The sequence below is a fragment of the Enterococcus sp. C74 genome (assembly GCF_040887125.1).
GTDB lineage: Bacteria > Bacillota > Bacilli > Lactobacillales > Enterococcaceae > Enterococcus_B > Enterococcus_B hirae.
This window is the reverse complement of the sequence record NZ_JBFOFA010000004.1, coordinates 1-230,686: the sequence shown is the minus strand read 5'-3', so window position 1 is coordinate 230,686 and position 230,686 is coordinate 1. Positions and strand designations below refer to the sequence as shown.

The 230,686-nt window shown below is 36.4% G+C and carries 192 protein-coding genes, 15 tRNA genes, 4 pseudogenes and 4 riboswitches (1 of these 215 cut by a window edge); of the genes and pseudogenes, 46 read left to right on the top strand and 165 right to left on the bottom strand.

What is annotated here, in order from left to right; translation table 11 throughout:
* The 9 genes in view from purD to purC are tightly spaced (at most 17 nt apart) and all read right to left on the bottom strand, a layout consistent with a single transcriptional unit that may run on beyond the window.
* On the bottom strand, window positions 1-437 hold the start of the coding sequence (gene purD / locus AB3H93_RS07455) for a phosphoribosylamine--glycine ligase (RefSeq protein ID WP_368020377.1). Its footprint begins 838 nt before the window's first position; the window shows 437 of its 1,275 coding nt (coding positions 1-437); the start codon lies at window positions 435-437; its stop codon lies off the left edge, out of view.
* Window positions 438-454: 17 nt separating this feature from the next.
* Entirely contained in the window at window positions 455-1,990 is a 1,536-nt protein-coding gene (purH, locus tag AB3H93_RS07450; protein WP_053766390.1) for a bifunctional phosphoribosylaminoimidazolecarboxamide formyltransferase/IMP cyclohydrolase, read from the bottom strand.
* Entirely contained in the window at window positions 1,983-2,576 is a 594-nt protein-coding gene (gene purN / locus AB3H93_RS07445) for a phosphoribosylglycinamide formyltransferase (RefSeq protein WP_010737442.1), read from the bottom strand. The genes purH and purN overlap by 8 nt, the downstream gene beginning before the upstream one ends.
* Window positions 2,573-3,616 carry a phosphoribosylformylglycinamidine cyclo-ligase gene (gene purM / locus AB3H93_RS07440; RefSeq protein WP_368020376.1) on the bottom strand — a complete coding sequence of 348 codons (1,044 nt, stop codon included), beginning with the start codon at window positions 3,614-3,616 and terminating at the stop codon, window positions 2,573-2,575. Before purM ends, purN begins: the two co-directional genes overlap by 4 nt.
* A gap of 13 nt (window positions 3,617-3,629) precedes the next feature.
* On the bottom strand, window positions 3,630-5,072 hold the full coding sequence (gene purF, locus AB3H93_RS07435) for an amidophosphoribosyltransferase (RefSeq protein WP_034700370.1): 1,443 nt from the start codon (window positions 5,070-5,072) through the stop codon (window positions 3,630-3,632).
* Window positions 5,057-7,279: a phosphoribosylformylglycinamidine synthase subunit PurL gene (gene purL / locus AB3H93_RS07430; protein WP_034700368.1), complete on the bottom strand. Its 2,223-nt coding sequence runs from the start codon at window positions 7,277-7,279 to the stop codon at window positions 5,057-5,059. Before purL ends, purF begins: the two co-directional genes overlap by 16 nt.
* A 1-nt stretch (window position 7,280) precedes the next feature.
* A complete protein-coding gene (purQ, locus tag AB3H93_RS07425; RefSeq protein WP_126344124.1) occupies window positions 7,281-7,952 on the bottom strand; it encodes a phosphoribosylformylglycinamidine synthase subunit PurQ in 672 nt (223 codons plus the stop codon).
* A gap of 1 nt (window position 7,953) precedes the next feature.
* On the bottom strand, window positions 7,954-8,208 hold the full coding sequence (gene purS, locus AB3H93_RS07420) for a phosphoribosylformylglycinamidine synthase subunit PurS (protein ID WP_010719384.1): 255 nt from the start codon (window positions 8,206-8,208) through the stop codon (window positions 7,954-7,956).
* A gap of 14 nt (window positions 8,209-8,222) precedes the next feature.
* Window positions 8,223-8,939, bottom strand: coding sequence for a phosphoribosylaminoimidazolesuccinocarboxamide synthase (gene purC / locus AB3H93_RS07415; RefSeq protein ID WP_126344126.1), 717 nt, complete (start codon window positions 8,937-8,939; stop codon window positions 8,223-8,225).
* Between the two features lie 261 nt (window positions 8,940-9,200).
* Between purC and AB3H93_RS07410 the strand changes: the two genes are divergently transcribed.
* The gene (locus tag AB3H93_RS07410) at window positions 9,201-9,578 is read left to right on the top strand and encodes a hypothetical protein (protein ID WP_010737435.1); all 378 of its coding nucleotides are present in this window, start codon (window positions 9,201-9,203) and stop codon (window positions 9,576-9,578) included.
* A 156-nt stretch (window positions 9,579-9,734) separates the two neighbouring features.
* Here AB3H93_RS07410 and purB read toward each other — a convergent pair whose 3' ends face one another.
* From purB to AB3H93_RS07390, 4 genes and pseudogenes are all read right to left on the bottom strand, one after another.
* On the bottom strand, window positions 9,735-11,042 hold the full coding sequence (gene purB / locus AB3H93_RS07405) for an adenylosuccinate lyase (RefSeq protein ID WP_207432376.1): 1,308 nt from the start codon (window positions 11,040-11,042) through the stop codon (window positions 9,735-9,737).
* Window positions 11,043-11,055: 13 nt separating this feature from the next.
* Complete coding sequence (gene purK, locus AB3H93_RS07400; protein WP_010719388.1) at window positions 11,056-12,180, bottom strand: 5-(carboxyamino)imidazole ribonucleotide synthase; 1,125 nt, start codon at window positions 12,178-12,180, stop codon at window positions 11,056-11,058.
* The gene (purE, locus tag AB3H93_RS07395; protein WP_010719389.1) at window positions 12,173-12,661 is read right to left on the bottom strand and encodes a 5-(carboxyamino)imidazole ribonucleotide mutase; all 489 of its coding nucleotides are present in this window, start codon (window positions 12,659-12,661) and stop codon (window positions 12,173-12,175) included. Before purE ends, purK begins: the two co-directional genes overlap by 8 nt.
* A gap of 106 nt (window positions 12,662-12,767) precedes the next feature.
* Window positions 12,768-13,695 (bottom strand): annotated as a pseudogene (locus AB3H93_RS07390) (transposase); the annotation flags it as partial.
* 339 nt (window positions 13,696-14,034) lie between these two features.
* Here AB3H93_RS07390 and AB3H93_RS07385 point away from each other — a divergent pair.
* Window positions 14,035-15,312, top strand: a complete 1,278-nt coding sequence (locus AB3H93_RS07385; RefSeq protein ID WP_368020375.1) for a hypothetical protein — start codon at window positions 14,035-14,037, stop codon at window positions 15,310-15,312.
* A gap of 203 nt (window positions 15,313-15,515) precedes the next feature.
* Here AB3H93_RS07385 and AB3H93_RS07380 read toward each other — a convergent pair whose 3' ends face one another.
* The 6 genes from AB3H93_RS07380 to AB3H93_RS07355 all read right to left on the bottom strand — a co-directional run bounded on the left by AB3H93_RS07380 (window position 15,516) and on the right by AB3H93_RS07355 (window position 20,669).
* The gene (locus tag AB3H93_RS07380; RefSeq protein WP_010719392.1) at window positions 15,516-16,826 is read right to left on the bottom strand and encodes a nucleobase:cation symporter-2 family protein; all 1,311 of its coding nucleotides are present in this window, start codon (window positions 16,824-16,826) and stop codon (window positions 15,516-15,518) included.
* A gap of 2 nt (window positions 16,827-16,828) precedes the next feature.
* Window positions 16,829-17,410 carry a xanthine phosphoribosyltransferase gene (locus tag AB3H93_RS07375; protein ID WP_010719393.1) on the bottom strand — a complete coding sequence of 194 codons (582 nt, stop codon included), beginning with the start codon at window positions 17,408-17,410 and terminating at the stop codon, window positions 16,829-16,831.
* Window positions 17,411-17,561: 151 nt separating this feature from the next.
* Window positions 17,562-17,659, bottom strand: a riboswitch (purine riboswitch).
* 322 nt (window positions 17,660-17,981) lie between these two features.
* Window positions 17,982-18,665, bottom strand: coding sequence for a hypothetical protein (locus AB3H93_RS07370; protein ID WP_010737428.1), 684 nt, complete (start codon window positions 18,663-18,665; stop codon window positions 17,982-17,984).
* Between the two features lie 22 nt (window positions 18,666-18,687).
* On the bottom strand, window positions 18,688-19,305 hold the full coding sequence (locus AB3H93_RS07365; RefSeq protein WP_010737427.1) for a glycoside hydrolase family 73 protein: 618 nt from the start codon (window positions 19,303-19,305) through the stop codon (window positions 18,688-18,690).
* 9 nt (window positions 19,306-19,314) lie between these two features.
* Window positions 19,315-20,118 carry a D-alanyl-D-alanine carboxypeptidase family protein gene (locus AB3H93_RS07360; RefSeq protein ID WP_034700361.1) on the bottom strand — a complete coding sequence of 268 codons (804 nt, stop codon included), beginning with the start codon at window positions 20,116-20,118 and terminating at the stop codon, window positions 19,315-19,317.
* 14 nt (window positions 20,119-20,132) lie between these two features.
* The gene (locus AB3H93_RS07355; protein WP_014834723.1) at window positions 20,133-20,669 is read right to left on the bottom strand and encodes a hypothetical protein; all 537 of its coding nucleotides are present in this window, start codon (window positions 20,667-20,669) and stop codon (window positions 20,133-20,135) included.
* 184 nt (window positions 20,670-20,853) lie between these two features.
* On the opposite strand from AB3H93_RS07355, the pseudogene AB3H93_RS07350 reads away from it, so the two are divergent.
* Window positions 20,854-21,807: pseudogene (locus AB3H93_RS07350) on the top strand (Gfo/Idh/MocA family protein).
* A 111-nt stretch (window positions 21,808-21,918) separates the two neighbouring features.
* On the opposite strand, the gene AB3H93_RS07345 reads toward AB3H93_RS07350, so the two are convergent.
* Complete coding sequence (locus AB3H93_RS07345; RefSeq protein ID WP_034700359.1) at window positions 21,919-22,872, bottom strand: aromatic acid exporter family protein; 954 nt, start codon at window positions 22,870-22,872, stop codon at window positions 21,919-21,921.
* 109 nt (window positions 22,873-22,981) lie between these two features.
* Between AB3H93_RS07345 and AB3H93_RS07340 the strand changes: the two genes are divergently transcribed.
* A complete protein-coding gene (locus tag AB3H93_RS07340) occupies window positions 22,982-23,575 on the top strand; it encodes an aromatic acid exporter family protein (RefSeq protein WP_010719400.1) in 594 nt (197 codons plus the stop codon).
* 77 nt (window positions 23,576-23,652) lie between these two features.
* Here the strand turns inward: AB3H93_RS07340 and AB3H93_RS07335 are convergent, their stop codons facing one another.
* The 3 genes from AB3H93_RS07335 to AB3H93_RS07325 all read right to left on the bottom strand — a co-directional run bounded on the left by AB3H93_RS07335 (window position 23,653) and on the right by AB3H93_RS07325 (window position 28,479).
* Entirely contained in the window at window positions 23,653-25,140 is a 1,488-nt protein-coding gene (locus AB3H93_RS07335) for a flotillin family protein (protein WP_010719401.1), read from the bottom strand.
* A gap of 15 nt (window positions 25,141-25,155) precedes the next feature.
* On the bottom strand, window positions 25,156-25,680 hold the full coding sequence (locus AB3H93_RS07330) for an NfeD family protein (protein WP_010719402.1): 525 nt from the start codon (window positions 25,678-25,680) through the stop codon (window positions 25,156-25,158).
* A 195-nt stretch (window positions 25,681-25,875) separates the two neighbouring features.
* Window positions 25,876-28,479, bottom strand: coding sequence for an HAD-IC family P-type ATPase (locus AB3H93_RS07325; protein WP_368020374.1), 2,604 nt, complete (start codon window positions 28,477-28,479; stop codon window positions 25,876-25,878).
* A 178-nt stretch (window positions 28,480-28,657) separates the two neighbouring features.
* Between AB3H93_RS07325 and AB3H93_RS07320 the strand changes: the two genes are divergently transcribed.
* Complete coding sequence (locus tag AB3H93_RS07320; protein ID WP_368020373.1) at window positions 28,658-29,440, top strand: MerR family transcriptional regulator; 783 nt, start codon at window positions 28,658-28,660, stop codon at window positions 29,438-29,440.
* Between the two features lie 164 nt (window positions 29,441-29,604).
* On the opposite strand, the gene araD is transcribed toward AB3H93_RS07320, so the two are convergent.
* Genes araD through ulaG form a run of 7 tightly spaced genes read right to left on the bottom strand, consistent with a single transcriptional unit; the run spans window position 29,605 to window position 35,209 of the window.
* Window positions 29,605-30,321, bottom strand: a complete 717-nt coding sequence (araD, locus tag AB3H93_RS07315; protein WP_010719405.1) for an L-ribulose-5-phosphate 4-epimerase AraD — start codon at window positions 30,319-30,321, stop codon at window positions 29,605-29,607.
* The gene (locus tag AB3H93_RS07310) at window positions 30,308-31,168 is read right to left on the bottom strand and encodes an L-ribulose-5-phosphate 3-epimerase (RefSeq protein ID WP_094940814.1); all 861 of its coding nucleotides are present in this window, start codon (window positions 31,166-31,168) and stop codon (window positions 30,308-30,310) included. Before AB3H93_RS07310 ends, araD begins: the two co-directional genes overlap by 14 nt.
* A gap of 2 nt (window positions 31,169-31,170) precedes the next feature.
* Complete coding sequence (locus tag AB3H93_RS07305) at window positions 31,171-31,812, bottom strand: 3-keto-L-gulonate-6-phosphate decarboxylase UlaD (RefSeq protein ID WP_010719407.1); 642 nt, start codon at window positions 31,810-31,812, stop codon at window positions 31,171-31,173.
* Between the two features lie 14 nt (window positions 31,813-31,826).
* Window positions 31,827-32,126 carry a PTS sugar transporter subunit IIB gene (locus AB3H93_RS07300; protein ID WP_010719408.1) on the bottom strand — a complete coding sequence of 100 codons (300 nt, stop codon included), beginning with the start codon at window positions 32,124-32,126 and terminating at the stop codon, window positions 31,827-31,829.
* 43 nt (window positions 32,127-32,169) lie between these two features.
* Entirely contained in the window at window positions 32,170-33,660 is a 1,491-nt protein-coding gene (locus AB3H93_RS07295) for a PTS ascorbate transporter subunit IIC (RefSeq protein WP_368020372.1), read from the bottom strand.
* A gap of 12 nt (window positions 33,661-33,672) precedes the next feature.
* Window positions 33,673-34,125, bottom strand: coding sequence for a PTS sugar transporter subunit IIA (locus AB3H93_RS07290; protein WP_081129158.1), 453 nt, complete (start codon window positions 34,123-34,125; stop codon window positions 33,673-33,675).
* 16 nt (window positions 34,126-34,141) lie between these two features.
* Window positions 34,142-35,209: an L-ascorbate 6-phosphate lactonase gene (gene ulaG / locus AB3H93_RS07285; RefSeq protein WP_010737415.1), complete on the bottom strand. Its 1,068-nt coding sequence runs from the start codon at window positions 35,207-35,209 to the stop codon at window positions 34,142-34,144.
* Window positions 35,210-35,426: 217 nt separating this feature from the next.
* Between ulaG and AB3H93_RS07280 the strand changes: the two genes are divergently transcribed.
* Entirely contained in the window at window positions 35,427-36,191 is a 765-nt protein-coding gene (locus AB3H93_RS07280) for a DeoR/GlpR family DNA-binding transcription regulator (protein WP_368020371.1), read from the top strand.
* Window positions 36,192-36,355: 164 nt separating this feature from the next.
* Here the strand turns inward: AB3H93_RS07280 and nagA are convergent, their stop codons facing one another.
* The 4 genes from nagA to AB3H93_RS07260 form a co-directional block, all read right to left on the bottom strand.
* On the bottom strand, window positions 36,356-37,504 hold the full coding sequence (gene nagA, locus AB3H93_RS07275) for an N-acetylglucosamine-6-phosphate deacetylase (protein WP_010719415.1): 1,149 nt from the start codon (window positions 37,502-37,504) through the stop codon (window positions 36,356-36,358).
* Between the two features lie 74 nt (window positions 37,505-37,578).
* Window positions 37,579-38,415 (bottom strand): helix-turn-helix transcriptional regulator, encoded by an 837-nt coding sequence (locus tag AB3H93_RS07270; RefSeq protein WP_010719416.1) that lies wholly within the window; start codon window positions 38,413-38,415, stop codon window positions 37,579-37,581.
* Between the two features lie 206 nt (window positions 38,416-38,621).
* Complete coding sequence (locus AB3H93_RS07265) at window positions 38,622-39,839, bottom strand: pyridoxal phosphate-dependent aminotransferase (RefSeq protein WP_010719417.1); 1,218 nt, start codon at window positions 39,837-39,839, stop codon at window positions 38,622-38,624.
* A 143-nt stretch (window positions 39,840-39,982) separates the two neighbouring features.
* Window positions 39,983-40,144 carry a hypothetical protein gene (locus AB3H93_RS07260; RefSeq protein ID WP_010719418.1) on the bottom strand — a complete coding sequence of 54 codons (162 nt, stop codon included), beginning with the start codon at window positions 40,142-40,144 and terminating at the stop codon, window positions 39,983-39,985.
* Between the two features lie 68 nt (window positions 40,145-40,212).
* Between AB3H93_RS07260 and AB3H93_RS07255 the strand changes: the two genes are divergently transcribed.
* The 3 genes from AB3H93_RS07255 to AB3H93_RS07245 all read left to right on the top strand — a co-directional run bounded on the left by AB3H93_RS07255 (window position 40,213) and on the right by AB3H93_RS07245 (window position 42,101).
* Window positions 40,213-40,295 (top strand) — tRNA-Leu (locus tag AB3H93_RS07255).
* Window positions 40,296-40,918: 623 nt separating this feature from the next.
* Window positions 40,919-41,128: a DUF378 domain-containing protein gene (locus tag AB3H93_RS07250; RefSeq protein WP_010719419.1), complete on the top strand. Its 210-nt coding sequence runs from the start codon at window positions 40,919-40,921 to the stop codon at window positions 41,126-41,128.
* A gap of 355 nt (window positions 41,129-41,483) precedes the next feature.
* The gene (locus tag AB3H93_RS07245) at window positions 41,484-42,101 is read left to right on the top strand and encodes a LysM peptidoglycan-binding domain-containing protein (RefSeq protein WP_010737411.1); all 618 of its coding nucleotides are present in this window, start codon (window positions 41,484-41,486) and stop codon (window positions 42,099-42,101) included.
* A 106-nt stretch (window positions 42,102-42,207) separates the two neighbouring features.
* Here AB3H93_RS07245 and AB3H93_RS07240 read toward each other — a convergent pair whose 3' ends face one another.
* From AB3H93_RS07240 to AB3H93_RS07195, 10 genes are all read right to left on the bottom strand, one after another.
* Entirely contained in the window at window positions 42,208-43,110 is a 903-nt protein-coding gene (locus AB3H93_RS07240; protein ID WP_080649354.1) for a plasmid recombination protein, read from the bottom strand.
* 298 nt (window positions 43,111-43,408) lie between these two features.
* Window positions 43,409-43,915, bottom strand: coding sequence for a hypothetical protein (locus AB3H93_RS07235; RefSeq protein ID WP_368020370.1), 507 nt, complete (start codon window positions 43,913-43,915; stop codon window positions 43,409-43,411).
* A gap of 304 nt (window positions 43,916-44,219) precedes the next feature.
* Window positions 44,220-44,849 (bottom strand): hypothetical protein, encoded by a 630-nt coding sequence (locus tag AB3H93_RS07230; RefSeq protein ID WP_088745506.1) that lies wholly within the window; start codon window positions 44,847-44,849, stop codon window positions 44,220-44,222.
* A gap of 55 nt (window positions 44,850-44,904) precedes the next feature.
* Window positions 44,905-45,243 (bottom strand): LPXTG cell wall anchor domain-containing protein, encoded by a 339-nt coding sequence (locus tag AB3H93_RS07225; protein WP_223603537.1) that lies wholly within the window; start codon window positions 45,241-45,243, stop codon window positions 44,905-44,907.
* A gap of 247 nt (window positions 45,244-45,490) precedes the next feature.
* Entirely contained in the window at window positions 45,491-46,963 is a 1,473-nt protein-coding gene (locus AB3H93_RS07220) for a helix-turn-helix domain-containing protein (protein WP_368020369.1), read from the bottom strand.
* A gap of 381 nt (window positions 46,964-47,344) precedes the next feature.
* Entirely contained in the window at window positions 47,345-48,829 is a 1,485-nt protein-coding gene (locus tag AB3H93_RS07215) for a helix-turn-helix domain-containing protein (protein WP_053766407.1), read from the bottom strand.
* Between the two features lie 391 nt (window positions 48,830-49,220).
* Window positions 49,221-50,543, bottom strand: a complete 1,323-nt coding sequence (locus AB3H93_RS07210) for an NAD(P)/FAD-dependent oxidoreductase (RefSeq protein ID WP_034700340.1) — start codon at window positions 50,541-50,543, stop codon at window positions 49,221-49,223.
* A complete protein-coding gene (locus tag AB3H93_RS07205) occupies window positions 50,530-51,495 on the bottom strand; it encodes an ABC transporter ATP-binding protein (protein ID WP_063626966.1) in 966 nt (321 codons plus the stop codon). Before AB3H93_RS07205 ends, AB3H93_RS07210 begins: the two co-directional genes overlap by 14 nt.
* On the bottom strand, window positions 51,492-53,030 hold the full coding sequence (locus AB3H93_RS07200) for an ABC transporter permease/substrate-binding protein (protein ID WP_063626965.1): 1,539 nt from the start codon (window positions 53,028-53,030) through the stop codon (window positions 51,492-51,494). Before AB3H93_RS07200 ends, AB3H93_RS07205 begins: the two co-directional genes overlap by 4 nt.
* A gap of 450 nt (window positions 53,031-53,480) precedes the next feature.
* Window positions 53,481-53,768 (bottom strand): hypothetical protein, encoded by a 288-nt coding sequence (locus AB3H93_RS07195; RefSeq protein ID WP_010737402.1) that lies wholly within the window; start codon window positions 53,766-53,768, stop codon window positions 53,481-53,483.
* Window positions 53,769-53,895: 127 nt separating this feature from the next.
* Between AB3H93_RS07195 and AB3H93_RS07190 the strand changes: the two genes are divergently transcribed.
* The gene (locus AB3H93_RS07190) at window positions 53,896-54,561 is read left to right on the top strand and encodes a YitT family protein (RefSeq protein WP_010719430.1); all 666 of its coding nucleotides are present in this window, start codon (window positions 53,896-53,898) and stop codon (window positions 54,559-54,561) included.
* Between the two features lie 39 nt (window positions 54,562-54,600).
* Here AB3H93_RS07190 and AB3H93_RS07185 read toward each other — a convergent pair whose 3' ends face one another.
* The 6 genes from AB3H93_RS07185 to AB3H93_RS07160 all read right to left on the bottom strand — a co-directional run bounded on the left by AB3H93_RS07185 (window position 54,601) and on the right by AB3H93_RS07160 (window position 59,399).
* Entirely contained in the window at window positions 54,601-55,653 is a 1,053-nt protein-coding gene (locus tag AB3H93_RS07185) for a zinc-binding alcohol dehydrogenase family protein (RefSeq protein ID WP_368020368.1), read from the bottom strand.
* Window positions 55,654-55,725: 72 nt separating this feature from the next.
* Window positions 55,726-56,460, bottom strand: coding sequence for a hypothetical protein (locus tag AB3H93_RS07180; RefSeq protein ID WP_010737399.1), 735 nt, complete (start codon window positions 56,458-56,460; stop codon window positions 55,726-55,728).
* Window positions 56,461-56,558: 98 nt separating this feature from the next.
* Window positions 56,559-57,506, bottom strand: a complete 948-nt coding sequence (locus tag AB3H93_RS07175) for a LacI family DNA-binding transcriptional regulator (RefSeq protein WP_034700335.1) — start codon at window positions 57,504-57,506, stop codon at window positions 56,559-56,561.
* Window positions 57,507-58,027: 521 nt separating this feature from the next.
* Window positions 58,028-58,792, bottom strand: coding sequence for an alpha/beta fold hydrolase (locus tag AB3H93_RS07170; protein ID WP_368020367.1), 765 nt, complete (start codon window positions 58,790-58,792; stop codon window positions 58,028-58,030).
* A 4-nt stretch (window positions 58,793-58,796) separates the two neighbouring features.
* The gene (locus AB3H93_RS07165; protein ID WP_010719436.1) at window positions 58,797-59,186 is read right to left on the bottom strand and encodes a hypothetical protein; all 390 of its coding nucleotides are present in this window, start codon (window positions 59,184-59,186) and stop codon (window positions 58,797-58,799) included.
* A gap of 66 nt (window positions 59,187-59,252) precedes the next feature.
* Window positions 59,253-59,399 (bottom strand): hypothetical protein, encoded by a 147-nt coding sequence (locus AB3H93_RS07160; protein WP_368020366.1) that lies wholly within the window; start codon window positions 59,397-59,399, stop codon window positions 59,253-59,255.
* 313 nt (window positions 59,400-59,712) lie between these two features.
* On the opposite strand from AB3H93_RS07160, the gene AB3H93_RS07155 reads away from it, so the two are divergent.
* Complete coding sequence (locus AB3H93_RS07155; protein ID WP_010719437.1) at window positions 59,713-60,333, top strand: hypothetical protein; 621 nt, start codon at window positions 59,713-59,715, stop codon at window positions 60,331-60,333.
* 165 nt (window positions 60,334-60,498) lie between these two features.
* Here the strand turns inward: AB3H93_RS07155 and AB3H93_RS07150 are convergent, their stop codons facing one another.
* From AB3H93_RS07150 to AB3H93_RS07120, 7 genes are all read right to left on the bottom strand, one after another.
* Entirely contained in the window at window positions 60,499-61,380 is an 882-nt protein-coding gene (locus AB3H93_RS07150; RefSeq protein WP_368020365.1) for a DUF1803 domain-containing protein, read from the bottom strand.
* Window positions 61,381-61,606: 226 nt separating this feature from the next.
* Window positions 61,607-62,533, bottom strand: coding sequence for a manganese-dependent inorganic pyrophosphatase (locus AB3H93_RS07145; RefSeq protein WP_010719439.1), 927 nt, complete (start codon window positions 62,531-62,533; stop codon window positions 61,607-61,609).
* Window positions 62,534-62,825: 292 nt separating this feature from the next.
* The gene (locus AB3H93_RS07140; protein WP_207427534.1) at window positions 62,826-64,217 is read right to left on the bottom strand and encodes a glycoside hydrolase family 1 protein; all 1,392 of its coding nucleotides are present in this window, start codon (window positions 64,215-64,217) and stop codon (window positions 62,826-62,828) included.
* Window positions 64,218-64,519: 302 nt separating this feature from the next.
* Window positions 64,520-66,142 carry an extracellular solute-binding protein gene (locus AB3H93_RS07135; protein WP_181914924.1) on the bottom strand — a complete coding sequence of 541 codons (1,623 nt, stop codon included), beginning with the start codon at window positions 66,140-66,142 and terminating at the stop codon, window positions 64,520-64,522.
* Window positions 66,143-66,173: 31 nt separating this feature from the next.
* Window positions 66,174-67,082, bottom strand: coding sequence for a carbohydrate ABC transporter permease (locus AB3H93_RS07130; RefSeq protein WP_034700323.1), 909 nt, complete (start codon window positions 67,080-67,082; stop codon window positions 66,174-66,176).
* 13 nt (window positions 67,083-67,095) lie between these two features.
* Window positions 67,096-68,049 (bottom strand): ABC transporter permease, encoded by a 954-nt coding sequence (locus AB3H93_RS07125; protein WP_368020364.1) that lies wholly within the window; start codon window positions 68,047-68,049, stop codon window positions 67,096-67,098.
* Window positions 68,050-68,082: 33 nt separating this feature from the next.
* Window positions 68,083-69,429 carry an alpha-L-fucosidase gene (locus tag AB3H93_RS07120; protein ID WP_207414546.1) on the bottom strand — a complete coding sequence of 449 codons (1,347 nt, stop codon included), beginning with the start codon at window positions 69,427-69,429 and terminating at the stop codon, window positions 68,083-68,085.
* Window positions 69,430-69,685: 256 nt separating this feature from the next.
* On the opposite strand from AB3H93_RS07120, the gene AB3H93_RS07115 reads away from it, so the two are divergent.
* From AB3H93_RS07115 to AB3H93_RS07100, 4 genes are all read left to right on the top strand, one after another.
* A complete protein-coding gene (locus AB3H93_RS07115; protein WP_053766422.1) occupies window positions 69,686-70,330 on the top strand; it encodes a DUF624 domain-containing protein in 645 nt (214 codons plus the stop codon).
* A gap of 421 nt (window positions 70,331-70,751) precedes the next feature.
* Window positions 70,752-72,620, top strand: coding sequence for a beta-N-acetylhexosaminidase (locus AB3H93_RS07110; protein ID WP_368020363.1), 1,869 nt, complete (start codon window positions 70,752-70,754; stop codon window positions 72,618-72,620).
* Window positions 72,621-72,635: 15 nt separating this feature from the next.
* Window positions 72,636-73,121 (top strand): hypothetical protein, encoded by a 486-nt coding sequence (locus tag AB3H93_RS07105; RefSeq protein WP_368020362.1) that lies wholly within the window; start codon window positions 72,636-72,638, stop codon window positions 73,119-73,121.
* 10 nt (window positions 73,122-73,131) lie between these two features.
* Complete coding sequence (locus AB3H93_RS07100) at window positions 73,132-74,436, top strand: alpha-L-fucosidase (RefSeq protein WP_368020361.1); 1,305 nt, start codon at window positions 73,132-73,134, stop codon at window positions 74,434-74,436.
* A 289-nt stretch (window positions 74,437-74,725) separates the two neighbouring features.
* Here AB3H93_RS07100 and AB3H93_RS07095 read toward each other — a convergent pair whose 3' ends face one another.
* Complete coding sequence (locus AB3H93_RS07095; protein WP_368020360.1) at window positions 74,726-76,960, bottom strand: helix-turn-helix domain-containing protein; 2,235 nt, start codon at window positions 76,958-76,960, stop codon at window positions 74,726-74,728.
* A 465-nt stretch (window positions 76,961-77,425) separates the two neighbouring features.
* Here AB3H93_RS07095 and AB3H93_RS07090 point away from each other — a divergent pair, with 465 nt between their 5' ends.
* A complete protein-coding gene (locus tag AB3H93_RS07090; protein ID WP_010737385.1) occupies window positions 77,426-78,193 on the top strand; it encodes a DeoR/GlpR family DNA-binding transcription regulator in 768 nt (255 codons plus the stop codon).
* 9 nt (window positions 78,194-78,202) lie between these two features.
* Window positions 78,203-78,427, top strand: coding sequence for a hypothetical protein (locus AB3H93_RS07085; protein WP_063626944.1), 225 nt, complete (start codon window positions 78,203-78,205; stop codon window positions 78,425-78,427).
* A 228-nt stretch (window positions 78,428-78,655) separates the two neighbouring features.
* Here AB3H93_RS07085 and AB3H93_RS07080 read toward each other — a convergent pair whose 3' ends face one another.
* Entirely contained in the window at window positions 78,656-79,222 is a 567-nt protein-coding gene (locus tag AB3H93_RS07080) for a CPBP family intramembrane glutamic endopeptidase (RefSeq protein ID WP_081001079.1), read from the bottom strand.
* Window positions 79,223-79,229: 7 nt separating this feature from the next.
* Entirely contained in the window at window positions 79,230-79,688 is a 459-nt protein-coding gene (locus AB3H93_RS07075) for an LMxysn_1693 family intestinal colonization protein (protein ID WP_368020359.1), read from the bottom strand.
* Between the two features lie 233 nt (window positions 79,689-79,921).
* Here AB3H93_RS07075 and AB3H93_RS07070 point away from each other — a divergent pair.
* Window positions 79,922-80,118 (top strand): annotated as a pseudogene (locus AB3H93_RS07070) (ISL3 family transposase); the annotation flags it as partial.
* A gap of 67 nt (window positions 80,119-80,185) precedes the next feature.
* Here the strand turns inward: AB3H93_RS07070 and pflA are convergent.
* From pflA to AB3H93_RS07045, 5 genes are all read right to left on the bottom strand, one after another.
* Window positions 80,186-80,953, bottom strand: a complete 768-nt coding sequence (pflA, locus tag AB3H93_RS07065) for a pyruvate formate-lyase-activating protein (protein WP_010737384.1) — start codon at window positions 80,951-80,953, stop codon at window positions 80,186-80,188.
* 151 nt (window positions 80,954-81,104) lie between these two features.
* Window positions 81,105-83,336, bottom strand: a complete 2,232-nt coding sequence (gene pflB / locus AB3H93_RS07060) for a formate C-acetyltransferase (RefSeq protein WP_010719453.1) — start codon at window positions 83,334-83,336, stop codon at window positions 81,105-81,107.
* Between the two features lie 274 nt (window positions 83,337-83,610).
* Entirely contained in the window at window positions 83,611-86,061 is a 2,451-nt protein-coding gene (gene parC / locus AB3H93_RS07055) for a DNA topoisomerase IV subunit A (RefSeq protein WP_010719454.1), read from the bottom strand.
* Between the two features lie 11 nt (window positions 86,062-86,072).
* Window positions 86,073-88,097, bottom strand: coding sequence for a DNA topoisomerase IV subunit B (parE, locus tag AB3H93_RS07050; RefSeq protein ID WP_368020358.1), 2,025 nt, complete (start codon window positions 88,095-88,097; stop codon window positions 86,073-86,075).
* A 199-nt stretch (window positions 88,098-88,296) separates the two neighbouring features.
* Entirely contained in the window at window positions 88,297-88,731 is a 435-nt protein-coding gene (locus AB3H93_RS07045; RefSeq protein ID WP_010719456.1) for a CoA-binding protein, read from the bottom strand.
* 103 nt (window positions 88,732-88,834) lie between these two features.
* Between AB3H93_RS07045 and plsY the strand changes: the two genes are divergently transcribed.
* Complete coding sequence (plsY, locus tag AB3H93_RS07040; RefSeq protein WP_010719457.1) at window positions 88,835-89,473, top strand: glycerol-3-phosphate 1-O-acyltransferase PlsY; 639 nt, start codon at window positions 88,835-88,837, stop codon at window positions 89,471-89,473.
* 163 nt (window positions 89,474-89,636) lie between these two features.
* On the opposite strand, the gene AB3H93_RS07035 is transcribed toward plsY, so the two are convergent.
* From AB3H93_RS07035 to AB3H93_RS06980, 12 genes are all read right to left on the bottom strand, one after another.
* Window positions 89,637-90,512 carry an aldose 1-epimerase family protein gene (locus tag AB3H93_RS07035; protein WP_034700304.1) on the bottom strand — a complete coding sequence of 292 codons (876 nt, stop codon included), beginning with the start codon at window positions 90,510-90,512 and terminating at the stop codon, window positions 89,637-89,639.
* A gap of 202 nt (window positions 90,513-90,714) precedes the next feature.
* Window positions 90,715-91,506, bottom strand: a complete 792-nt coding sequence (gene codY / locus AB3H93_RS07030) for a GTP-sensing pleiotropic transcriptional regulator CodY (RefSeq protein WP_010719459.1) — start codon at window positions 91,504-91,506, stop codon at window positions 90,715-90,717.
* Between the two features lie 15 nt (window positions 91,507-91,521).
* Complete coding sequence (gene hslU / locus AB3H93_RS07025) at window positions 91,522-92,922, bottom strand: ATP-dependent protease ATPase subunit HslU (RefSeq protein ID WP_010719460.1); 1,401 nt, start codon at window positions 92,920-92,922, stop codon at window positions 91,522-91,524.
* A gap of 12 nt (window positions 92,923-92,934) precedes the next feature.
* Window positions 92,935-93,483, bottom strand: a complete 549-nt coding sequence (gene hslV, locus AB3H93_RS07020) for an ATP-dependent protease subunit HslV (protein WP_010719461.1) — start codon at window positions 93,481-93,483, stop codon at window positions 92,935-92,937.
* A gap of 39 nt (window positions 93,484-93,522) precedes the next feature.
* A complete protein-coding gene (gene xerC, locus AB3H93_RS07015) occupies window positions 93,523-94,422 on the bottom strand; it encodes a tyrosine recombinase XerC (protein WP_010719462.1) in 900 nt (299 codons plus the stop codon).
* A 283-nt stretch (window positions 94,423-94,705) separates the two neighbouring features.
* Window positions 94,706-96,079 carry an FADH(2)-oxidizing methylenetetrahydrofolate--tRNA-(uracil(54)-C(5))-methyltransferase TrmFO gene (trmFO, locus tag AB3H93_RS07010; protein WP_368020357.1) on the bottom strand — a complete coding sequence of 458 codons (1,374 nt, stop codon included), beginning with the start codon at window positions 96,077-96,079 and terminating at the stop codon, window positions 94,706-94,708.
* Window positions 96,048-98,126 (bottom strand): type I DNA topoisomerase, encoded by a 2,079-nt coding sequence (gene topA / locus AB3H93_RS07005; RefSeq protein ID WP_010719464.1) that lies wholly within the window; start codon window positions 98,124-98,126, stop codon window positions 96,048-96,050. The genes trmFO and topA overlap by 32 nt, the downstream gene beginning before the upstream one ends.
* 120 nt (window positions 98,127-98,246) lie before the next feature.
* Window positions 98,247-99,104 (bottom strand): DNA-processing protein DprA, encoded by an 858-nt coding sequence (gene dprA / locus AB3H93_RS07000; protein ID WP_096709229.1) that lies wholly within the window; start codon window positions 99,102-99,104, stop codon window positions 98,247-98,249.
* Window positions 99,105-99,165: 61 nt separating this feature from the next.
* Window positions 99,166-99,933 carry a ribonuclease HII gene (locus AB3H93_RS06995; RefSeq protein WP_368020356.1) on the bottom strand — a complete coding sequence of 256 codons (768 nt, stop codon included), beginning with the start codon at window positions 99,931-99,933 and terminating at the stop codon, window positions 99,166-99,168.
* A complete protein-coding gene (ylqF, locus tag AB3H93_RS06990) occupies window positions 99,926-100,786 on the bottom strand; it encodes a ribosome biogenesis GTPase YlqF (RefSeq protein WP_368020355.1) in 861 nt (286 codons plus the stop codon). The genes AB3H93_RS06995 and ylqF overlap by 8 nt, the downstream gene beginning before the upstream one ends.
* 668 nt (window positions 100,787-101,454) lie before the next feature.
* Window positions 101,455-101,886, bottom strand: coding sequence for a hypothetical protein (locus tag AB3H93_RS06985; RefSeq protein WP_010737376.1), 432 nt, complete (start codon window positions 101,884-101,886; stop codon window positions 101,455-101,457).
* Window positions 101,883-102,329 (bottom strand): LytTR family DNA-binding domain-containing protein, encoded by a 447-nt coding sequence (locus AB3H93_RS06980; RefSeq protein WP_034700296.1) that lies wholly within the window; start codon window positions 102,327-102,329, stop codon window positions 101,883-101,885. The genes AB3H93_RS06985 and AB3H93_RS06980 overlap by 4 nt, the downstream gene beginning before the upstream one ends.
* A 343-nt stretch (window positions 102,330-102,672) precedes the next feature.
* Between AB3H93_RS06980 and AB3H93_RS06975 the strand changes: the two genes are divergently transcribed.
* Entirely contained in the window at window positions 102,673-103,071 is a 399-nt protein-coding gene (locus AB3H93_RS06975) for a VOC family protein (protein ID WP_010737374.1), read from the top strand.
* 91 nt (window positions 103,072-103,162) lie between these two features.
* On the opposite strand, the gene AB3H93_RS06970 is transcribed toward AB3H93_RS06975, so the two are convergent.
* The 11 genes from AB3H93_RS06970 to AB3H93_RS06920 form a co-directional block, all read right to left on the bottom strand.
* Window positions 103,163-104,176: a lipoate--protein ligase gene (locus AB3H93_RS06970; protein ID WP_368020354.1), complete on the bottom strand. Its 1,014-nt coding sequence runs from the start codon at window positions 104,174-104,176 to the stop codon at window positions 103,163-103,165.
* 224 nt (window positions 104,177-104,400) lie between these two features.
* Window positions 104,401-104,952: a signal peptidase I gene (lepB, locus tag AB3H93_RS06965; protein ID WP_034700293.1), complete on the bottom strand. Its 552-nt coding sequence runs from the start codon at window positions 104,950-104,952 to the stop codon at window positions 104,401-104,403.
* 121 nt (window positions 104,953-105,073) lie between these two features.
* Window positions 105,074-105,295, bottom strand: a complete 222-nt coding sequence (locus AB3H93_RS06960) for a YozE family protein (protein WP_010719473.1) — start codon at window positions 105,293-105,295, stop codon at window positions 105,074-105,076.
* Window positions 105,292-105,810: a peptide-methionine (S)-S-oxide reductase MsrA gene (gene msrA / locus AB3H93_RS06955; RefSeq protein ID WP_010737371.1), complete on the bottom strand. Its 519-nt coding sequence runs from the start codon at window positions 105,808-105,810 to the stop codon at window positions 105,292-105,294. The genes AB3H93_RS06960 and msrA overlap by 4 nt, the downstream gene beginning before the upstream one ends.
* A gap of 29 nt (window positions 105,811-105,839) precedes the next feature.
* Window positions 105,840-106,541, bottom strand: a complete 702-nt coding sequence (locus AB3H93_RS06950) for a YpmS family protein (RefSeq protein WP_010737370.1) — start codon at window positions 106,539-106,541, stop codon at window positions 105,840-105,842.
* Window positions 106,541-107,434 (bottom strand): SGNH/GDSL hydrolase family protein, encoded by an 894-nt coding sequence (locus AB3H93_RS06945; protein WP_088745530.1) that lies wholly within the window; start codon window positions 107,432-107,434, stop codon window positions 106,541-106,543. Before AB3H93_RS06945 ends, AB3H93_RS06950 begins: the two co-directional genes overlap by 1 nt.
* Window positions 107,435-107,579: 145 nt before the next feature.
* Window positions 107,580-108,422: a DegV family protein gene (locus AB3H93_RS06940; protein ID WP_010719545.1), complete on the bottom strand. Its 843-nt coding sequence runs from the start codon at window positions 108,420-108,422 to the stop codon at window positions 107,580-107,582.
* Window positions 108,423-108,653: 231 nt separating this feature from the next.
* Window positions 108,654-109,148, bottom strand: a complete 495-nt coding sequence (locus tag AB3H93_RS06935) for a dihydrofolate reductase (protein WP_010719546.1) — start codon at window positions 109,146-109,148, stop codon at window positions 108,654-108,656.
* 19 nt (window positions 109,149-109,167) lie between these two features.
* Window positions 109,168-110,115 carry a thymidylate synthase gene (locus tag AB3H93_RS06930; RefSeq protein ID WP_034700291.1) on the bottom strand — a complete coding sequence of 316 codons (948 nt, stop codon included), beginning with the start codon at window positions 110,113-110,115 and terminating at the stop codon, window positions 109,168-109,170.
* Window positions 110,116-110,125: 10 nt separating this feature from the next.
* Complete coding sequence (locus tag AB3H93_RS06925) at window positions 110,126-112,021, bottom strand: ABC-F family ATP-binding cassette domain-containing protein (protein WP_368020353.1); 1,896 nt, start codon at window positions 112,019-112,021, stop codon at window positions 110,126-110,128.
* Window positions 112,022-112,339: 318 nt separating this feature from the next.
* Window positions 112,340-113,107 carry a cyclase family protein gene (locus AB3H93_RS06920; RefSeq protein ID WP_010737366.1) on the bottom strand — a complete coding sequence of 256 codons (768 nt, stop codon included), beginning with the start codon at window positions 113,105-113,107 and terminating at the stop codon, window positions 112,340-112,342.
* Window positions 113,108-113,539: 432 nt separating this feature from the next.
* On the opposite strand from AB3H93_RS06920, the gene AB3H93_RS06915 reads away from it, so the two are divergent.
* Window positions 113,540-113,869: a multidrug efflux SMR transporter gene (locus AB3H93_RS06915; protein ID WP_010737365.1), complete on the top strand. Its 330-nt coding sequence runs from the start codon at window positions 113,540-113,542 to the stop codon at window positions 113,867-113,869.
* A 3-nt stretch (window positions 113,870-113,872) separates the two neighbouring features.
* Complete coding sequence (locus AB3H93_RS06910) at window positions 113,873-114,187, top strand: multidrug efflux SMR transporter (protein WP_010737364.1); 315 nt, start codon at window positions 113,873-113,875, stop codon at window positions 114,185-114,187.
* A gap of 128 nt (window positions 114,188-114,315) precedes the next feature.
* On the opposite strand, the pseudogene AB3H93_RS06905 reads toward AB3H93_RS06910, so the two are convergent.
* From AB3H93_RS06905 to AB3H93_RS06880, 6 genes and pseudogenes are all read right to left on the bottom strand, one after another.
* Window positions 114,316-114,539 (bottom strand): annotated as a pseudogene (locus AB3H93_RS06905) (type IA DNA topoisomerase); the annotation flags it as partial.
* A gap of 81 nt (window positions 114,540-114,620) precedes the next feature.
* A complete protein-coding gene (locus AB3H93_RS06900) occupies window positions 114,621-116,705 on the bottom strand; it encodes a sodium:proton antiporter (protein WP_010719552.1) in 2,085 nt (694 codons plus the stop codon).
* A 12-nt stretch (window positions 116,706-116,717) separates the two neighbouring features.
* Window positions 116,718-116,993: a hypothetical protein gene (locus tag AB3H93_RS06895; protein ID WP_010719553.1), complete on the bottom strand. Its 276-nt coding sequence runs from the start codon at window positions 116,991-116,993 to the stop codon at window positions 116,718-116,720.
* Window positions 116,994-117,224: 231 nt separating this feature from the next.
* Window positions 117,225-117,680, bottom strand: a complete 456-nt coding sequence (locus AB3H93_RS06890) for a hypothetical protein (RefSeq protein WP_010751262.1) — start codon at window positions 117,678-117,680, stop codon at window positions 117,225-117,227.
* 264 nt (window positions 117,681-117,944) lie between these two features.
* Window positions 117,945-119,153 (bottom strand): CCA tRNA nucleotidyltransferase, encoded by a 1,209-nt coding sequence (locus tag AB3H93_RS06885; RefSeq protein WP_368020352.1) that lies wholly within the window; start codon window positions 119,151-119,153, stop codon window positions 117,945-117,947.
* A 26-nt stretch (window positions 119,154-119,179) separates the two neighbouring features.
* A complete protein-coding gene (locus AB3H93_RS06880) occupies window positions 119,180-119,533 on the bottom strand; it encodes a nucleotide pyrophosphohydrolase (protein WP_010719556.1) in 354 nt (117 codons plus the stop codon).
* 159 nt (window positions 119,534-119,692) lie between these two features.
* On the opposite strand from AB3H93_RS06880, the gene AB3H93_RS06875 reads away from it, so the two are divergent.
* Window positions 119,693-120,568: a YitT family protein gene (locus tag AB3H93_RS06875; RefSeq protein ID WP_010719557.1), complete on the top strand. Its 876-nt coding sequence runs from the start codon at window positions 119,693-119,695 to the stop codon at window positions 120,566-120,568.
* A gap of 176 nt (window positions 120,569-120,744) precedes the next feature.
* On the opposite strand, the gene AB3H93_RS06870 is transcribed toward AB3H93_RS06875, so the two are convergent.
* Genes AB3H93_RS06870 through AB3H93_RS06860 form a run of 3 tightly spaced genes read right to left on the bottom strand, consistent with a single transcriptional unit; the run spans window position 120,745 to window position 123,638 of the window.
* On the bottom strand, window positions 120,745-121,326 hold the full coding sequence (locus tag AB3H93_RS06870; protein WP_010719559.1) for a ReoY family proteolytic degradation factor: 582 nt from the start codon (window positions 121,324-121,326) through the stop codon (window positions 120,745-120,747).
* A 5-nt stretch (window positions 121,327-121,331) separates the two neighbouring features.
* Window positions 121,332-122,591, bottom strand: a complete 1,260-nt coding sequence (locus tag AB3H93_RS06865; RefSeq protein WP_088775133.1) for a tetratricopeptide repeat protein — start codon at window positions 122,589-122,591, stop codon at window positions 121,332-121,334.
* Complete coding sequence (locus tag AB3H93_RS06860) at window positions 122,592-123,638, bottom strand: hypothetical protein (RefSeq protein ID WP_096709241.1); 1,047 nt, start codon at window positions 123,636-123,638, stop codon at window positions 122,592-122,594.
* 389 nt (window positions 123,639-124,027) lie between these two features.
* Between AB3H93_RS06860 and AB3H93_RS06855 the strand changes: the two genes are divergently transcribed.
* Window positions 124,028-125,647: a hypothetical protein gene (locus AB3H93_RS06855; protein WP_368020351.1), complete on the top strand. Its 1,620-nt coding sequence runs from the start codon at window positions 124,028-124,030 to the stop codon at window positions 125,645-125,647.
* 889 nt (window positions 125,648-126,536) lie between these two features.
* Here the strand turns inward: AB3H93_RS06855 and AB3H93_RS06850 are convergent.
* The 4 genes from AB3H93_RS06850 to AB3H93_RS06835 all read right to left on the bottom strand — a co-directional run bounded on the left by AB3H93_RS06850 (window position 126,537) and on the right by AB3H93_RS06835 (window position 131,586).
* Window positions 126,537-126,812, bottom strand: a complete 276-nt coding sequence (locus tag AB3H93_RS06850) for an HU family DNA-binding protein (protein ID WP_002290178.1) — start codon at window positions 126,810-126,812, stop codon at window positions 126,537-126,539.
* A gap of 244 nt (window positions 126,813-127,056) precedes the next feature.
* Window positions 127,057-128,367, bottom strand: a complete 1,311-nt coding sequence (gene der / locus AB3H93_RS06845) for a ribosome biogenesis GTPase Der (RefSeq protein WP_010719563.1) — start codon at window positions 128,365-128,367, stop codon at window positions 127,057-127,059.
* Between the two features lie 815 nt (window positions 128,368-129,182).
* Window positions 129,183-130,145: a LacI family DNA-binding transcriptional regulator gene (locus AB3H93_RS06840; RefSeq protein ID WP_010719564.1), complete on the bottom strand. Its 963-nt coding sequence runs from the start codon at window positions 130,143-130,145 to the stop codon at window positions 129,183-129,185.
* Window position 130,146: 1 nt separating this feature from the next.
* Window positions 130,147-131,586 carry a sucrose-6-phosphate hydrolase gene (locus AB3H93_RS06835; protein WP_368020350.1) on the bottom strand — a complete coding sequence of 480 codons (1,440 nt, stop codon included), beginning with the start codon at window positions 131,584-131,586 and terminating at the stop codon, window positions 130,147-130,149.
* 184 nt (window positions 131,587-131,770) lie between these two features.
* Here AB3H93_RS06835 and AB3H93_RS06830 point away from each other — a divergent pair, with 184 nt between their 5' ends.
* Entirely contained in the window at window positions 131,771-133,714 is a 1,944-nt protein-coding gene (locus AB3H93_RS06830) for a sucrose-specific PTS transporter subunit IIBC (protein ID WP_368020349.1), read from the top strand.
* 224 nt (window positions 133,715-133,938) lie between these two features.
* Window positions 133,939-134,811, top strand: a complete 873-nt coding sequence (locus tag AB3H93_RS06825; RefSeq protein WP_368020396.1) for an ROK family protein — start codon at window positions 133,939-133,941, stop codon at window positions 134,809-134,811.
* 311 nt (window positions 134,812-135,122) lie between these two features.
* Here AB3H93_RS06825 and rpsA read toward each other — a convergent pair whose 3' ends face one another.
* The 5 genes from rpsA to AB3H93_RS06800 form a co-directional block, all read right to left on the bottom strand.
* Window positions 135,123-136,355 (bottom strand): 30S ribosomal protein S1, encoded by a 1,233-nt coding sequence (gene rpsA, locus AB3H93_RS06820; protein WP_010719568.1) that lies wholly within the window; start codon window positions 136,353-136,355, stop codon window positions 135,123-135,125.
* Window positions 136,356-136,479: 124 nt separating this feature from the next.
* Window positions 136,480-137,157, bottom strand: coding sequence for a (d)CMP kinase (gene cmk / locus AB3H93_RS06815; RefSeq protein ID WP_010719569.1), 678 nt, complete (start codon window positions 137,155-137,157; stop codon window positions 136,480-136,482).
* Window positions 137,158-137,203: 46 nt separating this feature from the next.
* Window positions 137,204-137,830 carry an SAG1386/EF1546 family surface-associated protein gene (locus AB3H93_RS06810; protein WP_010719570.1) on the bottom strand — a complete coding sequence of 209 codons (627 nt, stop codon included), beginning with the start codon at window positions 137,828-137,830 and terminating at the stop codon, window positions 137,204-137,206.
* 84 nt (window positions 137,831-137,914) lie between these two features.
* A complete protein-coding gene (locus AB3H93_RS06805) occupies window positions 137,915-139,306 on the bottom strand; it encodes an ATP-dependent DNA helicase RecQ (RefSeq protein WP_034700267.1) in 1,392 nt (463 codons plus the stop codon).
* On the bottom strand, window positions 139,290-140,318 hold the full coding sequence (locus AB3H93_RS06800; RefSeq protein ID WP_368020348.1) for a helix-turn-helix domain-containing protein: 1,029 nt from the start codon (window positions 140,316-140,318) through the stop codon (window positions 139,290-139,292). The genes AB3H93_RS06805 and AB3H93_RS06800 overlap by 17 nt, the downstream gene beginning before the upstream one ends.
* Before the next feature lie 30 nt (window positions 140,319-140,348).
* On the opposite strand from AB3H93_RS06800, the gene AB3H93_RS06795 reads away from it, so the two are divergent.
* Window positions 140,349-140,567, top strand: coding sequence for a ferredoxin (locus tag AB3H93_RS06795; protein WP_010719573.1), 219 nt, complete (start codon window positions 140,349-140,351; stop codon window positions 140,565-140,567).
* Window positions 140,568-140,941: 374 nt separating this feature from the next.
* On the opposite strand, the gene AB3H93_RS06790 is transcribed toward AB3H93_RS06795, so the two are convergent.
* The 17 genes from AB3H93_RS06790 to AB3H93_RS06710 form a co-directional block, all read right to left on the bottom strand.
* Window positions 140,942-141,667, bottom strand: a complete 726-nt coding sequence (locus AB3H93_RS06790; RefSeq protein ID WP_368020347.1) for an alpha/beta hydrolase — start codon at window positions 141,665-141,667, stop codon at window positions 140,942-140,944.
* Window positions 141,668-141,952: 285 nt separating this feature from the next.
* Window positions 141,953-143,293, bottom strand: coding sequence for a M20 family metallopeptidase (locus AB3H93_RS06785; protein WP_034867515.1), 1,341 nt, complete (start codon window positions 143,291-143,293; stop codon window positions 141,953-141,955).
* Window positions 143,294-143,444: 151 nt separating this feature from the next.
* A complete protein-coding gene (locus AB3H93_RS06780; RefSeq protein WP_010719576.1) occupies window positions 143,445-144,968 on the bottom strand; it encodes a YfcC family protein in 1,524 nt (507 codons plus the stop codon).
* Window positions 144,969-145,564: 596 nt separating this feature from the next.
* Window positions 145,565-146,179 carry an ECF transporter S component gene (locus tag AB3H93_RS06775; protein ID WP_010737347.1) on the bottom strand — a complete coding sequence of 205 codons (615 nt, stop codon included), beginning with the start codon at window positions 146,177-146,179 and terminating at the stop codon, window positions 145,565-145,567.
* A gap of 121 nt (window positions 146,180-146,300) precedes the next feature.
* Window positions 146,301-146,424: riboswitch (FMN riboswitch) on the bottom strand.
* An 80-nt stretch (window positions 146,425-146,504) separates the two neighbouring features.
* Window positions 146,505-147,221: a pseudouridine synthase gene (locus AB3H93_RS06770; protein ID WP_010719578.1), complete on the bottom strand. Its 717-nt coding sequence runs from the start codon at window positions 147,219-147,221 to the stop codon at window positions 146,505-146,507.
* The gene (gene scpB, locus AB3H93_RS06765; RefSeq protein WP_010719579.1) at window positions 147,221-147,796 is read right to left on the bottom strand and encodes an SMC-Scp complex subunit ScpB; all 576 of its coding nucleotides are present in this window, start codon (window positions 147,794-147,796) and stop codon (window positions 147,221-147,223) included. The genes AB3H93_RS06770 and scpB overlap by 1 nt, the downstream gene beginning before the upstream one ends.
* The gene (locus AB3H93_RS06760; RefSeq protein ID WP_277749450.1) at window positions 147,780-148,547 is read right to left on the bottom strand and encodes a segregation/condensation protein A; all 768 of its coding nucleotides are present in this window, start codon (window positions 148,545-148,547) and stop codon (window positions 147,780-147,782) included. The genes scpB and AB3H93_RS06760 overlap by 17 nt, the downstream gene beginning before the upstream one ends.
* On the bottom strand, window positions 148,544-148,915 hold the full coding sequence (locus AB3H93_RS06755; protein WP_010719581.1) for a hypothetical protein: 372 nt from the start codon (window positions 148,913-148,915) through the stop codon (window positions 148,544-148,546). The genes AB3H93_RS06760 and AB3H93_RS06755 overlap by 4 nt, the downstream gene beginning before the upstream one ends.
* Before the next feature lie 18 nt (window positions 148,916-148,933).
* Entirely contained in the window at window positions 148,934-149,821 is an 888-nt protein-coding gene (gene xerD / locus AB3H93_RS06750; protein ID WP_010719582.1) for a site-specific tyrosine recombinase XerD, read from the bottom strand.
* A gap of 92 nt (window positions 149,822-149,913) precedes the next feature.
* On the bottom strand, window positions 149,914-150,387 hold the full coding sequence (locus tag AB3H93_RS06745; protein WP_010719583.1) for a Fur family transcriptional regulator: 474 nt from the start codon (window positions 150,385-150,387) through the stop codon (window positions 149,914-149,916).
* 103 nt (window positions 150,388-150,490) lie between these two features.
* Window positions 150,491-151,354 carry a S1 RNA-binding domain-containing protein gene (locus AB3H93_RS06740; protein WP_010719584.1) on the bottom strand — a complete coding sequence of 288 codons (864 nt, stop codon included), beginning with the start codon at window positions 151,352-151,354 and terminating at the stop codon, window positions 150,491-150,493.
* Between the two features lie 201 nt (window positions 151,355-151,555).
* Window positions 151,556-153,856, bottom strand: a complete 2,301-nt coding sequence (locus AB3H93_RS06735) for a cell division site-positioning protein MapZ family protein (protein WP_368020346.1) — start codon at window positions 153,854-153,856, stop codon at window positions 151,556-151,558.
* A 374-nt stretch (window positions 153,857-154,230) separates the two neighbouring features.
* Window positions 154,231-155,340, bottom strand: coding sequence for an RNA polymerase sigma factor RpoD (gene rpoD / locus AB3H93_RS06730; RefSeq protein WP_010719586.1), 1,110 nt, complete (start codon window positions 155,338-155,340; stop codon window positions 154,231-154,233).
* 23 nt (window positions 155,341-155,363) lie between these two features.
* Window positions 155,364-157,205, bottom strand: a complete 1,842-nt coding sequence (gene dnaG / locus AB3H93_RS06725) for a DNA primase (RefSeq protein ID WP_010719587.1) — start codon at window positions 157,203-157,205, stop codon at window positions 155,364-155,366.
* Between the two features lie 186 nt (window positions 157,206-157,391).
* Window positions 157,392-159,713 carry a cation-translocating P-type ATPase gene (locus tag AB3H93_RS06720; RefSeq protein ID WP_368020395.1) on the bottom strand — a complete coding sequence of 774 codons (2,322 nt, stop codon included), beginning with the start codon at window positions 159,711-159,713 and terminating at the stop codon, window positions 157,392-157,394.
* Between the two features lie 167 nt (window positions 159,714-159,880).
* Window positions 159,881-160,663, bottom strand: a complete 783-nt coding sequence (locus AB3H93_RS06715; protein WP_225792594.1) for a DUF368 domain-containing protein — start codon at window positions 160,661-160,663, stop codon at window positions 159,881-159,883.
* Between the two features lie 144 nt (window positions 160,664-160,807).
* Window positions 160,808-161,440: a lysozyme family protein gene (locus AB3H93_RS06710; protein ID WP_053766455.1), complete on the bottom strand. Its 633-nt coding sequence runs from the start codon at window positions 161,438-161,440 to the stop codon at window positions 160,808-160,810.
* Between the two features lie 211 nt (window positions 161,441-161,651).
* Between AB3H93_RS06710 and AB3H93_RS06705 the strand changes: the two genes are divergently transcribed.
* A complete protein-coding gene (locus tag AB3H93_RS06705; protein ID WP_010719591.1) occupies window positions 161,652-162,368 on the top strand; it encodes an alpha/beta fold hydrolase in 717 nt (238 codons plus the stop codon).
* A 21-nt stretch (window positions 162,369-162,389) separates the two neighbouring features.
* Window positions 162,390-164,975, top strand: coding sequence for a bifunctional lysylphosphatidylglycerol flippase/synthetase MprF (gene mprF / locus AB3H93_RS06700; protein ID WP_010719592.1), 2,586 nt, complete (start codon window positions 162,390-162,392; stop codon window positions 164,973-164,975).
* 105 nt (window positions 164,976-165,080) lie between these two features.
* Here mprF and tuf read toward each other — a convergent pair whose 3' ends face one another.
* The 4 genes from tuf to AB3H93_RS06680 all read right to left on the bottom strand — a co-directional run bounded on the left by tuf (window position 165,081) and on the right by AB3H93_RS06680 (window position 168,707).
* On the bottom strand, window positions 165,081-166,268 hold the full coding sequence (gene tuf, locus AB3H93_RS06695) for an elongation factor Tu (protein ID WP_010719593.1): 1,188 nt from the start codon (window positions 166,266-166,268) through the stop codon (window positions 165,081-165,083).
* 263 nt (window positions 166,269-166,531) lie between these two features.
* A complete protein-coding gene (locus AB3H93_RS06690) occupies window positions 166,532-166,936 on the bottom strand; it encodes a GNAT family N-acetyltransferase (protein WP_368020345.1) in 405 nt (134 codons plus the stop codon).
* Window positions 166,937-166,980: 44 nt separating this feature from the next.
* On the bottom strand, window positions 166,981-167,361 hold the full coding sequence (locus AB3H93_RS06685; protein WP_010719595.1) for a VOC family protein: 381 nt from the start codon (window positions 167,359-167,361) through the stop codon (window positions 166,981-166,983).
* Between the two features lie 341 nt (window positions 167,362-167,702).
* Window positions 167,703-168,707: a nucleoid-associated protein gene (locus AB3H93_RS06680; protein ID WP_010719596.1), complete on the bottom strand. Its 1,005-nt coding sequence runs from the start codon at window positions 168,705-168,707 to the stop codon at window positions 167,703-167,705.
* Between the two features lie 171 nt (window positions 168,708-168,878).
* Between AB3H93_RS06680 and AB3H93_RS06675 the strand changes: the two genes are divergently transcribed.
* The 3 genes from AB3H93_RS06675 to AB3H93_RS06665 all read left to right on the top strand — a co-directional run bounded on the left by AB3H93_RS06675 (window position 168,879) and on the right by AB3H93_RS06665 (window position 170,953).
* Window positions 168,879-169,730 (top strand): aldo/keto reductase, encoded by an 852-nt coding sequence (locus tag AB3H93_RS06675; protein ID WP_034700247.1) that lies wholly within the window; start codon window positions 168,879-168,881, stop codon window positions 169,728-169,730.
* A 20-nt stretch (window positions 169,731-169,750) separates the two neighbouring features.
* Window positions 169,751-170,005 carry a hypothetical protein gene (locus tag AB3H93_RS06670; RefSeq protein WP_010719598.1) on the top strand — a complete coding sequence of 85 codons (255 nt, stop codon included), beginning with the start codon at window positions 169,751-169,753 and terminating at the stop codon, window positions 170,003-170,005.
* 231 nt (window positions 170,006-170,236) lie between these two features.
* Window positions 170,237-170,953, top strand: a complete 717-nt coding sequence (locus AB3H93_RS06665) for a hypothetical protein (RefSeq protein WP_034867500.1) — start codon at window positions 170,237-170,239, stop codon at window positions 170,951-170,953.
* Between the two features lie 249 nt (window positions 170,954-171,202).
* On the opposite strand, the gene AB3H93_RS06660 is transcribed toward AB3H93_RS06665, so the two are convergent.
* From AB3H93_RS06660 to AB3H93_RS06650, 3 genes are all read right to left on the bottom strand, one after another.
* Entirely contained in the window at window positions 171,203-171,979 is a 777-nt protein-coding gene (locus tag AB3H93_RS06660; RefSeq protein WP_034700241.1) for a phosphatase PAP2 family protein, read from the bottom strand.
* Window positions 171,980-172,024: 45 nt separating this feature from the next.
* Window positions 172,025-173,164: an FtsW/RodA/SpoVE family cell cycle protein gene (locus AB3H93_RS06655; RefSeq protein ID WP_010719601.1), complete on the bottom strand. Its 1,140-nt coding sequence runs from the start codon at window positions 173,162-173,164 to the stop codon at window positions 172,025-172,027.
* 281 nt (window positions 173,165-173,445) lie between these two features.
* Window positions 173,446-173,613: riboswitch (M-box (ykoK) riboswitch) on the bottom strand.
* 231 nt (window positions 173,614-173,844) lie between these two features.
* Window positions 173,845-176,286 (bottom strand): hydroxymethylglutaryl-CoA reductase, degradative, encoded by a 2,442-nt coding sequence (locus tag AB3H93_RS06650; RefSeq protein ID WP_368020344.1) that lies wholly within the window; start codon window positions 176,284-176,286, stop codon window positions 173,845-173,847.
* A 185-nt stretch (window positions 176,287-176,471) separates the two neighbouring features.
* On the opposite strand from AB3H93_RS06650, the gene AB3H93_RS06645 reads away from it, so the two are divergent.
* Window positions 176,472-177,623: a hydroxymethylglutaryl-CoA synthase gene (locus AB3H93_RS06645; RefSeq protein ID WP_010719603.1), complete on the top strand. Its 1,152-nt coding sequence runs from the start codon at window positions 176,472-176,474 to the stop codon at window positions 177,621-177,623.
* 207 nt (window positions 177,624-177,830) lie between these two features.
* Here AB3H93_RS06645 and AB3H93_RS06640 read toward each other — a convergent pair whose 3' ends face one another.
* From AB3H93_RS06640 to AB3H93_RS06630, 3 genes are all read right to left on the bottom strand, one after another.
* Window positions 177,831-180,056 carry a putative mucin/carbohydrate-binding domain-containing protein gene (locus AB3H93_RS06640; protein WP_368020343.1) on the bottom strand — a complete coding sequence of 742 codons (2,226 nt, stop codon included), beginning with the start codon at window positions 180,054-180,056 and terminating at the stop codon, window positions 177,831-177,833.
* A 638-nt stretch (window positions 180,057-180,694) separates the two neighbouring features.
* Complete coding sequence (locus tag AB3H93_RS06635) at window positions 180,695-181,423, bottom strand: class I SAM-dependent methyltransferase (protein WP_311817285.1); 729 nt, start codon at window positions 181,421-181,423, stop codon at window positions 180,695-180,697.
* A gap of 384 nt (window positions 181,424-181,807) precedes the next feature.
* Entirely contained in the window at window positions 181,808-184,474 is a 2,667-nt protein-coding gene (locus AB3H93_RS06630; RefSeq protein WP_010719606.1) for a cation-translocating P-type ATPase, read from the bottom strand.
* 358 nt (window positions 184,475-184,832) lie between these two features.
* Here AB3H93_RS06630 and cls point away from each other — a divergent pair, with 358 nt between their 5' ends.
* Window positions 184,833-186,284, top strand: a complete 1,452-nt coding sequence (cls, locus tag AB3H93_RS06625; protein WP_010737327.1) for a cardiolipin synthase — start codon at window positions 184,833-184,835, stop codon at window positions 186,282-186,284.
* Between the two features lie 314 nt (window positions 186,285-186,598).
* On the opposite strand, the gene thiD (AB3H93_RS06620) is transcribed toward cls, so the two are convergent.
* From thiD (AB3H93_RS06620) to AB3H93_RS06580, 9 genes are all read right to left on the bottom strand, one after another.
* Window positions 186,599-187,447: a bifunctional hydroxymethylpyrimidine kinase/phosphomethylpyrimidine kinase gene (thiD, locus tag AB3H93_RS06620; RefSeq protein ID WP_368020342.1), complete on the bottom strand. Its 849-nt coding sequence runs from the start codon at window positions 187,445-187,447 to the stop codon at window positions 186,599-186,601.
* A 338-nt stretch (window positions 187,448-187,785) separates the two neighbouring features.
* Window positions 187,786-188,226: a universal stress protein gene (locus tag AB3H93_RS06615; protein ID WP_010719609.1), complete on the bottom strand. Its 441-nt coding sequence runs from the start codon at window positions 188,224-188,226 to the stop codon at window positions 187,786-187,788.
* Between the two features lie 75 nt (window positions 188,227-188,301).
* Entirely contained in the window at window positions 188,302-193,623 is a 5,322-nt protein-coding gene (locus AB3H93_RS06610) for a hypothetical protein (protein ID WP_368020341.1), read from the bottom strand.
* A 72-nt stretch (window positions 193,624-193,695) separates the two neighbouring features.
* The gene (locus AB3H93_RS06605; RefSeq protein ID WP_368020340.1) at window positions 193,696-197,466 is read right to left on the bottom strand and encodes a hypothetical protein; all 3,771 of its coding nucleotides are present in this window, start codon (window positions 197,464-197,466) and stop codon (window positions 193,696-193,698) included.
* The gene (locus AB3H93_RS06600; protein ID WP_368020339.1) at window positions 197,417-199,171 is read right to left on the bottom strand and encodes a hypothetical protein; all 1,755 of its coding nucleotides are present in this window, start codon (window positions 199,169-199,171) and stop codon (window positions 197,417-197,419) included. The genes AB3H93_RS06605 and AB3H93_RS06600 overlap by 50 nt, the downstream gene beginning before the upstream one ends.
* Before the next feature lie 145 nt (window positions 199,172-199,316).
* Window positions 199,317-202,775 (bottom strand): hypothetical protein, encoded by a 3,459-nt coding sequence (locus tag AB3H93_RS06595; protein ID WP_368020338.1) that lies wholly within the window; start codon window positions 202,773-202,775, stop codon window positions 199,317-199,319.
* Entirely contained in the window at window positions 202,688-204,211 is a 1,524-nt protein-coding gene (locus AB3H93_RS06590) for a hypothetical protein (RefSeq protein ID WP_368020337.1), read from the bottom strand. Before AB3H93_RS06590 ends, AB3H93_RS06595 begins: the two co-directional genes overlap by 88 nt.
* A 76-nt stretch (window positions 204,212-204,287) precedes the next feature.
* The gene (locus AB3H93_RS06585; RefSeq protein WP_368020336.1) at window positions 204,288-206,564 is read right to left on the bottom strand and encodes a hypothetical protein; all 2,277 of its coding nucleotides are present in this window, start codon (window positions 206,562-206,564) and stop codon (window positions 204,288-204,290) included.
* A 314-nt stretch (window positions 206,565-206,878) separates the two neighbouring features.
* On the bottom strand, window positions 206,879-208,276 hold the full coding sequence (locus AB3H93_RS06580) for a glycoside hydrolase family 1 protein (protein WP_368020335.1): 1,398 nt from the start codon (window positions 208,274-208,276) through the stop codon (window positions 206,879-206,881).
* A 153-nt stretch (window positions 208,277-208,429) separates the two neighbouring features.
* On the opposite strand from AB3H93_RS06580, the gene celB reads away from it, so the two are divergent.
* The 7 genes from celB (at window position 208,430) to AB3H93_RS06545 (ending at window position 215,896) form a co-directional block, all read left to right on the top strand.
* Window positions 208,430-209,701 (top strand): PTS cellobiose transporter subunit IIC, encoded by a 1,272-nt coding sequence (gene celB, locus AB3H93_RS06575; protein WP_010719614.1) that lies wholly within the window; start codon window positions 208,430-208,432, stop codon window positions 209,699-209,701.
* A 214-nt stretch (window positions 209,702-209,915) separates the two neighbouring features.
* Window positions 209,916-210,635, top strand: coding sequence for a GntR family transcriptional regulator (locus AB3H93_RS06570; protein WP_368020334.1), 720 nt, complete (start codon window positions 209,916-209,918; stop codon window positions 210,633-210,635).
* A 157-nt stretch (window positions 210,636-210,792) separates the two neighbouring features.
* Complete coding sequence (locus tag AB3H93_RS06565; protein WP_368020333.1) at window positions 210,793-211,767, top strand: VOC family protein; 975 nt, start codon at window positions 210,793-210,795, stop codon at window positions 211,765-211,767.
* A 63-nt stretch (window positions 211,768-211,830) separates the two neighbouring features.
* Window positions 211,831-212,439, top strand: a complete 609-nt coding sequence (locus tag AB3H93_RS06560) for an alpha/beta hydrolase (protein ID WP_368020332.1) — start codon at window positions 211,831-211,833, stop codon at window positions 212,437-212,439.
* Between the two features lie 456 nt (window positions 212,440-212,895).
* Window positions 212,896-214,254 (top strand): adhesive domain-containing protein, encoded by a 1,359-nt coding sequence (locus AB3H93_RS06555; protein WP_368020331.1) that lies wholly within the window; start codon window positions 212,896-212,898, stop codon window positions 214,252-214,254.
* Window positions 214,255-214,275: 21 nt separating this feature from the next.
* Entirely contained in the window at window positions 214,276-214,884 is a 609-nt protein-coding gene (locus tag AB3H93_RS06550; RefSeq protein ID WP_368020330.1) for a WxL domain-containing protein, read from the top strand.
* A gap of 16 nt (window positions 214,885-214,900) precedes the next feature.
* The gene (locus AB3H93_RS06545; RefSeq protein WP_010737307.1) at window positions 214,901-215,896 is read left to right on the top strand and encodes a DUF916 and DUF3324 domain-containing protein; all 996 of its coding nucleotides are present in this window, start codon (window positions 214,901-214,903) and stop codon (window positions 215,894-215,896) included.
* 155 nt (window positions 215,897-216,051) lie between these two features.
* Here AB3H93_RS06545 and AB3H93_RS06540 read toward each other — a convergent pair whose 3' ends face one another.
* Genes AB3H93_RS06540 through AB3H93_RS06515 form a run of 6 tightly spaced genes read right to left on the bottom strand, consistent with a single transcriptional unit; the run spans window position 216,052 to window position 221,394 of the window.
* Window positions 216,052-216,414, bottom strand: a complete 363-nt coding sequence (locus AB3H93_RS06540; RefSeq protein ID WP_053766470.1) for a PTS glucitol/sorbitol transporter subunit IIA — start codon at window positions 216,412-216,414, stop codon at window positions 216,052-216,054.
* A 15-nt stretch (window positions 216,415-216,429) separates the two neighbouring features.
* Window positions 216,430-217,677 carry an NAD(P)H-dependent oxidoreductase gene (locus AB3H93_RS06535; protein ID WP_034867482.1) on the bottom strand — a complete coding sequence of 416 codons (1,248 nt, stop codon included), beginning with the start codon at window positions 217,675-217,677 and terminating at the stop codon, window positions 216,430-216,432.
* A 40-nt stretch (window positions 217,678-217,717) separates the two neighbouring features.
* Window positions 217,718-218,713 (bottom strand): 2-hydroxyacid dehydrogenase, encoded by a 996-nt coding sequence (locus tag AB3H93_RS06530; protein WP_368020329.1) that lies wholly within the window; start codon window positions 218,711-218,713, stop codon window positions 217,718-217,720.
* Complete coding sequence (locus AB3H93_RS06525) at window positions 218,710-219,783, bottom strand: zinc-binding dehydrogenase (RefSeq protein WP_368020328.1); 1,074 nt, start codon at window positions 219,781-219,783, stop codon at window positions 218,710-218,712. Before AB3H93_RS06525 ends, AB3H93_RS06530 begins: the two co-directional genes overlap by 4 nt.
* Before the next feature lie 15 nt (window positions 219,784-219,798).
* Complete coding sequence (locus AB3H93_RS06520; protein ID WP_010737302.1) at window positions 219,799-220,836, bottom strand: PTS glucitol/sorbitol transporter subunit IIB; 1,038 nt, start codon at window positions 220,834-220,836, stop codon at window positions 219,799-219,801.
* A gap of 24 nt (window positions 220,837-220,860) precedes the next feature.
* Window positions 220,861-221,394 (bottom strand): PTS glucitol/sorbitol transporter subunit IIC, encoded by a 534-nt coding sequence (locus AB3H93_RS06515; protein ID WP_010737301.1) that lies wholly within the window; start codon window positions 221,392-221,394, stop codon window positions 220,861-220,863.
* Between the two features lie 246 nt (window positions 221,395-221,640).
* Here AB3H93_RS06515 and AB3H93_RS06510 point away from each other — a divergent pair, with 246 nt between their 5' ends.
* The 5 genes from AB3H93_RS06510 to tenA all read left to right on the top strand — a co-directional run bounded on the left by AB3H93_RS06510 (window position 221,641) and on the right by tenA (window position 225,815).
* The gene (locus AB3H93_RS06510) at window positions 221,641-222,588 is read left to right on the top strand and encodes a sugar-binding transcriptional regulator (protein ID WP_368020327.1); all 948 of its coding nucleotides are present in this window, start codon (window positions 221,641-221,643) and stop codon (window positions 222,586-222,588) included.
* A gap of 113 nt (window positions 222,589-222,701) precedes the next feature.
* A riboswitch (TPP riboswitch) is annotated at window positions 222,702-222,800 on the top strand.
* Between the two features lie 75 nt (window positions 222,801-222,875).
* Window positions 222,876-223,679 carry a bifunctional hydroxymethylpyrimidine kinase/phosphomethylpyrimidine kinase gene (gene thiD / locus AB3H93_RS06505; RefSeq protein WP_368020326.1) on the top strand — a complete coding sequence of 268 codons (804 nt, stop codon included), beginning with the start codon at window positions 222,876-222,878 and terminating at the stop codon, window positions 223,677-223,679.
* A 4-nt stretch (window positions 223,680-223,683) separates the two neighbouring features.
* The gene (thiM, locus tag AB3H93_RS06500) at window positions 223,684-224,505 is read left to right on the top strand and encodes a hydroxyethylthiazole kinase (RefSeq protein ID WP_368020325.1); all 822 of its coding nucleotides are present in this window, start codon (window positions 223,684-223,686) and stop codon (window positions 224,503-224,505) included.
* Window positions 224,489-225,127, top strand: a complete 639-nt coding sequence (gene thiE / locus AB3H93_RS06495; RefSeq protein WP_368020324.1) for a thiamine phosphate synthase — start codon at window positions 224,489-224,491, stop codon at window positions 225,125-225,127. The genes thiM and thiE overlap by 17 nt, the downstream gene beginning before the upstream one ends.
* A gap of 4 nt (window positions 225,128-225,131) precedes the next feature.
* Entirely contained in the window at window positions 225,132-225,815 is a 684-nt protein-coding gene (gene tenA, locus AB3H93_RS06490) for a thiaminase II (protein ID WP_063626851.1), read from the top strand.
* A 610-nt stretch (window positions 225,816-226,425) separates the two neighbouring features.
* Here the strand turns inward: tenA and AB3H93_RS06485 are convergent.
* From AB3H93_RS06485 to AB3H93_RS06405, 17 genes are all read right to left on the bottom strand, one after another.
* A complete protein-coding gene (locus AB3H93_RS06485; protein ID WP_368020323.1) occupies window positions 226,426-226,827 on the bottom strand; it encodes an HD domain-containing protein in 402 nt (133 codons plus the stop codon).
* Window positions 226,828-227,587: 760 nt separating this feature from the next.
* A complete protein-coding gene (locus tag AB3H93_RS06480) occupies window positions 227,588-228,601 on the bottom strand; it encodes an acyltransferase (protein ID WP_094940897.1) in 1,014 nt (337 codons plus the stop codon).
* A gap of 385 nt (window positions 228,602-228,986) precedes the next feature.
* Window positions 228,987-229,109 carry a hypothetical protein gene (locus AB3H93_RS06475; RefSeq protein WP_275112614.1) on the bottom strand — a complete coding sequence of 41 codons (123 nt, stop codon included), beginning with the start codon at window positions 229,107-229,109 and terminating at the stop codon, window positions 228,987-228,989.
* Between the two features lie 247 nt (window positions 229,110-229,356).
* Window positions 229,357-229,441, bottom strand: a tRNA-Leu gene (locus AB3H93_RS06470).
* A gap of 9 nt (window positions 229,442-229,450) precedes the next feature.
* A tRNA-Gln gene (locus AB3H93_RS06465) sits at window positions 229,451-229,522 on the bottom strand.
* Window positions 229,523-229,531: 9 nt separating this feature from the next.
* A tRNA-His gene (locus AB3H93_RS06460) sits at window positions 229,532-229,604 on the bottom strand.
* 61 nt (window positions 229,605-229,665) lie between these two features.
* A tRNA-Leu gene (locus tag AB3H93_RS06455) sits at window positions 229,666-229,750 on the bottom strand.
* 21 nt (window positions 229,751-229,771) lie between these two features.
* Window positions 229,772-229,842 (bottom strand) — tRNA-Cys (locus AB3H93_RS06450).
* Between the two features lie 37 nt (window positions 229,843-229,879).
* A tRNA-Gln gene (locus tag AB3H93_RS06445) sits at window positions 229,880-229,951 on the bottom strand.
* 9 nt (window positions 229,952-229,960) lie between these two features.
* A tRNA-His gene (locus tag AB3H93_RS06440) sits at window positions 229,961-230,033 on the bottom strand.
* Between the two features lie 2 nt (window positions 230,034-230,035).
* Window positions 230,036-230,109 (bottom strand) — tRNA-Trp (locus AB3H93_RS06435).
* Between the two features lie 6 nt (window positions 230,110-230,115).
* Window positions 230,116-230,196, bottom strand: a tRNA-Tyr gene (locus AB3H93_RS06430).
* A 1-nt stretch (window position 230,197) separates the two neighbouring features.
* A tRNA-Phe gene (locus AB3H93_RS06425) sits at window positions 230,198-230,273 on the bottom strand.
* A 33-nt stretch (window positions 230,274-230,306) separates the two neighbouring features.
* Window positions 230,307-230,379 (bottom strand) — tRNA-Asp (locus AB3H93_RS06420).
* Between the two features lie 9 nt (window positions 230,380-230,388).
* Window positions 230,389-230,461, bottom strand: a tRNA-Val gene (locus tag AB3H93_RS06415).
* A gap of 13 nt (window positions 230,462-230,474) precedes the next feature.
* Window positions 230,475-230,546: transfer RNA gene (locus AB3H93_RS06410), tRNA-Glu, on the bottom strand.
* A 12-nt stretch (window positions 230,547-230,558) separates the two neighbouring features.
* A tRNA-Ser gene (locus AB3H93_RS06405) sits at window positions 230,559-230,647 on the bottom strand.
* Between the last annotated feature and the right edge of the window lie 39 nt (window positions 230,648-230,686).

Sequence of the window (230,686 nt, the reverse complement as noted above, 5' to 3'; positions counted from 1 at the left end):
TCCGCTTTGATCACAATTGGGGCACCCTTCTCTTCGATGTACCATTTGGCTTCAAGATAGTTGGTAAAAGTTTTAGATTCAGCAGTTGGAATCTGACAACGCTCCATCAATTCTTTGGCGAAACTCTTAGATCCTTCAATCAATGCAGCAGCTTTCGTCGGACCAAATATTTTTAATTCCGCTTGCTTGAAATCATCCACGATCCCGTTTAACAAAGGAATTTCTGGGCCAACAAAACTCCAAGTAATCGACGCTTTCTTAGCAAACTCAATCAATCCTTGATGATCAGTTACTTTAATATCAACGATTTTGACCCCATCACGTGTCATGCCAGGATTCCCCGGTGCACAATAAACGTTTTCGACTAGCGGACTTTGTAAGATTTTACTCGCAATCGCATGTTCACGCCCACCAGATCCTATGATCAATATATTCATTTCTTACTCCTTCTATCTTAATGTCTAAAATGACGGACGTTCGTAAAGACCATGGCAATTCCATGTTTATTAGCCATATCAATCGACGCTTGGTCCTTGATACTTCCACCAGGCTGAATGATCGCCTTGATTCCGTGTTTAGCTGCATATTCCACCGAATCATCCATTGGGAAATAAGCATCGCTTGCCAAAACAGCTGCTTGTGCTTTTTCTCCAGCTTGTTCAATCGCAAGTTTGACAGAACCGACACGATTCATTTGTCCTGCACCAATCCCTAGCGTCTGATACCGATTACTTACAACGATCGCATTTGATTTGACGTGCTTAACAGCTTTCCAAGCAAATGCTAATGCAGCCATTTCATCAGATGTTGGCTGACGATCGGTTACTACTTGCCATGTAGTTGGTTCTTCCATTGCTGTATCTTTTTCTTGGACGAGTAAACCTCCAAGAACTGAAACAATTTCATTAGATGCTTTTGTTAATTGCGAGTTAAAGTCAACCGTTAATAATCGTAAATTCTTCTTGGCTTTTAAAACTTCTAGACTTTCTGGTGTATAAGACGGTGCAATGATAATTTCTAAAAAGAGTTTATGCATTTCTTGAGCTGTTGCTAAATCGACTTCCCGATTCAATACCACAATCCCACCAAAAATCGAAACAGGATCTGCTTCATAAGCTGCTAGCCAAGCATCGAAAATCGTGTGAGCTGAGCCAATACCACAAGGATTCATGTGTTTGAGTGCTACGACTGTTGGTTCTTGGTATTCACTCATGATCCGCAAAGCAGCATCTGCATCACGAATATTATTAAAAGATAGTTCTTTTCCATGAAGCTGTTTTGCTTGAGCAATCGAATAACGTTCTGGTAGAGCAGATTGATAAAAGACAGCTTGCTGATGACTATTCTCGCCATAGCGGAGGTCTTGCTTGCGTTCAAAAGTAAGAGTCAATTTTTCCGTCTTTTCTTCCTTCACTTGCTCCGTTAAATATTGAGCAATCAATGCATCATAGGCTGCTGTGTGACGAAATACTTTCGCTGCCAGTTTCTGACGTGTCGCTAGAGAAGTAGTCCCTTGATTTCTCAGTTCATCTAAAACAATTGGATAATCGTTCGGATCAACGATCGCCGTGACAAATTCATGGTTTTTGGCAGCACTACGCAACATACTTGGTCCACCAATATCAATATTTTCAATGGCTTCTTTTTCACTAACATCCGGTTTCATGATTGTTTCTTTGAAAGGATACAAATTGACGCAAACAAAATCAATCGGCAAAATCTCAGAAGCTGCCATTGCATCTCTGTGACTAGCAAGATCACGACGTGCTAATAATCCTCCATGAATCTTAGGATGCAAAGTTTTGACACGTCCGTCCATCATCTCAGGAAAGCCAGTGACATCTTCGATTGCGATGGTTAAGATTCCCGCTTCATCAAGTGCTTTTTTGGTTCCCCCAGTTGAAATAATCTCAATTTCCAAAGCTTGTAATCCCTTGGCAAATTCAACAATTCCTTTTTTATCCGATACACTTAACAATGCTCTAGTCATTTTTTTCTTCCTCCACTTTTTGCATTTCTTTGATGACTGCTTCGATTATTTTAGGATAGGTCTGATGTTCGATTTGATGAATCTTTGCTTCTAAGCTATCCAATGTGTCTTCTTTCGTGATCTCTATGGTTTCTTGGTGAATGATGGGTCCTGTATCTATCCCTTTATCAATGTAATGAATCGTTATACCTGTTTCTTTGACTTCCGCAGCAAACGCATCACGAATCCCATGTAAGCCAGGAAAATCAGGTAAAAGAGAGGGGTGGATATTAATGATCCTTGACTCATAAGCATTCAATAAAGTCGGACCAATAATCCGCATGTATCCTGCTAATACAATGAGTTCAATTTCTTTTTCCACTAGGATCTCTAAAATTTTTTCTTCATATTCTCTTTTAGATGAAAATTCTTTTGGTGAAAAAAAATGAAATGGTACATGTAACTTTTCTGCCCGTTCTAAGACAAAAGCATTCGGCTGGTCACAAAAAAGCCATTCAAAGGTATCTGGCAACTTATTTTCCCGAAAATAGTCAACTAAAGCTTGAAAGTTGCTGCCATTTCCTGAAGCAAATACGGCAATCTTCATTTTCCTTCCTCATCAAACAACACTGTTTTATTTTTAAAGGGAACTATTTCACCGATTCGATAAACTGCTTCTCCTTGCTCGTTGATTTTTCCAATGACTTCATCGACTTGAGAAGCTGCTACTGCTACAACCATGCCAATACCCATATTAAAAATCTCAAACATCTCTTGTTCAGGGATTTCACCTAAACGTTGGAGACAGTCAAAAATCGGCAAGCTAGGCCATGAACCTAATTGAATTTGCGCGGCCGTTCCTTCCGGCAACATCCGAGGAATATTTTCTACGAATCCACCACCAGTGATATGTGCCGCACCTTTGATCTTTTGTTCTTTTATGATTGGCAGCAAAGCTGATACATAGATTTTTGTCGGCTTTAACAATTCTCGGTCCAGTGTTTCAGACAGACCCTCTACCTGATCGGTTAATGTGTAACTATTTTGTTCAAAAAACACTTTCCGAACCAATGAATAGCCGTTTGAATGAATCCCGCTAGAAGGTAAGCCTAACAGAACATCACCAACTTCGATTTCACTTCCTGTGATCAATTGCGACTTTTCTGCAACCCCAACTGCAAAACCAGCAAGATCATACTCATTTTCCGCATACATTCCTGGCATCTCTGCGGTTTCGCCACCGATCAACATAAGATTACCTGCTACACAACCATCCGCCACGCCAGCGACGACTTTTTCTAATTTTTGTGGATCATTTTTTCCAGTAGCTAAATAGTCTAAGAAATATAAAGGTTCCGCACCTTGAGCTAAAATATCATTGACACACATCGCCACACAATCGATTCCGATCGTTTCATGTTGATCCGCTTCGATGGCTACTAACAATTTTGTTCCTACCCCATCTGTCCCTGATACCAAAACTGGTTCTTTTAATTGGTAAGAACTTAAATCAAAACAGCCACCAAAACCGCCTAAAGCACCCATTACTCCTAGTCGCTCTGTTTTTTTTACGTGTTTCTTGATTCGTTCTACTACTTCATAGCCAGCTTCTACATCCACACCAGCATTCGCATAGGCATTGCTCATGTTACTTCCTCCTTTATTGAAAAAAAGATACTTTTTCTTTCAATGATTCACGGTATTTTTCTTCATAGTCGTATAAAGGCGTCGGATAATCACCATTAAAATAAGCCATACATAACCCAGAATAAGGAGCTGCTTCTTTTAATCCGATTGCTTGGATCAATCCATCCTCACTCAAAAATTCCAATGAATCTGCTTCGATACATTGTCTGATTTCTTCGATACTATGATTCGCTGCAATTAGTTCTTTTCTCGTTTGAATATCGATGCCGTAAAAACAAGGATATTTTAACGGTGGTGAAGCAATTCGTACATGAACCTCTTTTGCTCCTGCCTCTTTTAATAGACGTACGATTCGCCGGCTCGTTGTTCCTCTAACGATTGAATCATCCACCATCACGATTCGTTTCCCTTCAACAACTCCTCTGACAGCCGAAAGTTTCATCCTGACACCCTGTTCCCTTAATGCTGGTGTAGGTTGAATAAAGGTTCTGGCAATGTATTGATTTTTTACTAGTCCAATCTCATAAGGGATGCCACTAGCTTCGGCATAGCCACTGGCTGCTGATAGCGAAGAATTTGGAACACCTACAACCATGTCAGCATCAATTGGCGCTTCCTGTGCTAAATTTCTCCCCATATTTTTACGAGCAGTGTGTACATTGACACCAGCGATATTTGAATCTGGTCGTGCAAAGTAGATATATTCCATGGAACAAATCGCTAACTGGGTTTCGGTCGTATAAGTATCGATCGTATAGCCCGAGTCATCAATGATCACTACTTCTCCTGGACGAACATCTCGAATAAACCGCGCACCGATGACTTCCAGTGCACAAGTTTCAGAAGCAATCACATATGCACCATTTTTCATTTGTCCGATTGCCAAAGGTCGAAAACCATTCGGATCAAGAGCGGCGATCATGGCATCTTCTGTTAAAAGCAAATAGGCAAAACCGCCTTTCACTTCATTTAATGCTTCTTTTAAACGATCGAGTAATGTTGTTTTTTTACTTCGACGAATCAAATGCATCAAAATCTCTGTATCTGAATTGGAATGGAAAATCGCACCGTCTTTTTCTAACGACGTTCTCAATGAACGGGCATTCGTAAGATTACCATTGTGAGCTAGACCGATTGACTGATCATAAAATTTAAATAAAAAGGGTTGGATATTGTCCACACTACCATTACCTGCTGTAGCATAACGCACATGTCCAATCGCTGCTTGTCCAGAGAGTGCAGCTAGCTTTCTTTGATCTTTGAAAACTTCTGAGAGTAAACCTAGATCCCGGTGTCCTAATAGTTTCCCTTGATCATTTGAAACGATCCCAGCACCTTCTTGACCACGGTGCTGAAGACTATGAAGCCCAAAATACGTTACGCTAGATGCTTCTTGATGTCCCCAGACACCAAACACCCCACATTCTTCATTTAAACTTTTTACTTCATAAGACATTCGATTGCGTCCTCCCAGCATTTTTTAGCTGTTGTAACAGCTAGATGGATTTCCCCATCACTTGCTTGGATCACGATATTACTTGACTCAGTCACTTTACCGATACAACTTGCTTTTTCGCCCATCAAACGTTCAAATTCCTCACGATCTTCTGGAAGGATGGTGACCACAAATCTTGATTGTGTCTCTGAAAAAAGTTGTGCTGTCGTCAGATTTACTGTGACATCTAATCCCAATTGGGTACCAAAAGTTGCTTCAGCCAACGCCACAGCCAAACCGCCTTCCGAACAATCATGCGCACTGGTTACCACTCCTGCTTGAATAGCCGCCAGTAGACTTTCTTGGTTTTGTTGTTCCGTCAATAGATCAAAATGCTCGATGTCCCCTTCAATTTTTCCTAATTGCATTTTTTGCAATTCACTACCATTGAAATCGTCATAAGTTTCACCAACAAGATAAATCAAATCATCCGCTATTTTGAAAGATTGAGTGGTGATGTGTTGATGGTCTTCGATCAATCCGACCATGCCGATCATCGGGGTAGGATAAATCGCTTTGCCATCCGTTTCATTGTATAAAGAAACATTCCCGGAGATCACAGGTGTCGCAAAGACTTCACATGCTTTGGCAATCCCGTCTGCTGATTTAACCAATTCCCAAAATACTTCTGGTTTATCAGGAGAACCATAATTCAAGCAGTCTGTGATCGCCAATGGACGTCCGCCACTAGCCACAATGTTTCTGGCAGCCTCTGCAACAGCAATTTGGCCACCTATCTCGGGGTTTAAGTAAAGGTAGCGGGCATTACAGTCAGTCGTCATAGCAATTGCTTTTTCAGTTCCACGAATACGCAATACGGCAGCATCACTTCCAGGGGAAACTACTGTATTGGTTTGTACTTGAGAATCATAGGTTTCATAAATCGCATGTTTTGAAGCTATTGTCGGTTGTTTCAATAAATCTAGCAATAATTGATTCGCATCTTCAATGATTGGTTGATATTGCCCTAACTGTTTAAATTTTTCGATTCGAGCGGGTTCTTGCACTGCCTTTTCATAAACAGGTGCATCTTCGGCTAAGGCATCAACTGGTAAGTTAGCTACTTCTTCCCCATGATGGTACAAGCGATACAAGCCATCATCGGTGACTTCTCCAATCGTAACAGCATCCAAATCATATTTTTTAAATAATTCTTTGACTCTTTCCTCTGCCCCAGCTTTTACACAAATCAACATTCGTTCCTGTGATTCTGAAAGCATCATTTCGTAAGGAGTCATATTTGTTTCTCGTTGTGGCACATCGTCTAATGTCAAAATCAAACCAGATCCAGCTTTTGATGCCATTTCCGAACTTGAAGAAACCAATCCGGCAGCGCCCATGTCTTGGATTCCTACTAAAATGTCCGCATGTTCCAGGATCAATTCTAAGCAAGCTTCAAGTAATAGTTTTTCCATAAAAGGATCGCCTACTTGGACTGCGGAACGTTGCTGTTCTTCTTCTTGACTGAACTCTTCTGAAGCAAAAGTCGCACCGTGAATGCCGTCGCGTCCTGTTTTCGCACCGACATACATGATCGAATTACCCACACCAGAAGCTTGCCCTTTTTGAATGTCTTTGTGATCGATCAACCCTACGCACATGGCATTAACTAACGGATTCCCTTCATAACAAGGATCAAACGCTACTTCTCCTCCAACCGTCGGTATTCCGATACAATTACCATACCCAGAAATCCCTGCGACTACTTCTTCCAATAAGTACTTGGTTCGTGGTTGGTCTAACTCGCCAAAACGTAAGGAGTCAAGTAAAGCAATCGGACGTGCACCCATACTGAAAATATCACGGATGATCCCACCAACACCGGTTGCCGCTCCTTCATAAGGTTCTACTGCTGAAGGGTGATTATGACTTTCCGCTTTAAACACAACTGCTTGACCATCACCGATATCCACGATACCAGCGCCTTCTCCTGGACCTTGAAGAACATGCGGTCCACTTGTTGGGAACTTTCGTAAAATCGGTTTAGAATTTTTGTAAGAACAATGCTCGCTCCACATGACTGAAAACAAACCTGTTTCGGTGTAATTGGGCATTCTCCCCAAAATATCTTCTTCGATCATTCGATATTCTTCGTCTGTCAATCCCCATTCAGCATAAATTTTCTTTTCTTTGATCTCTAAGGGACTTGGTTCGTTCCGTGTTTTCATCTTAGGCAGTCACCTTTCCAAAATTTTTTAACATCGAGGCAAAAAATCGTTTTCCGTCTTCTGATCCTAGTAACGCCTCCATCGCCCGTTCCGGATGAGGCATCATCCCCAGCACATTTCCTGCTTTATTGGTGATCCCTGCAATATTTGCGACACTACCATTGATATTCTCGGCATAAGTAAAAACGATTTGATTATTGGCTTTTAACTCTTGCAATGTTTGCTCATCGCAAAAATAATTTCCTTCGCCATGAGCGACAGGCAACTGAATGATCTCATCGGTTTCATACTCCGAAGTAAAGGCTGTCTGGTTGTTAACTTTCAAAGGAACAGTTTTGCAAATGAAGCGCAAAGATTCATTTTTTCTTAGCACGCCTGGAAGGAGACCTGCTTCTGTAAGGATCTGAAACCCATTACATGTACCAAAGACTGGTTTTCCTTCCTCCGCAAAACGAACAACTTCTTTCATGATAGCTGAAAAACGCGCAATGGCTCCACAGCGTAAGTAATCGCCATAAGAAAAACCGCCAGGAAGCAATACGCCGTCATAGCCTTGTAGAGAGGTTTCATCGTAACGAACATACTCAGCTTCTACTTCCATAATGTCACGAATTGCCGACAACATATCTGCATCACAGTTCGAACCAGGAAAGACAATCACTGCAAATTTCATGCTAGATTTCCTCCAATTGTTCAATTTCATAACGATACGTTTCCATGTTGACGTTAGCTAATAGTTTGTCACAAATCCCTTCAATCGTTTCCTCTACTGCGCTAGCTTCTGCTGAAACTTGGATCTCAAAATATTTACCGATTCGGATATCTTCAACAGTTTCATATCCCAAACGATGGACCGCATTTTTCACTGCTTCTCCTTGAGGATCTAATACAGAATCTTTATAGGTGACATAAACTTTTACAAAATACATTTCATTTTCTCCTCTCATAAACCAGCTTGTGTTAAACGTGTCAAAACTTCTTGATACACTGGGACAATTTCCCTAATTTTTCGTCGATAAACATCTTTGTCCATGTGTTCGTTTGTTTTCAAATCCCATAACCGACAAGTGTCAGGCGAAATTTCATCTCCTAATACGATTTCGCCCGTAGCTGTTTTCCCAAATTCCAGTTTGAAATCAATTAACTGTAAATCGATTTTCTCAAATAGTTGGATTAACAAATGATTGATTTTTCTAGCCTGTTTCTTTAATTCAGTAATTTCAGCTTCATCTGCAATTTGTAAAAACAGCACATGTTCATCATTGATAAATGGATCATCTAATTGATCGTCTTTGTAATAAAACTCGACAATTGGTGTGGGTAATTTTTGTCCTTCAGGAATTGCCAACCGTTTTGAAAAACTACCAGCTGCACTATTTCTGACTACCACTTCTAAGGGAAGAATATTTAATTTTTTCACTAATTGTTCGTCTTTTCCGATTTGTTGGATAAAGTGATTGGCAATCCCTTGTTCGGATAAATAATGGAAGACTTTACTTGTGATTTGATTGTTCAGTTCCCCTTTTCCATTTACTTGGTCTTTCATCAAGCCATTCAAAGCCGTAGCTTGATCCAAATATTCCACCCAAATCACCTGTTCATCTGAAGTATGGTACATTTTTTTGGCTTTTCCTTCATACAGCAAATCTTTCTGTTCCATTTCGACATCTCCTTAAATTCTTGACGATCACAACAAACATTATTTTTTTGTTCGTCTTTTCACTTTAAATTTTAACAAGTGTTTTTATCCTGTTCAATAAAAACATGTACATTTATAGCATTAAAATTATCTAATGTTCGTGTTTAATCCAAAAATTCTTCCCTGGAAAAATAATAAGCGTTTACACCTATAATAATTGATGCTATAGTAGGATTAGAATGATTCTGGATATTTATTCAAGGAATTCAAGGAGGTAGCGAAATGGAAGAGGCCGCAGTTTGTGCCCAATGTTTTTTAATGGATTTATCGCCCGAGGAAACGTCACGTTTATATAATGACCTGTTGTCTATCAAAGATGTCTACTTATGTAATAAAGATACGAGTTTTTATACCTTCAGAAAAATCCGTCGTGCGGCAAAGCGCCATACTGAGTGTCGAAAGCGCACATTTGAATATCAAACATTTTCTGAACATCAACTCGTGATCAGTCAGATACACGAACAAAAATTATTCAAAAATCATTATCGTATCCAAGTCACTTATGATCAGCAAGAATTTGATTATACTTTTATCGAAGAATTATTGAGTTTGCTTCATACTAAACATTTTAACTATTCCGCTCAAGCCCTTTACGGATAGTTTTCTCATGCTATTATCAAGCAACATCATGAAATGAATCAAAATAGCTAAAAAGAACCCCGACCAGTTGAGTTATCTGTGTCAAGGTTCTTTTTTATTACATTTCAGTAAAAGAGTGGCTGCTTCTAGCAATCCGAAGCAAGCCACTCTTTTTGATTATTTGTCTTTTTCTCCTAAACCAACACGGTCAAAGATCACATCCACATTTTTCAAGTGATGATGGTAGTCAAATGCGTCATCGATCTCTTCTTTTGTTAAAACAGAAGTAACCGTTGGATCCTCTTCAAGTAAAGGTCTAAATTGAACTTGATGATCCCATGCATAAGCTGTTTTAGGTTGAACCAAGTCGTAAGCTTCTTCTCTTGTCATACCTTTGTCAATCAGTTTCAACATCACTCGTTGACTATAGATCAAGCCAAAAGTAGCTTCCATGTTGCGTTTCATATTCTCAGGAAAGACCGTCAGATTTTTTACGATATTTCCAAAACGATTCAACATATAGTCCAACAAAATCGTTGTATCAGGTAAAATGATTCGTTCTGCTGACGAATGAGAGATATCTCTTTCATGCCACAACGAAACATTTTCATAGGCTGTGACCATATGACCACGAATCACTCGAGCAAGTCCAGCCATGTTTTCTGAACCGATTGGGTTTCGTTTATGAGGCATTGCTGAAGACCCTTTTTGTCCTTTAGCGAAGAACTCTTCTACTTCTCTCGTTTCTGATTTTTGCAAACCACGGATTTCTGTTGCAAAACGTTCGATGCTGGTAGCAATCAATGCCATAGTCGCAAAGTACTCTGCGTGGAGATCACGTGGGAGCACTTGCGTAGAGATCTCTTGCGGACGAATCCCTAATTTTTCACACACATATTCTTCAATAAATGGCGGAATGTTCGCAAATGTTCCTACCGCTCCTGATATCTTACCTGCTTCAACACCTTTAGCTGCATGCTCAAAACGTTCAATATTTCGTTTCATTTCTGAATACCAAGTAGCTAATTTCAAGCCGAATGTCGTTGGTTCAGCATGAACGCCATGCGTTCTTCCCATCATCACTGTGTACTTATGTTCTTTAGCTTTTTCACCAATAATTGCCGTAAAACGTTTCAAATCATCTCGTAAAAGATCATTTGCTTGTTTGATTTGATAGCCATAAGCTGTATCCACGACATCAGTACTCGTTAAGCCGTAGTGGACCCACTTACGTTCTTCGCCTAATGTTTCAGAAACTGCTCGAGTAAAGGCAACAACGTCGTGACGTGTTTCCTTTTCAATTTCCAAAATACGTTCAATATCAAAAGATGCATGTTCACGAATTTTTTTGACATCTTTTTTAGGAATTTCTCCTAATTCTGCCCATGCTTCGTCAGCTAAAATTTCTACCTCCAGCCAAGCTTGGTATTTGTTTTGTTCTGTCCAGATATTGCCCATTTCAGGTCGTGTATAACGTTCTAACATCAATTTTTCTCCTTTAATCCCAAATATTGGTTTTCTTTATTTCATCCAAAGTTTGTTGAATGTCTTCAGTTACGATAGTAATATGCCCCATTTTACGACCCTTTTTCGCTTGTGCTTTCCCATAAAAATGAAATTGCCAATCTGGTTTTTTATCGATCAAATGATAGCTTTCTAATAACTGCTCGCCCAATACATTGACCATCACTGCCTCACTCAATAAACGGACTTTTTTACTTAATGGCCAACCACATATTCCCCGAATATGGGCATCAAATTGACTCATCGAGCATGCTTCAATGGAGTAATGTCCCGAGTTGTGAGGTCGTGGTGCTAATTCATTCACATATAAACCACCAGTTTTTGTTAAAAACATTTCAATGCAAAGTACGCCAGATAAGCTCATTCCTTCAGCGATGACTCGAGCAATCCGCTCTGCTTCTTCAACAACCTCATCAGCGATTGTTGCTGGTGCAATCGTTTCATGTAAAATGTTGTTACGGTGGATATTTTCAACCACTGGAAATGTACTATAATCCCCTTGTCCGTTTCCAGCAACTAAGATCGAGATTTCTTTTTCAAAGGGGATCCATGCTTCCAATACACAGGTCCCTTCCCTTAGTAAATCCATTGCTGGCGCAAGGTCTGCCCGACTTTTCAAGACGTATTGTCCCTTGCCGTCATATCCACCTCGTGTCGTTTTCAACACACAAGGATAACCAATACCATCAATGGCATCTTGAATATCGGTTGGACTTACAATTGTCGCATAAGGAGCAATAACGATATTATTCGTTTCTAAAAAAGATTTTTCTAAAAGACGATCTTGGGTGATCGCCAATAAATCAGTTCCTTGAGGAATAAACGACATAGAAGAAATGGCATTTAATGCTTCCACACTGACGTTTTCAAATTCATACGTGATAACATCTGTTCGTCTAGCAAGTTCTTCCAATGCAAAAGTATCATCGTATGTTCCTTGAATATACCAATCAGCTACTTGAGCTGCTGGACAATTCGTTACAGGATCAAGAACCCCGACTTTAAAGCCCATTTCTTTTGCACTGATCGCCATCATCCGTCCTAATTGTCCGCCACCGACAATTCCGATCGTTGATCCAGGCAACAAAGGTTTAACCAAGTTGATCACTACTTTCTATCACAGTTTCAGCTAACATTAACCGTCTTTTCGCTAACTTAGCCTCCAACTTTAAATCATACATTGAAAGCATCTCAACCGCAAGTAGTCCAGCGTTAATTGCCCCCGCTTTTCCAATCGCCGTCGTTGCCACAGGAACACCACCAGGCATCTGGACAATAGATAATAGCGAATCTAATCCGTTCAATGTTCGTGTTTGTACCGGAACGCCAATTACTGGTAAGGTTGTTTGAGAAGCCACCATTCCTGGCAGATGAGCGGCTCCACCTGCTCCAGCAATGATCACTTTGATTCCCCTTGCTCGTGCTTCTTTGGCATACTGAAACATCAAATCAGGTGTACGATGCGCAGAGACGACTTTCTTTTCATAAGCCACCTCAAACTCTTCTAGAATCTCGCAAGTATTTTTCATCGTTTCCCAATCAGATGTACTCCCCATAATTACCGCAACCTTGATTGTCATACATTTCTCCTTTCTCTACTTTCACATTCATATTTTAGCAATCGGTTTTTTTGATGTCAAAGAATTTTCGAATATTATAAAGATTTCCAGCTTTAATGTTCGGTATTTATATCAGCGAAAAAACGAGAGTGAGACAATAGTTCTTTCTCAAAAAGAAAATAAGTTCGATTTTGATGTTTATTGTCAAAATCGAACTTATTTTTTGTTATGCGCACTTTCCTCTCCATATATTTTCCTAATTTTCTTAAATTTAATGCCATCAGTGCCAAACCAATACCAATCGTTGCTCCTTGTTTTCCACGTAAATGGAAACGATGGAACACCAAGCTAGCCTTTAGATATCCGAACGCGGGTTCGACATCCATTTTTCGTTTCCGATAAATTGAACCAGTTTTCTCCTCTAGAAGCTTTTTTCTGCATTCTGCTTTGAAATAGCGCCAATTATTATTTACTTGAATTTTTCGCTTTTGTTCACTTTTCGCACGCGTACATTGACGACGGACTGGACAGTTCCGACAATCCTCACATTCATAGATTTTGAAATCTCGAATAAAGCCACCTTTATCTATTCTGCGACTATAATTTTTGAACGGTACCGGACGATTCGCTGGGCAAATATAGGTGTCTTGTTCTTCAAAATAACGCCAATTCTCCACGTTAAACGGATTCTCCTTGTCCTTCTTTTTATTTTCTTTGTGGTAACTTCCATAGGTAATCAAGGGGGTTTTATGTAAAACATCGTTGATATACATGTAAATTTCTTCGCTACCATACCCTGCATCTGCCACAATGTACTCCGGCAACTCCTTATGTTGGTCTAAAAAACTATCTAAAAATGGCTTCAATGTTTTGGTGTCTGTGGGATTCGGAAATAATTCATAGCTCAAAACATACTGATTTTCGGTGGTGATTTGTAAATGATAACCTGGTTTGAGCTGTCCATTTCGCATATAATCGTCTTTCATCCGCATAAAGGCGGCATCAGTAAATGTTCTACATCTAGTGGTAAAGTTGTTTGGTTGATGGTATTATTTTTAAACATAAAGCACACTCCTTTGATTTTTGTTTAAGCACTTGAATCATACAAGGTTGTGTGCTTTTTGTGTGCCTTAAAATCAAAAAAAAATGGGACAATAATCAGATTTTTTCTGACTATTGTCCCACTCTCTAATCTTAGTATGTTTTTGTAAATGGAAACAATAAATTTCGTGGGAACTATCATATCCTTTGTATAGATTTATGTAATTATCCATTATACAAGTAGAAGAAAAGAGTAGTTTTTCATCTTTTCCTAACAAAAGAAATTATTAGAATATAACAATAATCTTAACGTGTTAAGATTGAACTATGAATAAAAATAGAGGAGTGAAGAGATGAAAGAATGGTATGAAGGGTTTTACTTTACAAAAGATGAGATTAACAGTCAAAGAAAAATAACTGAAAAAGCAAAACAAGCCCTTAATGTGAAACATGAATATTCATCAGCGAGCAAAGTGGCGAAAGAAAACTACGAAAAAGAAAATAAATGCTTGGAATATATGAAAAGTCATCATCAAGAAGAAAAGGATCAATCAGCATTTACCACAAAAGAAATAGATGAAGCAAAAGTCCAAGTGTATAAATTGGAAATGCAGCATGCTCGGATATCCGATCCTTTTGGCAATGAAGCATTAAAAATATCAGAAAAACTTAAATATGCCAAAAACAGATACAATCATATGGAAAACATAAATAAACCCAAAGTACAACGACAGCAACAAGCGAAAGAGGCAGAACAAGCAACGGCTAATTTGGGCATGTTACAAGCAAAGAGAGAACAAAGAGGAGAACCTGATGATGAAAAAATTAAGGTGTATATGGACAATTTTAAAGAGTCAAACAACCAGTTAGAAGTAGAATACAATAACTTAACGACTAACAGTCCTGATAAAAATGGAAAACTCAAAGAAAACCAATTTGAAGAAATCACAAACACTGTGCAGTATGTTAAAGATAATAAACATAAAATGTCCCTGCTAGATAAAGAAGTGCCTGACATCCAAGAAAAATTAAGTAAAGAAGAAAAGAGCCGAAAGAACATAAAAAATCAAATAAATGAAATAGATAATTCGTCATTTTTCAATAAAATTATAGTGTATTTTACAGGAGAAAAGAGAGATTTAACGAAAAAGTTAGACACAAAAGATCAAAATATAGTAATGTATAAGGGTCAATTGAGTACGATATCTGAAGATAAAGCAGCATATATAATGGAGAGTGAAGCAGCAATAGATAAAATGTTACCCATAAGTCAAGAAAAACAGGCTGAGCTTAATGCTTTAAAAACGAATCTCAAAACTTTGATGAATGAGGTGAATCATTTATCTAAAAATACACAAGTAACCCAACAAATTGATCCCAAATTCAAGGATGATTTGACAAACTTAGAAAATTCGAATAAAATACTTTCGGAAAAAATTAATAATTCAATAAAAATAGTTCAAAATTTAGCCGACCAAAAAAAGGAATTTGCAACAATGAGGGGGCAAAGTACATTTATTGATCTAAAAGATAATGCGAAGGAAAAACAAAGTGAAATTGTAAGTCAAGGGAAACAAACTGAAAAAAGTAAACAACCAGATAAATCAGAGCGGGGTTCCTCTTTTGCATAGCATAAATAGCATATAATAAGTATAGAATATTGATTTTAGCGTATACATAAAGAAATAAACTAGAACGAGGTTGAGACAAAGGTATTTAGCGTCAAGAAATAAGCAGGAATTTCCAAAATTTGCTTTTCAACTTTTTGGTCAATCCCTGCTTATTTTTCGAAGATGTTACTTTTGTCTCAGTCTCATTTTTAGGACGATTCAAGTTATTTTTTTGCTAATGCTTCTTCAATAATCTCTTCATCTTTTTTCAACCCGTTAAAAATAAGATTCAAAACGATCGCTGTCACGCTACTCATGACGATCCCATTCCCCGTAAACATTTGAACTGTTGGGGGTAATTGGCTAAATAAAGTCGGCATAATATTGAATCCTAAGCCAAAACCAATCGAAACAGCAGTAATCAAGAGATTTTTGTCATTCGTAAAATCAACTTCCATCAACATTCGAATACCTTGAACAGCAACCATCCCAAACATGACTAACATGCCGCCACCTAGAACTGGCTCTGGAATGATTTGTGCTAAAGCACCTATTTTAGGAAATAATCCAAGAATAATCAAAAAAATTGCAGAGAAATAAATTGGTTTTCTTGTCTTGATACCAGAAAGTTGGACTAGCCCAACATTTTGAGAAAAACCAGTGTAAGGGAAAGTATTGAAAATCCCACCTAAAATAACCGCCAGACCTTCGGCACGATAGCCTTTTTTCAATTCTTCTTCGCCCACTTTTTGTCCAGTGATATCCCCTAGCGCAAAGTAAACACCTGTTGACTCTACCATACTCACAATAGAAATAATGATCATCAACAAGATCGACCAGACATCAAAAGTTGGTTTTCCAAAATAAAAAGGTTGAGGCACGTGAAAAACAGGTGCTTGACCAATCGCACTTAAATCCACCATTCCCAGTACAGCAGCTAAAATACTCCCGCCAACTAAACCGATCAGTACAGCAATCGAGCGAACAAACCCTTTAGCTAACATTTGTACTCCGACGATCAGTGCAATTGTAACGAAAGCTAGCAATAAATTGGTTTGATTTCCAAAATTAGTCGCAGATGAATCGCCACCGCCCATTTTTTCGATTGCAACTGGAATCAACGTCAACCCAATCACGGTAATGACCGTCCCAGTCACGATCGGCGGAAATAATCGTTTGATCTTTGAGAAAAATCCAGACACTAAAACAACAAAAATACCAGAAGCGATAATCGAACCATAAATTGCCCCAACACCTTGGTCGCTCCCAATTAGGATCAGTGGTGCAACTGCTTGAATAGCACAACCTAAAACAACTGGCAACCCAATACCAAAAAAACGATTAACCGTCAATTGTAATAATGTTGCTAAGCCACACATAAAAATATCAATCGAGATCAAGTACGTCATTTGCTCTTGATTAAACCCTAGTCCCGTACCGATCAGCAAAGGAACAGCAACTGCCCCAGCATACATTGCTAAGAGATGTTGTAAACCTAATACTGCGGCTTGGCCATTTTTTGTTTCTTTCTCCACCTTTATGCATCCTCCTCAAGAAATTCAACTTGTCCGTTGGATAACGCCGCAATTCGTGCCAATGAAACAACTTTCAAGCCCATTTCTTCTAATAGCTGACGGCCATCTTGGAACGATTTTTCAATCAGGATGCCGATCCCTTCAACTCCTGCACCTGCTTGGCGGCACAATTCAACCAACCCTTTCGCCGCTTGACCGTTCGCTAAGAAATCATCAATGATTAAAACCTTGTCCTCTGCAGATAAAAATTTACGAGAGATAGAAATCGTACTAGTCACTTGTTTTGTAAAGGAATAAACAGAAGTAGTCAACAATTCTTCATCCATCGTCAAGCTTTTGGCTTTTCTGGCAAAAATCATTGGTACATTTAATGTCTGTGCCACAAATAAAGCTGGTGCAATTCCAGAAGCTTCAATCGTTACCACTTTAGTGATTCCTTGATCTTTGAAAACTTCCGCAAATCGTTGGCCTATTTGTTCCATTAATACCGGATCCACTTGATGCGTCACAAAGCTATCTACTTTTAAGACGCCTTCACCTAGCACACGGCCATCTTTTTGAATACGTTCCACTAATTCTTTCACTTTATTTTCCCCTTTTTCATTTATTGATATCAAAGCTAACCACTATTCGACCTCATGGATCACCCTTTCAAGGTTTCAAGCTCGTGCGAAATACGCAAAAATGCCTGCTTTTTAAACAAAAAAACCCTTTTACTAAATAAGTAAAAAGGGTGCAAGACACTCTTTCACTTATAGTCCAGCATTTACGGTGCTGGCTAGAAACTGTCATCCTTATCATGACGATATATAAGTGGGCTATATCACTACGTTCCTTCGATCCTCTTAAGAAACAAAATAATGATCTATTTTGCTCAAGTAGTCTAGAAGTAGCTTTAATAAAATATGTTTGATTGATTCAAGCATTTATAATCGTTGGTTGGCACTTTCAATGTTAGCTATTGTTCCAAACGATGAAAACAGTTTAACATCTGTTTCAGAAAGTGACAACCAACTTTCACTATTTTTTTCTAAAATCTAATATTTTTGATCTCATTCAGCAAGGTTGTTCGGTATTTCTGACAGAAATAAAGAGAAAAAAGAGAATTTACGTGAGTGCCACGATTTTTTCTCTTTTTTGACTTGTTTTTGATTTTTATGATTCCTCTTGCTTTTCAAGTTGTCGATACTTTTCCATTTTACGACTAAATAATTCCCCGTTACTTGGAGGAGTATAGGTAATAGCGTTCGCTCCAGCTTTGATCGTATCCAAGATGCTTTGATCTGTTGGACCACCAGTAGCAATAATCGGTAGTTCCGGATACTTTTCTCGGAAAAATTTTACCGTTTCAGTTGTTTCTTTCCCTGCACTGATATTGATGATCGTAATACCTGCTGCCAATTTTTCATCGATTTCTGTATATTTCGATGTCACTGTACTAATCACTGGGATATCCACTGCACGACAAACTTCTTGAACTGTTTCAAGTGGTGTGGGTGCATTTAAAACGACTCCTAACGATCCTTGCGCTTCAGCGAATAAGCTCATGTAAGAAGAGCGCGTGCCTTGCGTTAGACCTCCGCCAACACCTGAAAAGACTGGAATGTCTGCTGCTTCGATAATACTTTTAGTGATTGCAGGATGCGGAGTAAATGGGTACACAGCAATCACGGCATTTGCATTTGTATTACGGACAATTGCTATATCAGTAGTAAAAATAATCGATCGGATCAGTTTTCCAAAAATCTTAATACCACTTGCCTCCATAATGACCTCAGGTACTCTAACGATATCTTTTCGTAGCTCGGTCATAATTTCAGGGGTAAATTGCTCTGCCATCTTGCCACTCCCTTTTTCATAGTTATTGATCATATTGATCCAAGTGATAGGTTTCAATGACTTGGATAATTTTTTGTGCGTAGGAAGGGTCAGTTGCGTAGCCTGCGTCTTGCAGTGCTTGGGCAGCTTCACGATAGTTCGTAGCCGTGATCACTTTTTCATATAATGCTGGATTCCAATCTACCCCATTCACAAAAAGTTGTGTGTGAGAGTCCATCGATTGTTCCCATGAATCATACACACGAAAATCTCCTTGGATCGTGACCCATTCTTCATTCACAAATTCCTTTGTTTCTAAATTGACCTTTTTTTGATCACCATATGCTTTAATTCCAAAAAGATTATTGTATTGACTGGCTAACGTACTCTCGCCCCAGTTTGATTCAAGAATTGCCTGACCTAAAATGATACTTGGGAGAACGCCATAGCCGGTTTGTAATTCTTTCGCATGAGGAGCTAATCGATCAATAAATTGTTGATGCGTTTGTGCCTCATTGTTATTCTGTTCTTGCCCAACAAGAGGCGCTGACAAGCCTCGTAAAGAGAGAACAAAAGCTATCATCAACAATATTCCACCAAAAATCACAGCAATCAAGCGTAATGAATTACGTTTTTGTTTCTTCCATTTTTTTTTGGCCATTCACTACTCCTATTTCTTTTGTAATTGTTCTAAGTATTCTTCTAATGTGATATCATGTTTCGAAATATAGGCCGCACTTTCTTCTCCAACATAACGTAGGTGCCATGGTTCATACGTGATTTTTGTAATATCTTGACGATCTTTAGGATAACGTATGATAAATCCATATTTAGGCGCATTTTCAGCAATCCATTTTGCCCCTGGTTGATCTCCATAACTTGCCTCTAAAAGCTGTGAAGGATAATTATTATACCAATTTTCATCCACTACATCGACCGCTAAGCCTGTATGATGTTCGCTATGTCCAGGGACGGTGATTGTTTGTTTCGTGATTGCTGTCGCCTCTTCCTCTGAAACATGTTGACTACTCATCACTTCTTGGACATTTTGTGTAAACACCTGTTGCTGTGCTGCAACCGAACGATATGCGGAGACCATCACTAAAGGAAACCCTGCAGATTGTGCTGCTTTCGCAAAATCTTCATAATGGGATTCGATACGTTTATCGATCAAATAACCATTGGGCAGTGATGCTAGTTGCGTGTCTTCATTGATTTCTTTTTCGATTTTATGATCAGGTCCTACCAAGACAAGATCCCAATCGGTCGGTTGAACCTTTGGTAGATCTTCACTTTTTTTGGTAGAATCCTTCACTTTAGTTTCTTTGGAACTCTTTGTTGTCTGTTTGGTTACTTGTTCAGTTGTTTGATTTTCTGCTTGGACGTCAGATTTCATGTGTTGCTCGCTTACAAAGATGTACCCCATTGCGGCAACCATGATCACAACTGCTCCAAACCCTAAAACTTTATTCACTCTTAAAAATCCTCTCATTCCTTTTTATGTTCATTTTTTTCATGAACATAGGTTTCTTCTAAATTCTCGTTTACCCAATCCAACAGTTCCAATTTCTCGCCTTCGATCTGTCTTTGAACGTCTGCAGGTAATCGAAAGTTCAAGATGTCGTCATAACCCCATTCATCATAATTAATACTTACCTTCAAGTCAAGGAACCCTGTAAGATATTGATCGTTTTTTAATGGAATCAATTCGACTTTGGCAGGACCATCCGTTAACCATTTTTGAGCGATTCTCGTTTTGATTTGTTTATACTCTGCCACTGCAGTCGTCCTTTTTTCAGGGAAAATGATCGTTTGTCGTAAAATCTTTTGCGTAAGCATCCATTCATAATCAGTAAACAGGTTTTTGATTTTCTGCATGGTTTCAGATGGAAGGTTCTTCTCTCCTCGTTTCCATCCTTCCCACTGCGCTTCGTCAATTACTAAATAGTCCTCTAAAAAATTCTTTTCTGTTGCGTACTGTTCCAGTAATACACTAAGAATCAAATCAACATAAACTTGATGCATAAAAGTTTCCCCCTCTACTCATTTTACTTAAATTTCAAAAAAAATTCACTACGGCTTTACTTTTTCTTATTAAAGTACTCTAACACAAATTTTAACGATTCATTTGGTATAATTAAACAAGGACAATGGCATTTTTTCATTTCATTCACTATATTAAATATAACACGAGAAGGAGTTTTGAAGTATGAAAAAGTATCAATGGGGAATCATTGGCTTAGGAAATATTGCACATGAGTTTGCGGAACATTTTGACCAAAAAACAAGCGAGTTGGCAGCAGTTGCTTCACGAACAATAGATAAAGCAGAAGCATTTGCACAACGCTATCATATTCCTAAAGCATATGGTAGTTATCAAGAAATGCTTAATGACCAAGAAATCGATATTATTTATATTGCCGTTCCCAATCGTCAACATAGTCAACATATCATGGAAGCATTAGCAGCGAATAAGCATGTTTTATGTGAAAAAGCGATCACCATGAATAAAAAAGAACTGACCGAAGCAATGAGATTAGCAGAAGAAAAGAATCTAGTGTTAGCAGAAGCGATGACGATTTTCAATATGCCATTGTATCAACAGTTACGTTCTTTGATCGATACAAACAAGCTTGGGGCATTAAAAATGATTCAAGCACCATTTGGCAGCTATAAAGATCCCGACCCAACCAATCGCTTTTTCAATCCTGAATTAGCTGGTGGTGCTTTATTAGATATTGGGACATATGCCGTCTCGTTTGCTCGTTTCTTTTTGAGCTCTCAACCAGAAGTTATTGCATCAACAATGGTACCATTTGAAACAGGTGTGGATGAACAGTCAGTGACTATTTTAAGGAATAAAGAAAATGAGTTAGCAACGATCAGTCTGACTTTCCAAGCCAAAATGCCTAAAGTGGGAATCGTTGCCTTTGAAGAGGGCTATATCACCATCACCGATTACCCTCGTGCGGATCGTGCGGAGATCATCTTCAATGACGGGACAAAAGAATGGATCGAAAGCGGCAGCACCGCGCAAGCCATGAATTATGAAATCGAAAATATGGTCAAAACTATTAAAGGCTAACTCCCTAACCGTTCGTTGTTTCTGACCCACGATGTCATCGAGATCCTTGATGGGATGCAAAAACTTTGGCAAAAATAAGCTCCTTGAAATAAGCTGGAATTTTTCTAAACATGAAAAGCTGTTTAAGCAACGGAGACATCCCCAATGCTTAAACAGCTTCTCTTTATTTCATTCATTGAACTGAATAATTTAACCAATCGATTGTTGCGAAAATTCCGCTTTGATTTCAATAAAGCTCTTAAAGGATTGCAAAAATTGAAACAATTCTGCTCGATCTTCAAATTCTAAACGTTCTTTGGGCATAGCCATGTCCCGATATAGTTCGTAGACTTCTTCAATCCGCTTCAATAATTCTTTCCCATCATTCTTTTCAGAAAAAGTTTCTGCAGTATAAACCAACAAGCCGTAAATATGCTTGCCATAAGGAACCGGGTCTTGGATTCGATCCAGATTCCCCTGCATATCTTTGATCACGTTGATTTGGGTTCGACGCATTGAAAAATACGTTTCATAGTATTGCGTTTGTTTCACCCAGTAATTCTCTTGGTACTTCCTAGCATCGCTCTGACTTTCTCTTACGAAAGCCAACAATTTATCACAAAGCAGTTGATTGTTGGTATTTCTTCCAGTCAGTAGGAAATCAGCCATGTTGTTTAAAATGATACGAAACTCTTCTTCGATCAATTGTTGATTTTTTTGTAGCTGTTTTTTGATATCCGGCATATAGATATTCGCTACTAGTGCAAAAAAAACACCGATAGCCATTAAACTTGCTGCATTACCGATCAACGACCAACTCATATTTTTTTCACTTAAATAGTGTGTGACTAGCACAGAATTTACGACAATTCCATCCGTCAATTTTAACCCAACAGTCAGAGGAATAAACAGTAGTAGGAACAAGCCAAACCCCAAGATCGTATAATCAAAAATAAAAAAACTAATAAAAGCAATCACAGTCGCTAAAATAAATGCCGCAATCCTTAACATCCCAGTTCTTAAAGTTGAACGTTTCGTGTTGCCCACACTTAACAAAGCAATGATTCCTGCTGAAGGCCAAAACAATAATGAAAACATTTGGGCGGTAACCATGGACAACATACTACTAACCACTGTTTTCACGGTCCTCATTCCGATACGCATAAGCAACCCCTCTCTTTTCTTAGAATTATACTAAAAGACTTAGCTAAAAACTAGCAATCTCTTTAAAAGTTCGTTATCCTATTAAAAAGGACTAAAAGGAGAATAAGCGATGGAATTTGGCCGTTTTCGTTTAGGAATGCGAACAATAAAAAGCGCATTAGCAGTTTTTTTATGTATTTTATTTTTCCACGTCACTGATCGAGGACTACCGATGATTGCTGCATTGTCAGCTGTTTTTTCCTTGCGCCAAGATTTAACCACTACTGTTTCCTTTGGTCGTTCAAGAATCATTGGCAATTCAATCGGCGGCTTTCTCGGAATCATCTATTTTTTAGTAAAGAACTATTTTCACAATGATTTTTTAGTGGAATTATTTCTGCTGCCGGTTCTAGTGGTCATCGTCATCGTGGTATCTGACGGAATCAATAATAATTCTGGGATCATCTCAGCAATCGCCACTTTGTTGTTGATTGCCCTGAGCGTTCCTCAAGGCGAATCCTCTTTATATGCGATCCAACGAGTCTTAGACACATTCATTGGAACCTTTATCGCCATCGGAATCAATTTCTTTCTCCGTCCACCTGAGACAGAAAAGAAAGAAGAGCTTGTAGAAGACTTAGTTGAGCTGCAAAAAAAAGAAGCGTTGCTTAGAGAAAATTTGGCAGAAGTCGAAGAACAGATCAAAAAACACAAAAATAGCTAATACATAAATAAACAAACCAGTCTCTTCAACATGAAAGAAACTGGTTTGTTTATTTTTCTAACTAATTTAAACAATAGTTATTCTGCTTGATCGGGTTGTTCCCCGTTTTCATAGAGATTAACTTGTTTCATCGTTCCACGATTAGAGAGATTTTCGATAATGTCTTTGATATCTAATCCTGTTGTTTCTTTCAACGTTTCTTGAGTGGAAGCTAAAAGATTGGTAGCATAGTTAGTCACCCGGTTCGCTCCGCCATTTTCGCTTGACCCGTTACTGGTATCGACCACTGAGATTTTCTCAATGTTTCCTAATGGCTGTGCTGCTTCTTTCATTAATTGTGGTAACATCTCGATTACCATACTCAAGACCGCTGCTTCACCATATTCTTTGAACGCATCTGCGATTTTGGCTTTGGCTTCAGCTTCGGCCGCTCCTTTGGCTAAAGTCGCTTCCGCTTCCGCTTGACCAGCTAATCGGGTTTTATTGGCTTCGGCTTGTGCCAGTGCTTCAACGCGGAATTGTTCAGCTTCGGCTTCAGTTACTTCTTTTACCTTTTGAGCTTGTGCTTCTTGTTCTTTGGCATAACGATCCGCATCGGCTTTTTTCTTCACTTCTGAATCGTATTGTTTCTCACGACGAATGATTTCTTTTTCTTCTAATTCAATTTGTTTTTGTCGTTCAATGACTTTTACTTCCATTTCTTGTTCAACAACATGTTGTTGCGCCCGAGCGCTTTCCAAGTTATAGGCTTGGTCTGCTTTGGCTTTTGCAATATCTTGTTCTTGCTTGTAAGAAGCTAGTTTTAATTCTTTTTCTTTGATTGATTCTGCAATTTCCGTTTGTCTTTGTAGTTCCGCTGCTTGAGAATCTTTTTCAGCTTCTGCTTTTTTAATACGTGTTTCTTTTAACGCTTCTGCTTCCGCAATATCTGCGTCACGTTTCACTTGGGCGATCCGTGGTTTCCCTAAAGAATCTAAGTAACCGTTTTTATCACGAACTTCTTTGATCGTAAACGAAACAATGATCAATCCCATTTTCGCTAAATCAACAGATGCCACTTCTTGAACGCTTTGACTAAATTTGTCGCGGTTTTGATAAATTTCTTCTACAGTCATCGAACCCAAAATGGAACGAAGATGCCCTTCCAAAACTTCTCTTGCTTCATTTTCAAGTTCCTCACGTGTTTTACCTAGAAACTGTTCTGCAGCAGTCGCAATCTCTTCCACTGAAGAACCAATCTTGATGATCGAGGTGCCATCACACATCACTGGTACCCCTTGTTCGGTATAGACTTCTGGCGTCGAAACATCTAACTTGCTTGACAAGAGACTGATCCGATTCGAGCGTTGGAAAACTGGTAAAACAAATGCCCCGCCACCACGAACGATTTTGATTTTATTATTACTTTCATCTGCGTGGACATTTTTACTGCCTAAATAACTTCCGCTAATAATTAATGCTTCATCTGGTTTGGCAGTTTGATATTTTGCTACAAAGACGATCAGTAACATTAAAATGATCAAGACTGCAATAGCAATTGCGATATAAACTCCTGATATTTCCATTTCTTACACACTCCTTCATATTTTTAGCATGCCTTCATAAGGCGTTACATAACAAACTCTTTCTTTTACTTCAATGATCAAGACCTGTTCCCCTTGCTTAGCTGGTGAACTTTGTGGGGCATAAAAGCATGCAGGTCGCGTAATCGAACCAGTCACACTTTTTAATTGGATCTCCCCCATCCCTTTTAATGGTATGGGTGTAACTACGATCGCCATCTGTCCTTCAAGAGTTTTTTCTGATGCCGACAACGTACTTTCAGCATTTTTCATCGGCATTCGGACATAAAAATTGAGCAAAAACACTAAAACAGTTGCAATCGCCCCACTTGAAATCAATAGAAACAGCGAATCTAATTCTGTTAAGCGCTCTCCTAAATACCCAAACAGGCTGGTAAAAGTTAGCCAAGGGACAATGAGTATCGGGTCAATTGGACCATCGAAATCAAAAATATCTCCAAAGACTAGCAGAAAAACTGCAATCCCCGCACAAGTTAAAAGTGTATACCAATAAATCGTCTCTAATGCCACCCCTCCAATCATGTAATCGCCTCCTCCTCTGTTTTGTTCTATCATACCAATAGAATAACTTTCTGTATAGTTTGATCGATAATTTTGTTTTACCAATTTCCCAATGACGATTTAGCCAGTGGGGCGGATACCCCACCGGCAACAAAAGAACTTTGATGCGATCGTTTATTATTTTTGTTCGCTTCTTTTCTTTAAAAAGAAAATGGCTCATGCATCTAGTTTGTGAGTTGATTTTACCGTCATCCCTACAAAAGCTTTCTCTAATTCAACAAGAAGGAATAAAACCAATCCAGGTAGTAAACTGATGCTTACTTCTTGGACAGTCAACGAAACTGTCCCAATCGCAATTTTTAATGGCGGGAACACTAACATCAATCCTTGTAAGAGGATCATCGCTCCAATCGAATAGAGTAATGCCCGATTTTCAAAAAGATCTTTTGTCAGACTAAATTCAGTCACTCTTCGACAATTAACCATGTAGAAGGCTTGTCCAAAAACCATCGCATTGATCAGAACGGTTTGTTTCGCTTCAGCAGGAACAAAATCCATTGCAACGAACCCTAAAATAGTCATGATGATCCCAACATATAAAATACGCAAAAGTGCATATTTTGATAGGATTTTTTCGTCAATTGGTCTCGGTGGACGATTCATAACATCTTGATCTGCTTTTTCAAAACCCAATGCGTATGAAAGGGTGATCGAAGCGACTAGATTTAACCACAAGATTTGTACAGTAGTTAAAGGTAATGGGAAATTTCCTACCAATGAAAAGAGCAATAGTAATCCTTGGGCTAAACAAGTTGGCAAATAAAAGAGAATCGTCTTTTTCAAATTATCAAAAATACGTCGTCCTTCTTTCACGGCTTTTGCAATGGTCTCAAAATTATCATCTACCAACACCATGTCTGCTGCCTGTTTGCTAACATCGCTCCCTTTGATTCCCATAGCGATCCCGACATCGGCTTTTTTCAAAGCTGGCGCATCATTAACGCCGTCCCCAGTCATTCCAACAATTTCATCTTGTTCTTGGAGATAGGTCACAATAGCCAATTTATGTTCAGGTGTCGTCCTGGCAAAAACATCATTCTCACGGACAGCGATCTTCCATTCTTCTTCTGTTAATTGATCTAGTTCCGTTCCCGTAATCGCCGATTTAGCATTTTTTAAACCTAATTTCTCAGCGATCGCTTTTGCTGTTGCTTGATGATCGCCAGTGATCATTTTTACTCTGATCCCTGCTTGTTGCATTTCCTTAACTGAAGCAATAGCTGATTCCTTTGGCGGATCAATGATGCCACTAAGCCCAATCATCACCAGCTCATTCGTTAATTCTTCATGTGACAATTCACGATCCTTTAACTCTTTCATTGCAAACGCTAAGACACGTTGGCCTGTTTGCGCTAATTGTTCGTTTTTTTGTAACCACATAGCATGATCTATCTGTTGTTGTCTTCCATCTGATCCCAGTTCATATTGCACTTTATTCAGTAAAACATCTGGCGCACCTTTCACAAATAAGATCCTTTTTCCTGCAATCTCATGGACGGTCGCCATATATTTGTAAGCTGAGTCGAAAGGGATTTTATCAACGACTGGATAAAGTTCGATCGGTTGTTGATTGGTCCATTTTAATAAAGCTAATTCCGTGGCATTACCTGAAGTTGGACATACTCCTTGAGTTAGTTGGGTTTCTTGACAATTATGCATCGCTTCAACAAGCCAAGTCTCATTTTTGGTCCAGTTTTTTTCTTCAAGCATTTCCACCCCATGGTTCGCTTCTCTAGTCGCTAAGCTAACCAATGTCATTTCATTTTTAGTCAGTGTTCCTGTTTTATCTGAACAAATTACTGTCATTGCCCCTAACGTTTCAACTGTGGGTAGATTTTTGACGATTGCTTGTTTCTTTGCCATTCGATTGACACCCGAAGATAAAATAATCGTTAAGATCGAAGGAAGTCCTTCTGGGATAGAAGACACGATCAAGGCAATGACAGCTGTCGCTATATAGCCCCAAGTCATGCCATAATAAAAGTAGGATACGGTAGCTAGCAATAAAATCAACGCAGCGATTCCTTTAAATATACTAGTATTCATTTCTTTGATTTTCTTCAATAACGGTGTTTCTTGTTCTGTGATCGACCCTAATGAAGTGCTGATTTTTCCAATTTCTGTAGCAGTTCCGACAGCGACTACGATCCCTATTCCTCTACCTGATTCCACTTTAGTCCCAGAAAAAGCCATATTTGTTTGTTCCGCTAAAGGTGTTTCAAGCGGTAATGGGTCGGTCGTCTTTTGGATCGCATGGGTTTCTCCAGTAAGAATTGCTTCATCGATTTGTAAGTTGAACGTTTCGCTCAAACGTACATCTGCAGAAACGATATCTCCAGCAGCTAATACGATTTGATCCCCCACCACTAAATCAGCTGGTGCAATCTCTTTTTGCTGTCCCTTTTCGATGATGACTGCTTTTTCACTAAGTAATTCCGCAATGCTGTCTAAAGATGAAGCTGCCTTTCGTTCTTGTAAATAGCCGATCAGCGCATTTAAGAAAACAACTAAAAAAATCATACTGCCTTCAATATATGCGCCTGTAAAAAGCTTAACGATCGCAGCTCCTAGTAAAATGTACATCAGTGCATCATGAAAGTAAGAAAGAAATTTTTTCCATTCTGGAACTTTAATACCATTTTCTAAGACGTTTCTTCCATACTTAAGTTGTCGTTCGTTCCTTTCTTGTTCGTTCATTGCTTTTTTTACCATTAATTTTTCTTTGATTTCTATGATTGATAAGGTGTACCATTCTTTCATTTTTTTCCTCCAATAATTCTTACTGATCAAATCATAAAGGTTAGAGTGACTCTAAGGTCAAGAAAAATTTAAGCAAATCTATCTATGTAGAATAAAAAAATCAATTCCATTCACATTTCCCCCACGTTTCGTAGTAAAATAACCTTACTTAAAATGACTGATCAATGGAAGTGATGATTTGAAAATCAATGAATTAGCAAAGCTCTATGATATTACAGCCCATACTTTACGCTATTATGAAAAATTAGGTTTGATTACACCGGATTATGATGAAAATGGCTATCGAAATTATTCTTACGAACACATTGAACAACTGAATACCATCCGTGACCTACGTTATTTTGACGTCTCCATTACTGAGATCGCCGATTATTTGAAGCAAAAAGAAATCAGCAAGACAAAAGAATTATTAGCTTTTGAAATCGAGGCACTTCATCAACTCATCAGTGACTCACAAAAAAAAATCGAACTATTAATCGAACGTGTCCAGTTAATTGAAGAAGCAGAAAGCATAGACTATCAAGAAGTGCTATTAGTGCAGCAACCGAAAAGACTGATTCTTAAAGCTTCTACGGTTGCAACGGATGAACAAATCGACTTTTCGTTAAAAGAACTTCATAAAAAATACGAACCTTTATTAAGCACTAATAATCAAAATCTTTTTGGTAGTATCATCCATTTAGAGGAAGATCCTTTTACCTATCAAGTATTTTATTTTTGTCCTGACCTTACGATCCAAAATGAGGATGCTGAGATACTCCCTGCTGGAAATTATCTTAGTTATAGTTTTAAAGGTGACTATGAACAAAGGAAGAAAGGAATTGCTACCATCATGAACTACCTGACTACCCATTCGCTTCATAGAGCCAGTCCATTTTATGAATCTTATCTGATTGATTTTCACGAAACGAATAAGCCAGAAGAATATGTGACGCGTTTAGAAATTTTAGTTGAATCGTAGCTTTGGATAACTAAGTATTTATACAAGAAAAAACTACGTCTGAGTTTGACATCAGACATCAAACTCAGACGTAGTAACTCTTTTATAAATCAAGAATAAAAATTTGCTACTAAGTGCTACGAATCAATAATGTGAAGACTTCAAGTAAGCCCCCGCAAGCTTCGTCATTTTTGACCGTAATATGCATGCATCCCATGTTTTCGATAGTAGTGCTTATCTAAAAGATATTGTGGAATAGATTGCATAGCAGGATTAATTTTTTCATTTTCTTTAGCCATTAAGCATATTTCGTCTAAGATCAAGCTATTCTCTACCGCCTTTGCAGGGGTTTCACCCCAAGTAAATGGGCCATGTCCATAAACGAATACACCAGGAACTTCAGTGGGAGCTAATTGTCTCTCTTGAAACGTTTCAACAATCACATGACCAGTGTTTCTTTCATAAGCACTTTTAACTTCTTTTTCAGTTAATTGCCGTGTGCAAGGAATCGTTCCATAAAAAGCATCCGCATGAGTTGTTCCATAGGCAGGCAAGTCTCGACCAGCCTGCGCCCACATGACTGAATGAGTGGAGTGCGTGTGGACGATAGCATTGATTTTTTCAAAAGCTTGATACAAAATCACATGAGTCGATAAATCAGAAGAGGGCTTCATCCCATCTTCTTCTAGCGGATTTCCAGCTAGATCAGTCACTACCATTTGTTCGGGAGCCATCTGTTCATACTTTACACCACTTGGCTTGATCACGATCACCCCAAGCGCTCGATCAATCTCACTGACATTGCCCCAAGTCAACTTAACTAGTCCATATTGAGGTAGTGCCAAATTTGCTTCATAAACACGTTGTTTCATTTCTTTAATGATCGGATTACGCAAACTCATAACCTGCCTCCTTTAGCTTCGGATAAAGATAGCTCTTTGCTGCTGCGATTTCTTTTTTAAAATCCGGATTTTTTTCACTCCACATTTCAATTAAAAATGACCCATTATAATTCATCTGTTTGAGTTTCTTTAACAAACCCTCAAAGTCAACACAGCCTGCGCCAAAAGGAACATCACGAAATTGACCTGATGATTCAGTTGTTACTGGATAGGTATCCTTTAAGTGGATGGAAGAAATCCAATTGATCCCTTTTTCTAGTTCACGTTCTGGATCGTTTTCTTGCCAAGCTGAAAGGTTCCCAAGATCTGGGTAGACTTGAAGATAAGGTGAATCAATCTGGCGTTTGATTTCTAAAAATTTAGTGATTGAATTCATAAATGGATCATCCATAATTTCAATTGACAAGATTATTCCATATTCAGAAGCTATTTTGACGCTTTCTTCAAGTCCTTCAATAAATAATTTTCGTGATAGCCTTGTTTTTTTTTCATAATAGACATCGTATCCGGCTACTTGGATAATTTTGATACTTAAGCGCTGAGCAAGTCGGATCGCTTTGACCATCAATTCTTTGGCTTTTATCCGATACGCTTCATTTGAAGAGCCAAAAGGAAACCTGCGATGACCACTCAGACAAATGGAATTGATCCGTATGCCCGTCTCTTTCATGTCTTTGCGTATTTGATTGATCATCTCGTCAGACCAATTGAGTCGAGCTAGGCGTTCATCTGTCTCGTCAATCGACATCTCAATAAAGGAAAAACCAAGTTCCTTTGCTAATAAAAAGCGCTCTTTCCAAGAGATATCTTTTGGTAGTGCCTTCTCATAAATTCCGATTTGAGCCAAGTCTATTCCCCCCAAATGCGAATCATTTCTTGTTTAAAATCATTGGCTGCTTTTGCAGGATCGTCCGCACTAGAAATCCCTCTTCCAGCTATAAAAGTTTCCACTTCAATCCCTGCGAATAATTTCAATGTTTCCACGTTTAATCCACCTGTCACAGAAACTGCAAAGCCCATTTCTATCAATTTCTTTACTTTTGTCAGATCCCGTTCTCCCCAAGTTTCACCAGAAAGTAATGCATCTCGACTTTGATGATAGATTACCTGTTGGATACCGATCCTCCGCCATTCAGCTGCTTGTTCATAGGTCCAATCCCCATACAGTTCGACTTGCAATGCCTTCACTTCTTTTTGAGCTGCTTCCATGGTTGGCAGAGTAGCACAGCAGATAACAGTCATAAAATCCGCACCAGCATCAGTTACATTTTTGGCTACCGTTCCCCCGGCATCCGCACATTTTGTATCAGCAACAATTGTTTTCCTTGGAAACATGCTACGAATACAGCTGATGGCTTTGCGCCCCTCTTGCAGACATAAAATGGTTCCAATTTCAATGATATCGACAATATCCCCTACTTGAAATACATCTGCTAATGCTTGTTCTAAATCATTATGATCCAAAGCAATCTGTAATTTTGGTCTGCTCATTTTGTCTTCCTCTTTTATTTAGATTTTTGATACAACGCTGATTCAGCAAATTTTTCACCAATTTCTTTGGCTGACATGACATTTTTAATGCCAATCACTGTAATTCCTTTTTTCTCTGCTTGGATAAACATATTCAAAAAATTGACTGGTGTAAAAACGACATCATACTGAGTCGCAGAACTTTTTCCTTCAGAAATTGCACAATGATGGATTTTGGTAATTGACACACCTAGTTCTTTCATTGCCTTTTCGACGCTTCTCATCATCATCAAACTTGTTCCCGACCCGTTTGCGCAAGATACTAAAATTCTCATTATGTTTTCCTCCTATGTGTTCATTTTAATTTTATTGTTGTATTTAATTCTCGTTGTGATATTTTTCTGCATATTGCTCATAATCATCGACGATCAAAAAGTACCCGTCTGGATTTTTACGGTATTGTAATTGTGGAATAATCAATAGCCCAACCACGACTAATGCGATACCAACATACCCCAAAAACTTCATCATTACAGTAAATAATGGCCAAGCAGTGGCCCAGTCAAACATACCGAGATAGCCACCATATTTTGACATGCCGATCCAAGTTGCAAAAACGGCCGATCCACCAACTTGAATGATTCCAGAAAGAAATGGGAACAGACAGGCGGCTTTGAACCCCCCTCGATTGTTGGCAAAAACTGCGATAACTGCATTGTCAAAGAACAGTGGAATAAAACCAGCAATCACGATGGTTGGTGATTTGAACAAAATGAGTAAGGCAATCATCAAAAATTGACCTAAGGCACCAAACAAGAAGCCAATGGTTACGGCGTTAGGTGAACCAAAACCAAAAGTAGCAGCTACGTCAATCCCAGGAACCGCACCTGGTAGGATTGTATTTGAGATCCCTTGAAAAGATTGTGTTAGCTCATCCACGAAAGTACGGACTCCTAATTGTAAAATGGCTAGGTAGACAGCAAAATTCAATGATGTTGTCATAATATAGAACAAGAAACTTTGTCCTTCTTGCATAAACTGTGCTTGAATCAAATAATCTTTTCCTAGCACTAACAAAATAATTCCAAAAAATAAAAGCATTAATAAAGAAGTTGCTACCATATTTTCATTAAATATAGATAAAAAACCTGGTAATTCAATATCTTCCAATTTTTTATCCACTTTTTTAGAGTGTTCTTTTTTTTGATCATGTTTCTTTAAAAACTCGGCTAACTTCGCAAATATATAGATACCAAACATTTGCTGATGTGCCACAGAAAAACCCGCGCCCTCGGTTAACTCCTGGGTGATACCAACTGTTAAATTAGAAGCTACTGCCCAATAACAGCCTAAAATCAGTCCCATAAAAATCAGAACTTGAATTCTTCCTAAAGAGGGAAAACAAAATAATAATATCCAAAAAGCAGTTGCAGATTGTTGAATCTGAACATTTCCAGTTGTAAAAACCGAACGTAATTTTGTATATTTTTGAAAACGAACGAGTAAGATATTCATAACAAAAGCAATCAAAAGTAAAATCATGACATCCCCAAATGTACGACCAAATGTTTCCTCTAATCCAGAGTCAACGGCATTTTGTCCAAAATATGGATCGGTGACCATCGCATCCAGATTAAACCGTTCTTTTAAACCTACTAAAATGGGGCGGAAGTTGTTTACTAATCCTCCTGAACCAACCGTCAAAATGAAGTAACCGACTGTTGCTTTCAAGAAACCAGCAATACACTCATAAAATGGACGTTTCAAGAGAATGTACCCTAGCAGTACAATAAAACCAATCAGATAAGCTGGTTGAGTTAAGATGTTTGTAGCGAAATAAGTCCAAATGCTCAATAAAAAATCAGCCATTCTTTTTTCCTCCTATAAGTTATACTCTTGCATCACCACTCGATAGTCTTCAATCGAATCGGTATCTGCCAAACGATCAATTAGCCCATCTATCATCAACAACTCAGACAATTTTTGAATATTTTCCATATGCTGATCTACATTTTTGGCTGCTAAAGTAAAGAATAAACTTGCTGATTTTTCTTCTTGGTCGAATTGAATGGGTCTTTTCATTTTAGTGAATGATATAGCTGTTCCATAAACTCCTTCACTATCTGCTGAAGAATGTGGCATTGCCACTTTGGGAACAATCACGATATAAGGACCATGTTCTTCTACACATTGGATGATTTCATGTACGTAACTTTGATCAATCAACTTTTTATCTAATAATAGTTGACAGCTTTCAGCAACAGCTTCCTTCCAATCAGTAATTTCTTTATCGGAATATTTCACCAAGCCTTGATCCAAAAAATATTTCAACATGTTGTTAGCCTCTTTTCTATAAGAATGACGGGAATGGTGTATCGTTTTCTACAGAAAATACATCCTCAAAACCACGGTAGAAATTAAATTCCAGGTCGTCTTTGTTCGTTGGATAGGTAAACTTGCCTCCTACCTGCCAGATATATGGTTTAAAATCGTACTTCAAACGGTCTTTTTTAAACTTCCATATTTCGGTAATTTCTTTTGGATCAGCCATAAAATTTGCCCAGATATCATAATGAACAGGGATGACTACTTTAGCCTTCAATGACTCAGCCATTCGCAACATATCGACAGAAGTCACTTTATCCGTGATACCTCGTGGATTTTCACCATATGCACCTAGGCAAACATCAATAGTATGTTCGTTCCCATGTTTCGCAAACATATTAGAATAATGAGAGTCTCCAGCATGATAAATATTTCCACCCGATGTTTCAAATAGATAATTCACAGCGATCTCATCCATTTCTTGAGGTATTTTCCCTTTTAAAGTTTCCTCTGGATCTTCACAAGTGACTAATGCTGTACGGTCAAATGCTTCTAAAGCAACGATAGTTACATCCTCAATTTTGACTTCATCTCCTGGTTTGACGATTATCGTTTTCTCTTTTGGAATTCCCCAGTTCAACCAAGTATTAACTACTTCTTGAGGACCAATGAATTTTGCATTCGGACAATTTTGATGAACAGCAGCTGCTGTATTGATATCCAAATGATCCGAATGGATATGCGTGACAACTAAAGCGTTTACACTTTTCATTTCAAAAGGGTCAATCACAAAAGGTTGCGTCCGCAAGTTCGGTTGCATTTTTTGAACCCCACTCATTCGCATCATCTGATGCCCTTTTTTCATCATCCCATTTCCATGACTACGTTTACCTGTCCCACACCATAAATCACACAAAATATTTGTCCCTTTATGCGTCTTTAACCAAATCCCGGTACAACCTAACCACCACATCGCAACCGTTCCTTCTTTTACTTCTTCTGTTTCGATCTCTTCATTCAAGTAGGTACCCCATTCAGGAAATGTTTCTAAAACCCAATTTTCTTTTGTGACATCATTGACATGTTTGCTCATTGTAATTCTCCTCTCAAGAACTTTCTTTTGTTGACATCTAAATCATAATATGCAACGACAAACATGAAAACCCTTTTATATGACTGTTTGTTATTTATATGATCGTTTTTGTAAGTTAATTGATTTTTTTAGTATGATATATATAGTTAATAAACTTTATATGAATCTTTGAAGCGATAAAAATCATATACATAGGCAACAAATAGGAGGGTAAATAATGAAAAATTCCATTGTCAATATTGAGAAGCGTCAAAAGGATATTTTGGAGCGATTACAACAAAAAGAGCAAATGACAACATATGAGTTAGCTGAATCTTTAAAAGTCTCTATTAGTACAATACGCAGAGACCTAAATTTATTAGAAGAAAAAAATGAGATCATTCGTCATTACGGGTTTTGTTCTTATAATTATGATAATCGTACAGACTTTGATCAATCTGGACCAGAACGACTAAAACAATCAATCGCTCGTGAAGCTTGTAAATACATCAATGATTATGATACCGTATTCATTAATTCTAGTTCTACTGCACTTAAAGTGGTTGAATATGTACGTGCCAATCACCTGACAATTGTCACAAATAACGTAAAAATCACTTACTCCCCTCATAAAGAAAACTGCAATTATATCTTGACTGGAGGTGAGATGCGCTTTCCAAAAGAAGCATTAGTGGGTGATATCGCATTAAATACCATTTCTTCAATGAATGCTGATGTCTGTATCATTGGTTGCAGTGGTGTGTCGCTCGATAATGGCGTAACAACTAAAATTCTCAATGAATCAACGATCAATGAAATGATGATTCGTCAAACGTTTAAATGTAAAATTCTAGTTGCTGATCATCGCAAAATTGGTTTAACATCAAAATTTAAAATTGCAGATATTTCTGTTTTTGATTATTTGATTACTGACCAGTTTTGTTCTGAAAAAGTAATCGCTGAAATCAACAATGTTGGGGTGAAAGTCATCCAAATCAGTTAAAAAAAAGCCGGTGTGAATGGAACAAGATTCTGTCCCAGCCACATCGGCTTTTGCTTATTTACAAATGATGTTCAAACAAAATGACCTGATCCATTAAGTCAAAGCTCTTCAAACCAGCCTTTCAGCGATGGTTCGCTCTTGCTTACTTAATAACAGTCTTTTTATTAAGCGTGATAACGTTCTACACCATCTAGGTATGTTGCTTCTAAAGTCATATCTGGATTCAATACGATAAAATCAGCGTCCCGTCCTTTTGCGATCTTGCCACAAGTATCATCGATCTTGCAGCTGATTGCTGGTACTAAGCTTCCCATCATCACAGCTTGTTCAGGTGTAGCTAATCCCCAGTCTACTACATTTTTTATTGCTTCTTTTAATTTCAAGATACTTCCTGCTAAATTACCTGATTCTAAGCGAGCAGTTCCATCTTTCACAACCACTGGAAATTCTCCTAAATTATAATTGCCATCAGGCATTCCACCAGCCATCATGCAATCAGTGATCAATGCCACATGGTCATGACCTGCTTTTTCCATTAAAATTTGAGCAGCATTTGGATGAACATGATGCCCATCACAAATCAATTCTGAAAAAACATGTTCTAGCGATAGTAGCGCACCAACCATTCCAGGTTCACGATGATTTAATCCACGCATGCCATTATACGCATGGACAAAGACACTGGCACCTGCTTCTACTGCCTTTTGTGCTTCATCGATCGTCGCATTACTATGACCCAATGAAACAACCACGCCTTCATCTGTCACTTGTTTGACAAACTCTTCAACGCCTTTTCGTTCTGGGGCTAGGGCAATTTTTTTGATCAGTCCGCCAGAAGCTTCTTGCCATTCATGGAAAGTATCAAGATCAGGGTCTCCAAAATAACTTGGATTTTGCGCCCCTTTATGTTCTTCCGTAAAGAATGGTCCTTCAAAATAGATTCCTTTAATTTTTGCTCCAGGAGCTTCTTGGTACATTTTTCCAATTGTTTCAGCTACATCTTTTAAACGTTCTTTACTTGATGTTAAAGTAGTTGGTAAAAACGATGTTACTCCACAAGAAAGCAATCCTTCTGACATTGCTTTCACACCTTCTGCATCATTATCCATCACATCATGGTTCATATAGCCATGAATATGCGTATCAACTAGACCAGGAGCGATCCATTTTCCGCTTTGATCAATGATATTGACTTCTCCTTCAGGTGTGTTTTGGGTATACTCCCCAAAAAGACCATCAGTGATTTCAAGATAACCTGCATTTTTGACACCGGATGACAAAAAGAATTTGTCTGCGTAGATAAAAGTTCTCATTCTTCTCTCTCCTTTGATTTTCTATCCTAAAGGTACTCTTATTTTGGAGATAAGTCAAGAATGGTCTACACCATTTAGAGACTTTTTGCTATTTTTTTAACTGATTGTGCCAATTCTTCATAAAAGAGAGCTTTATTGATTTCACCTTTCTTTTTATAAATCAAACTCTTTAAAATAAATAAATCGTTAAGGTAATAATAACTATTTTTATCTTGCGCCCACCGTATTCCTTGATTTACTTGTTCTAAAGATAGTTCAATTTCTCCTTGGTGCAACAAAAAGCTTCCATAGTTATAAAAAATTTGAGTAAACTCACTTTTGGTTCGATCTTGGATCGTCTCTTGGAAGAGTTGGATACTACGACTTAAATAGTACCTAGCTTCCGCAGTTTTGCCAGCTACGCCATAGATTTTGCCAATGCAACTGACTAGCTGGATCTCAACATCTGTCACTTGTGTTCGATCTTTTAACGTCGAATAGGAGAGCGCTTCTTTTAAATAACTAAGTGCTTGAGTAATATTTTTTCGTAATGTAAATTCACAGACGCCTAAATAATAATAATATTTTTGAAAATCCGCAGCTTCGTACAAATTTTCTGTAACCTCTGGCGATTTTAACACTTGTTCCAGCTTGCGATAATCTCGTTGCTGAAAATACAAGTCTGTTAACTCAAAATTCTTTAAGACCGCTCGAATTTTCCCATGAGATAAACGCATGACATGATCGATCGTTACGCCTAAACGTTGGCAAATTTGTGCCATTACAACAACATTTGGTAGCTCTTCATTATTTTCAATTCTGCTTAAAACACTCTGTGAACAAATATCTTGCGAAAGCATTTTTTGTGTCATCTTCTGTTCTTTTCGAATTTCTTTTATGATTGTACCAAAGGAAGCGACCAACGTTTCCATAAGCATCCTCCTTCAAAATATGCGTATTCGCATTATACCAATATTTTACTTTACGGAAGAAGAAACATCAAGAAAAGTCCTATCAAAAACTTGTTCGACTTTTTTCCTTCCTTATTTTTGATTTAGCTAGTGATTATTTCATCTCTCACACCAAAAAGAGCCAAAACTTGAGTTCGGCTCTTTTGAGTAAAAACATCCATGACAGGCTATTTTTGTCGGTAAGTCGATAAAAATTCACGCATTTTGACAGCAGTCGTTTTCAGATCATCCATCTTTGGTAAATAAACGATTCTAAAATGATCCGGTTGATGCCAATTAAATCCCCCACCATGAACCAGCAAGATATGATGTTCATGTAGGAAATCTAAAACAAACTTTTCGTCATCTAAAATATTGAAACGCTTCGTATCAATCTTAGGAAAAATGTAAAACGCTGCTTTAGGTTTTACTGCAGAAAGACCGGGAATGTCATTAATGGCATTGTAAATAAATTCTCGTTGCTCATAAATACGCCCACCAGGTAATAATAATTCATCCACACTTTGATAACCACCTAATGCCGTCTGAATGATTTGCTGAGACAATACATTGGAACAAAGACGCATCGAAGAAAGCATGTTCAATCCTTCAATATAGCCTTTAACATGTGATTTATCTCCACTCAACACCATCCAGCCAACACGAAATCCTGCAACACGATGGGATTTAGATAAACCATTCAACGTCACGACAAATAAATCTGGTGCCAAGGTAGCGATTGGAATATGTTCTAAACCATCCATGACTAAACGATCATAAATTTCATCAGAATAAATAATCAATTGATTTTGACGAGCAATCTCCACGATTTGCTCTAAAATCTCTTTTGGATACAATGCTCCAGTTGGATTATTTGGGTTGATGATCACGATTGCTTTTGTTCTACTCGTTATTTTTGATTTAATGTCATCAATATCAGGATACCATTCTGCTTGTTCGTCACATATATAATGAACAGGTTTTCCACCAGCCAGTGATACTGAAGCTGTCCATAATGGATAATCAGGCATCGGAACTAAAACCTCATCCCCATTATCAAGTAGACCTTGCATACACATTGTGATCAGTTCGCTGACTCCATTCCCTGTATAAATGTCGTTGATCGTCACATTGGGGAACTTTTTGATTTGACAATATTGTTCAATCGCTTTTCTTGCTGAAAAAATGCCTTTAGAATCAGAATAGCCTTCTGAATCTCGTGCATTCATAATCAAATCACGTATCACTTCATTTGGCGCTTCAAATCCAAAGGGGGCAGGATTTCCAGTATTTAACTTTAAAATACTGATCCCTTCTTCTTGCATACGTTCGGCTTCTTCTAACACAGGTCCACGTACGTCGTAGCTTACGCCTTCTAGTTTATTGGATTTTTCAAATTCTCTCATAACGCTATCCAATCCCTCATTTCAAAATAAACAGAAATTTCTGATTTTTTATTTTTTACTTATTTTCAATATCATACTCTATCCCTCTAAAATTTACCACAATTTTAAGTAAAACCATAAGAAATTTTAGTGAGTTTTCAAACTCATTTCCGTCGATATTCATTGAATAAATTCGCACCCCAGTCCATAGCAATTCCGCAAATAACGCCCAAAAAAATTCCGGCAGACAAATCTTTCAATACAATACCAAGAATTAGCCCAACACTCATTCCTAAGATAGAAAACTCCCCATCATATTTTTCCACTTTTTCTCTCCCTTTTCATCTTGACATCTGCGGAAATACTCGCTATCATTAATTTATTGTTATTATACGCAGACGTGATGGAACGGCAGACATGCAAGATTGAGGGTCTTGTGAGCGTACGCTCGTGTGGGTTCAAATCCCATCGTCTGCATCAATGACTAGTCGTAGAGCATTCCGTGCTCTACGTTTTTTTGTTTTCTTATTCACGTCTTATTAATAAACTTACTGTTCGTTATACTAAACGACCTGACTTCTGATAATTTTACGCATTAATTCTTCTTTCTATTTTACTCTTCCTGTTAATTTACTGCTAATGATTACCATGGACAGTTCCTTCTTATGTTTCATAAGATAGCTTTTTTGATTATTTCTCCTTTTTACGATTAAGCAATGAAATCAGTATTGTTTTATCTGCATGCCTTCTATTTTGCCCATCTTGATCATTTTTTATACTTACAACCTATGACCTATACTGTAAAAGAATTATGAGAACGATGAATATTAGGAACCATAATTGAACTCTTATTCAATCGATTCTTTTAAATAGTGTAATGCTTGTTTACAGTTCTTGAATCCTTTTGCTTTCCATTGGACATTTCTCTTTCTTGACTTATATATTTCATTTTTTTCTCATCATCAAACTCGTATTCTTATAAATAAAGATGACATTACCAGCTTATAACCTTATTTTATAAGCTTAAGCAGTATTTTAGTACTAATATAAAAATTAGTTTATAATTAGAGTATGTCAAATATGGAGAGGAGAAATAACAAATGAAAACTTTAGACATTATTGCTTTAACATTGTTGATCGTTGGTGGATTAAATTGGTTATTGGTTGGTTTATTAGAATTTGATTTAGTTGCTACTATTGCAGGTGGATCTACGACAATTCTAGCTAAAGCGATCTATATTATTGTAGGAATTTGTGCTATTTATTGTTTGAAATTCTTTCCACTTATTACAAATAGAGTAGAACGATAATTTTTTAATTATCCTCTGTTCCTAATATAAATAAAGCAGTCATGAGCGTTAGTTTGTATGCTCATGACTGTTTTTATTTATATTCATGTAAGCGTTATTCGAGACAAAAGAGAGATTTTTTCTACAGAAAAACGTGAGATTAACCTTTTCTTAATAACTAGACAGCTACTCTTTTCAGAGACATTATGCTTGATTTTACGACAAAGAAATCGCTTTCGATTACATATGTTACTTCAAATATTACAAAAAAGGTAGATTTGTCATAAAGCTATTACCTATGAAATATATCCCCGTGGTAAAGTATTCCTCGTTGGTCACAACAAAACTATTTTTAAATTTACGAAGGAGCTTTTACATGAAATCACTTAAAACATTACTATTAGGAACAACTTTGACTGCCGGCGCACTATTCTTTATGGGAACATCTGCACATGCGGACGAAGCTTATACCGTTCAATCAGGTGATACGCTATCAACGATTTCTCAAAAATACGTTGGTGATAACTCCTTGATCCAAACTATTGCAGAAAAAAATTCAATCTCAAACATCAACTTGATTTATTCAGGTCAACAATTAACAATCCCAACAGGCGAACAAGCAGCAACAACACAAACAGCTTACCAAGCGCCTGCTCAAACAAAAACAGTGGCTGAACAACCAGTGAAGCAAGAACCAGTTCAACAAGCAGCACCTGCCCAACCAGTTGCTCAAGCAACGCAAACAGCGGCACAAGCAACACCAGCAACAACAAACACAAGCTCAGCGAAAGAATGGATCGCTCAAAAAGAATCTAGCGGTTCTTATACAGCAACAAACGGTCGTTACATCGGACGTTACCAATTAGATTCTTCTTACTTAAATGGTGACTATTCAGCAGCAAACCAAGAACGAGTTGCTGAACAATACGTATCTTCTCGTTACGGCTCATGGGAAGCAGCTAAATCTTTCTGGGAAGCAAACGGTTGGTACTAATATAAAATAGCTTGTTTAAAAAGCGAAGGTCCCTCTTTAGGATCTTCGTTTTTTTTACTAAGCAAAGCGTAAATGAAAAAAATTGGCAGAAATGGTATCCTTTCTGTCAATTTTTTTGGTAATTTCGATTTTCTAATTCCAGTTTGGCAAATGGTGGTTCGTTCATCGTGTTTTTTGAACAGTTGTGTTTGTCTAACTGCTCAAAATTATTTTTTGTTTCTTTCATAACGTTCAATAAATAGTTGTTCTCTGCTTTCAATCGTTTCACTAATGAATTCAAATAATTGTTTTCTTTATGTAATTCGTCTATTGTTTTACTCTTTTCGTCTGTCATATGATTTGAATAGTTGTCTGTTTCTCTTCCTGGTTTCTTCATCCCCACCTCAGAAGGCAACAACGAGTGGTGAAGTAATTTAGTATACAGTTCTTTGTATTCCTGATACTCAGCATTCAATTGTTCTTTCATATGATCATTTGTCGATTTTTTTCGATAGATGGATGTCTTATTTTGTTGAAGAACTGCTTCTAACTTTTTGAGTAATTCTGTTTCTATTTCACAGTTTTTATATTTGGACATAATATAAGCAGAATTGAGACGTCCTTCTTTCATGGGTATTAGGCCAATATGTAAGTGTGGTTTCTCTTCATCAAAATGAACATGTGCATAAATGATATTCGATAGACCGTATAGTTTTTGAAAGGTTTGAACAATTTGTAAAAAAAATAGTTTTGTTTCTCTTACTGATAATTTTTTTAATGCCGATTCTTTAAAGATGATTCGCCATTCAATTAATATCGTCCAATTAGAATGAATCGATTTTGTTGAAGATAAATGGGTCAAATATTTTCTAATGATCTTTTTATAGTCAATAAATTTCTTATTTAAAACATCATAATTTAAAGATGTTTTATCTGGTTGTACAATACTTGATTCAACTATTTCTCTTTGATTATGTCTTTGGACTTGTTCTAATTCATAAAATCGATAATCCGTTTTTTCTAATTTGATTGATTTAATAGTTCTGCCTCCTTACTTTCTTCTTACTATGTGAATCTTTCAAACAAGTAAATAAACAACGTTTTCATCTAAAGTTTAGTTAATTCTATCCGAAAAAACAAACCGAAAAATTCCTATTTCTTGGTAATTATGTACTTTTAGTGAAATAAAAAAGGACCCTCTTTAAAGGATCCCAAGTAAACCAGTTAAAACAAAACCTACTTCGTGAATTTTCGAGTGAACTAAGATAATAAAGCAAGCTTTGGCCCGCCTCTAAATAACTATTTTTTATTATGCTAGCTATGATTCGTTAATCAATACGGAGTGTTCCATCAATGGTTGTTGTATTGATTAGTTCTTTTTCATCATATACTTTATAATATATCTTTATGCCATGCGTACCCGAGGAAGGCATATTCTTGAAAGCAACCGATTCAATCCCATTGTTGGGTGGAATCAATCCTGAAACATATAATTTTTTTTGATTAGATGCTAAATAGTATTCTACTTGTATATTATAGGAGTTGACACCCACATTACGTACATCCACGTGGGCTTTTCCCTCTTTATTTAATTCGATTTCATGCTTCAATATAATCCGAACATTGTCTTTATCGACTTCTTCCTGCATCTTTTTTAATAATTCGCCATTATTCAACTGAGTGATGTTCTCATCAAAATCTGGCAATCCTGTAACGACTTGAGGGGGAGATTGATTAAAATAGAAGTATCCACTGATCCCCAATATCAAAAGTACTACAGAGAAGGTTATCAGGATATATGTGCTTTTTTTTCTTTGTTTTGCTTTATGTGCCATTTAAAAATCTCCCTTTCTGATAAAATCAAAAACAAATCGTCTCAACCAGATGGATAAAAAAATCATTCGTTAAGCATTTACTTTTATTTTTTTTCAAACAATCCACAAGTTTTTTTGTTGATCAACTAGTTTCTTTCGTTCCAACAGTTTATACTTTCAATGATTAGCAGAACTCCAACTATTTGGAATCCTGCTAAATGGTATTCTAAGACAGTCATGTCATTGTTACTATGTGCGAAATTCCCTGTTTATTCTGCTGGGGATTCCAATAATATATGATATAAATGAAATAAATCACGCTTTTTTATGATTCAGTATCTTTTAAAGCAGTGAAATTAAACGTTATTTCGTAACTTGGTCTAACCACTTGATTTTCTTTAAATCCTTCAGCGATTTTTCCTTCGAATTTTAACGTTTTAGATGAAGATTTATCTAATTCTGTTAAATAAGTAGGGCTATTAAGAAATTGACCCGCAACACTTTGTAAACGGACGCCCGCTTCATTTGTTGGCGTAAAGTATAAATCTTGTCTTACACCCGATTGACTTTTTTCTTCAAATTTTGATATTTCAATCTTGACTCTACGTGCACTAGAATTATTTGTTACGGTATAAATAGGTGATAAGATATTAGGAAGTGGCTGGCCATCATCTGTTACCGCATTTGCATAACGTACTTTTGTAGGTACAGTGATGTCAACATAAGATACATCTTCCGGTCCGACCGGATCCCATGGACCAATCCAGCCATCCACTTTAATTTGTGCATTATCTTCTCCTTGAATAGTTACGCTGTCATCCTCAGGGTCACTTAATCCAGGAATCCAGCCTAATTCATTATCTTTAACTGTTTCTGCACTTGCATTCATTGTTCCAATCCCAAATCCACCTAATAAAATAGATGATACTAGTAACACATTTGTCAACTTCTTCATTATTCTGTCTCTCTCCTCGCTGAAAACGTCTCACAACATTTCCATAAAAATAAAATTACATGATATAGTTTTTTTCTCGATTGAGCTCAATCAACATAACCGTTGAGAAAAGGGATACAATTGTTCCAAGTAACATCATATAAACGCTCAATTGTTCACCAGTTTGTGGAAGTCTCACTTTTTTTGAAGAACCTGAATCAGATGGTGTGATCGTTATAGTTGCTTTTTCTTTGGTTCCTGCGTCACTTACGTTATCAATTGTACTGGCATCTGCGTCCGCATCCCATACTCCTATTATTGCTTCAACTTGAATCGTTTGTTCATTTGTGGTTTGTGCATGACAGTTTGTTGTAATGAAAAGACTAACCATTAAAACACCTATCAAATAATACATCACTCTTTTTATTTCGCTCTTCACCTCCAATACTTTAACGACGCAACCTCCACAATAATATTATCCGTAAAAATAAAATAGAATGAAAACCAAGTTTTACCGATAGATTGGTAAATACCTTTTCCATTAGTAATTGTTATGTAACAAAAAGATGATTAGCTTAGAACATCTAAAAAATAATACTTAATTTTTAGCCATATCAGTTGATAAGCGGAAACTTTTCCGAAATTTATAGTCATAGTGCAAACTAACTATCCATACTGGAATTAACTTTTATATGGTAATAATCAACTAATTTATTAATGATATCTTCATCAAAATAACTAGACATCCCAATCGTTGGAATACCAAAATGGTCAGGCGAATATACATCTGTTAAAAGGCAATCGAACTTTTGTAAATAGCCCTTTTGTATTTGAGTAGTAGGATCGAGTATCTCAATTTTGATATTATGTCTAAAATAAAATTGAATTTCCTCTTTGAGCATCCGCATATGATCGTAAGAGCTATCCAATAAAAGTGCTACATTGATACTTGCTTTACTTTCTCTCACGCGTATCCATAGTTCAGACCAAGAAGTTAATAATTTGAAGATGGATTGCTGGATCATTTCATCTAAGTAAGATAAAAATGGATTACCAAGAGAAAAGTAAATATCAAAAAATTCATCTCTTAATGCGGTAACTAACTCAGGACTTACCTTCAACGTATTTTCAAAAAAATCTGTTTTTTTATTGTATAAAATATAAGTAGGTCGCACCGAACTCATGGTCGTCCAATAAATATCATGAATCAATTTATCTCGATTCTCGCAAAGTAATCCAAAACGTTCTTCCAGCAAAGTAATCACATAGCCGATCTGTTTCTTTATTGAGACCGAATCGATTTCAACTCCTTCTGAATGAAAGCGAGCGATTGGATTAATTGGCTGATGGAATTCATAAAATAATTGCTGAAGATTTTCTTTTACACTTTTGATGCCAAAGACATTATGTATTTTTTCTACTAGTTTTTTTTCGTTCATTAGATGTGTAAAATAAAAAGGTATCTCGTTAACTTCTAATTGATAGCCTTGCTTCAATCGTGTAAAACAGACATACAATTGAAATTTTAAATTTCCCAAAAATAAATGATGGTCATTGTTCACAATTGCCCATATCGTATTTTCTTTGATGAATATATCAATGATCTCTGAAATCAAATTTCTTTCTTCTTTTTGTATCAATTTTTCGGGCAAATGATATTTCTCAGAAAAATATACTGAAAAGAAGTCTCTGATATTCCCTTCGTTTCCGATAATTTTGATTTGATTGGTAATTTGAAAATCGAAAAACCGGATTTCTTGATTGATTCGATTAATTACCCTTGATACCTGAGTTTCTGAAATATAAAGCAAATCACTAAGCTCTTCTTTAGAAGTAACTTTTCCTAGGAAAATCGTTTCCAGTAATGTGTATTCTAGACTCTTTTCAAGAATTTTTGAATAGATAAATGACTTAGGCGTTGTGATATCTTTCTTTAAAATGATTCCTGCTCTAAAAGAAGTTTCAATTGATAGAGGCTCAATCATTTCGTTGACTTGAGATAGATCATTTCGAATGGTTTTTTCTGAACTATCAATTTTTTCAGCTAATTCCGCAGTCGTAATCCATTCCGTATTCCAAAGGATTTCTAAAATATTCAATTGGCGTCTCAAACGCCCGTCTAATATTTCTCTCATTTCTATTACATCTCTCCTCTCCTAACAGATAAATACTCCTTGTTTTATTTTTAGCATATCCCAATCTTTAAAAATAACCTTAATATACCGAGCCCTTGGTAAAATATCTTTCATAATCTTTTATTTTTTCCACCGATCCATTGAGTTGTTCGTGATGCAAAGTAAAAAAATAGGAGACCAAAGACAATCATTCATCTCGGGTCCCTTTACTAGGTAGGTCTATGCAACAAACAGAATCGTTTTCACTAAATAGCACGCTCACTTTTTTTATAGTTAATGTAACGATAACTGCTCTTTGGATGTTCATTCGGAAATACTACTATGATTGTTACTGTATCGTTCAGCCTCTTTCTCAATATGTATATTCAACTTGTTTTGCTTTTAGATGAGTATATTCTTTCTAAAAACGTGTAATTCTTCCTTTTTGTTGATCAAAAAATGATGTAGTTTTTTGACAAATTCTTCTCCAAAATAATTAGGGACGCCAATAATTTTCACATCTCCTAGATCGCCAGTATTAAAGCCATTGGTTAGGACACAATCATAGTGTTTTAGCTGATTCACAGAATTTTGTGCTATTGGCAATAAAATATCAACTTCATATGTATTTCTAAAATGATATTCGATTTCTTCTTTTAGCATTTTTAAATGCCCGGCTGGTGCATCTAATAGCAATGCAGCGTGGATTTTAATCGTTGGCTTACGTATTTCCGAACGAAATTCAGACCATTGTGAAACTAAAGTATAAATGGATTGATAAATCATATTTTTTTTATCTAGAGAATGAACGGTTAGATCGTCATAAATTTCACTGAATTTAGCTTTCAAATTTAAAACGATATCTTGTCGATCATTCATTAATTCGCAGACAAAATCTTCTTCAACGTTATTTAAAATATGCGTTGGACCGATCGTACGAAATATCCGCCACATAACGGCCTGAAGTAGAGCTGTTTTGTTCTGGCAATTAATCTTAAATTCATAGCTAACTTCCAAAATCAGATTTTCCAGTCTTGTTTGTAAGATCGATTGACTAGTCCCTAGTTGTAAGCATCTTTCATTTAATTTGAATGGAGCATGAAAATACTCAAACAGGTTAAACAAAACTTCTTCTGATAGTTCGATACCAAACACAGCTTGCCACCTTTTGTTTAATTCTCGATCTCCAGTAATCATAGAATAATTAAAATAATCTTCCTCTTGTTTAAAGAATGAGCTAGATTTACAACGATAGGCAGCCACCCATAATCTCATTCGCATTTTATTCAATAAAAAATGATGTTGATCATCCATAACCATCTTCTCTTTATTTTGTTTATAAAAAATATCAAGTACTGTATCAATCAGTTGAAATTCTTCTGTTTTAAAAAGTAAATCGGGTGAAAGGTATTTTTCATAGAACAAACTAGAGAAAAGCTTACGGATATTTTTTTCGTGACCGATCAATTTCAAATCATTTGTGATTTCTATTTCGTATTTTTTCATTAAAATATTCATTTTATTATGTAATCGATTGAGTTGTGTTTCTGAAATAAAGAGCTGATCGCATAGTTCCCCTCTTTTCATCATGGGATTGATGAATATCATTTCCAACATTTGACATTCGACACTTTTTTGTAAAAAAAGCGAATAAACATATGATTTTGAAACACCTAAGTCTTTACTTAAAAAAACGCCATATTTTACTGAAGTCTCTATTTTTAAAGGTTCAATTATTTCATTCAGTTGTTTGATGTCTGTTCGGATCGTTTTTTCAACCCCACCTATTTTTTTGACGATCTCTGCAATCGTCAGCCATTCGTTGCTCCAGAGTAACTCTAAGAGTGCTAGCTGTCTTAAACTTTGTTTCGTTAGTAATTGCTTCATTTTCCCCTCCTAATCCCTCAAAATTTACAAACGCTTTGTTTTCTCTATTCTCCTCTATTATTAATTTTAATGTACGAAAATAAGTATGTCTACCATTTCATTAAAATATAAGTATAATAATATTAAAAAAGTAGTGATCAACCTATAAGATTCGTGCTTTTCTGCGAGGTAATATTTTAATAAAAATAACACTCAAGATATCTATTATTAAAATATTTACTACCGGATCTTTTAGAGAACTCCATAAAGAGCCTTTCACTAAAATAATCTTTTTATCATTTTCACTACAATAGAAAAAACGCCTAAATTCGAGGACATTTTCAGCCACAGATTTAAGCGTTTATTTTTTTATATTTAATCGTTTTTTTACATAATCAATACACTGTATTTTTTATTTCAATAAATAGGATAAATCACTCGCTACCGTTGGATAACCCATGATCCATTGCTCTAATTCTTCTTTTTTTGTATGTTGACTGATCAATAAATTCAAATCATTGATTAAATCATCTGCCTGTTCACTAAGGACACTGGCACCAATCAAATACCCAGCTTTGTCATAGATCATTTGGGATTTAGCAAGTGGTTCATTCACACGATGATAGGTAAACCAATTGGTCATATCAATTTCTACTACTTCTTCTTGTCCAGTGAGTTGTTTTTTTGTTACTCCGACCTGAGCCAATTTCGGACTAGTAAAAACGATCGTAGGAATGGAAGGATAACTAATTTTTTCTTTAGTATTTCCTAATACATAGTTTGCAACATAATTTCCTTCAAAGGTAGCAACTGGCGTTAATTTTGGCTCTGTCCGTGAGATGATATCCCCGCAAGCAAAAATCATTGGATTACTCGTTTGAAGATAGTCATTAACAACAACACCATGTTTCGTTGTTTCTACCTTCGCCTTTTCCAGGTCTAGTCGCTCAACATTTGGCTGTCTTCCAGTGGCACAAAAAATCGCATCTGCTTGTAGTTCTTGATCGTTTGACTGCAAGGAATAGTGCGTTCCTTCTTGAATAATTCGCTGTGACTCAAAATCAAAAACAAATCGAATCCCGGCTGCTTCCATTTGTTTAACTAATTGTTTGACCAATTGTTCGTCAAATGCTTTTAATGGTCGTTGATTATGGTGAACGATCGTGACATTGCTTCCTGAAGCATGAGCGATCATCGCTAATTCAAATGCAATATAGCCTGCACCAATAAAAATAATGTCCTGAGGCAATTCACTTAATGATAAAAAGTCAGTACTTGTTTGTAAAAATTCATTCCCATCAATAGGTAAAATCGATGGTCGTTGACCAGTAGCAAGAATGAAATGTTCAGCTGAAATTTTTTCTTCTCCTACCATGATCGTATTTTCATTGATAAAGCGTGCTGTTCCAGCTAGATAATCAATGTCAGCTGCTGCTAATTCTTTTTGACGATTCTTTGAAACTGGATCTGTAAAACTGCGCTTAAATGCTTGTAGTTCTTGCCAATCAACAGTTGGTACTTCGCTGAATCCTTTACCCAACAACTGTTCAATTCGTTTTCTTGCTTCCACACTATTTAGTAGAATTTTTTTAGGGTCACATCCTCGATTAGGACAAGTACCACCCCAAAGATTTTCTTCGATGATCAAGACGTTCTTCCCTGCTTTTTTTAACCCATAAGCCACGCTCATACCAGCTACGCCAGAACCAATCACAACTTCATCATATTCTTTCATTTTCTCTTTCCTTTCTAGATAAATAAGTGAAGATATCTTTTCTTGTAATCTCCCCTAGATTTTCCTCATTTTCTCGAATATTTACTGCTTCATGTTGGATCAATAATTCGAATACTTCAGTCAGCGGTGTACTTAAGTAAACATCTGGAAAATCCGCTTGATGAATTCCTTTGCTGTAATCGTCAGCTACGATCAGCTCTTTTACTGTTTGTTGTTTTTGTTGAATCGTTTCATCAAAAAAGCTCCGTACAAATTCATTTTTAGGCTGAGTCAACAACTGGTCGGGTTGGTCACATTGAATTAATTCGCCCTCTTTCATGACAGCGATCCGATCTCCTAATTTTATGGCTTCATCCATATTATGCGTCACAAAGACGATCGTTGTGCCTAATTCTTGATGTAAGGAAAGTACAAGGTCTTGTAAAGAAGCTCGAGACAAAGGATCTAAAGCACTAAATGGTTCGTCCATCAAAATAACTTCTGGGCTAGCTGCCAAAGCACGGACGATACCGATCCGTTGTTGCTCTCCACCGGATAATTCCTGTGGCATTCTATTTCGATAGATTGTAGGATCAAGTCCGACTTTCTCAAGTAATTGGTCAGCTATTTTTTCTCTTTTTCTTCTTTCCCATCCTAGCATTTCTGGAATAACTTCGATATTTTGTTGGACAGTCATAGTTGGAAACAACGCAATTTGTTGTAAAACATAGCCCATTTTCCACCGCATTTTTTGTAAATCATAGTCTTTTAACGATTTACCCTTGAAGAATATCTCCCCTGCGCTCGGCTGAGATAGACCATTGATCATTTTAAGCGAGGTCGTCTTCCCGCTACCAGAGGGACCCACCAAAACAAAGATTTCCCCTTGTTCAATCGATAAGTTTAGTTCTTTAATTGCATATTTTTCGCCAAATTTCTTTTGGACTTGCTTGAATTCTATCAGATTATTCATTTATTCCCCTCCTTCAGTAGTCCTTCTTTTTCCAAGAATGCATGCGCTACTTCCGCAGGTTGTTGTTTTTCTACATTCACTTGATAATTCATTTCAATCATTTGAGATTCTGTTACTTTGCCAGCGAGCTTGTTTAGAGCTGTAACGATTTCTGGATGTTCCTTCGCAAAGGCTTTGGTCATCAAAGGAGCTCCTTGATAATCTGGAAATAATCCCTGATCATCTTCTAAGGTGACAAGGTCATATTGTTTTAGATCACTATCCGTCGAATAAGCATCTACTACATTGACATCTCCGTTATCGATGGCTTGATAGCGTAAACTTGGTTCCATACTTTGTACACTTGGAAAATTAAGCTTGTAAAGTTCTTGGATTCCTTTATAGCCATCCGAACGATCAATAAATTCTAATGTGAAACCGGCTTTTATCTGATCTTCAATCTTTCCCAAATCAGAAATGGTTTTTAGCCCATTTTCTTTGGCAAATGATCGCTTCACCGCTAAAGCATAGGTATTTTGATACGCCATTGGTTGAAGAAGTGTCATTTCAAATTGTTCACCTAATAAGCGATTCGCTTGATTATAGGTTTCTTTTTCATTCAATTCTTTATTTTTTAAGTCATCAGGTACTTTAACTAAGCTTTCTAAAACAGTTCCTGTAAATTCCGGATAAATATCGATCTGTTGATTCTCCAATGCACTAAAAAGAAAACTGGTTTTGCCGAAGTTCGGTTTTAATTCAACTTCAACATCTGAATTATCTTCAATTAATTCTTTATACATTTGAATCAAAATATCTGGTTCTGAACCTAATTTCCCAGCAATTGTCACCTTATCTTCTTTAAAGAGTCCGCTTTGATACAAAGATATTCCACCGATTCCCAAAAAGATAAGCAATAAAGTGATAACTGTATATCGAGGTTTCAAATGTTGAAGAAGTCTGATTAAACTACTGAAAATAATCGCTAACAAAGCTGAACTGATTGCACCAATCAGAGTCAAAACTGGCGTATTTCGATCAATTCCTAATAAGATAAACGTTCCTAAGCCACCGGCACCGATCAATGCTGCTAACGTTGCTGTTCCAATGATCAAGACAAGGGCTGTCCGAATACCTGAAATAATAACAGGTAACGCGATTGGCAATTCCACTTTGATCAACCGTCTCATGCGTGACATACCAAAAGCAACTGCTGCTTCTTCAATGGATGGATCAATTTCACTAAGTCCGATATACGTATTTTGAAAAATTGGTAATAACGCATAGATCACTAATGCAATCAACGCTGGCACTGTTCCGATTCCAACGAAGGGGATCAACAATCCTAATAAAGCTAAAGATGGGATCGTCTGTAAAACACTGGTTATCTGCAACAATACTTCTGCCATTTTTTTATGGTTCACTGCCCAAATAGCTAATGGGATTGCAATAACAATCGCAATCAATAAGGCAATTAATGAAATTGATAAGTGCTGAAATGTTGCGGAGATCAATTCTCCTTTTCGCTCAACAAGCGTTTGAAAAAAATTATTCATAGGATCTTCCTTTCCATTCTAATTTAAGTATAAACATAGACGAAAAAATCCCCAACTAAGTTGTCTGAAAAGAACAAAAAAGATGCGTAGTTCATCATTTGTAAATCCAACACCCCGGCAATTCTCTGAATATGCTTCAAACTAGCAATAAAGTCCTTAATCAATAAATGGAAAGAAAATGGAAAGAAAGAAGAAATTTATTTCTTCAAACTCTATGTATTTCTTTTATATAAAAAAAGACACATCTCACGAATTTGAACGAGAAATGTGTCTAATTTATTTGAATATAAAAAAACAGCCAGTAAAGCAGAAACCTCGTGGGGGAGATAATTTTTACTGGCTTGTTCATAAATTATTATACTGTAAGTTTTGTTCAAAGATAAAAAAAAGTAATAAATGATCGTTTTAGAGTCATAAACGTTCAATTTTTCTCGAAATTCCTATTTTTTCTCAAATGACTAGCTGGTTTGCTCTTTCTTTCACTCCGTATAATGGGTAAAATTCTTGACCTTTTTGATACAAAATTTCTTTTTCACGATTTTTCATCAAGAAAATAAGCAACTCTTTCATCGGCAGATTGGGTTTATTTGGTTCAAATAAAAACACACATTGAGTCTCACCTTTTCTTCGAATGCTCGTCAAAGCCTGCAGATTATCATGAAGATCACAATAGATGCCTTTATATTCTCTTTTCGTTGGAGAAGTTGTGATGAGTGTTAATAGATCAGCTGCTCGCATAGTTACTCCTTTCCTTGAACATCCTTTAAATGTTGAAAAAAATTTTCAAATTATCTATTGAAGATTCTTAACTAATAAGTATAATAAAGAAGTTGCTGAAAATTTTCAAAAGAAAAGAGGTTTGAGAATGAAAAAAATAAATCTATTAATTGATCTGGTTGGTATCAGTTTTGGCGCTGCACTTTATGGTTTAGCTGTGACCGGGATCAATATTCCTGCTAAATTAGCAGATGGTGGTGTAACTGGGATTGCCCTTTTACTTAATAATTTATTCGGTTTTGCTCCTTCCATTACATCACTTATTATCAATTTACCATTGCTATTGGTTTCATTATTCATTTTTGGTAAGCAGGCTTTTCTGCGAACGATTGTCGGAACCTTTGCCTTAGTGTTCTTTTTACATTTGTGGGAAGGACTAAACGTCCATTTTGCTGTCCACAATCTTTTACTCAATAGCCTGATGACTGGTGTATTATCTGGTATCGGTTGTGGTCTGGTCTTTCGCTTTGGTGGAAGCACTGGCGGAACAGACATTATTTACCAAGCCTTTGAAAAATATTTCCATATCAAGATCGGTAAAAGTCTATTCTTGATTACATTTGGTATCTTGGTTGTTTCTTTATTATATCTGGATGTAACACATTTTGTTTATACCTTACTCAGTTGCTCCATCTTATCTTATACGTTAAACAAAGTGAAATATCTCGAAGTAAAAGGTTCTCTCAATCCTTTTTCTGCAAATCGTTCAAAAGAACCTTTTGATACTCTTGATTCTGCAGAACAATTTGAATAACATTCTTAAATGATTGGTTAGCGACTGAAAAGTATATTTCTACTTTTCAGTCGCTATTTCGTTACTAGCAAAACCTCCAGTAATCACTACTTTACCATGTACTTTTCCAGTCTCTACTTCTTTCGTTGCCTGCTTTAAAGTCTCTTTGCTGATGCCTTCTCTGTATACTTTTCCTAAAGTAGTATGGATTTTTTCTTCTTCTACCAATGCTGTCAAATGTTTTAATATTTCCCCTTGTATCTCGATTAGTTGACCATAATCCGTTTTAGTAAACATATACTCCCATTCAAATGAAACAGATAAATTTTTAAAACTTGCAATATCGATTGGTCCATCAAGTCCTACGATCATCCCAATTTTCCCCATAGGTTGAATCATTTCTGCCAGCTCAGTTAGATAGGGACGGATATCATGTAAAACCGCTACGACATCGACGGTGCTTATCCCAACCTTTTCTAGTTGAGGCTTTAACTCTTGATGGTAATCAATTGGATGATCGACCCCATTTTCTTTTAACCATTGAAAGTTTTTGGGGCTGGCTGTCGCAACCACCTCTAACCCACTCCATTTTGCTAATTGTGTGAGAATCGAACCGACACCTCCAGCACCGTTGATGACCAATATTTTTTTACCTTTATTCGCTGATTCTTTAGGAATCAATTGAAATTTCTCAAATAAGAGTTCATAGGCGGTGATTGCAGTTAACGGTAATGCTGCACTAGCTTCGTCCGTGAGATTTTCTGGTGCTTTTGCCACAATTCGTTCATCTACCAACTGATATTCTTGGTTACTACCTGGTTGTTTTGCTGAACCAGCATAATAAATACGGTCTCCTATCTCAAAATTTTCAGATTGGGGACCTTTTGCAACTATTCTCCCTACCGCATCAAATCCCAAAACAGTTAAAGACTCTTGTTTTGGCGTCTGCATTCTAAATTTTACATCCACTGGATTCACTGAAACCGCTGAAATCTCCACCAATAACTCCCTTTTTTTAGGAACCGGAGTTTCTGCCAACTTTTCTAAAAAACTATTTTTGTCAGTCAATGGTAATCCCTCATAAAACCCTATTTGCTTCATTTGTTTTTTCATAGAAACCTTTCCTTCTTTCTTTATACAAAAAGACCTGGATCAATCCACGAAAGGAGTTATCCAGGCTTTCCATTATTTAAAATAGCTATTTTCTCCCAAAGAATTCCCTTGTTCTTCTATCAATCCTTTTAATGATCTTTCTAAAACACCATGATTTTTATCTTTTCTTTTTGATGTCGCACTGAGTGGTTCTTTCTCAGCTTTGTTAAAAGGTTGTACAGAAGGAGAGCCGGCTTTTTTTGTTTGGTAAGGTACCGGTTCATTATCAAATAACAAATATGAATCTTTCATTTTTTTCATTGAATCAACTAGTTCTGCGTCAGAAATACTAGATACTTTTGGATCAGGAATAATTGATGCTGGCACATACTTAGGTACAAAGTAAGAACGCCCACGACCATTTTTTTGTTGGTTCGATGTATAGGCTTTGGTACTTGTGTGCTGCTCTTGGCTCTTCTGACTATTCATTGAATCAGCCGCTTTTCTCGTCCGCTGATTAGTCAATGGGCGATTACTTGCTTGATGCGTATGATAATCAGGAAGCTGTTCTTTGTGTCTGACTAAATTTTCTTTTGGAATTGTTGATTTTTTTGAATTGCTCAAATTTCGACGTTTGCGTTGTTCTCTAGCATCGCCTTGAGCAAAGTGAAATTCTTGCATTTGCTCAAACATTGGTTGATTATTGTTTTCGGTTAATAGATCATCCTGTCCATCAAATAAAACACGCCTTTGGTTTTTTGCTAGTTTGACGCCAATTTCGTCATCATAGGCAGGAAAACGAAAATGTTTCCGTCTAATTTCATTCATTTTAAACCATCCTTCTCATAAATGGAACTTTTCTCAATCATAGCATAATTTTTTCATTTTCCATAGTAACCATAACTAAGTTTAACCTCTTTCGACGGTCATCTGGTCGTTTCTCGAATGACCAATTCAGGGAAAAATCGACGGTATCCTTGACTTTCTCCTTTTTCGGTAATTTTTTTTAACAACATTTCACCACAAACTTCACCCATTCGTACGATATCTTGTTTTACCGTAGTTAATTTGGGTGAACTGATTTGGTCTAAAAATACGCCATCAAAGCCAATGACTCCAAAATCTTCAGGAATTTTCCCCTTTTCTTTAGCAATACCTCTTACAATCCCTAAAGCTAGTCGGTCAGAGCTGCAAATAAAACAAGTCTTTGGTTTAATAGTTGACCAATGATCGGCAAGATATTTCTCTGCCATTGTCGAATGATTTGGGAAACGTAATATTTGCGGCTTCATGTTGGCTGTTTCCATAACTGAAAGGTAGCCTGCTTCTCTTGATAACTCAAATGGCTCATCCTCGTCAATCCCAATATAAATAATTGTCTCGTAACCGCATTCCATAGCATATTGTGAAGCCTTTGCTGTGCCATAATGATTATCGCTATCTACATAATCATAGCCAAAACGATTTTCACCAAAAAGGACGACTGGTTTTTCCAATCGGTCGATCCAGTCAAAATCTTTTTCTCTCACCCCTGTAATGATGTAGCCGTCGCAAGACCCTACGTCAAATGCATCATTGGTTACCAACTGCAAAGAATAGTGCGCTTTTCCAATACATTTTGCAATTCCCATCAATAAATTCATATAATACGGTTCTGTTGTATCAATCTCTTCAAGGATGAAAAGTTTGATGATTTGTGATCGATTAGAAACGAGTGCTTTTGCTGCAATATTGGGGCGATAATCTAATTCTGCCATCGCAGAAAAAACTAATTCTTTTAACTCATCCGTTACTTGTTCCGGGTGATTGATGACACGAGACACCGTCATTTTGGATACATTTGCTTTTTTAGCAACATCAGCTAATGTTGGCATAGGTTGCTCCTTTCACAATAGAAAACTTTTTTCTGTTTTCTATCATTATAGCAAACTTGAAAGCGATAAAATGTAGAAATATCGTAAAAATCATCTACAAGCCAGCATCTTTTTAATAAAAGTTCACTAGAATCGAAAGCCAGTTACTCCATTTTATTAGAGAAATGTACGTTATCTCCATCTATTTTCTAGTTTCAGATATGAACTAAAAGAATAGCAAAGAATGAGACTAAGCCAAAAATAGCCTCCTCTTCTAGTATCTCTAAAACGAATCAACGGTGTTTAAGGAGCAACAACTTCAAAAAATTTGCCGAAATTGACTAAAAATTTGAGAAACACCTAGTAAGTATCCATCAATAGCAAAAACCAGTGTTTGTGTTTCTTGTCAATTTTTGGATATTCTTTCGTATTTCTTGATGCTAAACGCTTATTTCTCAACTTCAACTTTGCTTATTTCATAGCATTGTTTACTTCTCTATCTATTTAATTTGTTATAAAAAATCAGAATACACCTGTCTTTTCTATTCTTTGGATCCATTCATCATTTGCACCAAAAATTTGGTTGCTCTATCCATCAATGGTACTTTTACCATATGCTTTTCGGTTTGCGAATAATCAAAAACAATTCCTTGACCATAACGTTCTTTTTGATTATTTTTCACAAAATCATTGGTTTGTTGAAAGGGAATTTTCTCGTCTTTTTCACCGTGCCAAAAATATAAAGGTCGCCCAGCTAGTTTTTCTGGCTGCAAAGATAAATCATATTTTTCGACCCAAGAAATTAAATCAAAATAATCTTTCGGCAGTATGTATTGGTACTGATGAGCTCTTTTGTAAATTTCTTTAGCATACTGTTCAGGCGCAGGGGAACCCATCAGACAAATACCACCAACCAAATGCGGATGTTTTGTTAACAACGCACAAGTCGTCATCCCCCCCATTGAAACGCCACCTACAGCTACTTTTTCATGAAGAACATCTCGTTTTTCTAAGTGCTTCAATAAAGTCTCAAATTCAAATAAGTTTCCATAAATACTATTCCAAAAGGTAAAGGAAGGAATAGCAGAAACTACTTGCTTTCTTTCACCATGGTTCATTGCATCTGGTAGTAAGACACGAAATCCTTGTTTAGCAAACTTTCTTCCTTGTGTCAAAACTAATTCTTTACTCGTTTGCCAACCATGATAATAAATAATTATCGGAATTTTTTCAGCTCTTAATTCGGTTAGGACAACTTCTAATAATGGAATATTATTTACTTTACGTTTTAATATAATTGGATTCACTTCTTTAGTCTCCGATCTTCATCAAAATAGTCGAACGAAATATTTCCCATCCACTAACCACAATTTGAAATAAACAAATCGTACCAAACAAAATCAAAAATAAGCTCATCGTTCTTGAAAAGAGCAATAATGCTAAAAGACCAGCTAGTCCTAATCCTAAGGTAAGCAGTGGATAAATTGTGAAATTAAAAAAACTAGCAAAGCTGCCAAAAATATTTCCGATAAAGATCACGGAAAATAAAAAAATACTTAAAAGCAAGCTATCGGTCAATGATATCTGAAAGATATTATTATTGGCTACGATGGGCTGCTGGAGTGAATATAAATCTAAATACCCACAAGAGGCAACACTGAGAACATGAGTGACTCCTATGGCTCGGTTTATTATTTTCATTCGTATCACCAACTCTCTTTATAATTCTATTATAATCGTTTTATCATCATTTAGAACAAAAAAGGCTTAAATTTTAATTTTTTCTTTTTTTCCAAATAATCGTTCACAATCAAAATGACCTAACAACCTATAAGTACCTCTTGATTTTTTGTCATGCTCCTCATTTTGACTGTCTAGTTCTGAAAAACTTAATTCTTTTTTCAGGCATTTCATGTTCAAACTTCTCCTTTTTAAAATAGAGAATAAATATACTTTTGGGAAAATCTACATCAAACTGATCTATTATTAACTCATAAGTAATAATCAATGTTGTCACTAAATTTCTTTGTGAATAAAAACATTTAAGTGAGGCACATCATTAGTAAAACCTTTAATTAAATTAGTTTGAAAACTTGTAATTGAAGTTAAAATGAAATTTACCATATAAAAAAAGGCTTTATTTTTTATTTCCATTAAAAAGCATCGACATATACTCATCATTTTGTTATCATATATCTGATTAACACTATTTTTATCAGGAGAATATATGAAAACGAAACGACAGACAAGTACATTTTTGCACATAGGGACGCTTTTCGCCCTATTGACACTTTTTTTGTTCTTATGCTATTCCTATTTCAGATCTTCCGATATACCATGTAATGCCTTTGGCTGGTTATTGTTAGATCACCCCGGTTTAAGTCAGGTAGATGAGAGCCTCTTCTTGCTAATTCTTTCATCTTTGTGTGGTTTTATTTTTTCATTGGCTTTTCGAACATATGTGAAAAAACAAATCCCCAAAAAGATGGATGAAGCTGCTACAATTTTTGTTGCATCTAGGTTGCTCGCATTACTGACCGTTTTATTCTATTCCTTTAACCAAAATTCATTGTTCTTTTTTATACTGAATGGACTGGTTATCATTTTATCCATCTTTACTTACTTTATTTTTTCACTAATATTCAAAAAGTTACGCTTGCCACTTTTAATGCAACTAATCCCACTATTCTGCTTTGTCTATAGTGTCTTTTCTTTTCTTGTATTAGCGTTAGCGCCAACGTTTGATCCAGCAAATATTCAAATCACTAGTAATTTTCTTGAATTACTCTTCATTTCGTGTTTAGGAATGATGATGTGGCAAATAAGAAAAACAGTTCAGGACAAGTAAGTCTAAGTGCCTTGAACTGTTTTTTTATTTTTCGGATGATATTGCTAATAAAGAATCCTTTACAATAGACATAAATGATTGAACTTTACATAAAAAACATCAAAGCTAGTCATTTCTGATAACTTTGATGTCTGAGGATTATTAACAGTTGAGTCTAAAAATTTTTCAGTTGATTTTTTCTATATAAGAAAAATCTGCTAAATTTAGTTCCTTGATAAGACGATCATAGACTTTTCTAGCAATATAAGCATGCTCTTCCACGGTTCTTCCAGCAGCGATTTTGGGTAGTTGTCTTCTGCTGTTTGCCGTTTTAACCAACGGCAATGCTAATTGATAGTTGAGCTGATCATCAGTTTTCACAACTTTAACAGTATTCGACAAGATCAGTGAATCAAAGAAGATACTGGAACGACGATTCTTATATTTTTGAGCTTGGATACGCTCAATGATTACTTCAACTTGATCAAAATAATAAGTTTCGTTGACGTCACCGATCAGTTCTACAATTTTTAAAAATTCTGATGGCACAGGTAATTGTTTCTTTTGTAAATAAAAATAATTGGCAAGAGAATAAGATAACTTGTTATGATAATTTAAAGAAACAAATCGATAATTCTCATTGCCGGCAACCTGTCTCGTCACAGGAATAAGATCTTCTACGGTTGCATAAAAATAGGTTGAATTAGACACGAAACATTCTTGCCAACATTCATTTCCCATAACCAACTGTTTTTCCGTTTGCGACAAATGACTAATAGCTTGTAAAATCTGGGCTGCAGCTTCTTCAATTTCTTTTTGATAAGTTTCTTCCTCAAATATTGGAAAATTCAACTTATAACGACGATTTTCCCGCTTGATTAGATTTTCATCAATCAACTGATCAAGAAAAGCTTCAAATTTTGGATGATCAAAATTTTTTTTCAACTCTCTCAAAATAATGTCTTCTTCTTGATGATGATGCAAATACTCAATCAAAGTTGGAAAAACAGCATTGTTTACTAGTTTGCTAAGCAACTGCTGGTGATTATGTGAATAAAAATAGTTCATTTTTTCCCCTTCTCGTTTTCCCTAGCTCAATCGGAAATAGGCCGAAGAATCCCAAAAATACGAGCAACTATTTTCGGATTCTTCGGCTTATTTTTTAAAGCTGGATCACTTCTGTTCCAACCTCATTTTGATCGAACAAGCTAGGCTGGCATTGTGAGCCTGGAACAAATAGCTGTCAGGCTCTTTAATAAATCGAATAAAAGGTGTTAGCAACCCCTTAGCTAGCTTAGTTAAAAACTGCTGTTAGCTGAGGAACGACTTGTTTCTTACGAGAAACAACTCCTTTTAATAAGGCACGATTGTTCGTTAATTTAACTTGGAAAGCTTCTTCGACTTTATCTAATCCTTGACCAGCAACTAATAATTCAGAATCGCTATCTAGGATATTCGTTACCACTAGGACAAAGAGGTCATATCCATTTTTAGCCATTTCTTCAGTCATCGCTTCTTCCAGTTCCGTTTGACGAGCCATTACTTCGCTTAAATCGACTGTATTCACTTGTGCAATACGAACATTAGCTTCTCCCATTGGGAAGCTTTTGGCATCAAGATCAAGTAAGGTTGCAGCTGATTTATCGCTAAGATTTGTACCGGCCTTTAACATATCTAACCCATAGCTTGTCAAATCAACGCCTGCAATTGTTGCAAGTTCTTTTGCAGCTGCCTCATCTTCTGATGTGCATGTTGGTGATTTGAATAGCAATGTATCAGATAAAATTGCAGAAAGCATAATGCCAGCAATCTCTTTAGGAAGTTCTACTTGGTTTTCTTTATATAACTTCAAAATGATTGTACTTGTACAACCTACTGGTTCAGCTCGGTAATAAAGTGGATTGGCTGTTTCAAAATTTGCAATCCGATGATGATCAACGACCGCTAAAATTTCTACTTCTGCAATATCAGAAATACTTTGTTGAAATTCATTATGGTCCACTAGCATCACTTGTGTTGCTTCTTCTTTTGCTGATTGAACGACACGTGGGGCAGATAACTTAAAGTAATCTAATGCATATTGTGTTTCTTCGTTAGGTGTACCTAAAGCTACAGCTTCAGTTTCTTTTCCTAGTTGATTTTGCAAGTGTGAAAAGGCGATTGCCGCTCCAATTGCATCTGTATCTGGATTTTGGTGACCAAAAACTAAAATTTTTGACATTTGTCTCGCTCCTTTATGGTTTCTCCTACTTAATAATAGCAAAAAAACCGAAAGAAGCAATACTGACGCTATAATTTCTAGGATGGAAGAAATTTCGATCCATCTTACTTTTATATCAAACAATCGTAAACAAAATTTTTGATAGCGCGAAGTACCATGGAACAGTCATTTAAAAAGTTGGCCATGCCATTACTCATTTCATTGCAGAACTCTTTGTACTGAAAGAAAAAGTTGGGAAAAGTAAATCATTTATCGTTTTTTTCTTTACTAGCCTTTAATAACTACTTGAGTTTTAAGCAAACGGTTCAACTAAGCGGTTTTCAGCAATTACCTGTGCCATCCATAAACTTGATTGTTTCGGTAACCGTTTATAGCCATTGTCCAGATCGACACGATAAAAACCATATCTATTTTTATAGGCATTCAACCAACTCCAACAGTCAGCAAATGTCCACATATGATACCCAAAGCAAGGAGAACCTTCTGAAATTGCCTGCTGCAGTTGCGTCAAATGTTCAAATAAAAAATCAATTCGGTAGTTGTCGTCAATCATATTCTCTTTATTGTTGAAACGTTCTTCTTGCGACACACCCATCCCGTTTTCTGAAATATACCAAGGGATATTGCTATAACTGTTTTTTAACCGCATCGCAATATCATAGATTCCCCGCGGATAAATCTCCCAGCCACGATGTGGGTTAATTCGTTTCTCCGGCCAATCATAACCTCGGAATAAATCTCTTAGTCCTGTGATTGGTCGTTTCTTTTCTTGAGGTGCTTGAACACGTAATGGCTGGTAATAATTACAACCAATAAAGTCTACTGTATTCTCCGCAAAAATTTCTTTATCACCTGTTTCTGTTTTAGGAAGCAAATCACTTTCTCGTAATACCTCTACCAGCTCTTCTGGGAAAGTACCTCGTACCGCACAGTCCAGAAAGCTGCGAATATAAAACAGGTCTGCCCACTTTGCAGCAGCCACGTCTTCAGCTTCTTCGCTTTTAGAGTAAACGGGTGCTAAATTGAGAATGATAGAAATTTGTCCGTCATTAAAAGAAGAGCGCCGGTACTCCTTTACAGCTTTCGCATGCGCTAGTAGTGTGTGATAGGCAACTTGTATAGCTCGTTTAAAATCATGCACCTTGGGCCAATGTGCATCTCCCATATACCCACATTCGATGTGTACAAGAGGCTCATTGAACGTCGCCCATTTTTTTACTAAATCGCCAAAAGCTTCAAACGCAGTCTTTGCGTAAAATGCAAAATGATCCGCTGACTCACGAACTTCCCAGCCACCTTTTTCCATCAGCCACCAAGGCATATCAAAATGGAACAAATTGATGATCGGCTCAATGCCATTATCCAGCATTTCCTGAAAATAGGCTCGGTAAAAATCAACAGCTTGCGGATTTAATGTCTTGCCATCCGGTAAAAGACGCGTCCAAGCAATCGATGTCCGATAGGAATTTAAATTCATTGCCTTCATACAGGCAACATCTTCTTTGTATTGATAATACGTATTAGAGGTATTTTCTGGTCCTGTTCCGTTATAAAACAATTCTGGTTCTATTTCAAACCACTTATCCCAAGTTGATGGGCTCTTGCCATCAACCAAAGCAGCTCCTTCTGTCTGAGGGGCAGAAGCCGCTGCTCCCCACAGAAAGTTTTGTGGAAATGTATCCATTTAAAATTTCCTTCCTTTTCTATCGTTTTATCCACTGATTCCCTTCAGTCAGTGAACCCAATGATCATCGTTTATGTTGGTTCATTCTTTTTCTCATTTATATTTACCATGATTTGGCAAAATTATTTATTCAGTGTGATACTCGTTCTCTTTGATCTTTATCATGAAACCATTTGTTTGACCATCATCGCTATGCTAGTTGCTAATAATCTCATTTTGGTTTCTCCAAACTCTTGATATTTTGTTCAAACAAAGCTGGACGCTAGGAACATCCCAAACGTCCACTTTGATGTTAAAGATGATTATTCGGTTTTAGCCCAACGATCATATGCTTTTTGATAAGTGCTGACAAAATCATTTAATCCCATTGATTTTAATGTACTGACATATTCATCCCATTTAGCCAAACTTTCCACACCTGTAATAAATTTAGCTTCCATTTGCTCTACATAAGTCCGAATGTCCGTCGCGTTGATCGCAATTTGATCTGCTTCATCTTTCGTCATATAAACAATTGGGAAAGGTACCTCGGTATTGGGCATGATTTTCTCGTTGATTTCTTTCATGCGAAATTCCGTCCATACACTAGGATCAGGATCGTTGACATTAGCTAAAACACTTTGGGCATAATCGTCTTCTAATCCCGGTACGACTAAGCCATAATCCATTGCAATTTTCCCACGGTCTTCTTCCATCTTTTGTTTATTTTCACCTGTATATACCCGAACTTTTTCTCCAGAATCGTTTGTTTCATATTTCCAAAATGCCCCTTCTGGACCTTTTGTCATTAAATCTTGTCCTTCTTCTGTGTAAAGATAGTCCGCCCATCGCATTGCTGCCTCTGGACTTTTACATTTATTGGTAATCGCAAAAGTTCCAGTTGTTACACGAGGATGACCCGGTGCTAAAGGTGTATTTTGAATACTTGAAGTAACTGGTGAAAACATTGGATCTGATAAAGACTCCTCAGGCATTTTACCAGTAGCCATGTATGAAGCATACGCGCCAAATAAACCGACTTTATCTGTTTGTGTGTTTCCTTGATACTTTTCTTCTGACTGTGAGAAGACTTCTGGGTCCAGCAATCCTTCTGAATAAAGTTTATTCATATACGTTAAATATTCCTTATAGTTAGCCGATGCAGCAGCATAACGCACTTTTCCGTTAACTTCTTCGATTCCTAGAGATTTCATACCAAAAGCAGGTAGCAACCACGTACGAATAATTGCCAACTTGTTGCCGTCTGATAACGGAATCTCATCTTGTTTGCCATTACCGTTGGGGTCTTCTTCTTTGAATCGCTTCAACAATTTATATAACTCATCCGTGTTTTTTGGCAATTCGGTTACCCCTAATTTTTCTAGCCACTCGCCGTTATACCATAAAGGTGAGATATAAAGAGGGCTAGAGGTATCTTCTGGATATAATCGTGGTAAAGAATAAATGTGACCATCTGGTGCAGTAATTGATTTTTTGAACTCTGGGTTCTCATCAAGGATTTTCTTTAAATTTGGCGCATAGTCATCAATCAAATCCTCCAAGGCAATTAAAATTCCTTGTGATCCATAATCTGATTGTTTGGCATTTGAAAGACCACTTCCTGCACCAAAAATAACATCTGGTAACTCACCAGAAGCAAAAGCCAAATTCAATTTCGCTTCAAAATCTGTGCTTGGCGGAGTAATATAATCAAAATTGATTCCAGTTAATTCCGCTAACGCTTTAGCCGAAGCTAACTCATCCCATTCTGCTTCTCCACCAGGAGCCATCATCGTCATGTTGATTTTTTCTTTAACGATTGGCATTCCGGTTTTTTCAACGGCAATAGTTTCTTCTTTTCCAGCAGTATTTCCCTTGTTGCCACAAGCACCCAAAAGAGTTGTTGTCAACACTAATGATGCAATTAATAAATAACATTTTTTCATTCATTTCACTCACTCTCTTATTTATTTTTAGTTAGCCTTTCAAAGAACCAACCATGACACCTTTAACAAAGTACTTTTGTAAAAACGGATAGATCATAATGATTGGTAATGTCGAAACGATCATTACTCCATATTTAATGACTTGTGCAAGCTGTTGTTTACTATAAGCTACTTCTGCTGCAGCTGCTGTCATCTCTGTTGTTCCTTTTGTTAAATCTTGATTCACTAAAATCTCTCGCAGGATTAATTGAAGCGGATACATTGATTTGTTTGTTAAATAGATTAACGCACTAAAATAACTATTCCAATGGGCCACTCCGCAAAATAGTCCCATTACTGCAATAATTGGCATTGATAAAGGTAAAACAATCTTCATAAATATCTGAAAGTCAGAACATCCATCAATCAATGCCGCTTCCTCCATTTCTCTAGGAATGGTAGATTGAAAGAAAGTACGTGTAATTGCGATATTATAAACTGAAACGGCCCCTGGAATAACTAACGCCCAAATCGAATCATTCATCCCTAGATTTTTAATCAATAAATAAGTAGGTACCAAACCGCCACTGATAAACATAGGAACCATCAAAAATTTCATAAATAGATTTTTCCCATAAAATTCTGCTCTTCCTAGAGCATATGCACAAGGAAGTGTACATAATAAATTGATAAATGTTCCTAGTAATGTGTAATAAATCGTGTTCCGGTAACCTTGCCAGATACTTTTATACGTAAAAATCGTTTTGTAACCATCCCAAGTGATCTTTTTTGGCAATAGCCACATTTCTCCAGAATTGACGGAGGTCGGACTTGATATAGATGCGCTTATAACATAAATCAACGGATAAATAACCAACAAAAGGGCAATGGCAATAAACAAGTAGATGAGAAACATAAAAAATTTGTCGCCTTTCGATGATCGGATCGCTTTTGAATACATTATTTCCCCTCCATTACCATAAACTTGTTTCGCTGACTTTACGCGAAATTTTATTTACTGTGATCAATAAAAATGCGTTGATTGCTGCATTGAACAGTCCGACAGCTGATGCATAGCTGTACTGTGCGTCAAGCAACCCTTGTTTGTAAACAAACGTGGCAATCACATTTGAAGAATCCATATTCAACGCATTTTGCATCAACAGGATTTTTTCATAACCTAATGACATCAAACTCCCCACATTCATGATCAGTAAAATAACCATAGTAGGAATGATAGTCGGTAGGTTGATATACCAGATTCTTTGCCATCTCGTTGCACCATCAACAGTTGCAGCTTCATGAAGCTGTGTATCAACACCAGATAATGCAGCTAAATAAATCACTGAGCCCCATCCTGTTCCTTGCCAAACCCCAGATAATACGTAGATCGTTTTAAACCAACGAGGATCTGTCATGAAACTAATTCGCTCAAAACCTAGAAAAACCAGTAGATGGTTAATAATACCGGTGGAAGGCGTCAAAAAAGCAATTAACATACCGCATACGACAACGACTGAAATAAAATTAGGTGCATAAGTCACTGTCTGCGTAAATTTTTTAAATTTTCCATCTTTCAACTCATTTAGTGCTAATGCTAAAATAATCGGTAGCGGAAATCCTACGATCAAAGAATATATACTGATACCTAACGTGTTTTTAATTAGATCCCAGAAATAGTAGGAATCAAAAAAACGTTGGAAATGCTTAAATCCTACCCAAGGACTTCCAAAAATCCCTAATGATGGGATATAATCCTTGAATGCTATAATCACGCCGTACATGGGACCGTAAGAAAAAACAGCAACCACCACCAATGCTGGAATGACAAAAACATACAGCTGTCGGCTTTTATATAATTTTTTTTTGATCTCTGACCATTTTGTTTTCTCTTTCTCTTTATTGACATCAAGTAATGCATCAGCCATTTTTTAACCTCCTTTTATGAAGTTCACTCATCTCTATCCTTGTGGCTTTTTTGAAATTTCAAGACCAATCAGCCCAATTGCTGGTTTCTCTAATTCACTGCTGAGGATATATATTTGATCTTCTTCCGTATATACTTCTAATTCTTTTTTTGTAGATAAATCTTTAATCACATGATGTTTATCGGCCTCAATGTCAGCTAAAAATATTTTTTCTTGTGTAAAGCGAATACTTTGAAAGGCATAATGTATGGTTTGATCTTTGCTGTATGTTAATTTCCACTGATTTTGCCATTCTTTAGGTTGTGAGCGAGTTTCATAGATTCCTTCTCCATAGATATTTAGCCAATTCCCAATTTCCTGTAAGATTTTGGTTTCTTCATCAGTAAAGGTACCATCTGGTTTTGGCCCAACTCCTAAGATCAAATTCCCACCTTTGCTGACCACATCGACAAAAGTTTCCAATAGTTCTTGGGAACTCTTAAAGCGATCATTTGGTACATAGCCCCAATCATCACCAATCGGGATATTACTTTCCCAAACTTTCTTGGGAATTTCAGCTAGTTCTGGCACCTTTCGTTCAGGGGTCACATAGTTCTCATGTCTGCCCCCCATCATACGATCCACAATAATTAATTCCGGTTGCTTCTCACGAGCGATTTCTGCTAATCGATCCATTTCCAGGTCTTCTTTTTTCTGTCCACACCAACCAGCATCTAACCATAAAAGATCCACATGACCATAGTTATGCGTGATTTCTTTAATCTGATTATGAACAAAACTTACGTAACGTTGCCAAATTTCTGGGTAACGTTCCGTATCATAGCTCGCATGACGCCCCTTGATCGTATCGTCATCCAACCAATAAAACGGCGAATACCAATCGGCTTTTGAATAGTAGGCTCCTGTTGCTATTTCTTCTTTACGAAAAGCCTCAAAAACTTCTTTTAAAATATCTCTTTTAAATGGGCTTTGTTTACCGCCAACCTTATATTCTGTTTCAAGAGTATTGTACATATTAAACCCATCGTGATGTTTCGTTGTAAAAATACAATACTTAAAGCCTGCTTCTTTACATATACTTGCCCATTTCTTTGCCTGTAATTTTTCTGGGTTAAACTCTTTAATCAAATTCCAGTAGTCTAGTTGCAGTTGTTTAAAATCTTTCCGAAACTCACGCCCTTCTCTTGCCCAAAGGTCTTTTTCAGAAAGTTGCCAAGATTCTACGATTCCTGCTTGAGCATAAAGTCCGTAGTGAAAAATCACGCCAAGTTTTAAATCTTGAAACCATTCTAATCGTTCTTTTAGCATTTCTGTTTCTGGATAAGTCCTATGATCTAATTCAACCTCTTTAGGTACTTCGATATCTCCACGTATCGCCATTTATGAAACCCCTTTCATGTTTGTGCTTTAAATTTACAAAAAAAGCAAGGCAACAGCAATATGTAAAAAGCATAAGCTATGTAAAAACAGCATAAAGCGTAACTTATTTAGAGGATATCTATATCTTATCTCTTAGTCGGAAAGTAACTATGTAAAAGTAGAAAAAGCTATGTAATAATCGCATACTGATAGAAAACATAAATAAACCTTACTATAATAAAAAGAGCTGTATGACTAATACAAGGAGGTTTTAGCTATGAATCAACATAAACGATCACCACATTCTATTTTTGATTTTACCTATTCTTTAGGAAAATTCTTGCTTTTTCTCATCAAGCTCCAAGTATTTTGGTTTTTATCGGTATTAAGAGGTTGTATTCTACTAGGAACTTTTCCCGCAAGTGTTACCGTTCTCAAATTTTTCTATCATTTATTTGAAGAAAAACAAATTCCTCAAGTCTTATATTCAGATTTTCAAACAAGCTTCAATAATCTGTTTATTTCAACAAATCAACTAGGCTATGCTGCTGGCATGTTACTAGGATTTCTATGGATGGATCTGAGAATTGCAGCTGTGTATTTACAAAACCCTTTCATTCATATGGGGATCTTATTATTATTTATCGCAACTGTCATAGTCATTCTTTATTTATTCCCAGTATTTTTACGTTATGATTTGTCATTCACACAATATTTCAAACAAGCATTATTTCTATCTTTGTGTAGCTTGATTGAGACCGTAGCGATTATTCTGGGGATCTTTGTCGTGACGGCTGTCTCTACCTTTTTCCCAATTTTGACAATCGTGGCTTTTGTGCCTTTATTCTGTTTGCCATTAAGTTGGTTCTCTTTGCAATCAATGATTAAAATTGAAGAAAAAAATCGTACCTTAACGCAATAACAAAAAACAAACCTTAAATCAAACAAACAGCTAAAAGCTGTAACAGAACTGCGAGGAGATTTTACAAGGAAATCTCAATAATAGCTTTTTTTTAACTTACAATCTACAATGCGATTCGTCAGCCCTTTGGGTAAAAGCCAAATGTCTGTTTCACTCCCTATTCATAATTGTCGCCATCAAAGGGAACCTTCTGCCAATCGTTGACTCAAGCCTTTTTTCAATTTTTGCTAAGGCTACTACCTGTTACTTATCCCTTTCGTTTTTTCTTTCATTTATTATTTTCCAGAAGCTGATTGGCTATGTATATTCATCAACTTTCACTATGTCAAATAAACAGATTATGTACTTTCAAGCTAGTTATTTTCTTTTTTTACAAGTGCTATATACTGAAAATGAAAACGATTACTTAAAGGAGGTTATTATGCAAGTTTCAATCGAACTTACAGATGTCATGCGTGATTTTTTTGAAATTGCGACAAACGAATTAGCGTTAACTATTTCAGATAATGGAAAACCACTCCAACTGATTCAGCGCAACGGTTCATTAAAAATTGAAAATAAAGAAAACGAAACGTTTATCTATTTTCAGGAAAAAGCCCATCTTTTTCGAGCGCTGTCACTCTGGTTAGATCGCTGTGAAGAAGAATTTGTTTATGAAGAGTTTCCGCAATTTGAAAAAATTGGGCCCATGGTAGATCTTTCTAGAAATGCTGTGATGACTGTTGATCAGCTGAAACACTTTTTTGTTCTTTGTAGCAAGATGGGATTAAATAGCTGCATGCTTTATATGGAAGATACGTATCAAATCCCTGATTATCCTTATTTTGGTTATTGTCGTGGTGCCTATTCTCTTGAGGAATTAAAGGCGTTGGATGCTTTTGCAGAGACGGTAGGGATCGAGCTGATTCCTTGTATTCAAACGCTGGCTCATTTAACTAATCCGCTAAAATGGGGATTTGCCAATGGCATGAGAGATACAAGTGATATTCTCCTTGTGGAAGAGGAAAAAACATATCAATTTTTAGATCGTGCAATTTCTGTGATCGCAGCCGCTTTTAAAACGTCAAAAATTCATATCGGGATGGACGAAGCTCATGATCTGGGACGTGGTCATTATTTAACCCAGCATGGTTTGATCGATCGCTTTGATATTATGGAAAAGCATCTGAAAAAAGTAATGGAAATCTGCAGGAACTATCAGTTACAGCCCATGATGTGGAGCGATATGTTTTTTAGAATCGGTTCAAAGTCAGGAGACTATTACGATAAAGACGTACATTTTCCAGAAGATTTGATTGCAAAGATTCCTGAAATTAGTATGGTTTATTGGGATTATTACCATCATTCAAAAGAAGAATACCAATTGCATTTTTCAAATCATAAAAAATTGCAACGACCAATCGTTTTTGCGGGCGGTATCTGGACGTGGAATGGTCTTGCACCAAATTATGGAAAATCATTTGAAACGACAAGAGCTAGTCTTTCTGTCGCAAAAGAGGAAAAAATCAACGAAGTTTATGCTACTTTATGGGGCGATGATAGTGCTGAAACACCGATCATCGCAAGTTTGTTAGGATTACAACAATTCAGCGAGGAACAATTTGCTCCTGAAGTAAGCATGGAACTGATTATGGAGCGTTTCCGTCTCTTCCACCATCTTGAAGCTGATGATTTTTTACTGCTAGATGCTTTTGATCAGACGAAAGGTGTAGCAAAAAATAACCCTGATGGATCAAATAGTAGTAAGTTGGCACTTTATCAAGATCTATTATACGGTCTTTACGATGTTGATCTGCAAAATTTAGAACTTCCTGCGCATTATAAGGACTTAAGTGAGAAACTATCTAGCGTAACAGCTAATGAGGACACACAAACGATGTTTACTTTTTATCAGAAATTAGCACAAGTCCTTTTTATAAAAACAAATTTGATCGGTCGCTCTTATCGAGCCTACCAATCAAAAAGGAATGACCAGTTACAACTAATCCTTCACGAACTGGAAGTTCTCACCAAAAAGATCAATGAGTTGCAACACCTCCATCGCCAGCTATGGTTTGAATGGAATAAACCCTTTGGCTATGAAATTATCGATCTTCGTTACGGTGCCTTAAAAAGTCGGATAGAAACAACCATTTGGCGACTGAATAAATTTTTAACAGGAGAAATCAAGCAATTGCCTGAGCTTGAGCAAACGCCTTTACCCTTCGATGCTCCTTTCAAAACAGCAAGCGGTGTCGGGCGAAACTTGTTCCATGGAATTTATAGTGCTAGTAAACTATCAGATATCTAAAGGCAGGGATAAAAAATGAAAAAGAGAACTCTTTTTTTGGTCATTCTGAGTATTTTTTTGTTGGTCACTGCTGCTTCTCAGCTTGTCAGAAACGTGCCTCGTGTCGAAGCAAAACAGACATCTACTAAAATCACTGGGAAAATCAATAATCAAAGAACTGCGAACATCTGCCATCAGCTTTTGCAACAAAATTTAAAGGCTGCAACGGATAAAAATCTGAACGACTATTTAGCAACACTAGTCAAAGATGCACATAAAGCGACCACAAAAGAAATGCAGCAATTTTTTAAAGACTATGATGTCAGTCATGAACTGCTTTCTTTCGAAGTAATCAAACAAGCACCTCAATCGATGTTAGTAGTGGCAGAACAAAAAACAGTGAATCATGGGAAGAAGGCATATCGAGATCATATCACAACGGCATATCACACCTTTATTTTTGAAGAGAATAAATGGAAAATCAAAGAAACAACAATGACAAATATACAATTTTTAAATTAGGAGTGTTCATATGAAAAAATTCAATAATTGGCCCACCGACTATCCTGATCCTAACTGGTTTATCCATGATCGTTTTGGTTTGTTTATCCATTTTGGCTTGTTCAGTGTTGGAGCTAGACACGAATGGTTTATGACCACAGAACAAGTCTCTTTAGAGGAATATTCAAAAAAATATTTTCAGCATTTTAACCCTGATTTGTTTGATGCAGATGCTTGGGCAAAAGAAGCCGCTCGCTGTGGGGTGAAATACATGGTATTCACGACAAAACATCATGAAGGATTTGCCTTATGGGATACGAAACAAACTGATTACAAAATCACCAATACTGCTTTTGGACGAGATCTTCTGGCAGAGCTACTCCCGGCTTTTCGAAAAGTCGGGATCAAAATCGGGTTATACCACTCACTGATCGATTGGCGCCATGAACATTTCCCACTGGACGGACTGCATCCTGAAAGAGAGAACCAGAAACTGCGAGAAAAAAATTCTGAAAGAGATATCAAGATTTATCAACGCTATCTTCGCGAACAAGTCAAAGAACTACTGACAGAATATGGAAAAATCGATTATTTATGGTTCGATTTTTCTTACAGCCACCGCGATTGGAGTTGGTCAAAAGGAAAAGGGCACATTGATTGGGATAGCGAAGCACTAGAAAAGCTCTGCTTAGAACTGCAACCTCATCTCCTATTGAATGATCGGCTTGATTTAGGCCATGGCATCACTACTCCAGAACAGTTTCAACCTGATAAACCATTAGAGAAAAACGGCATGCCTGTTATCTGGGAAGCTTGTCAGACAATGTATGGTACTTGGGGGTATGACCGTGACAATATGGAATGGAAAAGTAGTGAGATGCTTTTGAAAATGCTGATTGATACCGTTTCAAAAAATGGGAATTTCTTGATGAATATTGGTCCTAATCCACGAGGAATGATTGATACGAAAACGTTGGAACGGCTACATGCTATCGGGGATTGGATGACCCTTCACAAAGCATCTGTCATTGGCTGTTCATATAGCGCCTTTGAAGCTCCTGACGATTGCCGATATACACAAAATGGAAACAAGCTTTATCTGCATCTCTTTTCTTATCCTTACCGCAACCTTCATCTTAAAGGATTAGCAGGTAAAGTTGAGTTTATTCGTCTGCTCAATGATGGCTCGGAAATTTTTTATCGAGGATTTGATCCGGACGAAGTGATTACTTCTACAGAAGCAGTCATTGCTCCAGAAGATCTTGTCATCACCTTGCCAATCATCAAGCCTGATGTGCTGATCCCAGTAATTGAAATTACCTTGAAAGACGAATAAAGAGCAAATAAAGACCAAATAAAAAGCAGATGATACTTCCTTCGGTGATTCACAAAAAATACCGGCATCGAAAGCTTGTAAAAACATACTTTTATTGAGAAATATCGTAAAACATTTGAATAACTACCCAAGTTGTATGCTGAAAAAGCAACAATTTGGGTAGTTATTTCAGTCTTTTACAATTATTTGCTTTTGTTTTTTTTAGTTAGAAGCTCAAAACTGGAAATAAAATGACTTCTTCGTCCTGCTCCAGTTCGATATCCCCCCTTAGTTTACTCCTATTTATTGCTTATAAAGTTCCTTCTCTATTCATTGTTCGGTATTGACCTGGAGTCACACCAACGTTCGTCCTGAATTTTCTCGTATAGTTTGAAACATCATAATAACCATTCTTTTGAATAATCGTTTTTATTGGTAAATCAGTTTCTATTAAGTCTTGCTTGATTTTTTCTAGCCGCAATTCTTGCAGATATTTTGAAAAAGTAGTACCTGTTTCTTTTTTGATAAAACGGCTAAGGTATGAAACTGAAAGTTGAAATTCATCTGCCAACTTTTCCATAGATAATTGGGAAGAAGCATAGTTTTTGTGAAGATATTCGAACAATTCTTTTTTCAGCACAGACTCTTGATTTTGTGGCTTAACTTGCATAACCTCACAGATCATTTTTGCGAGCATTAATAGTTGTTGCTTCAATTCGAGTAAATTACTAAACTTGGCACTTCTTTCTGCTTTTTTCAAAATTGTTTTATTTTGCAAATTACTACTTACTTTAGCAACTGCATTTAATAGATAAAAACCATACATTTTTTGTCCACTATAAGAAAAATGTTCTTTAATCCCCCGCTCAATCAACGATTCAATCGTTTCCGCAGCAATCGTTAAGTCTCCTTGACGCAGACTTTGAATCAATTTCAGTTTTTCTCCATCGGGGTAATTAATGCTAGTTGAAGACTCTTCACTTGGAATTTCATTATAGAAAACAAAGTTATTTTCTACTGTTGAATAGTCTAATGCGGCCAAACCTTCAATATAAGAAGCATTGATCTTCGTAAGGTTTTCAGTACTATTTCCTACTCCTATCCTAAAAGTACCGTAACACGCTTTTTTTAGTTGCTGAATCATCTCTATTACAACTTTCTTGTGACTAGTGTTTTCATAGGTACTAAAGATATAGGCGGTCACTCCTGCAGATAGGATCTCTGTACCATATCCCGAAAAGCTCTTTCCACTTACTTTCAGCGGTAACTCATTAGCTGTGTCGTCAATGCTCTGGATAGGATAATCAACTACGACGACAAAATAGCAAGTACCGGTAAAATGTACTTGGACAGAGTTCAGTAGAACTAATGAATCTTCTGGAGACTTAAATTTCCCTCCTAAAATTTTTCTAAGGACCTGTTCTCTCGCATGGGGAGTCTGTCGTTTAATTTCTTTATGTAGCTCTTCATGTTCGTTCAAAAATTGCGCCAACGTTTCATAGACATTCCCGTTGGAAACAGCTACACCGATTTTATTTCGATAATATTGATCAATCAATTTTTCAATGTTGCGGATCGGCTGTGAAAAACGAGTACCTATAATCACTACAAGCACTAGACCAAACACAAATATCACAAAAAAAAGTTTTAAAAACTTTTGGTGGATGGTATTGATCTTTGTCAAAGCTTGTGATGGATCCATTACAGAAACAAATGACATATTCAAATCCCTGCTATTCAAAGACTGGACAAGATAGTTTCGATGGTTGTAGTAAAAATTGTCCTGTTGCAAGATCATTTGAATTTGCTTCGGCTGATGCAAATGCGCCGTTAGTTTGTTATTACTGGTATCTGCTGCTAGAATACGATACGAGTCATCAATCAGATAGTTGGTACTGATACCATCACTATTGGAAAGATTCAACAGCTTATTCAAAATCGAAAGATTGATTGAATAGATTGCTACGCCATAAAAATGCATTTCTGCATCTTTAATTGGAACAATGTAAAAAAATTGTGTGGAATTAGGTTCTTTTTTCAGGGTTAGTCCAGTTGGAATATCGTTATCAAGATGTGAAAGCAGCTCTTTTTTATCAAGCGAATGATTATTGATTTTTCGTTGCAAAAAATTGTCCACTGTCAAGCTACCGGCAGATGAAAACAATGTATTTGGGTTTTCTTTGTAGTAAAGATAAATTTCCTCAACAAAATCATTACTTAGCTTATATTGTTGCAAGCTAAGTTGTCCTTCACGAGCATAATAACTATGGGAAAGCCTTCCAGGTGAAAGATTGGTGTTATAAGGAATGTGTTGAGTGATATTATCCAATTGCAAAAACTTATTTTCAGATGAGTACTTCAATTGGAGTAACTGGTTCTTGGCTGTCAAAACAACTTGCTGATTAATGCTTTCTTTAGCCGTATGAAACCAAATTAACGATACCATAAAAAATGGCACTAGAAAGACAAAAAGATAAGATAAAATCGACTTAGAAAGCTGTCTGTGCTGTTTATTTTTCCCGTTAGTAGCAATTTCTCGTACCATATGTCCCTCCTTGATTCTTTAGCTAATCCTGTCGTGTTATCTAGGGCTTTAGTTACAAATAGCAACTTTTCATTTCTATAATTACTCCTCACAATTCCATCCGCACTGGTCAATGAATAGATATCTACAGGTTGCTGATCCCGATGAAGATACCTAAAAAAGCTGATCCATCAACTTCATAGAACCATTTTCATTATCCTGACAACCCAGCTTTTTGCAGCCACATTTTATTTACATATATCACAAATCTAATTTTTATCTGTTATTCTTCCATCGTTTCCTTTTATTCCAACGTATGTATGCCTCGATTATAAAGCGCTTTCCAAACAAAGGAAATCCTTGCTTAAAATTTTGATCATTGTTCAAAAATTAGCAAGATTTTTGTTCAACTCATTCATTTTTATTCAAAAGCATTTTATTCGCAAAAAGAAAGCGCTATAATAAAAGAAAAACTTGGAGAAAAAAATGGAGACTAGACGTACAAGCGATCTTTTAAGCTATTTGGTAAAAAAGAAACAAGCAACTTCCAAAGAACTTTGTACTCACCTTCACTGTAGTATAAGTACACTTCGCAGAGAATTACTTGAGCTAGAAAAACGAAAATTGATCCGTAGAACTTGGGGCGGAGCGATCTTGAACGAAACGACAAACATGGAATATACTTATCTTCAAAGAGAAGCCAGTAATATCCCGGAAAAAAAGATCATCAGTGAATTAGCACGAGATTTTATTGCACCAGGTATGTGTATTTTTTTAGATTCCAGCAGTACGGTTCTACACCTTATTCCACTACTTGTTAAGATACCTAACTTAATTATCATTACCAATGGTTTGCGTACAGCTTTAAAGTTAAGTGAATGTCAGAACGAATCTTTAAAAATTTATTTGACTGGCGGTGAAGTCAAACTTAATGCTAGTACAGTTATTTCAAATACACTTGATCCCATTACCAGTTCCTTTCGTTTCAATGCTGCCTTTTTATCTTGCCGGGGGCTCGACCATGAAGGGATTTATGAAGCAAACTTCAATCAAGCACAAATCAAAAAAGAAATGATGAATAAAGCACAAGAGATTGTTTTATTGGCTGACGAAACGAAATTTGACTCTACTCATTTTTTCAAGATAGGTGATTATTATGATTATGATGCGATTGTTACCAATAAAAAACCGCCTAAGATTTATCATAGAATCATTGAAAAAAATGACATTCACTTGGTGTATCCCACTGAATGAGAAATATAAATGGACAAAAAACGATTGGAGCATCCAATATTTCTCATTGTCCAACTTGTTGATAGAACTTTTGCAACCAGCCAAACAAACGCCCTTGTTACTCACCCTTTTTCTTCTCAAAAAGCAGGTGACTCAAACAGCACTTATTTGCTTCATCAAAAGAAACAGCACACCTACATCAAGCTATTGGTTGACCTGAAATCACAGATCCTCAAACAAGACAATCCGCTATAAAAAGTGTTTTGGTATCACTAAAAAATGAACATACAGTATTGAGGCCATTGCTTAATTGGCTCTATCATTTATGTGACTGGAGGATTCTTCAGTCACATTTTCGTGCGCTTTGTGCGAAACAAAAAATCTGAGACAGAATGAGATTCATTCTGACCCAGATTTGATTTTACACAGCTACTCAGTTCTTATTGATAAAGAGTCGCATTTGCTAAACACTTTTTGTAATAATTAAGTTAAAAATAAATAAACCAATATAGCAAAACAATTATATAAACTATGCGTTATTATGGAATACCAAATGTTTTGTGTTTTTATATAGACAAATCCTAAAAGAATTCCACTTAAGAAAATCACTAAACCGAATCCATGAACAAGTGCAAATAAAAAAGCAGAAATTAGCATTATTATATACTGACTTTTTTTATTAGTTTGAAGGTTAATCATACAGAAGCGAAAAACTATTTCTTCTAAAATTACGCCATAAGTAATTGCGCTAAAAAAGAAGAAAGAGAGTGAATTTTTTAAATCACTCGGGCTTAAACTTTTTGAAATTGGTGTATTAATCAAATTAATAATAAATAGTATGAGAAATGAAGAAATAACAACTCTTAAGAGTTTTGTTATACTGATTTTTTTCAATTCTTGGATTAAAGTAGAATAAAATAAAACGACTGACAAAATGAAAAAGAAGATACTACTATGCTCAAATAAAAAATAAATATTCGAGGGTACACCAAGCGAAGGAATAATAAAAGTTAGGAGTAAGTACGTACTACAAAATAACCATTTAACCATTCAATCACTATCCAATAGGAATATAATCAATATACTGTGTGTTTGCTGTTGCAGTTTCTGTACGAACATAACGATTATCAACTTTCCTATAAACTTTATAGGTTACGGCTATTGTTGCATTTTGACGATATTTTTTAAATTTTCCACTTGCAGAAGTAGTTCTATTTAATTCGATTTTCATTCCAAAAATATTAGCACTAACGGATAATTTTGTACCACGCGTATGAGTTTCTACACCTAAATAAGTTCGAGTTCCTTTCTTGATTGACCAGTTTTGAGGTTTTGACCAAGCTCTCGTTTGAATAGTAGATTCATCTAATACGTAATAATAGTCATCATCAGAATAAGCAGCTATATTAGAAATATTATGCTCACTAGCTAATACTCCAACGCTAGGCATAATGGCAGAACCTAAAGTCAAAATGGACGTTGATAATAACATTGTTTTAAATAAATGCTTTTTCATGGTGTTCTCTCTCAGTAATAATAGATTAAGAAAACGTTTTCTGTGTTTTTAGAATAATAGAAAAATTTAAAGTTGTCAATATTTATTCTATATAAATTTCGTTATTTAATTTTACGATAAAACCAATCAAAAATAGGATAAACCACCCATACATTAGTTAACTATTTGTAATTTTAACTAATTTACCTCAAAGAATCCTGTAAAAGCTTGTTCATACGTGATGTCTCTTTTTTCTTTTTTGTTCATTGTTAAAAGAAATTCCAGAAACGCAAGATGAAAGCTTTCGAGTGAAGCTTCAAACCTTCTGTACTATGAAGATGGGAACACCAATGCGCTGATTTATCCGTACTCTAATGGGAAAATAGAAGCGAAGAATCCTCATGAAAAGACAACCAAACGAGTAACTTACAGATTTAAATCAATTAATTAAAGTAAATGAAAAAAATCTGAGACAGAATGAGATTCATTCTGACCCAGATTTGATTTTACACAGCTACTCAGTTCTTATTGCTGAGATATCCTCGATAGTCTTCTGTGTGAAGTAGTCGTTTGGCATTCTCGACTCTTTCTTTTGTTGGCGGTTCAATACCTTCTAGTGGATAATCTAAGCCAAGTGTTTCCCACTTATATTTCCCCATCGTATGGTAAGGTAGAATCTCTACTTTAGCTACATTGTTCAATGTCTTGATAAAGTCATCTAGCCGAATCAAGTATTCATCATAGTCACTGCGTTCAGGAACTAATACGTGTCTGATCCACACTGGCTTATTGATCTCAGAAAGATATTGCGCCATCTCCAGAATATTTTCATTATCCCAACGTGTTAACTTTTTATGCTCTTCGTTGTCGATGTGTTTGATATCAAACAGTAACAATTCAGTATACTTCATCAATTCTTGAAAACGAGAAAAGAATGGTTCGTCACGCGTGAAAGGCTTCCCACAAGTATCTAGCGTAGTATGCATACCACGCTCTTTCGCTTTCTTGAACAGTTCGATCAAAAAATCGATCTGTAATAAAGGTTCGCCTCCACTAACAGTGATACCGCCTTCTGAACCCCAATAGGAACGATAGCGCTCTGCTTGGTCTAATAGTTCATCCGCCGTATATTCTTTTCCTCCGCCTATATTCCACGTATCAGGATTATGACAAAATTCACAACGCATGCGACAACCTTGCATAAAAACGACGAATCTAACGCCTGGTCCATCTACAGAACCAAACGTTTCGATCGAATGAACATAGCCAATTGTTTTTTCTTCCATAAGGATCACTTCTTTTCTTTGATTTCATTTTATTTCAAAAGACACTTGAATCAACCGATTGCTAGGAAAAGACGAGGGCAAAGACCTCCGCCTTGCCCTCAACCTTTTTTAATCGTTCTTTTTAATGATAGATCGTATTATTTATTCCGCTTTACATTCTATCGTGTGATGTTCTCATCAATACGTCTAATTGTTGTTCTCTCGTTAGATCACGGAATTTAACAGCATAACCTGAGACACGGATCGTCAAGTTAGGGTATTTCATTGGATTTTCCATAGCGTCACGTAATAGATCATTACTAAATACATTGACGTTCAAATGGTACGCTCCCTTAGAGAAGTAACCATCTAATACATTACGCAAGTTGCCGATACGTGTTTCTTCATCTTTTCCAAGACCGGAAGGATTGATCGTTTGCGTATTAGAGATCCCGTCACGTGCATAACCATAATTGATTTTAGCAGTTGAGTTAAGACTTGCCAACAATCCATTTTGTTCTGCATTGTAACTTGGGTTTGCCCCAGGAGCAAGAGGTTTACCTGCTTCACGTCCATCAGGTGTGTTACCAGTGTTTTTACCATAAACCACGTTTGATGTGATTGTTAATAATGACGTTGTTGGTGTGGAGTTACGGTATGTTTTATGACGTTTGATTTGTGTCATAAAGTATTCTAAGATCCATTCTGCTAACTCATCTGCTGCATCATCGTCATTTCCGTATTTAGGGAAGTCGCCAGTTACTTCGAAATCAACGGCAATTCCTTTTTCGTTACGGATTGGTTTCACATCTGCATATTTGATTGCTGACAAGCTATCCGCTGCATGAGAGATTCCAGCAATCCCTGTTGCAAATGTACGTTTCAAATCTGAATCCATCAATGCCAGTTGAGCTGCTTCATAAGAATATTTATCATGCATATAATGGATGATGTTTAATGTATTCACATATAACTCAGCTAACCAGTCCATCACATTCATAAATTTGTGTTTTACTTCTTCAAAGTCTAATACATCAGCTGTGATTGGACGATACTCAGGAGCAACTTGGGCACCAGTTACTTCATCAACCCCACCGTTGATTGCGTATAATAATGCTTTTGCTAAGTTCGCACGAGCACCGAAGAACTGCATGTCTTTTCCAACAACTGTTCCAGATACACAACATGCAATAGCACAATCATCTGAACCCCATTGTTCACGAAGAAGATTGTCATTTTCAAATTGGATAGATGAGCTTTCGATTGCAATTTTACTTGCATAAGTTCTGAAGCCTTCTGGTAAATGTTCTGAATATAAAACTGTTAAGTTTGGTTCAGGAGAAGGACCCATGTTAGTCAATGTGTGCAATAGACGGAAATCATTCTTAGTTACTAATGAGCGTCCATCTAAGCCCATTCCAGCGATTGAAAGAGTCGCCCAGATTGGGAATCCTGAGAATAATTGATTGTATTCTGGTGTACGGGCAAATTTCACCATACGTAATTTCATGACTAAGTGATCGATCAATTCTTGTGCTTCTTGTTCGGTGATCACGCCATTATCTAAGTCACGTTGGATATAGATATCTAGGAAAGCAGAAATACGTCCGATTGACATTGCTGCACCATTTTGTGATTTGATTGCTGCTAAATAACCGAAGTATAACCATTGTACTGCTTCTTTTGCATTAGCAGCTGGTTTAGAAATATCATAGCCATATTTTGCAGCCATTTCTTTCATTTGTGCTAAAGCACGATATTGTTCTGTGATTTCTTCACGAAGACGAATGACTTCTTCATCCATTGTATGGAAACCTGTCATATCATGGTCTTTTTTCTTTTGTTCCATCAAATAGTCAATACCATACAATGCGATACGACGGTAGTCACCAATGATTCGTCCACGTCCATAAGCATCTGGAAGGCCTGTAATGATTTTGTTTTTACGTGCTGCACGCATTTCAGCTGTGTAGGCATCAAATACACCTTGATTATGTGTTTTACGCCAATCGCTAAAGATATGTGTCAACTCATCATTAGGTGTGTAACCATTACTTGTTAATGCATTGTTAGCCATATTGATACCACCAAATGGCATAAATGCTTGTTTCAATGGTTTATCTGTTTGTAAACCAACGATTTTTTCAAGATCTTTGTCTAAATAACCTGCATCATGTGAGGTAATCGTTGAAACGATTTCTGTGTCCATGTCATAAACGCCATTGCGTTCAAATTGAATATCATTTAGTTTTTGTAATTCTGCCCAAAGCTTTTCTGTTGCTTCAGTTGGTTTTTCTAAAAAGCTGTCGTCTCCACGGTATTCAGTGTAGTTATTTTGGATGAAGTCTCTTGTATCTACGCCTTCTTTCCATTTCGTTCCTTTAAATCCATTCCATTGCTCCATTGTATGGACCTCCCATTATCTGTTTTATGTAACAGTTTTTACGTGATTAGTATAACACAGACAAGCATCTTTGCAAGGGTTTTCTTGTTTTTTATTTAACAAAAGATGGCGTTTTTATTCACTTATATCAACAAACGCTAATATACCAAGCTTTAGCAATTGTGAACACTTTCATATTTTTTTATATTAATATTTATAATTTTTTTATAATCAGAAAAAAGAAGGTAGCTCTGTATTAAAACAGATCTACCTTCTTTCAAAAAAACTATAACAGTTAATCGGTAATGGCTACTTCAGGTGGCTCAATGACTTTGATCACTTCGCCGCCTTTTTTCTCGTCAACTGCAAATGAGCCATTAGACGTTCGATCGCCAATCGGATAATCCGTTGGGTCAATCATTAGCTCTTGACCTTTTTGATTGATGATCATTATTTCTTTGGCGTTTCCTTCAGACATATGAATAACTCGATGTGGGTTTTTCTTTAGTTCACGTAGAACCGTAACACCACGTTTTGCTCGAGAGGTTTGACTAATTTCTTGCGCAAGCATCCGTTTTACCGCACCACGTTGAGTGACGATGATGATTGGCGTATCTCCTTCTGTCAAAACGAGTAACCCGTTAACGACAGTATCTTCGTCTTTGAGGTTGATTGAACGAACGCCAGCAGCTTTTGCTCCTACCACAGGTACTTCTTCTAATGGATATCGTAACCCCATCCCTTGGTAGGTGACTAAAAAGAGATCTAAATCCGTTTGACCTTCTACCAAGTAAGACGCAACTAATTCATCATCGTCACTTTTAAGTTTCATGCCACTTAACGGACGACTCTTATAAGTACGCCATGGTTCAAATTCAGTCATTCGAGTTTGTTTTACCCAGCCATTTTTACTGATGAAGACCAATGTTTTTTCTGCTTCGATTTTTTTGTATGGAAAAACAGCTAGAATCGATTCATCAACCGAAAGATTGACAATCGTTTGTGAAATATGTTCTCCAGCATCTTTCCATTTTAAATCTGGCAATTCATGGACAGGACGATAAATGACATTTGCCTTATTGGTGATCAACAACACATGATCCAAGGTATTTAGTTCACCAGAATACAAGAGATAGTCCCCTTCTCTCATGCCGATTTCCTCTGGTTTAGAAGCACTATATGAACGTAGACTAGTCCGTTTCACATAACCTTCCTTCGTTACGCTGACAATCACATCTTCTTGTGCTACTAACACTTTTGTATCAATTTTGATTTCTTCGATTTCGTCTTCAATTGTCGTTAAACGTGCATTAGCATACTTTTTCTTGACCTCACGAAGTTCTTTCTTCATGACCGAGAATAATTCTTTATCATTAGATAGAATTTTGTTCAATTCAGTGATTTGTGCTATTAAGCTTTCTGATTCTTTACGTAATTCCGTAATATCCGTATTTGTTAGACGATATAGTTGCAACGTCACGATTGCTTCAGCTTGTTCTTCCGTAAACTGAAAAACTTCGACTAAATTTTGCTTCGCGTTTTTCTTATCTTTACTTTCTCGAATCGTGGCAATGACTTCATCCAAGATCGACAAAGCTTTCATTAAACCTTCTACGATATGCTGGCGCTTTTGTGCTTTTTCTAAATCAAATTGACTTCGTTTCGTGATCACTTGTTTTCGATGATCAATATAACTACTTAAAATATCTTTTAACCCCACTTGATGCGGTGTCATGTGATCAATAGCTACCATATTGAAGTTGTAATTGATTTGTAGTTCAGTATTTTTAAACAGGTAATTGAGGATACCTTGTGCGTTAGCATCTTTTTTCAATTCAACCACGATCTGTAATCCAGTGCGGTCACTTTCATCTCTAACTTCTGCAATGCCATCGATCTTTTTATTTAAACGGATTTCATCCATTTTCTTCACTAATGTGGCTTTATTTACTTCATAAGGGATCTCGGAAATCACGATTTGTTGCTTGTTCCCTTTAATCGCTTCAATTTTAGTCTTTGATCGTAGAATGACTTTTCCACGTCCAGTTTCATAAGCTTTTTTGATTTCTGCTTTTCCTTGCAAGATTCCCCCAGTAGGAAAATCAGGACCAGGGATATAATCCATTAGTTTCTCTAAACTCGCTTGGGGATGATCAATGAGGTAAATCGTACCATCAATGACTTCTGCTAAGTTATGGGTAGGGATCTCCGTAGCATAACCAGCGGAAATTCCCGTTGAACCATTGACTAATAGGTTTGGATATCTCGCTGGCAACACAGTTGGTTCTTTTTCAGTATCATCAAAGTTCCATACAAGATCAACCGTATTTTTTTCAATATCTGCCAACATTTCACCACTTAATTGGGAGAGCCGTGCTTCTGTATAACGCATAGCAGCTGGTGGGTCACCATCCATACTACCGTTATTTCCGTGCATCTCTATAAGTACTTCTCTTAGCTTCCAATCCTGACTCATCCGAACCATGGCTTCATAAATACTACTGTCCCCATGAGGATGATAATTCCCCATGATATTTCCGACAGATTTGGCAGATTTACGGAATCCTTTATCAAAAGTATTGCCATCTTTATTCATCGCAAATAAAATTCGTCTTTGAACGGGTTTCAATCCATCTCGGATGTCTGGCAATGCTCTTTCTTGAATAATATATTTTGAGTAACGTCCAAAGCGGTCACCCATCACTTCTTCTAGGGTTAGTTCTTGGACTTCTTGACGTTCTTCCATTAGGTGACCTCCTATTCTTCTACTAATTCAGATTGTTTCTCTTCATCGAACAATTCATTGGACGTAGCTGTATTTTCAATATCTTCTTTTTTATCTAAGATACTACCATCTTCTTCTAACGTGAATTGCACATGATTTTCGATCCATTTTCGGCGAGGTTCAACTTTGTCCCCCATTAATGTCGTCACGCGACGTTCCGCTTGAGCAGCATCATCTATCCTCACGCGAATCAACGTTCGAGAGGCTGGGTCCATGGTAGTTTCCCACAATTGTTCTGCATTCATTTCTCCAAGACCTTTATAGCGTTGCAACATATAGCCTTTACCAATTTTTTTGATGGTCGCTGCTAATTCATCATCTGTCCAAGCATATTCGACCACTTGTTTTTTTCCTTGACCTTTAGAAACCTTATAAAGCGGTGGTAATGCGATATACACTTTTCCTGCTTCAATCAATGGTTTCATGTAACGATAAAAGAACGTCAGTAATAGCACTTGAATATGTGCACCATCGGTATCCGCATCGGTCATGATAATAATTTTGTCATAATTGCAATCTTCAATTGAAAACTCAGGTCCAACACCTGAACCGATCGTATAGATCATCGTATTGATTTCTTCGTTTTTCAAGATGTCTTGCATTTTTGCTTTTTCAGTGTTGATCACTTTCCCACGAAGAGGCAAGATGGCTTGGAATTTACGGTCTCTTCCTTGTTTTGCTGAACCGCCAGCAGAGTCTCCCTCCACGAGGTATAATTCATTCTTTTTCGGATTTCGTGATTGAGCAGGTGTCAGTTTTCCTGAGAGTAATGATTCACCTTTTTTACGTTTTTTCCCATTACGGCTTTCTTCTCGAGCTTTTCGGGCAGCTTCACGAGCTTCTCGGGCTTTGATTGCTTTTCGCACTAACATTTGGCTCATTTCACTGTTTTCTTGTAAATAAAAGCCCATTTGTTCTCCAATGACATTATCTACTGCCGTACGGGCAATTGGTGTACCCAATTTTTCTTTTGTTTGTCCTTCAAATTGTAAGAGATTCTCAGGTACTCGAATGGAGAGAACAGCTGCTAAACCTTCTCTAAAATCACTACCTTCGAGATTCTTATCTCGTTCCTTCAGCAAGCCCACTTTTCGGGCATATTCATTGTAGGCTTTCGTCATCGCTGACTTCATACCGACTTCATGGGTGCCTCCATCTTTCGTTCGGACATTATTCACAAATGACAACACGTTTTCTGAATATCCATCATTATATTGGTAAGCAACTTCGACTTCGATACCGTCTTTTTCACCAGAAAAATAAACAACTGGTGTCAACGTATCTTTTTCTTCGTTTAGGTAGTCAACAAATTCTTTGATCCCTTCTTCGTAGTGAAAAACTTCCTTGATTGGTTCTTCACCACGCAGATCAGAAAGTGTGATTTTTACTCCTCTTAAAAGAAAAGCTGATTCTCGCAAACGTTCAGATAAAATATCATAAGAAAATTTAGTAGTGGAAAAGATCGTGTCATCTGGTAAGAAATGAACTGTCGTTCCATTGGATTTCTTGGTTTTCCCGATTTTTTTCAGTGTACCATCAGGCTTACCACCATTGCTGAATTTTTGTTGGTATTCAATCCCATCACGGATGATTGTAACAACCAACCATTTTGACAAAGCATTGACCACACTTGCTCCGACACCGTGTAGTCCCCCTGAGGTCTTGTATCCTCCTTGACCGAACTTTCCGCCGGCATGTAGTACAGTAAAAATCACTTCAACTGTGGGGATACCAGAAGCATGCATCCCAACTGGCATACCACGACCGCTATCTGTCACAGTGATACTATTGTCTTCATGAATGGTTACATCAATTTCATTTCCATATCCAGATAAAGCTTCATCAACCGCATTGTCAACGATCTCATAGACTAAATGATGTAAGCCCCGGCTATCCGTTGACCCGATATACATTCCTGGTCGTTTTCTAACTGCCTCTAATCCTTCAAGAACCTGGATCGATGCATCATTATATTCGTTCTTTACTTTTTTTGCCAAGGCAAACGCTCCTTCAATAATACTTTACGGTTAAAACCGCATCACGATAATCATACTAGAAATACGCATGAAAAAAAAGAGGTTAGGAAAGAATTAAAACTTAATTACTAACTAACCTTTGAGAATATCATCTTTTTTATCCTATTGTTCGCTTTTGTCTTGTCGATTAAATATTTCATGTTATTTAAAATGCAAACATTTAGTTATCTTTTTCGTTCATATTGTTCCACTCGATTTTTATACAACGATCCATGACGATATCTTTGCGATTTGCTGATTGAAGCTTGTTTGCTGCTTCTTCATTTGCGATTCCTAATTGCGCCCAAAATACTTTTGCTTGAGTCTGTAAAAAGTCAGCAGCTACCTCTGGCAAAAATTCACTACGCCGAAAAATATCCACAATATCGATCGGTTCTTGGATTTCCTGTAGCGACGCATAGACCTTTTCGCCTAAAATGATCTCTCCTGCTAATAATGGGTTCACCGGAATGATACGATATCCACGTTCTTGCAGAAATCGAGCAATTTGGTAACTTGTTCGTTCTTCCTTATTACTCAAACCAACAATTGCAATCGTTTTTGCTGTTTTTAAATAATCGAAGATTTTTTCTTGTGTTGGATTTTCAAATGACATAAATAATACTCCCTTTCGTTCACTCTTTCAAGTATTTCCAATTGTTCACGTACTTTATTCATGCTAAAATAAACATTAGTTTCAAATTGAAAGAGGTAGAACAATGAAATTAATTTTATTATTGGTACTTGCCTATCTTCTAGGCTCGATTCCTTCGGGGGTTTGGATAGGTAAATTATTTTTCAAAAAAGATATCCGCCAACATGGTAGCGGAAATACTGGCACCACCAATACTTTTAGAGTTTTAGGAAAAACAGCAGGTACAATTGTGTTGTTCATGGATATCTTGAAAGGAACCTTGGCAACTTGCTTACCAGTTATTTTCCACGTTACAACCATTAATCCCCTATGGTTTGGTGTTTGTGCGATCTTAGGTCATACGTTCCCTATTTTCGCTGGCTTCAAAGGAGGCAAAGCAGTTGCAACAAGTGCTGGAATGTTACTTGGATTCAATCCTCTATTTTTTATCTATTCCAGTATCATCTTCGTTGTTACGCTCTTTTGTACTAGTATGGTAAGTTTAACAAGTATGATCAGTGCAACTTTGATCACTTTATCAACGATTATCCTTCCTTACATCGCACCTGGTATCTTACCTAAGCAAAACTGGCTATTGACGATCATTGCATTTTTAGTTTCTGCCTTTATTTTCTATCGCCATAAAGAGAATATCCTACGAATCAAAAACCATACAGAAAGTCGTATCCCCTTCGGATTGAATAGTAGTAAGAAAAAAAATTGACCTGAGAGAAAAACAGTTGACTAATCAGCCAACTGTTTTTTTAGCTTTTAAATGATTGATTCGTTAAGAAGCGAAAAGAAACGATTAGCAAAATAAAGGGAACATGAATCATTATACCTGATTTCCTCTGATTAATTGAAATCAAACAACTTTAGGATAACCACTATTTTACCGTAATCGAATATTTTGTTTGAAAAATTTCATGTGCGCCTAGTTGATTGATTCCAGCTTTTTCCATCAATTCTCCCGAGCTGTTTACTGTATCTGCAATACCACACCAAGGTTCGATACAAACAAAAGGCGCTTCTTTTGGATAAGGTGACCAAATCCCAACATATGGCATATCTTTATAACTCAATGTCACACTGTGGCTAGATTTTTCACTACGGATGGCATAAGCGTTCAATCCTTTCGTTTCAAATACTAGTGCATCATTTTCAAAAAGATCGTGTACTAATGCAAGGTTGGTATTTGTTTGTCCAAGTGTTTTTTGTTCCATATCGATATATGGCCCACTTAAAGGTAAACGCAAACGTGATTTTTTAGGTGAAAACGCAAGGTAAAAATCATCAAAAGTCAATCCTTCTTCCAGAGGAACATTAAAGGCTGGGTGACCCCCAATCGAAAAGAACATTTCTTCTTCTCCAGTATTAGCCACTTGATAATGAACGGTGATCCCATCTCCACCTAATTCATAAGAAATCACTAATTCAAAATCAAAAGGATAATTTTTTTTGGTCTCGGGTGTGCTTCTTAACAAAAAGCTGGCTAATTCTTGACCATGTTCGATTACTTCAAAATCCATATCTCTCGCAAAGCCATGTTGCCCCATTGAATAAGTCTTTCCTTGGTACGTGTATTGGTCATCCTTTAATCTTCCAACAAATGGAAATAAAACGGGCGCATGTCTTCCCCAATACGCTGGATCAGCTTGCCAAATATACTCAAGATTATTATCCTTTGATTTTAAACTGACCAATTCTGCTCCATGTTCAGCAATTTCAGCAATCAATTGATCATTTTGAATGATTACAGTCATTATAATTCCTCCACCGTTAAATCTTAGGACCTGAGATAGCTAGTCTCAGGTCCTAAGCTATTCTTATTTTTTCCAACAAGAAGTATCCGAATCATCCTTGGCATTACTCGTGTGTTTCAGCGAAAAGAAAACCTAAAGGAGACTCTTTTTGTTTACTTCGTTCCTACTGAATAGATTCATCTAATCAATCGGTCATAGATTTTTAGTAACTGTGTTTTGTTAATTCCTCTTTGAATCTGGAATTTAGAACTTTTAAATACGTCCCTTTCATCCCAAGGGAGCGTGATTCAATGATCCCAGCTGACTCTAATTTACGTAATGCATTGACGATCACTGAGCGAGTGATCCCAATTTTATCCGCAATATTGGATGCTGTTAAACGTCCTTCATCGCCTTCTAAGGCATCAAAAATCGCTTGAACTGCCTTCAATTCGCTGTAAGACAAAGTATTGATCGCCATTTGGACAGCTGTTGCACTTCTGACATCCGCTTCAATACTACGTGATTTTTGATAAAGGATCTGCATGCCGACTACCGTCGCACCATATTCAGCTAACACTAGGTCTTCATCGGTAAAGGCTTGTTCCATCCTTGATAAAATAATGGTTCCTAACCGCTCGCCAGCACCAAAAATAGGAACTACTGTCGTCAAACCAAATGGGTATTTTTCTCTTGCTTCAAAAGGAAAAGCAGTCATTTCACTACTGATCGGAATATTGGCTTCCGTTTTGTTCAATTGATCAACTGTGTCAGTATAAGAATCGGGAAATTGCTTTTCAACAAACATCATTTTTATCCGTTCATTGTTGACATCATGACGTTCATCATAGCCTAATAAGACTCCTTCACTGCTGATGATATAGACGTTACTATCTAAAATAGCACCTAATGTCACAGCCATTTTATCATAAGGTAAATCAGCTCGCAGATCGAAAGTATTTTTTTGTTGTAATAATTTGTTGATATTGCGGGTTTTTGTTAATAAATCCGTCATTTTCTTCCTCCGATTTTATAAAATAAAACGACTTAAATCTTCATTTGCTACAATCGAACCTAATTTTTCTTCCACATAAGCTTCCGTAATCGTGATTTCTCCCATTTGCATGTCAGGTGCTTCAAACAATAAGTCTTCTAACAATTTTTCTAAGATCGTGTGCAAACGTCTAGCTCCGATATTATCCGTATCGCGATTTACATCATAAGCGATTTGAGCGATTTTCTCAATTGCTTCTTTCGTAAAGATCACTGAAACATTTTCTGTGCCAATCAATGCTACGTATTGTTTGATCAGTGCATTGTTTGGTTCAGTCAAGATCTTAATAAAGTCATCTGCAGTTAAATCATCTAATTCTACACGTATTGGAAAACGTCCTTGCAATTCTGGAATCAAATCACTTGGTTTTGATAAATGGAAGGCACCAGAAGCAATAAATAAGACGTGATCCGTTTGGATAACTCCATACTTCGTGTTCACTTGTGAACCTTCAACGATTGGCAGGATATCTCTTTGGACGCCTTCACGTGATACTTCACCAGATTGTTGTGATTTTGAAGTGATTTTATCGATTTCATCAATAAAAATGATCCCGCTTGATTGTGCTAATTGAATGGCTTCACTATGGATGTCAGCATCTTTGACTAGTTTACTTGATTCTTCTTTGATCAACAGTTCAAGTGCATCTTTTACTGCTAACGTGCGCTCAACCTTTTTCTTCGGTGTTAGCGCCCCTAATGTTTCATTTAAATCAATGCCCATCTGTTCCAAACCATTGTTCATCATTGGAGCTGGTTTCTTTTGTTCTTCTATTTCGATTGTTACTTGACGGTTATCAAGTAAACCTTTTTGTAATTGTTCTAGAACCGTTTTCCGATTGACACGGATTTCTTCAGTCACTTCTTCTTGCGGTTCTGCTGTATTTTGTTGCGCAACATTGAACATATTCATCATTTGTTCAAATTGATTTCCTGTTTGTTTTTGTTCTTTTTTAATCCCAGGAACCAGCACTTTTACTAGGCGTTTTTCTGCTCTTTTCTTAGCTTCAGTATATACACGGCTATATTGTTCTTTTTCAACGATCTGGATCGCATTTTCTACTAGATCACGAACCATCGACTCCACATCTCGACCAACATAACCTACTTCTGTAAATTTCGTTGCTTCTACTTTCACGAAAGGAGCGTTGACGATTTTCGCCAATCGACGAGCGATCTCTGTTTTCCCTACCCCTGTTGGTCCGATCATCAGCATATTTTTAGGTGTGATATCTTGTTGCATTTTTTCATCTAATTGTAAACGGCGATAGCGATTGCGCAAAGCGACCGCAACTGATTTTTTAGCTGCTTGTTGTCCAATGATATATTGATCTAATTCATTAACGATTTGTCTTGGTGTTTGTTTTAATTCATACATTCTTCTTCACCTCTATAATTCTTCCACAATAATATTATGATTTGTAAAGATACAAATGTCTGCTGCAATATTCAGTGCATTTTCTGCGATTTCTTTGGCACTCATGTCATTTTGTGCGTAGTTCTTCATTGCCCGAGCAGCAGCTAATGCAAAATTCCCTCCTGAACCAATTGCCAAAATTCCATCATCTGGTGCAATCACTTCCCCAGTACCTGAAACTAATAACATTTCTTTTTCATTCATTACGATCAACATTGCTTCTAGTTTTTGCATGGACTGTTGTGTCCGCCATTCTTGCGCTAATTCCACTGCAGCTCGCTGTAAATTACCATTGTATTCATTTAATTTGCCTTCAAATTTTTCTTCCAATGTAAATGCGTCTGCGACACTTCCAGCAAATCCTACGATGACTTCATCATTATAGATTCGACGGACTTTTCTTGCGCTTCCTTTCATCACCACGGATTCGCCCATTGTAACTTGACCGTCACCTGCCATTGCAAATTTTCCATCTTTTTCAACGGCACAAATCGTCGTTGAATGAAATTGTGATTCTACCATAGTTATTTCCTCCCAATTAAGATTACTGATCCTTTTCTATTACGCTCTTGGATGAAACGAGCGATAATTTTTTTGTAAACTTTCTTTTGTCACGTGAGCATAGATCTGTGTAGTAGATAGATTAGCATGACCCAACAGCTCTTGAACTGTCCGCATATCTGCGCCATTATTCAGCAAATGTGTAGCAAAGGTATGCCGCAGCATATGTGGATGGATCGAACTATCTAAACTACTCTTTTTAATCACTTGATTCAATACATACTCGATCCCTGTTGGCGTAATTGGTTCACCATGATGGTTCACAAAAACATAGTCATGACTCTTGTGGTATTTATCCATCAGCACCTTTCGCCCTTTTTCAAAATACTCTTGTAAGGCATCTTGTGCGAATGAACCAAGTGGTGCATACCGTTCTTTATTCCCTTTACCATGAATCAACATGACTTCGGAGTCGAAATCGATTTCTGCTAGTTTCAAATTACTGCACTCGCTTAATCGAATCCCCGAACCGTAAAGAACTTCTAATAGCGCTTGGTTCCTCAAATCTAAAGGTTTTTCTCCTTTGACACTGTCAAATAATGCTTGCATTTCATTCTCATAAAAAAAGCGAGGTAGTTTCAAATTTTTCTTTTTTAGGTGGACATAAGAAAAAGGATTTTCTTTGATCACTTCTTCTTTTAAAAGGTATTGATAAAAAGAGCGCAGACTTGCAATCTTACGACTGATCGAATTTCTGCTATATCTTTCATCAGTTAGGTAACTTAAATACACTCGAACATCTAAGTGATTGATTTTTAATAAATCATCCTCTCCTGATTCTGTAAGAAATCTTTCAAAATTAGTGAGGTCTTCCTCGTATGCTTCTCGTGTTTTTTCAGAGTAACCACGTTCCACGATTAAATAACGCAAAAACTTATCTTTCCACGTTTGTTCTAGCATTTTATCACCTTCCTTTTAATCCCAGAGATAAATTTAGCATAGCAAAATTAAAAAAACAAATAAATTGTCAGAATTTAATCAATATTTCTAAGTTTGTTCACAATTGAAACAATTAATTTGACAAAATTCTTAGATTACGACCTTTTTTTTAATCTGATATTTACTCATTTTTTACCAAAAGAAAAAAATTCCTTTTGGAACACTGCAAATAAAAGATGTGTTGTATATTTATTTTATGCCTAGTAAAGAGCCCGGAACACCTTTGTCCCGGGCTCACTTCATGTTACTGAGCTGTTACTTCATCAATTAATTCTTTTTTTATTTGTTCATTTGCCTGAAGTGCTCTTTGAGCAATCGCTTCATAACGTGTTTTTTTGTCACGAATGCGCTCTGGTAATTCAGGGAACAAACCATAATTCGCATTCATTGGTTGGAAATGTTTTCCTTCAGCATGTGTAATATAATACGCCATACTCCCAATCGCTGTTTCTCGTGGAAACTCAATCGGCTCACTTTCTTTAGCTAAACGAGCAGCATTGATTCCTGCAAGCAAACCACTAGCTGCACTTTCAACATAACCTTCCACACCAGTCATTTGTCCTGCAAAGAACAAGTCTTCACGCTTCGTTGATTGATAAGTTGGTTTCAATAATTCTGGTGAATTCATAAAACTGTTGCGGTGCATTACACCATAACGGACAAATTCTGCGTTTTCTAAACCTGGGATCATACGGAAAACCCGTTTTTGTTCTCCCCATTTTAAGTGCGTTTGGAAACCAACGATGTTATACAATGAGGCAGCGGCATTGTCCTGACGTAACTGGATCACCGCATAAGGGCGTTTACCGGTTTTTGGATCTTCTAATCCAACTGGTTTCATTGGACCAAACAGCATTGTTTTAAAGCCACGCTGAGCCATCACTTCGATCGGCATACAGCCTTCAAAGTATTTTTCTTTTTCAAATGATTTAAGTTCGGCTACTTCAGCTGTTGTTAAAGCTTCGTGGAATGCTTTAAACTCTTCTTCAGTCATTGGACAGTTTAGATAAGCTGCTTCCCCTTTATCATAGCGTGATTTTAAATAGACTTTATCCATATCGATCGTTGCTTTGTCTACGATCGGTGCTGCTGCATCATAAAAATAGAATCCGTCAGAACCATTGAATGCTTTAATACTTTCAGCTAACGGGTGAGAGGTTAAGGGACCAGTAGCAATGATCGTGATCCCTTCTGGAATTTCAGTGATTTCTTCATTGATGACTGTTACTAGCGGGTGTTCTTTGACTTTACGTGTGATCGTCTCAGAAAAAGAATACCGATCCACTGCTAAGGCACCGCCAGCTGGAACAGCTGTTTCATCAGCTGAAGTGATCACGACTGAATTTAACCGTCGCATTTCTTCTTTTAATAAACCTACTGCATTTGCTAAACTATTCCCTCTCAAGGAGTTGGAACAGACTAACTCTGCAAAATTACTTGTATGGTGTGCTTCTGTTGATTTCACTGGGCGCATCTCGTATAAACGAACAGGAACACCTGCTTGAGCGACTTGCCAAGCTGCTTCACTTCCAGCTAATCCTGCACCTATTACATTAACAGTTTTCAAATAAAGACCTCTTCTCATTTTATTTTTGAATGTCTTCTTCATAGTCGCCATTGATACATACGACTTGTTTTCCGCCTTTGACTTTCTTTTCAACTAAATACTGGTCACATTTCGGACAATTTCGTCCTACTGGTTTGTCCCAAGAAGTAAAGTCACAGTCTGGAAAACGTGAACACCCGTAAAAGATTCGGTTTTTCTTAGACTTGCGTTCAATCACCTGACCCTCATGACAAACTGGACAAGTCACACCGATCTCTTTAACAATTGGTTTCGTATTTCGACAATCAGGAAAATTACTACATGCATAAAATTTACCATACTTTCCTAATTTTATAACCATCGGATGCCCACAAATATCACAGTCAAATCCAGCCGGTTCATCTTTGATTTGAATTTTTTCGATTTTTTCTTCTGCATTGGTCAATTCTTTTTCAAATGGTTTGTAGAAACGATCCACCACTTCGATCCATGCTTCTTTTCCTTCTTCAATTTTATCCAAATCACCTTCCATTTCAGCGGTAAAATGGATATCGACGATTTGGGGGAAGAAATCACAAATCAAAGAATTGACGATTTCACCCAATTCAGTTGGTTCGAAGCGTTTTTGTGTCAATTTGACATAGTAACGTCGTTGGATCGTATCCAGCGTTGGCGCATAAGTGGAAGGACGTCCCACACCATTTTCTTCCAAAGCACGGATTAAAGTTGCTTCACTGAATCTTGCTGGCGGTTGCGTGAAATGTTGTTTCGGTTCAATGTCCACTGATTGAACAATATCCCCTTGTGCTAGTTCTGGTAAGATATTTTCTTTATCTTCTTTCCCATCATCTCTGCCTTCAACATAGACTTGCATGAACCCTTTAAATTTAACTTTAGAGCCATTCGCAATAAAAAGTACGCCATTTTGTTCTAAGGTAACTTTCATGGTATCTAATATCGCTGGTGTCATTTGACTAGCAACAAATCGTGACCAAATAAGGGTGTAGAGTTTTAATTGGTCCTTGTCTAAATATTGTTTGATTTCCTCAGGAGTACGTAGGACACTTGTCGGGCGAACTGCTTCATGGGCGTCTTGCGCACCTTGCGCATTTTTGATTTTACGTTGTGCATGACTAGAAAATTCTTTCCCGTAAGTTTCTTCGATGAAGGTAGCCGCTTCTGCTTTCGCAGTCTCAGCGATCCGTGTTGAATCGGTACGCATATATGTGATCAAACCTACAGTACCTTGCTTACCTAAGGAGATTCCTTCATATAATTGTTGCGCAACCATCATCGTTTTCCGTGTTCTAAAGTTCAATTTTCTAGCAGCTTCTTGTTGTAGACTACTCGTAGTAAATGGGTTTGCTGGATTTCGTTTCCGTTCTTTCTTTTCAACTTTTTGAACGGTGAAATCTGGTCCATCAATACGATCAGTAACTTCTTTTACGGATTGGGCATCAGGCAATTTCTTTTTCTTGCCATCAATTCCCCAAAAGTTTGCTTTAAATTTTTTACGTGTTTTTTTGAAATTACCGTCAATGCTCCAGTATTCTTCTGGAATGAAATCACGGATTTCTTTTTCACGATCAATGATAATTTTTAATGCAATAGACTGTACTCTTCCAGCACTTAATCCTTTTTTGACTTTGCGCCATAGGATTGGACTGATGGAGTAGCCCACCAAGCGGTCTAACGCCCGTCTTGCTTGTTGGGCATCCACTAAATCCACGTCGATCGTTCTTGGTTCCTTGAAGGCTGCTTTTACCGCTTCCTTAGTAATTTCGTTAAAAACCACACGATTTTTTTCTGATAAATCTAAACCTAGTAAATAGGCTAAATGCCAAGCAATTGCTTCCCCTTCTCTATCCGGGTCACTTGCAAGATAAACTTTTTGCGCTTTTTTTGCTGCTGATTTTAAACTTTTGATCACATCGCCTTTTCCGCGAATTGAAATATAATGGGGTTCATAGTTGTTTTCGACATCAATTCCCATTTTACTTTTAGGTAAATCACGTATATGACCGACACTGGCCATTACTTTATAATTACGACCAAGATATTTTTCAATGGTTTTGGCCTTTGCAGGTGATTCCACAATCACTAAATATTTATATGCCATTACTGAATGGACTCCTTTCCATTGACATGTTCCTACTATATTAAGCGGACTCATACAAATCGTAGCTTATCATATCCATTCAGAAAACGTTTGTCAAGAAAATCAAATGAGAAGTTCCTGTTATTCTTTCAACTCGAACAATAAATCTTCACCAGAAATCACACAAACAGCACCATCTTGAATTAGTTGATGGGAGCCAGTTGAGTATTGTGTCAAAATATTTCCAGGTACAGAAAAAACAGTTCGACCGATTTCTAACGCTTGTTGTGCTGTTATCAAAGAACCACTCTTTTGCTTTGCTTCAATGACACAAGTGCCTTGTGACAAAGCAGCAATGATTCGATTTCTCATGGGAAAGCGGTATTGTTTTGGTCCTTCGTATGGTGGATATTCACTAAGTAAAAGATGATTCTTTCCAATTTCTGCTTGAAGAAATTGGTTTTCCTTTGGGTAGGCTTTTTTAATTCCTGTACCGATTACCGCAATCGTCTTTCCAGTATTTTTAATCGCAGCCAAATGTGCGTATGTATCGATTCCTTTGGCACAGCCACTAACGATGACATAGTTAGCATCTATGACCGGAGTTAAAAGTTCATGTACAACTTTTTTTGCCAAGACCGAGGTTTTCCTGCCCCCAACCACACTGAGCATCTTTTGTTTTAGTAGAGAAAGATCACCAGAATAAAATAAAAGAATCGGTGGTGTCGCAAGATGAAAAAGTTGCGGGGGATAGCACGGGTCAAGACAAGTAATGAATGACTGAGCTGTTTTAAACTTCGCAAAATTTTGATTGATTTGCCGCCAACTTTCTTGAAATTTTTCTCGATGACGAACAATTTTTGCGATTTCAATGATTTCATAAGAAGACAACTCGCATGTTTGAGTTTCCAATAAAGCCTGGACAACCGCCCATTTTCCTTGACTGCTAATTCCTTTCGCATAAGCTAATTTAAGTAAAAATCCTTCAATCTGATCCATGAACGAAAACCGCCTCTCGAAGTTACTTTTAAATAAAATACGCAAGAGACGGTCAAACATCTTAAGATAAATAATTTTTTATCGGTGCAAAAGAGCGTCGATGAATAGGGGTAATTCCTTGTGTTGCTAAGCCTTGTAGATGTTCTTTCGTTCCATAACCAGCATTATGGCCAAACCCATAACCTGGATATAGTTCATCATATTTTTTCATTAAATCATCACGATAAACTTTTGCAATGATACTTGCTCCCGCAATAGAAACTGAACGAGCATCTCCCTTGATCAATTTTTCTTGCTGGATTGGCAAATCCAGTGTCATGGCATCAATTAAGAGATAATTTGGACGTATCGCCAGCTTTTCTACAGCTTGGATCATTGCTAGTTTGCTTGCCTCATAAATATTGACCTCATCAATCTTTTTTTCATCAATGATGCCGATACCGATAGCAAGTGCTTTTTGTTGGATTTGGTCATAAAGCAGTTCTCGTTTTTTTTCTGATAATTGTTTCGAGTCATTTAATCCAAGGATCGGTTCGTCTTTAGGTAGGATGACAGCGGCCGCTACTACTGGCCCTGCTAAAGGCCCACGTCCTACTTCATCAATCCCCGCAATCCATTCATATCCTTGTTCATATGCCTGATTCTCAAATAATGACATTTCCAAATATTTTTCTTGGATCAATGCCGTTTTTTTTACTTGTTTCTCAAAGGATAGAAGCGCTTGTTGTACCCCTTTTCGCTGATCTTGCTTTAGTTCGGCAATGAAGGGATCAGTTAACGACGTCACTGTTTTTAATCGTTCCTTGATACTTTGGATCGATTCACTCATCGCTTGTTTTCCCCATTTCTTCACATCGATCTAATGTGTAGCGCCCAAGTTTTCCTTGACGGATATCGAAGACTACCACTTCACTACCACGATCATAATCATCTTTATAGCCACGCTTTGCAGTAATCGTCATCAATAATTCAGGTGCTAATTGTTGTTCTGCTTCTTCTGGTAACTGATAGCGCTCCGCGATTCTTCCTGGATAGTAACGAGCGAAAAAATCTAAGCCATAGATAGCGAGATCATCTAAATGAACTAACTGGTCTTTAATGGCTCCGGTTAGTGCTAGTTTTTTACCGATCTCTTCATCTTCAAATTTAGGCCATAAGATTCCTGGCGTATCTAATAACTCTAATTCGCTACCTAGGCGCAACCATTGTTGTCCTTTTGTCACACCAGGTTTATTACCTGTTTGAGCAATTTTTTTTCCAACTAAGCGGTTCATCAATGTTGACTTCCCGACATTTGGAATACCTAAAACCATGGCTCTGATTGCTCGTGGTTTGATCCCTCGAGCGGCATCACGTGCTCTTTTTTCTTTCAGTGCTTCTTTGGCTGCTGGAATCAACGCTTTGATCCCTTTACTCTCTTGAGCGGTAATTGCTAATGCTTGATGACCTTGTTGTTGAAAATACGTTTGCCATAACTTCGTTTGTTTGGGGTCTGCTAGATCAGCTTTATTTAATAATACCAACCTTGGCTTTTGTTGGATGATCTGATCAAGCATTGGATTACGTGAAGACAAAGGTAATCGTGCATCGACTAATTCAAAGACGATATCGACATATTTCATTTTCTCAGAAACTTCACGACGGGCTTTTGCCATGTGCCCTGGGAACCATTGGATCGTCATAGAATAAATTCATTCCTTTCATATAAGGATTTCAAACCTTATTCTTACATTATCATATTTAACCTTAGTAAATCTATGCATACAAGTCTACTACCATCAAGTAAGTTGATTAGGCTCATTTTCCTTATATTATTCAAAGCAATTATTGGGTAGACTCTTTCAAAAGCAGCTCTGCAACTATCCATACTACCATGAACCTAAGATCAGCGATTATTTTTATGCATTTATCCTGACTTTACAATTTTTTAAAGTGGATACCGCTTTTTATTCATCAGTGGTTCGGCAGAATAATCCTTCTATCATGATACTAAATCTCAACGCCTTAGGGTATTTTTCTTTATCAAACATGTTTTGTACTTTTATTACTATTAATAAAAAGAAAATACATCATTATAAATAACAAAAAGGCGCCTGTTCCGTATTTTATCATATTTCCCTACTAATCGCACTCTCATTTTGGCATTTTCCGTTCTCTGGGTTCTTGATTCCTCCATGCTATAAATTAGTGAGATAACACATCCTTTAAGACTTCTTCGTGATCCATTACTCAATATAATTTGAGATATTTTTTCACTTTATTATCGATTCTGAGTTTTGGAATCATCAACTATCGATTATCCTTTTTCAGTTAAAAATGAGTGGAAAACTTCCAACTTGCTTTCTAACGTTTAATCGATTGAGTTATTTATTTTTTTATTTAACGCTCTTGCTTGCTTTTTGCTCTCATTTTTTGCGTATAGATAAAATGCAATGGTGTGTAAGATCAAATTTAAAATAAGATAAATTGCCAAAAGATTAATTGGTGAAATTGCCAAAGGCAGTTTGAATGAAAGCAAATTGAAAATCGCTAAACCCGCAACTGTATTTCCAACAGTCGCAATCAAAATATTACTGACTGGTTTCAGCGTAAGATGATTCCAAAGCACATCATACATCACACCAAAGACTAATGCACAAACTAGACTAACACCCATTACGTGCCAAAGAAAATAAACATGGATCATCTGTCCTTTCGCAAAGAAGCTTGTTATTATAAATATCAACCAGATGCTGCTTAACGAGAACGTTTGAAAAAAATTATGTTTTATCTGTTTACTCATACCCACATCTCCTTAAATTTTTTTACATAGTGACGATTCACAATAAATTTAGAACCATTTTTCATTTCAATTTCAACCCGTGCATTATCCGTAGAACGAAAAGCTTTAATAAAAGATCGATTAACCAGCGTACTAATGTTAATCCGCACAAATCCGTAACTTGTAAATTGCTTCTCAACTATTTTTAACCGTACAGCTAATAGATACCTCTCATTTGATGTAAAAACGACATGACACATCTGTTCTTTTGACTCGATTGAGGAGACATCACTTAATAGCCTGGAAACTTTCTTATTTGTTTTTGCATCAATTACTACGATTGTTTGCTCCGTAGTCAGAATAGCTTCTTTTATTCTCCCCCACGTTTTTTCGCAAGAAGAATGGGTAGTTACCTTCACTGTATCCTGTGCAATGTGATTATCAATTCCAAATTTTATTCTCAAATTTTCTCCTCCTTGCTTTGATACTCTCAGTTTAAGCCGTACGCATACCATATTCAATTCCTTTCCATGAGGTTGCACTTTTTCGCAAGAAGATTGCAAGAGATAGGAAACATTTCAATACTTCCTCCCTATTCAGGTGTACCCTGCTTCTTCAAATGAAGAATGTTCCTGTCTTTAATGATGAACGACATTCGATTGGGTTTAATCGTTTTTTCTAGTATTCTGCAGATAAATATATTCAATGAACGTTTATAAAACTGTAAAGAAGAATTCTTTCAGCACGCATCTTTTGACAACGTTTACATTTTAATAGATGATAGGATAAAAGAAAGGAGAGGGACAAATGAACAGTATGGTTTTTGTTAATTTCCCCGTTGAAGATGTAGACAAGTCTGTTGCTTTTTATGAAAAATTGGGCTTTAAGAAAAATGAAGAATTTTCAACTGACGAAGCAAGCGCTGTGGTTTGGGACGACACATTTTGGATCATGTTACTCTCTCACGGTTTTTACAAAAAATTCTTAAAAGACAAAGAAATCGCAGATAATAAAAAAACAAGTGGCGCCTTGATTTCTTTTAGTGTAGCAAATGCGGATGAAGTTAAAAAGTTTGCGAATACGGCGAAAGAAAATGGCGGAAGCTATCATGAAGTCGATATGGGCATGTCTGAAGAAGAAATGTTTTCACTTGAAGTCCAAGATTTAGATGGAAATACATTAGAGCCTGTCTGGATGAAAATGTAAATTTTTTAAAGCCCTCCATTAGAAAAACAGATGGAAGGCTTTTTTAGATAAATTATCTTGGTCTCCTATGCACTTATTTTGGCTTGTTTGACTAAAATAGTAGTGCTAGTAGATCTTCGTTATTAAAATGAAAGATATAATCTGAAACAGTCATATTATTTAATGCGTTTTTTATTTCTTCATAAATAAATTTTTGACCAAGTAATTGTTGTTCAAGAATACTTACATCTTTTTGTCCAAAAAAATCACCATAAAAACGAATCTCATTGATTCTCCCATGCAGTGTCGACAAACGGACGTCCACAATTCCAACTTTGGGGAGCCTGATTCTGCGTTTCACCGAAAACCTTGGTGTTTCACCATAGACCCAATCATCATTAGCATAACGATTCTGGACGATTTGTTCAATGTTTTGTTCATCTTTCTTCGTCAAATCTACCCTTTTATCTTCAATTTCTTGCAGATCATCGACCTGATAGACTTCACAAATCAGTGCATCTCTAAAGTCAGCGGTTTTTTCAAATTGATATTTTTCTTTTAAAAATGGTTTCAGATTCGTCACACTTTTTTTTACTGATTTCGTTGCTTTAGACTCAATTTTCTCTTTGGAAACCGTCAAAATTTTATCAAGAACGGACAAATCAACATCATACATTAATGTACCATGTGAGTATAACCGATTTTTTTTCGTATACATGGCATTACCAGAAAATTTCATTCCTTCGATATACATATCATTACGTCCACCAACTTCTGCTTTGGTTGCGCCCATTTTTCTTAATGCTGTGATAATAGGCGAGGTAATGGATTCATATTCACCAAATTTCATTGCATTTTTGCTGGTCACAAAGCTAAAGCTTAGATTTCCTAAATCATCATATACAGCTCCTCCACCTGAGGTTCGCCGAGTGAGTGTCACGTTTTTTTCCCTTAAATACTTGAGATCGATTTCTTCATAACTATTTTGGTTTCGTCCAATAATCACACAAGGTTTTTGAATATATAGTAAAAACAAAGGTTCATCACTGTCAAAACTGTTCATAAGATATTCCTCTGTTGCTAGATTTCTCCGAATATCTAAACTTTCCATGATATGATAGCGCACTTTTATCCCTTCTTACTTTTTCTCCTATCATCTCTTTTAGAACATAAAATGGCAAGAAATTAGTTCATTTTATATCTTAATTGTACTATTTTAATCAAGTAAAAAAGCGACCTCCAAAAGTTAGATCAAAAAATCTAACTTTTGGAGGTTGCTTTCCTCTTCACTCTAAAACAAATAAGCGGTGGCATTAGCGCCTTGAAATCATCCTGAATGATCTCTTTTCTTTACCCAATCCATTTTATCTCGTTCAAGGGATAGTAAACAAAGCGAGCCTTACCCAATATTTCGCTTCCTGTAATCATCCCAAAGGAGCGACTGTCTTTCGAAACACGTCGATTGTCCCCTAAAACAAAGTAACTGTCGGCTGGCAGCTTTGTCTTATTCGTTAATTCTTCCAGAGTAAAGTCCGTTGTATAAGGACTACTTTCATGATCCGACTTTCTATTTTTCGTTAGAAAAGGTTCTTCGACCACTTTTCCATTCACTTTCAGCTGATCATTCTCATAGCTAATTGTCTCTCCTGGCAACCCGATCACTCGTTTGATATAAATCGTTCCATCAGCCAATTGAAAAACAACTACGTCAAACCGTCTGATTTCAGAAAATTTTTCCATTACAACCATGTCACCTTGTTTCAAGACGTTTTCCATCGAATTACCTTCTACTGGCACTGGAATAAGAAGAAATCCTCTTAAAATAAAAGCGATCAAGATGGAGCAAAGTACATATTTGATTATAAGCCAAAAACGGTCGATATAGCGTTGTTTTTTTGTCAATATCCATCATTCCACTCTCAAGGTTATCGTTCTTTCTCTATTATAGAAAAAAAAACCAAAAAATGCGACTAGATGTTTCCTTTTTGATCTTTTCTAAAAAATGAAGAAAACAAACGCAGAATCAATGGCTGTTTTCTAAATATTTTTCCCACACCTCATCAAATATATCCATAGATGACAAATAATCCACATTCAATTCTAGATAATCGGAAATTTCTTCATAACTCGTACTATGTTTAGGAAACTGGATATCTTTCCCTGCTTCTGTGGCGAAAACAGATTGTTGATCTGCTTGTTTACCGCCACGAAGAGTCATTAAATAATGATAGAAGCTTTGATTCACATTCTTTCCTCCCAGTTTTCTTTGACGAAAGCCGCTCTTCTTGCATGGTTTCGCTCAAAATTTTCAGGATTTTTTTTATAATAATCTTGATGCTCTGGCTCAGCCAAATAAAATGGTTGTGCTTTTTCAATCGTGGTCACGATCGGTTTTGTAAACCGACCACTAGCCGCTAATCGATTTTTACTTTCTTCCGCGATTCTCTTCTGTTCATTTGTCGTAAAGTAAATAACCGGCCGATAATTCTCGCCACGATCTTCAAATTGTCCAAATGCATCCGTTGGATCGGTTTGCTGCCAATAGATTTCCACTAATTCTTGATATGATATTTTCTCTGGATCATAGATGATCTCTACCGCTTCTGTATGACCAGTCGTTTTAGATTTGACTTGTTCATAGGTTGGAGATGGCACATGTCCACCTGTATAGCCAGACATGATCGTATGAATCCCTGGCAGCGTATCAAAGGGCTGAATCATACACCAAAAGCATCCTCCAGCAAAAATTGCTCTTTCCATCCTTCTCTCTCCCATCAATGACCCACTGTTTACTTCGTTACACTCGTGTCGGTGGTATCAGTATTCTTTGTCGTTTTATTGCTCGTTGTCTTTTCACCAGTTTCTTTAGGTAGATATAGACTAAAACGAATGTCATCATTCACTAAATCAATTTTATCTGCTTTGATGTACATACCATTTTGCATACGGAAGCGATCTAAACGTAGCATGATCGTCAAATCATCCGTATTGATTTCAATCCAATCAGGCAACTTATAATTTCGCTTGATCATATTCATGATATCTTTGATCGGTAAACTCAATGTGCCGATCGAAAGACTTTTCGCTTTTAATTGGACATTTCCATTTTCCATCACATATGGATCAAAGTACAGATAAAAGTTGATTGGAAATCCTAATACTTCAAACGTACCATTCAACATCGCTTCATTTTCAAGATAAAATTTATATTGAATACCTTGGTCTTTTTGATAATCTGTCAAGAAAAAACTGATCATTTGATTGACCTTTTCTTTATTGGTGTTGATGGTCAAGACTGGATCTCCTTGTCTTTGGGTGATCGCTGGCACCTTAGCAAAATCCGGTTCTCGATTCGCAAAAATCCGAGTACCTAAAAAGATGCTTGATCCAAGAACAACTCCTAAAAGGATCAAAAAAGCCCATTTCCAATAATTTTTCTTTTGAATTTCAGTATTCGTTTGTGTCGAAACCTTTTTTGAGCGTTTTTCCATTATTTCTGATCCTCCCTTGGCAACCATTGGTCTTGCGTTTCAATTAATTCATCTCGTACAGCATTTGCCATCAATTGATAGCCTAAGTTATTAGGATGAAAATGATCTTCTTCATACAATACATTATTTTTGCTATTTGACGTACTTTCGCTAGTACTTGACTGATTCGTTCCTTCTTCAGTTACGCCAACTTTTTGGTTTAACCCTTGATATAGTAACTCATTGATTGGGATAAAATAGCAGTTATCCGCATTTTTGACAACAGACTCAGTCCCAGCATTCCAGTTGTTCACAATCGTCTGCATGTCTTTAATCTCAGGGAAGTTCAAATAGAATGGATTATAAATACCTAAGATGTAAACCGGTGCGTGACCATTTAACTTCCTAATTTCTTCGATCAATTGTTCAACATTTTTCTGATACTTTTGTAATGGTCGCTTAAATGATTGGATACTGATCCCAAATAGATCGTTTTGAATCACTTTCATTAAGTCATTTCCGCCCACTGTCAAAGTAATAAAGTCAGCTGATTTAATGTTTGTTTGAATCTCTGAATTTTTCTTGAGCCGTTTTAAAATTTGATCGCTCCGTTCACCGTTTACCCCATAGTTTTCAATTTCAACAGCAGTCAGATCATAGCGATCTTTTAAATCGTTGGCTACTAATGGAACAAAACCACCTTGTTTCGTTTGATCTCCTATTCCTTCAGTTAACGAATCGCCGATAGCTACATAATGGATTTTTTCTTTTTGATCCGTCTTTTGACTAACTGTCGCTGCTGGTTTTAATAGCGGTTTAGCTTTTGGAATCGATAAAGATAGTCCTAAATATACAAATATAGCGATAAGTAATGGGAACAAAACGAGCAATAGTTGTCGTTTTGTTAATTTCATATCATTCACCTCATATTATTCGATTGTTTCTTATGTTATCAAAAATTAAAATAAAAAGGTAGTGTTTCTGAAAAAAATAAGAATTATTATAAAGAAAAAAAGGATAAAATCAATGGCTAACTGACCAATGATTTATCCTCTTGATTTAGTCAACGTAATACATGATTGCAAAGGCGTTTTTCCCCGTATGTGTTGCAATAACTGGATTCGTGTGTAGAACAGGAATCGTCATATCAGGAAATAATTCTTGTAGTCCTTCTTTAAATTCTTGAGCAAGCTCTTGAGCATCTGCATGAGAGATCCCAATTTGACGAACATTTGGTAGTTCTTTTAATTCTTTCTTCAAATTATTGAACCATTTGTCAAAAGTTTTCTTTCCTCGACCCTTAGCAACTGGGATCAACTCTCCATGAGTGAAATTCATCACAGCACGTATGTTCAATACACTTGACAATAAACCAGTTGCTCGGCTAATGCGCCCACCTTTGACTAAGTTATCTAATGTAGAGATCCCAATATATAATTTTGTATTTTCTTGTACTTTTTTGATTTCTTCAAGAATCTCATCAGCACTTTTTCCTGCTTGTGCAAGTTCAGCAGCACGGATTACTTGGAAGGACAGCCCCTGATCGGTTGTATCACTATCGATGACAGTCACTTTCGTTTTAGTCAGATTGCTTGCCTGACGGGCCGCTTCAACCGTTCCACTCAAACCTTTAGTCATATGGATCGAGATAACTTCACTGCCATCTTCGCCAAGTTGATCATAGGTTGAAATAAATTCACCGATTGGCGGTTGACTCGTTTTTGGTAATGATTTAGCTTGAGCCATCATATCCATGAATTTTTCTCCACCTAATTGATCGTCATCAGGATAGACCACGCCATCGATCATGATAGCTAGCGGCATCACCTGGATATTTAAGTTATCTCGCACACTTTTTTCCATTGTACAAGAAGAATCTGTTACGATTTTTACATTTGTCATACTATCTCACTCTTCCTTTAACAAGATGCCTTTTGGTTTACAACAAGTACTAATAAAGGCAATTTCTTTTTTAAGTATAACAGACAACAGACGTTTTTTCATTAAATACCTCTACGAACGATTCCGTTTTCATCCAAAGATGTGGTATTGATCCTTTCAACTTTATTAAAAAAGATATTTCCCAAAATGTGCTAAACAAGCTTTCAGGAAATACCTTTTTTCATCGGTTATTTATTTTCTTTTTCGTTGATATGTTTCAAATTGATGGGCATAAGGATTTTTTTCGTCCATCTCCCCTTGGCTGATATTGATTAATGACCATTGATCCCAATCAACTTCTGGAAAATAAGTATCCCCTGTAAAAGAATGATGGATGACTGTGCGATACAGCACCGAACAAAAAGGAAGAAATTCTTTATAAATAGCTGATCCTCCCGCAACGAACAAAATACCATCGTTTTCCTTTGCGTAATCCAATACTTCTTCAATCTCGTGCATAACCATGACATTGTCAGCTTGGTAATCACGATCTCTTGTCATCACGATTGTTTGACGGTTAGGCAACGGACGACTTCCCATACCTTCAAATGTTTTTCTTCCCATAACTAAAGTATTCGCTTCAGTCATTTGTTTAAAAAACTTCAGATCATTGGGTAATCTCCAAGGCAGTTGGTCTTCTTTACCGATCAACCCATTTTCATCTTGTGCCCAGATAGCAGCTAACATTTCATCATCCTTTCTGTGTTCATACTGCGATTGGCGCTTTGATTGCTGGATGAGGTTCATAGCCTTCAACCTTGATATCATCCATTTCAAAGTCAAACACAGATTTTTTTTCTGTATTTAAAACTAATTTAGGAAACGCACGCATTTCTCTTGAAAGTTGTTCTTTCATTTGTTCCACATGATTTGAATAGAGATGAGCATCACCTAAAGTATGGATAAATTCACCAACTTCTAATCCAGTTTCATGCGCAATCAGATGGGTTAACAAAGCATAACTGGCAATATTGAAAGGCACACCTAGAAATACATCACCACTCCGTTGATACAATTGACAACTTAAACGACCATCATGAACATAAAATTGAAACATCGTGTGGCAAGGCGGTAACGCCATACTAGGAACATCTTCTGGATTCCAAGCAGACACAATCAAACGTCTTGAATCAGGTGTTTTTTTGATTGCTTCGACCACTTCCTTGATTTGATCGATAAACCCACCATCTTTCGTTTCCCAATGGCGCCACTGGTACCCATAGATGTGACCTAAATCGCCATATTTTTCAGCAAATGCGTCATCAGTTAAAATTCTTTCACAAAATAGCTGACTTTGTTCTTGATATTGTTTATTAAACTCAGGATCAGAGATGCTTCGATGGCCAAAATCAGTCATATCTGGCCCATGGTATTCATCACTTTTGATATATCGTTCAAACGCCCATTCATCCCAGATATGATTGTTATTTTGTAAAAGATAACGGATATTCGTATCCCCTTTTAAAAACCATAACAATTCACTCTTAATCAACCCAAAAGGAACCCGTTTCGTTGTTAATAATGGAAATCCTTTTTGTAGATCGAACCGCATTTGATAGCCAAAAATGCTGCGTGTACCGGTGCCTGTTCGGTCGCCTTTTTCATGTCCTTCTTCTAGTAGTTTCCTGCCTAAATCAAGATATGCTTGCTCCATTTTTTTCCTCCTAGTCTTCTACCCATTCGCTTAAGTATTCCCAACGAGCCATTTTCTCATCTAATTTGCTTTCTGCTTGTGAAACGTTTGCTTGTAATTCTTGTAAACGAGTAAAGTTATCTCCTTGATGATTCATTTCTTCTTGCAGCTCTGAAATCTGTTCTTCTAATTCAGCAATTTCATCTTCGATCGTTTCCCATTCTTTTTGCTCTAAATAAGAAAGTTTCTTTTTTGTTTCCTTTTTAACGTCAGCAGCCGGCTTCGTTGGTTCATTCATTTTTTCTTTACCTAAAGGCGCTGTATCTTTTTGTGTCAATAAATAACTCGACATATCCCCATAATATAATTCTTGCTTAGCATTTCCTTGAAAAACTAATAATTTTTCTGCTACTTTGTCTAAGAAATAACGGTCATGTGATACAGTAATCACGGCACCTGGGAAACTCTTGAAATAATCTTCTAAAATGGTCAGTGTGGCGATATCTAAATCATTCGTTGGTTCATCCAAGAGTAAAACATTAGGTTGTTGGATCAGCAATTTCAATAGATATAGTCGACGTTTTTCGCCACCAGATAATTTTTTGATCAATGTGCCATGCATAAATCGAGGAAATAAAAATCTTTCCAATAATTCAGCCACACCAATTTGCATACCTTCTGCCGTTTGAGCTTCTTCAGCTGCTTCTTGCAAATAAGCAATCATGCGTTTTTCGGGATTCATCTCTTCATTTTCTTGTGTATAGTAGGCGATACGAACAGTCTCACCAACCGTAAACGTACCATTATCTAAAGGAATACGTCCCGCTAAAATATTCAGTAAGGTTGATTTACCGGCACCATTTTTCCCAGTGATACCTAAACGTTCTCGTGATTGAATCAACAAATCTAAATGGTTGATCAGCAATTTCCCTTCAATAGCATATGTTCCATCTTTGATCTCTAATACTTTTTTTCCTAAACGTTTCGTTGCGATATTCAATTCGAGGTCTGCTTCATGATTGACTTGATACAAGTTTTCTTTAAGATCCTCAAAACGATTGATGCGTGCTTGTTGCTTCGTTCCGCGTGCTTGAACTCCAGCTCTCATCCAGGCTAATTCTTGTTTGTACAGGCGCTTTCGTTTTTCTTCTTGTTCCACTTCCACACGATCTCTTTCAGCTTTTTCTAAAATATAAGCTTCATAATTCCCTCGATACTCGTGTAGTTGTCCAAATGATAGTTCAAAAATGCGATTCGTCACTCGATCCAAGAAATAACGATCATGGGTGACCATTAATAACGATCCACGATACTGTTTTAAGTAATTTTCTAACCATTCAATCGCTTCATAATCCAAGTGGTTCGTGGGTTCATCTAATAATAATAAATCAGGCTCATCGATTAGGACTTGTGCTAAACTTACACGTTTTTTTTGTCCACCTGATAGTGCGCCAATCTTTTTATCTAATTCACTGATGCCTAATTTTTGTAAGATAATCTTAGCATTTGTATCTGTGGTCCAAGCATCTTCTTTGTTCATTTGTTCTTCTGCCTTGGCATAACGTCTCTGAACGCTCTCGTCCTCGCCATTCTCAGCTAATACAAGCAAAGCTTCCTCATATTCTCTCACGGTACGGATTAATGGACTATTTCCTTGAAAAACCGCTTGAAGTACAGTCAATTCATCAGAAAATTCGGTTGTCTGTGACAAATATCCAATTCGATAATCATTCGGATAAAAAACTGTTGGTCGATCTCCATCCCCACTGTCGATACCTGCTAAAATATTTAATAAACTTGTTTTTCCAGTTCCATTAGTTCCAATCAAACCGATTCGGTCTTTTTCGTGGATCAAAAAAGAAATCTGGTTAAATAGTTCTTTTTCACCATACGTTTTATTGAGGTCAGTTACTTTTAATTCTTTCAATCCATTCCCTCCTCATCTTGGTTATTGTATCATAAAATAATTTAATTACGGATATTTTTCTATTATCATCTTAGACAAAATAAAGGGAGAAAATAAGATAGTGTTGATTTTTTCATTAGAGTGGGATAATAGTTAGAAAAAATCTGATTATTGCCTCATTTTTTTAAGGTACACAAAAAGCACACAACCTTGTATGATTAAAGTGCCTAAACAAAAATCAAAGGAGTGTGCTTTTCTTGTATCTATAAAATAAAAAAAATTTTATGTTTTGACTATCTATAACGTTCCTATTATAAAAAATAATTAGAAAGATGTTAATTATTCGATTATAGCTACTGCTCTAACCCAACCAGCACTAGCATTTTTAATTTTTATCGGATAACAACTGATTTTAAACCCCGTGGAAGGTAATTGATCAAGACTGGTTAATTTTTCAAGCTGACAATAAGATTTCTCGATTCCTGCAAAATGCCCTTCCCAAATAAGTGAAGGGTCTCCGGTCTTATCAAATTCTTTTGCAATGAATGGTAAAGGTCTGTCCCATGACCAAGCATCGGTACCTACCACTTTTATTCCTTGTTCGAGTAGCCATAAAGTTGCTTCTCTTCCTACACCGCACCCACTGATTAAGTAATTTGATGTTCCCCAATATTGATCCGCTCCAGTCCGAATTAAAACAATGTCCTTTTCTTTTAATCGATAGTCCATCGCATCTAAAGCTTCTTTAAAATCCTCGATTTCTAATCGATATCCGTCTGGTTTGTTTGAAAAATCAAATACAACACCATTACCGTAACACCAATCAAGAGGAATTTGCTCAATTGTCCAAGCTGGCTTACCTTTATCCATTGTTGGATGGTAGTGATAAGGAGCATCTAAATGAGTACCTGAATGCGTAGTCAAGTGAATTTTTTCGATCGCCCATGCTAAACCAGCAGGCAAGTGTTCTTTTTTTGCTGTTCCAAAGAAACGAAGCATATCGTTGACGCTTTGTTCATGATCAATGTATGAAATTTTAGGTATCATTTCCTCTGGATCACTGGGCAAATCATTTTCTATAGTGATACTTAAGTCAACTAATTTCAATGTCTAACAACTCCTTGAATGATTATCTAAGTTTTAATATTAACTAAAAAAATTTTTCTATTTTACTTTTTTTTGATGATTTTTGAATTTATTTTTTATAGTGATAGTCTGATGGACAATCAATGAATTATGTCATTAAATTAAGAATAGACGTTAAGAACGATGCTTTTATTAGTTTACAACGATTAGAAAGGTGAAGAAAATCTTGAAAAATAACTGTCACTTATCCTATTGATTTTATAATGTGGAAGTCCAACATAGTATACTTTACTTGATTTTTTGAGACTAGAAGAAATATCTTCTTTACATTAATAGAAAAATATATTACAATTTTTTTCGAATATCGGAGGATCCTAAGGGATTGGATAAGATTACTCTTATCCAATCCCTTTTTTGTTTTCTGATATCTAATTTTTCTTAAGGAGGTACGAAATGGAGAAGAACTGGTTTTACGTTATCTTCGGAGGTTTTTTAGAAATTTTTTGGGTACTTTGTTTAAAAAAATCAGAGAATTTCCATCATTTTTTCTATTCCATTTTGACGATTTTGCTCGTTGTTATTAGCTTTTATTTATTTGCTAAAGGTATGGAAAGCTTACCTACTGGAGCAGCATATACAGTGTTTACTGGAATAGGTGCAGTTGGAACAATCATTTTTGGTATTTTATTTCTGAATGAAAGTGTATCTGTGCAAAAAATATTGTTTTCTGCATTATTAGTTATAGGAATTTTGGGTCTAAAAATCACAACAAAGGAGGAATAATCTGTGGATATACTTTATCTTATACTAGCAGGAATAGCAGAGATCATAATGGTCTTTTCTCTTAAAAATTCACACGGATTTAAAAAAATAAATTGGAGTATTATAACTATTATTTCTGCAGCCTCTAGTTTACTACTTTTATCGCATTCAATGAATACATTAGAAGCTGGGGTTAGCTATAGTATTTGGGTAGCTTTTGGTTCCATTGGTTCAATGATCCTTGGAGTATTTTTATTTAAAGAAAAAATGAACTGGCTGCAATTTGCTTCCATGATTATTATTTTATTTTCTGTGATTGGGCTAAAACTAGTTAGCTAATTAAATTGAAGAATCTATTGTCATTTGTGAGATTGGGACAAAACTTGTCTCAGTCTCTTCTACTATCACTAAAGCTGTTTTGCTAATTGAAAGCCATTTTCTTTTAAATACGCTTCAAATGCTTCTTATGTGATTTGAGTTTCATTCGGATCAAGCTTGGCACAAAACTCTCCGTTTTAAGCGATTATCTGGGCTTTTCCTTCAAAGTAAGGTTTTTCTTGACTTTCCTGATCTTTTCTTGCAATTGGTAAATCATATATGTTGTTGGGGTTTGGACTCTACCTAAGGACAAACTTACTGGTATGCCTTTTTGCTGCAAGAGTAAACTATACCATGGGTTATCATTCATACCATCAATGAATCAACGTGAAATAACAAAAAATCTGAGACAGAATGAGGTTCATTCTGACCCAGATTTGATCACGCTGAGCACTTACTCAACTTTTTTAGCCGGAAGCGAACGTTTTCTTGCCCGCAATGCGAATTTAAATGAAAAATCATCAACTGGCTTATTCATAGTATAGGATTCCAGTAAATTAATATTTTTCCGATAACTATTAGCAGAAAAAGTCGTGATTTTCTCAGCTTCTTCATACTCATCAACGATTTTGCGCTCTAAGTAATAGCCACGCAACATTTTTTTGGAATAAAGACTGTCTTGTTGGATCATCCAAGAGGAGATCAAATTTCCTGAAGCCATTTTGATGCCTTCCATTTTTCGTTGTTGGATGAAAAAGTTGACCATTGTTTCATCATAAACATCGGTTAGGTTTTCTAAACTCTCAATGATCAATTGTGTGTTTTTTTGATAGGTTTCCCGAATTTCTTGAATATCTTTTTCGGAAATCAGTGTCTTTCGATCTGATTTTTGTCGTTGCCAGAACATTTTAGGATGTAAGATGATCCGAATCAACCGTCGAACAAAAATAAACCAGAAGCCGACAAACGACAGTACCTGACTAGTAATAGAGTGTTCAAAATTAGCAAGAAATCGTGAATAAAAACGATAGCCATTTGAGGAAAGCTTACCAGAACGATAACTTTTATCTAATCCATCACGTTCGATGGATAAAATCAATGCTTGAATTTCTTGTACTTCTTGCTTTTCATCATCAGAAAGATCTTTTAAATAAAGATCACGGATACGCTCTTGATAGTTTTCGATCACTGCTTCAGTTGCTAAATATTCTTTTGAATCTTTATCTAACGTTTTGATTTCAGATTTCAATACTTCAATGACTTCTTCTAGGATCATTAAAGCATTCAAATCTGTTTTCACTACCTCTTCCGTTTCTGTCAACAGGGGTAAAACCACGATGCCTACGATCAGCGTTACCAAAATAACTCCTGCCGTCAAAAATAATAATAAAGAGCGCTGATAAAAAATCATTTGGTTAATCGTAAAAGGTAAGATGAAAATCGTTGCTAAACTAACCGTTCCTTTCACACCACCAAAAGTTAAAATCAAAATCTCATTCAATTGTTCCTTGAATTCTTTTCCTTTATATTTAAATAAATAAAAAAGACTGATCGAAACAAAGCGAATCATAAATAAGATCATTGAAATCAACAAAATCGTGATTAACAGCAACCAGTTTGAATAAAGCCCATCTCCCCAAACTGGAGAAAATACTTGGGTTAATTCAATTCCTAAAAAGATAAAAACTAACGCATTCAGCGTAAATGTGATTGTTGTCCATGTACTATCGGACAAACTTGATAACTCCGCATCAAACACCGAGATTTTTCTAAATCCCGAAGCTTGCAATACCCCAGCTACTACTGCGGCAATAATCCCTGAAACATCAAATACTTCTGCTAAAACATACGCTAAAAACGGTAATAGCAATTCAATTAACAAGTAACCTGTCACATCTCTGGCAGAAGCCTTCTCAATCAGATTAATCACTTTTCGTTTGACCCAGACAAGTAAAAAGCCAACGACGGCTCCTCCTATACTAGAAAACACAAGTGTAAATCCTGCGTTGACTGCAGAAAAAGAGCCCGTGATCAATGCAGCTAATGCAAATTGAAAGGCGGTAACACCTGAAGCATCATTCAATAATCCTTCGCCTTCTAAAATATGCATCGCTTTATTTGGGATATTCACCCGCCCAGAGAGCGAGCTGACAGCGACAGCATCGGTTGGTCCAAGAGCCGCTCCAAAAGCAAAACAAGCAGCTAATGGCACGCTGGGTAATAAAAACGACAGCGTAAAACCAACCCCGACTAATGTCAGGATTACCCCTCCAAAAGCCAGAAATAAAATCGTATCAAAGTTTTTCAGGATCGAGGATACATCGGCTTTTTCTCCTTCACGAAAAAGCAACGGCGCAATGATCATCACTAGAAAGAGTTCTGGTTCAAAGTTGATCGATTGGCCCCATTCTGTTAATCCTAAGATGATACCAAGAAATATTTGGATCAGTGGAGCTGGGATCATAGGTAAAATGCGGCTAGCTATATTAGATAAGGTGATCGTTACAGCAAATACGATCACTAACTCAGCAAATTCCATGGTCCGTCCCCTTTATTTTTTATTTTGAGCGAGTACCTTTAGAAATTGTTCTTTTTTCTTCAATATTTTGTTTTCTACCACTTCTGCTTGTACATTGTTTCCTTCTAATTCACACTGTACTCGCTTTGATTCTAAACGTAGCAAATCATGTTTCAATCGCTCAAGCTGACGATACATGATGATATTTTTCTTTCGCAGCTTACAAAGGATTTGCCGACGATCTTCCATTGAAAACGCACCATAACGATCATGCAACAGTTTCTTTTGTTCTTCAAAGCTCTTCCTCATTTTTAAGATCTCCTAAATGCAAACTTGATCTTCATGAAACACTAAACGTTGAAAGGAAAAGGATTCTCCTTCATTAGACAAGTTCAGCTGGATTCGAAGAATAAGTTTGCTTGAATTTCAGAAACTCATTCTATTCCAAATGGAAGAAAATATCAAGTGCGGAAAACACACCAAAAAAGGAGCTGGGAAACCATTTCCGCTCCTTTCTCAGCTATCCATTAAACTTTGGTTTTATTCAAAAAACTCGCCATAGATATCTTCAACACGTTGATCCGGATTGATCACGATGTATAAATTACCTGTTTTTTCACTGATTTTAGTTGATTGGTATTGATTATCCAATCCTTCTGTTCCTTTATCAAGATAAGGGAAATAAACTAGGTCAGGTGTACCATTGCGATAAAGAATCTCCATCCGTTCAATATCTTCATATTTTAATGCGCGGTTGAACATGCCCATCTCTAATCCACCTAAGTTGATGTCGTGAGTTGCTACGGAATCACCTTCGTGAAAAATTTCGATCTTAAATCCAGCACAAGGATGGATTTCCATAAATTCACTACCATTGATTCGTCCAAAACTCGTTGTTATTTGTTTGATCCACAAATCACCAATATGGCGACGATTGATCGTCCACGTTTCGCCGTTTCGGAAATAAAATTTTAGCGCTGTCATTTCTTTACTCATAAAAAAATCCCCTTTTGACGTCATTTATTCTGGTTCCCTTTTAGTTTAGCACACATCCCACGTGAAGGTCACATCTAAAGTTTTTTCAAAGATGTGAAACTTTAGAAGCGTTCCACTATTGACAAAAAAATCCGGAAGCAACTCCCCAGCAATAAGCGAGGATTTTCTAAATAGGAGAAGTTTTTAAATTCCTCACTTATTACTCAGAGCTGATTGCTTCTTTCAGAATCTCTATTAAAGCGCGACTTCGACATTCATCGAAATCTATAAATGGTTATTTTGCTGGAGATAATCAAAAAGGGCACTTGCTTCATTTGCTACACTTCCCTCTACCACTGCTCTTTCTGCAGCTTGAAGTGCATCACTGACCCATTTCCCTGGTTTCTTGTCACTCGCACTAAGAAGTTTCTTCCCATCAATTGCTAACTCTCGCATGGATGTAATCGGTAATTGATCATAGCGCTTTGCTACTTGTTCTAGTTGAGGTGTTTCACCAAAATAAATCATGAGTTCTTCTGTCTTCAAAGCGTTCTCTTTTCCCAAACAATAGAGTACCATTGGTTCCAACATCTGTCTTTTACGTTGAATCAATCCATGAACGATCATTTGAACTTCTCGAATCATTTGGTTGGAACATTTCCATTCCTTTAAGAAAGGACGGATCTCACTTTCTTGAAGTCCTAACTGATCGATCAACAATGCCCACGCCTGACTTTCAGTTTGCAATGGTTCATCTGGTAAATCGGCAAAACGTAACAAGGCTTCACCATAGTCTCTTAAACCTGGACAATAAATATAACATTGCGTCTCAACGAATGTTCTCAATCCTGTAGAACGCTCTTTCCCTAATAACATTTTGATAAATTCCACATTAATCCGTTCGACAGAAATTTTTCCTAATAATGAATGGTTGGCCTGAATGGCCGCAGCCGTTTCTTGCTCGAGTGTAAACCCAATTTGACTAACAAATCGAATCCCACGCATCATACGCAAAGCATCTTCATGAAACCGTTCCTGTGGATCGCCTACTGCTCGAAGGATCTGGTTTTCTAAATCAGCTAACCCGTCAAATAAATCAATGATTTGACCATCTTCTTTTAATGCAAATGCATTGATCGTAAAATCACGTCTTTTTAGATCCTCTTCAAGTGAACGGACAAATTCGACATGATCTGGACGGCGATAATCTTGATAGGTCGATTCTGTCCGAAAGGTCGTGATTTCATATTGTTCCTCTTCAGCCAAGACCAAAACGGTGCCATGTTCAATGCCGATATCAATGGTTTTCGGAAAAAGTTGTTTGATTTCTTCTGGGAATGCACTTGTTGCGATATCTACATCATGGATGGGTTGATCCAACAAGATATCTCTGACGCTTCCCCCGACAAAATAAGCTTCAAAACCCGCTTGCTCCAATTTATTCAAGACAGGAATCGCTTTTTGGTATTCTCTTGGTAATTGTTTTAGTTTCATTGTTTTCCCTCTTCCAACTTGATGGCTTACGCTTTTTTATCATCCTTATTTGCTTCTTTTCTTTCAAAGCGATTGTGATCTCTGCGATTAAATTTTTCCATATTTTTTTCAAATACATCCGTTAAATCGATTTCCAGGGAATTTGCCATGATCATAGTGACAAATAAAACATCACCTAATTCTTCTGCTACAGAATTGTTGGGCTCCGTTTCTTTCTTCGCTTTTTCACCGTATGTATGATTGACTTCTCGAGCCAGCTCCCCGACTTCTTCTGTTAAGCGTGCCATTTGAGCTAATGGAGAAAAATAGCCTACTTTAAACTGTTGGATATAGTCATCTACTTCCTGTTGCATACTTCTTAAAGAACGTTCTTTTGTCATTTCTTCTCCACCTTTCCTATTTATCTTACCAAAAACTACGTCCAAATCCTAGGCAAGAGCGATTGAGAAAATAAAGATTACGTGCTACATTGAGTAATGTGATGTAAAAAGAATGAAATATTGCGAAAATATTAGTCGGTTTATCGAAGGAGTGGTTTGATGATCTCAATGAAAACAGTTAAAGAAGTCGTAATGATTATGGTTGGTACAAGTATTTATGCGTTTGGACTCGTTTATTTAAATATTGCGAATCATTTAGCAGAAGGTGGCGTTTCAGGGATCACTTTGATCTTACGCGCACTTTTTGGGATTGATCCTGCCTACTCTACGCTATTGATCAATATACCTTTGATTTTGATTGGTGGAAAAATTTTAGGAAAACGTTCACTCGCTTATACCGTCTTGGGAACAGTTTCGTTGTCTGCATTTTTATGGATTTGGCAACGTGTTCCTTTACAAATCAATCTTCAACATGACTTACTGATCGTCTCATTATTGGCTGGCTTAATTGCCGGAACTGGAAGTGGTCTGGTCTATCGGATGGGTGGAACTACCGGTGGAAGTGATATCATTGCTCGTATATTAGAAAAGAATTATGGGATCTCAATGGGTCGATCTTTACTGGTATTAGATGTTATCGTTTTGTTGGCTTCATTGACTTACATTGACTTGAAACGCATGATGTATACGTTAATTGTTTCTTATGTTTTCAGCCGTGTCATTGATTCAATCTTAGATGGCGGTTACTCAGCTAAAGGGATTTTAGTCGTTTCAAACAAAAATGAAGAAATTGCCCCACTGTTGATGACTGGATTAGAACGTGGCGTTACTTTTTTAAGTGGTGAAGGTGGATTTTCTGGTCATTCTAAAAAAATTATCTATATGGTGGTTAGTTCGAGTGAATTGAATGAAGTGAAACGAATCGTCCATGAAATCGATGAAAAAGCCTTTCTATCGATTATCAATGTCCATGAGGTCGAAGGAGAAGGATTCACTTATCTTAAACCACAGTCTAAGTTATTTAAGCGAATATAGCTCTCTACTAGTTCTACTCGTTTTTCTGGAGTGAGTTTCATCTTTCTTTTTGGCATACAAAATCCCCCTATACAGGACTTTTATATTTCAGTGTCCTATATAGGGGGAGCATATCAACTTTCCTCAGTCTCTTTTAGTATCTTTAAAAACGAATAAACGGTTAAATAAAAGTATCCTTAGTTAGGATTCTTTCCTGCATGTTCGCCTTTTACTTGGTTCTTGCTTAATATTTCACGATTAACTTCATCGGACAATTCCAAGAAAGCATCTTTATCCCCTTTTTCAAGCGCTTGATCAATCTGTAAGTAAAGCATTTTGAGATGGGCTGCTTGTTCTTTCTCTTTGAGATATTGCTCGACTAGTTCAAGATCTTCTTCACTAATAGAGTCGTTCCAAGATGCAAAGGGGTTCTCTTCTAAAACCATTAAATACTCTTTCGTCTGCCAAGCATTTTCAAAAAGGCATTCTACATATAGCGGTCTTTTCCAATTTAATCGAATTTCATGAAAAATTTGATCAGTATCGGTAAATTCTTTCCCCTCGAGAAATAATTTCATTGGTTCTCCATCGAAAGAAAGGTCACTGATTTGTAATCCCCGATTTGCTTGATTCGCTCCTTCAACAAAATGAACATTACTTAAGATTGCTTCATGATTAGCCAAGTAATTCAAAATCCAAAAAACCTCTCTGCGACTAAATGAAACATGATTGACCATCCAAGTTAAGAAATTCTTTTTTTCCTTTACATCTATTAGCATTTTACTCACCTCTCTGCTAGGTCGTCTAATACTGACAATGCCTCCAAATCTCCAGGTTCCAATTCTAAATAATGAGTAAGTAGATCTTTTGTTTTTGTCAATTGTCCTTCTTCTCGTAAGAATAAGGCGTATTCTTTTAGAAAATCAGGTTCATGCTCCAATTCGTGATACGCTTGTTCATAATGAACAGCTGCTAGCGTGAAGTCCTCTAATTCATTATAGGCATGGGCTAAATTCCATTCCGCATATGGATTTGCAGTTTCTTCCATTTGATCGATACTCTTGATTACATCTTCGTAACGTTCTTCATCTAAATACAAATTACTTAATGTTAATAATGTTTCGTCTTGTTTTTCACCTAATTCCAACGCATTTAATAATAGTTTTTCTGCTTTTTCTTTGTCATGTAGGCGATACGCATTTTCAGAAGCTAAGTGATAGAGTTCTACTTGATAAGGATTTTCTTTGATCCCATCTTCAAGAACTTTCTGCGCTTCTTCAATCAATTCTTCTTCTTGCAATGCTTGACCTAAATAAAGATAAAGAGATTGATATTGGGGATTTACTTCTCTCAATTCTTGTAAATAATTGATCGCTTTTTCATTTTCTTTTAGCTGCAGATTGGTGAAAGCTAACTGGAATAAGCGATCATCTGTCCGTTCTTCCTGCAATGCTTGTTCCAATGGTTCGATTGCTGCTTCAAACTCTCCTTGCATGCTTAGAGATTGTCCTAAACGTTCCTGCATAGAGATACCAGAAATCTCATCAATATTACTTGATAATAATAGTTGATAGATCGTTGCAGCTTCAGCAAAACGATCGACTGAAAAGTAAAGTTCGGCTAAAGCAAATTGGATCAATGGTTCATCAGGCAACAACGCAGCTGCTTCCTTTAATTTCGCTTCACTGACTTCAGGAATACCGATTACTTGATATAAATCAGCAATTGCTAATAAAGCTTGAGGATAGTAGTCACTTTCTTTTGAAATGTTTTCCAGATATTCAAATGCTTGATCGATTTCATTATCTTCAATCGCAATTTCCGCCAATGGAATGAACAACTCATCATTTTCGGGGTACTGTTTCACTAACTGTTCAAAAATTTGCTTTGCTTCTTCTAAAAAACCAATCGCTAAGAGTTCTTCCCCTAATTCAGCCAAAACATCGGCCGGATCTTCTTTCAAAGCTTGTGTCAGATATAACTGAGCTTGCGCCAAATCTTCCTCTGACAATGCTTGTAACATTTTTTCACTATTTGTATTCATTTAAATCCCTCTAATCTCACTAATAATCTCGTCATAAGATTTCATTGTTTGTATTAATTCTTGTTCCTTTGGCGATTGATATTTCTCTATTATACCAATTTTTTTCAAAACAAGAATTTTTTTGCTTTTTTCCGCTAGAAGCAAGACATTTTCTAAATAATCAATTTTTGATAATTGTTCTGGCCAATCGATTGGATAACCCAGATGTTTCAACCAGATAAAAAAATTTTTCAATTGAAAGGATATATCCGCTAGTCCTACATTCCAAGTAAGATGAAAAAGCATTCCTAATAGTTTTTTCATACTAGCTGATAACAAATGACCATTTTCTGTTAGGTAAAAAGCTTGTTCAAATAGTTTACCATAATTTGAGAGATTTTCCGCATCTACTTGGTAAAAAGTAATCATTTCTTCCAGCATCCCCGTAAAAGCCCGCTGAGATAACTGCCTTGGTTGCGGATAGTTTTTATAGAGATTTTGTAAAAAATGATAATCACAAACTAAACCACATGTTATCAAAGTCAAAAAATCTATTTGTTTCCCTTCTCCTTGTTTTTCACTGATTGTTTGATCGTAAACAATTCGTTCTGGAAGGTTGGTCGTTCGCAAGACGACTTGATTTGGCAATTGTAAAATATTTCGTTGAGGAGTTAATGCCCGGGCCATTGAACGAATCGATACCGGTATTAGCCATAATGTTGATGCAAGTGAGGTATGCTTCTGGAAAAAACCTGCTAAATCCATGATTCCCTCATTCCCAAACCCAATTATAAGTAAGGATTGGTTTTCAGGATATCGTTTTGCAAATGTCACAAGATTACTTAGTTCTTTTAAGTGATTACATTGAGTATTGGCACAGATATACCAATCAATCTCACTTGGGTTAGGAAACTGTTGGTTGATTTTCTCAACAAACAAATCGTAATACCGTTGGTTCGTCAAAAATAAAACAGGCTGATCAATCGTTATTGTTTTCAGTTGGCTGACCAACGTTTCCCCATAATAGATTTTTGTTTGTTCTTCTTGTCCTTGATAGTCGATTTCCATAAGCACCCCTCCTTTTCTTTATTTTACCATTAGTAAGTAAAATCGGAAAAGAATAGGGTAAATTCTTGGGAGAATATAGAAAAACTTCGTAATTCACCTACATTTAAGAGCACCTATTTAAAGAATTCTTGTGTAATAAATCGGGCATGGTATACTGTAATACGAAGTAAAAGATTATATAGGACTTTGCTTTTCATTTTATAAAACGGAGAAATGGATTAAGCAATTTTATTCAACTAAATTTCATCAAAAATGAGGGATAAGTTTTGTCAAAAATAAATAAAAAATCAGTTACAGCAATTTTAATTATCTCCCTATGTGCTTTTTTTATGGTTTCACCTCAAATTTATAAACATGCACTCATTGTTTCAAATGACTGGGTGTTTCATATGAACCGTTTCTATGACACGGCTATGCAATTAAAAAATGGCACGTTTAATTATTTCCAATCCATCTACGGTTTTAGCCAATCGGGAAGAGTCATCAATGCCCTTTATGGAACTGACTTTGCCTATTTACATGGACTGTTACTTTTAATTTTTAAAACTTGGTTCAGATTCCAACTTGTATCTACTTTTCTGTGTTACTTCACTGCCGGTACATCGATGTATTTCCTTGGACGGTACTGCCATTTAGAGCAAAAAATTGCTACTGGGATGGCTATTTTATACATGGGTACACCTACCATTTTTTACTATACTCTTGCCCAAAATTTTTCTGGTTGGGGTGCTGCCTTTTTACCTCTTATTTTTATTCCAGCTGTTAGAATGATAAGAAATCGGGAAAGCCCAATCCAACCTGTGGTGCTAGGAGGAACCATTTCATTATTGCTATCTGTCCATATGTTTTCAACCTTACTAGCCGTAGCCGCTTTGATTCCCTTTTTCCTTGTGGGTTTTCTTCACTCGAACAAAAAACTAGTAATAATCAAACAGGCTCTACTAGCAGTGGTGATCGCTATCGGTCTTTCTTTCAATACGTTTACTGCTTTTCTGGATTTGTCCAATGATACCTTGATTCCACCATACGCAGTAACTGATCTATTATCGAATAGTACTTCACTTTCGTTTGGTTCAATTGGCTGGACAAACTTTGGACTAATCCTTTCTATGATATTTGTTTTTCAACTTGTGTTTACTATCGTCCACTTTAATAAACTCAGTGTGTTGGAAAAAACAATCAACTTAGTCGGAGCATTCTTTTTACTTGTCTCTTCTAAATACATTCCTTGGAATGATATCGGCAATTATTTTACATTTGTTCGCAAAATGCAATTTCCACAAAGACTGGGTTGCCTCGCATGTATCTTATTAATACTAGGGTTCGGTTTTACCATTCAAAAAGCCTTTGTAACTTTAGAGAAACAATCGGTTTTAAAAATCAGTGTGCCACTATTACTGACTTTTTCATTGTTAAATTTAACAGGTGGCTATGCTTTAATTTCGGATACAGCAGCTATCTGGAATAGTGATGCCCCACTTTCTAAAGACACCAGTGCTGCTGAAACCTTAGAAAGTAATGCAAGTAATATTCGTCACCTATTTGGAGGCAATGCTGATCTATCTGCTGCTTTACAAATACACAGAAAACCGATGGCTGACTATTTACCCGCTAGTGGTGGACAATTGGAAGATCCTTACAAAGCTTATAAAGAGGACGTTTTACACAATTCTATCCCTCTTAAAAGATCAATTGACAAACAAGGGAATATACATCTAACTTTCACTGCTAAAGATACAAATAAAATAACTTTACCAGTAATCATTTACCACAATAGTTCCCTCATAATCAATGGAAAATCTAGAAGTGAAGCACAATATTCACTGACTTCAATAGGCGCTCTAAGAATTTCTCCAAAGATTGGTACAAATGAAATTATTGTAGGATATAAACCAAGTAAACTATTCAGATCAGCTATTTATATCCGAATATTAACAGTGGTTATCATCATTGCTTACTATATGAGCAAACGATGCAAATTTTTCAGTAAAAACAAACGTACGCAATAACCGGTGAGCAAAAGATTTTTTCTAAACAGCCAGATAGAAAAATGAGACAATGAGCGAAGCAAGCAACTTTGAATAAATAAGAGGTTGTAAAAATAACGACTATCTTATTCATTAAGATAGTTTGAAAAAATAGCTTTTCGTCAATAATGACTGAGAAGCTTTGTATTAAAAATCTGGGACAGAATGAACCGTATTCTGCCTCAGATTTTTTTATTATTGTTTAAAGCAAGGTTGTGAAAAGAGCGTAAATCAGAGGTTTTGCAAGCATCGGGAGCTTCGATGACAATGAGAAAAGATTTTTTGAAATAGCTTCTCCTATTTTAGAAAATCATCGCTTATTGCTGAGAAATTGATAAAAGACTTGTAAGGAATCTGTTAAAACAAACGCATCATACAGAACTCTTGATATAACAAACAGAACTCTTGATATAACAAACAGAACTCTTTGTTTGGTTAAACGGACAATTGAAGAAGTAACTTGGGATTCTATGGAAAACGACAAGTTCGAAAATCTCAACTATCTATTTGTAACGAAGAACGGGGTTCCTGTACAAAACAATTCTTTCAACCTAGCTTTGAAAAGAGCTGATGAACGTGTTGATTTAGCGCATAAAATTTATCATCTCATATTTTTCGCCATACGCACGTTTCGTGTTTGACAGAAAAAGGATAGCCGTTAAAAGCAATCATGGATAGAGTTGGACATGAAGAACCTAAAATCACAAATCAAATTTACACTCACGTTACAAAGAGAATGCGAGTTAACATTTTAGAGGACTTAGAAAAAGATGGCCTCTGATTATTATTGCCCCTTTTCTGCCCCTTTTTCATATTTTGACATAAGAAAAACGCCTGTAGCTCTAGAGCCACAGGCGTTTATTCAGCCGTATTATTTAACAGCGTCTTTTAATGCTTTACCTGGTTTGAATGCAGGTACTTTGCTAGCTGGGATTTCGATTTCTTCACCAGTTTGTGGATTACGTCCTTTACGTGCAGCACGTTCGCGAACTTCAAAGTTACCAAAACCGATTAATTGAACTTTTTCGCCGTTAGCTAAAGCATCTTGAATAGTTGAAAATACAGCATCGACTGCTGCAGTTGCATCTTTTTTAGTTAAGTCAGTAGCTGAAGCAACTTTTTCGATTAATTCTGCTTTGTTTGCCATGGATAGATTCACCTCCTCCACAAGAGATATGATGTAAAACATCAGTTTAGTTAAAAACATTCTGAGTGGTCCAGAAGTTTAAAAGAAATATTGATCTAGTTCAATATTCTGTTATCACGATATCATATAAACCGCTTAATAGCAAGGTTTTTACCATTTTTCACGTGCTTTTTTTAGTCATAAAAACGTAATAAACAAAACCACCTATTTTTTTTGAAAAAAATCTGCCGATGTGGTAAAATGCCTATTTTCGTCTTCTTGGAATGATTCGGATCGAAGTTCCTTCGAAAGTAAATGCTTTACGAATTTGATTTTCTAAGAAACGTTCATAAGAAAAATGCATCAACTCTTCTTCATTAACAAAAACGACGAAGGTTGGTGGTTTTACAGCCACTTGCGTAGCATAGAAAATCTTCAACCGCTTCCCTTTATCTGTTGGAGTCGGGTTGATCGCTACTGCATCCATGATGATATCATTCAAGACAGCAGACGGCACACGCAAGTTTTGATTCATGCTTACTTCTTCGATCATTTCAGGTAAACGTTCTAAACGTTGTTTTGTGACTGCTGATACGAAGACGATTGGCGCGTAATCTAAATAACGAAATTCTTCACGAATTTCTTGCTCAAAATCACGCATCGTATTGGTTTCTTTTTTGACAAGATCCCATTTGTTTACCACGATGATCACACCACGTCCTGCTTCATGTGCGTATCCAGCTACCCGTTTGTCTTGCTCACGGATTCCTTCTTCAGCATTCAAAACCATCAAAACGATGTCGGAACGGTCAATGGCACGCATCGCACGCATCACACTGTATTTTTCGGTATTTTCATATACTTTTCCACGCTTACGCATTCCTGCAGTATCGATCATTAAAAATTTCTGACCGTTATCAGATACAAAGTGAGTATCGATAGCATCTCTAGTTGTTCCTTCTATATCCGAAACGATCACTCGTTCTTCTCCTAGAATCGCATTAATCAAGGAAGATTTCCCAACATTTGGGCGGCCGATCAAACTAAATTTGATCGTATCATCCTCTTCTTCTTCCCCATCATTTGAAAAGTGTTTAATTGCTTCATCTAATACGTCACCGATCCCTAAACCGTGACTCCCTGACACTGGATATGGATCACCCAATCCTAATGAATAAAATTCGTAAATATCATTTCGCATTTCGGGATTATCCACTTTGTTAACTGCTAAAATCACAGGTTTATTACTACGGTATAAAATTTTTGCTACTACTTCATCTGCATCGGTGACCCCTTCACGTCCGCTGACAACACAGATGATGACATCTGCTTCTTCAATCGCGATTTCTGCTTGATGCTTGATTTGATCCATGAATGGTTCGTCACCTAAATCAATCCCACCTGTATCGATCACACTGAATTCTCGACCTAACCATTCGCCTTTAGCATAAATACGATCGCGAGTTACTCCTGGAGTATCTTCGACAATCGAGATACGCTCGCCAGCGATGCGGTTAAAAATCGTAGACTTACCGACGTTCGGGCGGCCAACGATTGCAATTGTTGGATTTGCCATATTTTTTCCTCCTCACAAGTTTCCAATCTTACTTAGTGTAACGAAAGCTTTGCGAACTTTCAAGCATTGTTCGCTAAAATTACGCAAGTATTTATTCATTGGACAACTTTTTTTCATAAAACATCAAAGTGAATATTGAACCCTAGGAAACCATTTTTTATTCTTGTTTCTTTGGTTAAAGAACTACATTGTTCAAATAACCCTAAAAACCATATTCAGAACCGCTAGATGAGCGTTAGCCTAAATATTCACACACTACTGAACTTAAAATCGATCAGTGACATTTGATTATAGCATAATTTGTTTCTCTCGTTTTCATTTTCTACTCTTTTTATTGTTTCATGATATGTGAAAGCTCTTTTCTTCACTCTCATTCTTTCAACGATCTTCATATTCTCAAACTCTCAGTTTATCTAGCGCAATATCCTAATTCCTTATTCTAGCCTGTATTTTCTTATGGTCACTTCATTAGTCCCACTGTGCCTACAATATAGCCTGATGCCCAAAAATGTTGATTTTCAAACTCAAATTAATATTTTCATGTTTACCAGAAATTATTAACGTCCTTTTTCTTTTAAATAGCCTGTAAAACTGGACATGCATATTTCATTAATCTACAACCGGAAAGTTTATGCCATATCTAGCTATGAGAAATAAGCCGAAGAATCCAAAAATAGTTCCTCCTATTTTTGGTATTCTTCAGCAATTTTTTGTTAAAGCAACTTCTTGAACCATGTGGATAAGGTCGTGACAGAAGCGATCAGCTCCAAATTTTTTTGAACGAATGTGATAAACATCAAGAAAAGAATTTGACGTTAAATGCTCCCTCCAGGAAGTAATGAGATTGGCAAAATGTAATCCTTGCTTGTCTTTTCATTCTTTATTTTTTTCAGAAGAACATCAACAATCAGACTTGCGATTTCATCAATTGGTTGTCTGATTGTGGTCAATTGTGGGAAAAATTTCTCAACAAAAGATGTTCCATCATAGCCAATAATTTTTAGATCTTCTGGGATATTAAGTTTAAGCTGATGAGCAATTTTCATAGTAAGAATGGCTGTTAGATCATCAGAAACAAAAATACCATCTGGTTTGTGACTTAGGATCGTCGACTTGATTTCCATTTCTCGACGAATCGTAGAGAGATTATTAGGAATTTTGAAAACTTTGCCATTTGGATTTTGAAAAGAAAAACCAAGCGCACGTAACCCTGTTGGAGAATCCGTATTGTCATTTCCTGTAATCATAATACTATTTTGACAACCATTTTTTTGTAACGTTTTAGCAGCCAGTTTTCCACCTTCAAAGTTGTCTGAAGAAACAATGGAAACATTGGGAGCTAAGTTTCTATCAAAAGCGACAATAGGTGCTCCCACACGCTCATAATCAGCAATTCCAAGATTATGACTAGATGAGATAATCCCATCAACTTGATTCGCTTCAAGCATTTCAATATATTCCCGCTCTTTAGCAGGATCGTTCTGACTATTGCAAATAATTGTTTTATAGCCATGTTTGAATAATTCGATTTCCAGATACTCAATCAGTTCAGAGTAAAAGATATTACTGATATTAGGAAAAATAAGCCCAATAAGTTGGGGTGACTTTCCTTGAAGTCCACGTGCTAGATTATTAGGTTTGTAACCAAGAGTTTTCATAGCTTCATGAACTTTTTGTTTTGTTTTTTCCGATAGATATCCCTTATTGTTAATGACACGTGAAACGGTAGTTGGGCTAACTCCAGCTAGTTCAGCGACATCAGATAATTTTGCTACCATATTAATATTTTAATTCAAAGTATTTTCCAGTCGGTTCACCTGATTTAAGTTGAATACCATTTTGGTGTTTCTCAGGGAATACGCGACTAGTAAATACTTTTTCTCCTTTATTAATAAAAATCTCAATGATTGAATTATCTACAAAAATGTTAGCAATTGTTTCTTTAGTATCAATTGAGCATTCACGAATCGTACCAAAGTCAGTGGCATATTGAATGCCTGCTTTACTGCGATCTAAAATAATTTTTCCTTCTTTGGTATCTACAATCAAACTAAGCCCATTTCCTTTACTATCAGAGAAAAGAAGTAACTCCGATTTCTGATTTGGAGGAAAAGTTAGTTCAAGCTCATAAGTATTATTTGTTTCTGCTTTTGCTGTAAATTGTTCAGAACTAGCACGTAATGATGTAATAGCTTCTACTGGATATTGGTAAAGTTTACCATCTTTTATTGAAAGTTCTTTTACAAGACTCATTGCTCCCTGATAATCATACTTATCAGTTGGATAATCGATATCAGGTAGTCCAATCCAACTGACAATCAGAGCACGACCATCAGGAGTATTGAATCCTTGAGTCGCATACGCTTCAAATCCATAATCAAGATTTTGAATTTCTGAAGCGCCCACAAGTTTTACTTTTTCTATGTCAAGCGATTGACAGATCTTAAAAGTATTCGGATAGATATTCCCATAATTTAGCTCAGATTTATCCAACCCTTGAGGACAATAAATGAGAACAGGTTTTTTGTCTACAAATACTAGATTTGGACACTCAATCATGTATTCTGAACCAGTGCCGCCAAAATCAAGGTTGCCAACTTCTTCCCATGTTTCCACGTTATTGTCATCCGCTTTGTAAAGTTTGATAAAGCCTGATTTTTCTAAATTTTGTGCTCCAACAATCGCATACAATTGTCCTTCATAATTAAACATTTGTGGATCACGAAAATGATCAGTTACATCAACAGGTGGATGAATAAGAACATTCTCACCTTTCGTAATGTTGTAGTCTTTATCCATCCATGCTCCGATTTGAAGTGTATCACGTTCCCAATTTTCATTTCGAACGTTTCCTGTATAGAGTAAGAATAGATTCCCCTCTATTTCATATGCAGAACCGGAATAAGCGCCGTGGCTATCTCGTTTTGTGTCTGGAAGAAGTTCTGCTCCTGTTACATGAAAATGAACTAAATCATCTGATTCAGTGTGTACCCATTCTTTCAACCCATGAGCAGCTCCAAATGGCCAATTTTGATAAAAAAGCGTATATTTTCCGTTAAAAAAAGAAAAACCATTAGGATCGTTTAACAATCCTGTTTTAGGTTCGATATGATAGCTAGCACGCCAAGGTGATCGTTTTACATTATCCTTAATTTTATCCATCTCATCTTTAGTCCAATCAGAATAAGCACGATATCGTATTTCTCGAGGTAAGTTCATATTTTACTCCTTCAATTTATCTTTTTACAACTAGTATGGTAAACGTTTTCCGTTGAAAAATCAATCATTTCATTTAAAAAAATAAATTATATGACAAACGTTTGACATATTTTTAAGATATGCTAAAATAAATTTGCATTTCAGTGAACCGTTTTCACGTAAAAATAAAAAAGGAGTGATTCGAATGAATTACAGTAAAGTAGCTTCCGACGTAATACAAGCGGTCGGAAAAGATAACCTTATTGCAGCTGCACACTGCGCTACACGTCTTCGTCTCGTACTAAAAGATGACACGAAAGTGAATCAAAAAGCTTTAGACGAAAATCCAGATGTGAAAGGCACATTTAAAATTGATGGACAATATCAAGTGATTATCGGTGCAGGTGATGTTAATTTCGTTTATGACGAACTTATCAAAAAAACTGGACTTTCAGAAATTTCAACAGATGATTTAAAACAAATTGCTAGTAAAGATAAAAAATTCAACCCCATTATGGCATTAATTAAATTATTATCAGATATTTTTGTTCCAATTATACCTGCCCTTGTTGCAGGTGGTTTATTAATGGCATTACAAAACTTTTTAACAGCTGCTGGACTTTTTGGACCAAAATCAATTGAAGAAATGTATCCTGCGATTGAAGGTATTTCCTCAATGATCCAACTGATGTCCGCTGCACCATTTATGTTTTTGCCTATTCTAGTTGGTATTTCCGCTGCTAAACGTTTTGGAGCCAACCAGTTCCTTGGTGCTGCAATTGGAATGATTATGACAACACCACAACTTGGTGGTTCTATGGAATATTGGAATATTTTTGGTTATCATGTCTCACAAACTAACTATGCTTATCAAGTCATTCCTGTGTTAGCAGCTGTTTGGCTATTATCAATACTGGAAAAGTTTTTTCACAAAAAACTTCCATCATCCGTTGACTTTACATTTACCCCCTTATTATCTGTAATCATTACCGGCTTTCTAACCTTCACAGTCATCGGCCCTGTCATGTTATTGCTTTCTAACGGGATTACAGATGCGATCGTTTGGCTATATAATGCAACCGGATTTATTGGAATGGGTATTTTTGGTGGAACTTACTCGTTAATCGTTATGACAGGTCTTCATCAATCATTTCCTGCAATTGAAACGCAGTTACTTTCAGCATGGACTAATGGTATTGGACATGGAGACTTTATATTTGTAGTTGCTTCTATGGCGAACGTTGCCCAAGGTGCTGCAACATTTGCTATCTGGTTCTTGACTAAAAATGCTAAAACAAAAAGTCTTGCTTCCTCTGCAGGGGTATCAGCTCTTCTTGGAATTACTGAACCAGCTCTGTTTGGTGTCAATTTAAAATATCGTTTCCCATTTTTCTGTGCTTTAATTGGTTCCGGAGTTGCCGCTGCAGTAGCAGGTCTACTGAAAGTAGTTGCTGTATCACTTGGTTCAGCAGGTTTTCTTGGATTTCTTTCAATTAATGCAACCTCTATCCCATTTTATTTACTATGTGAATTAATTAGCTTTGCGATTGCTTTTGCAATTACTTACTTTTATGGAAAAACAAAAGCTTCAGGCATCTTTGCAGCAGAAGCTCTTACGGATCAAACAGTGACGAATCATTCAGAAAACACCCAACAATCCACAGTTACTTCTGGAGAACCTACTAAAACAAATCATTCTTCAGAAACAATCGTTAGTCCCCTTGCAGGTGAAGTGATTGGACTTGATTCAGTAAATGATCCAGTATTTTCTTCAGAGACTATGGGAAAAGGTATTGCGATTAAACCAACTGGGGACACTGTTTATTCTCCAGTAGATGGTACTATTCAAGTTACATTTGAGACTGGACATGCTTACGGTCTTAAATCGAATGATGGCGCTGAAATACTGATTCATATTGGTATTGACACCGTATCGATGGGCGGTAAAGGATTTATACAAAAAGTTACTGCTAATCAAAAAGTAAAAAAAGGAGATATCCTTGGAACGTTTGATCGTACGCTAATTAAAGAAGCAGGACTTGATGATACAACAATGGTTATTGTGACAAATACCGCAGCTTATTCAAAAGTGACACCACTTATTAAAGGAACAGTTACCGCTACTACTGATTTACTTGAAGTTGAATAATGGAATAGTCAATAGTACTGATTATTCTTTCTAACCAAAACATCAATAAACGGATAATTTAAAGGGCAATGCGCGATCTGATGTATGTATTAACTGGAATAATAGCGATTTTCCAAAAGAAAATAACAAATAAACGAGTTAAATTCTTTAAAAATCTGAACAATAAATTGGTTAAATGCATAACTGCCCATGAAATCATCTTTAACTATAAGGAGAAATGTTTTATGCTATACGGTGCAATTGAAGCAGGAGGAACAAAATTTGTCTGTGCAGTTGGTAATGCACAATTAGAGGTTATTGAGAGAGTGAGTTTTGAAACTTTGAATCCAGGAGAAACAATGCCACAAGTTGTTTCTTTTTTCAAAAAATATGAAACAGAATTGTCCAGCATTGCTGTTGGTTCTTTCGGACCTATTGATATCCATCCTGAATCGAAAACATATGGATATATAACCTCAACACCTAAAATACCGTGGAGAAATTTTGATTTTATTGGTTATCTAAAAAGAAATTTTGAGAAAATTCCTTTTTATTGGACAACTGATGTCAATGCTGCAGCTTATGGAGAATATATAGCTGGACATGGTCAAGACCATTCATTAGTTGTTTATTATACAGTTGGCACAGGTATAGGTGGTGGTGCACTGCAAAATGGAAGATTTATCGAGGGATTCAGTCATCCGGAAATGGGACATATGATTGTACGTAATCACCCTGACGATCACTTTAAGGGTAACTGCCCTTATCATCAAAATTGTTTAGAAGGTATGGCAGCAGGACCTGCTATCGAAAAGAGAATAGGAATTAAAGGTCAAGATTTAAAGGAAAATCATCCTTTTTGGGACATGGAAGCTTTTTACATTGCCCAATGCATTCATAATACTACAATGATGTTTTCACCGGATATTATCATTCTAGGTGGCGGTGTAATGAAACAAGTACACTTACAAGAGAAAATTCATCGTGAATTTTCAAAACTTAATCAGAATTATGTTGCTCATCCGAAAATAGAAGAATATATTGTTTTTCCAAAATTAGGAGATCAAGCTGGAATTATCGGTTGCTTAGGGCTAGCCCAAAAAATAGCTTCTAATTAAATAATGATAGAGTTTTGATAGTAGTTTGACAGAAATCTCCAGCTCTGATAAATAGTTTAAGCAAATCATCTATCTAATATCTCCAATTGTGAATACAATATGGCATTTGCACAGCCATTGGGTATGGTCTAAACGATGTACTTTATTAGGTATTCCTTAGCCCTTCTCACAGCACTTGGTTTTATCTTTCACTCGATTTGTGAGTTTAACTAGTTCTAGTGATAATAACAGAAAAAGATCAATCAATGTTGTAAACATTGATTGATCTTTTTGTCTCATTTCAGTCTTTTTAAAATGAACACTCAAAAATTTTATTTTTCTGAATCATCAGTAGTCGTTTCTTCGACTTCTTCTTTCAAAGCATCACCTAAAAGATCACCCATTGTGAAACCAGTATTTTCTTCTGGTAATTCATAGGTTTCAACATCTTTTGGTTCTTCTTCCGATGCTGGTTTTTCTTCTAAAGCCTTGATGCTAAGGGCAATACGATGCTCTTCAGGATGTACTTCTAAAACTTTTACTTGCACTTCATCCCCTTCATGAAGTACTTCATGAGGTGTAGCGATGTGCTTGTGAGAGATTTGAGAAATATGAACCAGACCTTCTACCCCTGGGAATACTTCTACAAATGCACCAAAGCTTGTCAAACGTTTCACTTTTCCATCTAAAACTGAACCAACAGTGGCTTTTTCTTCAATATCAGTCCAAGGCCCAGGCAACGTGTCTTTAATTGAAAGAGAAACACGTTCTTGTTCAGGATTAATCGAAAGAACTTTTACTTTTACTTCATCCCCAACTGCTAAAGCATCACTAGGCTTCGCCACATGGCTATGTGAGATCTCAGAAACATGGACCAATCCATCAATTCCACCTAAATCAACGAAAGCACCAAAATCAGTAATACGAGCTACTCGTCCGTCGATAACGTCTCCCTCGTGAATATTGGCTAGAATTTCTTTTTTCTTTTCTTCTTTTTCCGTTTCCACAACTGCTTTGTGTGAAAGAATTAAACGGTTTTCTGAAGGTTCGATCTCAACGATCTTGAACGCCAATGTTTGACCTTTGTATTCTGAAAAATCAGCAACAAAATGATCTTCCACCATTGAAGCTGGTACAAAACCACGAACACCTACATCAACGACTAAGCCGCCTTTTACGACATTCGTCACAGGTGCTTCGATGATATTACCTGCTTGGAAATCTTTTTCGATATCTTCCCAAACTTTTTTGGCATCCAAACGGCGTTTTGAAAGCAAATAGCTACCGTTTTCTTTATCTTTTCCGATAGTACTGATAACTACAAGTTCTAGAGTATCTCCTACTTTTACTACCTCGTTGATATCTTCAACAGGTGAAGTAGACAATTCTTTAGCAGGAACGACGCCTTCAACTCCGGCACCTTCGATCCCTACCACAACTTGTTTATCTTCGATTACTAAAACTTCGCCGGATACAACGTCTCCAACGTTTACTTCTTGGACGCTATTCATTGCATCTTCCATTGATTGACTGTTTTCTGTTTGATTTTGTTCAAATTCTGTCATAACATTTGTCCTCCTAACCAACATTCTGCCGTAACAACGGTACTAATTTTAGTTTAATTGATTATTAAAAAAAAATAAAGCGATTTCGTTTGGTTTACCCTAAAAATCCTGAGTTTTTCCCTTTTTACAAAAGATATCCTTTTTCTGTGACCACTTTTTTGATGGATTGGACAACTTCCGTAATCGATTTTCCAGTAGTGTCGATTCGAATGGCATCATCCGCTTGTCTTAAAGGGGATACTTTTCTTGTAGAATCATAATGATCTCTCTCTTGGATTTCCTTCGTAAGAGTTTCCAACTCTGTTGGTATCCCTTTTTCAATATTTTCTTTATAGCGTCTTTGTGCCCGTTCTGTTACACTTGCTACTAAAAATATTTTCACTTCTGCCTGAGGTAAAACAGAAGTACCAATATCTCGTCCGTCCATTACAACCCCACCATGTTCACCAATTTTACGTTGGATCGAAACCAGTGCTTCACGTACTTTTTGATGAGCAGAAACTTCAGAAACTGCCTTAGTCACATCTGGCTGACGAATTTCTGTAGTTACATCTTGGTCTGCCACCAAAACGTGTTGACCGTCTGTCTCTTGGATAAAAGAGATTGGATAGGCTTGGATCAGCTTTACGAGTTGCTCTTCATCTCCAAAAGGTACTTGATGTTTTATCGCTAGATACGTAATGGCACGATACATGGCGCCTGTATCGGTATAAATATAGTTGTATTCTTTTGCCAAAATTTTTGCAACAGTACTTTTACCTGACGAAGCAGGTCCATCTATTGCAATACTGATTTGTGTCATGCTATAACTCCCTTTTCAAAAAAAAAGCCGCAGATCGCGGCTAAGATTATTTAACTTTTAATTGTTGTCCAGGATAAATCATATAATTATTTGGATCTAAACCATTTAATGCAAATAATTGATCAATAGTGATCCCGGCACGTTCAGCTACTTGTTTAGGTCCGTCACCTGGTTGAACAGTCACTGTTGATCCATCTGCAGCAGCCGAAGAGGATGGTGTTGTCGCTTCTTCTACCGTGCTAGTTGGTTGTGTTTCTTGTTGGTAAGTAGACGTTGTCGAAGGCGTTGTTTCCTCTGGTACAGTAGTACTTTGTGGTGTACTTGCTACTACTGATTCTGTCTGAGTAGTGCTTTCAGGCTCCGTACTTGATTCTTTTGTTGATGATACTTCTGATGACGTCGTACTTTCTACTACAGAAGATGTTGTTGTAGTTGATGACGCACTTGAAGCATTGGAAGAACCATTTCTAATCCAGAAGTAAGCTCCCGCTGGAATTGCAATACACAATACTAATAATACTAAGAAGAGAGACAAAAATAGCGTGTTGCCTTTCTTTTGTTGTCGTTGAGAACTTCTTGAAGAAACTTCGTCTTCAGTGTCATAAATCGGTTGTTCCCATGGCTCTTGTGTTTCATTATTTTCTGATGAATGATGTCTATCTTTTCTGCTCACCTTATTAACCTCCTAATTTCTATCGTGAATATTATACCATAGCCAGAACGCGATTGTCTTATAAATTTTCTATCCAATGTTTTTTTAAAATAAATTTAGTAAAATATCTTGCCACTGTTTTAGCTCTACAGATGGGCTGACTTCTCTATTTTCCTGACTCGTAAGGACTGCTCCATCAATATCACAACATTTTTCTGGTTTTTTTATCAGTTTCTCCCCAAAGTATTCAAGAATCAGCGCTCTTCGACAAGTCTTTGCATTGACATAATGAAGCATTTGTTGTAGTCGATATTCCTTTTCTTTTTCTTGACGTTTTAGCCGATTTAACCACTCTTGCGGATTGCTCGTTTGTGCAATTATTTCTAACCATTTTTGTTGAATCTCATCGAATTGTTCTTGTTCATTGCTATGATATTGCAGATAAATTTCAAAACTTTGTCGTTGTTCTCTAGAAAGTTGATTAAAAAAATAATGAATGCGTTCGTCATTTTCTTTGTATAAAAGAATCGCTTCACTCGCCTGTTGGTCTCTTCCCGCACGCCCGATTTCTTGAACATAATTTTCTAAACTATCTGGTAAATCGTAATGGACAACATAACGGATATCTGGCTTATCGATGCCCATACCAAAAGCATTCGTCGCAATCAAAAATTGAAGTTTATTTTGACTAAATTGTTGTTGCAACTGTCGCCTTTGTGATGCCTCTAATCCACCATGATAATAGCCGATAGTAAAACGTGAGCGAAATAGCTGATACAAACGCTCTACCTCTTTCTTTGTCGCACAATAAATAATCATCGAGCCTTTTGCTTGTTTCATCAGGTCCTCTAGATCAGCTTCTTTTTGGGAAGTCTTTTTGACATATAAAGCAATATTTTGTCGATTAACCGAATGGATAATTCGAACTGGCACTTCTTGAAACAAGACAGTTTCAATATCATGTTGCACGGCTGTAGTAGCGGTTGCTGTCAAGGCAAGCGTTACTGGAGAGCCTAATTTCTGAGCAATTTCTCCTAGTTGTTGGTATTCCGGACGGAAATCTACCCCCCACTGAGAAACGCAATGCGCCTCATCGATCACATATAACCCAATTTTTTGTTTTTGTAATTGTTCTATCACATCTTTTTGCGTCAACATTTCTGGACTTAAAAATAAAAATTTATAATTGGACAAATGATTTAACACATAATATCGTTCTGTTCTAGATAGTAAACTATTGAAAGCAACAACTCGCTTTTCTCCTTGTTTCTGTAGTTGCATCACCTGATCCTCCATCAATGAAAGCAAAGGTGAAACAATGATAACCATTCCTTCACGCAGATAACCGGTCAGTTGGTAGCATAGACTTTTTCCATTTCCTGTCGGTAACACTGCGAGGACATCTTGATCATTCAATAAAGACTGGATGATTTCTTCTTGTCCTGAACGAAACGAAGTAAAACCAAAACGTTTTTGTAGTTCATCCTTCAGCGACATGCTTCAGTTCCCCTTTCAATACACCAATTTGATAAAAACGAAACTCTCCATAGTCTAGTGGTGCGACTTCATTTAATTCTCGATAATTCCATTCTTTGATGTTCGATAGTTGACTTAGTCGCTTAAATGTCTGCTTGGTGATCATTTTTTGATAAGGAAAATCAGTTAAATAAAGTTGCCATTCGATCAAATGATCGGTTACTGTTCCTCTTTTTAAATGACGTATCTTCATTACTTCATCAATTGAGCATCCAGATAAAATCAGTTTTCTCGTCGTTAACATACTTTGATTGAAGTTTTGCATAAGTAGTGGTGAAACCAATTGAAAAAGCAACGAATCTTTTTTTTCTTCGATTGTTTTTAGCAGCAGGTGTACTTGCTTTGCTTCATACAATTCACGTTGCACTTCATTGGTTATTTCTGTTAATTGATAAGTTAATAGACCAGGTGACTGGATACCTGAAAATTGATTGGCCAGAAAGTTAGCCGATTCAGATGTCATCGTTGAAAAGATTTCACTCAGTTCTTGGCTTAATTTTTTTGCTAAGGTTTGTCGATCTAGTTGTGTGTCAGCTAACCATTTTTTTACTTGGATAGTATAATAGGGACTAGTTTCAATCGGTAAGTATTCCTTTTTATTATTTACCAGATGAGAGACAACTTGAACAGCAAACTTGATCAACCGCCAACAATTCTCAGCGGTTCTTCCATAACGATCATAATGGAGCCCTTCTAGATCAATTATTTCTTCTGCTAAAGCTTTTTCACCTAAATGAGTGATCATCACGCCATCTTCTAGCTGAATAAGGAACTTTTGGTCAACTAATTGGTCAATGATACGTGTAAATTCTTCTTGATTCATTTTAGGAAAACTACCATGTATAAATAATAAATGGTTTAAAAAACTATAAATCAATACCGAACTCGTTCGTTTTCCTGTGATAACTTGGTATAAGGAGCTGATCCTTAACTTGTTTCTTGTTGAAAATAAAGCTAAAATAAATGAAGTCATATTACTCCCCTTAAGAATAGGATGGTCAAAATGTCATTACTATGTAAATTAGTACCTGAGCGCTGTATCGCTTGTGGTCTTTGTCAAATCGAAGCTCCAGATATCTTTGATTATGATGAAGAAGGAATCGTTTTATTTGCGCAAGAACCAGAAGCTCATCAGCAATTTGTTTCTCAAACTGACGAGGAAGCCGTCAGAAAAGCTTATCAAAAATGTCCAGTAAGAGCTATTTTATTAGAGAAATCATGAAAACTAGTTAACCAAATGAATATAGATCAATGTAAGTGTTTCTAACAATGATGATTTGAAAAGTAGGCAGTTGACCTGGAAATGGTGTCTAAACAAATTTCTTTCTATGTTCAAGTGAAAGTTTGAGTTGATTTATCTCTAGTCTATTTATATAAAGATTGTGACTTATGTAGCTCTTCGGCAAAGTTTCTGATAAATGGACTTCTGAACTGCCTTAGATAAAGTCATGAAAGAAGCGGGAAGCTACGATAACAATAAGCTTGAATTTTTTTTAACAGTTTCTCATGTTATAAAAAATCCAAGCTTTTTTCAAAGAGCTGATACACACTTTTTACTCATTTTTAAAGTGAGCTGTAAGATTTAGGTCTGGAACTCTATTCTCCTAACCAATTGATTAACGTATTAATAATCGCTGTTTGTTGATCTTCATTTGTAATCTTAGCTTTGCCGTCTCCCTTTTGTTCCCCATAGCTGCCAAATCCGCCATGATTTCCTCCATTAATCGAAACATATTCTGTTTGCTCAGGTAAATATTCTTTAGCTGATTCATAGGCTTTTTGATTCAAGACTTTATCATTAGAAGCAGTCAGGCTTAATACAGGTAACGTCGTTTTCGCCAATGTACCTTTTTCATCAGGATAGCTTGCTAAGAAAAAGATTCCTTTTAAGTGTTTGTCAGAAGAATGCTGATTAGCATAACGACTCGCCATGACGCCCCCCAATGAGTGTCCACCAATCACATAATTTCGATTTGAAAAGTCTTCTTTGATCTTATCTGCCTTATTCCCACTAAGTATGGCTAAGTCAAGAGGCATCTTAGCGATTGCTACGGAGTACCCACTTTTTGCTGATTGTTCAGCCCAGACACTATAACTAGCTGGTTCAACCAAAGCACCTGGATAAAAAATAACCAGTGGTTTTTGACTTTTTTCTTTCGTCTCAAAAAATAAATAATCTTTTTTATCTTTTCCATTTTGGGCTATTTGACTTGCTTGACTAGATGGTTCATAGGTATTTTGTTGTAAATAGTAGTACCCAGCGCCTCCTGCTAGCCCCAAAAAAATAATTATACCAATTAATACTCGCTTAAATATCTTCACATCTCTCACCTATTCTCCTTTTATCGTACCTATTGATCGATTATAAATTCACACTAAATAAAATACGAATAAATTGCAACTCTTTTTTCTTGAAAAAGAATAAATTTGTTTAGCCAGTGGCACTAAATGCGATCTTTCTTAGACCTAACTCTTCCCCTCAACAAGACCCACTATAACAAAAAAAAGGCTGATGAATGTACATTGACCTTCATCAGCCTTTAACAGTAAGAGAGCAGTTTCGTTCTCTATTGAACTAAAGTGTATTTAGTTGAGCATTTCAAATGATTATTTTCCACACAAACGGTAAACAGCTTCTGCATAGATTTCCATTGCTTTGTACATGCTGCTTAGTTCCCAACGTTCATTTGCCTGATGCATAAAATCAGGGGTATCTGGGAACATTGCACCAAATGCTACACATTGGTTCATCGTCCGTGCAAAAGTTGCACCGCCAGATACAAATGGTTCAGTCATATCACCAGTAATATCACGGTAAGTTCCTAAAAGATTTTTGATCAATTCACTGTCTAATGGAACATAAAGGGAATCTAAAAAGTCAAATTCTTCATAAGTCAAGTCATACTTTTTAGCAGTTTCTGTTAGTTTTTCTACGAGTTCATCTTTTTTGAAAGTTACTGGGATACGCATGTCGACCCCGATTTTAGTTTGTTCAGGAGTGATTTCCAGACTAGCAAAGTTCATTGTCAATTCGCCAGATTGTTCATCCACCGTTTTCCCTACCACGTTTTCACCAGTAGCATTTTCTTGAACTAATTGACCTAAGAAGTTGATTGGAGCAAAATCAAATACTTCAGAAAGAGCAATCGCTAAACGAGAGATTGCATTGACACCTTCTGCTGCATCTTTGGCATGGATACTTTTTCCAAGAACGACAATTGATTCTCCTTGATCTTCAAAGTCAAATCCATGTTTTTTCAATGCTTCTTTGACTTCAGCTAATTTTTCACCAGCATAAGGAGCTGCATCTGGAACGACATTCAGTGCGCCACCAGCTTTAACTGAAAATTCAGATGTTCCCGGTCCAGTTAGGTAAGCTTGTAGTAATCCTTTTTCAGCATAAATCAATGGAAACTCTGCATCTGGTGCGAATCCTTGCGTAATACCTTCTTCTTTTTCGTTGTATTTATCTAAACAACGCCACAAGTTTTCTTCATCGGTTCCAAAAATAAATCGGATACGTGTATTAAATTCAACGCCTGCATCCATCAAAGCTTTGACAGCATACATTGCAGCGATGGAAGGTCCCTTGTCATCTTGTGATCCTCGTCCAATCAACCAACCATCTTTGACAGTTGGTTCAAATGGTTTAGAATCCCAATTGTTTTCATCGCCAGCTGGAACGACATCCATATGACACAAGATACCAAATAGCTCATCGCCAGATCCGACTTCCGCATAACCATAATATCCTTCTGGATCTTTAAATGTCTTGAATCCTAGATTTTCACTGATTTCTAACACTTTATCCAATGCTTCGATCACTTTTGTCCCAAAAGGATGCCCTTCACCAGTATCTGATTCGTCCAGAACTGAAGGGATTCGAATCAATTCATTTAAAGATTCCAATGCTTGTTCATGATGTTGTTTTGTTACAAATTGTTTCATGTTACTAGCCTCCTAATATAATAAAAAGGTTATGTCAAAACAACAGACACAACCTCTTTTTTCAAACAATAAATAGTTGAGCTTGGATCTTGTCCATTCACATCAAGTAGAAAACCATGTACACTCTAAGTCAACGGTTTTGTCTACTTTGTTATAACATTGCCGCTACACCTAAGATAACACAAATGGCTACAAATAGGATAGCAATCAATTTTCCTGTGAATTTCCACCAAACGGAAATATCAAAACGAGCGATCGCAACAGCCCCCATAACGATTGCTGATGTTGGTGTGATCAAGTTGACCAAACCAGATGCTGATTGATAAGCAGTGATAACTAAATCTTTACCAACGCCTGCAAATTCACCCATTGGTCCCATGATTCCCATAGTAGCTGCTGCTAGTCCAGAAGTTGATGGGATCAAGAATGACATAGGGATATAGAAGATAAACGTTAAGATCAAGAAGACACTAGATGACAATGAACTTAATCCTTGTTCACCCCAATGTAAGATCGTATCAGTGATTAAACCATTATTCATCACAACTTGGATACCACGTGCAACAGCTACCACGATCGCAACACCGATCAAATCTGAAGCTCCTGCTAAGAATTCAGAAATAAAGACTGATTCTTTCATTCCGTAAGTGATTGCCACTACAATAGCCATCACTAAGAACAACATGGTAATTTCTGGGAAATACCATTCTCCTAAAGGAAGCATGTTTTTACCTAAAACAGTTCCGACTACAGGTAACCCTGTTAACCAGTTAGTTAATGATTCAAAAATCGTAAAGTTTTTATTCAATGTTGTCCAAGGAATCAAACTAATGATCATAATACCAAAGGTAATGAAAAATAGGATATTCACATGTTTTTGTCTTTTAGTAATTGATTCTTGACGACCAATTGAATCGATATCAAAATGTTTGATGTCTTCTTCACGTTGTTTATATACAAGTGATTTCGTTGGGTCTTTTTCCACTTTAGATGCGTAACGGTAGACATAAGCAATTGAGATAGCCAATAGTACCACGAACATCAAGAAACGTAACCCGATTCCTTCACCCATTGAGATACCAACTGCTTGAGAAGCGACCCCAGTAGCAAATGGATTAACGGTTGAAGCTAAACAACCAACTTGTGACCCTACTAAAACGATAGCTACTGCAACAACTGTATCAAACCCAACAGCCATCATAACAGGAATCAATAAAGCATAGAACGGAATAGTTTCTTCCGCCATACCATAAGTTGAACCACCTAATGCAAATAAGATCATCAACACAGGGATCAACATTTTTTCTTTTCCTTTAAAGCGTTTTACAACGGAAGCAATCCCTGCATCCAAAGCACCAGTTTTATTGATAATACCTAAGAAACCACCCACAACTAAAATAAAGAATGAAATTGGAATAGCAGCCGGTGTTTCTTTCGTTAATTCCCCAGCAGGTACACCTAGCATCCCATTAATCGGTGCCATAAAGATATCCCATAGCCCCTGAGGATTTTGCTCTACTCGTTCATATGATCCAGCAATGATGTTGCCTGCATCATTGACACTATAATGTCCAGCTGGTATGAACCAAGTTAGTACAGCGATAATCGCAATAATAATAAATAAGACCGTATACGCTGAAGGCATTTGAAATTGTTTCTTCTTTGTTTGTTCCATGTTCTTCTCCCTTTCTTGTAACATTAGAATCTTATAAGAGTGATTCCATCAGTTATTTTATCAAAAAGAATACGATAACCAAAACAATAACCTATTGATTTGACAAATTTTATTCAAAAATCCTGCTTTCACTCCTTTCTCTATAAAATTTAAGGTAAAGCTTTTTCAATACAATTGTAGCGTTTTCCACTTCCATTATAACAAAACTATTTATCATTCAAAAAGTGATTAATTTCACATTTTGAATCATAAAATACATTTTTATGCATAAACAAAAGAAATACTCAAACACCGTTTATAAAACGCTTACACAACGTGGGTTAATGAATTTTTTTTCATTAAAATTTCCGATATTTTTTTATTTCCTTGAATTCTTTTTAGAAAAAACAATGTTTATTTTCTCATCCCCTTTTTTTCTAATCGTTGGACTACTTTTTCAGAAATACTAGTACTGACAAAAACGGCTCCTTAACTTTTTATATTGTAAAAGTTAAGGAGCCTTGACTGATTTTTTTAATGATAAAATAATTAAGAAAGTGGCATCAATTCATGCTTCCCTCTAAAAATGGATAAACGAGCATGAGCTGCTGTACTATTTATTTGTTGTTCGTCACTGTATGTCTTTGTGCCAACTGGTGTTGTTTCCGACTTAACCATGGCAATAATTTTGCGTGTAAAACCAAAAAGGCAGCACTGACGATAAATCCTTTAATGATATTAAATGGGACGATTCCGATCAGGACATAATTAGCTAACGGCATCCCTAACATTTGATTAGCATTTAAACCTAAAAACATAAGGTACAATGGGGTAATCACAAAATAGTTTGCGACACTCATGAAGATCGTCATTGCGATCGTACCAGAAATCACACCTAAAAACTTATTTTTCCCTACTTGAGTCTTCTTACGGAAGAAGTAGAAAATAGGTAAGGTAAAGATAGCTGTTGCTAAAAAGCTGGCTGTATCTCCTACCAAATTATCTGGTGAAAAGCCAGTAGTGATCAAGTGTAAGATCGATCGTAAGAAAGCTGTAACCAATCCAGCAACTGGACCAAATAAAAACATACTGATCAGTACTGGGATATCACTAAAATCGATCTTTAAAAAACTAAAGGCTGGCATGATCGGAAATGCGATATATTGCAAAACCAATCCGATCGCAGCAAATAATGCCACAGCGACCATTTTTTGTACACGGGTGTTCTTCATTTGAAATCCTCCTGTTAGGACTCCTCTTCAGCGAACTTTTCGACGAACTTTTTGCAAATAAAAAAACTCTCCAATAACAGGGAGAGTTAGAGTTATTTGGCAAAAAACTACGTCAAATAAGCTCTATCTTCTTTATCCAGACTATACTGTCGGTATCGGAATTTCACCGATTCAGCTACTTAGGTAAAGTAGGTCGTGGACTATAACCACCGGTCGGGAATTTCACCCTGCCCCTGAAGACGAACCATTTATAATTTTGTTTACCTTTACATTATACATCGCTTGAGAAAAAATGCAATCATTTATTCTTATAATAAGTAAGTAATCATTTTGATTGATTCAATAAACTGCTGACTTCTTTTTTGTTCAACTCACGATAGTCGCCAGGGCGTAAGCCTTGAAGCGTCAAATCGCCGTATTTTTCTCGTTTTAATTTTTGAACAGGTAAGCCAACTGCTTGAAGCATATTTTTTACCTGATGATTTCTACCTTCATGGATAGTCAATTCAACGATACTATGATTTGTCTTAGGATCCACAGATAATATTTGGTAACGTGCTGGTGAAGTTCGTTTCCCTTCGATTTTTATCCCTTTCGTCAAGGGAGATAACATTGTTTTAGTAGCAATCCCTTTGACTTTCGCCACATATACTTTGTCTACTTCATGTTTCGGGTGGGTCAAACGTTGCGCAAAATCACCGTCATTAGTCAAGAGCAGTATACCCGAAGTATCATAATCTAATCGTCCTACTGGATAAATTCGTTCTTTCACCATTGGGAGCAAATCAGTTACGACTTTTCGTCCCTTGTCATCAGCAACAGCGGAAATCACGCCTTTTGGTTTATATAGTAAATAGTACCCGTATTCTTCTTGATAAATCGGCACTTCATCTACTTCGATCAAATCACGTTTGCTAACTTTTACTCCGAGTTCTTTTACTACTTTGCCGTTGACTTTTACTCGTCCAGCCAAAATATATTCTTCCGCTTTACGTCTGGAAGTGATCCCTGCATGCGCAATTACTTTTTGTAGTCTTTCCATTATATCTGTTCTCCTTCATCCATTTCATCAAAGAATAAGTCGAGTGAAGACTCTTCGTTTAATGAATGCTCCATTGCTTGTATATCTGGTAAGTCTTTTAATGAGTTGAGACCAAAATAATCTAAAAAATAAGGAGTCGTCCCATACAAAATAGGTCGTCCAGGTCCTTCCACGCGTCCTTTTTCTTCAATCAACTGATGAGCAGCTAGCCGTTGAATGGCACCTGAGACTTGAACCCCACGAATTTGTTCGATTTCTACTCTGGTAATCGGTTGTTTATATGCAATGATCGCCAACGTTTCGACAGCTGCTTGTGAGAGAGTATTAGACGTCCCTTGGGCATAGCGTTTCAACAATGGCGCTAACTCTTTTTTGGTTGTTAAAACGACATGTGCCTCTGTTTCCAAAATATGCAAAGCACTAGCTGGATCATTTTCATATCTTGTTTTTAATTCCGTTAATAAAGCCACTGTCTCTTCTTTCGTAATAGTTAACAGATAGCTGATTTCTTCTAACCCGATTCCTTCCTCGCCAACAATAAATAAAATGGCTTCAAGTTCACTTAATTTTGTCATCTTTGGTATCTCCTACTGCTAGATAAAGCATAATTGTTTCATAATTTCCTTCTTGTTGCGCAACGATCTGACCATTTTTCATCATTTCTAATAAAGCCATAAATGTAGTGACTACTTCTGTTTTCGAAGGCGTTTCAAAAAAAGACTCAAAAGAGCATCCCTTATGATGTTGCTTAAGACGCTCTTCAATAAAGATGATACGTTCTTCAATTGTTGTATCATCAGGAGTAATCGTTTTTTCAACTTTCTCTGAGAATTTCTTTCGCTCTAAGATTTTTTCCATCGCATGAAACAAATCAATCTTTTTGACTTGTCCACGTTTCAATGGTTTCTCTTGTCCAATGAGATCGTCTACTGCAACTGGTTCTTTCGTATAATATAAGCTTCTCTCTTGGGCTTTTTCGGTTAACTGCTCTGCAGCATACTTATACTTTCGATATTCCAATAATTGATTGACTAATTCGTCACGCGGGTCCTCTTCCCAATACTCATCTTCAATGATTGCTTCTTGAACAGGTAACAAAGTTTTGCTTTTGATCGCCATCAACGTGGCAGCCATCACTAGATATTCTCCAGCAACAGCAAGTTCAAGAGTTTTCATCGTATGAATATAACTCATGTATTGCTCAGTGATCGTTGCAATCGGGATATCATAAATATCGATCTCCATTTGCTGGATCAAATGAAGGAGTAAATCTAAGGGTCCTTCAAATATATCTAATTTGATATTGATTTCTGTCACCATATTCACTCTTTCTTCTTGTTTCGATCGACCCATTTTGCGAGATATGGACGGGTAATCTCTGTTGGTCGTATGGAAAAGTCTGGGTATTTTTCTTGAAGTTCATCAAGCATTTGAAAGCCCATCTGATCTCCCCGATAAGATGGATTCAATGAAACATCGTGAATAATCAATTCCTGATTTTCACCCCAATAAACACCAATAATCCCTTGAATATTCGTTGAACCTTCTGGTGTGAAGAAAAAAAGTTCATATCCTTCTTCTGTTTCATAGGTATTGATTTCTTTGAGTAAATTCGATTTATCCGTTAGTTTCTTATGAAAACTTAACAGTCCCATAGCAATTTTACGATTTTCTTTTCGGTAATGTGTTAACATTTTTTCACCTTCCTATGACTAAGCCCTTGGAAAATGCTGCTTATAAACATCCGTCATTCTTTTCTTTGTGATATGTGTATAAATTTGTGTTGTTGAGATATCAGCATGTCCTAATAATTCCTGTACCGTTCGAAGATCTGCACCATTTTCCAGCAAATGTGTCGCAAAACTATGCCTTAAAGTATGAGGGGTCACCTCTTTATTGATTCCTGCTTCACGCACTAATTGTTTAAGGTTTTTCCAGATACCTTGCCGTGATAACCCTGTACCATGATGATTGACAAATACATGCGTTTCAGAAGGATTCGCTACAAGGAGGGGGCGTGCTTCGTCTAGATACCGCTCCAACCATTGGATCGCATAATCACCTAGTGGTATGATCCGTTCTTTGTCCCCTTTACCAAGTGTTTGGACCAAGCCGAGCGACAAGTGAAGATCACTTAGCTTTAAACCAACGAGTTCACTGACACGCATACCTGTTGCATACATGACTTCTAGAATTGCTCGATCTCTGATCCCTAGATTTTTGGTTGTATCAGGTGTTTCGATCAATCGTTCAACCTCAGTCAAGGATAAGGTACTAGGTAACTTTTGAACCTTTTTAGGCGTATCAATGTGTTGCATCGGGTCATGATCAGTCAATCGTTCTTGACGTAAGAATTGATGAAATCTTCTCAAGCTAGTAATCATTCTGGTCACGGTTGCCGGAGCTTTCTTTTCATCATGCATCTTTTCCAGATAATTGATCACGACGTAGCGATCGACATCTTGCCAGGAAGTGATTTGCTCATCTTCTAAATAATGAAGATACTGTAACAAATCTCGTTCATAACTTTTTCTCGTATTTAATGACAAGCCACGTTCAATCGTCAAATAGTGGAGATAATCATTAATTTCTTCATTCATAATAATCCACCTCGTGCTCTTCTATCATATCAGATACCCTTCATTTTCGATAGTCTATTTTACAGCTAGGCAAAGAAAAAGCCGTCTAGCAATCAGACGGTTTTGCTTTCTTTTTCTTTAGTGTAACATTTTTGACAAATACCATGAAATGTTAAGCGATGATCTTTTACCAAAAAGTGATACCGTTGCTCCACAATTTCTTCCACTTCACACAATAAATCTTCTTCGACCTCTTCAATCGTGCCACATCGTAAACACAATAAATGATGATGGAAATGTTTTGCTCCTTCTTTTCTCAAGTCATAGCGAGCAACACCATCATTGAAGCTGACTTTATCAATGACTTTCAAATCGGTCAAAATCTCTAACGTCCGATAGACAGTAGCTAACCCAATTTCTGGACTCTTTTTTTTCACTAGAAAAAAGACTTCTTCTGCCGATAAATGTTCTTTCTCATTTTCTAAAAGTACTTGTAAAGTTGCTTCTCTTTGTGGGGTTAATTTGAACCCCGACTCGTGCAATTGTTGTTTCGTTTTTTTCATTACTGACATCGCATTCATAACCATGTATTCAACCCCGACAATTTATAATAATTATAATCAAACAAAAAGAATCTCTTTCTAAATTAAAATAATTATAAGCTAGTTAAGAAAAACATGCAAGGTATTCTCAATTAGATTTTCTAATTCGTTTCGTTACGCCTGCTTCTTGTTTGACTAGTCCTTGTTTTAATAGATTGCCGATTGCTCGTTTAAAAGCTCCCTTGCTTATACCAAAAGTTTTCATGATATCTTCCGGATCAGATTTGTCAGTAAAATGGATTTGCTCATCTGCTGATCGTTCGATGATTGTTAAAATCATTTGTGCATCATCAGAGATTGCTTCATATGCTCTTGGTTTTAATGAAAGATTCAATACTCCATCAGGTCTCACACCAATTACTCGTCCTTTGACTTGTTCACCTAAGCGCGGCTCATTATAGCGTTCTGATGGGTGGATAAATCCAATATAATAATCATCTGTTAAGACGTACGTTCCGGTCAGTTTCAAGCGGTAAGCAACACCTGTAATGTCTTTATTTTTGATTTCTTCTGTTCCACGTTTACTCAATGATTTAAAAATCTTTTCATCGGCTAAACTACCCCAAATTCGGTCTTTGCTATCGACTCTTAAAGCAACCATTAAACGATCGCCTTTTTTAGGCCAAAGTTCTGTCATTGTTGGTAGTTCATCTAATGAGACCACAAAATCTTTGTCGGGTAATCCAATATCGACGAATACTCCTAAATCTTTTCGTGAAGCGGTCACTGTACCAAAAGCATAGTGACCAATTCGACTTTTAGGAATCAATGTAGTAAAACGATTTTCATGTTTTTGATTTTGATAACCAAACCCTTCGACTGCTTCACCGATACGATAGGTCCCTTCGGTTTTACTTAATCCAAAAGTTTGTCCATTTTTCTGGACAAAGTAATTTTTTTCATTTTCATCAATTACCATTCCGGTAAATATTGTTGCCAATAATTCATTCATCTTATTTCTCCTTATTTATAAAAGATTCAGCCATCTTTTCTTAGCTATCATAACATAATGTTCCCATGATTAGTAGTTGGTTTGGTCTTAGTCGTCGCAAAAAAACTCAGACATCGTGTATCTGATCCTATATGGTCATCCACTTAGTTCCATACGATCTACGATATCTGAGTAGTATTTGATCATTGTCTATCTAGCAGATTAATGGCTGCCATTTCCGCCAAACCAGCCTGTTTTACAATTGATCGTCACAATATAAAATGGCAATGCACTTTCACCGATTCCACGCATCAAATTAGATTGGGTTGAAGTAGCATAAAGATTATAGTAACCTTCACCATTTTCGATTCTCGCTTTTTCTAGTTTATATCCACCTGCCACAATGTAGCCTCGTTGAATACAAGTAGCAATAACACTTTGTTGGACTCCTGGTGCCCAATTCCATGCTGGATTAGATGCATCAGCCACATCACTTTGTCGAGTTGACATGATGGGTTGATTGGCTGAATTAGTCTTATTGGTAGTGGAACTAGATTTTGCTTGTTGTGCAGCCAGAGCTGCAGCTTGTTTGGCTGCTTCAGCTGCTTTTTTTGCTTCTTCTTTTGCTTGTGCTTCTTTCTGCTCTTTCGCAGTCAAGGTTTCATCTACTTTTTTTAGTTGATCTTTTAACGCGACAGCTAGCTCTTCATTTTTGATTTGCTCTACAGCATTTTTTGCTTCGTCATACTGCTCTCTGTTCGCACTGTCTACGACTTGATTATCATGATAGACAACGTTCACTTTATCTTTAGCCGTCTGCAATTGTTTGTATTGGTCCTCTGCTTCAGTTTGCGCTTGCTTGATCAGACGTCCAAAAGCAGTTTCATTTGTAGTCATTGGTTGAATGGCTTGATCCTCTTTTAGTTTAGGATCAGCTGCTAAATGATCATCGTCAATCACTACCGAAGTAAATAACTGGTTGACACGTTGAATATCTTTGATTTTGGTTTGGATATCCTGGAATGTTTTTTCTAATTCAGGGTATTCTTTCTCTTTTTTTACGTCATTCAGATCAGTCTTTAGTTTAGCTAAGTCTTGATTGATCATTGAAGTACGGATAAACTGGTGAGACGGATCTGTATAAAAAGCATTCAAGGCTGTTTGTAGCTCTGCCACCTTTTGTTTTTGTCTTTCTTCTTGTGCAGCGATTTGTGCCTGAACATCTTGCTGATGGTCATAATAAGCCCAACCACCGACTCCGAGCAAGACGATTGCTGCTAAAGCCAGATACGGTCCTTTTTTCGATCTTTTTCGTTTCCCCTCATCAGTCTTTGCTGATGTAACTGGTTCTTTTTGTTCCGTTTCTGTCCTTTGATCGATTTCATTTGATAATTCTGTTTTTTCTATAGCTTCTGGTTTTGAAGAATCTTTCTTACGAATTTCTTCTTTTGGTTCTTCTTCTTTTACCGATTCTTCTTTCGGTACTTCTTCTTTTGCTGTTTCTTCTTTCGATATTTCTTCTTTTAGAACTTCTCCGTTTGATTGATTCTCTTGTGATGGAGCTGCTTTCGGAATATCTTTTTCTGAAACTTCAGGTTTCAAATTTTCGTTTAACGCTTCGTCCTCATGGGTTGAGTTTTTATCGACATCTTCCACACTCGCTTTTTCTTCGACTTCTTTTTTTCCTATCAAAAGATTTTCTGACGACGATTGGACGTGAGTCGATTTTGAAGCGGGCACTGGTTCTTCAGTTTGTTCCTTAGAAGAAAGCAATTGATTTTCTTCTGAAGTTTGGGGTACCGTTAAGCGTTCATGATTTTTTTCTGTTGCCGTTTCGAACGTTTCTTCTTGATCAATCGCTTGATGGTCAGTTGGCTGAACAACGCTATCCTTCGTATCAACTGTTTCCTTTTCTTTCGTTTCACGTTCGTTAGTTACTGGCACTGTACTTTCTTGTTTTGAATCAGTCTCTTTGGCATTTTTAGCTGCGAGTTCCTCTTGGATCATTCGCATCAATTCTTCTGCATGTTCTTCTGTTGTATCTTCTCTATGAGCTTTGATATAAGCAGATAAAATCGAATTTTCTTTTTCATGATCAACAAATTCTTTTAATTCAGCTACTCTTTTTTGTTGTTCTGCTTCGAGTTCATCCGTCATTTCATCGCCGTTAGCTTGTTTTTTCGAATCAGTTCCTTCTTCACTTGTTGACGGATTTTTGTTTGCCTTTTTAGTGACTACATCTTCAGCATCATTAGTTTCTGCTAGATTCGTTTCTTCAGATGATTCTTCTTTAAACAAGGCCATGACCGATTCTAATGGTAACTCTGTTAATTCTGACCATTCGATTGGATCATTTAATTCCGTGTCAGGAAAATGTTCTTCTGAAGAATCTATTGGTAATTGACTGTTGTTCTTTTCTTCATTCGTGTGTTGGTCTTGCTCTTTTATTTGGTAACCACAATCAGGACAAATCAACTTTCCTTTGATTTTCTTTGATCCACACGTTGGGCATTTTTTTATCACTGAGCGATCGGCTCCTTTTGTTAGGTTTACGCTACCATTTAATCTACCATATTCTGAAAGTTTCGCCAAGAGCCTATTTTGATCAAACGGATATCAAATAGTATAACTCGTAAAAATAAAACAAATAATTTACAAAAAGTTTCTTATAATTACGCATAGTTACGCAATTATTTATGTTTTCATCATCATAATCTTAATAGCGCATCAATTATTTGTTTATTATGATCAGATTCAAGCTTTTGACTCAGCTATTGACTAAAAAAGTAGCACGGGATCATCTATTCTGATCCCGTGCTACTTTGTTTTCAGTAAAGGCTACTCGCTATTTTAAAAGACAGTCATTGTCTATAAGATTCAAAATTTGAATCCTATTTTTACTCTAAGAAATCTTTCAATTGTTTTGAACGTGATGGATGGCGTAATTTACGTAACGCTTTCGCTTCGATTTGTCGAATACGTTCACGTGTTACTCCGAATACTTTCCCAACTTCTTCGAGTGTTCTGGTACGACCATCGTCTAAACCAAAACGTAAGCGGAGAACATTCTCTTCACGGTCAGTCAATGTATCTAAAACATCTTCTAATTGTTCTTTTAGCAATTCATAAGCTGCATGTTCTGCAGGACTAGTAGCTTCTTGGTCTTCAATGAAGTCTCCTAAATGAGAATCATCTTCTTCACCAATTGGTGTTTCTAAAGAAACCGGCTCTTGCGCAATTTTCAATATTTCACGTACTTTTTCTGTAGGAAGGTCCATTTCTGCACCAATTTCTTCTGGCGTCGGTTCTCTTCCTAAATCTTGAAGTAATTGACGTTGGATACGGATCAATTTATTGATGGTTTCTACCATATGCACTGGGATACGGATCGTACGTGCTTGGTCAGCGATGGCACGAGTGATTGCTTGTCTGATCCACCATGTAGCATAAGTTGAAAATTTGAATCCTTTACGATAGTCAAATTTTTCAACAGCTTTCATCAAGCCCATATTTCCTTCTTGGATCAAATCAAGAAATTGCATGCCACGTCCAACATATCTCTTAGCAATACTTACGACCAAACGAAGGTTTGCTTCAGCTAAACGCTGTTTTGCTTCTTGATCACCTTCTTCGATTTTTAAAGCAAGAGCTACTTCTTCTTCCGCAGTTAATAGGGAAACACGACCAATCTCTTTTAAATACATACGAACTGGATCGTTGATTTTTACACCAGTAGGTGCTGACAGATCTTCTGTTTTTGCTTGTTCCGCTTTTTTCTCTGCACTCTTCAAGCTATGGATCGATGGATCTCCATTTTCATCAACAACGCTGATTCCAGCATCCTCGACTTTTTGGATCAATTTATCCATCTCATCCGCATTCAATGTGAATGGCGTTGCAAGTTTATTTGAAAGATCATCATACACGACTTGTCTTTTTGGTTTGTTTTCTTTGATAAAAGCTGCTACTGCTGCTTCATACTTTTTATTCTCTGTTACATTTGCCATAAAAGAAGGCCCCCCTTGAGTAGCTATTCGGCTTGTTTTAACTGTTTTGTTAAATTAATGATCTCAATCGTTAATTCCAATTCTAATTGCTTGTTTCCAGTTCTTCTAGCCTCTTGCTGCATTTGTTTTTTTAAAGTTATTTCATCAGCTAAACTAGACTTTCTGATTACACGCAATAAGTCTTGGATTTCTCTTGGTGTGCTTTCTTCGGCTACACGCAAATACTCGATTTCCACCACTAAACGCCTTAAATTTTCATCTTGCAAAAAGTCCAAAAACTCCGCAAGGTTGAATTCATCATGTTGTGACACAAATGCATCGAATAAAAAATAAACTTCTGCATAAATGTCATGAATAAACTGAAATTGCTGTTCTTTCAAAAGATTACGGACAGATATCTCTTTGAACACTCTGTACAAGAGCATTTGTTCCGCTTTTTCTACTTGAGTCAGCGGTCTCTTTTTCGTTATTGCCGTCCGTGAAATAGCTGGTTCTGGCAATGTCGTTGGTTGGTTGGTTCGATTCGTTTGATTTTCCCTGCGAAAATCCCGTATTTGCTTTTGCAGGGTTTCACGACTAAGTTGAAATTCGGTCGCTAGTTGCGACAAATACATATCTTGTTCGATTGGCGAGACAACTTGACTAAGTTCTCTCGATACCTCTTCTAAGTACTGGATTTTATCTTTTTCATTCTCCAGGTTCTTGTCTTGCTTCAAGTAACGTGACTTGAAAGTAAAGACCGTTTCACGACCATGAAAGATCAGTTCATTAAAGGAGTCATTTCCATATTTACGTAAATATTCATCGGGATCAAGTTTTTCCGGAATCACAACGATTGATAATTGCAATCGACTATTTTGTCGTAACAATTCGATCCCTCGATTCGTTGCCTCGAATCCTGCCTTATCTCCATCGTAACAAAAAACTAGTTCTTTGGTTACTCGTTCGATCTGCTGGATCTGTTGATTCGTTAAACTCGTTCCCATGGAAGCTATCCCATTTTTTACACCTGCTTGCCAAGAAGCAATGACATCCATGAAACCTTCAAATAAAAGAACTTCACCGCTTTTTCGGATATCACTACGTGCTTTATCCAAGTTGAACAACACTTGTCTTTTATTGAATAATTCTGTTTCTGGACTATTCAAATATTTGGGTTGATCTTTTTCTTGTCCTTTTTCTGGTGCAAGCCAGCGTCCAGAAAAACCAATCGTGCGCCCTTGAGGGTTTCTGATAGGAAACATGATACGTTGGTAAAACCGATCAGATATTCCTCCATCCTCATGAGAGATAAACAAACCAGAACGTTCCAACACTTCTTGATCGTATGCTTCAGTTTTAAATACTTGTTTCAAAAATGAACGTTCATTCGGTGCAAATCCGATCGCAAATTCTTCAATCAATTCTAGTGTCAAACCACGTTGTAGTAAGTAATCTAAAGCTTGCTCGCCTACTTTCGTATGTAGCAACATATGATGATATACTTCTGCGGCTTTTTCATGCGCTAAAATCAATTTTCCTGTAATTGAATCGCTATTTTCGAAGGGAAGTGTTTGTTTGCGCCATTGATCTTCTAACTGAATTTGTTCAAAATCAGCAACTTTGACGACTGCTTCTGGGAAACTAAGTCCTTCTAGTTCTTGAAGAAAAGTAAAGACGTTTCCTCCTTTTCCGCAACCAAAGCAATGAAAAATCTGTTTATCTTCAGCCACCGAGAAAGATGGTGTTCGTTCTTCATGAAAAGGACACAAACCTAAATAATTCTTTCCAGATTTTTTTAATTGGACGTATTGACCAATCACCTCAACAATATTCGTTTGTCCACGAATCGTTTCAATGACTTCTTGAGGAATCCGTTGAGCCATGCTTTCACCCCCTGTAAATAGCTAATTGGCATCTGTCAAAGAGATACCTCAGGAGAATAACCGGTAAAAAATCGCACTAACGAAAATCAGTGCGATTTTAAAGGACACAATTATACATGTTTCATTCTATCACAATTCTAAACTTTTTCAAGTATAATACTTGTCATTCTAAGAACAAGCAACAGTTTATTTCGTTGTTGCTAATTTATTCAATAAGTAGTCACGAATATTGGTCTTTCCATAAATCAGTCTCAAAATGATATTAACGATCATAAAACCAATGAAATATGGCCAAGCCGTTCCTAACCCAAGATCAACTTCTAACAGATGATGGAAAAGCATCGCTGCTACATAAATCCCCACAACAGTTGTTACCGCTAAGAAAATTCGCAACGGATTAAATGGATAACACGCTTTGACTACTGCCATACAGCTGATTCCGATCAATAGATAATACATTAAAGTGGTCGTTTGCAACGGGGTAAATGGCAAAACTTTTCCTAAAATATAAACCACAATAATATTCAATACGACTAGCAATGCATTTGGCAATGCATTGATCAATGCTGTTGGTAAATAACGATAGGTAATCTTTCGTTTATCTTGTTCAAACGATAAGAAGAAAGAAGGATAACCTTCAATAGCTAAGTCAATCAATGTGATCTGGATTGGGATGAATGGAAACCCGATTGCAGTAATTGCGCATAAAATAGAAAGAATAAACGAATAGATCGTCTTGATAAAGAAAATACCTGAAACTTTGGTCACATTGTTCACGACACGACGCCCTTCGAATAAGACTTCTGGTAAAGTCGTAAAATCAGAATCAAGTAAAACGAGATTAGCAATTTGTCTTGTTGCACCGTCTCCTTCAGCCATGGCGATACTGCAGTCTGCTTCACGCAGTGCCAATACGTCATTGACTCCATCCCCAGTCATAGCCACAGTTCCACCACTTTGTTTTAATTCGTTCACTAATGTTTTCTTTTGTTGTGGACTCACACGACCAAAGACCGTGTATTCATGAGCGGCTTCCCGGACAGCTTTTTCTTCTGTCATCGTAGAAAGATCAACATACGAATCATAATTTGGTAAGCCTGCACGGCGGGCAATATTTGAAACTGTGAACGGATTATCACCTGAAATAACCTTTAGATTCACACCTTCAGCATGTAAATAAGCTAATGTTTCTTCTGCATTTTTACGTATTGGATCGTCAATCTCAAACAGCGCGATTGGTTCAACGCCTTTTGGCTCTCCTTCAGTCAAATGTTGTTCAGGAGCGACACCCAGCATCAATACACGGTAGCCATTTGCTTGAGCATCCACCAAACTTTCTGGCAGTTGTGATTTTTCAACCAAACGTTCAGGAGCTCCTACATAGATCACACCTAATTCAGGAAACTCCATTGCTCCCCATTTACGGTCAGAAGAGAAAGCTAATTTTTCAGTCACAGTATAGCGATTAGCTACTTGAAAGTAATCTCTAAGTGCCCGCATGGTAAGATTATTGTCACTGCTTTCAGCTAGATAGGTTCCCATGATTTCAGGAATCGCTTTTTCGTACTTAGGATTTAGGGCTTCGACCCGTTGGATACTCATTTTTCCTTCAGTGATCGTCCCTGTTTTATCCAAGCAAAGCGTATCTACATGAGCAAGTGTTTCAATCGAATACATATCTTGGACTAAGATTCTTTTCTTTGCTAATTTCGTTACACCAGTAGTCAGTGCAATACTAATCAAAAGGACTAAGCCTTTAGGCAACATCCCTAGTAATGCTGCTGCCGAAGCAATAACAGAAATCTTAATGGAAGCATCACGGATAAATAACGCTTCTAAAAATAAAATAATACCTAATGGAATGATAATGAAGCTAGTAAATTTCGATACTTTTCGAATAGAATCGACAAGTTCAGAATGAATCGCTTTATGGGTTTTTGCCTCACTCGTTAGGCGAACTGCATAGTTGTCTGCGCCAACACGAATCGTTTGAGCTAAAACAGAACCACTGGTTAAGAAACTACCTGAAAGCAATTCATCTCCTTCGGTTTTGACAATCAGGTCTGACTCCCCTGTCAATAGTGCCTCATTGGCTTCTGCGCGTCCTGAGATCACTCTTAAATCAGAAGGAATCTGTTCCCCTGCACCAATCTTTACGACATCTCCTAAAACTAATTCTTTCGTTGAAATCGACTGCTCTTTTCCTTCGCGGACAACTCGTACCTCTGATTGCGAAACAATCGATAACTTTCTTACTAGATTTCTAGCATGGATTTCTTGATAGATACCAATAATGATATTCACCACAATGATTGCCAGGTAAGCCATATTGGAATAGGCACCGACCAATAGTAAGCAAATCCCAATACCAAAATTTAAAAAATTGAACAGCGTTAGTATATTGTCACTAAGAATCTGCTTAGTACTTTTTGATGCATCCTCTTGGTAATCATTTTGCTGCCCAGAGGAAATTTTTTGTCTCACTTCTTCCTGAGTAAGACCCTTCATTTCTTTCGTTTCCATTTTTCGCCAACTTTCAAAAAATAATCAATATATTTAAGTCTAGCTTGTTCTATTATTAAAAACAACTTATTTTTTACAAATTTATACAAAATAATAACACATGATTCTATGCCGCTGAGAAATCCCAGCAAAAATCATGTGCCATTCAACCTTTATTTATATTGTTCTTCTAAACGACTCATCCACCAACCTAATGCGATACCAGCAAAAAATAAAATGGGACAAAAGATGATTCCTAGTAAACTTAAATTTGTGTAATCTGTAGGAACAATCATTACCGTAGAAGCAAAAACAACTCCTAAAATAAAATGGAACAATTTACTATATGCCTTAGAAAAGATAAAATCAAATAACTTTGATAACGTCAACACGCAGACTACCGCGCCTAAACCGATCGGTAAGATCACGTCTAAGCGAGCTTCTTTGAAACCATCAGCCATCGCCTTATATAACCCCATATAGACTAAAAAATTCGAGGGACTCAGTCCAGGAACAATCATCCCTAAGCCGATTAGACCGCCAGCGATGATCCAAGTTACTGTGTTTTGTTCAACTTGACCATCAAATAGTTGTGATCCGTAAAGTAAAAAGAAATAAGCCACGATCAATGTGACGATCATCAGGATGATATCACCTGATTGCCGCCCTTTCTTTCCAGCTTCTTTCCACAACGCTGGAACAGTACCTACAATACACCCAACAAAAAACCATAAAATCGTCGTTTCATATGTCCCTAATAAGAAACTCACCAAAAAGGAAAGCAAAAAGACTCCGCTGATGCCTCCTAATCCGACAGGCAAAAAGAAAAGCACGTTTTCTTTAAAATTTCTGGTTAGATGAGCTAAAAAAGAGATCAATCGTTCGTACATCCCAAAAACAGCTGCTAATGCGCCTCCGCTTACCCCCGGTAAAATAAAACCCGAACCGATAAACATTCCCTTTACAAAGCGCAATAGCCAGTCTTTCCCTGAATCTTTCGCTACCTTTTCTGTTATGATTTGTTCTTTTTCCACTTTTTTGAGCACTCCTTCTTTCTGATAAGATAAAGATCTAGCAAAAAATCTCAGCATTACACTCAATTAGTTAAAAACTTTGTCATATAACTCAATGAGGTCTTCATTCATCTTGACAACTTTTGTGTAAAACATGTTCCCTCCATTATGATAAAGATAACCGCCATTGTAAAGCAATGAGGGGACTCGCCAATAGCGATACTTGGTTTTTTTCTCATTACCTAAAAGTGGACTCAAGACATTTTTGGAATATTCTTCTGCTATCTCCATAGTATTTTCCCCACCTCGGTTTTTTACGTAGACAATATAATCCTTACCGAAGTTATAGGCTTGTATAGCTGTATCAAGATCACATCCTTGTTTTTTTGCCTCATTGATCATTTCTGCTAAGTAGCTGACTCCTTGATCGATACTTTCTTTTTGATTATCGATCACATTGGCTTTACCATAGGCGCTTTCCGAACTTTGCATCAAATCAATCCCCTTGCCTTTTGATTCTGTTAAAATGATCCCCTTGACCAAAGACTCGTACTCTTCCATATGGTACTTTTTGATTGCTGTTGTTATTTCTGGTTCGTACTTTTCTACTCTTTTAATCGATTGATAGGTTTTTCCTAAGATGATCAATACTCCTATGACCAAGACAATCACTAAAAAAGAGACGATTCTTCGAAAGATTGATTTTTTCTTTTTTTTCATAAACATTCACCTAGTTATTTTGACATCTTTTTTTATCTTACTATTTATTATCGTTCTTGGCTATTTCTTGCTAATCATTTGTTCCTTTCCTTAATAAAAACTGAAATTTTCGGAATTTTTTACTATCTTACGAAAATGATCGTTGTTTTTTTAGGAAAACAATTGCTCTTATAGGAGAATTGTCGTTATACTTTAACCAGTAGGTGATTATGTGAAAAAAGAAAAGAAATATGCAAAAATGACTGATGGAACAGAGATCTATTATGAGAAAAGCGGAAATGGCATGCCTCTGTTTTTACTCCATGGTAATGATGGCAGTGGTCGTTTCTTCTCAGAGCAAGTTCCTGTCTTTAGTCAGTTTTATACCGTTTATCTCATTGATAGTCGAGGTCACGGACGTTCAACGAATCAAGCAAATACCTTGTCTTTTCGTTTGATGGCAGAAGATCTTTATACCATCATGCTACTTGAAGGAATTACAAAAGCAAATATACTAGGTTTTAGTGATGGAGCTAATCTTGGATTGGTCTTTTCAAGTTATTATCCAGAGAAAGTACATCGATTAATATTAAATTCAGGAAATACTTTAGTTAAAGGGGTTTTATTCTCAGCGAGACTGCTTAGCTACTGTCATTATATTGGTATGTGGTTGCTTTCTTTAGTTTGCCCATCGCTTAGAAAAAATTTGTTGGTGATCAAATTGTTGTTAAAAGATATCGGTCTTTCAACAGCAGATTTAGAGAAAATTAAATGTAAAACATTGATTATTGTTGGAAAAAAGGATGTGATCAAACTGCAACACTCCCTTTACCTAGCAAAAACGATCCCAAATGCTTCTTTTGTTTTAGTGAACGAACAAGGACATCAGTTAGCTAGAAAAGATCCTCAACGTTTCAATCAAGAAGTATTAGATTTTTTGTCTGAATAATAAGAATAGTAGGTGATTTTTTTGTTAAAACAAGCCTTACAATGGTTCAAAAACCATTTAGGTCTCTTTAAAACAATCTTTTTAATTTCTGTGGTTGTCATTATCGTTAGTGAATTGATCAATATTGGCAAAACACTATCGATCGCTCAATTAGCCGAAACATTTGCAACAATCCCACTTTGGAAGACGGGGTTGATGCTCATTGTTGGATTACTATCTGTTGCACCGATGATTGGGTATGACATCATCCTTAACCGCTTGTTGGGACAAAAATTAAAAAAGAGTTATTTATTTGAAACAAGTTGGTTGATCAATACCATCAACAATGTTGCCGGTTTTGGCGGCTTTGTCAGCATCGGATTACGCTCCGAATTATACGGTCATAAAAAAGACAGTAAGCAGTTGATGCAAGCTTTGTCGAAGATCTTTTTATTTCTAATGGCTGGACTGTCTATTTATAGTTTGATTTCTTTTTTTATGGTCTTTTTTGCACCGGTTGCGCCTTTTATTAAGCAGTATTGGATTTGGTTGATCGGTGGTGGGTTATACTTCCCACTTGTTTTTGTGGTCACTACCTTAAAAAAAGAGGGCTACCTCGGAGGACTCTCATTAAAAACACAAGGACAATTGCTGCTTGTCTCGATCTTAGAGTGGTCTGGTGTCTTGTTCACCTTTCTAGCAGTTGGGGCACTTATGGATATCAAAGTCGATTTGTGGCAAACGATACCGCTCTTTATCGCAGCTTCAGTTATCGGAATCGTCTCGATGATTCCTGGTGAAATCGGTAGTTTTGATATCATGATGATTATCGGTCTTTCTGCCATAGGTGTGCCAAAGGCAACTGTAGTCGTTTGGATCTTACTGTACCGAATTTTTTATTACATTATTCCTTTTTTGATCGGGATCGTCTTTTTCTTTAAGAATATTGGCTCAACCTTTGATCAACGTTATTCTGGTATTCCTAAGCAGCTGGCAACAGAGATTGCTCATAAAGCCGTCGTCGTCCTTTTATATTTTTCTGGTATCATGATGGTTCTTTCAGCAACGATCCCACAAGCTTTTACCGAGTTTCGTTGGCTGCATAGTATCAATCCGTTAAGGTTGCATTTTATTATTCAATTCCCAAGTATGTTGTTAGGATTTCTCTTTGTCATTATGGGGCGTGGGATTGCTGCAAGAGTCAAAAGAGCCTATTGGCCAACTATTGCACTGATCTTTTTAGCAGCATCTTATGTGACGATTATTGACTTTAGCTTTACTGCAGCTATTTTCCTATTGTTACTGTTGTTGATCGTAATTGCTTCGAAAAATGAATTATTTAGAGAACAAATCATTTATTCATGGGAATGGTTGACGATTGATGGTGTGATTATTGGTGCCTTAGCGTTGCTTTACATCATTATTGGCGTTTATAATCTGCCAACATTTCCTCATCGTAAGCATCATTTTATTTCGTTCTTTTTGTTCCCGTCAGAAAAGATTTGGTTATCTGGATTATTTGCTATTATTGCAGTAAGCTTTATCATCATTCTTTTCGTCCACTTCCTACAAGGAAAGAAACAGCAAGTCGGCGAACCGTTGGATGAAGAAAAAGCGTTAAATATCCTCCATACCTTTGGCGGAAATTCTGACAGTCAATTGATTTTCTTAAAAGACAAGCGCATGTTTATTTATGAAAAAGACCAAGTTGGAACGGTTTTATTACAGTTTGCTTGTTACAATAATAAATGTATCGTGATGGGCGATCCTTCGGGTAAAAAAGAAGATTTTCCTGCCGCTATCGAAGCGTTTATTGAAGAAACAGATCGTTTGTGTTACCTCCCCGTCTTTTACGAAACGAGTGAAGAAATCGTGATGATTTTACATGAATTCGGCTATGACTTCATCAAAATGGGCGAAGAAGCACACGTTGAATTAGCCAATTTCACTACTTCTGGAAAGAAAATGAAAGGGTCACGTGCGATCTTGAATCGAATTGATCGAGAAGGTTTTACTTTTGAGATCATTCAGCCACCTTTTTCCGCCACACAGATGACTGAACTCAAACAAATTTCTGATCGATGGTTAGGAAGCCGTAAAGAAAAAGGTTTTTCACTGGGCTTCTTCTCAGAAGATTATCTACAGCGGGCACCGATCGCTGTTTTAAAAGACCCACAACAAGACTTAGTAGCATTTGCTTCGATCATGCCAACCTACACAGATAACAAAATCGGCACGATTGATTTGATGCGTTATGATCCTGAGAAAGCACCAGCTGGAAGTATGGATTATCTTTTCCTTCATTTATTTGAGTATATGAAAGAGGAACAGATTGAGTTTTTCAACTTGGGGATGGCGCCATTATCCAACGTTGGAACCTCAAGAAAAAGTTTTATTCAAGAACGAATTGCTTACTTAGTTTATGAATTTGGTTCACATTTTTACTCTTTCCACGGCTTGCGTGAGTATAAAGATAAATATGCGACTCATTGGACTTCCCGCTATACTTCCTATTCACGTGACAGTTGGATTGCCTATGTCATGATCGCATTATTGATCATTGATAATGCACCAGTTGACCATAAAAAGCGATTAGTAGGTTTAAAGAAATGGTTACAAAAACGCTGAATATGACAACTTATATCTAATGATGGAAGAAAAAAAGACGCATGATTCTAAAAGTCATCTGACTTGTTGAATCGTGCGTCTTTTTTATTTATCTATCCTTTGTTCTCAGGCTTCGATTTCTGTTACGATACCTGAACCTACTGTACGACCACCTTCACGAATGGAGAAAGTCGTCCCGTTTTCAATAGCAACAGGATGAATCAATTCTACATCGATCGTTACGTTGTCGCCAGGCATGACCATTTCCGTTCCTTCTGGCAAAACAATTGTTCCTGTTACGTCAGTTGTGCGGAAATAAAATTGTGGTCGATAATTATTGAAGAATGGTGTATGACGTCCGCCTTCTTCTTTGGTCAAAACATACACTTCTGCTTTGAATTTAGTATGAGGTGTAATTGAACCAGGTTTGGCAATCACTTGGCCACGTTCGATGTCTTCTCTTTGAATCCCACGTAATAACACACCTACGTTATCCCCTGCTTCACCGTAATCAAGCGTTTTGCGGAACATTTCAACTCCTGTTACTACGGCTTTTTGCGTTTCTGGTTTGATCCCTACGATTTCGATTTCATCACCGACTCGAACAGCCCCACGGTCAATCCGACCAGATGCTACTGTTCCACGTCCAGTAATTGAAAATACATCTTCGACGGGTAACAATAATGGTTTGTCCGTATCACGTTCTGGTGTTGGGATGTATTCATCGACTGTGTCCATCAATTCCATGATAGCTGCTTCTGCATCAGGATCACCTTGTAATGCTTTTAATGCTGATCCTTTGATAACAGGTGTATCATCACCTGGAAATCCATATTCGCTTAATAGTTCACGAACTTCCATTTCTACTAGGTCAATTAATTCTTCATCATCGACTAAATCTGTTTTGTTCAAGAAAACAATCAAATATTTCACGCCTACTTGGCGAGAAAGTAAAATGTGTTCACGAGTTTGAGGCATTGGGCCATCCGTAGCAGAAACAACCAAGATTGCTCCGTCCATTTGAGCTGCCCCAGTGATCATGTTTTTCACGTAATCCGCATGCCCTGGTGCATCGATATGTGCATAGTGGCGTTTGTCTGTTTCGTATTCCACATGAGCAGTATTGATCGTGATTCCACGTTCACGTTCTTCTGGTGCTGCGTCGATACTAGCATAGTCTTGAGGATTTGCTAAGCCTTTTTTACCTAGTACTGTAGTGATCGCAGCAGTTAAAGTAGTTTTCCCATGGTCGACGTGTCCAATGGTTCCAATATTTACGTGTGGTTTACTTCTATCATAATGTTCTTTTGCCATAATTAACAAACCTCCTAATTAATTTAGAGCTTTAAAGTTTTGCTCTCATCTGTTGTCCATTATAGACTTCTTTGGAAAAATCCAAAAAGAATCTGTCCGCCTTACTTTTTGTAAGTATCGAACAATTTGTATTATACGTCAAACTTGGTCAAAGTCAACCAAGAACACTTATGCTGATTAATGACTAATTTTTCATCAGCCAACCATGCGTAATTGTTGTGACTATCTCCTTGTTTTCACTACAATGGGCTCTTTCGTAACTATCAGTAATCGCGATAAAAACAAATCATTTCTTGTGTCGCTACCGACTGAAATTGGCATTTTTCATAAAATCGGCGGGTTTGTTGTTCATTTTCTGTCAATAAAACTTTTTGTCTGACTTTTGGATAAGCTTGTACCATTTTTTCGATTAATTGTGTCCCGATCCCCATGTTTTGATAATCTGGATGAACAAGCAAATCTTGAATGTAAAGAATTGTTTCGCCATCCCCGACACTACGGATCAATCCGATCAATTGTTGTTCGTCCCATACCGTTATCACTTTGAGAGATTGTTGGATTCCCATAGCTAATTGTTGGATGTCCTTCGTATAGGCTGACCATCCTACAGCTGTATAGAGCGCGAACAATGCATTAAGGTCAATTTTTTTCTCTTCGCTGAATTCCATGTGCTTCCTATCCTTTGCTATATTTTTGTATGATGTAATCTGTCTCAATCTGTCGTTAACTCAATCAGATTTCCTTCAGGATCTTGGATAACTGCTTCATAATAACCGTCGCCCGTAGTTCTTGGTCCACTGATCAGTGGAAAGCCATCTTTTACAAATGTTTCAGCAAATGAATCCACCTCTGTTTTTGTTCCCACTGAAATTGCTAAATGAGCATAACCAAAAGTATCGACTGCACGATCTGATAAAAAAGGCTTTGTAATCAATTCAATCCGACTTCCTGAGGTGAAATTCAGGAAGTAAGATTGAAACCGGGTTTTAGGATTCGTGTATTTCTCTGAACTTTCTGCAGCAAAATAATTCTCATAAAACGCTCTCATTTTTTCTAAATCATTAACCCAAATAGCAATATGTTCAACTTTCATTTTGTAACACTCCTTTATATTTTCGTTATCTCTTCCTATCCTTTATACCATTTTCTCTTTATTTGATAAAGAATGATGTGATTATTTTGGCTTTTGCTCTTAGTGATCAGTTCACAAAAGAAATGGTGTTATCTGGTAAAAAGAAAGCTGTCATTCTGAAACATCTAAAGATATGCACTACTTATATAGTTTACACCTGCAAAAAAACCAAGGAAAACTTTATACTGACCGAAAAAAGTTAACTTTTTAATCCAACTTTTAACGTTCACTATAGTTTCTCTTGGCTCTTTTCTTGTCTGCTACATTTTATTGTATTCTCTGAATAAGCATTCTTTTAATAATTATAAACGATTTAATACTTCGTCTACATTTTTGATCATGACTGAGATTGTTCCATCTGGGTTATTAACAAATTCGATCAAATCTGGATTTCGGTAGACGTCTACAGGGACGATCAATTCGATTCCATTGGATAACTTGAATTTTTGTTTACCAAATTTTTTCTCAGAAATTTCTTGGACTTCTCTGACTGGCAAAGCTTCAGCAACAAATCCCTGTTCTTGGACTTCTTCTTGAAAAGCTAATTTCGCTGTGATATTTTCTTTGAAGACTTTTTCCGCAATCATTTCATGGTCTAGTCTGCCCTTTTCCTCGATCGTATCATAAACAGCCTCTTTTAAATCAGCCACTAGATCAAATTCTTCAGTTTCAAATTTTTTCCCTAAACTTTTAGCTACTTTTTGGATCACTTTGACATTCTCTTCTAATGAAGGCGCAGGAACACTTTCGATGACTCTCCCCGAAAAATAGAGTTCTTTTTTTCCAGAAAACTCATATTTTTTTTCAATCAATTCATAGGTTAAATCAGTTAACGCCACCGCAAACGCTTCATCTGCCTTTTGGGATTTTGCCCCCAATATCGCTCGATTCAAAATCAATTGATTGGCGATTCCTGTTTCGTCTGCCTCTACAAAATGTGTATAGGATTCTCGGTAATTGACTTTTAACAAAGCCACATACATCACCGTATCTACTTCATACAAAACAACAAAGACATCAGCGCTTGGTGCTTCTTCGCTTTCTTGATAGATCTCGAACCAGCGTTGAACGATCCCTTCACTTGCTGCTACAAAGTTTTCTTGACAGTCCTGGACTTGTTTCGCCATCATACTTTCAGGTGACAGCTGTCCTGTTTTCGTTTGTGCAGAAGAAATTTTTTGGATTTTCTTTTGTAAAAAATCTCGAATAAACTCTTTAGTCAGATCCAATTCTTGTTGAGAAAATACGGGTGATCCCGTTTCACGATCAATAATATGCATAATTGCTTTTTTTAAATAAATATCCATGTTCTCATTCCCTTCTGGTTTAGTTTACGGAAAATCAATACAAAATACCAGAACGAAAATCATTATTTTCCTTTTTTTGAAAAAAATAATTGTCTCCTAAACAAAATGGATTCCTTTTTTGAGAAAATGCGCTACACTTAAAAGTGAACTAAAAATTAAGGAGTTGAGAATATGGATTCATTAACAAATACGTATCGTTTATCAAATGGTTATGAAATTCCGATTGTTGGTTTTGGTACTTGGCAAACACCGGATGGCGATGTCGCAGTTTCTTCAGTCAAAGAAGCGCTGGCTGCTGGTTATCGCCACATTGATACAGCACAAGGTTACAAAAATGAGGAAAGCGTCGGTCAAGCGATCAAAGAAAGTGGGATTCCCAGAGAAGAGATTTTTCTAACAACAAAACTTTGGAATGCCAATCACAGTTATGACTTAGTGATGTCTTCGTTTGAAGAATCACTACAAAAATTACAAACAGATTATATTGATCTTTTCTTGATCCACTGGCCTAATCCTGTGGCTTTCCGTGACAATTGGGAAGAAGCAAACGCCCAAACTTGGCGAGCTTTTGAAGAGCTGTATGAAGCTGGAAAAATCAAAGCCATTGGCGTCAGCAACTTCTTGCCCCATCATCTGGATGCGTTACAAAAAACAGCCAAGATCATGCCAATGGTCAACCAAATTTTCTTAGCTCCTGGTGAATTACAACCAGCAGTCGTTGACTATGCCAAAAAACACGAAATGATCCTAGAAGCTTACAGCCCGCTTGGCACAGGGAAAATTTTCGATGTACCAGAGATGCAGGAAATTGCCAAAGCCCATCAAAAGAGTATTGCTCAGGTTGCTTTACGCTGGTCCTTACAACATGGTTTCTTGCCTCTGCCAAAATCCGTAACTCCTAGTCGGATCAAAGAAAATGCTGAACTTTTTGACTTTGAACTGTCAGAAGAAGAAATGCAACAAATCGATCAATTAGATGGCGTAGTTGGTAAAGCAAAAGATCCAGATACTACCCAATTTTAATTTAAGGATGTTTGATAACAATGACTCCGATTGAACGTTTAGAAAGGCTCTCAGAAGAAATCACTCGTACTTTTCATCCTGATTTTATCTTTTTGATCGGACCAGACAAGATCCAACACTTCCCAGCACGTAACTGGTCCCATGATCAAAAAATCCAAGAGCTAACCAACCGTTTCGATCATTCGCTAATGGTTACGACTTGGCAAGGACATGAAGTGATCTATTCACCTGAACTGTCTGTCTTTGCTTTGATTCCTTGTTCCAAAACAACGTAGCTGACTTCAATGATCGTGATAAGCCGATACACACTGAGTTTTTCTTGCCGGTGTCGTATCGGCTTATCTTTTGATATACACCTAAAAAGAGGAAACATTTCTGTTAAAAACAAATATTTTCCTAAAAAAATGCGTATAAATACATACATATCTAAGTTTTTTTCGTATAATCCTTTTCATTTCATCTTTTTTTTCTTATAATCGAAAGGGTATGAGCGAAGGAGAGAACATATGAAGAAAAAACAAAAACAAAAATTACTCAATCAATTCCGTCCTTCTTTAGATGGAATCAGAAGTCAATTATTTCATTCTTTAGAGGATGAAAGTCTACGTCGTTACGGCTTACCTTTACAAGTCATGCTTGATCCTAAAGACCGCCACATCTTAACGATTGGACTTGCAGGAAAAACAAATGAAGATACTCGCATCAATGTACCGATTGATGATAATTTCACAACTGTCTTAAAACGAATCCGTTCAGGAGAAAAAGACATTTTTGAACGCTTCCGTGACAACTTATTGATTGAAATCGTTTCTTATTGGAATGATCAACGTCTTAAAAATGATGAACCAACTGCTCAAGAGGTTTCTACACCTGTTGCTGAAACAAAAGTTGCTGACTCAAAACCTGTGGAATCACCTAAAACAGCTGAAGTATCAAAAGCGGAAACAACTGAAAAACAACGCTCAACTGAAACTGCCGCTTTGAATTTCGCTGATTTTTCAAGCGCAGTAGCGGAATATCCAAAATTTTATGTAGAAAAAGAAGCTGATGCAGCAGTCATCTATGAGAAAACCTCAGATGAACCACGTAAATTAGCTGAAATTTCAATGACAGCAGAAAACCAATTTACAATTGAAAAAGCGTTAGAACGCAAATACAAAGTGAAACTGACATTGATCCCATTGATCGAACAGTTTGCTGCAACAGCTATTTCAGAAAGATAATCAGTTTCACAAATCTATCCACCGCATCAAAAAACGGCTTTTTGTCAAATGATGCCGGTAATGAGAAATCATAAAATGTTAAATGAGCAGAAAGGCAATTGGCCTCTGCTCATTTTTTTATAGTAAAATATTTTTTCTATTACTTTGAATCACCAAAAGTTGTCAATAATCTTCACCAATCTTAAAAAAGATAGAACCAAAAAAACAAGCGGTCTCTTCCCCTTAGTTTATTGGTTATGTTTTTCCAGCTTACCCATGTGCATGATAAAAGACATTCAGTTCATAAGCGACACCAGAAATAATTACTGCTAGTAAAAGGACTAAAAGACCTAAAACTACTTTTTGCTTTTTAGAAAAAAGCGTTTTTTTCTTCTCTAATTGCCTTGTTTTCAATATTGAATCTGTGGAGATAAAAGAGAAACAAACAACATAAGACAATAAAACTACTACTGCACTTAACGAAAATCCAGCTAAAATATCACTTGGATAATGGACTCTTAGATATAATCGAGTTGCTGCAATCAGCAATGGATAGCTGATAAGATACCAAGCAACTCTTCTGGTATCCTGACGACTCCAAATAATACTTAACGATAAGATAATTGTTAGGAAAAGCGCAAAGGATAATAAAGAATGTCCACTAGGAAACGAGTAACTCGTACGTATTTCCAATTGTGAAACGGCAGGTCTGATTCGTGCAATGAGCTTTTTTAGAATATACCCAAAAAAACTAACCGCAAAGATATTACAGATATTCCAAATCGCTAACAAATGGTAATTCTTTTTCCAAATATAAAAAGCAAAAAGAAAGGCGAAACATAAGGTCGGACCAATCGTTGCTAACTTAGCAAACAAACGAACAATCGCTGTTAGTTGTGGAAAATTAGGTAAATCGATTTTTGTATAAACCGCTAAATCTAGTGTTTCGAACCATGGAGGATTGATTTTTACGCATAAAATCAATCCAATCAAAAGACATAATGGAACGATTGATAATTTCAGTGCTTTTTGTTGATAATCACTCATAAAACTTTCACTTACTTTCTAACTTCATCTGACTAAACAAATGACTTATTCTACTTTTTTAAAACCTAAAATCATACCTAATCCGCCTCCCATGATCAACAAGGAGGTTCCTCCTTGACTTAGAAAAGGCAAAGGAATTCCTGTTAAAGGCAGTAAACCAATCGAAGCGCCGATATTTTCTACGATTTGAAATAATAGTCCAAATACGAGTACTACCGCTAGATATAGATTTCCTTTATTGTTTGTCTGTATCGCAGTGTAAATAACTTGGTAGAAAAGATAGAAATATAGAAAAACGACGGTCACGCTACCTAAAAAACCAAACGTTTCGGCAATTACAGTAAATACCATATCTGATTCACGTACTGGTACATAGATTGGTGGTATTTCAGCTGGTCGTCCACTAAATCCACCTGCACTAACAGACAATAAGCTTTGTGATTGTTGGTATCCGATCGATTGACTGTAAGCAAAAGGATCGATCCAAGCTCTCACCCGGTCTAATTGATACGTCTTAAAGTTCAGACTATAAAGGATCTCATTACCGTATTTCGTAAAAACTAGACAAATCAATATGACCCCAATAATAAATAAAAAACTAGCACATACGGCCAAGATCTTCCAATGGACCCCTGCAATCATGAACAGAGCCCCCAAACAAATAATAAATACCAAACTTGTCCCAAAATCTTTTTGCATATACATCAACAAGAAAGTTGGTAAACTGATCAACAGAACTTGAAAGACATAGATCAGATCCGTTTTCACGGTACGTTCACTGACTTTCTTTTCATAAAGCAAGGTGAAATAAACGAGAACTAATGCAAAAGTCAATTTAACCAATTCAGAAGGTTGAAAAGTAAAACTACCAATCCTCAGCCAACGTTTCGTATCGGTTAATTGGTACATCACCGGATCATAAAATTTGTAGAGCAAACTCATAATTGCTAATGAAATGGCATAAAAATAAGGAGACAACCGTAACAATAATGCTGTCTTGATTTTTTGTGTCAGTAACAAAAGTCCTAATGAAGCAATGCAAAAGATCACTTGTTTTAAAACAATAGTTTTATAAGGCACTTGGTCGTAGACTGCTGCTCCATATTGCACACCGATACTTAATAAATAAAAGAGAAAAATCGGCAAAAATAACGCATAATTAAACTCAAATGATTTTGATTTCACACACAACACCTCTTAAACGAAAGTTTTCTTAACCAGAATTTCTCTAATCTTCTTATCAAAACATCCGTTATCAACTAGTATCCATTTTGCCATCCTTTCTATTAGGCAAAAGGAGTCACTTTCACATGAGGAAAAATAAAAGTAGCGTGATCAAAATGTGCTGTGATTTATTTTCAAGTAAGTGGTGTAAATATCCAACTCCAAAAAATAAGCCGAAAATTCACAAAAATCAGCAAAGATTTTTAGAAGTTTCGGCTTATTTGTTAAAGTTGCGTACATCAACAACTATCTCATCGTGTGAGTTTTGACACTAAACAACGTAAAGATTTCTCTTAGCTATCTTATGAAGAGCCTTAATTCGACAATTCCTGTTTTACACATTGGCGTCTTTCGACGTTTCTGCGCAATAGCCTATGTTTGTTTAGGAGCCTCGCCTAACAAGTATTAAATTTGAAAAAAGTATATCCTTTAATGAACAATTTCACAATAGCATCCCATAGAAAGTTCGCAAAAATTTAGTCATATTTAACCTTTTCCTTAATTTTACCGACAATTAGCAAAAAAAGAGAGCTTTTGACTAGGAATAATATGAATAAATATATGAATAAATATAATAAATATATAGTAGCTTTTTATCCATTCTGCTGTTATCCCAATCAGTCTCTCTTTTTTATAAATACTTATTTTTTACGTAATTGCATCAAAAATTTTCTAGCTACTTCCTGATTCATTCCTTCGGCTTTTCTTAGAAATTCAGCGACTTGTTCAATTTCAGTTCCTTGTGCCCCGACTGTGATCGCTAAGGCTCTAGCTTGAAGCGACATATGCCCCTTTTGGATACCGTCTGTCACTAATGCCCGCAAAGCAGCTAAATTTTGTGCTAAACCGACGGCAGCAATGATTTGAGCTAATTCTTTTGCTGATTCAATCTTCAACATGTCTAGTGCAATCTTTGCTTTTGGAAGAATCCTAGAAGCCCCTCCAACTGTTGCCACTGCCAAAGGTACCGTTAATTGTCCAACTAACTTATCTCCAATCATTTGCCAGTCTGACAGGCCTTGGTAAGCACCATCTTTCGCAGCATACGCATGAACGGCAGCTGCACAAGCTCTCGTATCGTTTCCAGTAGCAAGAATGACAGCTTCGATGCCATTCATGATCCCTTTATTATGTGTTGCTGCCCGATAAACATCTAATTTAGCATACTCGGAAGCTTGTTGAATTTTTTCAGCAATTCTCTTTCCTGCTTCAATCGTTTTTCCCAATCGCTCGAAGGGAATCTCACAACTAGCTGTTACTAATGATTCTGTTGCGAAATTGCTTAAAATACTAAATAAAATCTCTTCTTTAGGAAACCAGGAACGTATTTTCTGGGCAACACCTTCTAAGATAGCGTTGATGATATTAGCTCCCATCGCATCTTTTACATCAACCAAGAAATCGATCGATAAGTAATCCAAATTATTGCCCTTAAAGTTTCTTGTTGCGATTTCCTGCACTCCACCACCACGTCTCACGATCGAGGGATAACTTGCATTCGCACATGCTAGTAGTTCATCTTGTCTGGCGATGACAGCATCAGTTATGCCTCGATTATCCAGTTCCCCTGATAGTACAATCTGACCACGCATCAGGCGTTGTGGTGTAATTGCTGTAATGTCTCCACATATTTTTGCACCGTTACTGGCTGCAGCAATTACAGACGGTTCTTCTGTCGCCATCGGTACTTGCCTTTTGATTCCATTGATTTGAAAATTAGGTGCAATCCCTAGAGGAATCTCAACTTGACTGATTTGATTTTCAATCAAATGATTGGCTACTTCTTCAGAGAGTGTTCCTACTTTTAATTCATCAGCTTGTGATTGACTGATGATTCCTTCACTAACCAACTGACTCCGACGTTGTTCAGGCGTCAGTTGATAAAACTTTTTTTTTTGGTCACTTGATTGTTCCGTTTCTAGATTTGCTTCAAGTAACATGGCTAGTCCTAAGCCTCCACCAATACATAAAGAAGCCACACCATATTGTTGGTTCATTCGTTTCAAGCCATAACTTAATGTTGTCAAAATACGAGCACCACTTGCACCAATCGGATGACCGAGTGCGATGGCACCACCATCTACATTGACTTTTTCTTCAGCTAGTTTTAAGTTGCGATTGACCACGATCGATGAAGCCGCAAATGCTTCGTTGATCTCAAAACGATCGATTTGATCAATAGAAATTTCTGCTTTTTTCAATAATGTTTGGATTGCTGAGATAGGTGCAATTCCCATAATGCTCGGATCAATCCCAATTTCAGAAACAGCCTTGATTGTTGCAAGATAAGGAAGCCCATGTTTGATCGCATATTCTTTTGAAGCTAAAATCAATACCGATGCTCCATCATTTAACGGAGAAGCATTCCCTGCTGTCACAGTCCCATTTTCGGAAAAAACAGTTTTCAAAGTCCCTAATTTTTCCAGTGTACTATTCCCTCGGATGGCTTCGTCTTTATCCATGATTCTTTGATCAGGTAAAGTAACGGGAATAATTTCTGCTTCAAATACCCCGTTTTCACTAGCTTGAGCTGCTTTTTTTTGTGAGTTGAGCGCATATTGATCTTGTTCTGTTCTCGTAACGGAAAATTCGTTCGCTACTTTTTCAGCAGTTAAGCCCATATGTGCATTTGAGAACGCATCTGTCAGCCCATCATTGACCATACTTGAGATCGGCTCTTCATAAGTTGCATTTTCTGCTTCATATTGCTGAAGCAGTGGCGCACGTGACATGCTTTCAGTGCCTCCTGCGACTACTAGATCAGCTTCACCTAACTGAATCAATTGGCGAGCCAAAATAACCGCCTTCATTCCTGAGCCACATACTTCGTTGACTGTCATGGCAGGAACCTGAACAGGGATACCACTATTGACAGAAATTTGTCTGGCAACATTCTGACCATTCCCCGCCTGTAATACATTTCCAAATATTACTTGATCGATGTTTTCTTTATGGATACCTGTTTTTTCTAACAGTTCTTTTGTAATGATTGTTCCTAATTCTACAGCAGAAAAACTGCTTAAACTGCCACGATACTTTCCAATTGGCGTTCTCGCAGCATCTATAATAACGACTTCCTTCAAGTCAGTCACCTCCTAGAAAAATATACCATTGTTTATGCTAAAAACAAATACCTCACTACAGCTTCAAAAAAATCTAGGAATAAATTTTACAAATCCTTAAATATTCGCTTTTTTATATTTCTTTTAATCTTTTTATGATACTTTAGTAAAGTAAGTTTTTTTATCATGAGTAAAGAGGTGTTGAAATGAAAGTAGGGATTGATCGTCTTTCCTTTTTTATTCCAAATTTATATTTAGATATGACAGAGTTAGCTGAACGTCGGGGAGATGATCCTGCTAAATACCATATCGGTATTGGCCAAGATCAAATGGCCATCAACCGAGTGTCAGAAGATATCGTGACTTTAGGAGCAAATGCAGCTACTAGGATCGTCACAAATGAAGATCGCGAGCTGATCGATATGGTTATCGTAGGAACGGAATCTGGCATCGATCATTCAAAGGCGAGTGCTGTAATTATCCATCATTTATTGAAAGTCCAACCTTTTGCTCGTTCGTTTGAAGTAAAAGAAGCTTGTTATGGTGGAACTGCTGCTCTCCACATGGCAAAAGAATATGTAAAAAATCATCCAGATCGAAAAGTTTTAGTGATCGCTAGTGACATCGCCCGTTATGGTCTAGCTAGTGGTGGAGAAGTGACACAAGGTGTGGGTGCTGTCGCTATGATGGTTACCAAAGATCCACGAATCATCACTATCGAAGACGATAGTACTTTCTTAACCGAAGATATTTATGATTTTTGGCGTCCTGATTATGCGCAATACCCAGTGGTTGATGGTCCTTTATCCAACTCCACTTATATCGAATCTTTTCAAAAAGTTTGGAATCGCCATAAAGAGGTAACAGGATTTACTTTAGAAGACTATGATGCGCTAAGTTTTCACATTCCTTACACAAAAATGGGGAAAAAAGCCTTACAAAGTGTCTTGGATCAGACAGATGAAGAAACACAAAATCGCTTATTGACTCGCTATGAAGAAAGTATTCGTTATAGTCGGCGAATTGGTAACCTTTATACTGGTTCTCTTTATCTAGGATTGATTTCTCTTTTAGAAAACTCACAAGTGTTAAAATCAGGTGATCGAATTGGCTTATTCAGCTATGGTTCGGGTGCTGTCAGTGAATTTTTCACAGGTTACTTACAAGACGGCTATCAAGATTTCCTATTGACTGAACTACATCAAGAAATGTTAGAAGGTAGAGAAGCTGTCACAGTCGATCAATATGAAACAATCTTCAAGGAAAAATTACCTGAACATGGGGAAACAGCCGAATATTCTTCCGATGTACCATTTTCAATCTATAAAGTTGAAAATGATATTCGTTACTACAAGTAACCATATGAGATAACTGCCCGATTGATTTAATAGGTAATCAAAAATGTTTGCAAAAAAGCAACTTTTGACATATAGCTACAAAAAGCAGTAAAACAAAAAATAGCGGCTTGCAATTACTTTTGTCAACATTGTTGTGACAATAAATAACTGTAAGTCGCTATTTGATTTTCTATCCTATTACATAAACTATATGATGCTTCTTAATGTTTAGAACCATTTTTTGAATAGTATATAATATAAAGTTTGATATTCTGATTTTTCTCTTAATGATGTTTGATCAATCATCACCCATAACAATTTTTTTTCAGGTGATCGGTCACTTGGAACCGGATTGACTAACTCTTTATCCCAAAGTTGAGTGGCTAATGACGTAATTCTTTTTTTGAGATCCTCTTTGGCATCATTTTTCAAAGCTAGGTTTTCTAATCCAAATTGGGTTACTACCCAACGATTGGTCGATTGCGTAGTATCAACGATCCCTTCAGAAGAAATGAAGCGGTTTTTAGGTTCTGCATGATAAATTTCAACGATATCACCTATTTTCAATGATACATTTTCTTCACCAGTAACAGACTCTATGCCTTCGATCGTTTTTTCGTATTTCAGTTCTCCTGTACTACTTTTGACCATTACTTTTACATAAGTTTCATTCTCATAACGATAATGAGGTCTCGAATGCGTAACTGAAACAATTGCTTCTTGAGTATCACTGTTCTTGTTTGTTCTAAATGTAAATGAGCCAAACTTCCTGTCATTCACTCCATGAAAATCAATGACTTGGCTATCTTTTACTTCGTCCAACGTAATAACCGCATGATTTGTTGCTTCTTTCACGTAAACATAACTATTCTGTGGGATGAAATACATCATTTGATTTCCAGAGAATTCTGCACAATAGATGCCATTAGGAATGTTTTTAAAAGTGACTACTCCTCCAGTGATTTCTTGAGTAGCTATTTCTTTCGCTCCATCTTTTAAAGTTATTTTGGTACCTTTTAATAGGTTTAAATCTCTCAAACTTAATTCAATCGTAAGATCACCTTTTAGATTTAGCGCATCAATCTCCTTGTTTTGTACCATCTCAAAATTAGAATTGATCAAATAAGATGGGTCGACTAATTCACGCGCACGTGCCAACTCACTTTCTGGTACGACATCAGCTAAAGAAGCGACTGCCGGATAACCATGCTCACGATTTTTTTGAACTTGTACTTGATCAAGCGTCAATCCCCATTTCTCTAAAACACCTGAAAAATCTAGTTGACTATTTTCACTATAGATACGATTCATTAAATCAGGTAATGGGTAATCGTTGCGATTAAAATCTGGTTGATTAGCTATTTTACGATATTCCTGATACATCTTTGTAAACGAATCATCATTTGCTTTTTGTTTTAACATTGTTAATAAAATTAATTTTTCGCGCAGATCAGCATCAGCATAAGTTCCATTCTGATTGATTAGCTTTTCGTATAGTGCGTTTTCTACCTCTTCTTTTTTACCATAATTAAATAGCCAACCTTTTTCATCTGCTTCTTTTCCATAGATAAGATATTGATACTGCACACCAAATAAGTTATTCGAGACTTCTCCTGTATACATCCCTATGTTATCGAAGCCAGCTTGATAGCCATGTGCAATTTCATGCAACACTTTCCAACTGTCTTCAGTTAACCAGCACTCGACTGTGCTATAGCTATTTGCTGCCCATTCTGAAGAATAATAAGCACCGACACCTCCGTTTTTATCTGCTTTCAAGAAAAAGCGATTCACTCCATTTTGATTTTCTTTAGACGAGTTATCAAAACCAGCGATTTGATTATAATAACCAAACAATTCGATGTAGTGTTCGATCAATTCATCTAAGGAACGGTAATCTTTCAAGTTTCTTACTTTTTCTTTATCATTTTTAGGAACAAGTAATTGAAAATCTGGTCCTTTAATCAAAGCATATTCAGCATCGAACTTGTCCCACATTGAAAGAAACATAGTATCATCTCCATGATAATTATAAACTGGTAATGGTTTAATACGTTCAGAAGTGACGATTTCATATTCAATGTGAGCAGCTTCTTCTCCATATGGCGTATCAATAAACGGAACTAAAGGATTATCTGCACTTATACTTACCCATTCTGAATCAACTAAGATACTTTTTTCGATACTTGAGGCATTACCTAACAATCTCAATCTTAATTTATTTTTGAATTGTTTATTTGTTTGTCTAATCCTCAATTCAACATTTTCTGGCAAGATAAATCCTAAATCCTGGCGATCATGATTTTTTCCTTTATTCATCCCTGCATTGAAGATCCAAGTTGGTTCAGGAATACTAAAAATCTCTTTTTTAATTACCTCTTGCGCCTGAACATTCGTAGAAAACAAACAACCAAAAAATAACACTGATAACCCTATCAAAAAAATCTTTTTCAAACAAAAAACCTCCTGTTATGTAATTTTATACAAATTGCCATTTAATCAAACAAAGCAATCGTATACATTTAAGTATAAATAAAATAGTCAACAACCACAATAAAATTTATACTTTCACATCAATTAAACTATTTTTTTAAAGAAATAATTAAGATGCAAGCTATAATTTTCCAAAGCAAACATTTCAATGATTTGTTATTTTATAAAATAATAAAAATGATTTAGAACAGTTAAGAAAACATAAGGTCAATATATCTGACAACTCATTTTTCTCCGTTTATTATTTTAGAAAGATAACCAACAGTCAAAAAATAGTTTTAGGGCGATTTCTTAGAGTGAATTGTTAAGACACAAGCAAATATAAGTGTTTTTTCTTTTACGTTAATTTTCGATTACTCCATTAGCCACAACAAAAAAAGACTGAGCCGATCTGATATGCTCCCCCTATATAGGACACTGAAATATAAAAGTCCTGTATAGAGGGAGCATATCACAACTTGTCTCAGTCTCTTCTCATCATATCTCTAAAGACGGATAAACGGTGTTCAAAAAGTCATTCCTCGTCAATCCGTCCTAAGAGATAAATCGTTTTTCTCTATATTCTTAGAGTAAACAAAACTAGTCATGCCCATTTTGGGTCACTCCTTCTTGATTAGTAGTAGCCGATAGGTCAACATCGTTGTACTAATAATTTTTTCTTTTGGGTCAAAATATTTTTGAATATACTCTTTAAAAATTGTTTCTTCTAGATATTCTTGGTAATAAGCTCTCATAAAATCTTCCGTAATTTCTTCTTTAAACGTATACGTAAATTCTTTTCTTTTATAGGACCATTCTTCATCTTTTAAATAAGTTTCCAATTGATCCATTATTACTGGTGAAGTCACAGCATCTTCTTCGAAAATTCCTAATTTTTTTTCCAACGATGTAAACAGATCTTCTTTAGAAGAGACAACTCTTAGGATGACACAATATTTTTTCATCTTTGTTAACATTCTACTTAACTTTACGGAATCGTCTAAAGCCGGATTAGAAGCAGAGAAAATAAAATCATACGTTTTTCCATTTTCCAGAAATTCAGAAAAAGTCTGTTTCGTTAGATGAATGTTTTCCCTCCCCAATCTAGCTGCTTCTTCAGTAGCAAACTTCAACATTTCATCCGAAAAATCTATCAATTCATATGTAGTTGCTTCTTTTGACATCGCTAGATAGCGTCCAGCGCCACCTGCTACATCCACTATTTTCTCAGTTGGTAATGCAGCTTCTTTTTTTAGATACTCAATGACATCTCGGACAATTGTTTTGTCTGATTCTTTTTGATTCATGTAGTAATCGCTTGCAAAGGCGTCCCATTCTTCTTCGTTCATTTTCATTCCTCTATTTCTCTATTTTTATATCGCATTTTCACTTTTCGGAATAAATAATACACTGACTAATTCATAACCAAAACCAACCTGCTCTTAGGCTTATCGAAATAATTATTTTTAAAATTTCTATCCTTTCATTATACATGATTCACATGTGTTTTCCTTTCTTTCTATCTCATCAGAGCCAAATTTTTAAATTGCCGATATAGTTCTTCACTATGTATATTAGACAGCTATCATCAAGTAAAGAATAAAGCTGTCATCGAACAAAAAACTGGCTGGTATACATTCGGTTGAATCCCGAAGCCATACCAGCCAGTTGGTCAAATACTCTGCTATTAACTTTTGAATAGCACATCAAAAAATTATCCCAGGTATTCCTTTTTATTTCTCTTTTTGTACGTGTACAAGGATCAGTTTTGTGATTTCCATTAAAATGATCGTTACTAAGGCAATCCCGATTGACGTAAAGACTTCTGTCAAACCAAATGCTGCTGGAATTGAAAAGACTTCTTTCAAGCCTGGGATCATCGTCAAGCAATACAATGCACTACATACTACAACAGCTAACAATACGCTTCGATTTGCGAAGAAACCTGCTTGGATCGCTGTTTGTGTGTTAGAACGCGCAGGGAATGTTTGTAATGTTCGACACCAGATCAATGTAGAAAACGACATTGCTACGCCAAATTCTGGTGAATGTTGCATCCCTAACCATTGCGCAAAAATGACTGCGATACCGATTAATACGCCTCGATAAGTAACCGAGATCAATGTTTTATCGGTAAAGATTCCTGAATTTGGATCTCTTGGTGGACGTTTCATTGTAGCTGGTTCGGCTTTTTCTGTTCCTAAAGCAATCGCTGGTAATGAGTCGTTGACTAAGTTGATAAACAATAATTGTAATGCTGTAAATGGATTGGACCAATCAGCAACTAAAGCGAAGACAATCGCAATGATCGCACCTAAGTTTCCAGAGAATAAATAGGCAATCGCCTTTTTGATATTATCAAAAACATTACGTCCTACTTCTACGGCACTAACGATTGAAGCAAAGTTATCATCGGTCAAGACCATCGCTGCCGCATCTTTCGATACATCCGTACCCGTACCCATGGCAATACCGATATCCGCTTGTTTCAGGGCCGGAGCATCATTAACACCATCGCCTGTCATCGCAGAAATGTGTCCTTTTGTTTGCCATGCACGTACGATTCGGATCTTGTTTTCAGGAGATACACGTGCGTATACAGTCACTTTTTCCAAGACTTCGTTTAATTGATCTTCGGTCAATTCATCTAACTCTGTCCCTGTAAGTGCTTGATCTCCTTCTGCAAAGATCCCAATTTCTTTCGCGATCGCAACAGCAGTCGTTTTGTGGTCTCCAGTGATCATAATTGTTTTAATTCCAGCGCTTCGAGCTTCTTTAACTGCTTGTGTGACTTCTGCTCTTGGAGGATCGATCATGGCAAGTAATCCAACTAGAATCAAGTCATTTTCATCTTCAAATGACAACTCTGGACTTTCAATTGGGCGATAAGCAAAGGCTAAAACACGCAATGCCTTGTTTGAGAAAGCTTCATTTTGTTCTTTGAATTGTTTCATCAATTCCTCTGTCATTGGTACAACTTCACCATTTAGCAAGACCTTTTTACTGCGAGCAAACACGATATCTGGTCCACCTTTAACAAAAAGATAGTGTCCCTGATCAATATTATGAGCAGTCGACATTAATTTTCGGTCAGAATCAAATGGTAATTCAGCTTTTCTTGGATAGTTGTTACGGATTTCTTGATACGGTTGATTCAATTTTTCACTAAAATCAATAAACGCTACCTCTGTCGGATCTCCAAGTTTCGTACCATCTTCACTGATGGAAGCATCATTGGCTAATACACTGATTTCAATCAAGCGTCTTTCATCGTCTGTCCATTTTTTTGGATCATCGGTAAAATCTCCAGTCGAACCATTCGCTAGATAATAATCAACTACCGTCATCTTATTTTGGGTCAATGTCCCAGTTTTATCTGTACAAATAATACTAGTCGAACCCAGTGTTTCCACTGCTGGTAATTTTCGGATAATAGCATGTCGTTTCGCCATTTTATTGGTTCCCAAGGATAAAACGATCGTTACGATTGATTGTAATGCTTCTGGGATGGCAGCAACCGCAACAGCGACTGCAAACATTACTGCACTAACGATATCAGCAGTTAAATCACCTGTGCCGCCGCCAAGATAGATTCGGAACAATTGGATACCTAAAATAACTAACGATAAAGCTAAAATCGCTAAACTTAACTTCTTACTAAATTTATCTAATCCACGCTGTAGTGGTGTTACTTGTTCAGTTGTTGATTCAAGTAACCCTGCCACCTCACCGATTTCTGTGTTATTTCCAGTAGCGGTAACTAAGAATTTCCCACGACCATAAGTAATGATTGTTCCACTAAATACCATGTTGATACGATCACCAATCGGCACTGTCTGACTAATATCAGTTACTTCTTTTTCCGATGCTGTCGATTCACCAGTTAGCATCCCTTCATCCACTTTCAATGATCCAGCTTCTAACAACCGACCATCGGCAGGGACATAATCTCCTGCTTCCAATAAAACGATATCTCCTACAACCAGTTCATTCGCAGGGATCGTTTTTTCTTTTCCATCACGAATCACACGTGCATCAGGTGCAGAAAGATTTTTCAATGCCTCTAAAGAACCTTCTGCTTTCTTCGTTTGGATCACACTAATCACGGAGTTCAACATCAATACGGCAAAAATAACGAAAAATTCAATATAATCTCCCATGACCATTTGAATCAAAGCGACAATCAACAAGACAATAACCATTGCATCTTTAAAAGTTTCTAAAAACAATTTCCACGTTGGCTTCTTAGGTGCTTCTTTTAACTGATTCAATCCGTCTCTTTCTAACTTTTCTTTTGCTTGTGATGTACTCAAACCATCGATTGAGCTCTGTGTTTTTTGCATCAGCGAGTCAATTGGTTCTTTATAGACAACTTGCTGAGCCTGTTCTTTGTTTTCCAAATTCCATCCCCCATTTTGTTTTTCGTTACCAAAAAGTTTTCTGACTGAAAAAAAAGAGACCTAAGACAAATGCGGATTTGTCTTAGGTCTCACCATTTCATACAATACCAGAAAACCAAATGGTTAACTTACTGTTGATATTATCACAACAAACGTTGTCGGTTACTCCCCTAAGGAGATATTCAACTATATAACTATATTCTTATCCTACATGAATGAATAGAAAATTGCAACCACTTTGCCTTTTGGTTCTTTATTTTTTCAAATCACTTTATAATCTCTGCAACTTCAAATTTAGGATTCTAAGGATTCTCATGATATAATACTGTTTGTTATTCTAAATAAGGAGGAAGCTATTTTGGTTATCACTATTCTCACGATCCTTTATTTCATCAATGCACTAATTGCTTTAGTAACTATTTTAATCAAACCTCGTGACGTAGCTGCAATCTGGGCGTGGTTGCTCGTACTATTTGCTCTTCCAGGTCTTGGATTTATCCTATATCTCTTCTTCGGTCGCGGATTGACTGATAAGAAAAAATTTTATTTGAGACAAAGCGACTTGAAAGAACTAGAAAATTTTCAAGATTTCAAAGGAGATACGATCGATCACTATGATCCCGTCATGGATAATGAAGAGCATCAACAATTCGTTGACTTCTTCTCTTCTTTAAATCGTATGCCATTAACCCGACGTAATTCCGTCACTTTATTAACAGATGGTCAACAAAAATTAACTTCTTTATTAAGTGATATTCGGCAAGCAAAGCATTCGATTCATATCGAATATTATGCATTCGTCACGGACAACATCGGACAACAAATCTTGACATTACTTGAAGAAAAAGCTGCTGAAGGGGTTGAAGTTCGCTTATTATATGATGCGTTTGGCTCACACGGTACTAAACCAAAAGACTTTAATCGTTTGATCCAAAATGGTGGTCATGTCCACACATTCGTCACGTCACAAAGAGCGTTACTTAGATTCCGATTGAATTATCACGATCATCGTAAAATCGTCGTGATCGATGGTAAAATCGGCTATACCGGTGGCTTTAACATCGCCAATCAATATGTCAATCCAACCAAAAAATTTGGTTATTGGCGTGATACTCATATTCGAATCTATGGCGCTGCTGCTTCGTTATTACAGCTACGTTTTCTAACGGATTGGAATGTTTCAGTACCCGAACAAAAGAAGGTTGCCTATCATCTTGATTACTTTTTTCAAAAAGAACTTGGGAAAGACGACAAGCATGAAAATACTTCGATTCAACTAGTATCAAGCGGTCCTAACAACGAACGTGAACAAATTAAATTATCCTTTATTAAATTGATCACAGCTGCTAAAAAACGGGTATGGATTCAAACACCTTACCTGGTTCCAGATGAAAGTGTGATCGCTGCCTTAAAAATTGCCGCTTCTTCTGGCGTAGAAGTCAAGATCATGATTCCTAATAAACCTGATCATCCGTTTATTTACCGAGCAACCCAATATTATGCACGTCAATTGATCAAAGAAAACGTTCAAATCTTGGTTTATGAGAATGGTTTTTTACATGCGAAAACATTGATCATGGATGATGAAATTTGTATGGTCGGCTCTGCCAATCAAGATGTTCGAAGTTATCGGTTGAACTTCGAAACCAGTGCTGTCATTTATGATCCAGCCTTTTTAACCCAGTTAGCAGATCAATTTTTACAAGATGAAAAACAATGTACACCGATGACCACGGAAACAGTCAAAGAAATGTCTGGCTGGTTGTTATTCAAACAACAAATTTCTCGTTTGTTTTCACCTATCTTATAAATCATAAACATTCAAATTTAAAATGAGTTTTTTGCTTGATCCACAAAAAAGGCTCTATAATTTATGGGACTGAAGAATCAGAATTGATTTTTTCAGTCCCATTTTCATTTTTACTATTAAAAACATATCGTTCTCTATTATGATTAAACAACCTCAACATAGACAACTGAGAGTAGGCTATGAATAAAACAAATGAAAGACAGTGGAGTAATCATCAATAAATGATCCCACTGCCTTTATCGGTTACTTTAGCCAGGTATTTACATTGTCTACTTATGTCTTCTTAAATAGTAACAAACGATTCCTTTAAGTAACTATTCATTCTTCTTTAAAGAACAATTTTTCGCTGACAGTTGTTTTTCTGCTGCCCAGTGATTGATGGGTCCATACTTGTGACCGACAATGATTTCTTCACCAATTGCAATATTGACATAGTCTTTTGCCGTTCGGATTGCTTCTTCTACTGATTTTCCCTTCGCTAATTCTGCAGCGATGCAAGCCGACAATGTGTCTCCTGTACCGTTGATTCGATCTGTCGGATAAAAGACTGCACTTAACCAAAATGATCGTCCAGATTCCAGCAACACATAATCTCTTACTTCTTCTTGATTACTTTCTTTCGTATGAAATCCTTTGATCATCACATTTTTGGCACCCATTGCCTGTAAGTCAACAGCGGCCTGAACATAATCTTCATCTGTCGTTAAGTTTCGTCCAGTTAACTTCTCTGCTTCATAGAAATTCGGCGTCAAGACAGTCGCTAACGGTACTAGTTTTTCTTTCAGACTACTTAAAGCAGCTTCTTCTAATAATAGATTTCCATGCTTCGTTACGATTACCGGGTCGACCACTAAAGAACCGAAGTTATACTGTTGATAATTTTTAACTACTGTTTCAATCAATTCTGCATCAGCTAGCATACCTGTTTTAGCCGCTCTTATTTGGTAGTCTTCAGCGATCAAAGAAAATTCTTTATCAATGAACGCACTTGGTAAGGTCACACTTGCTCCGATCCCATAAGAATTTCCTGCCACACAAGCCGTCATAACTGATACACCATAGACGCCACGGGTAAAGAAAGTATGCATATCTGCTTGCATTCCTGCACTTCCATCACTGTCTGATCCCGCGATCGTCATGACTTGTACATATTGGTCGTTCATACACTTCATTCCCTTTTTTATTTTTCCAACTCATTCCCTATTCTACACAACTATACCACTTCTTACTTTAAGGAATCAAATCGTAGTGGATGGACAATTGTTTATTGCAGCTTTTGTCAAATTAGTAATATTCAAGATATCTCCTTAAGAATAGTGATCTTTTTAACTAATCACTTACTAATTAGTTAAAAAGATGAAATAAGCAAAATACAGCATAAAAAAAACCGAAGAATACTGACATAAAAGAGATGATGCTCAGCTTCTTCGGCTTACTTTTTTATTTGCTTCTTCAGTGTACTGCTCAGTTCTAGCATCCTCTCACTAACTAGCGAGTGACGTTATTTTACTACCAACACATTGCACGGTGCATGTGTGACTACATAAGAAGTAGTTGAACCAACTAAGACACGTTCCACGGCATTCAATCCTGTAGCCCCCATAACAATCAAATCAATTTTTTCCTTTGATTCATTGAAATTTGCAATCAATGTTTTCGGATATCCATACAAAATATACGTCTCGATATCTGTTAGTCCCTTTTCAATTGCTAAGTTGCGATGCTCTTTCATTTGGTTTTCTGCAACTTCATCTAATTCCTCTTGTAAGTTCGTTGTAACAAATGCAAAATCACCGAAATAGTTACCCGTTACTTCGTTTACGTACAAAATGTGTAGCTTTGCCTGATTTCTTTTTGCAATTGTAACTGCTTCAGAAAAGGCTTTTTCTGCTTTTTCTGATCCATCAATTGCTACTAATATATTTTTATAGGTGTCTGCCATTGAAACCGCCTCCTTTACAATCAGTGTAGCACGATTATTTTAAGGGAACAACTAATTTACTAGCACTGACCAAACTTAGCGATTCGCTTGTCTTTGAACTTGTTCATGCGGTTTTCTTTCATTAGAGCTGTGACCTTCTTGGCTTGCTTTTTCTTTTATCTGAGTCATACGCAGTTTTTTTTCTAGCAGCTTCATTTGTCCTAAATTACTTTTCGATTCAAAATAATCCCTGGCAGGAAATAACTTCTTCTTTTCGTTCGTCTCTGTTAAAACCATATCATTATTTAACTTCTCATGCTTGGTCACTATTGACTCTAATGATATTTCAGTCTGTCTTTCCTTATTCACTGGTTCTTTTTCTTGAAGTTCTTTAGGTAATACTCTTTCTAAATTTGAAGCGATACCTGTATAAAAATCCGTTATTTTTTGTGCTTTACCCCGTAATCTCCATTGATCAAAATTACCACACGCTTGAAAAGAGTATAATTTAGGTCTATAAATTGGGTTTAAATTTATATTCTTGAACCCAACATAATCGACGAGGATCGCTCGTAAATTTTCACAGCACCAAGCTGGATTTTCTTGATACAAATCATAGATTTGTTTTTCTACTGTCATTTGACTTCTTACTTGCGGGGCATGTTTTCGTGCAAACTTCCTAATGTTAGTATTTCTTATAGCGAACTCATTATCGACAATTTCACGAAATTCTTTTGAAGAAGTTAGCGAAACAAAAGGAAGTCTGTCCTGACATTTTTTCAGTAATTTTTTCCCTATTTCAGGTTGTTCCTTTATTAAATTTAGAATAATTGGATAATTCGAAAGATGATCCCTAAACTTTTCTTCTACACTTTTATCGGAGTCATCCTTGTTAATCTTGACTACTGATTGTTCGATTGCTGCTATTAATTCTTCTTTTACTATATTATTTTCCGCTTTGTCGGTTGGAATATTCTCTATTAGAATTCCTTTTCGTTCCATATGTTTTTCAATTACTTTTGCAATTGTTTTAAGTATTGATATATGATTATTATCGTTTACTATAGGACCTTCATCAAAAGTGTCTATCCACTTTTGCATTTGCCCGTATGTAAAATGGATACCCGCTTCCTCTAATCTTTCTCTTGTTATTTGATATTCTTTATCTATTTCCTCCAAATTCCTAATTTTAGGAGGCAAAATTTGTTTAACTATTTCTGGAAAGTAATAAACAAGTTTTTGCTGCTCTAATGTTTCTTTCATTTCATCCATCAATGAAAATAAGAATCTATCATTTTCTTGTTTTACATTTTTATTTGTTGAGGGGGCCTTCCATTTAGTCTGATCTAGTTGATTTATAGGAGCTACAGAATCAATTTTCTGATAAAATTCAGAGCGATTTTCATCAGTCAATGATGAATCAACATGTTGTAGGACAAACTCTTTAATTGGTGTAAAGGACGTTTGACGATAAACTGCTACGAGTGGATCAATCTCTTGTTTGTTTTGGTTTACTACTCGCTCCAATTCTAAAGCTATTTGAAGATTGATTTCTTCTGCAACTGCACGGATAACTTCTTTTTCAGTGATCAATTTGTTTAGCTTTTCTTTTTTAGTTACTGTTAAATAATCCCTCAAACAGCTAGAAATTTTCCCTTTAAAAGATAAGTCTGTTTTTTTAAGACAAACATCTACATAAGCTTTTAATTCAAGTTTTGATAAGTTATCCTTCTGTAAGAATAATGGAAGAAACGGGTCGTTTTTTAGGTAAGCGTAAAACTTTTCCCTTTCCTCCAAACTTAAATTTGGTTTCATTACTGTTTGAATCGCTGCTTCTCTTTGCATATTGGTGTCTAATTTTTCAGCTAGTTCTTTGATAAATTGCTGTAATTGATTTTTGCTCGGAAAAGAATCAACATTAGCCTGTCCTATATGTATTTCTTTACGCTTATCTTTTTGAAAGTTAAAGACACCATTCCTTACTAATTCTTTCAGTTGGGTATCATTCTCAATCTGCTGCTGCTTCTTTTCAGTTTCCAAAATATTTTTTTGCTGCGCCATGTCGAGCTTTTGATTATAAATTTCTATTATTTGTTTGGCTCTTCTTTGACTTTCCTCATTAGGAGATATTAGAATATCTTTCGCTTTTTCATTGATACCAGTTGATGCCAAATATTGGATTAAATCTGCACAAAACGGGAGGTCTTGCTTACCTAGCTCATAAATTTGTTCAGATAACTCTGTATCTTCCCCTAAATCTTCTCTTGCAAGTTGATGTGCTGAATTTTTAAAATGAGCAACGACGGTTGGCGTTGTCTTTGCAAAATCTTTCAACGGAACTGCCGGAGCAATTTTTTGATAGTATGTAAGTAGTTCTTTGATTTCAGGGTCTTTTTCTGCAAGGTCTAAAATTTCTTTATCCGTTTTCGATTGACTTGCTTTCACTTCTTGGCTAAATCGTTCTAATCTTTTCTCTATTCTCTTCTTTACAGCGATAAATAAAGGCTCAATTTCGGCTACAGATTGCCATGTAGGTAATAAAATGATTCGGCTAATAAAACCGGTAATATTCGATTGTTTCTGTTTATTAAGTTCTAATACTGACTGCCAGTTTCTTCCCCTTTCTTCATCATACAGTACCCACTTATTCTTTAATTTATTTAAAGCCTTATTTTTTTTTGGTAGAGATAAAATGTGTTTCCCATTATGAGATTTTTTTTTGACTGAACTATATATATTTTCAAAATGACTGTCCATATATCTATATTTATCATCATCATCAAAACGAGAAATTAGAGCAAGAAAAACTTGTAATTCTTCCTTGACACTTTTTGGTTCATCGTTTTTTTTGCTTTCTATTTCTTCGGTAGACTTCTGGACGTAAACCATCCTCTCAGCTAGAGAAGACAGATTATGCTCTCTCAATCTTCCTATGTCTTCAAGGCTGATTTTTGTTCGATAGTTCTCCCCATTTTTTTGTTGAGAATGACGTTGTCTTTGAATAAAAGAGTCAACTTCAAAGGTTAATTTACTAGATTTGCTTAGTTCATAAAGTGCAATACGTTTTTTAAATTCTAAATGTTTTTCAGCATCTAAAGACAATTGTGCTTGATTTTTGATGAACTGCTGAGTATCAACTGAATTCACTTTTTCATACATCTCCGTAAAGAAGCCGATTGATACTCCTATGTCATATCTTAATCTTTCATATGCGCTTGGGCCTATTTCGTTAACTATTGTTAGAAGTTGTTTTTTTTCTAAAATCAATTCATCAATATCGATTTGGTTTGGGGTTGCGACATTTTTTTTCAAGTTTTTTATTGTTTCTAAATCACTTGGTATTTCTTTAGCTTCAAGGTAGGCTAGATAATAAATGATCATTTCACTTTTTGATGATACTTCATGGTCAATAAAATACCGTAGTACTTCATCTTTAAAGTCAACTGTCGGTAAAGTAAAGTCCGTTTTTCTACTTTCCTCTTGGAGTTGGTTGTTTATATCAAATGCTAGGTAATTACTTTCAGTCAAATATTTTTGAGCTTGTTCTTTAATCATTTCTCGAGCTAGTATCGAATCACTGTTATTATATATCGCTCTGAAATAATCATCTGTTCCCCTTTTTTTCCCTTGTTGGATTTTTTCAAGTTCGAACACAATATCGCTTTCTAAGTATTTTGCCAGCAATAATAATTGTCTTTTCTCTGAGTATAGCGTTATCACTTCTTTTTTTTCTTTATCCGTTAAATCTTTAGTCAAAACTTTTTCAAAAATCATTTGGATATTATTCGGTAATTTTTGTGCATCAAGATACGCCAAGTAAAAAGCCCGAACTTCATTAGCAGATAAGTCTTCCCTCTTAAGAAAACGACTTAGTCCATTTTCTTGAAAATCTACATTTGGTTGTGTGACTGATTTTTTTCTAAATTCATCTTGAAATTGGGTATGAATTTCAAATTCAACATACTTACTTTCCGTTAGGTATTTTTTGGCTTGTTCTTTGATTCTTTCTTGATGCTTTTTCGAATCGGTCTTTTTATACGCCGCTAAGGCCACTAAAAAATAATCATCTGTTACCTGTTTTTTGCCTTGTTGGATTGCTTCAAGTTCATATACAGTCTTTCTATCTAATTCTTTTGTCAGTAGTAACAATTGTCTTTTCTCAGGAACAAGCTCTAACGCTTGTGCTTTTTCAGCAGAAGTTAGCTCGTTCAATAAGAGGTATTTCAAAGTATCTTTTAGAGAATTTGGTAATGTCGTCTCTTCAAGATAAGCCAAATAATACGCTCGTTCCTCGTAAGCCCTTCTGCTTTTTCCATCCACGAGTAGATGGAGACTTTCTTGTAAACGATCATTTTCATTCCATTTTCCCTGAGATCGTTGTTGTCTTGTCCTGAGCATAAAATCCAAATAATCAAATGTAGTTAAATACTGTTTTGCATAGCCATCAATGATATATCGTTTTTCTTCAATCGTTGTATGTAAGTAGATATGTGTGAATAGATCTGTTGATGCTTTTCTAAATCCTTTTCGGATTTCTTTCAATGCTAATAAGTAGTATGGTTCTACCTCGTTTGTCAGAAATAATTCAATTTGTTCCTGTTCTTTTTTAATTGGCAAATAACTATAGTCAGGATCTGTGGCAGGATTTTTCTTAAGATAGGGGTTAACGGTTGTCTCCATAAACGTATTAAAGTTTGGATGGTTATCAGAAAAAACATAGGGCTCCACCATTCTTTTAAATAAATCATTTTTCAATTGTGTCGAGGATAATTTCCGTTTTAAAATCAAACTGGCTCGGACTACATCATCCATTTGATTCCCCCATTTTCTTTTTGTACTACTAGAAGGAGACACCAAATCAATAAATATTTGTTCGATATTATTCATTGATTTAACTATTTTTTCATTCTCGAATGGATGTAAATAATGATAAATTTCCATGGATTCACTTAGTTCGCTATCATCTAATGAATAACTAGCATAAAATTGCTCTTTAAACTTTTTTTCCTTTTTATCTTTGATATCGTTTATCAACTCTTGAAAAGCCACACAAAAATTTGCCTTTTCTTCTAAAGAAAATAATTTTTTTTTAAGGAACAACTCCCTAAAATTTTGTCTTGTTCCATAGTCAGCCTTAGCGATTAACTGTGTAACCTCTTGCCAGTCTAAAAATATTTTTTTTTGATTTTCTGGCAATCGTTTCAATATACTTTTTTCTAAAATTTCCTTTTTATTCTGAAAAACATGTCCATATAGTACATCTTTTTCATCCCATAATTTATTCAATAAATAAACACTATCCGCCAATAAGTTGGGATTGTTGTATAGGTTAATTGTGATCCACTCTTCATTTTCTTTACAAGATACTTCATTTCCTCTAATCTCCATATATTCTTTCTCATAAAAGTCTCTTTCCATTTGCATTTCTCCGTTCTTCATTAATATACTTAGTTTTTTAGGGAACAACTAATTTACTAGCACTGACCAAACTTAGCGATTCGCTTGTCTTTGAACTTGTTCATGCGTTTTTCTCTCATTAGAGCTGTAACCTTCTTGGCTTGCTTTTTCTATCTGAGTCATACGCAGCTTTTTTTCTAGCGACTTCATTTGCTCTACATTACTTTCTGATTCGGATTGACCAAGAAAAGGATATAGTCTCTTCTTTTCGTTCGTCTCTGTTACATCCATATTATTATTTAACTTCTCATGCTTGCTCACTATTGATTCTAATGATATTTCAGTTTGACTTTCCTTATTCGCTGATTCTTTTATCTGAGTCAAACGCAGTTTTTTGTCTAACGGCTCCCTTTGTCCCAAATTACTTTTCGGTTCAAAATGATTTGTGGCAGGAAATAACCTCTTCTTTTCTCTCGCCTCTGTTAAAGCCATATCATTATTTAACTTCTCTTGGTCGCTTACTATTGACTCAAATGATACTTCAGTTTGGCTTTCCTTATTCGTTGATTCTTTTTTTTGAAGTTCCTTAGGTAATACTTTTTTTAAATCTAAAGAGATATCTATATAAAAATCGGTTATTTTTTTGGCTTTATTTAGTAATCTCTGCTGACTAAAACTCCTATCCACTTGAAAAGAGTATAATTCAGGTCTATATATTGGGGTTAAATTTTTCTTCTTGAACCCAGCATAATTGACGAGGATCACTCGTAAATTTTCACAACACCAGAATGGATTTTCTTGATACAACTTATAAATTTTTCTTTCTTCAAACAATCGTGCTCTTTTTTCTCTCGCATATTCTAATGCAAAACGTCTAATCCCGGTATGTTTTTTGAGGAACTCTCTATTCATCATCTGAAGAAATTCTTTTGAAGAAGGTAGCGAAATAAAAGGAAGTCTGTTCTGACATTTTTTCAATAATTTTTCCCCTATTTCGGGTTCTTTCCTTACTAAATGGTTGAAGATTGGCTGAGTCGAAAGATGATTTATAAACTGCTCTTCTATACTGATCCTAGGGTCATTCTTATTAATCTTAGCTACTGATTGTTCGATTTCTTTTTTCAGTCTTTCTTTTATGCTATTTTTTTCTTCTTTTTCGGTGGGGATATTTTCTATTAGAGTTCCTTTTCGTTCCATATGTTTTTCAATTACTTTTGCGATTGTTTGAAGTATGGATATTTGAATATTATCGGTTACTATCGGGCCTTTTTTATATGTAGCTTCCCAATTTTTCATTTGATCGTCTGTAAAATGGATACCTAATTTTTCCAAACTTTCTCTCGTTACTTGATGAGAATTAAATTCTCCGACTATTTCAGGAAAGTAATAGGCGATTTTTTGTTGTTCTAATGTTTCTTTCATTTCATTAATTAGTGAAAGAAAGCCTATTTTAGTTTCTTGTCCTAATTCCTCTTTGTTTGTTAAGTGTGCCCCAAAATTAGTCTGATCTAGATGCTTTATAGAAGCTGCAGAACCAATTTTCTGATAAAATTCAGAGCGATTTTCATCAGTCAATGATGAATCAACATGTTGTAGGACAAACTCTTTAATTGGTGTAAAGGACGTTTGACGATAAACTGCTACGAGTGGATCAATCTCTTGTTTGTTTTGGTTTACTACTCGCTCCAATTCTAAAGCTATTTGAAGATTGATTTCTTCTGCAACTGCACGGATAACTTCTTTTTCAGTAATCAATTTGTTTAGCTTTTCTTTTTCAGCTACTGTTAAATAATCCCTCAAACAGCCAGAAATTCTCCCTTTAAAAGATAAGTCTGTTTTTTTAAGACAAACATCTACATAAGCTTTTAATTCAAGTTTTGATAAGTTATCCTTCTGTAAGAATAATGGAAGAAACGGGTCGTTTTTTAGGTAAGCGTAAAACTTTTTCCTTTCTTCCAAGCTTAAATTTGTTTTCATTACTGTTTGAATCGCTGCTTCTCTTTGCATATCTGTATCTAACTTTTCAGCTAGTTCATTTATAAATTGCTGTAATCGAGCGTTGCCCGAAACAGAATCAACATTAGCCTGTCCTATATGTATTTCTTTCCCCTCATCCTTTTGATAGTTAAAAACGCCATGTCTTACTAATTCTTTCAGTTGGGTGTCATTTGCAATCTGCTTTTCTTTCCTTTCCTTTTGTAGAACTTTTTTTGATTGCTTAGTTTGCCGTAGCTTTATGAACTTTTGATGATAATTTTCTATTATATACTCGGCTCTGTCTTGACTTTCCTTATCAAAAGATTTCGGAATACCTTTCGCTTTCTCATTTTTGTCAGTTGATAGCAGATACTTAATTACATCTACACAAAACGGTAGGTCTCGCTTTCCCAGTTCATAAATTTGTTGAGATAATTCCGCATCTTTTCCAAAGTATTCTCTTGCAAGTTGATGTGCTGAATTGTTAAAATGAGCAACGACGGTTGGCGTTATCTTTGCAAAATCTTTCAACGGAACTGCCGGAGCAATTTTTTGATAGTATGTAAATAGTTTTTTGACTCTATAGTCTTTTTCTGCGAGCGCTAAAATTTCTTCATCCGTTTTCGATTGACTTGCTTCCACCTCTTGGCTAAATCGTTCTAATTTTTTCTCTATTCTCTTCTTTACAGCGATAAATAAAGGATCAATTTCAGCTACAAATTGCCATTCAGGCAATAAAATGAATTGTTTAATTATTTTGATATACTTCGATTGTTTCTTGTCATTCAGATCTAACACGAACAGCCAGTTGCTTCTATTTTCTTCAATAAATGGTACCCTCAGATGTTTCAATTTATTAAACGTTCTAACTGATTGTGGTATAGAATAAACTTGGTTCCTCAGATGAGCATAATGTCTGACGTACCTGAATATATCTTTCAAATTACTATCTATAAATGTATATGAATCATTACTATCAAAACGAGAAATTAAAGTAATGAAATCTTTTAATTCTTCCTTGACAGTTTTTTGTTCATCGTTTTTTTTGCTTTCTATTCCTTCGGTAGATTTCTGATCTAAAACCATCGTCTTAGCTAGAAAAGACAGGTTTTGCTTCCTCAATTCATCTATGTCTTGGAGACTGACTTTCGTTCGATGGTTCTCCCCATTTTTTTGTTGATAATGACGTTGCAGTCCAATAAAAAAAGCAACTTCAGAGGTTAGTTCGTCAGACTTGCTTAATTCATAAAGTGCAATGCGTTTTTTAAATTCTAAATGTTTTTCAGCATCTAAAAATAATTGTGCTTGTTTATTAATAAATTGATGATGCTCATTAGACTTCACATTTTCATACATCTCCGTAAAGACACCGATTGATATTCCTGCGTTAGTTCTTAATCTTTCATATACACTTGGATCTATTTTGTTAGCTATTGATAAAAGTTGTTTTTTTTCTAAAACCAAATCCTCGACATCGATTTGACTTGGAGTTACGACAGCTTTTTTTAAATTTCTTATTGTTTCTAAATCACTGGGTATTTCTTTAAATTCAAGATAGGCTAGACAATAAATGATCATTTCATTTTTGGATAATACTTTATGGTCAACAAAATACCGTAGCGCTTCATCTTTAAAGTCCACTGTCGGTAAAGTCAAATCCATTTTTCTACTTTCCTCTTGGAGTTGGATCTTTATGTCAAATTCCAGATAATTACTTTCAGTCAAATATTTTTGAGCTTGCTCTTTAATCATTTCTCGAGCCAATATCGAGTCACTCTTTTTATATATCGCTAAAAAATAGTCATCTGTTCCCTTTTTTTTACCTTGTTGGATTGCTTCAAGTTCTAATATAATGTCGCTTTCTAAGTATTTCCCCATCAGTAACAATTGTTTTTTTTTCTAAAGATTGCGTTATCACTTCTTTTTTTTCTTTATCCGTTAAATTTTTTGCTAAGCGTTCTGCAATAATTACTTGGATATCATTCGGAAATTTTTGTGCATCTATATACGCCAAGTAAAAAGCTCGAATGTCATTAGCAGATAAGTCTTCCCTCTCAATAAATCGTCTGAATACTTTTTCTACATTCGGTTGTGTAACTGATTTTCTTCTAAATTCTTCTTGAAAATAGGTATAAATTTCAAATTCAACATACTTACTTTCAGTTAAGTGTTTTTTAGCTTGTTCTGTGATAATTTCTTGAACCTTTTTCGAATTGGTTTTTTCATATAACTCTAAGAAATAAGCGTACGTCACCTTTTTTTTACCTTGTTGGATTGCTTCAAATTCATATACAGTCTCTATATCTATTTCTTTTGCCAACAGCAACAATTGTCTTTTCTCAGGAGCAAGCTCTATCACTTGTCTGTATTCACCAGAAATTAGCTCGTTCAATAAAAGGTATTTCAAAGTATCTTTTAGAGACTTTGGTAATGTCGTCTCTTCAAGATAAGCTAAATAATACGCTCGTTCCTCGTAAGCCGTTCTGCTTTTCCCATCTAGGAGTAGATGGAAATTTTCTTGTAAAGAATTGTTTTTATTCCATTTTTTCTGAATATGTTGTTGTCTTATCCTGAACATAAAATCCAAATAATCAAATTTAGTTAAATACTGTTTTGCATACCCATCAATGATATCTCTTTTCTCTTCAATTGTTGTCTGTAAATAGATATGTGTGAATAGCTCTGTTGATGCTTTTCTAAATCCTTTTCGAACTTCTTTCAATGCAAATAAGTAGTATGGTTCTACCTCGTTTGTCAGGGATAATTCAACTTGTTCCTGTTCGTTTTCACTTGGAAAACGACTATAGTCAGGATCTGTGGCAGGATTTTTCTTAAGATAGGGGTTAACGATTATCTCCATAAACGTATCAAACTCGGGTTGTTCATGGGAAAAAACCTGAGGTTCCACCATTTTTTTGAGTAAATCATTTTTCAATTGTGTCGAGGATAATTTCCGTTTTAAAATCAAAGTGGCTCTGACTACATCATACATTTTACGTCTTTTATCTGTACTACTGGAAGGAGACACCAAATCAATAAATAGTTGTTCGATATTGTTCATTGATTTGGCTATTTTCTCATTCTCGAATGGATATAGATAATGATAAACTTCTATGGATTCACTTAGTTCGTTATCATTTAATGAATAATTAGCATAAAATTGCTCTTTAAACTTTTTTTCCTTTTTATCTTTGATATCGTTTATCAACTCTTGAAACAGCACACAAACTTTCGCCTTTTCTTCTAAAGAAAATAATCTTTTCTTATGGAACACCTCCATAAGTTTTTGTCGTGTTGTAAGATTGCCTTCAGAGATTGCTTGGGTGACTTCTTGCCAATCTAAAAAATTTTTTTTCTGATCTCCTACCAATCGTTCTGATATACTTGTTTTTAAAATTTCTTTTTTCTCCTCCGTATCCTTTCGAGGTAGTACATCTTGTTCATCTAATAATTTATTCAATAAATAAATACTATCCGCCAATAAGTTGGGATTACTGTCTAGGTTAATTGTGATCCACTCTTCATTTTCTTTACAAGTTACTTTACTTCCTTTAATCTGCATATAGTCTTTCTTATAAGAGTCTCTTCCCATTTGTTTTGCTCCTTTTATTCAGAATTTGCCCTCATTATGTTTTTATCTATCTGATTTTCTATTAATCAATAGATTGACTGGCTTTTTCTTCAAGTTAGATGGCAATCAGGAAGAATACTGAACTCAAGAAACATGATTTCCGAATTCATCGATTATAACTAAGTTTTTCTGATAATTGTCTATCGTTAGGGATGCTCCTCTCATTTGTGCTTTCACCTCTGTTTATTGACGTGCCGTGTGTTCTTTCTGGTACCAATGGTGAATTAGTAGAGCAATTTCCTGCTTTTTCCATTATTTGTTGCATGCTAACTTGCGTTCTTTGATTGCCCTTCACTGATTGATCATTTTGCGTGATAAAATCAAATGAGATCATAGTACTTTTTGTTTGCCCAGGAATGTTTTTCTGCAATTCTTGTAATTCTTTCGGAAGTATCTTTGATATACCTTGTTTTTTCATTACTTCTTTATAGCCCACTAGTACTGATTCTGCCTTCTTTCTTAGGGGATAACCATACATTTCTCTATCTCTTGGGTCTAAACTTACCGATATACCCGCATAATCGACAAGCATCACACGCATATTTTCTGCACAATAATTGTCATCATTATAAAATAATTTGTAAATGGATTTCTCAACTTGGATTATTTCTTGTTCTGTTTCATTATATTCTTTTAAAAATGGAGAGAATGGGGTATTTTCATACCATTCATTGATCAGCTTACGTAATTCAATAGGGTAAGAAAGATTAATAGCGGGTAATTTTTTTAACAATACCTTTTTCAATGTAGGTGATTCCTCTAAAATATTTTTGACTGGGAGACCTTTTCCTCCATACTTTTGAATGCTGCAACGAGTAAAATTTTCAACAAATTGATCTTCTATAGTCCTTTTTTTATCGTTTGGGTTAATCATACGCACAGATTGTTCAATTTCTTCGATTAAGTTTTCTTTTGCCTCATCTAAAGATTTCTTCATTGATGGGCTTTCCACTTGATTCATTTGTTCCTCATATTTTTTCTTTAAAAGTTCGTTTATTTTTTCAATAGTTGTGTTAAATGTTACTCCCATTCCACTTAAAGGATATATTTCTTTTTGTTCATTTAAATCCCCTATCCTTATGCCTTCTATAAAGTTATCAAAAAATATATCTCTCCAATTTTCTATTTGCTCATCTGAACAAGTTATGCTTACTTGTCTCAATTTTTCTTTTATTAATTCATTTTCAGAATTTCCCTGATGGTTGTTCCAATCTATCTTTCCAATTTCTTTGATTATTTCAGGAAGATAATACTTGATCCCTTTCTCTTCTAGATTTTCTTTTATTTCAGCAATTAATGGCAATCGTTTTAAGTTAGTTGCTTCTATCCTCTCTGCAACTTCTGGACTGATTGCAGAAACTAACGAAAACATGTCTTCCTTGTTTGACCGAGAATTTTCTCCCTCTGCTGTAGTAAGAGATACTTGTTTGCTAAGGTCTTTCAGCTTATGGTTAGAGTTAATTTTATTATAAAATTGCATACGATCTGCTTTATTAAAAGAAGAATCAATCAGTGATGTAATTGATTCTTTTATTAATAGGAATGGCGTATCATTATAAATGGATACTAGCCAATTTATCTCACCTACTTCTTCTTTCTTTAATACCTTTTCAAATTTCACTGCTGTTTCATAATCCCGTTGTTCTGCTAAGACACGTACTATCTCTTTTTGACTAACCATTTCTTTCAACTGACGTTGTTCCTTGTCTGTTAAAAAAACATCTAGTTTCTGATCCACTTGTTCTTTAAATGGCAAATCACTTTTATGTAGGCAAGCACTAACACATGCTTTTAATTCAATTTTCGATAGGTTTTCTTGCTTAAGAAACTGTTGAAGATACGTATCCTGCTTCATAAAAGCATAAAACTTTTGTCTTTCTTCCACACTTAAATAGGGTTGCATGATCGTTTGAATTGCCGCTTCTCTTTCTGTTGCTGTATTTAAATCATGTACTAATTCTTTAATAAAATGTTGCAATTGAACATTAGCGGGTCTCCTATTTTCAGGAGCAATCATTCGTTCCACCAGATAATTCGTCAGCTCATCTGACTGTAATTGTTGAGTCAAATACACACCTGCTCGAACTAATTCTTGATTCTCCATATTGTTCGCACATTCTTTTTGATCTTGTTTTTTTTGCACGACATGCTGATATTTTTTTAATGCTAGTTCCATTTCTTCATGAGCAATCTCTCTTCCAGCGGAATTTTTTGATTTTTTATAGCTCTTTTTTTTCTTAAGAAATTCTTGGTAGGCAACTTCTTTGAGACTCTCTTCTTTAGTTGTATTGGTTTTGTCTTTTTTTCTCTCAAGCCTTGGTTTCGTTGCAAAAGCTGTAAACTGCTTAGTCATCTCTAGATCATGGTATTTATTGTGAAACGCAACAATTGCCTTAGCTGTTTCAGTCGGTCTTACTTCTTGATTTAAAATGACAGAAGGACTCCAATCAAACGGCTGACTTGATTGCTCTATGATTGGTGTTGAGATTGGCCTTTCAACATTTCCAACTACTTCATTAGCCACTTTATTAACTATTTTTTTGCCAGTCAATTCGCTATGCATGGACGGAAGTGGGTATAGGTCATGATAGCTTTCTACTATCTTCTCCATTTTATTTTGTATTAAAATATTTGGGTGTATTGGTAAAGGGTTAGGTTGCTTATTAGTGTATTGTGCGCTCAAGTACTGAATCATTTTTGCACAATATAATGGATCCAGTTTCCCTAGCATGAAAATTTGCTTTGCTAATTTTTTTCCTGGACTTTGATATGTTTCCTCAATTTGATGCGCTAAATTAGCAAAATAGGTAGACACCATTGGAATCGTCTGAGCATAATTTTTTAAAGGATAAGAAGGCAGCATATTTTGGCAACAAACGAGTAAATCTTTAAGGCCCGGTTCGTTTTCTACAAGTTCTAAAATCTTTTTATTCGTTAATGACACGTCACCTTTATCCTCATAATCCTTTTGAATCAACGTATCTAAATATGGAATATACTCATGTACCTTCTTTTCAAACTGAACGAGCAATGTATTTAGTAAATTATTATAGTGTAAGTTGGAATCTGACAGAACCTCCGCAATTTGTTCTTTTTCTGACTTTAGTCCCTTATCAAGATTTTTGAATATTCTTCTTAGTATTTGATTTCTACTTACCTCTTTAAATGTTACACCCATTGCTTTAAATTCACTTTTTAATTGACGATTGATTTCAATCGCTGTTTCATCATGGGACACAATAGCTTCTCTTAGTTTTAGATCTCGATAATCACACCTATTATTCGTTAATATTTTTACAACAACTGGCTGAAGTAAATTGGCTGGTGCGATCTCATCTAGTTGTTCTTTAATTTTTTGGAGTTTAATAATTCTACGATCATTGTCAACGTGAAATTTCGCATAACCCCAAATTGAGCTAAATCCATCGGAATCATGAAACTTAACTTTATTTAAAAATCCTTTCAATTCTTTAACTTTTAAAGAAGTCTTGATCTCTTTTTTTCTAAATCGTTTAAATGCGAGATGGAGCGGTCGATTGCTTGATCTTTTAAACGTTGTTCCCAATGTGGAAATCTCACTTGGACTTTGACCAAAGAATCGATTAGTTGTTCCTTGTTTAATCGCCTAAGTTCAAGAGGATCTAAAAGATTAGCATTGACTTGTTGCAGCCCGTTTTTCACTTGCAGCACTTCAATGACTGGAAGACTCATTGCTTTTTCGAATGCTCGTTTACGTTGGTTATAGACTGCAGATGCTTTTAAATCAGGCCCACCTTCTTTGATTATTTCTTTTAGTTTGACTTTTTTAGTAAACTCTAAATGTTCTTTTCGATTTAAATGTAAAGATGCCTGTTCTTTTATCCATTGTTGGGTATAGGAAGATACGTTGTTATATAAATCTGTAAAGAAATCAATTGTTGCTGCTTTGTTTTCTTTTTTTATTTTTAAGAATTCCAATGTACGTTCTGGGCCTATTTCTTCAGACAAGTGGATAAGTCTTTGTTGTTCTGAAATGAGTTCTGACAATTTCAGATTTTCGTCTACAGTTAAAACTTTTTTCAAAGCGTGTATCAAACTTTTTTTGATATCCATTGGTATCACTTGTTCTTCTATACAGGCTAAGTAATACGCTCTAATTTCAAGTGGTGATTGCGTTTTCTGGTCAAGAAACACCCGAATTTTATCTTCGCTAAACTTAATATTCGCTAGCTTTAATCCTTTTTCTCTCAATGCATCTTGCATCTGACTTTTCACTGCAAATTCAGCATGGTTAGCAGGACTTAAATATATTTTTGCTTGTGTTTTGATGTATTCTTGGTTAGTCGTTGAAAAGGATTTTTCATAAATATCTGTGAAAAAACCAAGCCTTCCTTCTTGTTTTCCTTGCTGTATTTCTTCAAGCTGGAATACGTTTTTTAAATCTAGCTCTTTTGACAATTGGATAAGAACTCTTTTTTGAGGAACTAAGGCTTGCACTTCATTTCTTTCTTCACTTGTTAAGTTTTTCTCAAAATATTGTTGTAAACTCTTTTTCCAACTATTCATTTGGCTAAATGGTTCGTATTTCATTTCTAGATAAGCTATCTCATAAGCTCTAATTTCGTTAGGAGATAAATTTTCGCGACTAAGAAATGGATTAAGAAAATCTGTTTCTTCCCATTCCTGTAAATTTTTTTTACTCTCTCCCTCTCGTATCACGTGACCTATTTCAAATCTCACATAGTTTTCTTCACTTAAATGTTTTTTAGCTTGCTCTTTGATGAATTGGCGACAAGTTACCGAAAAAGCTTTTTGATCCATCTCTTTGAACAATTGAGATAGGACTACTTGGTCGCTTTCCTTGCTATTGTCAAGCTTAGTTGCAAGTTCTGGACCTACTTCTTTTCCTAATTGTAAATATAATCTTTTTTCTGAAACTAGATTCTTCACTTTCAATATTTCTTCTGGTTTCAACTCTTTCAAAAAAGGTTTTCTCAAATTTTTTTTGATGTTGCTCTCCATTTGTTGCTCTTCTAAATAGGCTAGACAATAGGCTCTAATTTCGTTAGAAGATAACTCTTGACTATTAATAATCGGATCAAAAAATTTTTTTTTCTCTCTCCTGTAACCCTTTTTTTCTCTCTATATTTCGTATCATTTGAGCTACTTCAAATCGAGTATAATTCGTTGCACTCAAACATTTTTTAGCTTGCTCTTTGATGAATTGGCGACAAGTTACTGAAAAAGCTTTTTGATCGATCTCTTTGAACAATTGAGATAGGACTACTTGGTCGCTTTCCTTGCTATTGTCAAGCTTAGTTGCAAGTTCTGTACCTACTTCTTTTCCTAATTGTAAATATAATCTTTTTTCTGAAACTAGATTCTTCACTTTCAAAATTTCTTCTGGTTTCAACTCTTTCAAAAAAGGTTTTCTCAAATTTTTTTTGATGTTGCTCTCCATTTGTTGCTCTTCTAAATAGGCTAGACAATAGGCTCTAATTTCGTTAGAAGATAAATCTTGACTATTAATAATCGGATCAAAAAAATTGTTTTTTTCTCTCTCCTGTAACCCTTTTTTTCTCTCTATATTTCGTATCATTTGAGCTACTTCAAATCGAGTATAATTCGTTGCACTCAAACATTTTTTAGCTTGCTCTTTGATGAATTGGCGACAAGTCACTGAAAAAACCTTTTGATCCATTTCATTGAACAATTTCAGTCGTTCTACTTGATTATCTTGATTGCTTCTTTCATATCTGACTGCAAGTTCTGGCCCTACTTCCTTCCCCAATTGTAGACATAATCTTTTTTCAGAAACTAGATTCTCCACTACTTTAATCTCTTCTGGTGTTAAATCTTTCAAAAAAGGTTTTCTCCAAAGTTTTTTGATATTGCTTCCCAGTTGTCGCTCTTCTAAATAGGCTAAACAATAAGCTTTCACTGCATAAGGAGATAAATCTTTCCGTTTAAGCATAGATTTAAGTACACTTAAAGAAGTGGATTCTTGTTTTATTATATGATTTTTTTGTTCACTATTATGTACTATAAATTCAAATTCTAAATAGCCTACTTTGCTTAAATATTTCTTCGCTTCTCTAGAAATTGCTGTTCTATTCAATGCACCATTCTTTTCATAAATAACTGTAAAAAGATCCCCCGTTGCTTTTTGCTTTCCTCGCTGTACTTCTTCACTTAAATATTTTTCTCTAGTCATTGTTGTTCTATTTAATGCACCATACTTTTTATAAATAGCTGTAAAAAAATCTACTGTTGCTTTTTGCTTTCCTCGCTGTATTTCTTCAAGGGCTAATAAATCATGCGGTTCTATCTCTTCTATCATCTGAATATTTTGTTTTTTTAAAAGCTTGACTTCTTCAAGTTTCTTTTTTTCTTTTTTTAATAAATTTTTCTCCAAAGTTTTTTTTATTTTATTTTTGGTTTTCGGTAATAAGTTACTTTCATCGATATAAATTTCATAAATTGCTATTTTTTCCAGATGAGACATGTCAGGCAAACGGAGTAAATTGGGAAATATTTTATTATAAAAAACAGAAGAAACAGACTGTGCTTCTTCTACAGATACCTTAATTTTCTTGTTCAAAACATTGATTGTTTGAGATAATTCATAATAGACTTCATCCAAACCGGTATTTTTTTTCAGGCGTGGAATCGCATGGTTTTTGATGAATGAATCCCATTTTTCTTCAAGAACGGGTTGATTACCGGATTTTTTTATTTCAGTAAATATTTTTGTTTTTAGTTTCTCTGACTCTATCTCTCGATCCAGAACCATAACTGCTCTCACTAAATCATTAAACCAAGTAGGGCTAGTCTCACCTTTATTTACCATCGGTTTGATCAACAAATCATTGACCTGTGCTTCCAGTCTTTTAGTTGATTCTGCTGTTTTTTCATTAGAAATCTTATGATAAAAACTGTAGATATCGATTGTTTTCTTTCGTGATTGCTGATCTAATGACTGAACATCTTTAAACTGATCTTCAAAAGCTTGGTCCGCTTCATTAGTTATTTTTTTTAACAGCTTATGAAAAGTAACGTAAGTTTTCGCCATTCCCTCTAAAGATCTGTACTTTAACAATTCATTTTTATGAAGAGTATTTATCCATTCACTGACTATTGCTTGTTCGTTCAAAGTTAAACGTGGCATAACATATCTTTCAAAGTTAACTTGGTGTTGTTCCCAATCCCTTGGAGCAAATGCCGGCTTATTCATGAATAAAAGATTATATAAATAAATACTATCTGACATCAAATTCGGGTTATTCTTTAAATTGATAGATTCATAGCCATTTTTTCCATAGTCCACTCGATCTGCTTTAAAATATACATTAAATAAACCTTCGTTTTTTTCCATTCGATCTCCTTTTCTTTATCGTCCGTTTTTGTAAATTGCAACAAATTTTAATCACTCGTATCCTTGTTCTTACTAGTATGGATAACTGTGTCGGTTCACACTGCTTTTTAGTATTGTATCTACCATTTTTTATGTAATAAACCAATGAAATTGAGACAAAAAGTTTTTATTCTCAAGAAATAAGCCGATAAGCTGAAATTTCTGAAGATTGGTAAAAATAATAAAATCGTTTATTGCGATTATGACCTTTGTACTTCACAACTTTTTGTCCCAGTTTCATTCGTTTTTATTCTAAAAACTATTTACAAACCTTTTTAGGCTTCAAACCCATTTTTCATGGCTACGGTTTTAAACCAATGGCCCGACTTTTTAATCGTCCGTTTACCGTCTTTGTTTAGATCGACAGCAATCAGTCCATAACGGTTTTTATAAGCGTTCGTCCAAGACCAGTTATCCATGCAAGTCCACATGTGGTAACCCACACAATTCGTTCCTTCCTGGATTGCCTGATGCACATATTTCAGATGGTCTGTGACAAAAGTGATCCGATAATCATCTTCAATTACGCCTTCCGAGTCAATGAAACGTTCTTCCCCTTCTACACCCATACCATTTTCAGAGATATAACATTTGATATTGCCATAGTTCTCTCTCGTATTCGTCAAGATATCATAGATCCCTTTTTCATAAATTTCCCAACCACGATAGATATTCATTTTTTTATTAGGCATATCATAATAATCAAAATAATCTTCTGGCATTGGTCCATTCTGATGATCAATCGGTGTTTCTTTTGCCTTGATTCTCCGAGGTTGATAATAATTGATTCCTAATAGATCAATCGTATTTTCTTTGATAATCGTTAAGTCATCGGGCCCCATCTCTGGCATTATCGCTAATTCTTTCACAATAGCAACCAACTCTGATGGAAACTCTCCTTTTACTGCAGGATCAAGAAAAGAACGATTGAAAAAAGCATCAGCGATTCTAGCAGCCTTGACATCCTCAGGGTTTGTTTCGTCTCTCGGGTAGCTAGGAGTTAAATTCAAAATGATTCCAATTTCTCCTTTTTGTCCCATCTTATGATAGGCTTCAATTGCTTTGGCACTTGCCAAATTTTCGTGGAAACCAACTTGAATAGCCTCTTTTAGATTGATATGGTTAGGATAATGGAACTGATAGAGATAACCGCCTTCTACTGGAACAATCGGTTCATTATGGGTAAACCATTTCTTTACTAAATCCCCAAATAACTCAAAACAGGTTTTTGCATAGGCCACATAGGCGTCAACCGTATCACGAGACAACCAGCCACCTGTTTGTTGTAATTCTAAAGGCATATCAAAATGATATAAATTGACAAATGGTTCAATTCCCTGCTCCAGTAATTCTGTAAAATATGAACGGTAAAATGATACAGCCTGTTGATTCACTTCTCCTTTTCCTTTAGGGAATAGACGACTCCATTGAATGGATGTTCGGAAAGTATTATGACCTGTCTCTTTCATCAATTGAACGTCTTCTCGATATTTCGTGTAAACTTGAGAGGTTTTCTCAGGACCAACTTGATTGAAAAATTTTTCTGGCTCTAGATCATACCAATAGTCCCAAATGTTTTCTCCTTTCCCATCTCCTTTGATTCTGCCTTCTGTTTGTGGTCCACTTGCGGCGGTTCCCCACCAAAAATTCTTTGGAAAATCGTAGTGTTTCATTTCATAATCCCTCAATTCTTTTAGTAATTACCGTAATCATAAACAATCACTGAAAATAAATCAATACTTTTGATAAAAATGACTAGACATTTAAACAGACAGACGTTATACTACGTTTGTAATCGATTGCAAAATAAATTTGAGGTGAAAAAAATGAATGGTTTTATGGATAAACTTTCTCAAAAAATTATGCCCTTAGCCAATCTTTTAGGGCAAAACCGTTACTTAACTGTGTTACGGGATGCATTTATGTTGTCATTTCCGCTAACAATGTTTGGATCAATTGTGGTCGTTGTGAATAATCTACCGTTCTTCAGTGATGGTACCAAAGGCACGTTAAGCACCCTTTTTGGCAATGGTCAAAATGCGACGATGAGTATCATGTCCGTTTTTGTTACATTTGGTATCGGCTATTATTTATCAAAATCATATGATGTAGAAGGTATTTTTGGTGGCGCTGTTTCATTCGCAAGCTTTTTGATTCTCACACCTTTTGTGATGACAACAGCTGGTGGTGAAGAAGTTTCGGGTGTCCTATCACTTGATCGTCTAGGTGCTAAAGGAATGTTCATTGGAATGATTGCTGCCTTTTTAGCTGCGGAAATCTACTGTCGAATCACCAAACGTGGTTGGCAAATTAAAATGCCTGATGGCGTACCACCTGCAGTAACGAAATCTTTTGCCGCTTTGATTCCAGCTGTAGTCACATTGACTGTTTTCTTGATCATCAACGCTGTCATGACTGGCGTATTCAATGCGAACCTTCATGACTTAGTCTATGAAGTTATCCAAAAACCTCTAACTGGTTTAGGTAGTAGTTTACCTGCCACGTTGATTGCCTTATTCTTTGTTCAATTTTTGTGGTTCTTTGGTCTTCACGGTCAAATTATTGTTAATTCTGTTATGGACCCTATCTGGAATACATTGATGCTTGATAATTTAGAAGCTTATCAGCATGGGAAAGAACTACCACATATCATCACAAAACCATTTATGGAAACCTTTACCGTTGGTATCGGTGGCTCTGGAATGACGTTAGCAGTAGTATTATTGATGGCTTTTGTCTTGAAGAAAAAACAATACCGTGATGTTGGTCGTTTAGCGCTAGCACCTGGAATCTTCAATGTCAATGAACCTGCGATTTTTGGTCTACCAATCGTATTGAACGCAACCATTTTGATTCCTTGGGTCGTTGCTCCTTTGGTCGTGACAACGTTCAACTACTTGATGATGGCAGCTGGCATCGTTCCTCCGCCTACAGGTGTTTCAGTTCCGTGGACTGTGCCGATCATTGCTAGTGGTGTTTTAGCTACCAATTCATGGCTAGGCGGTCTCTTACAAGTAGTCGATTTTGTGATCGTCGCTTTTATTTGGTACCCATTCTTAAAAGTATTAGATAAACAACCTGATTTAGACGTTGTGTAAAGCCTTATCTACTCACCTGTGAAGCAAATCATCTTCTTTCTAATAGAGATTAAGCAAATTTTATAATCTAGCATGAACAGTCAAAACATGGAATGATGTGAATTGATTTGTTCATGCTTGTTTCATTGAAAAGAGTGATTCAACAACTAAACTTCGTTATTTCTTTCTTGTCGAACGAAATAACTTTCGTTATACTCAATACGAGGTGAATAACGTGCCAAAATATGAAGAAATCGCAAATGTTTTAAGGGAAAGAATCCGTTCAAAAGAATATCCACCAAACAGTTTTTTACCTAATCAGATCACTTTAGTCGAAGAATTTGGCGCAAGTCGAATGACCATCAAAAAAGCCATCAATATTCTGGCTATGGAAGGATTAGTTTATTCGCAAAGAGGGGCTGGAACCAAAATTTTAGATCATCCTTTTATCGAGAAAGATACCTCCCCTGCCAATGAGTATGAGGGACTCAGTCATCAAATGAAGCGTCGTCATCGTTCACTGACGAGTCAAATCATTCAATTTGATGTCGAGTTTCCGAACCCATTTATTCAAGAAAAACTAATGATTGGTGCCGAACAACCGGTTTATAATATTCACCGTCTACGAATTTTAGACAACGAACCTTATATTTTGGAACATACATTCATGCCTGTACATTTAGTTCCAGGTCTAAAAAAAGAACATCTGCTTTCTTCTATCTATGATTACTTGCACCAAGATCTAAATCTTCATTTTGCAGGCGCCTATCGAGCAATTTCAGCAGATAAAAGTACGTACTTTGATCAGGAATACTTGAATTGTTCGGAAATAGATCCTGTTTTGGATGTGCAACAAGTCGTTTATCTAAAAGATGGTCAGCCCATCGAATATTCATCTAGTAGAAATCGGTTTGATGTCCGCAACTATTCCTTACTTGATGTCCGTTCAAACTAAAAAAATCCGTTTCAAAAATAGGAAACTATTGTGAAACGGATTTTTTGGTGTTTACAAAAGAGCAGAGTCAAACAGAATAATTGCCAGAAACGTTCCCACTCACTATACTGTAACTAACACAATACTTACTTTTTGTAAGTTCAAAGGAGGAACTCCCATGGATACTCAAATCAAAGGCATCCACCATGTTACCGCTATGACTTCAAGTCCCACTAAAATTTATCGTTTTTTTACGGATATTTTAGGAATGCGCTTAGTAAAAAAAACGATCAACCAAGATGATATCGAAACGTATCACCTTTATTTTACAGATGAATACGGCTCCCCTGGAACTGACATGACTTTTTTCGCTTTTCCTAATCAACCTCAAGGAAATAAAGGAACGGATACGATTTCTAGAGTGTCCTTTCGAGTACCAACTGATGAAGCATTGACTTATTGGTTCAAACGCTTTGAAGAAAAGAATGTTCTTCACTCTGCGATCAAGGAACGTTTTTCAAAAAAATATCTGGAGTTTGAAGACTTTGACCATCAATTCTATCAATTGATTTCTGATGAAAACAATACAGGTGTTGCTGGTGGTACTCCTTGGAAGAACAGCAATATTCCATCAGAATATGCAATTACAGGCTTGGGACCAGTTTTTGTCCGAGTGAGTCAAATGGAACCATTACAGTTACTATTAGAACAGACTTTAGAGTTTAAACTTACTGATCAAACAGGAGCTTTTTCGCTCTTTGAAGTCGGTCAAGGCGGTAATGGAGCAAGCATCATTGTTGAACAGCGAGCAGATTTACCAAAAGCAATCGAAGGATTCGGCAATATCCATCACCTTGCCTTGCGTGTCGCTGATGAAGAAGCCTTACGTCACTGGATCCATGTGATCAATCAGATAAACGTACCAAGTTCAGGGTTTGTGGATCGCTTCTACTTCCAATCAGAATACTTCTTAGCTGCCACCCACGTTCTCTTTGAATTAGCAACAGATGGACCTGGTTTTTTTGGCGATGAATCAGCAGATACAGCTGGCGAAAAACTATCACTCCCACCACAACTCGAAAGTAAAAGAGAAGAAATCGAAGCGTACATTCGTCCCTTCGATACTCAGGATGCCAACCAACAACGAGAATAATTTTCTTTCTATCCAGACATTCGATTCCAAGAAGCATATCTTTCAAGAAAAAGAGGTCAAATCATGGAATATTTTTTTCAAGCGGGAAAACAAACAAGTAGAAATTTACTCCTTTTTCATGGTACAGGTGGCGATGAATATTCTTTACTTGAAACCGCCCAGTTCCTTGAACCGGATGCTACGATTCTTTCTTTTCGTGGTTCAATCAAAGAAGACGGAATGAATCGCTTCTTTCGACGGAATGGGTTAAATCAATTCGATTACCAGAGTTTAGCAGAAGAAACAGCGCTTCTGTATCATAAAATCTCAGCAGTTAGCCAAAAAGAAAAAATCTCGTTACATGACTGGGTGATCGTAGGCTATTCCAATGGAGCGAATATCGCTGCTCACTTGCTATTATCGAGAAATACTGAGCTGCGAAAAGGAATCCTTTTTCATCCAATGTCTTTAAACGTCAATTATCCAGCAAAAGTAATGACTGATACTCAGATCTGGCTTTCTTACAGCAAGACCGATCCAATCGTCTCCTCTATAGCGATTACGAATTTAATCAAAGATTTTGAAATGCAAAAAGCTCACCTCACATTCCAAGAAACGTTTACTGGTCATCAATTAACAAAGGCTGAATTAATTGCCGCGAAAAGTTGGCTTTCTTCGCTTTCGGTTAACTAATATTGGACGAAAGTTGTGATGCATCGGATTATTTTTCAAAGTCTCTTTTTCAAAGACTCTATAATGAGGTACGCTCCAAAAGTTGTACGTGAAAACGACAATTTTTAGGGCGTTTTTTTTGTTTCGACCTTTACGCACGAAACAGAAAAATGAATGTAAGTGCTAGATCCAACTATCCATTTTTCTCAAATCATCTCTTTTAATTTTCATTTTGGAAAATCCTTCTTGGCTCCCCCTCATTATAAACGCATCATATTAAAGATAAATAGAAACATTCCTCATTTTAAAAAACTATAGAATATGGATTTCTATTATAAAAATTAGAAAAAAATGAGTTTTTGATTAGCTAGATTTCCGAAAAATTGCTATAGTTTAATTAATCAGAGTTGCAATCATTTTAGCGTTCGCCAATTTTTTGTCGAGTTAATATGGTTCACTCATTAGGGAGGGGGCACGATGCTTCACAAAAAAAGAAAACAGATTCAACAAGTAATCTTTCTGTTATTGACACTTCTGTCAGTGCTTGCACAAACAAATGTTGTTCAAGCAGTTTCGTTAAATTTATTTGGTACGACTACCGCAACTAATAACAGTCAAACCAGTCCAAATGCGCCTTTTTTAAACCGAGTAAATGTCCCTGTCACTTTTCTCATTGAAGGAAAAAATGGCATCAGCGCTGGGGTTATCACAACTGGCGATAAATATGCCATTTTAGAAGCACCGACTGAAATGGTCGGGTATATCCAACCTAATGGGAATGCGACTGTTCAAACTACTGTTACTGTGCCACTTAGTCAGTCCCCTTTACAATTGATTTTGCCGACCATAACCTCTGTGATTTCGTTGATCGTCAACTCACCTTTAGTTTCCACACAAAATAAAACAGCGGTTAATCAGGCATTGTCAGAATTACGTTCGGAAACTTTTGGTGCCCAGAATCTTACTCTAGCTATCGTCCCACGCTCAAGCACTCAATATGGCGTAGCGATTAGTCAAGGGCTATTACCCATCCTGACAACGACATTAAAAAATCGGATTCAAAATTTATTAACGATCGTCCAAGCTTTACCGCTGATTGGGACTGTTTTAGGAACGTTATTGTCCCCTTTTGTCACAGCATTGTCTCAATTTATTACGAGTTTAAATTCAGCAACTTCTGATAATAGTAAAAATTTGGTTGCTGCTTCGATTTTAGGTAATACGAGTGTTTCGCTACCATTTCTTTTATCTTCGCCCAAATTGACCCAAGATCTAACAGCTAATTTTAAGGGCGGTTTTATTCAAACAGATCAGTCGACGATTCAGTTAGGACCTACTACTGGTACAACACCTGTTTATTTTTCAGCTGGAGCACTCACCTGGCAGACCACAAGCTTGCCGACTCACTTGAACTTTGGACAGCACTTGATCCAGACCCAACAGGATGAGCACTTAGTAGCCACCAATAACAATCAAGTAACTACCGGATCGATTTCGATTACTGATACACGGACAGTTGTAAAAAATTGGCAAATAAAAGTCCAACAACTTAGTCCTTGGCAAAACGGAACCAATCAATTAACGTCCCAATTACAAATCTCAACAGCAGATTTAACAACTACCTTTCCTATCACTGGGATCACAAGTACTGCTAATCAAATGGTCCCTCTATCTATAGGTACGCAACAAACATTACTCAAATTAAATGGTGTAACTGATCCTGGTCAAGTCCAATTAGCAATCAATCAGTTCTCATTAGCGGTTCCCAAAGAAAGTCTGAAAACAAAGGGAACCTACCAAACAATGGTGGAATGGCTCTTATCGGATACACCGTAATTTATTTAGGAGGAAGAGGAAATGAAAAAGAAAACGTTATCTTTTTTTATCTTGGGGGTCAGCTTATTTTCAAGTTCCCTCGTTTTTGCTGATTCACAAACCCAAGGAGAAGTGGCCTATGTGGAAGGCGCACTTGAATTTGACTATGCTGGCGGTATACCAACTAATTTAGACTTTGGGGATCATCCCCTGCAAACTGCAGCTGCTGAAAACTGGATTGCTACTGCTACAGGTGAACAAACCGGCTCTACACCTACTACTGGAACCGTAGCTGTTCGAGACAACCGAGGAAATCCGGCAGCTACATGGACAGTCAAGTTATCTCAAACTGACCAGTTCAAAACAGCGGATGATGTTGAGCTATCAGGTGCACAGCTCAATTTATCTTTTGGCGGACTTACAAATAATTTAGGGTTAGCCCCTACCAGTGCCTATGAAAACGATGAATTAGCGATCCAAGTATTCAATCAAGATGCTACGATTTTAGATGCAACCGCAGGTCAAAACTCGGGCGATACTGCACTAGCGATCAATCAATTCAGCTTATCTGTTCCAGCGAATACAAATAAAGTAGCCGAACAATATACTACTATATTAAATTGGACTTTCTCATCCAGTCCAACCAACTAAGAAAGGAGGAATGATCGTGAAAAAGTGGTTTTGGATACTACCCTTCTTCTTTCTACTGATGGGAAATCTTAACATCTACGGCGAATCCTTACAAAGTTTTGATGCACAAATACAAGTCAATGAATCAACACCATCAACAAACGACAATTATTTTGATCTACAACTAAAACCTGGACAGGAATCGACTTTGAATGTCTTAGTCACGAATCTAAAAGAAACTGAGATCACGATCATTCCGTCCTTTAATCGTGCAAAGACTAATCAACTAGGTGTTGTTGAATATTCTGGTAGAAATCAAGATCGTCCTAATAATTTGCCCATTGATATCGAGAAAATTGTTTCTGTTGATAAGCAAAAGTTTACTCTTGCGGGACATGAACAAAAAAAGATTCCTTTAACCATCAAAATGCCAGAAAAAGATTTTGATGGAGTAATTGCGGGTGGGCTCTATCTCCAAGAAGAACCAAAAAAAGATATACAAGGAAATATTCAACATGTCTTTTCTCGGGAGATTGCTGTCTTACTTAAAACACAACTAAACAAAATCCAACCGAACTTAGAACTAAAAAAAGCAGCACCTACCCAAATCAACCAGAGAAATGCCATCAAAGCAACTTTGGAAAATACTAATGCTGCTTATCTATCTAGTGCTCGTATACACTATGAGATCAAAAAAGAACAACAACAAACCCCAGTACTAACTGGGACCCAGCCCATTTCGTTCGCCCCTAACAGCGGCACGGACTATTTGATTTTTTTAGAAGGAAAAGAATTCGAACCAGGAACCTATCAGCTAATGACGAATGTCAAAAACAAGGAAATCAATTGGCAGCAAAAGATAAATTTTACTATTTCGCAAAAAACAGCTGCAACTTATAATGAACAAAATATATCTACTACAAAGGATGAGCCGCAAAACAATTGGCTCCTTTGGCTAGCTGGAGGTATTATTTTCGCTCTCGTCCTCATTATTGTCTTTTTACTGTATATTGTAAAAAAGAAAAAACGATGACTGTTATCAAACAAAAACTAACTCTACCTAAATTTTCACGAGGCAGAGTTAGTTTTTTTCTTCTGATCTAGCAGTTATTGATATACTATCAAACACATTAGTTCTTTACTACGATCAGGAACAATCCCAGCCGTTCTTCAACAACTAGCGACTACTTATTGTGGTTCTCCAAATCGAATGGTATCTCCAATCGAAAACTCTGGAAAGATTTGAGGCTCTACAACGATTGCTCCTGGCAAGACTTCGTTTTCTCCTGTGCGGAAATAAATGGAGATATGACCGAGGGTTTCAAAGTTATGATTGGCTTCACTGCCAACTTCTTTGATTTCATATTCTTGGTTGCCGATGGTCAGTATATCCCCTGTTTTGATGACATTTTTAGCCGTTTCATGATTGTCATGGACCACACAGATGTCTTTTAATTCAGGTGGTACCTGTTGTCCGAAAAGAATCATTAAGTACTCTGCCGCAAATTCTTCCACTAAAGAACCAACCTCAACAATCTTTGTTGTGTGCATGGTTTTCTCCTCCTTCTATGATAACGTCGTATCTTGTAAATGACGTAACTGCCAAACAGTGGTACTGGCATCTAGTTCAACGTCATCTTCAGTTAAGAAAGAACCCGCCCGTATAAAACGTTTTGCTACTACTTCTCCAGAGATCAGTCCGATCGGGATATGTCCCTCTCGCTTCATTTCTTCGTGGGTCTCAAGTACTCCTCGGACACAAAAACCACCGATTCCATCTAAATGATCTCCAGGTTGAATATCTTTTTTCGCTACCGCAACGGTTTCTGAAATTGGGGCGCCTAATGGAACAATGGCATGATCTTGTTGTAAGACAGCTTTTGCAATCGTAATTGGTGTTTCTAAACTTGCTAAATGATACGGGCGATATAAGATATGATGATCCCGTTCCCCTTTCTTCATCAAGTAATTCATTTCTTCAGCTACTTCGCTATTTTGCCCCTTAACGATAACAAAGACGCCTGGCGCTAAACCATCCACATATTCCACTACACCAAATTGAGATAAGACACCACCATTTTCTTTTAAATCTAACGAAGTAATGACAGAATCTAGATCCCCTTTCAAACCATGCATACCTACCTTGTCAGGGATATAGCCAATCGCATTTGATAAAAGATTCATTTCAGCCATTGTTTTTGTTCCATCTTGGAAAGCAGCTAGCATGTGAGGAGCCATTTGTTTTTTCTGAGCTTCTTTTTCAGCAGTTGCCGGATTTGCGGAAATATTCAATTGATTATTTTTGCCTTTTCCCGCAACTAAGACTTCCATCCCCATCGACGAAGCAAATTCAAATAATTCGGTGGTTGCTGCAGGTTCATCGCCATCTGATCCTGTATAGATCAACCCTGCTGAATCATAGAGTTTATGCATCAAGGGTCCAATAGTGATATCGATTTCAACATTTAATAAGACAAGATGTTTTTTTGCTAATAACGCTTCAAGCGCAATTTTTGCTCCTGCTTCAGGTACACCAGTAGCATCTACGATTACTTCATTCCAATCAGAGTGAATAATTTCTTTAGCATCTGTTGAAATAAGGACATCATTTTTAACTTTTGCCGAAGCTAGATACGCTTCTTTCGCTTTTTGTGCATAATCAAGGGACAAGTCACTGATCCCTGTTACGATCATCCCTGGAATTGACGCTATTTGTGCAATCATTCCCCTGCCCATTTGTCCTGCACCAATTACACCCACTTTGATTGGATTTCCTGTTTTTTCTCTTAATTGTAATTCACCATATAAAGTCATCTTATGTATTTCCTCCACTCATTCAATTTTTTATGTTTTTTTATAAATATTCTCTAAAGATTCGGTTCACTAATATTTTAGGCGAATTGGCAAAATTACCAATTGTCGAGCCCGCAATATGAGGAGTGATCGTGAGATTATCTAATGTTAGATAAGGATGGTCTGCGGGTAATGGTTCCTGTTCAAAAACATCCACTGCCGCTCCCGTAATCTCTTTGTTTCTTAATGCTTGAATCAAATCTTGTTCATTGACTAATCCAGCACGGGCACTATTGATGAAAACAGCAGAAGGTTTCATTTTCTTGAAATGCGACTCATTGATCATATGTTTTGTTTGAGGAGTCAATCGATAATGCATCGAAAAGATATCTGCTTTTTCCACCAATTCCTCTAAACTAACTTGAGTATCAGGGGACGTACCATCAAAATAATCATCAAAGAAAAGAATGTTACATCTAAAAGGTCGCAACAAATGAGCAACTCGTTGGCCAATTTCGCCATAACCAATTAAACCAATCGTTGACTCTTTTAATTCAGGTGCTAATAGTCCATTAGGATAGTACTTTTGCCACTGATGCTCTCTTAATTTTTGATTTCCTCGTGCGATATTTCGAATTTCTGTCAAAATCAAACCAACAGTAAATTCTGACACACTAGTCTTACTTCTGCCAGGAGTATTATAAACAGCAATTCCTTTTTCTTCGGCATAGCTAACAGCGACATTTTCTGTACCTGCTCGCAGTACGCCAACTAATTCCAAATTTTCCGCCCGTTCGATCACTTTTTTACCAATCGGTGCAAATTGAGTAATGATCCACTGATACTCTTCAATATTTTCTAAGAGATACTCTGGTAATTCGACTGCATCACACCCATGTTTTTCAATCTTGATATTATCTTTTTGCAGACTATCTAAATCAGAATGCCGCCATTCTTTGATGTCTACAGAAATTCCTTTTGTCGCTAAATCTTTTAAGCCTTCTTCCATCATTTCTCGATCAATAAATAAATCTGCGATTGCTAAACATTTGATCATTCTTTATTCCCCTCCTCATTTAATACAACTGATACCCGGTAGCTTCCTGGGGTACTAGCGATCTCGAATGCTTTTTGGATATCCATTAATGGAACTTTGGTTTCGATCAATTTTGATACATCGACACGCCCTTCATTCAGGAGTGTAGCTGCGTCATAAAAATCTTCTAATGTGGAAGCATACGTACCGATCACTTCGAGACGCATATAATGAATCGTATTTGGCTGGATAGCCATTTCAGGCGCAGGATAACCTGCAGCATAAATCGAGATTTTCCCATCTTTTTCTTTCACCATCTCAAGGGATTGATTCATCGCTAAAGTGGATCCGACTGCCACAATCACACTATCAGCCCCTTTTCCATTTGTGAGTTCTTTGACTTTTTGGACTGGATCGGTTTGACTTGCATCAATCGCTTCAAACCCTAATTCCTTGATTAGAGCTAACTTTTTAGGCATGACCTCAGAAATAATGACCCTTGCGCCCATTGCTCGTGCTGTTAGTCCATTAAGAAGTCCCATTGTTCCTCCACCGATGATCACGATCGTTTCTTTCCCAGGCACTATTCGTAATTTTTTCATATTTTGAACGACGGAGGATAAGGGTTCGACAAAAGCAGCTTCTGAGGCAGATAAAGTTGGTCTCATTTTTACAAAGCTCTTAGCTTTACGGACAAAATAATTCGCAAAACCAAAAATTCCATAAAATTCTTTTGAATAATTTTTTCCAAATTGACGTTTGTTTTCACAATTCGTAATTTCACCAAATTTACACTCATCACAGTAACCACAATAATCATAAAGTACACTGACTCGATCGCCGATCTGGTAGGTATCGCCGACAGCTTTGCCTTTTGCTATGACAATTCCTGAACATTCATGTCCGCCAGCCATAGGATAGCCTTGATGTTCTCTAAGTCCTAACCATTGTTGATAGTCAGTTGTACAAATGTTACAAGCTTCTTGTTTTACTAACAATTCATCTTCTGCCAATTCAGGCATCGGTATTTCCTTGATCTTTGCATTCTTCTTCTCAGCTAAATAGCCAAACGTTATGTTTTTAGGTTGCATTTTTTCACTCCTATTCTATAATCCAATTGAAAAGGCATACGCAATGATAACTGCGATCGGACCAGTTAAAATTCGCGAAAACAACACAGCTGGCACACCATTAGAAATCGTTTCTGGTTTTGCTTCTCCCAAGGTCATTCCTACGGGTGCAAAATCACAGCCAACTTGTGAATTGATAGCAAACAGTGCTGGTAGAGCGTAATGTGGCGGGATTGTACCATTAGCGATCTCTGTTCCGATCAATAAACCAATCACCGAAGCAATCACCGCCCCTGGTGCTAATAAAGGAGATAAAAACGGCAAACTAGTAATAGCACCTAATAGAACTAAGCCAAGTAAGCTACCGCCTAAAGGTGACAAAAACTTCGCAATAATATCCCCAATTCCTGTATAGTTGATAATACCAATCAAAGTTGCAACAAAAGCCATAAATGGAATAATATTTGTTAGCACGGTATCGATCGTTTCACGCCCTGCTTGATACATGATATTGATAAAGCTCCCCGCACCACGTCCGATGGTATCGATCAAGCCAAAAATCCCACCTTTTTTATTGCTATGATTTTTCTTTTCAGTGGTTTCTTTTGTTATTTCTGTAGTTGTTTCCGGTTTATTTGTGTTGATATTTGATGTTTTTTCATTCTTATCTTCTTTATTATGTACTTGTGCAGCTTCGCTCTCACTAATAATTTCTATGTTTGTAATCGTTGTTCCTGAAACAAAAATATCTTCTGTCATAAATTTCGCCAACGGCCCAGAAGGCGCTTGCAATTTTACGTTGATTGTTGGGATCTTCATTCTTGGATACGTTCCACAGCGTGCTGTTCCGCCACAATCAATGACTGCACACAAGGTTTCTTCTTTTTCCACTGGATTTTTAAATGCATCAACCGCTGTTACCCCAGCTAATTCCGCAATCTTTTCAGCGACGGGATGAATGCCCCCACCGGTTACGCTGATAACGTACTTCTTACGTTCATCATTTAACGGAATGGTTAATGGTCCTCCCCAGCCACCATTTCCTTTATGGATAATTAGTTTTTTCGCTTCCATCTCTACCTCCATTCTCAGTTTCGTCTATGCTTCTGTTGTTTTTTTTGCTTCTCTTTGTGTTAAGAAACGAGCAATTTTTTCTGTAATGATTCCTCGTACTAAGATAATCATAAAAGCAGCTAATAAATACCTTAGACCTAATTCACTTTGATTTCCCACTTTACCAAAGCCAGCTGCCACACCAAGATAAACAAATAGTTCAGCTGAATTTGCATGAGGAAATAATCCCACGATGGGATGAAGCATTGAAACCGTTGCATCATAGTAAGCTGCCTTGTGTTCTTCTTTTAAAAATCGTCCAAATGTATAACACATTGGATTTGTTAAAAAGAAACACGCTAAAAACGGAATCAATGTATAACGTAATAACGTGAATTTCGTACATCGTTGCATGAATCCAAATACTCTTTTTTCTCCGATAATTTTTATTAGAGCGTTTACAAAAAGAATCAAAGAAATCAACAGCGGAACGATCGTCGTTAAAAATCCAACAAAAGTATCTGCTCCAGCTTGAAACATTCCCATAAATCCATCTGACAACTTCACCAGAAAATTCAAATCCCATTCCTCCTTTTAAGATCAAATTGCGCGCTTTTATCAAAAGACAATTCATTTGTCATATGATACCACACCAAGAATATATCATTTGACAAAATTAATGTCAATTGATTTTTTCGAAAAAATAAAGTACACTAAAAATGGAAATGTTTTTTATTAAATGTATGACAGTTATGATTACCCGATCGACTTGATCTATTTAAGTGAAGTGAATAACTGGAGTGAAACGATCAATTGGAGGAAAAAATGAGTAAGTCTGAAGAAAGAAACATGGTGAAAGTAGCAACTTTATATTATAAAGAAGGTCTGACACAAGCACAGATTGCTAAGAAAATGGGAGTCTCTCGTTCACTCATTTCTAAATGGTTAATTGATGCTCGAAAAGCAGGTTTCATTGAATTTTTTATTAATAGTGAAAATATCTATGCCATTGAATTAGAAACCGAACTAGAGAAAAAATTTGCCTTATCTTTTGTTAAAGTGGTGGACACAACGAATCTATCTTATCCAGAAATCGAGAAAATGGTTGGACAAATTGCAGCAATCTCTTTAAAAGATAAGATTGCAGCTACGAAAACAATCGGGATTTCATGGGGAAAGTCAATCAAAAGCTTAGTTACTCAATTTCCATTTGAGAATTATCCTGATACAACATTCATTCCATTAATCGGCGGCATGGGATATGATCATTTTGATATCCACTCCAATCAACTTTGCCATGAATTTGCTCGAAAGACACGTGGTTCTTCAAAATATCTTTACACTCCAGCACTGGTTTCTAATGAGATAATTCGTCAAGAATTTGAAGGTAATATTTACATTGATAAAATTCTCTCTGAAGCCAAAAAAGTCGAATTAGCACTTGTCGGTATCTCCTCCCCTGATCATTTCAACACGATGGAAGAAATCGGGTATACTAATAAAAAAGAAATGGCACAATTAAGAGGGATTGGTGCAGTTGGGGACATCAACTCCCGTTTTTATGATAAAGATGGGCAAGAAGTAAATCATCCAATCAATAAGCATGTGGTTGGTTTAAGTCTTGAAGAGCTTAAAGCGATTCCTGAAACCATCGCTATTGCTTATGATGATGCGAAATGGCAAGGAATCTATTATGCTTGTAAAAATCAACTGATTGACTCCATCATTACTACCGACACCATTGCGGATCACTTGATTCATATGGATATTTAGCAATAACAAAAACGGAAGTTACGTAAGAGCAGTTCCGATTCTCACCTGTTTCCTTTATCTGCTCTTGAATCTCCTAACTATTTCCGCTATGATTAAAAAGTAATAAAATATGATTTTGTTTGCAGGGGGACGCTGTTGCGTTGAGAAGGTAAAACCTGACCCTTTGAACCTGTTTGGTTGATACCAGCGTAGGGAGCAAATGTCCTTTTTGTTGATGCGAAATCAAAACAAACAAGACATTCTTCTTTCTAGGGGAATGTCTTTTTCTATTTTAAGGAGGATTACAGATGAAAAAAGTGCTTAGTATTGCAGGATCAGATTGTAGTGGTGGCGCGGGTATACAAGCCGATTTAAAGACTTTTTCTGCTCATCGAGTGTATGGAATGTCGGTTATCACCTCAGTCGTAGCTGAAAATACGGTTCGTGTATTGACCTACCAAGATATTACCCCTCAAATCATCAAAGATCAAATGGATGCGGTTTTTGAAGACATTTTTCCCGATGCCGTAAAAATTGGGATGCTTTCTAGCCAAGAAACAATGCTTGCAGTGACTGAAAGTTTAAAAAAATGGCAACCACAAAATATTGTTTTAGACCCAGTGATGTACGCTAAAAACGGCAATGCGTTGATGGAGCCAACTGCGATTGATACACTGATTCAGACGGTTCTTCCCTTAGCTAACTTGATTACACCTAATATCCCAGAAGCAGAAAAAATTGCTCAATGTACGATCTCATCAATAGCAGATATGGAACAAGTCGGACGAACCATCTACGAAAATAGTGGAACAGCTGTTTTAATCAAAGGTGGGCATAAATCTGGTGAAGCTACCGATGTGCTCTTTGATGGAAATAAATTCTATCACTTTACTGCAGAACGAATCGAAACCAAAAATACTCATGGGACAGGGTGTACGTTATCTTCTGCTATTGCTTCTGAATTAGCTCTAGGGAAATCCTTAGAGCAGGCTGTCTGTGAAGCAAAGAAATACGTTACACTTGCAATCCAACATTCGTTGGCGATCGGTCAAGGACATGGTCCTACGAATCATTTCTACTCGCTTTACCAAAATACCGTTGAAGAGGAGTAATTTTATGTCATCATTCAAAACGATTATCCAACAGATTCGTGCATGCAATCCGTTGGTTCACCATCTAACGAACTATGTAACAGTCAATGATTGTGCCAATATTACTTTAGCTATTGGTGGTTCTCCGATAATGGCTGATGCGATTCAAGAAGTAGCAGAAATAACAGCTAAAACGGATGCACTCGTTCTCAATATAGGAACCTTGAATGAACAAACCGTCGATTCGATGATTCTTGCTGGCAAAGAAGCGAACAAGCATGGAATTCCGGTCATATTCGATCCAGTCGGTGTGGGTATTTCTCAATTTCGTATGGATGTGACTAAAAAGTTATTAAACAGTATCCAATTTACAGTCATTCGTGGAAATTATTCAGAAATCCTTTGTCTAGCAGGTATTCAAACTTCAGCTAAAGGAGTAGACACTTCGCTTGTGAATCAAAAAAAAGAAACTGAAGTCATCAATATTGCACGAACACTAGCTTCTTCTTTTCACTGTATCATCGTCATAACCGGCGCAATCGATATCGTTTCAGATGGTGTTCGAACGATGCAGGTAAAAAATGGTTGTGCTGCAATGCGCCATGTTACTGGTACTGGTTGTATGTTAGATTCTCTAATTGCTACTTTTTGTGGTGGTTATTCCGATGATTTTTTTGAAGCAGCCGTAAGTAGCGTGATTGCAATGGGTGTTGCTGGTGAATTAGCTTTTGAAAAGGCAAAAACCAACGGAACAGGTAGTTTACGTACTCATTTAATAGATGAAATAAGTAAACTAACGGATCAAACCTTATCAGAACGAGGTGACTTTATTGCATACGATGATTGATTATCGGCTCTACCTAGTAACCGATCCACTCTTGTTCACTACCAATACACTGTTGGAAGCTGTCTCACAAGCACTTGAAGGAGGCGTTACTGCTGTCCAACTCCGAGAAAAACAGTTAGATTCTAGAAAGTTTTACGAAGAAGCCATACAGATAAAGCGATTAACCAAAAAATATAACGTTCCCCTGATCATCAATGACCGCTTTGATATTGCTCTGGCATGTGATGCAGACGGTCTCCATATAGGTCAAAATGACTTACCTATAAATATAGCTCGTAAGCATCTTGGACCAGATAAACTAATCGGTGTTTCAGTACAAACGGTTGAAGAAGCCATCGAAGCAGAAAAAAATGGTGCGGATTATCTAGGAGTCGGTGCAATGTTTCCTACAGATACCAAACCAGATGCAATACATGTCACAACTGAAGAATTAGAAAAAATCTGTGCGCAAATCTCGCTTCCAATCATTGTGATCGGTGGAATCAATCAGCAAACAATCCCAGCTTTTCACTCACTTCCCATTCAAGGTTTTGCTGTCGTATCTGCTATTTTGTCAAAGAAAGATATCAAAAAAGCCAGTCAGGAACTTTTAGGATTGATTGATCAGACGATTGGGAGGTAAATCAATGTCATTTTCAAAAAATTTAAAAATCGAAGCTTATGACAGCTGGGAAAAAGGATTTAATCATCCATTTATTCAAGAATTAGGAAAAGGTATTCTTGCTAAAAAGACATTTCAATTTTATTTACTACAAGATTACTTGTATTTATTTGAATATGCTAAAGTATTCGCATTAGCTGCCACCAAATCAGACAATGAACATCAATTATTTCATTTTGTTGAAGCACAATACAGTATTCTAGCAACAGAACTTGACTTACATCGCCAATATATGTTGGATTATGCTATTGAAAAAGAAGAATTTAACACCGTACAACCTTCTTTTTACAATCGCTCTTATACAACAAATATGCTAGCGATCGGCCATAGTGGAGGTGTCGCTGAAATCATCGCAGCTATCCTTCCCTGTGCTTGGACCTATTACGATTATGCGAGTCGTTTAAAAAAACGATATCAATCGAGTTTAGAAAAGAACCCCTATCGCTCCTGGATTGATTTATATGCAGATCCTAGTTTTGAAAAATCATTTGAGTGGATGTTTGACCTGTTGGATGAATTAGTCGAAATGAAAAGTGCGAAGGACCAACAAAAAATAAAACAAATTTTTATATCAAGTTTGGAATTTGAGTATCTTTTTTGGGAAATGTCTTATCATGAAGAAATGAATCTGATTCCATTATCAGAATAAATTGTATAGTGATCTCAGTAGACAACTTCTTCTGCTTTCGTTTAAAGCAGATCTAGTAAAACATGTTAAGTCTAGGACACTCACCTTTTAATCTCTATACCAGACGAAAACTCAATCATTGTAGGACGGATAGAGTATTCTATCGGTCCTGATTTTTTTATAAAAAACTACTACACTACCGCTAAGATGAAGTTATTCAACCCATCAATCTGAAAGAACTTATTTGATCACGCCAAACTACTAAGTAAAATTGTGTATGTCTTTTACTGCTTTGAGAATAACCGTTTGTCTAGTCCTCATCGGTGATTGCACTCATTCGACATAAAAAATAGTAATCTCTCTATAAAATTAACTGACGAAAATATAATCATAAAAAAGCACAAATTCTTTATTGAACCAAATAGAAATTTCCCATAAACTCACATTCCTAAGTCACACATTGCGTCTTTTAACCAAGGATGTAAAACAAAAATATCCGTTAAAGCCCACTCAATATAGGTTTTACACCCTTGATCTAAAGAGATGTCTAAAGCTTTGTTCAATTGTTTTAAATAAGGAGCACTATGGTCTCTATCCCATTTAATCTTATCTGCAATGAAAACAACTTTATCTAAACTAGAAGCATTTTTTTAAGCGTTGTATGACATTCAATAGCTGATAATATTTCTCTATCCTTGATATTGAATAGTTCTTTTGCTATACATACTGATTGTTTTTGGTGGAGAATCATAGGTAGTTTCTCTTCTTCTTTTAGAACTTCCTCCCCTAAACTCTTTTGTAGTTCTATCCTTTCATCATCAGGAATGACTACGCTAATATCATGTAACAAACCAGCAAGATAGGCTTTATCTTTTGGTACGTTAAATTTTTCTGCAAGTTCTTTCGCCTTGTTGGCTACTTCATACGAGTGAAAGACGGTTTTATCTTTCCCATAATAATTCAAAAATTCTCTGACTTGTATTTCAATATTTTTAGAACTAAAGGGTATCTTATACTCAATAATATTCTTCATTTTAACTCACCTTCCAATGAATGCCTTTACATTATTATGTATTAATAAGGTCAAAAATAAAGTTCAACAATCATTCCATCCTCTGATAGTTTTGCTCCTTTTAGCTTTTCGATTCCCCTGGATCAGGGTACAACGAATAAAATCATCAAATCAATCTAAGTTCGTTTTGATTTCTTACTATCTGACTTGTTCCTATCAGATAACAAACCATAAGTGGCATAAGCAGGAATTACTATAGCTAAGAACATTTTAACGAGAAACTTAAAAACTTTCATATGATTCACCATCCTTTATATGTTACTCATACTTTATCATACTACCTATTAATAACCTAGCTATCACAGGCGATCGTTTATCCTTAGAGACTAACTACTTCTTACTTCTCCATCATTATTTCATACCATAGTTTATGGTTTTCGAAATTTTTATCATTTCAAACGACGAATCATTATCTGTCCTGGTAATACTATTTTAACCAAATAAAAAGAACAGAAAGAAATTTTCTTCTTTCTGTCCAAATGATTCTGATGTTTCTCTTCACCAACATCATTTGACAAAGAGACCAAAAATGTAAGATTCATTAGTGGTTCTATGATACCCCAAAGCTGAGGTTTAGCTAGAACCCTGATTATTTTAATTAGATGATTACCCATCTCGTATCTTCTTAGTTCAGTTTGACTAAGTGATTAATTTCAAAACAACATTGCTGACTTAAATCCTAATTCAGCATAATCAAACAAATATGCTGCATCAATTCATCTCACATTTTAATTTTGTAAAAAATTGATATTTGTTTCACAATTTTATTGTAAAACAAAACAATGCTTATTGGAACAAACACCCCTAACATCAAGCGGAATAATCCATTTATAGGTGTTATTTCGCCATGCCTCATATTAAAAATTTGAATAGGTATCATATGAAACAAGAATATATTCTTACTATAGGAGTTTAAATTTTCAAAACTTTTGATTTTACTTTTAGAAATAACCAGCAGTCCATACAAACTAAAAATAAAAGGGATTGTGAAATACATAAAATTCTTATCGATTCCTTGATTATAAAATGTGATTATCCCTTCGACTCCTCCTAAAAAACACGCAGCGACTAGTCCATATATGAATAACTTTCGATGCTTTTCTAAATTATGTACATTATCAGCCAAAACAAATCCTATGGAAATAAAGAGTGGACTAAAGAATAACCCATTTCTTGTAGTAAAAAAAATATTAAAGTATTTTTCCATAACTGATATGACCATTGGATTTGATATAAATAAGGAATACGTTTCAAGGGAACCAACAGAAAAAAATAAAAAGCAAACCAGAAAAATCCATTTATATCTAAATCTTTGAAACATATATTTAACTATAGCTAATGAACTTATCAAAGCAGGAAAATACCATAAGTGATAGAAGCTTCCAGTATATAGGAAACTAACTACCAATGCCAATAATATTGACCATAAATTCCACTGAATATCAACTGTATCTTGTAACAGTTGAACACCAAACGGAATGTACAACAAAAACACTATAGTATATAGACGTACTATTCTTCTTAGCCACATCTTCGAATATCCTTCCCTCTTACTATTTATCCGAAAGAAATATGCATTATTTACAAAAAAGAATGGAACAGCAATACGACAAACCATACTTTTTAGAAAAAAATGCACTATCGGGTGACTAGTAATGGTCCCACAATGAATAACAACAACACAAATCGTCGCAATAAACTGAGCAATAAATAGTTTTTGATTCTTATTATCCATAATCCCTCCAACAAGCAAATTTGACTTTAATAGGCTAGAAATAAAAATAGAATATGTACCAAAAAAAATTTGGAGATAATTAACTCTAACATCTATATTTTCTCTTTCCTCTTTAATTTCTTAAATCCACAATACTATATTAATTATAGTATTGATTAATGTAAAAAACATTAGACTAAAGTCCAATTCATTTAATTCATAATTGTATAGAGCGGGAGCAATTTTAAACTATTGAGGTATTCAAAAAACAATAGATAGATCCCTATTTTTTTAATTAGATGATTACCATTATTGTATTTTCTTGGCTCAGTTTGATTAGATGAATTATTTCAGACACAGATGAGTGGGTAAAAACGACTTTCACTATACCTAGAAGCCAGAAAAATCATAGGCTATCTAACGTTTGAATCCCTGTAGAACCCTCACCCATGATAATGACCATTTTCTGCTCTTTGCAGTAGCGATAGCAACTCATAAAAATCATCAGATAGAAAAACGTTTTCTTCATCTTCATTACCTCTATTCATTTTAGCTTCTTATACGGCAGTAGGTACGGTTCTTTTCATGATGTGGAATGATTTTCTGTATAGAGAGTAGGATAACGCTTCAAAAAGAAAATGGCTCTATAACAAAAAAATCTGAGACAGAATGAGGTTCATTCTGACCCAGATTTGTTTTTACACCACGCATCAGTTCTTATTGACAAAGAGCCAAAGAAAACCCCTAATGTAAGACACATTAGGAGTTCATTATGATACCGGCGGCCGGGGTCGAACCGGCACGCCCTTAACGGGCACTGGATTTTGAGTCCAGCGCGTCTGCCAATTCCGCCACGCCGGCGTAAAAAAACTGGGGTAGCTGGATTCGAACCAACGCATGAGGGAGTCAAAGTCCCTTGCCTTACCGCTTGGCTATACCCCAATAAGAAAGGGCGAATGATGGGAATCGAACCCACGAATGCCGGAGCCACAATCCGGTGCGTTAACCACTTCGCCACATTCGCCATTATAAACAATGTTATTTTATTTCTCAATAAAAAACTAAGATGAGTACATCTTAGTCAATACCGGCGGCCGGGGTCGAACCGGCACGCCCTCAACGGGCACTGGATTTTGAGTCCAGCGCGTCTGCCAATTCCGCCACGCCGGCAAGTTGATTTTATTAGTACTAAGGCGGTAACCGGATTTGAACCGGTGATGAAGGTTTTGCAGACCTCTGCCTTACCACTTGGCTATACCGCCATTATACTATTTTCAATCTATAAATGAAATTATAGAACTGGGGTAGCTGGATTCGAACCAACGCATGAGGGAGTCAAAGTCCCTTGCCTTACCGCTTGGCTATACCCCAATAAAGAAGGGCGAATGATGGGAATCGAACCCACGAATGCCGGAGCCACAATCCGGTGCGTTAACCACTTCGCCACATTCGCCATGGCAGGGGCAGCAGGAATTGAACCCACACTAACGGTTTTGGAGACCGCTGTTCTACCTTTAAACTATGCCCCTATGTAATGGAGGAGAGTGGATTCGAACCACTGAACCCTAAGGAACGGATTTACAGTCCGTCGCGTTTAGCCACTTCGCTACTCCTCCATGGTGGCGCGGGACAGAATCGAACTGCCGACACACGGAGCTTCAATCCGTTGCTCTACCAACTGAGCTACCGCGCCAAATTTTAAAATGTATTAATTGAAAAAGAATGACGGTTCCGACGGGAATCGAACCCGCGATCTCCTGCGTGACAGGCAGGCATGTTAACCCCTACACCACGGAACCAGTTCATTATGGAGGTTAACGGGATCGAACCGCTGACCCTCTGCTTGTAAGGCAGATGCTCTCCCAGCTGAGCTAAACCTCCATTTTTCAATTAATGACCCGTACGGGACTCGAACCCGTGTTACCGCCGTGAAAGGGCGGTGTCTTAACCGCTTGACCAACGGGCCAGGAAAATACTACGGAGAGTAAGGGATTCGAACCCTTGAGACAGCGTAAACCATCTACATGATTTCCAATCATGCTCCTTCGGCCTCTCGGACAACTCTCCAGAGTGAAAGAAGCTCATTACTCTTTCTCATAAATGAGA

What these genes read in the sequence shown, in the direction of transcription:
- AB3H93_RS06800 (WP_368020348.1), bottom strand. Translation starts at nt 140,318, where the DNA reads ATGACTTCATTTATTTTAGCTTTATTTTCAACAAGAAACAAGTTAAGG.
- trmFO (WP_368020357.1), bottom strand. Translation starts at nt 96,079, where the DNA reads ATGGCGACTATGAAGAAGACATTCAAAAATAAAATGAGAAGAGGTCTT.
- AB3H93_RS06555 (WP_368020331.1), top strand. Translation starts at nt 212,896, where the DNA reads ATGCTTCACAAAAAAAGAAAACAGATTCAACAAGTAATCTTTCTGTTA.
- AB3H93_RS06995 (WP_368020356.1), bottom strand. Translation starts at nt 99,933, where the DNA reads ATGAGTGAATCGATCCAAAGTATCAAGGAACGATTAAAAACAGTGACG.
- AB3H93_RS06900 (WP_010719552.1), bottom strand. Translation starts at nt 116,705, where the DNA reads ATGGAATTTGCTGAGTTAGTGATCGTATTTGCTGTAACGATCACCTTA.
- AB3H93_RS06785 (WP_034867515.1), bottom strand. Translation starts at nt 143,293, where the DNA reads ATGAAACAATTTGTAACAAAACAACATCATGAACAAGCATTGGAATCT.
- araD (WP_010719405.1), bottom strand. Translation starts at nt 30,321, where the DNA reads ATGAGTTTGCGTAATCCGATCATTAAAGAAATGAAACAACGTGTTTAT.
- AB3H93_RS07230 (WP_088745506.1), bottom strand. Translation starts at nt 44,849, where the DNA reads ATGAAGAAGTTGACAAATGTGTTACTAGTATCATCTATTTTATTAGGT.
- xerD (WP_010719582.1), bottom strand. Translation starts at nt 149,821, where the DNA reads ATGAATGAAGAAATTAATGATTATCTCCACTATTTGACGATTGAACGT.
- AB3H93_RS06975 (WP_010737374.1), top strand. Translation starts at nt 102,673, where the DNA reads ATGAACAGTATGGTTTTTGTTAATTTCCCCGTTGAAGATGTAGACAAG.
- purN (WP_010737442.1), bottom strand. Translation starts at nt 2,576, where the DNA reads ATGAAGATTGCCGTATTTGCTTCAGGAAATGGCAGCAACTTTCAAGCT.
- AB3H93_RS07110 (WP_368020363.1), top strand. Translation starts at nt 70,752, where the DNA reads ATGCAAGTTTCAATCGAACTTACAGATGTCATGCGTGATTTTTTTGAA.
- AB3H93_RS07265 (WP_010719417.1), bottom strand. Translation starts at nt 39,839, where the DNA reads ATGAGAGAATTTGAAAAATCCAATAAACTAGAAGGCGTAAGCTACGAC.
- AB3H93_RS07120 (WP_207414546.1), bottom strand. Translation starts at nt 69,429, where the DNA reads ATGGCGATACGTGGAGATATCGAAGTACCTAAAGAGGTTGAATTAGAT.
- cmk (WP_010719569.1), bottom strand. Translation starts at nt 137,157, where the DNA reads ATGACACAAATCAGTATTGCAATAGATGGACCTGCTTCGTCAGGTAAA.
- AB3H93_RS07085 (WP_063626944.1), top strand. Translation starts at nt 78,203, where the DNA reads ATGGACAAAAAACGATTGGAGCATCCAATATTTCTCATTGTCCAACTT.
- AB3H93_RS06600 (WP_368020339.1), bottom strand. Translation starts at nt 199,171, where the DNA reads ATGGGAAGAGACTCTTATAAGAAAGACTATATGCAGATTAAAGGAAGT.
- AB3H93_RS07325 (WP_368020374.1), bottom strand. Translation starts at nt 28,479, where the DNA reads ATGAAAGAATGGTACACCTTATCAATCATAGAAATCAAAGAAAAATTA.
- AB3H93_RS06895 (WP_010719553.1), bottom strand. Translation starts at nt 116,993, where the DNA reads ATGAGGAAGAGCTTTGAAGAACAAAAGAAACTGTTGCATGATCGTTAT.
- AB3H93_RS07130 (WP_034700323.1), bottom strand. Translation starts at nt 67,082, where the DNA reads ATGTATTCAAAAGCGATCCGATCATCGAAAGGCGACAAATTTTTTATG.
- AB3H93_RS06475 (WP_275112614.1), bottom strand. Translation starts at nt 229,109, where the DNA reads ATGAAGAAAACGTTTTTCTATCTGATGATTTTTATGAGTTGCTATCGC.
- AB3H93_RS06885 (WP_368020352.1), bottom strand. Translation starts at nt 119,153, where the DNA reads ATGAAACTAAAACAATTACCAAGAGAATACCAAAAAGCGATTCCTGTC.
- AB3H93_RS06525 (WP_368020328.1), bottom strand. Translation starts at nt 219,783, where the DNA reads ATGCAACCTAAAAACATAACGTTTGGCTATTTAGCTGAGAAGAAGAAT.
- AB3H93_RS06715 (WP_225792594.1), bottom strand. Translation starts at nt 160,663, where the DNA reads ATGTTTATCGGTTCGGGTTTTATTTTACCGGGGGTAAGCGGAGGCGCA.
- AB3H93_RS06940 (WP_010719545.1), bottom strand. Translation starts at nt 108,422, where the DNA reads ATGACAAATGTAAAAATCGTAACAGATTCTTCTTGTACAATGGAAAAA.
- AB3H93_RS06635 (WP_311817285.1), bottom strand. Translation starts at nt 181,423, where the DNA reads ATGAACGAAGAAGAATGGGACGCCTTTGCAAGCGATTACTACATGAAT.
- AB3H93_RS07115 (WP_053766422.1), top strand. Translation starts at nt 69,686, where the DNA reads ATGAATCAACATAAACGATCACCACATTCTATTTTTGATTTTACCTAT.
- purQ (WP_126344124.1), bottom strand. Translation starts at nt 7,952, where the DNA reads ATGAAATTTGCAGTGATTGTCTTTCCTGGTTCGAACTGTGATGCAGAT.
- AB3H93_RS07300 (WP_010719408.1), bottom strand. Translation starts at nt 32,126, where the DNA reads ATGAGAATTTTAGTATCTTGCGCAAACGGGTCGGGAACAAGTTTGATG.
- AB3H93_RS07370 (WP_010737428.1), bottom strand. Translation starts at nt 18,665, where the DNA reads ATGGCAGAGCAATTTACCCCTGAAATTATGACCGAGCTACGAAAAGAT.
- AB3H93_RS07145 (WP_010719439.1), bottom strand. Translation starts at nt 62,533, where the DNA reads ATGTCAAAAATTTTAGTTTTTGGTCACCAAAATCCAGATACAGATGCA.
- pflA (WP_010737384.1), bottom strand. Translation starts at nt 80,953, where the DNA reads ATGGAAGAAAAAACAATTGGCTATGTTCATTCGATCGAAACGTTTGGT.
- AB3H93_RS07340 (WP_010719400.1), top strand. Translation starts at nt 22,982, where the DNA reads ATGGAATTTGGCCGTTTTCGTTTAGGAATGCGAACAATAAAAAGCGCA.
- AB3H93_RS06520 (WP_010737302.1), bottom strand. Translation starts at nt 220,836, where the DNA reads ATGGAAGCGAAAAAACTAATTATCCATAAAGGAAATGGTGGCTGGGGA.
- AB3H93_RS07035 (WP_034700304.1), bottom strand. Translation starts at nt 90,512, where the DNA reads ATGACTGTAATCATTCAAAATGATCAATTGATTGCTGAAATTGCTGAA.
- AB3H93_RS06825 (WP_368020396.1), top strand. Translation starts at nt 133,939, where the DNA reads ATGCTATACGGTGCAATTGAAGCAGGAGGAACAAAATTTGTCTGTGCA.
- AB3H93_RS06615 (WP_010719609.1), bottom strand. Translation starts at nt 188,226, where the DNA reads ATGGCAGACACCTATAAAAATATATTAGTAGCAATTGATGGATCAGAA.
- AB3H93_RS07080 (WP_081001079.1), bottom strand. Translation starts at nt 79,222, where the DNA reads ATGGTTAAATGGTTATTTTGTAGTACGTACTTACTCCTAACTTTTATT.
- AB3H93_RS07365 (WP_010737427.1), bottom strand. Translation starts at nt 19,305, where the DNA reads ATGGCCAAAAAAAAATGGAAGAAACAAAAACGTAATTCATTACGCTTG.
- AB3H93_RS06565 (WP_368020333.1), top strand. Translation starts at nt 210,793, where the DNA reads ATGGATACTCAAATCAAAGGCATCCACCATGTTACCGCTATGACTTCA.
- AB3H93_RS06670 (WP_010719598.1), top strand. Translation starts at nt 169,751, where the DNA reads ATGACTCCGATTGAACGTTTAGAAAGGCTCTCAGAAGAAATCACTCGT.
- AB3H93_RS06850 (WP_002290178.1), bottom strand. Translation starts at nt 126,812, where the DNA reads ATGGCAAACAAAGCAGAATTAATCGAAAAAGTTGCTTCAGCTACTGAC.
- AB3H93_RS07225 (WP_223603537.1), bottom strand. Translation starts at nt 45,243, where the DNA reads ATGTATTATTTGATAGGTGTTTTAATGGTTAGTCTTTTCATTACAACA.
- AB3H93_RS07220 (WP_368020369.1), bottom strand. Translation starts at nt 46,963, where the DNA reads ATGAGAGAAATATTAGACGGGCGTTTGAGACGCCAATTGAATATTTTA.
- AB3H93_RS06740 (WP_010719584.1), bottom strand. Translation starts at nt 151,354, where the DNA reads ATGAATGAATTATTGGCAACAATATTTACCGGAATGGTAATTGATGAA.
- AB3H93_RS06710 (WP_053766455.1), bottom strand. Translation starts at nt 161,440, where the DNA reads ATGAAAAAAAAGAAAAAATCAATCTTTCGAAGAATCGTCTCTTTTTTA.
- AB3H93_RS06675 (WP_034700247.1), top strand. Translation starts at nt 168,879, where the DNA reads ATGGATTCATTAACAAATACGTATCGTTTATCAAATGGTTATGAAATT.
- AB3H93_RS06530 (WP_368020329.1), bottom strand. Translation starts at nt 218,713, where the DNA reads ATGATCAAATGTTTAGCAATCGCAGATTTATTTATTGATCGAGAAATG.
- AB3H93_RS07355 (WP_014834723.1), bottom strand. Translation starts at nt 20,669, where the DNA reads ATGCATCAAGTTTATGTTGATTTGATTCTTAGTGTATTACTGGAACAG.
- AB3H93_RS06660 (WP_034700241.1), bottom strand. Translation starts at nt 171,979, where the DNA reads ATGAGTGATTATCAACAAAAAGCACTGAAATTATCAATCGTTCCATTA.
- AB3H93_RS06665 (WP_034867500.1), top strand. Translation starts at nt 170,237, where the DNA reads ATGAAGAAAAAACAAAAACAAAAATTACTCAATCAATTCCGTCCTTCT.
- AB3H93_RS06540 (WP_053766470.1), bottom strand. Translation starts at nt 216,414, where the DNA reads ATGCACACAACAAAGATTGTTGAGGTTGGTTCTTTAGTGGAAGAATTT.
- AB3H93_RS07235 (WP_368020370.1), bottom strand. Translation starts at nt 43,915, where the DNA reads ATGGCACATAAAGCAAAACAAAGAAAAAAAAGCACATATATCCTGATA.
- AB3H93_RS07075 (WP_368020359.1), bottom strand. Translation starts at nt 79,688, where the DNA reads ATGAAAAAGCATTTATTTAAAACAATGTTATTATCAACGTCCATTTTG.
- ylqF (WP_368020355.1), bottom strand. Translation starts at nt 100,786, where the DNA reads ATGACGATCCAATGGTTCCCAGGGCACATGGCAAAAGCCCGTCGTGAA.
- AB3H93_RS07100 (WP_368020361.1), top strand. Translation starts at nt 73,132, where the DNA reads ATGAAAAAATTCAATAATTGGCCCACCGACTATCCTGATCCTAACTGG.
- AB3H93_RS07330 (WP_010719402.1), bottom strand. Translation starts at nt 25,680, where the DNA reads ATGATTGGAGGGGTGGCATTAGAGACGATTTATTGGTATACACTTTTA.
- AB3H93_RS07135 (WP_181914924.1), bottom strand. Translation starts at nt 66,142, where the DNA reads ATGAAAAAATGTTATTTATTAATTGCATCATTAGTGTTGACAACAACT.
- msrA (WP_010737371.1), bottom strand. Translation starts at nt 105,810, where the DNA reads ATGGAAAGAGCAATTTTTGCTGGAGGATGCTTTTGGTGTATGATTCAG.
- AB3H93_RS06585 (WP_368020336.1), bottom strand. Translation starts at nt 206,564, where the DNA reads ATGGAAAAAAACGAAGGTTTATTTAATGTATATTTTAAAGCAGATCGA.
- AB3H93_RS07160 (WP_368020366.1), bottom strand. Translation starts at nt 59,399, where the DNA reads ATGAAATGCCTGAAAAAAGAATTAAGTTTTTCAGAACTAGACAGTCAA.
- AB3H93_RS06880 (WP_010719556.1), bottom strand. Translation starts at nt 119,533, where the DNA reads ATGACAAAAGAACGTTCTTTAAGAAGTATGCAACAGGAAGTAGATGAC.
- AB3H93_RS06780 (WP_010719576.1), bottom strand. Translation starts at nt 144,968, where the DNA reads ATGGAACAAACAAAGAAGAAACAATTTCAAATGCCTTCAGCGTATACG.
- AB3H93_RS06870 (WP_010719559.1), bottom strand. Translation starts at nt 121,326, where the DNA reads ATGCTAATAGATGTAAAGGAAAAAAAGAATTTCTTAACTTGGATGGTC.
- purC (WP_126344126.1), bottom strand. Translation starts at nt 8,939, where the DNA reads ATGGAACAGAAAGATTTGCTGTATGAAGGAAAAGCCAAAAAAATGTAC.
- AB3H93_RS06485 (WP_368020323.1), bottom strand. Translation starts at nt 226,827, where the DNA reads ATGAAGAATATTATTGAGTATAAGATACCCTTTAGTTCTAAAAATATT.
- AB3H93_RS06610 (WP_368020341.1), bottom strand. Translation starts at nt 193,623, where the DNA reads ATGGAAAGAGACTTTTATGAGAAAGAATATATGGAGATTAGAGGAAAT.
- AB3H93_RS07245 (WP_010737411.1), top strand. Translation starts at nt 41,484, where the DNA reads ATGAAATCACTTAAAACATTACTATTAGGAACAACTTTGACTGCCGGC.
- AB3H93_RS06775 (WP_010737347.1), bottom strand. Translation starts at nt 146,179, where the DNA reads ATGAAGAACACCCGTGTACAAAAAATGGTCGCTGTGGCATTATTTGCT.
- AB3H93_RS06935 (WP_010719546.1), bottom strand. Translation starts at nt 109,148, where the DNA reads ATGTTAGCTGCTATCTGGGCACAAGATGAAAATGGGTTGATCGGTAAA.
- AB3H93_RS06795 (WP_010719573.1), top strand. Translation starts at nt 140,349, where the DNA reads ATGTCATTACTATGTAAATTAGTACCTGAGCGCTGTATCGCTTGTGGT.
- AB3H93_RS07210 (WP_034700340.1), bottom strand. Translation starts at nt 50,543, where the DNA reads ATGAAAGAATATGATGAAGTTGTGATTGGTTCTGGCGTAGCTGGTATG.
- AB3H93_RS07125 (WP_368020364.1), bottom strand. Translation starts at nt 68,049, where the DNA reads ATGGCTGATGCATTACTTGATGTCAATAAAGAGAAAGAGAAAACAAAA.
- thiD (WP_368020342.1), bottom strand. Translation starts at nt 187,447, where the DNA reads ATGAACGACCAATATGTACAAGTCATGACGATCGCGGGATCAGACAGT.
- parC (WP_010719454.1), bottom strand. Translation starts at nt 86,061, where the DNA reads ATGGAAGAACGTCAAGAAGTCCAAGAACTAACCCTAGAAGAAGTGATG.
- thiD (WP_368020326.1), top strand. Translation starts at nt 222,876, where the DNA reads ATGAAAAAAGTGCTTAGTATTGCAGGATCAGATTGTAGTGGTGGCGCG.
- hslV (WP_010719461.1), bottom strand. Translation starts at nt 93,483, where the DNA reads ATGGTAGAATCACAATTTCATTCAACGACGATTTGTGCCGTTGAAAAA.
- AB3H93_RS07190 (WP_010719430.1), top strand. Translation starts at nt 53,896, where the DNA reads ATGAAAAAAATAAATCTATTAATTGATCTGGTTGGTATCAGTTTTGGC.
- AB3H93_RS06770 (WP_010719578.1), bottom strand. Translation starts at nt 147,221, where the DNA reads ATGGAAAGACTACAAAAAGTAATTGCGCATGCAGGGATCACTTCCAGA.
- codY (WP_010719459.1), bottom strand. Translation starts at nt 91,506, where the DNA reads ATGACGGATTTATTAACAAAAACCCGCAATATCAACAAATTATTACAA.
- AB3H93_RS06510 (WP_368020327.1), top strand. Translation starts at nt 221,641, where the DNA reads ATGAGTAAGTCTGAAGAAAGAAACATGGTGAAAGTAGCAACTTTATAT.
- AB3H93_RS07385 (WP_368020375.1), top strand. Translation starts at nt 14,035, where the DNA reads ATGAAAGAATGGTATGAAGGGTTTTACTTTACAAAAGATGAGATTAAC.
- AB3H93_RS06645 (WP_010719603.1), top strand. Translation starts at nt 176,472, where the DNA reads ATGAAAGTAGGGATTGATCGTCTTTCCTTTTTTATTCCAAATTTATAT.
- AB3H93_RS06560 (WP_368020332.1), top strand. Translation starts at nt 211,831, where the DNA reads ATGGAATATTTTTTTCAAGCGGGAAAACAAACAAGTAGAAATTTACTC.
- AB3H93_RS07175 (WP_034700335.1), bottom strand. Translation starts at nt 57,506, where the DNA reads ATGCCAACATTAGCTGATGTTGCTAAAAAAGCAAATGTATCCAAAATG.
- nagA (WP_010719415.1), bottom strand. Translation starts at nt 37,504, where the DNA reads ATGAGAACTTTTATCTACGCAGACAAATTCTTTTTGTCATCCGGTGTC.
- AB3H93_RS07295 (WP_368020372.1), bottom strand. Translation starts at nt 33,660, where the DNA reads ATGGCTGATTTTTTATTGAGCATTTGGACTTATTTCGCTACAAACATC.
- der (WP_010719563.1), bottom strand. Translation starts at nt 128,367, where the DNA reads ATGGCAAATCCAACAATTGCAATCGTTGGCCGCCCGAACGTCGGTAAG.
- AB3H93_RS06945 (WP_088745530.1), bottom strand. Translation starts at nt 107,434, where the DNA reads ATGAAATTAACAAAACGACAACTATTGCTCGTTTTGTTCCCATTACTT.
- tuf (WP_010719593.1), bottom strand. Translation starts at nt 166,268, where the DNA reads ATGGCAAAAGAACATTATGATAGAAGTAAACCACACGTAAATATTGGA.
- AB3H93_RS06535 (WP_034867482.1), bottom strand. Translation starts at nt 217,677, where the DNA reads ATGACTTTATATGGTGAATTACAATTAAGAGAAAAAACAGGAAATCCA.
- AB3H93_RS06680 (WP_010719596.1), bottom strand. Translation starts at nt 168,707, where the DNA reads ATGGATATTTATTTAAAAAAAGCAATTATGCATATTATTGATCGTGAA.
- AB3H93_RS06805 (WP_034700267.1), bottom strand. Translation starts at nt 139,306, where the DNA reads ATGTCGCTGAAGGATGAACTACAAAAACGTTTTGGTTTTACTTCGTTT.
- AB3H93_RS07280 (WP_368020371.1), top strand. Translation starts at nt 35,427, where the DNA reads ATGAAAAATTCCATTGTCAATATTGAGAAGCGTCAAAAGGATATTTTG.
- AB3H93_RS07150 (WP_368020365.1), bottom strand. Translation starts at nt 61,380, where the DNA reads ATGAACTATTTTTATTCACATAATCACCAGCAGTTGCTTAGCAAACTA.
- AB3H93_RS06685 (WP_010719595.1), bottom strand. Translation starts at nt 167,361, where the DNA reads ATGAAAGTTGAACATATTGCTATTTGGGTTAATGATTTAGAAAAAATG.
- AB3H93_RS07105 (WP_368020362.1), top strand. Translation starts at nt 72,636, where the DNA reads ATGAAAAAGAGAACTCTTTTTTTGGTCATTCTGAGTATTTTTTTGTTG.
- AB3H93_RS07290 (WP_081129158.1), bottom strand. Translation starts at nt 34,125, where the DNA reads ATGTTGAAATATTTTTTGGATCAAGGCTTGGTGAAATATTCCGATAAA.
- purE (WP_010719389.1), bottom strand. Translation starts at nt 12,661, where the DNA reads ATGACAATCAAGGTTGCGGTAATTATGGGGAGTACATCTGATTGGGAA.
- tenA (WP_063626851.1), top strand. Translation starts at nt 225,132, where the DNA reads ATGTCATTTTCAAAAAATTTAAAAATCGAAGCTTATGACAGCTGGGAA.
- AB3H93_RS06720 (WP_368020395.1), bottom strand. Translation starts at nt 159,713, where the DNA reads ATGAAGGGTCTTACTCAGGAAGAAGTGAGACAAAAAATTTCCTCTGGG.
- AB3H93_RS07250 (WP_010719419.1), top strand. Translation starts at nt 40,919, where the DNA reads ATGAAAACTTTAGACATTATTGCTTTAACATTGTTGATCGTTGGTGGA.
- purS (WP_010719384.1), bottom strand. Translation starts at nt 8,208, where the DNA reads ATGTATTTTGTAAAAGTTTATGTCACCTATAAAGATTCTGTATTAGAT.
- AB3H93_RS06830 (WP_368020349.1), top strand. Translation starts at nt 131,771, where the DNA reads ATGAATTACAGTAAAGTAGCTTCCGACGTAATACAAGCGGTCGGAAAA.
- AB3H93_RS06550 (WP_368020330.1), top strand. Translation starts at nt 214,276, where the DNA reads ATGAAAAAGAAAACGTTATCTTTTTTTATCTTGGGGGTCAGCTTATTT.
- AB3H93_RS06865 (WP_088775133.1), bottom strand. Translation starts at nt 122,591, where the DNA reads ATGAATACAAATAGTGAAAAAATGTTACAAGCATTGTCAGAGGAAGAT.
- AB3H93_RS06590 (WP_368020337.1), bottom strand. Translation starts at nt 204,211, where the DNA reads ATGGAGAGCAACATCAAAAAAAATTTGAGAAAACCTTTTTTGAAAGAG.
- pflB (WP_010719453.1), bottom strand. Translation starts at nt 83,336, where the DNA reads ATGGAGCAATGGAATGGATTTAAAGGAACGAAATGGAAAGAAGGCGTA.
- AB3H93_RS07410 (WP_010737435.1), top strand. Translation starts at nt 9,201, where the DNA reads ATGGAAGAGGCCGCAGTTTGTGCCCAATGTTTTTTAATGGATTTATCG.
- topA (WP_010719464.1), bottom strand. Translation starts at nt 98,126, where the DNA reads ATGGCATATAAATATTTAGTGATTGTGGAATCACCTGCAAAGGCCAAA.
- dnaG (WP_010719587.1), bottom strand. Translation starts at nt 157,205, where the DNA reads ATGGCTCAACGGATTCCTCAAGAAGTCATTGAAACGATTCGTGGACAA.
- AB3H93_RS07095 (WP_368020360.1), bottom strand. Translation starts at nt 76,960, where the DNA reads ATGGTACGAGAAATTGCTACTAACGGGAAAAATAAACAGCACAGACAG.
- AB3H93_RS06690 (WP_368020345.1), bottom strand. Translation starts at nt 166,936, where the DNA reads ATGGAATTCAGCGAAGAGAAAAAAATTGACCTTAATGCATTGTTCGCG.
- AB3H93_RS07270 (WP_010719416.1), bottom strand. Translation starts at nt 38,415, where the DNA reads ATGGAAACGTTGGTCGCTTCCTTTGGTACAATCATAAAAGAAATTCGA.
- AB3H93_RS06950 (WP_010737370.1), bottom strand. Translation starts at nt 106,541, where the DNA reads ATGGAAAAACGCTCAAAAAAGGTTTCGACACAAACGAATACTGAAATT.
- AB3H93_RS07205 (WP_063626966.1), bottom strand. Translation starts at nt 51,495, where the DNA reads ATGAATAATCTGATAGAATTCAAGCAAGTCCAAAAGAAATTTGGCGAA.
- AB3H93_RS07305 (WP_010719407.1), bottom strand. Translation starts at nt 31,812, where the DNA reads ATGAGCAGACCAAAATTACAGATTGCTTTGGATCATAATGATTTAGAA.
- purF (WP_034700370.1), bottom strand. Translation starts at nt 5,072, where the DNA reads ATGTCTTATGAAGTAAAAAGTTTAAATGAAGAATGTGGGGTGTTTGGT.
- AB3H93_RS06930 (WP_034700291.1), bottom strand. Translation starts at nt 110,115, where the DNA reads ATGGAGCAAGCATATCTTGATTTAGGCAGGAAACTACTAGAAGAAGGA.
- AB3H93_RS06835 (WP_368020350.1), bottom strand. Translation starts at nt 131,586, where the DNA reads ATGAACTTACCTCGAGAAATACGATATCGTGCTTATTCTGATTGGACT.
- AB3H93_RS06890 (WP_010751262.1), bottom strand. Translation starts at nt 117,680, where the DNA reads ATGAGTAAAGAAATGACAGCGCTAAAATTTTATTTCCGAAACGGCGAA.
- AB3H93_RS07200 (WP_063626965.1), bottom strand. Translation starts at nt 53,030, where the DNA reads ATGAATAATTTTTTTCAAACGCTTGTTGAGCGAAAAGGAGAATTGATC.
- AB3H93_RS07185 (WP_368020368.1), bottom strand. Translation starts at nt 55,653, where the DNA reads ATGAAAAAACAAATGAAGCAAATAGGGTTTTATGAGGGATTACCATTG.
- ulaG (WP_010737415.1), bottom strand. Translation starts at nt 35,209, where the DNA reads ATGAGCAAACATGTCAATGATGTCACAAAAGAAAATTGGGTTTTAGAA.
- AB3H93_RS07165 (WP_010719436.1), bottom strand. Translation starts at nt 59,186, where the DNA reads ATGAAAATAATAAACCGAGCCATAGGAGTCACTCATGTTCTCAGTGTT.
- AB3H93_RS07090 (WP_010737385.1), top strand. Translation starts at nt 77,426, where the DNA reads ATGGAGACTAGACGTACAAGCGATCTTTTAAGCTATTTGGTAAAAAAG.
- AB3H93_RS06985 (WP_010737376.1), bottom strand. Translation starts at nt 101,886, where the DNA reads ATGAGTAAACAGATAAAACATAATTTTTTTCAAACGTTCTCGTTAAGC.
- AB3H93_RS06875 (WP_010719557.1), top strand. Translation starts at nt 119,693, where the DNA reads ATGATCTCAATGAAAACAGTTAAAGAAGTCGTAATGATTATGGTTGGT.
- purB (WP_207432376.1), bottom strand. Translation starts at nt 11,042, where the DNA reads ATGTTAGAACGTTATACACGACCTGAAATGGGCAATATCTGGACAGAA.
- thiM (WP_368020325.1), top strand. Translation starts at nt 223,684, where the DNA reads ATGTCATCATTCAAAACGATTATCCAACAGATTCGTGCATGCAATCCG.
- AB3H93_RS06745 (WP_010719583.1), bottom strand. Translation starts at nt 150,387, where the DNA reads ATGGTTATGAATGCGATGTCAGTAATGAAAAAAACGAAACAACAATTG.
- AB3H93_RS07195 (WP_010737402.1), bottom strand. Translation starts at nt 53,768, where the DNA reads ATGCGAGCAGCTGATCTATTAACACTCATCACAACTTCTCCAACGAAA.
- rpsA (WP_010719568.1), bottom strand. Translation starts at nt 136,355, where the DNA reads ATGACAGAATTTGAACAAAATCAAACAGAAAACAGTCAATCAATGGAA.
- purH (WP_053766390.1), bottom strand. Translation starts at nt 1,990, where the DNA reads ATGACTAGAGCATTGTTAAGTGTATCGGATAAAAAAGGAATTGTTGAA.
- AB3H93_RS06755 (WP_010719581.1), bottom strand. Translation starts at nt 148,915, where the DNA reads ATGTTAACACATTACCGAAAAGAAAATCGTAAAATTGCTATGGGACTG.
- scpB (WP_010719579.1), bottom strand. Translation starts at nt 147,796, where the DNA reads ATGACAAAATTAAGTGAACTTGAAGCCATTTTATTTATTGTTGGCGAG.
- AB3H93_RS07215 (WP_053766407.1), bottom strand. Translation starts at nt 48,829, where the DNA reads ATGAAGCAATTACTAACGAAACAAAGTTTAAGACAGCTAGCACTCTTA.
- xerC (WP_010719462.1), bottom strand. Translation starts at nt 94,422, where the DNA reads ATGCTAGAACAAACGTGGAAAGATAAGTTTTTGCGTTATTTAATCGTG.
- purM (WP_368020376.1), bottom strand. Translation starts at nt 3,616, where the DNA reads ATGAGCAATGCCTATGCGAATGCTGGTGTGGATGTAGAAGCTGGCTAT.
- plsY (WP_010719457.1), top strand. Translation starts at nt 88,835, where the DNA reads ATGAAATTAATTTTATTATTGGTACTTGCCTATCTTCTAGGCTCGATT.
- AB3H93_RS06855 (WP_368020351.1), top strand. Translation starts at nt 124,028, where the DNA reads ATGAACCGTTTCTATGACACGGCTATGCAATTAAAAAATGGCACGTTT.
- AB3H93_RS06915 (WP_010737365.1), top strand. Translation starts at nt 113,540, where the DNA reads ATGGAGAAGAACTGGTTTTACGTTATCTTCGGAGGTTTTTTAGAAATT.
- AB3H93_RS06840 (WP_010719564.1), bottom strand. Translation starts at nt 130,145, where the DNA reads ATGGTAGCAAAATTATCTGATGTCGCTGAACTAGCTGGAGTTAGCCCA.
- rpoD (WP_010719586.1), bottom strand. Translation starts at nt 155,340, where the DNA reads ATGGCAAATGTAACAGAGAATAAAAAGTATGAAGCAGCAGTAGCAGCT.
- dprA (WP_096709229.1), bottom strand. Translation starts at nt 99,104, where the DNA reads ATGGATCAGATTGAAGGATTTTTACTTAAATTAGCTTATGCGAAAGGA.
- hslU (WP_010719460.1), bottom strand. Translation starts at nt 92,922, where the DNA reads ATGTATGAATTAAAACAAACACCAAGACAAATCGTTAATGAATTAGAT.
- AB3H93_RS07335 (WP_010719401.1), bottom strand. Translation starts at nt 25,140, where the DNA reads ATGGAAATATCAGGAGTTTATATCGCAATTGCTATTGCAGTCTTGATC.
- AB3H93_RS07180 (WP_010737399.1), bottom strand. Translation starts at nt 56,460, where the DNA reads ATGAATGAAATTAGACGGAAACATTTTCGTTTTCCTGCCTATGATGAC.
- AB3H93_RS07140 (WP_207427534.1), bottom strand. Translation starts at nt 64,217, where the DNA reads ATGGATACATTTCCACAAAACTTTCTGTGGGGAGCAGCGGCTTCTGCC.
- celB (WP_010719614.1), top strand. Translation starts at nt 208,430, where the DNA reads ATGAATGGTTTTATGGATAAACTTTCTCAAAAAATTATGCCCTTAGCC.
- AB3H93_RS07155 (WP_010719437.1), top strand. Translation starts at nt 59,713, where the DNA reads ATGAAAACGAAACGACAGACAAGTACATTTTTGCACATAGGGACGCTT.
- AB3H93_RS07045 (WP_010719456.1), bottom strand. Translation starts at nt 88,731, where the DNA reads ATGTCATTTGAAAATCCAACACAAGAAAAAATCTTCGATTATTTAAAA.
- AB3H93_RS07345 (WP_034700359.1), bottom strand. Translation starts at nt 22,872, where the DNA reads ATGCGTATCGGAATGAGGACCGTGAAAACAGTGGTTAGTAGTATGTTG.
- AB3H93_RS06480 (WP_094940897.1), bottom strand. Translation starts at nt 228,601, where the DNA reads ATGGATAATAAGAATCAAAAACTATTTATTGCTCAGTTTATTGCGACG.
- purL (WP_034700368.1), bottom strand. Translation starts at nt 7,279, where the DNA reads ATGAAAACACGGAACGAACCAAGTCCCTTAGAGATCAAAGAAAAGAAA.
- AB3H93_RS06580 (WP_368020335.1), bottom strand. Translation starts at nt 208,276, where the DNA reads ATGAAACACTACGATTTTCCAAAGAATTTTTGGTGGGGAACCGCCGCA.
- AB3H93_RS06860 (WP_096709241.1), bottom strand. Translation starts at nt 123,638, where the DNA reads ATGGAAATCGACTATCAAGGACAAGAAGAACAAACAAAAATCTATTAT.